We start from the raw sequence: 228,902 nt of genomic DNA, 5'->3' as shown, positions 1-228,902 counted from the left end.
CATTCTCTCTAACGATTGCAGGACTTGTACACCATGCCAGTGTTACACAACCGCGTTTCGAATGAGATGTTAAAGGCGCGTATGTTGGCTGAAACCGAACCGCGCACGACAATCTCATTCTACAAATACTTTACCATCAACGATCCACAAGCGACCCGCGATGCGCTTTATCAGGCCTTCACGACGCTGAATGTTTTCGGTCGCGTCTATCTTGCCCGTGAAGGCATCAATGCCCAGATCAGCGTACCGGAAAGCAAAGTAAACGCCTTCCGCGACCTGCTTTACGGGTTCGATCCGGCTCTCAACGGTGTACGCCTGAACATTGCCCTGGATGATGACGGTAAATCATTCTGGGTACTGCGCATGAAAGTGCGTGAACGCATTGTCGCGGACGGTATTGACGATCCGGCGTTTAACGCCGCTGATGTCGGGGAATACCTGAAAGCGGCGGAAGTGAATGCGATGCTGGACGATCCGGATGCGGTGTTCATCGATATGCGTAACCATTATGAGTACGAAGTGGGGCATTTCGAAAACGCGATGGAAATTCCGGCTGATACCTTCCGCGAGCAACTGCCAAAAGCGGTTGAGATGATGCAGGAACATAAAGATAAAAAAATCGTGATGTACTGCACCGGCGGGATCCGCTGTGAGAAGGCCAGTGCCTGGATGAAGCACAACGGGTTTAATAAGGTCTGGCACATTGAAGGCGGCATTATTGAGTACGCCCGCCGTGCCCGTGAGCAGGGTTTACCGGTCCGTTTTATCGGTAAAAACTTTGTCTTTGACGAACGAATGGGCGAGCGTATTTCAGAGGATGTGATTGCCCACTGTCACCAGTGCGGTACGCCGTGTGATACCCATACCAACTGCAAAAATGACGGATGTCATTTGCTGTTTATTCAGTGTCCGGCCTGCGCCGAGAAATTTAACGGATGCTGCAGCGAACTGTGCAGTGAAGAGAGTATGCTGCCGGAAGAGGAACAGCGCCGTCGTCGTGCAGGACGGGAAAACGGTAACAAGATTTTTAATAAATCCCGTGGCCGTCTGAACACCAAACTGGGTATTCCCGACCCTGAATAAGGCTGATGCCCGGCAGTGTGAAAGCCTGCCGGGCGTCGCTATTATGACTTCTGCTGAACGCCTTCAACGGAAATAATCAGTTCGACATCCTGAGAAGCAGGGCCCAAATCGGTAGTAATATTAAAGTCTTTCAGGTGAATTTTACCTGCGGCTTCAAATCCGGCACGTTTACCCCCCCACGGATCGTCACCCTGGCCCATTAATTTTGCATTCAGCGTAACCGGTTTTGTCACGCCGTTGAGCGTCAGGTTGCCGGTAATATCCAGCTTATCGCCATCTTTTTTCACTTCCGTGGAGGTGAAGGTGGCCTGCGGGAATTTAGACACGTTCAGGAATTCCGCACTGCGCAAATGTTTATCGCGTTCTGCATGATTGGTGTCGACACTGTTGGTATTAATGGTCACGTTGACTTTATCGGCGGCAGGATTTTTTTCGTCAAAGCTGAATGTGCCGTCAAAATCATTAAAGGTGCCATACAGCCAGCTATACCCGAGATGCTGAATACGGAAATTGACGAAAGCATGTTGGCCCTCTTTATCAATTTTATAGTCAGCAGCAACGGCTGAGCCGGTGGTAAATAACAGAGAACCCAGTGCGATACCCAGCAGGTGTTTTTTCATTTTAAGCTCCAGAGTCAACTGACGAGCGGCCAAGCATGCGCTTTAGCGTATCGTCTTTATCGATGAAATGATGTTTAAGGGCGGCAAGCCCGTGCAGCACGGACAGGATAACCACGCTCCATGCCAGCCAGAGGTGAATCACCCCGGCAATATCGGCCTGTGATCCCGCATCGGCAAGCGTTGCCGGGACATCAAAAATGCCAAAAACGCTTATTGGCTTACCCTCTGCTGTCGAAATGAGATAGCCGCTGATCAGAAGAGCGAAGAGCAGCGCATAAAGCGTAATATGCGCGGCAACAGCGCTGATACGGGTAAATTTACTGTGGGTCTTTGGCGCGGCAGGCGGCGGTGAAATGTGTCGCCAGATCACGCGAATAACCAGCCCCATCATCAGCAGCACGCCGATGCTCTTATGCAGCTCCGGGGCCTGGTGATACCAGCCATCGTAATAGCTGAGCGTCACCATCCAGAGGCCAAGTCCGAACATGGCATAGACCGCAATAGCAAATATCCAGTGCAAGCTTATGGATATTATTCCATAGCGCCGGGAGGTGTTACGCAATTGCATCAGGATTACCATTATCAAATAAACAGAGCAGTAAAAATGAACGGGAAGGAATGATATTGCAACTGAAATAAGTCGATATTGATTTTTATTTTATTTATTTCAGCGGTTTTGAAAATGATCCGCAAAGGTAATTCAATGTCTTCGTGCAAGACTTAACAAAGGGCTAATTGAGGAATTGTTCTAACTTAAGCAAATATAAAGTAATGTCAATAAATGTCAGGCAGGCTTTCAGTAAAATACAATGTAAATAAAATCAATGATGGCCAGCAGCGCCCACAATAAGATATAGAGCATCAAATGCTCACGAATATTATTGATGAGAAAACCCACAACTTTGCGCATAGCGCCCCGCAAACCGTTACAAGAAGAGGGGCTCCGGAACGTCCGAAGCCCGTGGTGGATTATCCGTTAAAACGTGAAAGAGAGAAGGGCTTCAGATCAAACTGCGGTGTAATACCCTGGGCAAACTGCGCGGCAATTTCACCCAGAACCGACGCGAACTTAAAGCCGTGACCGCTCAGACCGGTGATGAGCAATGTGTTCTCATGCCCGGGCAGCGTATCGATAATAAAGTCTTCGTCCGGCGTGTTGTCGTAGGTGCATGCCGCGCCATAGAGTAAGCCACCGACGCCCGGCAGAATATTTCGCAGGAACGAGAAGGCTTCAGAGCCATCCTGTGGGTAGGCGCCAAACGGTTTACGTTCTTCAGGAGAGGAGATAATTTGTCCCCCATTGTGTTTCCCGATTTTGAGCGCGTCTTTATCCGAAGGGAAGCCGTAGAACTGATCGCCGTTGGGTAACTCGCCGGTGAACGCCGGGAATTTATTCTGCGTACTGTAACGGCCATCAGACTGGAACCAGGAGAAGACCTTGCGCACCGGCTGTACGGGCAGGTCTGGCAGCAGACGGGTTACCCAGGTACCTGCACTGATGAGCAATCGGGAGGCCGTGTACTCTCCGTCCAGGGTTGTCACCGTGACGCCGTCAGCGTCATGCTTAATGGCCTCGACCGGACAATTGAAAAGCTGGGCGCAGCCTGCTTTCGCGGCCAGCGCTATCCAGGTTTTTATTGCTGTTTCGCAATGCAGCACGCCGGAATGGGCTTCAAAGAGACCAACATAATCGTCCGGGACGGTGATTTCCGGCCAGCGTGACATGATCCCCGCCGCGTCGAGCTTCTCAACGTCCAGGTTAAATGTCTTCGCGCTGCGTTCGACGCTGGCGAGAAAATCAGAGCGGGCAGGACCAAGGTTAATGATGCCCGTGCGTTCGAAAATGCGCTCCTCAGTCTGTTTAGCCAGTTCGTCCCAGAGCGCTTGCGCGCGAAGTACCAGCGGGACATAGCGCTCGCCTTCACCATAGGCGTGACGAATGAGGCGAGTATCGCCATGATGGCTTCCCTCTGAATGAGGGGGAAGATGGGCATCTATCATCAGAACCTTGAGGCCAGCCTGGGTGGCATAATATCCGGCGGCAGAACCAACGGAGCCGCTACCAATAATAATCAGATCATATTTCATGGGCATCTCTTAAACTAACGCTTTGTTAGCAGAGTAATTAACATCGGGGGCTTATACAAGGGAGAAATAAATAAGGCACCCCGAGGGTGCCTGTAGAGTGAAAAGTGGGCTAAACGCTAATGCCGTTTATACTCATTTTCCTGGTAGTCGCCAGATTCTATTTTTGCGATGCCTGCTTCCAAAATAGAAATAAACTGACGGGCGACGTCTGTCGTAAGCCACAGCGTCTGTCCAACTTCCGCTTCTTCACGGTTCAGCTGATTTGGGGTCTGGTAGTGCAAACGCAGCATCAGTGCATCGTAGCTGTCTACGGTACTGATATCCCAGCCAACGAGTGGGTGGGTCTGGATGACTTCGCTATTCTTTTCCATTATAACCCCCATAATGCGTGTTAGAAGACAACGACTTCGAGGTTCAATGCATGTTTTTCTGAAGCAACTTCAGTATACAAGTAATAAGGGTTCCTAAGGGAAAAATAAACAGCTAGCAACACATTTTTCTGCTTTTTAGGATTGTTCGAACAATAAAACACCATGTTGTTCACGATTTTTAAAGAAGTTGCCGAATTAATTTGAACTTTCTGGATTTTCAGGCGAAAAAAAGCCGGGGCGACCCGGCAAAAAAACACAATGAGGGAGCAGTGTTAATCTGTGATGAACCAGTCGTCGGCGCTTTCCCACGTTTCCTGCAGGATTTCGGTGATACGCGCTTTATCTTCTTTCGCGCCGCCAATGACGGAGAGGTTGTTTGCGGCCGCGTAACGGACCGTTACGGCACCGTCGTTTTCGGGAAAGGTGTTGTTAATACGACGGGATAATTCGCCTGCAAGCGCATCAAGCGCGCCGGCAGGCAGAACGGTAGTTTTGGCTATGGTGACTTCAATACGCATAAATGCCCCCTGTGTAATATACTGTTTATTTATACAGGTATATTATCGGTTTGACAACAAGGGGCACTGATTTTTTAGCGTTTTACCGTCCAGCGAACGGTTTCACCTGCCAGGAATGGGATCAGCGTGTCATCGGTCAGTGGAATGGCTTCCTCAACCTGGCTCTCTTTACGTTCCAGCTCAATGAAGGTCTCATTGACCGGCAACCCATAAAAACGGGGGCCATTGAGTGAGCAGAACGCCTCGAAATGCGGCAGGGCATTCATCTCTTCAAACACGGTTGCATAGCTGGCGAGAGCAGTTGGGGCATTAAAGCAGCCCGCACAGCCGCAGCTTGCTTCTTTGCGATGACGCGCATGAGGTGCGGAATCCGTGCCCAGAAACGCGCGAGAGAAACCGCTGGCAACCAGTTCGCGCAGCGCCTGCTGGTGAATGTTACGCTTGAGGATCGGCAGGCAGTACAGATGCGGACGTACACCGCCAACCAGCATGTGGTTACGGTTAAACATCAAATGCTGTGGCGTGATGGTGGCGGCGATAAGCTCGTTACCGTCGCGGACATACTCCGCGGCATCTTTGGTGGTGATGTGCTCGAAGACCACTTTGAGCGCGGGAAGGCGCTGACGCAGGGGCTCCATCACGGTGTCGATAAAACGGGCTTCACGGTCAAAGATGTCGATCTCGGCATGCGTGACTTCACCGTGAACCAGCAGCGGCATACCCAGTTTCTGCATACGCTCCAGTACCGGCATGATGGCATCAATGCTGGTAACGCCGTGGCTGGAGTTGGTGGTGGCATTGGCCGGATAAAGTTTCGCAGCGGTGAATACGCCTTCGTTAAACCCGCGCTCCACTTCGTTTGGATCCAGGGAATCGGTCAGGTAGCAGGTCATCAGCGGGGTGAAATCATGGCCCGCCGGGACGGCATCCAGAATGCGCTGGCGATACGCCATTGCGGCATCGACGGTGGTGACTGGTGGCACCAGGTTAGGCATGACAATCGCGCGGCCATAAATTTCGCTGGTATAAGGCACGACGGTTTTGAGCATATCGCCATCGCGCAGATGGATATGCCAGTCGTCAGGGCGGCGGATTTTAAGAACCTGGGGTTGTGCAGTCATGGAAGCTCCGGCTTGTCAGGAATCAGTCATTCGGATGGCTGTTTTTGCCGGACACAAATCATAAGCGGAAACGTTTTCGTTTGCACACTTTTCCGTAAAAAAAAGGGCGCCTCGGCGCCCTACGGGTTAATCAGTGAAGGGAATAATGATTTCTCCCGGTTTCACCTCTATCCCTTTAGCATACTTTTTCGCAAGCGCTTCACCCTTGCTCTTGTCTTCACTTAAGACATAGGCTGGCTGCTGATTAAAATAGTTACGCAGCGACTGATTCAGATAAGGCATCAGGGTTTGCAGCACAGATTTCATCTTGTCCGGCGTGACTTCCGCATCGACGACTTCCATCTCCTGCAGGTAAATAGCCCCTTTCTCTTTGTTAAAGACTGGCAGCGCTTTCAGCTTCAGCTTGATATTGGCTTTCTGGTTGCCGAAGAGGGAGGTCATATCGAGGTTTGCATCCCCGTTCAGCGTCACTTTGTTTGGCTCTTCACGTCCTATCTGGCTGGTCAGGTTACTGAGGACGATATGCGCATCGGCAAGCCCGGGCACGCCGATGTCTTTTGAAAAGTTGTTATGTTTTTCCAGCGCCTGATTAATTTCCTGTTCACTGACGGTGTATTGCGTAAGCTGGTTACAGCCCACCAGCAGACCGCTGACAATGAATGCAGCGGCAATGACAATTTTCTTCATAGTGTTCCTCAACGAAAAATCGGCGCTTCTGTCCTGTTACGTCAGTATGTCAGTGTGAAATGGCAGAAACCAGCAGAAAAAACTGAGAAGTGAGGCGGGAGCGACCTCCCGCCAGAGGGAAGGGCTACGCGCCCGGTTCGAGCATGCCGCTTGCGCTGCGCTTCTGGCTGAACTGCCACCAGAGGGCCAGCAGCGTCATAAAGCCCACCGCGCCGAGCATCATCCACGGCAGTTCCGGTTGATTCAGCGCTTTGCCTGCATCAAACAGCCAGCCGCCGCCGGCGTAACCCAAAGCCCCACCAAAGGCCAGACCGAGTCGGCTGAACCCCATATAGCTGCCGCGGGCACGCGCATCTGCAAGCGAGGCGCTCAGCGTCTCACGAGCCGGCTCGGCGATGATAGAGCCGATATAGAAGGTGCAAATCAGCGTAAACAGCTGCTGGAGAGAATTCACCAGACCGATGGGCATCATGCTCAGTGTCATTAAAAACAGCCCGGCCATCAGACGATGCTCCAGGCGAAAATGCCGTTCACTCCAGCGGGCAATCGGATAGAGCAGCGTCAGCGAAAGCGCGGCTTCGATGGCGTACATCCATTTCACGGCGGCCGGGGTTCCCGCAATATCATTGACCATGATAGGCAGCATCAGCATCACCTGCACGGCAAGCATGTAGTAACCCGTCAGGGTCAATACGTAGGTGACAAAACGTTTGTCGTGCAGGACGCGGCCCAGCCCTTCGCGTACCGGCGCTTTCACCGTCGACAATTTCCATGCTGGCAGATACAGGCCATTAAAGAGGGCGCACAGAATAAAGAGCACCGCGCCAGCCGCGCAGACCAGACGGAAATCGTACTGCAGCAACCAGCTCCCCAGAAGCGCGCCAATTACCGCGCCCGCGCTGTCCTGCATCATCAAAATCGAGAAGAAACGTCCGCGGTGCTGCGGGCGAATTAACTTCACCACCAGCGCGGTGCGCGGCGGGTCAAACAGGGTTCCGCCGATCCCGGAGAGAAAGCAGGAGAACCACAGAAGCCAGGGCTCATGGGCAACCGCCATCGTGGCAAAGCCTGCCGCACGAAGCAGCATACCGGTCACAATCATCGGTTTCGCGCCGAAGCGGTCAGCAATGGCGCCGCCAAACACCCCAAGGCCTTGCTGGACAAACTGGCGTAACCCCAACGCGATGCCAACCATCAGCGCCGCCCAGCCCATTTGATCGACAAAGCGGATCGAGATAAGAGGAAACACTACAAAAAAGCCGAGCACGACCAGCATGTTATCGACTAGCAGGAAATATTTACCCAGGCTCCTCGCCTGTGATACGCGGGACATTTTCCCTCCAGGGAAAACAGGATGGTGAGCACGCTAACATTCTGCGGGGTTACTGCGCGTTTTCCCACCCCTGGGCGTGACAATATTTTTTTATCAAAAGAGCGCTTTGATAGAGAGTTCTCATCGAAAAATGTGAAAAGAGGTCAAAATGGTATGTCACTGTTTTCACAGACGGCGCAGGCACAGGTATAGTAAAGCTAATGGGTCAGCAGAAGTGACGGGAAGGAGTGGTATCGATGTTTGGCTATCGCAGTAATGTGCCAAAAGTGCGTCTGACAACGGACAGGCTGGTCGTTCGTCTGGTGCATGAGCGTGATGCCTGGCGTCTGGCGGATTATTACGCCGAGAATCGCCAGTTTTTAAAACCCTGGGAACCCGTTCGGGATGAGAGCCATTGTTACCCATCTGGCTGGCAGGCGCGCCTCAGTATGATTGCGGAATTTCATAAGCAGGGAAGTGCGTTTTATTTTGCGCTGCTGGATCCCGAAGAAAAAGAGATTATCGGCATCGCCAACTTTTCAAACGTCGTGCGCGGATCGTTTCACGCCTGCTACCTCGGCTACTCCATCGGTCAGAAATGGCAGGGGCAGGGGCTGATGTATGAAGCATTAACGGTGGCGATCCGTTATATGCAACGCACGCAACATATCCATCGTATTATGGCGAACTATATGCCGCATAATCAGCGCAGCGGTAATTTGCTGGCGCGTTTAGGGTTTGAGAAAGAGGGTTACGCCAAAGACTATCTGCTGATAGATGGAGAATGGCGCGACCATGTCCTCACGGCATTAACCACCCGGGACTGGACAGCGGGTCGCTAAGGAGAAGAGATGAAATATCAGTTAAGCGGTGCAGAAGCGCGCGTCGTCGGATGCCTGCTGGAAAAACAGGTCACGACGCCGGAGCAATATCCGCTCTCTGTCAACGCCGTCATGATGGCCTGCAACCAAAAGACCAACCGCGAGCCGGTAATGAACCTCAGCGAGCATGACGTTCAGGATGTGCTGGATGAACTGGTGAAACGCCATTATCTGCGCACCGTCAGCGGCTTCGGAAACCGCGTCACCAAGTACGAACAACGTTTTTGTAATTCCGAATTCGGCGACCTGAAGTTGAGCGCCGCGGAAGTGGCGGTGATCACGACCCTTTTACTGCGCGGGGCACAGACTCCCGGCGAGCTGCGCACACGGGCTTCCCGTATGCATGAGTTTGCGGATATGCAGGAAGTGGAACAAACCCTGGAAGGGCTTGCAACCCGCGAGGATGGCCCTTACGTGGTGCGTCTGGCACGCGAACCGGGCAAGCGTGAGAGCCGCTATATGCATCTCTTCAGTGGCGAGGTGGATACCGCGACGCTGGCAACGGAACAAGAGTCCACTGTTGTCAGCGGCAGCCTGACGGCGCGCGTGGACGCGCTGGAAGAGGAGGTCGCTGGGCTGAAACAGCGCCTGGACGCACTGCTGGCACATTTGGGAGATTAACAGTGAAAAAATTACGTGTAGGCGTGGTGGGGCTTGGCGGTATTGCACAAAAAGCCTGGTTACCGGTATTAGGCGCGGCAACGGACTGGACGCTTCAGGGCGCGTGGTCACCTACCCGCGAGAAGGCTGAACGCATCTGCGCAACCTGGCGGATACCTTATGCCGCTTCGCTGTCGGATCTTGCCCGCGAGTGCGACGCGGTATTTGTGCATACCTCAACGGCAACGCACTATCAGGTAGTCAGCGAACTGCTGAATGCCGGTGTTCACGTCTGTGTGGATAAGCCCCTGGCGGAGAACGTTCAGGATGCCGAGCGACTGATAGAGCTGGCGGCACGCAAGAACCTGACGCTGATGGTGGGCTTTAACCGCCGCTTCGCTCCGCTTTATCAGCAGCTGAAGGCTCAGCCGGGCGCGCTGGCCTCCCTGAGGATGGATAAACACCGTACCGACAGCGTCGGGCCAAACGATCTGCGCTTTACGCTTCTCGATGATTATCTGCACGTGGTGGACACAGCGCTCTGGCTGACAAACGGCCAGGCTCAGCTGAAAAGCGGGACCCTGATGACCAACGATCTGGGCGAGATGGTCTACGCCGAGCACCACTTTGCGCTGGAACATCTGCAGGTGACCACCAGCATGCATCGTCGTGCGGGCAGTCAGCGGGAGTTTGTCCAGGCCGTCACTGAAGGTGCGCTGTATGACATCACCGACATGCGGGAGTGGCGTGAAGAGAAAGGCAACGGTGTGGTCACGCTTCCGGCGCCGGGCTGGCAGAGCACTCTGGAGCAACGCGGCTTCGCGGGATGCGCCCGTCACTTCATTAGCTGCGTGCAAAATCAGACGGTTCCGGAAACCGCCGGTGAACAGGCCATCATGGCGCAACGCATCGTGGAACGGCTCTGGCGAGAGGCCATGAGTGAATAACCCTCTGTAACATCTGCCGATAGTAATTCCCTTAAATCCGGGTAGACTAAGCGCCGATTGTTGGTTTCGCCGGGAGGCGTTTCGCCTACCCGGCCTGCAAATCCGAAGGCCTGCGCAAGCGCAACGCCGTCGGGCATTCATTACGCCTGCTCTGCAGGCGTTTTGCCGTATGGTTGTGGAAATTCACATTAATGAACTTATTAAAATCGCTGGCAGCAGTCAGCTCGATGACCATGTTTTCTCGCGTACTGGGTTTTGCGCGCGATGCCATTGTGGCAAGGGTTTTTGGTGCTGGGATGGCAACGGACGCCTTTTTCGTCGCGTTCAAACTGCCGAATTTATTGCGCCGTATTTTTGCTGAGGGGGCTTTCTCGCAGGCCTTCGTTCCAATTCTGGCGGAATATAAAAGCAAGCAGGGCGAAGATGCTACGCGGGTGTTTGTCGCCTACGTCTCCGGGCTGCTGACGCTGGCGCTGGCTATTGTGACAGTCCTGGGGATGCTGGCTGCGCCCTGGGTGATTATGGTGACCGCGCCGGGGTTTGCCGACACCGCTGATAAATTTGCGCTTACCACCCAGCTGCTGCGCATTACCTTTCCTTATATTCTGCTGATCTCGCTGGCCTCGCTGGTGGGGGCAATCCTCAATACCTGGAACCGCTTCTCCGTTCCGGCGTTTGCGCCGACGTTTTTGAATGTCAGCATGATCGGCTTTGCCCTGTTTGCCGCACCGCATTTCAACCCGCCGGTACTGGCGCTGGCCTGGGCGGTGACCGTGGGCGGCGTCCTGCAGCTGGCATATCAGCTGCCGCATCTGAAGAAAATTGGCATGCTGGTTCTGCCGCGCATTAATTTCCGTGATGCCGGCGCAATGCGCGTCATGAAGCAGATGGGACCTGCAATCCTCGGGGTTTCTGTCAGCCAGATCTCACTTATCATCAATACCATCTTTGCCTCTTTCCTGGTGTCCGGTTCGGTCTCCTGGATGTACTACGCTGACCGTCTGATGGAGTTTCCTTCTGGCGTACTGGGCGTCGCGCTGGGGACGATTCTGCTGCCGTCGCTCTCGAAAAGCTTTGCCAGCGGCAACCATGATGAGTATTGCCGCCTGATGGACTGGGGCTTACGCCTCTGTTTCCTGCTGGCACTGCCAAGCGCGGTGGCGCTTGGGATCCTCGCGAAACCGCTGACCGTCTCGCTGTTCCAGTACGGTAAATTTTCAGCCCATGATGCGTCCATGACTCAGCAGGCGCTGGTGGCGTACTCGGTGGGATTGATGGGGCTGATTGTTGTTAAAGTGCTGGCACCAGGGTTCTACTCCCGTCAGAACATTAAAACCCCGGTGAAGATTGCCCTGGTGACGCTGGTGATGACCCAGTTGATGAACCTGGCGTTTATTGGCCCGCTGAAGCACGCGGGTCTGGCTCTGTCTATTGGTCTGGCGGCCTGTCTGAATGCCGGGCTGTTGTACTGGCAGCTGCGTAAGCAGGATATCTTCACGCCGCAGCCGGGCTGGGCGAGTTTCCTTGTGCGACTGGTTATCGCGGTGCTGGTGATGGCAGCGGCGTTGCTCGGCATGATGCACGTGATGCCGGAGTGGTCGCTCGGCACCATGCCTTATCGTCTGCTGCGACTGATGGCCGTGGTGGGTGTTGGGGTTGTGGCTTACTTTGCCACCCTCGCCGTGTTGGGCTTCAAAGTGAAAGAGTTTGCCCGCCGTACGGCATAAACGCCAAAAGGGGAGTTCACCTTATGGTGCTCCCCACTGCTTGATTTGTCGCTTATGCTTCAAATCGAAATCTTTTTCCCGCCCGAAATACGGGCCGTCGCTGTCTGACCATCCGCACCGTACAGCCCGGTTTCTTTATGCGGTTTTAACACCTCAAGCGCTTGCTGATTACGCTCTATCTGACCTTCAAGCAGCCAGCCGTTATGCTGGTTGAGATCGCGAAGGTGCTGGGTTTTTTCTGTAATAGTCTGCCAGCGCTCAACGATATCGTCGTTAGCACTGCGCTTAGGATCCTGCTCAGCGCGACGTTGCTGCTCAAGGTAATCCAGCGTCGCCAGAAGCGAGCTTTTGTCTTCAGTAATACGCTGCAACGCGCTGCCGTTGATGTGACCGGAAGAGAGGTGCTGTTGCTCAGCGTCCATTACCGTTTTCAGGTCGTTCAGGACAACCGTCATTTGATCCAGTATTTCTGACAGTCGACTCATACGGTTAGTTACTCTGTAAGAAACTCTGCGCTTCCTGAATCAGGGCGTCAGCAATTTTGCTGGTGTCCATTTTCAGCTCGCCGTTACGAATAGCCGTTTTCAGCGCTTCAACGCGTTCCATGTTGATATCGTTGCAGCCTGGCTGCATCAGTTTTGCCTGGGCATCGCTCAGGGTTACGCTGGTGCTGTTAGACGTTGACGGTTTTTCCAGACGCGTTTTCTGCGGCGTAGCGTCATTCGTTTCGCGAGGTTGTACAGCGCTTACCGGCTTCAGGGCTGATGTACGATCAATGCTCATAGTGTTGTCCTCATCGAGGGTTCGCGGCGTTGGCGCCTGACATCATCATTAGTTGAATATTTATCGGCAGCTGCAGCGAAATCTTTAAAAAGATTATAGGTTAATCAGAATATTCCCATCAGAATCGACGGTTCCGCTAACCACCTGCCCTGAAGACATTCTGACGCGGGCATTTTGCGCTACCGCGGCATTGTTTAACGCTTTCCCTTCACTGTTGATACTGAAGCCATCTCCATTGGCCACCACCATCACCTGTTGACCCGCCTTGACGCGCCACGCCTGGCGCAGCATCGACAGCTGTATCGGCTGGCCCGGTGCGACATCACGCAGGCTGACGGCGTCCTGCGCCTGGTTAATTTCAAGCATTGTCCGTGGCGGCAGCTGATCCAGACGGCCGCGCTTCAACGTCACGCTGTTGGCCTGCAGTGCGGTACCCCGGGCAATGGGGACAGCGGCGACAACATAATTGCCTGTCGCCTGGACTGCAACCTGTAAATACCGTTTTTCGTTGGCGCAGCGTGCCAGCACGTTCACGTTCCCCCACAGTCTGGTGGTGCCGGTCACGGTAAATGACGGCTGCTCACAGGAGGAATACAGATTTGGTGGCGTGCGTACCGTGACGACAACTTCATCGCTAAAGCCCGCCAGCTTCTGGGCAAAAAAGGTGTTTAGCTGATCCTGTAAACCATCCGCCTGCACCAGGGGGCTAAAAAGCAAGAAAGTTGCCATCAGGCCACGTTTTAACGTTTGCATCGCAAGTTCCACCGTTTCCAGAATTGAGTGAATTCTACCTGCAGTGGTTTTTCATCAACGCAATAAATAGCGACGCATTTTGCGCTTATTCCGTCGATAAGGCGGATGGGTTGAGATTTAAGCTGTGAACTGAAATTTTGCCATCAGCGGAGGAGACATGCTCGATAAACTCGACGCCGCGTTACGTTTTCAGCAGGAAGCGCTCAATTTACGTGCCCAGCGGCAGGAAATTTTAGCCGCCAATATCGCTAACGCCGATACGCCAGGGTATCAGGCGCGCGATATTGATTTTTCCAGTGAGCTTAAAAAAGTGATAGAGCGTGGACGCGCAGAAGGGAGCGGTGTCGCGCTCGCGCTGACCTCCTCACGTCATATTCCCGCTCAGACGATGACCGCACCAACGACCGATTTGCTTTATCGCATTCCCGACCAGCCTTCACTCGACGGTAACACCGTGGACATGGACCGGGAGCGTACACAGTTTGCCGATAACAGCCTGAAATACCAGACAGGCCTGACCGTTCTCGGCGGACAAATCAAAGGCATGATGAACGTCCTGCAGGGGGGCAACTGATAAATGGCCTTGCTGAATATTTTTGATATCGCCGGCTCGGCGCTTACCGCGCAGTCCAAACGTCTGAACGTAGCCGCCAGTAACCTGGCGAACGCCGACAGCGTGACCGGACCAGACGGTCAGCCTTATCGTGCGAAACAGGTCGTCTTTCAGGTCGATGCGGCGCCAGGCGCGGCCACCGGCGGTGTGAAAGTCTCTGATGTGGTTGAGAGCCAGGCACCGGACAAGCTGGTGTATGAGCCTGGCAACCCGCTGGCGGATGCGAACGGTTACGTAAAAATGCCTAACGTGGATGTGGTGGGTGAGATGGTGAACTCCATGTCGGCGTCACGCAGTTACCAGGCAAACGTCGAAGTGCTTAATACCGTGAAGAGCATGATGCTCAAAACACTCACTCTCGGCCAGTAAAGGAGACATGCATGTCCATCGCCGTAAATGTGAATGATCCCACGAACTCAGGTGTTAATGGCGCCAAAAGTTCGACGGGTTCCAACGCCCTGACGGGCAGTAACGCGTCCGATCTGCAGAGCAGCTTTCTGACGCTGCTGGTGGCGCAGCTGAAGAACCAGGATCCCACCAATCCGATGCAGAACAACGAGCTGACCACGCAACTGGCACAGATCAGTACCGTCAGCGGCATTGAAAAACTCAATACCACCCTTGGCTCCGTTTCCGGTCAGATTGACAACAGCCAGTCTCTGCAGGCTGCGAATCTGATTGGTCATGGGGTGATGATCCCGGGGACCACGATCCTTGCCGGCACCAGCACTACCGAGGGGACGTCAACCACGACCACCACGCCGTTTGGCGTTGAGCTGCAGCAGCCGGCTGACAAAGTGACTGCGACGATCAGCGATGCGAGCGGGGCAGTGGTACGCACCATTGAGATTGGTGAGCTGAAGGCAGGCGTACACACCTTTACCTGGGACGGCAGCCTGACCGACGGCACGAAAGCACCAAACGGTTCTTACAAAGTGGCGATCAGCGCCAGCAACGGAACCACCCAACTGGTGGCGCAGCCGCTGCAGTTCGCGCTGGTTCAGGGCGTGATTAAAGGCGCCGGCGGTAACAAACTGGATTTGGGTACCTCGGGTACCACCACGCTCGACGAAGTTCGGCAGATTATCTAAGCCTTAACACTTATCAGGAGTAAGTCATGGCCTTTTCTCAAGCGGTCAGCGGCCTGAATGCTGCGGCCACCAACCTGGATGTCATTGGCAACAACATCGCCAACTCCGCGACCTATGGTTTTAAATCCGGTTCTGCCTCATTTGCAGATATGTTTGCCGGTTCCAAAGTGGGTCTGGGCGTGAAAGTTGCGGGCATCACTCAGGACTTTACCGACGGTACGACGACCAACACCGGTCGTGGTCTGGACGTCGCCATCAGCCAGAACGGTTTCTTCCGTATGGTCGATTCCAACGGCTCTGTGTTCTACAGCCGTAACGGTCAGTTCAAGCTGGACGAAAACCGTAACCTGGTGAACATGCAGGGTCTGCAATTAACCGGTTATCCTGTTGCGGGTACCCCGCCAACGGTTCAGACCGGCGCTAACCCGCAGGCGATCAATATCCCAACGACCTTGATGGCGGCGAAATCCACCACCACCGCGTCCCAGCAGATCAACCTGAACTCTACTGACACCGCGCCAACCACGGCCTTTGATCCGACCAACCCTGACAGCTACAACAAAAAAGGGACGGTGACGGTCTTTGACAGCCAGGGTAATGCGCACAACATGAACCTGTTTTACGTTAAAGACGCGACTCCGGCAAACTCCTGGAAAGTCTATGCCCAGGACGGCAGCGTTGCAGGAAGCACGCCATCCCTGGCGACCACGCTGACCTTCAACACCAGCGGCGTACTGACCGGCGGCGGCAGCATCAATATCACCACCGGCACCGTTCCAGGTGCAACGCCAGCCACGTTTGCGATGAGCTTCGCCAATTCCATGCAGCAGAACACCGGCGCGAATAACATCGTGGCAACCAACCAGAACGGTTACAAACCGGGTGATCTGGTGAGCTACCAGATCAACGACGATGGCACAGTGGTGGGCAACTACTCCAACGAACAGACCCAGGCCCTGGGCCAGATCGTGCTGGCTAACTTCGCCAACAACGAAGGTCTGAAGTCTGAAGGCGATAACGTCTGGTCTGCCACCCAGTCTTCTGGCGTGGCGCTGCTGGGTACTGCGGGCTCCGGTAACTTCGGTACGCTGACCAACGGTGCGCTGGAAGCGTCTAACGTGGATCTGAGTAAAGAACTGGTGAACATGATCGTCGCGCAACGTAACTATCAGTCGAACGCGCAGACCATCAAAACCCAGGATCAGATCCTCAACACGCTGGTTAACCTGCGTTAAGCGGCTGACAGGAAAGCGCAATGGATCACGCAATATATACCGCGATGGGCGCGGCAAGCCAGACGCTCAATCAGCAGGCTGTTACTGCCAGCAACCTGGCAAACGCCTCTACACCGGGCTTTCGTGCGCAGCTTAATGCGCTGCGTGCGGTCCCGGTGGAAGGGCTCTCCCTGCCGACGCGTACGCTGGTTACGGCCTCTACGCCGGGTGCGGATATGACGCCAGGCCAGATGGATTACACCTCACGCCCGCTGGACGTTGCCCTGCAACAGGACGGCTGGCTGGCGGTGCAGACCGCTGACGGCGGTGAAGGATATACCCGTAACGGTAACATCCAGGTGAGTGCCACGGGCCAGCTGACGATTCAGGGTCATCCGGTAATGGGTGAAGCGGGTCCGCTGACGGTGCCGGAAGGGTCTGAGCTGACTATCGCGGCCGACGGGACCATTTCGGCATTGAACCCGGGCGATCCGGCCAATACCGTTGCGCCCGTCGGGCGTCTGAAGCTGGTGAAGGCGGAAGGCAAAGAGGTGCAGCGTGGCGATGACGGGATGTTCCGTCTGACCCAGGCGACCCAGGCCACTCGGGGTGCCACGTTACAGGCCGATCCGAGCATCCGCGTGATGTCCGGCGTTCTGGAAGGCAGTAACGTCAAGCCGGTCGAAGCGATGACCGACATGATCGCCAGTGCCCGTCGTTTTGAAATGCAGATGAAGATTATCAGCAGCGTTGATGAAAACGCGGGCAAGGCTAACCAACTTCTGGCTATGAGTTAACAGGACTCCTTATGATCAGTTCTTTATGGATCGCGAAAACTGGCCTGGACGCGCAGCAAACCAACATGGATGTGATTGCCAACAACCTGGCAAACGTCAGCACCAATGGTTTCAAGCGTCAGCGTGCCGTTTTCGAAGATTTGCTTTATCAAACCATCCGCCAGCCGGGAGCGCAGTCTTCTGAACAAACGACGCTGCCATCCGGCCTGCAGATTGGTACCGGTGTTCGTCCGGTAGCCACCGAGCGTTTGCATAGCCAGGGCAACCTGTCTCAGACCAACAACAGCAAAGACGTGGCAATCAAAGGCCAGGGGTTCTTCCAGGTGCAGTTGCCTGACGGTACTTCTGCCTATACCCGCGACGGATCGTTCCAGGTCGATCAGAATGGCCAGCTGGTGACGGCGGGTGGTTTCCAGGTTCAGCCTGCGATTACCATCCCGGCGAATGCCCTGAGTATTACTATCGGGCGTGACGGCGTGGTGAGTGTGACGCAGCAGGGGCAGGCCGCACCTGTTCAGGTTGGACAGCTAAACCTGACCACCTTCATGAACGACACCGGTCTGGAAAGCATTGGTGAGAACCTCTACACCGAAACGCAATCCTCCGGTACGCCAAATGAAAGCACCCCGGGCCTCAACGGTGCGGGTCTGTTGTATCAGGGTTATGTGGAAACCTCGAACGTGAACGTTGCAGAAGAGCTGGTGAATATGATCCAGGTTCAGCGCGCGTATGAAATTAACAGTAAAGCAGTGTCGACGACCGACCAGATGCTGCAGAAACTGACGCAACTCTAAGGTGTAGCCCGGTGCGGTCAACGCCGCGCCGGCTCCCTGTTTTCGAAGATGAAGGCAATGCAAAAAAACGCGGCGTTTCGTTATCCGATACTGACTGTTCTGGCTGTCACCCTCAGCGGGTGTGCCTTGATCCCGTCTAAACCTTTAGTGCAGGGTGCGACTACCGCCCAACCCGTTCCTGGCCCGGCTCCAGTGGTGAACGGCTCCATTTTCCAGACCGCGCAGCCAATCAATTATGGCTATCAACCGCTGTTTGAAGATCGCCGCCCGCGTAATGTCGGCGATACGTTGACCATTGTGCTGCAGGAAAACGTCAGCGCGAGCAAGAGCTCGTCGGCGAATGCCAGCCGCGATGGCAAAACCAATTTCGGTTTCGATACCGTTCCACGCTATCTGCAGGGCCTGTTCGGCAATGCGCGTGCTGATGTCGAGGCCTCTGGCGGCAATACCTTTAACGGTAAAGGTGGCGCGAATGCCAGCAATACCTTTAGCGGCACGCTGACGGTGACGGTTGACCAGGTGCTGGTTAACGGCAATTTACACGTTGTGGGTGAAAAACAGATCGCCATCAATCAGGGCACTGAGTTCATTCGTTTCTCGGGCGTGGTTAATCCTCGCACCATCAGCGGCACCAACACCGTTCCGTCCACCCAGGTGGCGGATGCGCGCATCGAGTACGTCGGTAACGGCTACATCAATGAAGCGCAAAATATGGGTTGGCTGCAGCGTTTCTTCCTTAACTTATCGCCGATGTAAGCGAGGTGACCCATGTTTAAATCGATCTTCGCCGTGGCGCTGGCGCTGGTGGCAACGTTTGCCCAGGCTGACCGTATTCGCGATCTCACCAGCGTTCAGGGCGTACGCGAAAACTCGCTGATTGGCTATGGCCTGGTGGTGGGTCTGGACGGAACGGGCGACCAGACCACCCAGACGCCATTCACGACTCAAAGTTTGAACAACATGCTTTCCCAGCTCGGTATTACCGTCCCGGCGGGAACCAATATGCAGCTGAAAAACGTGGCCGCGGTCATGGTCACCGCCTCCTACCCGGCGTTCGCGCGCCAGGGGCAGACAATTGATGTCGTGGTCTCGTCAATGGGTAACGCCAAAAGCCTGCGTGGCGGCACGCTGCTGATGACTCCGCTGAAAGGGGTCGACAGCCAGGTTTATGCGCTGGCGCAGGGGAACATTCTGGTCGGCGGTGCCGGCGCGTCTGCGGGCGGCAGCAGTGTGCAGGTGAACCAGCTGAACGGCGGGCGTATCACCAATGGTGCGATCATTGAGCGTGAACTGCCGACCCAGTTTGGCGCAGGCAACACCATTAACCTGCAGCTGAATAATGAAGACTTCACGATGGCGCAGCAGATTGCCGACACCATCAACCGTAGCCGCGGCTACGGCAGCGCCACGGCACTGGATGCCCGTACCGTGCAGATCCGCACCTCTACCGGCAGCAGCAACCAGGTCCGTATGCTGGCTGATATCCAGAATATGGAAGTGAATGTTCCGGTTCAGGATGCCAAAGTGATTATCAACTCGCGCACCGGTTCGGTCGTGATGAACCGCGAAGTGTCGCTCGACAGCTGTGCCGTGGCGCAGGGTAACCTCTCCGTGACGGTTAACCGCTCCGCCAACGTCAGTCAGCCTGATACCCCGTTCGGGGGTGGCCAGACCGTGGTGACGCCACAAACGCAGATTGATTTGCGCCAGAGCGGTGGGTCGCTGCAGAGCGTACGCTCCAGCGCGAACCTCAATAGCGTGGTTCGGGCCCTGAATGCCCTGGGGGCGACGCCGATGGATCTGATGTCGATTCTGCAATCCATGCAAAGTGCGGGATGTCTGCGCGCCAAACTGGAAATCATCTGATGCTGACCGATAGCAAGCTGTTGACCGGTGCTGCCTGGGATGCCCAGTCGCTCAACGAACTGAAAACCAAAGCAGGTAAGGACCCGGCGGCGAATATCCGCCCGGTCGCCCGCCAGGTGGAAGGGATGTTTGTACAGATGATGCTGAAAAGCATGCGTGAAACCCTGCCGAAAGACGGGATGTTCAGCAGTGATTCAACCCGTCTTTACACCAGCATGTATGACCAGCAGATTGCGCAGCAGATGACCGCCGGGAAAGGCCTCGGTCTGGCTGATATGATTGTCAAACAGACCGAAGCCGCGCAGGGCATCCAGCCGGATGATAAGCCACAGCAGGTGCCGATGAAGTTCGACCTGCAAACGGTGACCAGTTATCAGAATCAGGCCCTGACGCAGATGGTGCGCAAAGCCGTACCGAAGGCCACGAGCACCAGCGATGAGCCACTTTCTGGCGACAGCAAAGACTTCCTGGCGCAGCTCTCGCTGCCGGCACGTCTTGCCAGTGAACAGAGCGGCGTGCCTCATCACCTGATCCTCGCGCAGGCGGCGCTGGAGTCCGGCTGGGGTCAGCGGCAGATCCGTAAAGAAAACGGCGATCCGAGCTTTAACATCTTCGGCGTGAAGGCCACGTCGAGCTGGAAGGGGCCGACCACCGAGATCACCACCACTGAATATGAAAACGGTGCGGCGGTGAAGGTTAAAGCCAAATTCCGCGTCTATAGCTCCTATCTGGAAGCCTTATCCGACTATGTGGGCCTGTTGACCCGAAATCCGCGTTACACCGCCGTTACACAGGCGGCAACCGCGGAGCAGGGCGCTCAGGCACTGCAGAATGCGGGCTACGCCACCGATCCGAACTATGCGCGTAAGCTCACCAGTATGATTCAGCAGCTGAAATCGATGGGCGAGAAGGTCAGCAAAGCCTATAGCACAGATATCGAAAATCTGTTCTGAAAGTTCTCAAGTCCCGGTGGAGGCTGCCGATAACCTTCATCAGGACTCGTGTCTGAACGTATAAAAGGAACCCCCATGTCCAGTTTGATTAACAGTGCCATGAGTGGCCTCAGTGCTGCGCAGTCGGCACTCAATACCGTCAGTAATAATATTTCAAGCTATAACGTGGCAGGTTATACCCGCCAGACGACAGTGCTGGGCGCGTCAAACAGCACGCTGACCGGCGGTGGCTGGGTAGGTAACGGGGTTTATGTCTCCGGTGTCCAGCGTGAGTATGATGCATTCATTACCAACCAGCTGCGCGCCGCGCAGACCCAGAGCAGCGGCCTGACTACGCGCTATCAGCAGATGTCAAAGATCGATGATGTGCTCTCGGATACCACCAACTCGCTCTCTACCACGCTGCAGGACTTCTTCAAAAGTCTGCAGACTCTGGTGAGCAACGCAGAAGATCCGGCTGCGCGCCAGACGGTGCTGGGCAAAGCGGATGGCCTGGTCAATCAGTTTAAAACCAACGATCAGTATCTTCGCGATCAGGATTCTCAGGTGAATACCGCGATTTCTGCCAGCGTCGATCAAATTAATAACTACGCCAAACAGATTGCGAACCTGAACGATCAGATTTCCCGTCTGACCGGCGTGGGTGCTGGCTCATCACCAAATGACCTGCTCGATCAACGCGATCAGCTGGTGAGCGAACTGAATAAAATTGTCGGTGTTGAAGTTTCTGTGCAGGATGGCGGCACGTATAACGTCTCATTTGGCACCGGTTACAGCCTGGTACAGGGGAGCAAAGCGAACCAGCTGGCTGCGGTGAATTCCAGCGCAGACCCAACCCGTACAACGCTGGCCTATACCGATGATGTTTCCGGCAATATCGAAATTCCTGAGAAGCTGATTACCACCGGCACCCTTGGCGGTTTACTCACCTTCCGCTCTGAAGATCTGGATAAAGCGCGTAATAGCCTTAACCAGATGGCGCTGGCCTTTGCTGACGCGATGAACAAGCAGCATGAAGCGGGTTTTGATGCTAACGGCGATGCTGGCGGCAAGCTCTTTGACTTTGGCTCGCCTGCGGTTGTGTCCAACAGCAAGAATTCAGGTACCGCCGCGCTGACAGCCTCCGTGGCTGACAGTACTAAAGTCCAGGCAACGGATTATAAGCTGCAGTTCAACGGAACCGACTGGACCATTACGCGTACGTCGGATAAGACCAGTTTCACGATGAGTCCGGATGCGAGCGGCAATCTGTCTTTCGACGGCCTGAATGTCAACGTGAGCGGTACCGCGAATAACAAAGACAGTTTTGTTGTGAAACCCGTTTCTGATGTCATCGTAAACATGGAACTCAAGTTTAATGATGAGTCCAAGCTGGCGATGGCATCGACAAGCGCCGGTGGCGAAAGTGACAACCGCAACGGTCAAAAATTGCTGGATCTGCAAAATAGCAAGCTTGTCGGCGGGAATAAGTCTTTCAATGATGCTTATGCTTCCCTCGTCAGTACCGTTGGTAGCTCAACAGCGGCACTGAAAACCAGCAGCGAAACGAAAGCGAATGTAGCGACGCAGTTAACCAAACAGCAGCAGTCGATCTCAGGGGTAAACCTTGACGAAGAGTACGGCAATTTGCAGCGCTATCAGCAGTATTACCTCGCTAATGCGCAGGTTCTACAAACTGCCAGCTCGCTCTTTGATGCAATCATTAATATTCGCTAAGGCTGAGGTGAAACATGCGTATTAGCACCCAGATGATGTACGACCAAAACATGCGCGGGATCACCGATTCCCAGAGCAAGTGGTTGAGTTATGGTGAACAAATGTCCACCGGCAAGCGTGTCAATCGCCCGTCGGACGATCCCATCGCGGCGTCGCAGGCTATTGTTCTGTCACAATCACAGTCACAAAATAGCCAGTTTGCGTTGGCAAGATCGTTCGCATCACAAAAAGTTTCTCTCGAAGATAATGTGCTTAACCAGGTTACTGTCGCTATCACCAGTGCTAAAGAGAAATTAGTCTATGCCGGAAACGCAACCTTAAGTGATGACGATCGCCTGTCGCTGGCGAGCGATTTGCAAGGTATTCGCGACCAATTGATGAACCTTGCAAACACCGCGGATGGTAATGGTCGGTTTATCTTTGCCGGCTTTAAGACTGAAGTGCCACCGTTTGATTCCGTTACCGGTGACTACAAAGGCGGTACTGAGGCTATTTCGCAGCAGGTTGATACCGCGCGTAATATGGTCATTAGCCACACGGGTCAGCAGATCTTCGAAAGCATCACCAGTAACGCCAAAGAACTGCCAGGTGGCGGATATGGCGAGACGAACATGTTCAAGATCCTCGATACGGCGATTACCGCGCTTAAGGTTCCCGTCGATACCGACTCTGCTGCAGCTGAAGCACAGGGGAAAATCATTTCTGATGCTCAAACCGGCATCACAAATACCCAGAACAACATTCTTACTGTCGCTGCTGATGTAGGTACCAAGATGAACGAGCTTGAAAAGCTGGATAACCTTGGTGACGATCGTGCACTGGGCCAGACTAAGCAGATGAGCGACCTGGTTGATGTGGACTGGAATGCAGCGATCTCCTCTTACACCATGCAGCAGGCCGCGCTGCAGGCATCTTATAAAGCGTTTAGCGATATGCAGGGCATGTCCCTGTTCCAGCTGAACAGATAACATCTTGACCTCTTGGAACATGTCTTGAAACTGGGCATGTTTTACTGCCCAATCCGTGTGGATTGGGCATTTTTTTTACGCGATTTCTGCCGGTGCGGAGGCGACGCGTGCACTTTCAATTAGACGTATTGCCAGCGCAATGACACCGCATACCGTTGCCAGGGCAACCACGCCCGTCCAGCCAGCCAGCGTGTAGATTTTACTCCCCGCAGCCGAACCCAACGCCATGCCGATAAAGACCACCGTAAACAGCAGGGCATTAAGACGCCCCCTGGCCTGAGGCTCAAGGCTATAGACCAGATTCTGGTGCGCCACCAGACTCGACTGCAGGCCCAGATCAAACCCGATGGCTGAGACTGCAATCAGAATCAGTTGTCCATGAAGACCCAGCGCGGGCATCAGGAACATCAGGGCAAACGAGACGGTAACCAGTGCTGCGCCAAGCTGCGTGACTTTTCCGGCGCCCAGCTTGTCCGCCAGACCTCCCGCCAGCGGGGCGGCTAAGGCCCCCGCGGCCCCGGCAATACCAAAACCACCCGCGACGGCGCTCCCCAGATGATAGCGCTCCAGCAGCATGACCGCCAGCGTTGACCAAAAGGCGCTAAAGGCAATCGAGAGAAAACCTTGTGCCAGTGCTGCACGACGCAGAGCCGGATAACGACGCCACAGATGTTCCATTGAGCGCATCAGGGCGGGATAACTCAGCGTGGAGTGAATGGCAAAACGCGGGAGTACCCGCCACATCACCGCCCCAATAAATGCGATGCTTACAGCGGCCAACTGATACATGACGCGCCAGCCAAAAGCTTCACCCACCACACCGCTGACGGTTCGCGACAGCAAGATGCCCATCAGCAACCCTGTCATCACGGTTCCCACGGTTTTTCCCTGTTTCCCTTCGGGGGCGAGGATAGCCGCTGCGGGAACGATATCTTGTGCCATGGTCGCGGCCATGCCAATCAGCAGGCTTGCCAGCAGCAGTGAGTGCTGCTGCCCGGTCAGGCTGCAGCCCAGCAGAAACAGTGCCAGGGCGGCGCTTTTTATCAGGATTAACGTCCTGCGGTCGTGACGATCGCCAAGCGGCAACAGAAAAAGAATACCGAGCGCGTAGCCTGCCTGGGTCAGCGTCGGGACCAGCCCCATCCCTTCAATACTAAGATGAAGGTCGGCGCCTATCAGCGGCAGCAGCGGTTGCGCGTAGTAAATGGATGCGACGCTAAACCCAGCCCCCAGAGCCAGCATAAAAATCACCCAGCGACTGGCGGCATGGGGAGCAGTTGTTGTGTTCATAAGACGTTCCTCACTCATAATGTGCCGCTATTTTTTATCACTACGCCTTGCGACGGTAGAGGGCCTGGTGGTAAAACGCTTATACGTTTGGCGTATAGCAGAGAAAATAATGAAGCGAGTTGAGCGTATAGACAGGGTGGAACTCATGCGCACATTTGTTCGTATTGTGGAAAGCGGATCGCTATCCGGGGCGGCAAGACTGCTTGCGACGAGCCAGGCTACGGTGAGCCGCCGCCTTCAGTCTCTGGAAACGCTGCTGGGGGTACGGCTTTTATTGCGAACCACCCATGCAACAAAACTTACCGATGACGGCGAGCGCTGCTATCAACATGCCCGGCGGGTCATTGATAGCTGGCTGGCACTGGAAGATGAAATCGGCCAGACGGAGGACGAGCCGGTCGGCGTGTTACGGGTACGTGCACCGCACGCCTTTGGGCAGGATCAGCTTCTGAGGCCGTTAACGGAGTTTTTGCAGCGTTATCCTCAGCTGTCGGTGGAGTGGATGCTCAACGATAAGTCGGTGGATTTTCTGAGCGACAATCTGGATTGTGCTATTCGAGTTGGCGCAGAGGTGGATCCGGCAACCGTCTCCGTGCTGTTGGCGGAAGTGCCACGCTGTGTGGTAGCTTCGCCTGCGCTGCTGGAGCAGTTTGCGCCGGTTCACACACCGGAGGATCTGCAGGCGCTTCCCTGGATTGCCATCAGCACGTTCTATCAGCGACATGTGGAGTTGTGGGATGATCTTGCGCAGGTAAAACGTATCTCCATTGCGCCACGACTAAGCACGGATAGCCTGCATGTTGCGCGCAATACCGCCCTGACAGGGTTAGGGGTGGCGATGGTTTCAAGCTGGACGGTCAAGCAGGATATCCAGGAAGGGCGCTTAGTGCATTTGCTTCCACAGTGGCAGCCCGCCGCGCTCCCGGTTCATCTGGTTTATCCGTGGTCGCGTTATTATCCGGCGCGTTTACGCCGTTTTCTGGAGATGATGAAGAGGGTGATGCCGGACATTGCGGGTATGAGAAAGCCGGCACGCGAGCAATAAAAAAGCCGACCCGAAGGTCGGCTTTTTACGCTATGTGTCGTTACTCAACAGACTGCGGACGGGTAGCCGGTGCCGTCGCCTGATGCGTTGCACTGTGGCCACCGGCAGAGCCTTTACCGTCAAAGTTGAACGCAGGGCGGACCCAGTCACTGTGACGCGGCGCTTCCGGCACATATTCCGGCGCTGGTGCGCGAGTCATCGGGGCTGTCGCAACGTGAGCAGGGGCCGGAGCGGTGATTACCGGCTCGGCTTTCACTTCTGGCTCTTCTGCTTTCGCGGCTTCACGCACCGGTTCGACGTCAATTTCAACGTCCTGAACCACGTCTTCAGTCACGGTTTCGACAACCACGTCCGGGGTCTCTTCTACCGCTGCTGCTGGCTGAACCTCAGCAACAACGTCTTCAGCGACCACGGTGTCTTCTTCAGCAATAAGCTGCGGTGCGGCGTCAACCGGCGCGGCAATCACTTCTGGGTGCGTGGTTTCAACGTCTACTGCATGAGGCGCTTCTGACTCAACGGCCTGTGGCTCAACCACGATAGCGGCTTCATTTACCGCTTCTTCAGTTGCGGCTACCGGGGCAATCACCTCTTCGGTGACAGCCTGTTCTTCCACAACCTGCTCCTGACGAGCAACCGGGTAGCGGATCCAGACTTTACCGGATGCCATTTCAGGAGACGCGCACGCCACGGTTAATGGCATTGGCGACTGTGTCGGGTAACGCTCATCGCGATAACGACGACGACGTTGACCGCTGACGCGCAGGTGACGCGGAGAACGGCGTGAACGACGTGGCATACCCGCGTTATCACGGCCTTCACCGTTATCGTCTTGCTCAGCGTTGTTTTCGACGACGGCCGGCAGATCCACTTTCGCCAGTTGAGTGCCTGGTGCAGTGTCACTTGCTTCTGCAGGGACGATGACGGTCTCTTCCACCGGCAGGGCACCTACACGCACTTTCTGTGACAGCTGGCGCTGCTTACGACGCGGCATAACCTGAGTACGTTCTTCCTGCTCGCTTTCCTGCTGTTCAACAGGCTCTTCGCGGTTCAGGTTTTTGACTTCCTGCTGCGCCTGGCGCTTCTCGTCGTTACGACGACGGCTACGCTCACGGCGTGGCTGCTGCTCGTCGCGCTGTTTGCTCTTCTCAGACTCATCGCCCGCCTGCTGGCGAATTTCACGATCTTCAACATTCTGCGGTTGCTTCTCGCGACGGTTGCGACGGTTGTCTTCGCGTTGCTCACGACCCTCATTATTGTCCGAACGGTTGTCACGGCGTTCGTTACGGTCATTACGATCGTTACGGTCACGGCGGTTGTTCTGACGTTTACGACGGTCCTGCTGACGTTCAGGTTTCGCTTCTTTCGGTGCTTCTTTCGGTTGCTCAGGCTGCTGGACTTCTTCGCCTGCAAACATCTTCTTCAGCGCACCGAAGAGGCGGCTCAGCAGACCCGGTTGTTCTGGCTGGGCTTTGACCGCAACGGCTTCTGGTTTTTGCGCAACCGGTTTGGTCACGGGTTTTTCCAGTGCCGTTTCTGGCGGAGCTTCAGGCATGATGAAGGTCGCTAAGGCTGGCTGCTCTGGCAGTTTGCGCTCGGCAGGTTCTTCATCGGAAGGCAGCGCCATCTCTTCTTCATGCAGCTTAGGCAGCAGATAGCTGAGCGTGCTGGTCTCTTCACCTTTACGGACACGCAGCACGTGGTAGTGCGGGGTTTCCATCTGATCGTTAGGTACGATGATGCAGCGAACATCGCCCTGGCGTGATTCAATTGCGCTGACGGCCGCACGTTTTTCGTTCAGCAGGTAGGACGCAATTGGCACGGGAACAATGGCATGAACCTCTTTGGTGTTCTCTTTCAGCGCTTCTTCTTCAATCAGACGCAGAATAGAGAGGGACAGAGATTCGTTATCACGAACGGTACCGGTACCGGAGCAGCGCGGACAGACGTGATGGCTGGATTCACCGAGTGAAGGGCTCAGACGCTGACGGGACATCTCCAGCAAGCCGAAGCGTGAGATATGGCTAATCTGGATACGAGCACGATCCTGACGTACCGCTTCGCGCAGACGGTTTTCAACCGCACGCTGGTGGCGAACAGGGGTCATGTCGATAAAGTCGATAACAATCAGACCACCCAGGTCGCGCAGGCGGAGCTGGCGGGCGATTTCATCAGCGGCTTCAAGGTTGGTGTTGAAGGCGGTCTCTTCGATATCACCGCCGCGCGTAGCACGTGCGGAGTTGATGTCGATGGCGGTCAGTGCTTCGGTCGTATCAATAACGATAGAACCACCGGATGGCAGACGCACTTCACGCTGGAAAGCGGATTCAATCTGCGATTCGATCTGATAATGGCTGAACAGCGGGATTTCACCGGTGTACAGTTTGATTTTGCTGGTGAAATCCGGACGACCCAGCGCAGCAATGTGCTGGCGCGCCAGCTCAAGCACTTTCGGGTTATCGATCAGAATCTCACCGATGTCCTGACGCAGGTAGTCACGGAAGGCACGCACAATCACGTTGCTTTCCTGGTGAATCAGGAACGGCGCTGCGCGGCTTTCTGCTGCTTTCTGGATTGCTTCCCAGTGCTTCAGACGGAAGCTTAAATCCCACTGCAGCGCTTCGGCAGATTTGCCGACGCCTGCGGTACGCACGATAAGCCCCATGCCGTCAGGCAGCTCAAGACTTGCCAGCGCTTCTTTCAGCTCGGTACGGTCATCACCTTCAATGCGGCGAGAGATACCACCGGCACGCGGGTTGTTTGGCATCAGAACCAGATAACTTCCCGCAAGACTGATAAAGGTGGTCAGTGCGGCACCTTTGTTGCCACGCTCTTCTTTATCAATCTGAACAATGACTTCCTGACCTTCACGCAGCACATCTTTGATGTTTGGGCGGCCATGGGAGTTATAGTTTGCAGGGAAATATTCGCGGGCGATTTCTTTCAGAGGGAGGAAACCGTGACGCTCAGCACCGTAATCGACAAATGCAGCTTCAAGGCTTGGTTCAATGCGGGTGATTTTACCTTTGTAAATGTTCGCTTTTTTCTGTTCGTGTCCAGGACTTTCGATATCCAGATCGTACAGGCGCTGCCCATCCACAAGGGCGACACGCAACTCTTCTTGCTGAGTTGCGTTGATTAACATTCTTTTCATCGTAACTTACTCGTTATTCTTACATTGACGACAAAGCTGCGGGCAAGGTGACGCTTTCCGGGGTATGAACCGATGGCCTCGTGTCTATTCACGTCGCCAACCTCACGGTTGTCGCTCGCTTAAGAGGCGCAGAGTGTCGGTTGCCTGTATTTCATACGGAAACACAGCGCAATTATCAGGGGAATTGCCTGGGTAGAACTCTCCAGAGAACAATCCTTATACCGGGAAGTACTGCAACCCGCAGCCCGCTAACTGCCTGAAAGATCAATACGTCTTACGCCATTGCTGCGTGGATGATCGGTCAGACAAAATTGGTCATTCCGTCGAGATCCTTACTTAACCAGGATTTAACACGGAAAACGAGTTCATTATTCCACTGCTCGCCGGGTTATAGCAAGATGACTTTTACCAATTATCACCCGGTTACTCACAGTTTCTTCACTTCAAGGTGGTGATTGGTTTAATAACCACCAAATCGATTGCGTGAAACAGGGGACAGGCCGGATAAAAGTAAATATAAGCATAGAAAAATGAGTGGCGCTAATGGCTGACGATATTTAGAATCGCCAACCATGAAAACAGAGACTCCAGCCGTAAAAATGGTTGCCATCGCGGAAGACGACGCGGGGCAACGTATCGATAACTTTTTGCGCACCCAACTCAAAGGCGTGCCAAAGAGCATGATTTACCGCATCCTGCGCAAGGGTGAAGTGCGGGTTAACAAAAAACGCGTGAAGCCTGAGTACAAACTCGAAGCCGGTGATGAAGTGCGTATCCCGCCGGTCCGTGTTGCGGAACGCGAAGAAGAGGTCGTTTCACCCAGGTTGCAGAAAGTGGCCGCCCTGAGTGACGTTATCCTTTATGAGGATGATCATATCCTGGTGCTGAATAAACCGTCAGGTACCGCTGTCCATGGCGGGAGTGGTCTCAGCTTTGGCGTGATTGAAGGCCTGCGTGCGCTGCGTCCCGAAGCCCGTTTCCTCGAACTGGTTCACCGTCTCGATCGCGATACCTCCGGCGTGCTGCTGGTCGCAAAAAAACGTTCTGCCCTGCGTTCCCTGCATGAGCAGCTGCGTGAAAAAGGGATGCAGAAGGATTATCTGGCGCTGGTTCGCGGCCACTGGCAGTCCCACGTTAAGGCAGTGCAGGCACCTTTGCTGAAGAATATTTTGCAAAGCGGTGAGCGCATTGTACGTGTGAATCAGGAAGGGAAGCCGTCTGAGACGCGTTTCAAAGTGGAAGAGCGCTATGCGTTCGCCACGCTGGTGCGCTGCAGCCCGGTAACCGGCCGTACCCACCAGATCCGCGTACATACGCAGTATGCCGGTCATCCGATCGCATTTGATGACCGCTATGGCGACAAGGAGTTTGATAAGCAGCTGGCGGGCACCGGGTTGTCACGCCTGTTCCTGCATGCGGCGGCACTGACGTTCACTCACCCGAATACCGGCGAAACAATCCGCATTGAAGCCCCCCTTGATGAGCAGTTAAAACGCTGCCTGAAGGTGCTGCGCGGCTGATTTGGCTGGCACTTACCGACCTGAGGTCTCTCAGGCCGGTAAGTGAGGTATCACCCGTAATACTCACATCTTCAGCGGATTACACTCCTCGCGTCTGAGCATCTGGCACAATGCTATCAGCGGCAACCCGACCAGCGTGTTCGGGTCACGTCCGTCCAGCTTGTCGAACAGGGCAATCCCCAGACCTTCACTTTTGAAGCTTCCGGCGCAATTGAGCGGTCGCTCCCGACGCACATAGTCGGCGATTTCCTGCTCGCTAAGATGGCGAAAATGGACGTCGAAAGGTTCGCATTCGGTTTGCAGGTGACCCGAGGCGGAGTTGTAGAGTGCCAGACCCGTATAAAAGGTGACGATATTGCCCCGCGCTTGCATAAGCTGCTGGCAGGCATTCGCTTCAGTGTGCGGCTTTCCGGTGATAACACCGTCCAGCACACAAACCTGATCGGAGCCTATAATCAAATGCGAAGGGTAGCGTGCGGCAAGTGATTGCGCTTTCTCCTTCGCAAGACGGGTGACCAGGTGACGCGGTGATTCGCCCGGCTGCGGCGTCTCGTCAACTTCCGGCGCCGCGCATTCAAACGGGATCCCGAGCTTTTCCAGCAACATTCGGCGGTAGGGTGAGGTGGAGGCAAGAACGAGATTTGGCATATTTTTATCACCAGATATAGCGTATCGATGCCAGCCATTTTAAACTACAGGCCGCAATGTGTGCGAATAATTGGCAAAAGGCAGCTGTGGTTGCCTTTTTCTTTGACTATATGACGTTACAAAGTTAATATGCGCGCCCTATGCAAAAGGTAAAATTACCCCTGACTCTTGATCCGGTTCGCACGGCTCAAAAACGCCTCGATTACGAAGGTATTTATACTTCCGATCAGGCTGAGCGTGTCGCCGAATCCGTAGTCAGTGTGGACAGTGATGTAGAATGCTCCATGTCGTTTGCTATCGATAACCAGCGTCTCGCAGTTTTAACCGGCGATGCAAAGGTGACGGTAACCCTCGAATGTCAGCGTTGCGGGAAACCGTTTGTACAGCATGTTCACACAACGTATTGTTTCAGTCCGGTCCGTTCTGACGAACAGGCTGAAGCACTCCCGGAAGCGTATGAACCGATTGAAGTTAATGAATTCGGTGAAATCGATCTTCTGGCTCTGGTTGAAGATGAAATCATCCTCTCCTTGCCAGTCGTTCCGGTGCATGAATCTGAACACTGTGAAGTGTCCGAGGCGGACATGGTCTTTGGGGAACTGCCTGATGAAGCGCAAAAACCAAACCCATTTGCCGTATTAGCCAGCTTAAAGCGTAAGTAATTGAGGAGTAAGGTCCATGGCCGTACAACAGAATAAACCAACCCGTTCCAAACGTGGCATGCGTCGTTCCCATGACGCGCTGACTGCAGTTACCAGCCTGTCTGTAGACAAGACTTCTGGTGAGAAACACCTGCGTCACCACATCACCGCTGACGGTTTCTACCGCGGCCGCAAGGTTATCACTAAGTAATCACGCGTCAGCGTGATTAGGCTTAGTGAGGATTTCCCCGTGCAAACGGGGAATTTACCGAACCAGGCTGTGACGATACCTTGACACGTCTAACCCTGGCGTTAGATGTCATGGGAGGGGATTTTGGCCCTTCCGTGACAGTGCCTGCAGCTTTGCAGGCACTGAATTCTAATTCGCAACTCACACTTCTTTTAGTCGGCAATCCCGACACAATCACGCCATTACTTGCAAAAGCTGACTTCGAACAACGTTCGCGTCTGCAGATTATTCCTGCGCAGTCAGTTATTGCCAGTGATGCACGTCCATCGCAGGCGATTCGCAATAGCCGGGGCAGTTCTATGCGAATGGCGCTGGAGCTGGTGAAGGAAGGACGCGCGGAGGCTTGCGTCAGTGCGGGAAATACCGGCGCGCTGATGGGGCTGTCGAAATTGTTGCTCAAACCTATTGAAGGTATTGAGCGTCCGGCGCTGGTGACGGTATTACCGCATCAGCAGAAGGGCAAGACCGTGGTGCTCGATTTGGGTGCTAACGTCGATTGTGATAGTACAATGCTGGCTCAGTTTGCCGTGATGGGGTCGGTGCTGGCAGAAGAAGTGGTCGGGATAAACAATCCCCGTGTTGCGTTATTGAACATCGGTGAAGAAGAGACCAAAGGCCTGGACAGTATTCGCGAAGCTGCCGAATTGCTCAAACAGGTTCCCTCCATCAACTATATTGGTTATCTCGAAGCCAATGAGTTGCTGACGGGGAAAACGGATGTTCTGGTGTGTGATGGCTTCACCGGGAACGTAACGTTGAAGACCATGGAAGGGGTCGTGCGAATGTTTCTTTCACTGCTTAAATCGCAGGGAGAAGGCAAAAAAAGCGCCTGGTGGTTGATTTTATTAAAGCGTTGGTTACAAAAAAGCCTGACGCGGCGATTCAGTCACCTCAACCCCGACCAGTATAATGGCGCCTGTCTGTTAGGATTGCGCGGCATTGTGATTAAGAGTCATGGTGCCGCCAATCAGCGAGCATTTACTGTCGCCATTGAACAGGCAGTGCAGGCGGTGCAGCGACAAGTCCCTCAGCGGATTGCCGCTCGCCTGGAATCTGTATTAGCTAAAAGTGACTGAGCGTACATGTATACGAAGATTTTAGGTACCGGCAGCTACCTGCCAAAACACGTGCGTACCAACGCCGATCTTGAAAAAATGGTAGATACGTCTGACGAGTGGATTGTCACGCGCACAGGTATCCGTGAACGTCGTATTGCCGCGCCAGACGAAACCGTTTCGACCATGGGTTACGAAGCCGCGCAGCGTGCTATCGAAATGGCGGGCATCGATAAAGATCAGATTGGCTTGATCGTGGTTGCCACGACCTCTGCCACGCATGCCTTCCCAAGCGCAGCGTGCCAGGTGCAAAACATGCTCGGCATTAAAGGCTGCCCGGCATTTGACGTTGCCGCAGCGTGCGCAGGGTTCACCTATGCGCTGAGCGTTGCCGATCAGTATGTTAAATCCGGTGCCGTGAAATATGCGCTGGTCATCGGTGCTGACGTGCTGGCACGTACCTGCGATCCAACCGATCGCGGGACGATCATTATTTTTGGTGATGGTGCGGGCGCGGTACTGCTCGGTCAGTCCGAAGAGCCGGGCATCATCTCTACGCATCTGCATGCCGATGGCAGCTACGGCGAATTACTGACCCTGCCTAACGCCGATCGCGTTAATCCGGATAACGCTATTTACCTGACGATGGCAGGTAATGAGGTGTTCAAGGTGGCGGTGACTGAGCTTGCGCACATTGTCGATGAAACGCTGGAAGCGAATAACCTTGACCGCTCCGCACTCGACTGGCTGGTGCCGCATCAGGCGAACCTGCGCATCATCAGCGCGACCGCTAAAAAGCTGGGCATGTCGATGGATAATGTTGTGGTGACGCTGGATCGTCACGGCAATACCTCTGCGGCGTCAGTACCGTGCGCATTTGATGAAGCGGTACGTGACGGACGAATCAAACGGGGCCAGTTGGTCTTGCTTGAAGCCTTTGGTGGCGGGTTCACCTGGGGTTCCGCGCTGGTTCGTTTCTAGTATAAGGATTAAATAATGACGCAATTTGCTTTTGTGTTCCCGGGCCAGGGTTCTCAGGCCGTTGGGATGTTGTCTGAAATGGCAGCAAAGTATCCGGTTATCGAAGAGACTTTCCGTGAAGCTTCCGCTGCGCTGGGTTATGATTTATGGGCGCTGACCCAACAGGGACCGGCCGAAGAGCTGAACAAAACCTGGCAGACTCAGCCAGCGCTGTTGACGGCGTCCGTTGCGCTGTGGCGTGTCTGGCAGCAGCAGGGCGGTAAAGCGCCAGCGCTGCTCGCGGGCCATAGCCTGGGTGAATACTCTGCGCTGGTGTGTGCCGGTGTTATCGTGTTTGCTGACGCGGTGCGTCTGGTTGAACTGCGCGGTAAGTTCATGCAGGAAGCAGTACCTGAAGGCACCGGTGGCATGTCTGCTATCATCGGCCTCGATGATGCTGCGATTGCAAAAGCGTGTGAAGAATCCGCTGAAGGTCAGGTGGTGTCTCCCGTTAACTTCAACTCGCCAGGCCAGGTGGTTATCGCCGGTCATAAAGACGCGGTTGAACGTGCTGGTGCAGCCTGTAAAGCTGCAGGCGCGAAACGCGCTCTGCCGCTGCCCGTTAGCGTACCGTCCCACTGCGCACTGATGAAACCTGCTGCCGATAAACTGGCCGTTGAGCTTGAAAAAATTACTTTTAACACACCGACAATCTCCGTTGTGAACAACGTCGATGTGAAATGCGAAACCTCGCCGGACGCTATCCGTGATGCGCTGGTTCGCCAGCTCTACAGCCCGGTACAGTGGACCAAAACCGTTGAGTTTATGGCCTCTCAGGGCGTTGAGCATCTGTATGAAGTCGGCCCAGGTAAAGTCCTCACCGGTCTGACAAAACGTATTGTTGACACCCTGACTGCTTCGGCAATTAACGAGCCGGACGCGATGTCAGCGGCACTCTCGCAATAAAAGAGGAATACCATGAGTTTTGAAGGAAAAATTGCCCTGGTCACTGGCGCAAGCCGCGGTATCGGGCGTGCAATTGCTGAAACACTGGTTGCGCGCGGCGCGAAAGTGATTGGTACAGCAACCAGCGAGAATGGCGCTAAGGCCATCAGCGAGTATCTGGGTGCGAACGGTAAAGGTCTGGTTCTGAATGTGACCGAACCTGCATCTATCGAATCTGTTCTGGAAAATATTCGCGCAGAATTTGGCGAAGTGGATATTCTGGTAAATAATGCCGGGATCACTCGTGATAACCTGTTAATGCGAATGAAAGACGACGAGTGGAACGATATCATCGAAACCAACCTGTCATCTGTATTCCGTCTGTCAAAAGCGGTAATGCGCGCTATGATGAAAAAGCGTCATGGTCGTATTATCACTGTCGGTTCTGTGGTTGGTACCATGGGAAATGCTGGTCAGGCTAACTACGCTGCGGCGAAAGCAGGTCTGATCGGTTTTAGTAAGTCGCTGGCACGTGAGGTTGCGTCCCGCGGTATTACTGTAAACGTTGTTGCTCCGGGCTTTATTGAAACGGACATGACGCGTGCGCTAACTGATGAGCAGCGTGCGGGTACGCTGGCAGCTGTTCCAGCGGGCCGCTTAGGCGACCCTAAAGAAATTGCCAGCGCGGTTGCATTTTTAGCCTCTGACGAAGCGGGTTACATCACTGGTGAGACCCTCCACGTCAACGGCGGGATGTACATGGTTTAATCACGATGAAAAATATTTGCGTTATTAGGGCGAATGGCCTCAAAATAACGTAAAATCGTGGTAAGAACTGCCGGGATTTAGTTGCAAATTTTTCAACATTTTATACACTACGAAAACCATCGCGAAAGCGAGTTTTGATAGGAAATTTAAGAGTATGAGCACTATCGAAGAACGCGTTAAGAAAATTATCGGCGAACAGCTGGGCGTTAAGCAGGAAGAAGTTGTGAACTCCGCTTCCTTCGTTGAAGACCTGGGCGCAGATTCTCTTGACACCGTTGAGCTGGTAATGGCTCTGGAAGAAGAGTTTGATACTGAGATTCCGGACGAAGAAGCTGAGAAGATCACCACCGTTCAGGCTGCCATTGATTACATCAACGGTCACCAGGCGTAAGTGAACATCTCCAGGCGGTCATTCGACCGCCTGAGTTTTATCTTTTTTGTCCCACGAATCCCTTTTTATCCCTCCCTGGAGGACAAACGTGTCTAAGCGTCGTGTAGTTGTGACCGGACTTGGCATGTTGTCTCCTGTCGGCAATACCGTAGAGTCCACCTGGAAAGCTCTCCTTGCCGGTCAGAGCGGCATCAGCCTAATCGACCATTTCGATACTAGCGCCTATGCAACGAAATTTGCTGGCTTAGTAAAGGATTTTAACTGTGAAGAGATCATCTCGCGCAAAGAACAGCGCAAGATGGATGCCTTCATTCAATATGGAATTGTCGCTGGCGTTCAGGCCATGCAGGATTCTGGCCTTGAGATTACGGAAGAGAACGCAACCCGTATCGGTGCCGCTATCGGTTCCGGGATTGGCGGTCTGGGTCTGATCGAGGAAAACCATACATCTCTGATGAATGGCGGCCCGCGTAAAATCAGCCCGTTCTTCGTTCCGTCCACGATTGTTAATATGGTGGCAGGTCATCTGACCATCATGTTCGGCCTGCGTGGGCCAAGCATTTCTATCGCTACCGCATGTACCTCTGGCGTGCATAACATCGGCCAGGCCGCGCGCATGATTGCGTACGGCGATGCAGATGCTATGGTTGCGGGCGGTGCGGAAAAAGCCAGTACTCCGCTGGGAGTGGGTGGCTTTGGTGCAGCGCGTGCGCTGTCTACCCGCAACGATAACCCGCAGGCGGCAAGCCGTCCGTGGGACAAAGACCGTGACGGTTTCGTGCTGGGTGACGGTGCGGGTATGATCGTACTTGAAGAGTACGAACATGCTAAAAAACGTGGCGCGAAGATTTATGCTGAAGTTGTCGGCTTCGGGATGAGCAGCGATGCATACCACATGACGTCACCACCAGAAAATGGTGCGGGCGCCGCGCAGGCAATGGCCAACGCGATTCGCGACGCAGGTCTTACCCCGGAGCACATCGGTTACGTTAACGCGCACGGTACTTCTACGCCTGCAGGCGATAAAGCAGAAGCTCAGGCTGTTAAGTCTATCTTCGGCGAATACGCCAGCCGCGTGCTGGTGAGCTCCACAAAATCCATGACCGGTCACCTGTTGGGTGCGGCGGGTGCAGTAGAGTCTATCTACTCTATCCTTGCGCTGCGCGATCAGGCGGTTCCGCCAACCATCAATCTGGATAATCCGGATGAAGGTTGTGACCTGGACTTCGTTCCTCACGAAGCGCGTCAGGTAAGTGGTATGGAGTACACTTTGTGTAACTCCTTCGGCTTTGGTGGTACTAACGGTTCACTGATCTTCAAAAAGATCTGAGCCTGACTGCATCATGGCGATTAAAAAAGGTCCGCTTGTCGGGCCTTTTTTATTCAGCCTAATCTTCTTGTCGGCTGCATGGCATCCTGCCAGACTAAATGCCCACGCATAAGGAGCCACCATGTTTTTAATCAATGGCCTTGAGCAAAACACGCTTCCTGCTGGTGACAGGGCAACTCAGTTTGGTGATGGCTGCTTTACGACAGCGCGCATTCTCGACGGCAATGTCTGCCTGCTCGAGGCGCACCTTCGTCGTCTTCAGCAGGGTTGTGAAGCCTTGATGATCCCCTTCACGCACTGGGACACATTGCGTCAGGAGATGTGCCAGCTGGCGGCCGGGAAGCAAAGCGGTGTTCTGAAGGTGATTATCAGCCGCGGTAGCGGTGGCCGGGGATACAGCGGTACAGCTTGCCAGCACCCAACGCGGATCCTTTCGGTGTCTGCCTGTCCTGCTCATTATCTGCGCTGGCGTGAAGAGGGCATTACGCTAACGCTCAGCCCGGTACGTCTGGGGCGAAACCCTATGCTTGCCGGTATAAAACACCTCAACCGCCTTGAACAGGTACTGATTCGCACTCATCTTGAACAGACAGACGCTGATGAGGCGCTGGTTCTTGACAGCGAAGGGTTTATTACGGAATGCTGTGCGGCTAATTTACTCTGGCGGCAGGGGAGCGATGTTTATACGCCGTCGCTCGAGCAGGCTGGCGTCAACGGGATTATGCGTCAGTTTTGTTTGCAGCAGCTGGCACACTCTGGCTTTCGCGTTGTCGAAGTGAGCGCGAGAGAGGAGGCGCTGCACCAGGCTGATGAAATTATCATCTGTAATGCGCTGATGCCGGTTGTACCCGTCCGCGCGTATGGTCAATACATCTTGTCCTCGCGCGAGCTGTTTCAGTTTTTAGCCCCGATATGTGAGCAAACCCGATAGTCATGAAGAAAATGTTGCGCTTTGTCCTCCTCCTTATCGTTGCGCTGGGTGTTGCCGGCGGAGCGGGAGTGTGGAAAGTTCGTCAGCTGGCGAACAGTAAGATCCTGATTAAAGACGAGACGATTTTTACCCTGAAAGCGGGGACGGGCCGCCTGGCGCTTGGCGAACAGCTTTATGGCGACAAGATCATTAACCGTCCGCGCGTGTTTCAGTGGCTGTTACGTATCGAGCCTGAACTGTCTCATTTCAAAGCCGGTACCTATCGCTTTACGCCGGGGATGACCGTCAAAGAGATGCTTCAGCTGCTGGAAAGCGGTAAAGAAGCGCAGTTCCCGCTGCGTTTTGTTGAGGGGATGCGCCTGAGCGATTATCTCGAACAGCTGCGCGATGCTCCGTACATTAAGCATACCCTGAAAGATGACCGCTATCAGACGGTGGCCGAGGTACTGAAATTTGAACACCCTGAGTGGGTGGAAGGCTGGTTCTGGCCAGACACATGGATGTACACCGCAGGCACGACCGATGTGGCTATCCTCAAGCGGGCGCATAAAAAGATGGTGGCAGCCGTCGATTCCGCCTGGGAAGGGCGCATGGACGGTCTGCCATACAAAGATCAAAACCAGTTTGTCACGATGGCCTCAATTATTGAGAAAGAGACGGCCGTCGCCGCCGAACGCGATCAGGTGGCATCGGTCTTCATTAACCGTCTGCGTATCGGCATGCGTCTGCAAACGGACCCCACCGTCATCTACGGAATGGGCGAGAGTTATACCGGTAAGATTTCAAGAAAAGATCTGGAGACGCCAACGGCGTATAATACCTACGTGATTAGCGGTCTGCCGCCGGGCCCGATTGCCACGCCGAGCGAGGCTTCCCTGCGTGCGGCTGCGCATCCTGCTAAAACACCGTATCTCTATTTTGTGGCTGATGGAAAAGGGGGGCATACCTTTAACACCAACCTTGCCAGCCATAATCGCTCCGTTCAGGACTATCTGAAGGCACTTAAGGAAAAAAATGCGCAGTAAATACATTGTCATTGAGGGACTCGAAGGGGCGGGTAAAACCACGGCCCGCAACGTGGTGGTGGATACGCTCAAATCGCTTGGCGTTGCGGACATGGTATTTACCCGCGAGCCCGGCGGTACGCAACTGGCCGAAAAGCTGCGAAGCCTGGTGCTGGATATCAAATCCGTTGGTGACGAGGTCATCACAGATAAAGCCGAAGTATTGATGTTCTACGCGGCGCGTGTGCAGCTGGTGGAGACGGTCATTAAACCGGCCCTGGCTAATGGCAAGTGGGTAATTGGCGATCGTCACGATCTGTCGACCCAGGCTTATCAGGGCGGTGGACGTGGTATTGACCAGACGATGCTGGCCACGCTGCGCGATGTGGTGCTGGGTGATTTTCGCCCTGACCTGACGCTCTATCTGGATGTGATGCCGGAAGTGGGTCTCAAGCGCGCCCGTGCTCGCGGTGAGCTGGACCGCATTGAGCAGGAGTCTTTTGATTTCTTTAACCGTACCCGCGCGCGCTATCTGGAACTGGCGGATCAGGATGGCAGTATTCGCACCATTGATGCGACGCAATCCCTGGAAGAGGTCACCCGCGCAATTCAGAAGACGGTTACGCAGTGGCTACAGGAGCAACAGGCATGAAATGGTACCCATGGTTGCGCCCGCATTTTGAAAAGCTGATCGAAAGCTATCAGGCTGGTCGGGGGCATCATGCGTTACTGATTCAGGCACTGCCGGGAATGGGGGATGATGCATTGATTTACGCCATCACCCGCTTCCTGATGTGTCAGCAGCCGGAAGGCCATAAAAGCTGTGGTAAATGCCGTGGCTGCCAGTTAATGCAGGCGGGCACGCACCCTGACTATTACACGCTCGAGCCTGAGAAGGGCAAAAGCGCGCTCGGTATTGATGCCGTGCGTGAAGTCAGTGAAAAATTGTACGAACATGCGCGGCTCAGCGGCGCAAAAGTCGTCTGGCTCAAAGACGCAGCACAGCTTACCGAGGCGGCGGCGAATGCGCTGCTTAAAACGCTGGAAGAACCGCCGGAGAAAACGTGGTTCCTTCTCTCCTGTCGTGACCCGGGGCGTTTGCTGGCAACGCTGCGCAGCCGTTGTCGTCTTCATCACCTCGCGGTGCCTCAGGAATCATGGGCGCTGAGCTGGCTTGAGCGAGAAGTGACAACGTCACAGGAAGGGGCGCTCTCTGCGTTGCGCCTGAGCAGCGGTGCACCCGCGGCGGCGCTGGCATTACTGCAGCCAGAGGTCTGGTCACAGCGAGACGCGCTCTGCCGGGCCGTTGAGTCTTCCATCACCAGCCACGACTGGCTAAGTTTATTGCCTGCGCTTAACGGCGAGCAGGCCGCGGAACGTCTGCACTGGCTGGCTTCCTTACTTCTGGATGCGCTCAAACTCCAGCAAGGGGCAACGCTACTGACCAACCCGGACGTCTGGCCGCTGGTTAACACGCTGGCGAACAGCCTGTCAGGCGCATCATTACACGCTATCCTTCACGATATCTGTCAAAGTCGTGAACAACTTTTAACAGTGACCGGTCTTAATCGCGAGCTTTTACTGACCGACCAGTTGCTGCGTATCGAACATTACCTGCAACCAGGCGTGACACCGCCTGTTTCCCATCTCTGAGAGAGACATTATGTTTTTAGTCGACTCACACTGCCATCTTGATGGCCTGGATTATCAATCCCTGCATAAAAACGTGGACGACGTGCTGGCCAAAGCCGCTGCCCGTGATGTGAAGTTTTGCCTTGCCGTGGCGACAACGCTACCGGGGTATCGCGCCATGCGTGAGCTGGTGGGCGAGCGCGAGAACGTTGTTTTCTCCTGTGGCGTGCATCCGCTCAATCAGGATGAAGAGTATGACGTTGAGGAACTGCGCCGGCTGGCCGCAGAAGAGGGCGTCGTGGCGATGGGGGAAACCGGGCTGGATTACTACTACACGCCGGAAACGAAACCGCGCCAGCAAGCGTCGTTCCGCCATCATATTCGCATTGGTCGCGAGCTCAACAAGCCGGTGATTGTCCATACCCGTGATGCTCGCGCCGATACACTGGCGATCCTGAAGGAAGAAAAGGTGACGGATTGCGGTGGCGTACTACACTGTTTCACAGAAGACAGAGAAACAGCGGGTAAACTGCTTGATTTAGGGTTTTATATCTCGTTTTCGGGGATCGTGACGTTCCGTAACGCTGAGCAACTCCGCGAGGCTGCGCGCTATGTTCCGCTTGATCGCATCCTCGTGGAAACAGACTCTCCGTATCTGGCACCGGTGCCGCATCGCGGTAAAGAAAATCAGCCAGCCATGACGAGAGACGTAGCCGAGTACATGGCCGTGCTTAAAGGCGTCAGCATTGAAGAGCTGGCCCGCGTCACGACGGACAACTTCTCTACGCTGTTCCATATCGACCCCGCCCGCCTGCAATCTGTTTGATACGCCTGTTTTTTTTAGGCTCGTAATTAATACATAAAACGAGTAAAGTTCACCGCCTTATTTGGGGCGGTGAAGGTGTATTTAGACACATCCAGAAATGCTTTTTGTAAATAACTGAAAGTTTTTCGACCGTCTTAAGCTGAAACGTGATAGCCGTCAAACAAACTCAGAGGGAATTATTTTACTCTGTGTAATAAATAAAGGGCGCTTAGATGTCCTGTCCACGGCACGGTACTCCCCCCGGGCCAATGCGTGAAAGCGTAAAAAAAGCACAAATACTCAGGAGCACTCTCAATTATGTTTAAGAATGCATTTGCTAACCTGCAAAAGGTCGGTAAATCGCTGATGCTGCCAGTATCCGTACTGCCTATCGCAGGTATCCTGCTGGGTGTCGGTTCTGCTAACTTCAGCTGGCTGCCAGCCGTAGTTTCCCACGTGATGGCCGAAGCAGGCGGTTCCGTCTTTGCTAACATGCCTCTGATCTTCGCTATCGGTGTGGCGCTGGGCTTCACCAATAACGACGGCGTTTCTGCGCTGGCTGCAGTTGTTGCCTACGGCATCATGGTGAAAACCATGGCAGTGGTTGCGCCACTGGTTCTGCATTTACCGGCAGAAGAGATCGCTGCGAAACACCTGGCAGACACCGGTGTTCTGGGCGGTATCATCTCCGGTGCGATTGCAGCGTACATGTTCAACCGCTTCTATCGCATCAAGCTGCCTGAGTATCTGGGCTTCTTCGCGGGCAAGCGTTTTGTTCCGATTATTTCTGGCCTGGCAGCGATTTTCACTGGCGTGATCCTGTCCTTCATCTGGCCACCAATCGGTTCCGCTATCCAGACCTTCTCTCAGTGGGCTGCTTATCAGAACCCGGTTGTAGCGTTTGGTATCTACGGCTTCATCGAGCGTTGCCTGGTACCATTTGGTCTGCACCACATCTGGAACGTTCCATTCCAGATGCAGATTGGTGAATTCACCAACGCAGCAGGTCAGGTATTCCACGGTGATATCCCACGTTACATGGCGGGTGACCCAACTGCAGGTAAACTGTCTGGTGGCTTCCTGTTCAAAATGTACGGTCTGCCGGCAGCGGCAATTGCTATCTGGCACTCTGCTAAACCAGAGAACCGTGCAAAAGTGGGCGGTATCATGATCTCCGCAGCGTTGACCTCGTTCCTGACCGGTATCACCGAGCCGATCGAGTTCTCCTTCATGTTCGTTGCGCCGATCCTGTACATCATTCACGCGGTTCTGGCGGGTCTGGCGTTCCCAATCTGTATCCTGCTGGGTATGCGTGACGGTACGTCCTTCTCTCACGGCCTGATCGACTTCATCGTTCTGTCCGGTAACAGCAGCAAACTGTGGCTGTTCCCAATCGTTGGTGCGTGCTATGCCGTTGTTTACTACACCATCTTCCGCGTGCTGATCAAAGCACTGGACCTGAAAACACCAGGTCGTGAAGATGCGTCAGAAGACAGCAAAGCCACCGCGACAAGCGAAATGGCTCCGGCTCTGGTTGCCGCATTCGGCGGGAAAGAGAACATCACTAACCTGGACGCGTGCATCACTCGTCTGCGTGTTAGCGTTGCCGACGTCGCGAAAGTAGACCAGCCGGGTCTGAAAAAACTGGGTGCAGCAGGGGTTGTTGTTGCTGGTTCGGGCGTTCAGGCAATCTTCGGGACTAAATCCGATAACCTGAAAACCGAAATGGATGAGTACATCCGCAACAGCTAAGCTGTGACCTGGGGAGACTAAGGCAGCCGAATGGCTGCCTTTTTTATGGATAGAAACTTAAAAAGAGTAATTCGCGCTGACGGAGACGTTCAGCGGCGCGCCATAGACAACGTATGACCCGACGTAGTCGTAGTATTTTTTATCAAACAGGTTGTTAACGTTGGCCTGCAAGGCCAGGTCCCTGGTGACCTGATAACGGCTGAAGAGATTCACCAGCGCATAGCTGCCCTGTTCTGCACGTGACTGGCCTACCGGGCCACCCTCCACATCCGTCCACACTTTATTCTGCCAGTTCACCCCGCCGCCCACCGCCAGTTCTGGCAGCCTAGGCAATTGATAACGGGTAAACAGCTTCATGGTCGTGCGTGGCTGATCGGAACTGATGGCATTCCCGCGCTTATCTTCTGCAATAAACCGTGTCGCCCCGAAGGTTAACTGCCAGTTGTCGGTCAGTGCACCGTTTAGCTCAAATTCAATCCCTTTGCTGACTACGCCATCCAGTGATTCATAAATAGATTCGCCGCTCGGCATATAGGTGTAGGTATTGCTCGCCACGTTATCCTGTTCAATACGGAAAACGGCCAGTGAGGTGGTCAGGCGGGTGTTGAACCAGTCCGCTTTCACCCCCGCTTCGTAGCTTTTCCCGGTCGTAGGGTCGAGGTAACGGCCGCTCGCGTCACGCTTGTCCTGTGGCTGGAAAATAGAGGTGTAGCTGACATAGGTCGACCAGTCTTCATTGATGTCATAAACCAGTCCTGCATAAGGCGTTACGTCATCTTTGGAACTTTCCAGACGGGTATCCGGGGAGCCTGCCGGGTTGTAACGAATGTTATAGTTGGTGTAACGCGCGCCAAGGATCAGGTGCAGCGGGTCGGCCAGCGAGAATCGGGCCGAGGTATACGCCGATGACTGGCGAATGTCGTCCTGGCTATAGAGCTTCCACGGTGTCCACTGCGGGTCGGCGATAGTGCCATTCCAGTTTTTAAAATTACCCACATCCACCATACCGTATAACGCATCCGGCATGCTGTTATCGTAATGGTTACGCTGGCGGCTGAAGCTCCCGCCAAACATCATCTCATGCTGACGACCAAAAAGGCTGAAATCGCCACGCAGGAAGGCGTCGATGGCATCCTGCTTACGTTCACCGCGGTTCCAGCCGCCGTAGCCGACCATGCCCGCCCCGGTCTCTTTATCCGGATAGCCGGACATATACATAAGTTTGCTGTCGAAATGGGTTTCCGCATGCATGCCGTTGATATGCGCTTCCCAGCCGTTGTCAAAACGTTGGGTCAGGTTGGCAAAGATACGGGTGTTGTCTTTATCCGAGTAAGCCCAGTCAGGCGCAACGGTCTGGCTGCGGTCGTAATGGGTTTTGCTTCCGTCGCTATACCAGGTTGGCAGCCCGCCCCAGGTGGGATCGGCGGTGTGACTTTCCTGGTATTCATAGCCTACGGAGAGGGTCGTGCTATCGGTGACGTCGGCATCCACCACGCCATAGAGGAATTTTTTACGGTAGTGGTAGTTATCCACCGCGCTGTCGTTGTCCTGGTAACCGGTGATCAGACGACCGCGCACCTTGCCGGAATCTACCAGCGGGGCCTGTAAATCCAGCACATAGCGCTGCTTGTCCCAGCTGCCGTAGCTGGCGGAGACGTTCCCTTTGAATACGTTACTGTCTGCGTGCTTGCGCACCATATTGACGTAGGCGGATGGGTTACCGGTGCCGGACATCAGCCCGGTAGCGCCGCGAACCACCTCTATACGGTCATAAATGGCGGTGTCGGCGGCGGTGTCGCCAAAGTTCCATACTTCGCTGATGGAGGTCGGCAGGTCATCGAACGCATAGTTACTGACGAAGAATCCGCGCGAGTAAAATACGGTGCGGTCGCTGTCCTGCACCTGGGCCGTTACGCCGGTGGTGTTGGTTAACACCTGGCCGACTGACTGCAGGTTCTGATCTGCCATGCGCTGCTGGCTAATCACGCTGACGGACTGGGGGATATCGCGGGGAACAAGTAACAGTTTGGTCCCGGTGGTGGTGGTTTTTACGCTGTAGTCCTGATCCTGTCCGCTGGAGGGATCCTGTGCGTTATCAAAGCCACCCTCCACAACTACCGTATCTTCGGTCGTGGAGGCGGCAAAACTGACGGTTGGCATCAATGCCATAGCAATACAGGCTGCCAGCAACGAAGGTGTTGCGACAGGCTGGCGTTGCCCATCCCTGGTATGAGTAATGAAAGACATCATCAAACCCTTAATGAATGGTGAAGGTGGTCTGCATCAGTCCCGCGTGTGCGGGCTGATGTCGTTTTCTATGTTGAAAATGCGCATGAAAATGCAAATGCGAAATATACGCATTGAGATTAACGGTGTAAACAGATGTGTCAAAAGGAACTGAAATAATGTTTCAGGCGATCGCGACGCGTCAGCGCTCACTCTCCAGGCAGCTGGAGGAAATTCAGGAAAGAAATCGGTGGAGAAGGTTGAAAGGACAGGAGAATCTCGCTCATACTCTTGTGTTGTGTCACACAGTAATACTGAGAATGTGTTAATGGCGGCGCACTACGCCAGATTAAACAAAAAAGGAAAAGGTCATGGCTGAAGAAACGATTTTTAGTAAAATTATCCGCCGCGAAATCCCTTCGGATATCGTTTATCAGGATGAGCTGGTGACGGCTTTCCGGGACATTTCTCCTCAGGCTCCGACACATATCCTTATTATTCCTAATATTCTGATTCCGACCGTAAACGACGTAAAAACCGAGCATGAAGTAGCGTTAGGTCGTATGCTGACAGTGGCCGCAAAAATTGCTGAGCAGGAAGGGATTGCTGAAGACGGTTACCGTCTCATCATGAACTGTAATCGCCACGGTGGTCAGGAAGTTTATCATATTCACATGCATCTGCTGGGTGGACGTCCTCTGGGGCCGATGCTGGCACATAAAGGTCTTTGACATGCTTAAAGGGCGTATTGCAGCGCTGGTAATGACGATGTTGATCGTAGGGTGCAGCACGCGTCCGGCGATCCCCGTCAGCGATGAACAGACGCTGGTGATGGAATCCTCCGTACTTGCTGCGGGCATCACGGCGCAACAACCTGCGTTGTCGATCAGTGAAATCAACTCTTCTGCTTCCTCTACGCTCTTTAATGAAAGACAAGAACCAGTGACGGTGCACTACCGTTTTTTCTGGTATGACGTACGAGGTCTTGAAATGCATCCGCTGGAAGCGCCGCGCAGCGTCACTATTCCGGCAAGATCGTCGGTAACGCTCTATGGCAGCGCCAACTATCTGGGTGCACATAAGGTGAGACTTTATCTTTATTTGTAAGGGGTGAACCTTGATTAAAAATTTGAGCCGTTATGCGCTCGTGACTGCTTTCGCTCTGTTCCTCGCAGGGTGTGTGACCCGAACTGAAGAACCTGCGCCTGTGGAAGAGGCCAAACCGGGTACCGAGCAGCCGACACAGCCAACGCAGCCGCCGCCAACCGTACCGACTGTGCCGTCTATTCCGTCGCAGCCTGGTCCAATTGAACATCCGGATCAGACATCGCAGCCTGCGCCGCGCGTTCGCCATTACGACTGGAACGGTGCGATGCAACCGATGGTCGGCAAAATGCTGCAGGCTCAGGGTGTGACCGCGGGCAGCGTATTGCTGGTTGATAGCGTGAATAACCGTACCAACGGTTCGCTGAACACGGGCGAAGCGACAGAAACCCTGCGCAATGCCCTGGCCAATAACGGTAAGTTTACGCTGGTCTCGGCACAGCAGCTCGCGGTAGCCAAGCAGCAGTTGGGCCTGTCACCGCAGGACAGCCTCGGTTCACGCAGCAAGGCGATTGGGATTGCCCGTAACGTCGGTGCGCAGTATGTGCTTTACTCCAGTGCCACCGGTAACGTGAATACGCCAGCCCTGCAGATGCAGCTGATGCTGGTTCAGACAGGCGAGATTATCTGGTCAGGTAAAGGTGCCGTTACGCAACTCTGACTGTACGCGTGAAGAGATCCTGACGCGTTATTTTCCACAGTATCGCCTTATCGCGCCGCAGGCCCCTTCCGGGCTTGGCGGCGCGAGTTGCATTATAGAGCAGGGCGAGCAACGTCTGGTATTGCGGCAGAATCACGATCCCTTAGCGTCTTCATCCCATTTCCGCCGTCAGTTTCGGGCACTGAAACGTCTTCCGGCGGATCTGGTGCCAAAGCCCCGTTTTTACCGCCAGGGCTGGATGGCCGTGGAGTATCTGGCAGGGGAGATCGGCAACACGCTACCGGAAACGGCAGTGCTTGCGGCTATGCTCTGTCATCTGCACCGGCAACCGCGCCTGGGGTGGCGGGTGACGCTGCTGCCGTTGCTTGAACAATACTGGCAGCAGGCTTCGGCCGACAGGCGAAGCCCATTCTGGCTGGCACAGCTAAAACGGCTGCGTAAAACGGGCGAACCGCAGCCGCTTCGGCTCTCGCCGCTGCATATGGATGTTCATGCCGGAAATATTGTTCATACGTCCCTCGGTGCGAGGCTTATCGACTGGGAGTATGCCGGTGACGGAGACGTGGCGCTGGAGCTGGCGGCCGTCTGGTCGGAAGATGATGCTGCGCGGCAGCGGCTCATCACCGACTACGCCCGGATAGCGCACATGAATGCCGACGCCCTGAGGCGTCAGGTGAGGCGCTGGCGACCGTGGGTCGTCATGCTGATGGCTGGCTGGTTTGAAATGCGCTTTCAGCAATCCCGAGATAAACAATTTATTGCGCTGGCAGATGATGCCTGGCGTCAGTTACAAACTAAAGGATAAGAGAGGTTGGTGTGGGTCCAGTCATGTTGGATGTAGAAGGGTTTGAGCTGGATGCGGAGGAGCGTGAAATACTGGCGCACCCGCTGGTGGGAGGCTTGATCCTGTTCACCCGCAACTATCACGATCCGGCGCAGCTGCGAGAACTGGTGCGCCAGATCCGTGCTGCATCGCGCAATCATCTGGTGGTGGCCGTCGATCAGGAAGGCGGACGTGTACAGCGTTTCCGCGAAGGCTTTACTCGCCTGCCTGCCGCCCAATCTTTTGCGGCATTACTGGGCACGGAAGAGGGGGGCAAACTGGCGCAAGAGGCCGGCTGGCTGATGGCCAGCGAGATGATTGCCATGGATATCGACATCAGTTTTGCGCCGGTTCTGGACGTGGGGCATATCAGCGCCGCCATTGGCGAACGCTCATACCATGAAGATCCGCGTATTGCGCTGGCGATAGCGAGCTGTTTCATTGACGGTATGCACGACGCGGGAATGAAAACCACCGGGAAACATTTCCCGGGACACGGTGCGGTGACCGCCGACTCGCACAAAGAGACGCCGCGCGATCCGCGTCCGGAAGCTGATATTCGTGCCAAAGATATGTCGGTGTTCCGCTCCCTGATCACCGATAACAAGCTGGACGCCATCATGCCAGCGCACGTGATTTACAGCGACGTCGACCCGCGTCCTGCAAGCGGGTCCGCGCACTGGCTGAAAACCGTTTTGCGTCAGGAACTGGGGTTTAATGGCGTGATTTTCTCAGACGATTTGTCGATGGAAGGGGCGGCGATTATGGGCAGCTACGCGGAGCGCGGTCAGGCGTCGCTGGACGCAGGTTGCGATATGATCCTCGTCTGCAATAATCGTAAAGGTGCCGTCAGCGTGCTGGATAACCTGTCGCCGATCAATGCACAGCGTGTTACACAATTGTATCATAAAGGTTCATTTAGCCGTCAGGAGCTGATGGACTCGGCGCGCTGGAAGACGGTCAACGCGCAGCTTGAAGCCCTGAATGAACGCTGGCAGGCACATAAAGCCAGCCTGTAAATCCTCCCGGAAGGCGTAGCGTGGTGAGAAGACAATGATCATCTATTTACACGGTTTTGACTCAAACAGTCCTGGTAATCATGAGAAGGTCCTGCAGCTGCAGTTTATCGATCCGGATGTCCGGCTGATCAGTTACAGCACACGCCATCCAAAGCATGATATGCAGCACCTGCTCAAAGAGGTGGACAAGATGTTGCAGCTCAACATCGATGACCGTCCGCTGATTTGTGGCGTGGGATTAGGTGGCTACTGGGCAGAGCGGATTGGATTCCTGTGCGATATCCGCCAGGTGGTGTTCAATCCTAATCTTTTCCCGAATGAGAACATGGAAGGCAAAATTGACCGCCCTGAAGAGTATGTCGATATTGCCACCAAGTGCGTCAGTAATTTTCGGGAGAAAAACCGCGACCGTTGTCTGGTGATCCTGTCGCGTAATGATGAAGCCCTTAACAGCCACCGGGCGGCTGAGTTGCTGCATCATTACTATGAAATTGTCTGGGATGAAGAACAGACCCACAAATTCAAGAATATCTCCCCGCATTTGCAGCGGATCAAAGCCTTCAAAACCCTGGGCTAATCCACTGCGTACGACCTGCCAGGCCCGGCCGCGAAAGCGCGCCGGGCTTTCTTTTTGTCCAGAATTGTCTACTTTTAAGCCATCAAAACTTGATGCATATCAATTTTGGTATGACCAATGCGCCTGACGTGGTATTCTCAATGCACCTGAATGGTTTCAGTGCTGTAACCTGTTGTTAATTAAGGGTTATTTTTATAACTTTTAATTAACAATTGGTTAATAATTTGAGGGGGTCACGTTGACTACGCCATTGAAAAAGATAGTGATTGTCGGCGGTGGTGCTGGCGGGCTGGAGCTGGCTACACAGTTAGGCAAGAAGCTCGGTCGCGGCAAAAAAGCCAAAATTACGCTGGTGGATCGTAACCACAGCCATTTGTGGAAACCGCTGTTGCACGAAGTGGCGACCGGTTCACTGGATGAGGGCGTGGACGCGCTGAGCTATCTGGCACATGCGCGCAATCACCATTTCCAGTTCCAGCTGGGCTCCGTGGTGGATATCAATCGTGAGAGCAAAACCATTACCCTGGCAGAGCTGCGCGATGAAAAAGGGGAACTGCTGGTTCCTGAGCGCAAACTGCCGTATGACACGCTGGTCATGGCGCTGGGCAGTACCTCCAATGATTTCAACACACCAGGTGTAAAAGAGCACTGTATCTTCCTCGATAACCCACATCAGGCACGTCGTTTCCACCAGGAAATGCTGAACCTGTTCCTGAAGTACACCAGCAATATGGGTGCGAACGGGAAAGTTAATATCGCGATTGTTGGTGGGGGGGCGACGGGCGTCGAGCTTTCTGCTGAGCTGCACAACGCGGTGAAACAGCTGCACAGCTACGGTTATAAAGGCTTAACCAATGATGCGCTGAACGTGACGCTGGTTGAAGCGGGTGAACGTATTCTGCCAGCGCTGCCTCCGCGCATTTCCGGTGCGGCGCATAATGAACTGACCAAGCTGGGCGTGCGGGTTCTGACCCAAACCATGGTAACCAGCGCGGACGGCGGCGGCCTGCATACCAAAGATGGCGAGTACATCAAAGCAGACCTGATGGTCTGGGCTGCTGGCATCAAAGCACCTGATTTTATGAAAGAGATTGGCGGGCTGGAAACGAACCGTATTAACCAGCTGGTGACCGAGCCGACCCTGCAAACCACACGCGATCCGGACATTTTCGCCATCGGCGACTGTGCTTCCTGCGCGCGTCCGGAGGGCGGTTTTGTGCCTCCGCGTGCTCAGGCAGCGCACCAGATGGCAAGCCTGGTACTGCACAATATTCTGGCGCAGTACAAAGGTAAGCCGATGAAAGCCTATGTCTATAAAGACCATGGTTCTCTGGTATCGCTCTCGAACTTCTCTACCGTCGGCAGCCTGATGGGTAACCTGATGCGCGGCTCTATGATGGTGGAAGGACGTATTGCACGCTTTGTCTATATCTCGCTCTATCGTATGCACCAGATTGCCCTGCACGGTTACTTCAAAACCGGGCTGATGATGCTGGTGGGACGAATCAACCGCGTTATTCGACCACGCCTGAAGCTGCACTAATATTCTCTCCCTCCGGGGCCTCCGGAGGGAATTTTTAGCATATCATGCTGCTCATCGTACATTGAGTGCTTAAGAGTTCTCCTAAACACGATATATCTCTCCTCCACGTCCACTTTTTGATCCTTTGTCTTATTGGCGAAGCGCGACCTGCATTGCAAAATTGTTACCAATAGCAACAAAGGAGGAAGTCCCGTGAATAAATCAATGTTGGCGGGTATAGGGATTGGCGTCGCTGCTGCGTTAGGTGTGGCTGCCGTTGCCAGTCTCAACGTACTGGATCGCGGCCCACAATACGCACAGGTCGTGTCTGCTACCCCGATTAAAGAAACCGTGAAAACACCTCGTCAGGAGTGCCGTAACGTCTCCGTGACCCATCGCCGTCCGGTACAGGATGAAAACCGTATCGCCGGTTCAGTACTGGGTGCGGTTGCCGGTGGTGTGATTGGCCATCAGTTTGGTGGTGGTCGTGGTAAAGATGTGGCGACCGTGGTCGGCGCGCTGGGCGGCGGCTATGCCGGTAACCAGGTGCAGGGCGCTATGCAGGATAACGACACGTACACGACGACTCAGCAGCGCTGCAAAACCGTCTATGACAAGTCGGAGAAAATGCTGGGTTACGACGTGACGTACAAAATTGGCGATCAGCAGGGCAAGATCCGCATGGATAAAGACCCGGGCACTCAAATTCCGCTGGATGGAAACGGCCAGCTGGTACTGAATAATAAAGTGTAAAAAAGATGTTCTCTGAACTTAGCTCCTCAAGCGCTCAGGCTGAGGAGCTTTTTTTTACGTCAGATTTTAAGCAGTTCAGGCCACAGTTTCAGCGTGGTCGCGGTAATGGTTTGCAGTTTTTCCAGCGTAGCCCCTTCACGGGCGCTTATCGACATACCCTGCAAAATACAGTTCAGGTATTGCGCCAGCATCTGTGGATTGCAATGCGCAGGAATTTCACCTCGTTGTTGACGCTGAGACAGGAACGCGCTTAGCGTCTCTTCCTGCATGGCATGGCGCGATTTCACCGTGTTGGCAATCTCTTTTGAGGAGGCCGCAAGGGTGGCAGAGGTGTTAATCATAAAGCAGCCCGCAGGGGTATCTTTACTGGTGAAGCAGGTCGCGACGGTGGTGAAGTAGTCCCGTAGCGCCTGTTCTACGCTTTTCTCTTCACAAAACAGCTGGGCTTCGTGTTTCGCCGCAAAGCGCGAAATGTATCTGTCCAGCACTGCCCTGAACAGCCCCTCTTTATTGGTGAATTCAGCATACAGCGTGGGTGCTTTGGCACCGGTAGCTTCCACCAGATCGGAAAGCGAGGTCGCTTCATACCCATGTTGCCAGAAGAGAGTCATGGCCTTATCAAGCGCTGCATCCCTGTCGAACACTTTTGGTCGGCCACGGCTTTTCTTCGCGCAACTCGTCACGTCGGTTGTCATTTGCCGTTGGTCCTCTGTTGGTTTGTTGAATAATCATTATAAAAATAATCGCGGGTGACCACCAGCACTGATGAGAGAAAAATAAATTAATCATATGGGTATGAAAAATAACGAATTTAAAATTTAATTAATGTTCGTTATAAAAAGATGTTGACGCGTGAGCTGGATCACATTTATGATTTACCTATCGATCGTTAACTAAATAGATAACGACCTCCAAATCATCTGCCTAAAGGTAAAAATCATGAAAAACGTAAAAACCCTCATCGCTGCTGCTGTTCTGAGTTCACTTTCTTTCGCAAGCTTCGCTGCTGTTGAAGTGCAATCAACCCCTGCTGACCAGCATAAAGTCGGGACTATCTCTGCTTCTGCCGGGACTAACCTGGGCTCACTGGAAGATCAGCTGGCGCAGAAAGCTGACGAGATGGGTGCAAAATCTTTCCGCATCACCTCCGTGACCGGTCCTAACACCCTGCACGGCACCGCTGTTATCTACAAATAAGCCTGGCTAAACCCTCATTTATGCCACTGCGATGCCACTGTAAAAAAGCCCTGCTCAGCAGGGCTTTTTTTATTGGGGATCACATCGACTGCTGGGTGACATCCTGATGCCGGGTGACATCGGTGGGCATCCCGGAACGCGCCTCCATCGCACGCTCCATCACGATGCCATCCGTGCGGGCATTCGTTTTAAAGCTCACCATCGCGGCATTCAGATTAATTGGCAGTGTCTGCGGATCGTCGCCAATGTTTTTCGATAACGGCTGGTGAATTTCAACCAGTCTTACGCCACCCGGCTCCTCAGAAACCTTAATGGGCGTATTAATAATATTCACTCGGGTACCAGGCGTGATCACGCTATAGAGCGTCTTGATATCATCATCGCGCAGACGAATACAGCCGGAACTGACGCGCATCCCGATACCGAAATCCGCATTTGTTCCATGCAGAAGGTAAACGCCACCATAGGCCGCAAGACGGATCGCGTGGTGACCCATCGGATTCTCCGGACCCGCTGGCACCACAGCCGGCAAATCAATCCCCTGTGCTTTATAGCGAGCACGAATATTAGCCGTTGGCGTCCAGGTTGGGTTGGCACGTTTATCCGATACGGTGGTGACCATTGTTGGGGTCAGCGTGTCGCCGCCCAGTTGGCCAATACCGATTGGATAAACGGTGACTTCATTTTTACCCGGTGGGTAATAGTAAAGACGCAGCTCGGCAAGGTTTATCACGATCCCTTCGCGCGCTACATCCGGGAGAATAGTCTGCAACGGGATGGTCAGGACGCTGCCAGCGCGTGGCACATAGGGGTCGACGCCAGGGTTAGCCTGCAGCAGAGCCAGAAAGCCTACGTTATATTTTTTGGCAATCGCTTCGAGTGATCCTCCATTATTTTCAACCACATGGAAACGGTTTTCGCCCACGACCTTGCTGCCAGCAGGGGGAAGAGGCCAGGTATTTGCGCGTGCAGGAAGCGCAACAGCGACCGTTGCTGCCAGCGCAAACACGGTTATCCAGCGGGTAAAACGCGAAGAGGTCATCATCACCATAATCCATATAAATAATAAGGTTATTGTTTTATAAGGCGTTAACGATAATTATGGCGAATGGGTATGTCGGGAAATCCAGGTGAAGTGCAAAGAGTTTGTAAATTGTCCCCCCGTAAGCATTGCGCCAACGGGGGGAAGGGGAATTATGCGACAGCGTTCTCTTCCAGCTGACGCATAAAGTGACGAACCCACTCCATCCGGTTTTTACGATCCGTCAGCTCCTGCGTAAATTTCAGACGCGTTGGACCATCCAGACGGAAATGCTGCGGCTGTTTCTGGAGCAGACCGATTAGCCACATCGGATTAACGTGATTCTTCTCGGCAAATTCAATCACGCCACCTTTTTCATTGCCTTCGAGCTTACGAATGCCCAGCTTCTGTGCCTGCTGGCGCAGCCTCGCAATATCCAGCAGGTTTCTCGCGGCATCCGGCAACAGGCCAAAGCGATCGATCAGCTCTACCTTAATTTCATCCAGTTCGTTCTCATTTTTCGCACTGGCGATACGTTTGTAGAACGACAGACGCGTGTTCACATCCGGAATAAAATCATCCGGCAGCAGGGAAGGCATGCGCAGTTCCACCTCAGTTTGCTGGCTGGTCAGATCTTCCAGCGATGGCTCACGTCCGGCCTTCAGGGCATCGACCGCATTTTCCAGCAGCTCCATATAGAGCGAGAAGCCGATGGTTTCCATCGAGCCGCTCTGGTCTTCGCCCAGAAGTTCACCTGCACCGCGGATCTCAAGGTCGTGTGTCGCCAGCGCGAAGCCCGCGCCCAGATCTTCCAGCGATGCGATAGCCTCCAGACGTTTTTGCGCATCGGTGGTCATCGCTTTCGGATGCGGGGTCAGCAGCCAGGCGTAGGCCTGATGGTGCGAGCGGCCAACACGGCCACGCAACTGGTGAAGCTGCGCCAGTCCAAAGTGATCCGCGCGCTCAATAATGATGGTATTGGCCGTCGGAATATCGATCCCGGTCTCAATGATGGTGGTACACACCAGGACGTTAAAGCGCTGGTGGTGGAAATCGTTCATCACCCGCTCCAGCTCGCGCTCGCGCATTTGACCGTGACCGATAGCGATGCGCGCTTCCGGCACCAGTTCTGCCAGCCTGTCCGCCGCTTTCTGGATATTTTCCACGTCGTTATAGAGATAATAGACCTGACCCCCGCGCAGTACTTCACGCAGAATAGCCTCGCGTACGACCAGGTTGTCGTACTCACGAACAAAGGTTTTTACCGCCAGACGACGTGCCGGCGGCGTGGCGATAATCGACAGGTCGCGCATGCCGCTCATCGCCATATTCAGCGTTCGCGGAATCGGTGTGGCGGTGAGGGTGAGGATATCGACGTCGGCACGCATCGCTTTAATACGCTCTTTATGACGGACCCCGAAGCGGTGTTCTTCATCGACGATCAACAGCCCCAGATCTTTCCACTTCACATCACTCTGCAGCAGCTTGTGGGTGCCGATCAGAATATCGATCTTACCCTCGCTGGCCTGTTCCAGAATCTGCGTCTGCTCTTTGGTGCTGCGAAAACGTGACAGCATCTCAATACGAACCGGCCAGTTGGCGAAACGGTCGCGGAAGTTGTCAAAATGCTGTTGGGCGAGCAGGGTGGTAGGCACCAGCACCGCGACCTGTTTGTTGTTTTCTACAGCGAGGAAGGCGGCGCGCATCGCCACTTCGGTTTTGCCGAAGCCGACATCGCCGCAAACCAGCCTGTCCATCGCCAGCGGCTGGCACATGTCGCTCAGCACAGCATTAATGGCCTGGGCCTGATCCGGGGTGGTTTCAAACGGGAAGCTATCGCAGAACATCTGGTACTGTTGTTTATCATGCCTGAAGGCAAAGCCTTCTTTGGCCGCGCGTTGGGCGTAGATATCCAGCAGTTCTGCCGCCACATCACGCACTTTTTCCGCGGCTTTCTGCCGCGCGCGCGCCCAGGCGTCGCCGCCCAGTTTATGTAATGGCGCATGATCTTCTGCACCGCCGGCATAGCGGCTGATGAGATGCAGGGAAGAGACCGGCACATAGAGTTTGGCGTCATTGGCGTAGGTCAGCATCAGGTATTCGCCCTTGATGCCACCGGCTTCCAGCGTCGTCATGCCCTGATAACGGCCCACCCCGTGCTCCAGGTGAACAATCGGCTGGCCGGGGTGCAGTTCGGCGAGGTTACGGATCAGCGTGTCCGGATTAATGGTGCGACGGCTGTCCTGACGGCGGCGCGCCACGCGTTCCCCCAGCAGGTCGCTTTCGCAAATCAGCGCCAGATTGTTGAGGGTATCCACAAACCCGTGCTCGGCGGAGCCAATCATCAGATAACGGCCATTACCGGTGGCTTCACTCAGGCGCAAAATACGTTTCGGCGCGATTTTGATCCGCCCCAGCAGTTCACCCAGCGCTTCCCGGCGGCCTTCGCTTTCAACGGAGAACACGACCGGCCCGGTAAAGGATTCGAGGAACTTGCGCAGATTATCCAGCGGCGACTTCTGCTGCGCCTGAACGGATAAATCCGGTAGCGTGCGGAAGGCGAGGTTGGTATTGGCGGCCTTGTCGGCGAGCGAATCGGTTTTGAGCTGCATACGCGGCCAGCGTTTCAGCTCGGCGTTCAGCTCGTCGGTGCGCAGCCACAGCACCTCCGGTGGCAACAGCGGACGCATCGGGTCCACGCCCCGGTTTTCAAAGCGGGCGCGAGTTTCGCTCTCAAAACGGCTGGCGCTGGCGTCGATATCACCGGTGTTAACAATCAGCGTATTGGCCGGGAAATAGCTGAACAGCGCGGGCAGAGGCTCGTTAAAGAACAGCGGCTGCCAGTATTCAATACCCGCCGGCAGCGTCCCTTTACTGACCTGCTGATAGATATGTTCGGCATCGCGTTTGACGTCGAATCTGTCGCGCCACTGGCTGCGGAACAGCTCGATTGCGGTTTTGTCTGTCGGGAACTCATGTGCGGGCAGTAAATTGATGGAGTCCACTTCTTCCAGCGTGCGCTGCGTGTCGGCGTCGAATACGCGCAGGCTGTCGATTTCATCATCGAAGAAATCCAGACGATACGGCTGGTCGCTGCCCATCGGGTAAAGATCGAGCAGTGCACCACGCGTGGCATATTCCCCGTGCTCCATCACCTGATCGACATGGCGATAACCGGCGCTGTCGAGCTGTGCACGCAGGGCGTCCCGGGACAGGCGCTGGCCTTTTTTCATCACCAGCGCATGGCCATGAAGATAGCTGTGCGGACAGACGCGCTGCATCAGGGTGTTTACGGGGACGATCAGCACGCCGCGCTGCATCGTCGGTAACTGATACAGGGTCGACAGACGAGAGGAGATGATCTCCTGGTGCGGCGAGAAACTGTCATACGGCAGCGTTTCCCAGTCGGCCAGACTGAACACCAGATTGTCAGTGAACTGGCGAATTTCATCATGCAGGCGCAGGGCATTTTGCATATCCGGGGCAACCAGTACCACCGGACCCGGGTGTCGCTCAGCGATTTCTGCCACCAGCGTGGCGCACGCCGCGCCAGTAAGTTCGCCCAGCTGGCGCTGATCGCCCGCTTTGACAGGCAAGGAATATCGATAGTGTTCAGGCATGGCTATGTCAGAGTCTCTTGGGGATATACCAACAGTATTGGGGCATATCACTGATACGCAATGTCTTTATTATCCTCGATCGTTTTACATAATCAAACCGGAACCGCACAGGGAGGAAATTCGCCCCCAAAAGGGGGCGAAAAGCGCATCAGCGGCTGGCCAATGACGGAGAAAGCGTGGAAGGCGGGGAGAAGAACACATCACCAAACAGTGCGGTGGAGACCTTACGCACCCCAAGCCCGGCAACGGTGCAGAGCAACAGGCTGGCAAACGGGTAGACCAGAATCAACGTCAGCTCCGCCCAGACCGGCCAGTATGCGGCATTCATCTCACCAATCAGGAACAGGCTAAAGGCCTCAATCAGGATGCGATGGGTGGTATAAATCGCGATGGTATTAGAACCGATCACGTTAAGCAGATTATTAGGATGGACGGCATAACGTTGCTCAATGCTGTAGAAAAGCTTCATGATCAACACAATCGACAGCAGGGAGAGCAGCAGCGGGACGTTAGCAAACCACAGCACCACAGAGACGGCAGCGAAGGCGGCTAACGCCAGCCAGGCGCGACGCAGATTGAACCCTTTCATCCACGCCATCAGCTCAGCGCCATACCACGCGCCGAGGCTGTAGTAGATCATGTTGCGCACCACGCTGTTCATTCCCCACCACGGCAGCGGCAGGAAGTTTATCGCGACGCTCGCCAGTGCCAGCAGCCCCAGTACCGGCAGCTTCCAGCGGCTCAGCAGTTTACACAGCGTGAAATAGACCACCAGGGCATACAGATACCAGAGACTGGTGCTGGCGGTGAGCATTCCCTTCACAAACCCGGAAAGGGAATCGGCATAGGCCGCATTGGAGGAGGTGGCCAGTTCACGCTCGGGAGCAAGCCAGGCGTTGAGGTGGCTCAGCGCCTGCCATTGCAGAACGCCCCACAGCGCCAGTACCCAGACAATGCTCCAGATCCGTTTATCGAGACTGGTACGCCAGTCCACCTCATCGATGTAACGTCGAATCAGATAGCCGGAAATGAAGAAAAACACCGGCATGCGGAAGGGAGCAAGATAGAGATTAAAATAGACCCAACATTTGGCGAGAAGACCGGATAACGGATGTTGTAACCCATTGAGATGGGGATAAAAGGTGATGACTGAATGGTAGATAACCACCAGGCAGATACACAGCCCTTTTATCTGGTTAATCCATAATGCTTTTTGCTTCATTGTTCGCGACTACCTTTTTGCCATAAACGAACGAACAATTGTTGTTAAACAAAACCGTGATGTAACGGGTAACAGTCTGTATCAGGAGGTTTTTCGGAAAAGGTGGAGGCCGTACAGGGAGGTTTCAGAGAGTAGTACCCTGATTTATCTGAATTTTTCAGAAAAATGATTACCAAAGCTTACGGTTTCAGTCATTTACGCTTAAGGGATTCGCTTATATACTCGTGGGTCTGCTATCAGCAAACAGACGGATTTCATGTACCAACCTGTCGCACTCTTCATAGGCTTACGTTACATGCGTGGGCGCGCCGCGGACCGCTTCGGTCGCTTTGTCTCCTGGCTTTCGACTATTGGCATTACGCTTGGCGTAATGGCTCTGGTGACGGTTCTCTCCGTCATGAACGGCTTTGAGCGCGAGCTGCAAAACAACATTCTGGGGCTGATGCCGCAGGCTATCCTCTCCTCAACCAACGGTTCCGTTAACCCACAACAGCTCCCGGAAAGCGCGGCGAAGTTACAGGGTGTCACGCGCGTTGCGCCGTTAACCACGGGCGATGTGGTGCTGCAAAGCGCCCGTAGCGTGGCGGTCGGCGTGATGCTGGGCATTGACCCGGCGCAAAACGACCCGCTGACGCCGTTCCTCGTGAACGTGAAGCAGACCGACCTGGAAGCCGGCAAATATAACGTGATCCTCGGCGAGCAACTGGCCGGGCAGCTTGGCGTCAACCGTGGTGACCAGCTGCGCGTAATGGTACCGTCGGCCAGTCAGTTTACGCCGATGGGACGTTTGCCAAGCCAGCGCTTGTTCACGGTGGTTGGCACGTTTGCCGCCAACAGCGAAGTCGATGGTTATCAGATGCTGGTGAATATTCAGGACGCGTCACGTCTGATGCGCTATCCGGCGGGGAATATCACCGGCTGGCGCCTGTGGCTCGACGCCCCGCTAAAAGTGGATACCCTCAGCCAGCAAACGTTGCCGGAAGGGACCAAATGGCAGGACTGGCGTGAACGCAAGGGCGAGCTGTTCCAGGCCGTGCGGATGGAAAAAAATATGATGGGGCTGCTGCTGAGCCTGATCGTGGCGGTCGCGGCCTTCAACATCATCACCTCACTGGGGTTGATGGTGATGGAAAAGCAGGGTGAGGTCGCCATTCTGCAGACTCAGGGGCTAACGCCGCGCCAGATCATGGCGGTATTTATGGTGCAGGGTGCCAGTGCCGGGATTATCGGTGCGCTACTCGGTGCGGCGCTGGGGGCGCTGCTCGCCAGCCAGCTTAACAATTTAATGCCGATCATCGGCGCTCTGCTTGATGGCGCTGCGCTGCCCGTGGCTATCGAACCGTTACAGGTGATTGGAATTGCGCTGGCTGCGATGGCCATTGCGCTGCTTTCTACGCTTTATCCTTCCTGGCGCGCTGCCGCCACTCAACCCGCTGAGGCTTTACGTTATGAATAAGATCCTGTTGCAATGCGACAACCTGTCCAAACGCTATCAGGAAGGCACTGTGCAGACTGACGTGCTGCACAATGTGAGCTTCAGCGTGGGCGAAGGTGAGATGATGGCGATTGTGGGCAGTTCCGGCTCCGGCAAAAGTACGTTATTACACCTGCTCGGTGGGCTGGATACACCCACCAGCGGTGACGTGATTTTCTCCGGCCAGCCGATGAGCAAAATGTCATCTGCGGCAAAAGCGGAGCTGCGTAACCGCGAGCTGGGCTTTATCTACCAGTTCCACCACCTGCTGCCGGATTTCACGGCGCTGGAAAACGTGGCGATGCCGCTGCTGATTGGTAAAAAGAAACCCGCAGAAATTAACACTCGCGCCAGCGATATGCTGAAAGCGGTTGGGCTTGGGCATCGCGGTAACCATCGTCCTTCTGAACTTTCTGGCGGTGAACGCCAGCGTGTGGCCATTGCGCGTGCGCTGGTCAACAATCCGCGCCTGGTACTGGCGGATGAGCCAACGGGTAACCTGGACGCCCGCAACGCGGACAGTATTTTCCAGCTGCTGGGTGAGTTGAATGCCTCGCAGGGAACCGCGTTTCTGGTGGTAACCCACGATCTCCAGCTGGCAAAACGGATGGGACGTCAGCTTGAGATGCGCGACGGTCATCTGAACCCAGAACTGACCCTGATGGGGGCGGAGTAATGGCTTCACCGTTATCGTTACTCATAGGGTTGCGTTTTAGCCGCGGACGTCGTCGCGGCGGCATGGTGTCACTGATCTCGGTGATCTCCACCATCGGTATTGCGCTGGGAGTGGCGGTGCTGATCGTGGGCCTTAGCGCCATGAACGGCTTTGAGCGTGAACTGAATAACCGCATCCTGGCGGTGGTCCCGCACGGTGAAATCGAACCGGTTAATCAGCCGTGGACGCACTGGAGCGATGCCCTGAGCAAAATCGAAAAAGTGCCAGGCATCGTGGCGGCCGCGCCTTACATTAACTTTACCGGGCTGGTCGAGAGCGGCGTTAACCTGCGCGCCATTCAGGTAAAAGGGGTGAATCCGGTGCAGGAAGAGCGCCTCAGCGCGTTGCCGAAATATGTGCAAAACGGCGCGTGGGCAAACTTTAAGGCCGGTGAACAGCAAATTATTATGGGCAAAGGCGTTGCCGAGGCCCTGAAGGTTAAGCAGGGCGACTGGGTCTCTATCATGATCCCGAACGCCAGTGCCGACCACAAGCTGCAGCAACCTAAACGCGTACGTCTGCACGTCACCGGTATTCTTCAGTTAAGCGGCCAGCTCGATCACAGCTTTGCGATGGTGCCGATGGAAGACGCGCGCCAGTATCTCGACATGGCCGACAGCGTGACGGGGATTGCCATTAAGGTCAACGACGTCTTCAACGCCAATAAGCTGGTGCGTGATGCCGGCAGCGTGACCAATAACTATGTCTACATCAAAAGCTGGATTGGCACTTACGGTTATATGTACCGTGATATCCAGATGATCCGCGCCATTATGTATCTGGCGATGGTGCTGGTGATTGGGGTTGCGTGCTTTAATATCGTCTCGACGCTGGTGATGGCGGTCAAAGACAAGAGCGGCGACATCGCCGTCCTGCGTACCCTGGGGGCAAAAGACGGTCTTATTCGCGCCATCTTTGTCTGGTACGGTCTGCTGGCTGGGCTGTTCGGGAGCCTCTGCGGCGTGGTGATTGGCGTGGTGGTTTCTCTGCAGCTGACGCCAATTATCAATGGCATCGAGGCGCTTATTGGCCACCAGTTCCTGTCAGGTGATATCTATTTTATTGACTTCCTGCCGTCTGAATTGCACTGGCTGGACGTTTTTTATGTGCTGGTAACGGCACTTTTACTGAGTCTGCTGGCAAGCTGGTATCCGGCGCGTCGCGCAAGCCGAATTGATCCGGCGAGGGTATTAAGTGGCCAGTAATTACGTCATGATTTAGCGGTCGTCAGGCCGCCAAATCAAAAAGAGGAATGCGTGATGTATTATGGATTTGATATTGGCGGCACCAAAATTGCGCTGGGCGTGTTTGATAAAAACCTCAAACTGCAGTGGGAAACCCGCGTTCCCACACCACGCGAAAGCTATGATGAATTTTTAACCGCCATTGCCGCGCTGGTGGCGCAAGCTGATTCACGTTTTGGCATGAAAGGCAGCGTCGGCATTGGTATTCCGGGAATGCCCGAAACTGACAATGGTACGCTGTATGCGGCCAACGTTCCTGCTGCCAGCGGTAAACCGCTGCGCGCCGATCTCTCCGCCCTGCTTGAACGCGACGTGCGTTTAGATAATGATGCCAACTGTTTTGCGCTCTCCGAAGCCTGGGACGATGAGTTTCAGCGCTATCCGCTGGTGATGGGGCTGATCCTCGGCACGGGCGTAGGGGGAGGGATCGTCATCAACGGTAAGCCGATTACCGGGCGCAGTTACATTACGGGAGAGTTCGGCCATATCCGCCTGCCGGTTGATGCCCTGGCGGTCGTCGGGCGCGACTTCCCGCTGACCCGCTGCGGTTGCGGTCAGCACGGCTGTATTGAGAACTACCTCTCCGGACGTGGGTTTGCATGGCTTTACGAACACTTCTATCATCAGAAACTTGAAGCCCCTCAAATCATTACCTTGTGGGAGCAGGGGGATGCGCAGGCGCGAGAGCACGTTGAGCGCTATCTGGATCTGCTGGCGGTGTGTCTGGGAAATATTCTCACCATCGTCGACCCGGATCTGCTGGTGATTGGGGGAGGGCTTTCAAACTTTAGCGCGTTAACGGAACAGCTGTCCGGGCGTTTGCCCCGACATTTATTGCCGGTTGCCCGCGTGCCGCGTATTGAACGTGCGCGACACGGGGACGCAGGAGGGATGCGCGGAGCCGCATTCCTTCATCTCACCGATTAGTTTACGAGGTTTTTATGCTGTCGCGTCGCTTAGGTCGACTCAGCCGTTTTCGCAAAAATAAACGCCGCTTACGTGAGCGCTTGCGCCAGCGGATCTTTTTCAGAGACAGAATGATGCCAGAAGCGATGGATAAACCCAGAGTGGTGGTGCTGACCGGGGCGGGGATCTCCGCAGAGTCAGGTATTCGTACTTTCCGCGCTGCGGACGGGTTATGGGAAGAGCACCGTGTTGAGGATGTGGCGACGCCGGAAGGCTTTGCCCGCGATCCGGATCTTGTGCAGGCGTTTTATAACGCCCGCCGTCGTCAGCTGCAGCAGCCAGAGGTTGTGCCTAACCCGGCGCATCTGGCGCTGGCGAAGCTGGAAGAGGCGCTTGGCGATCGTTTTTTGCTGGTTACGCAGAATATCGACAATCTGCATGAACGGGCCGGTAACAAAAACATCATCCATATGCACGGTGAACTGTTGAAAGTTCGCTGCGCCTGGAGCGGTCAGGTGCTGGACTGGAAAGAGGACGTGCTGCCTGAAGATAAGTGCCACTGCTGCCAGTTTCCGTCGCGCCTGCGCCCGCATGTGGTCTGGTTTGGTGAAATGCCGCTTGGTATGGATGACATCTACAGCGCGCTGGCCATGGCGGATGTCTTTATCGCTATTGGCACGTCTGGCCATGTCTATCCGGCGGCCGGCTTTGTTCACGAAGCGCGGCTGCACGGCGCGCATACGGTTGAGCTGAATCTGGAGCCGAGCCAGGTGGGCAGCGAGTTCGAAGAGAAGCACTATGGCCTGGCCAGTACCGTCGTACCGGAGTTTGTCGATAAGCTCCTGAAAGGGCTGTAATCGCGATAGCCTGAAAAGGCACCCGTCCTGCGGGTGCCTTTTTTGTTTATGGCGTAAAGTAGGCCAGCGTTTTCTCCAGCGATTTTGCCTGTTCGTCCAGTGACAGGGCCGCTGCCGAGATCTGTTGTACCAGGGACGCGTTTTGCTGGGTCGTGCTGTCCATCTGATTGACGGCAATGCTGACCTGGCTAATTCCCCGATTCTGCTCATCCAGAGCCTGAACAATATCGTTTATCACCAGATGCACATGCGACACGGCCTCAATGACCTGCTTCATCATGACGCCGGTTTCATTGACCAGCTCAACGCCTTTGCTGACACGGCCTGAAGACTCGGCTATCAGCTGGGAGATCTCTTTTGCCGCGTTGGCGCTTCGCTGGGCAAGGTTGCGCACTTCACCCGCCACCACTGCAAAACCGCGCCCCTGTTCGCCCGCGCGCGCCGCTTCTACGGCGGCATTCAGCGCCAGAATATTGGTCTGGAAGGCGATACCGTCCACAATGCTGTTGATCTCTCCAATCTTACGGGCGCTTTCGTCAATTTCCCCAATCACCACCACGACATCGTTGACCAGCGTCTCGCCATGTCCGGCAAGGGTCGCGGCGCGATCGGTAAGGGTGGTAGCTTTGTGCGCATTGTCGGCGTTATTTTTCACCGTGACCGAAATCTCTTCCATGCTGGCCGCGGTTTCGACAATCGCCGCTGCCTGTTCTTCGGTGCGTGAGGCCAGATCGAGATTGCCTGCCGAAATTTCACTGGTGCCACCGTGAACGGAGTGGCTGGCTTCGCTGATGTTACCCACGATGCGCTTGAGCTGCATCTGCATGGTGTGCAGGGCGTAAAAAATACTGCTGGTATCCCCGGGACGCACCGGGATAGCGTTGTTCAGGTCGCCTCCGGCCACGGCCAGCGCGATCCCGGCGGCATCTGACGGTTCGCCCCCCACCGGACGGTCCACTTTACGGGTAAAGATTTGCGCCATGACCAGGCTGACAACCACAATGCTTAACACCATCAGGAGGATGGCTTTCAGTAAAAATTGTCTTGCCTCGGCCATCACTTCGCTGACCGGGGTGACAATAGCCAGCTTCCAGGGCGTCTGACTGTTGCCGATGGTAATCGCCTGCCAGGTGATAAACGCCTCTTCCTTCAGTTGAGGATCGTTTGTGCGTATCACCTCATCCCCTGTGACGGTTCCAGTGTAAGGCTTGCCTACGGCACGTTTATCCGGGCTGGAAACCACGTTGTTGCCCGCCGACAGAAGCAGGGCGTAGCCTGTACCGTTCCACGGTTTAATCGCCCCGATCATCGATTGCAGGGTAGCGAGTGAGAAATCCGATGTGACGGACCCCAGGAACTGACCCTCACGCATGATGGGGGCGGCAATCGAGGTGAGCATTACGTCCACCCCATTGTAGGGATAAATATAGGGTTCGATGATGACATCTTTTTGCCGTTGCTTCGGCAGCAGATAATAATCACCGCTGCCGGGCGTTTCGATGTCCGTCAGCAGATGTAATGCCGGTTTGCCTGTGGCGTCGCGGTCAACGTAGCGGGCGTAACGTCCGGCGGGATCTTCACCGCTCTGACCGGCAAAGGTGGCATCGTTGCCATCGAAGGCATCAGGTTCAAAGGCCATCGACATTGAAAGAAACTGAGGGTGCGCTGAGAGATAATGGATTAGCAGCTGGTTGAGCCCCTGTCGATCAGCGATGCCCGCGTCGCGCAGTGCCTGAGCGCTATTTCCCATGTCACGCGCGGCCGTCAGGGCGGAATCCATCTGTTTACTGACCTGCAAAGACTGCACTTCAGCAATCTGGCGGATGTGTTTTTTAGCCAGCACTTCTTGCTGATCCATCCACTGCCACATCATAAAACCGATCGTTGCCGTAAAGCCCACCGTCACGGTGAGGAAAATGGACAATAGCATCAACGTCTTGACTCTTATTTTTTGTTTTCGGACCATGGCGTCTTTCATTCTCAACTCCCGTAATGACGTGCATGTCGGGCAGGCACAGATCACTTATCGGATATTTCGCCATGTTTCTGTAGAGCACCGGGTATATTTAATTTAAATTTTTGATCGCTAATTCCCGTTAATTAGTGTGGATGCTTTTATTTTGTGCATTCAATCAAATTAGTGTTCGATAATGCTCGTTATCGTTGTGCAGATAGGGGATGCTAATAAATATAAAGACGTTCAGGAGGATGGGATATGTATGGATTTATCGCGAGACAACCCATTTTTAACCTCGATATGAATACCGTGGCCTATGAGCTGCTTTTCAGAGACGGAATGACCAACCGTTTCCCCGATGTGTCGGCGGAATATGCCACGTCCAGAATGATATCAGACCAGTTCTTATCCGTGCCGTCCCAGCGCATCGCCGGGGAACATACGTCGTTTATCAATTTTCCTTCCCGGATGATCATCGACCGCAGCGCTGAGGCGCTGGACAAAAACAACGTGGTCATTGAGATCCTGGAAGATGCTGACCCGGGTGAGGCGCTTTTGCAGGCCGTGAGAGAAATGTATGAGCACGGGTACTGCTTTGCGCTCGATGATTTCACTCTCGCACCGGAATGGGATGTTTTCTTGCCCTTTATTTCCATCATCAAATTCGATGTCCAGAATTACACCTTAGCGCAAATTAAAAATTACCTGAGTGAGCGTAAAAGCCTGACCGGGCATATTAAATATCTGGCTGAAAAAATTGAGACTAAAGAGGAATTCAAACAATACAGCGATGCCGGATTTTCTCTTTTTCAGGGATATTTTTTCTGTCGTCCGGAGGTGATTAAATATAAACGGCTATCGCAAAATCAGCTTGCAATTTTCCGTCTGCAAATGGAAGTAGGGCGCAATAAACCTGACTTTCGAATCATCGAGGCGTTAATCAAAAGCGACCTCACGCTGTCCTATAAAATCATGCGCTATATGAAGCACACCGCTTTTAAACACATGGGGGCCTGTAATTTCAGCAAGTTAACCCTGAGTGAAGTGCTGAGGTATCTTGGAGAAAATCAGCTCAGAAGGTTTGTAGCCGTTGTAGTGCTGGCAAGTGCAGCCAACGACACCGTCACCGAGCTTTACCCGATGAGTATGATGCGCGGGAAATTCTGTGAACTGATTGCCGAAAAATTGAACGAGCCGATGCTGGCTGAGAATGCGTTCATGTGCGGTCTGTTCTCACTGCTTGATACCCTGCTTGAGCTGCCGATGGCAGAGCTGATGACGCAAATTGCTGTCCCGCAGAGCGTGAGTAATGCGTTGTGCCATCAGGAAGGACAGTTAGCAGACATGGTTCGCCTCTGCCATTTTTACGAGCAACAGCAGTGGGATGAGGCAAGCAGAATAAGTCACGCGCTGGGGCTGGCAGAGGAAGAGATCGTAGAGGCGATGAGGAAGGCCACGATCTGGGCCGGGGAGAACGCCGTCAGTTAATCGTTCCTCACTCCGCTAAGACGGAGTGAGGAAGAAAGCCTGGCCGCTTACCGGCCCGCTTTTAATTTCTGGTAATACTCTTCGTAGATGCGGCTTGCGTCACCGACATCGTTTTGCCACTCGCCTTTACTGATGGTTTGCGCATCCGGATAGAGCGATTTGTCGTTCGCGACGGCCGGGCTGAGCAGCTTGCGCGCGGCGAGGTTCGGGGTGGGATAACCAATGGTCTCCGCAACCTGTTTCGCGACGTCCGGGCGCAGCAGGAAGTTAATCAGCTTCAGGGCACCGTCAACGTTCTTCGCGTTTGCAGGAATAGAGAGGCTATCCATCCAGAAGATCCCGCCTTCTTTCGGCCACACTACCTCCAGCGGCGTACCGGCCTGACGGGCAACATACGCGGAGCCGTTCCACACCATACCCAGATTCACTTCGCCTTCCATATACGGGTTTGCCGGGTTATCAGAGTTAAATGCCGCCACGTTAGGCATCAGCTTTTTCAGCTCGTTATAGGCCGCTTCAATCTCTTTCGGGTCCGTCGTATTGCCTGAGTAGCCGAGCTTACGCAGCGCTACCTGGAACACTTCGCGCGCGTCGTCGGTTAACAGCAGGCTGCCTTTGTATTCCGGTTTCCACAGATCGGCCCAGCTTGTAACGGTTTTCGGATCGATAGCCTCGCTGTTGACCCCAATGGCGGTTGCGCCCCAGATGTAAGGAATGGAGTAGTCATTATTCGGGTCAAACGGCTTATTGAGCATCTCCGGATCGAGATTGTTGAAGTGAGTGAGCTTCGTTTTATCGATCTTCTGAATCATGCCCTCTTTGCGCATTTTATCGACGAAATAGGTCGACGGGACGACCAGATCGTACGCGCCTTCTTTGTAAGTTTTGAGCTTGGCGTACATGGTTTCATTCGACTCATAGGTAGAATAGATAACCTTGATGCCCGTCTCTTTCGTGAACTGCTCGAGCAGGCCAGGTGGCACATACTCGGTCCAGTTATAGAAATAGAGCGTTTTGCTGTCATCAGCGTGCGCGGCACCCATTCCGAGCACCAGTGCCGCAGCGGCAAGCATTTTTTTCATTTCATTGTCCCCTGAGATTTTGTTTTATCACGAGCAATAACCTGGCTGGCAATCACCAGCACCAGCGAGAACACTAACAGTATGGTCGCCAGCGCGTTCACCTCGGGCGAGACGCCGACTTTCACCATTGAATAGATCTTCAATGGCAGAATTTCATAACTCGGGCCGGTGACGAAGGAGGAGACCACCACATCGTCCATCGACAGGGTAAAACTCAGCAGCCATCCGGCAGCAACGGCGGGCATCGCCAGCGGCAGGATGATTTTGCGCAGGATCGTCATCTCACTGGCACCCAGATCTTTTGCGGCTTCCAGCATGCGTACGTCAAACCCTTTCAGGCGTGCGAAGACGGTGACCACCACAAACGGCAGGCAGAAAGTGATGTGGGAGAACAGCAGTGACCAGAAGCCCAACTGGACGCCCAGCAGCATAAACAGCACCAGCAGCGAAATCGCCATGACGATATCCGGCGACATCATCACCACAAACAGCATCCCGCTGACGAACGGTTTACCCCGGAAGCGATAGCGATAGAGCGCCACGGCGGTAAGCGAACCAATCAGCGTGGCGAAGGTGGCGGAGAAAATCGCCATCGTCAGGGAGTGCTGAGCAGCCTGCAGCAGGCTGTCGTTGTTCATCAGCAGGCTGTACCAGTTGGTAGTGAAACCTTGCCAGTTGATGCCGAAACGCGAGCTGTTAAACGAGTTCACGATCAAAATAATGATCGGAATATAAAGATAGGCATAGATGGCGGTCATAAAACCGCCGCGAAGCAGTCGACCGATCATTCGAGTTCCACCTTTTTATTCAGTAATCGTGAAGCACGCCAGTAGATCAACAGCATCAGGCCCATCACCACCGTGAGCGTAATGCTGGTAGCGGAACCGAACGGCCAGTCGCGAATGTTCAGGAACTGACTCTTAATCACGTTGCCGATAAGCAGGTTTTTCGCGCCGCCCATCAGGTCGGACACGTAGAACAAGCCCATTGCCGGCAGCATTACCAGCAGACAACCTGCAATGATGCCAGGCATGGTCAACGGAATGATAATCCGGATAAAGGTCTGCAGTTTGCTGGCGCCCAGGTCTCTCGCAGCTTCCAGCAGCGGTTTATCCAGCTTCTCAATGCTGGAATAGAGCGGCATCACCATAAAGGGCAGCAGGATATAGACCAGACCCACAATGACCGCACCCGGCGTAAACATGATGCGCACTGGCGTATCAATCACGCCCAGCCACAACAGGAACTCGTTCAGATAGCCTTTGGTGCTGAGGAAAATTTTCAGCCCGTAGATGCGGATCAGGGAGTTGGTCCAGAAAGGCACGATCAGCAAAAAGAGCAGCAGTGGACGCACTTTTTGCGGCAGACGTGCCAGAAACCATGCAAAGGGATAACCCAGCACCAGGCAGGCAACGGTGGCGATCAGCGCCATATTAAGCGAGTGCAACAGCACGTCAAAATAGAGCGGATCGAGTAGACGCGAGTAGTTGTCCAGCGTAAAGACCAGCTTTACGAAGTCAGTATCGTCGCGGGTCAGGAAGCTGGTGGCGATGATCATCAGGTTGGGTAAGAAGACAAACAACACAAGCCAACCGACGATAGTAGCAATCACCACATTCTGGAATTTACTTGTGTTCTTCATCAGCCAGTACAACCTCCCAGCTTTCTACCCAGTTGATAACCATTTTCTGGTCGAGGGAGTGGTCGAAATCAGGGTCGTCCTCATTAAAGAACTCACTGACCATCACCATCTTACCGTTTTCCAGTTCGACGACAGACTCCAGCGTCATCCCTTTATAGTTGCGCTCCCGGATATAGCCAATCAGGCCCTCGGCATCAGTATTGCCGTGGATCTCTTCAACGCGCAGATCCTCCGGGCGCAGCAGGACGTTGAGCTTTTGCCCTTTTTCGACGGCAAAATTCACGGTGATATTGCACTCGCGGCCTTCTACGTTGGCCCGCACGCGCTGTTCGTCCAGGCGTTCAATCACCGTGGCGTTGAAAATGTTGATCTCCCCAATGAAGCTGGCCACGAACAGGTTTTTCGGCTCTTCATAGATTTCACGTGGCGTGCCGTCCTGCTCGATTTTGCCGTCACGCATCACCACGATACGGTCCGACATGGTGAGTGCCTCTTCCTGATCGTGGGTAACGAAGACAAAGGTAATGCCGAGCTTGCGCTGCAGGGCTTTAAGCTCGTTCTGCATCTGCTTGCGCAGTTTATAGTCCAGCGCGGAAAGTGACTCATCCAGCAGGAGCAGACGCGGTTTATTGACCACAGCGCGGGCGATAGCAACGCGCTGCTGCTGGCCGCCGGAAAGCTGGTGTGGCTTACGCTGGGCAAATTCTTCCAGTTGCACCATGCGCAGCGCGTCGGTAACGCGAGCAGGGATCTCGCTGGCCGGGGTTTTTTGCATCCGCAGGCCAAATGCGACGTTCTCGAACACGGTCATGTGCGGAAACAGGGCATAGCTCTGAAAGACGGTATTCACGTGCCGCTCTTCGGCGGGGACCTGGGTGATATCCTGGTTTTCAAGGTGGATGTGACCGCTATCGACGTTTTCCAGTCCGGCGATAAGGCGCAGTACGGTTGTCTTGCCGCAGCCAGAGGGGCCAAGCAGCGTGAGGAACTCACCGTCATTGATGGTCAGGTTGAGCCCGGAAATAACATCTTTACCATCAAAACTTTTACGAATTCGTTCCAGTTGCACCAGCGGTGAACGTGAACGGGATTGTGTATTCAATTTTTGCGCTGTCCCATATAGACGCTCCGGGATGCAGACCGAAGCGGGGTTTGTGTGTAACCACCTTGGTGACTCGTAATGAGGGCGGACATTCTACGGCAAACCACTGTAATCGCCAATCCTTGTCACTGATTCATAAGCTACATTTACTAACGGATACGATATAAACGGAAAATATTCTCGTTTGCGGGATAAAAGTGACCTGACGCAATATTTGCCTTTTGATGCTTATTGATAATGTTGTCACAAAAAGTGAGGGTGACTGCATGGATAAATTACTTGAGCGTTTTTTACAGTACGTTTCGCTGGATACCCAATCTAAACCGGGTGTCCGCCAGGTGCCAAGCACCGAAGGCCAGTGGAAGTTATTAAACCTGCTCAAAGAGCAGCTCGACGCCATGGGGCTGGTTAACGTCACGTTAAGCGAGAAAGGCACTGTGATGGGAACGCTGCCTGCGAATGTCTCCGGTGATATCCCGGCGATTGGCTTTATCTCCCATGTCGACACCTCTCCGGATTTTAGCGGTAAACATGTGAACCCGCAGATTGTTGAAAACTACCGCGGCGGCGACATTGCGCTGGGGATTGGTGACGAAGTACTGTCGCCGGTGATGTTCCCGGTGCTGCACCAGCTGCTTGGTCAGACGCTCATCACCACCGACGGCAAAACGCTGCTGGGTGCCGATGACAAAGCGGGGATTGCCGAGATCATGACGGCGCTGGCGGTGCTGAAAGAGAAAAATATCCCGCACGGGGATATCCGTGTCGCCTTTACGCCGGATGAAGAGGTCGGCAAGGGGGCAAAACACTTCGACGTAGAGGCCTTTAACGCGAAGTGGGCCTACACCGTCGACGGTGGCGGCGTAGGGGAACTGGAGTTCGAGAATTTCAACGCGGCGTCCGTGACAATCAAAATCGTCGGAAACAACGTTCATCCTGGCTCCGCCAAAGGGGTCATGGTGAACGCGTTGTCGCTGGCGGCGCGTATTCATGCGGAAGTTCCGCCAGAAGAGAGCCCGGAACAGACCGACGGTTATGAAGGTTTTTATCACCTGACCAGCATTAAGGGCACCGTAGACAGTGCGCAGATGCACTACATCATTCGCGACTTTGACCGTAAAGCATTCGAAGCGCGTAAACGTAAGATGATGGAGATAGCCAAAAAGGTTGGTAAGGGCCTGCATCCGGATTGCTATATCGAGCTGATTATCGAAGACAGCTACTACAATATGCGCGAGAAAGTGATGGCGCATCCGCATATCCTTGATATCGCGCAGCAGGCAATGCGTGACTGTGATATTGAACCGCTGTTAAAACCGATTCGTGGCGGCACAGACGGTTCGCAGCTGTCGTTCATGGGGCTGCCTTGCCCGAATCTGTTTACCGGTGGCTACAACTATCACGGCAAGCACGAGTTCGTGACGCTGGAAGGAATGGAAAAAGCGGTGAAGGTGATTGTGCGAATTGCGGAGCTGACCGCGGCGCGGTAATGACAAAAAAAGGCCGGGTCAGGCGAAGCCGCCACCCGGCACGCTTTACTTTACGGTTTAGTCCTCAAAGAACCAGTACCCGCTGTTCACCAGCGCGGCGAGCATCGCGAGGAAAGAGGGATCTTCCAGCGCATCGCCAAAGGTATCGGCCGTTAAGGTCAAGTGGCTGGCAATAGCCTCCAGCGCCGGACGGTGAGGGGAGTCCAGCTTCTCGCCGTTAACGAAAACATCTTCACCGATGCGCAGTACGCGCAACCCGCCCAGACGAACCAGTTTGTCGCCCTGCTGCAATGCGTCATAAATCTCGTCGGCCTGGTATGGCGGCTCTGGCGGTGCCACATCCAGCTCATGGCGTGACTGGCTGATAAACTCACCAAACCACTGGCTGAAATGCGCCGGTTCATTGATCAAATCCAGCATCATACCGCGAAGCTTGTCCAGTTCGGCTGGCACAATATCGGCCGGGTGCTCGCGTGCAGGCACATCCGGATCGCTGTAACGATGGCTGCCCAGTTCACGTTGCAGCACGTAGTCAGCAAAGCCGCTGATCATTTCGCGACCGCTTGGTGCGCGGAATCCGACGGAGTAGTTCAGCGAGTTTTCCAGCGAATACCCTTCGTGCGGGAACCCTGGTGGGATATAGAGAATATCACCCGGCTCCAGCTCTTCATCGATAATCCCTTCAAACGGATCGACCTGAAGCAGGTCCGGATGCGGGCAGTGCTGTTTCATCGGCACTTTGTCGCCCACGCGCCAGCGCCGGCGGCCTGTACCCTGAATGATAAACACGTCGTACTGGTCCAGATGCGGCCCAACGCCCCCTCCTGGCACGGAGAAGGAGATCATCAGATCGTCCATTCGCCAGTCGGGCAGGGCGCGGAAGGGACGCATTAACGCCGCAGTCGGTTCATGCCAGTGGTTAACCGCCTGAACCAGTAATGACCAGTTGTTTTCACCGAGGTGATCGTAGCTTTCGAAAGGACCGTGGCTGACCTGCCATTTCCCGTCCTGGTGGCTTACCAGGCGGCTGTCGACTTCGCTCTCCATGGCCAGACCGGCCAGTTCGTCAGGGGAGAGGGGATCGACAAAATTGCTGAACCCGCGTTTAAGAACGACCGGGCGTTTCTGCCAGTAACGTTCAATAAATTCGGGCCAGTTAAGTGTTAAGTGATAATCCATATTTTTTTATTCCGCAGGCTCTTACTGACTCGGATTATAACGGAAGCACAGGAGCCTGGGTGCGAGATCCTCGCATTTTTCACATAACGGGTTAACTATCGTTCGATGTGGGCTGCTGGCGACCGAAAATGACCTCCATTCTGGCGCCTCCGAGTAAACTGTCTTCGGTTTCAATTTTTCCGTCGTACTGGTCGACGATTTCGCGTGCCACCGCTAACCCAACCCCCTGGCCGGGGCGCAACGTATCCGCACGCTGACCGCGGTCGAATACCACATCACGTTTATTGCGCGGGATCCCCGGACCATCATCCTCAACGATAATATGCAATTCGTTATCCGTCTGACGCGCGGAAACTTCTACGAATTCCAGGCAATATTTACAGGCGTTATCCAGCAGATTGCCCATCACTTCCATGAAATCATTTTTTTCACCAACAAAGCTGATTTCGGGAGAGATATCGAGGCTGATATTGACCCCTTTGCGCTGGTAAACCTTGTTGAGCGCGGAGGTGAGGTTATCCAGAAGCGGTGCCACAGGATGCAGTTCGCGACTCAATAACGCGCTGCCGGAACGCATGCTGGCACGGTGCAGATAGTAACCAATTTGCTGAGAAATACGGCTGATCTGTTCCAGCATCACCGGCTCGGCATCATCAACGCTCAGCTTTGAGCTGCGCATCGAACGCAGGGTACTTTGCATCACCGCCAGCGGCGTTTTCAGGCTATGCGTGAGGTCGGTGAGGGTGGTGCGGTATTTATCATAGCGCTCACGTTCGCTTTTCAGCAGACGGTTGAGGTTACGCACCAGGCTTGTCAGCTCGCGGGTAGTCTCCGGGTTGAGCTTCTCACGATGATGTTCTTCCAGCTCGCGCACCTCTCTCGCCAGCGATTCGATGGGGCGTAAACTCCACCACGCGGCGAGCCACAGCAGCGGGATCACCAGCAGCAGATTCGCGGCCAGAACATAGACGAACCAGTTCCATACCATATAAGAACGTTTAAGCTCGACCGGGATGGTATCGACCACCACGATGGTTAACTGCGGCATGTTCATCGTGGCCGGGTAGAGGTTAATCGCCACGGAGTGCGTCATTTCTGTTTCGGCATCGTCTGCGCGGATCTCATTCAGCTTTTGCTGCAGGGAGCGGTCCTCGCGCAGCAGCGAGCTGGTGGTGTTCAGATCGGCTTCAAGTTCGTGGAAACCATTGGTCTTAAGCCATTCCGGACGAATACTTTTAACCAGCCATGGGATATCGCGTTGTGCCCAAAGTAGTTTTCCCTTTTCGTTATAAATCAGGGCCAGCGTCGGGCTTTGCTGGTTAAGGTTTTCCGGCATTTCGACGGTGATCGTGTTGTTTTCCCATTTCGCCAGGGTATAAAACAGGTTGCTTTCACCACGCAACAGTCGAAAAGTTGTTTTATCAAAACTGACGCTGTAGCCCACCAGAGCCACCATGCCGTAGGAGAGGGATAACACCAGCACGACGGCGGCCGTTGCCAGTAAAAAGCGAACCCGCAGCGAGAGGGGCAGAATATGACGCAAGATCCCTTTCATTTAGCGTATTTCGAACAGATAACCCTGACCACGGACGGTCGTGATCACGTCCTGCGGGTACTCCGCCTGAATTTTCTTGCGCAGACGTCCCATCAACACATCAATCGTGTGGCTCTCACGCAGCTCGGCATCCGGATAAAGCTGAAGCATTAAGGAGTCTTTGCTCACCACTTTGCCGCTGTTGCGGATTAACGTTTCCATGATGGTGTATTCAAACGCGGTCAGCTTAATGACTTCATTATTGATCGAGAATTCACGACGGGAGAGATCAACCTGGAAAGGGGGAATCGAAATCACCTGGGAGGCCAGGCCGCTGTTGCGGCGTAGCAGTGCCTGCATGCGTGCCGCCACTTCTTCGATGTGAAACGGCTTGGTGACGTAATCATCCGCGCCCGCGCTGAGCACTTCAACCTTGTCCTGCCAGCCTTCACGTGCGGTCAACACCAGAACCGGAAGGGAGACATCATGGCTGCGCCAGCGACGAATCAACGACAAACCGTCTTCATCAGGCAATCCGAGATCGACGATGGCGATGTCCGGCAGGTGCTCATTGAGATAATAATCGGCTTCTTTTGCATCTTCGGCATCGTCCACCTGATGTCCCATCTCCTGAAGCTGAACCTTCAGGTGATGGCGTAACAATGCGTTATCCTCAACAACCAGTACGCGCATCATCTTTTCTCCCTATATGAATGGTATGAATAGTTTAACGCTGATTATGGAGTTTGAAACCAGCGTCATGAAATTAAATGACTTTTTTCATGCTCCCGTACTGTTTGGGGCGTCCTGGGGGCATCGCTGTCGGCATCTGATTGTTCAGCATGTTGACTTGACCCTGGCGCATATCTCCTATCAAACTGGAATAAACCTCGTCGCCAATCCCAAGAAATCGAATTTTTTGAAAAATAGATCTCATTTGCTCGTGATTTTTTCTCTGGTGGAAAACGAAACGTAGATTTTGCGGCTCGGTTTTTCCAGATCAACATCATCCCATGCCAGGGCTCAAATCTTGCCAGGCCTCATTCCCGAGTGGAGGAGTACTACGATGATCAACGCCAATTTTCGGGGAGGGCTGCAATCAGTGCCAGGTTCTCATGAAGTAAAAGTGGATCGGGATCTGCCTTAGATAGCCTAAGCCACGATACACCCTCATAAGGAGCGTACAATATAAACCGACTTCGATTTGCATGCTGCAGCATTTCCTATAAAACAGCTATTTGTTTATTAATTGTTGAAGGCGCATGGTCCTTTTTGACCCTGTCAGGGACTGAAGCGTTTAAGACCTGCCGGTGGGCAGTTCTTTGCTGCACTTCAGCATATCTCCATGATCAATAACTGACCGAACTGGATTTCACTTGCGATGACAATGCCAGGATTTCCAGCTTTTTTGATATAACTGCTATTTGCAATCCAGTCAGGGAGAATCTCGTGCCAGCAAATACCGCGATAAGTGAAACGCGATCCTGATTTTTCCGTTATGAAATTTTACGAAAACTATATGTATTCAGTACGGGTATAATGGTGTGAATTACACAGAAGCAGAAAGAAGAGTCACAATGTATTTCACTGCGGTTTAGCAAACACACTCTTTACAGAATGCGACTCAGTAGTCTTTGGCAATAGATTAAAAAACTGAATGTTTTATGGAATGGCAAAATTCCGGAGGGGTTCTCAATTTTATCGATATTAGAGAACCCTCCTATATTGAACGGCCAGTCAAGCCTCCTTATGAATTTACTGTTTTAACCTTTACCTTGATTTATGACCTTATTGAAAAGTGGAAGAATCGCTCTTCTGTATTTGTGTTTGATTTTCGTTTTAAATGTTCTACGTGACATAAGAAGATTCCATAATTCCTTTTTTCTTAAATGGATGGTTTGTGAATCTTCCGGAATGTTGATAGTAGAATTTTGGGCTTCTTCAGAGAGATGAACTGGATGAGGCACTACCGAATATACTTCAACCAATGACATATCTTCGAATAGTCCCCATTTATCAGCCACAATCCAAACAGGATTAAGCCCTTTGAGTAAAGAGCACGCAGCCTTGTTGTTGATAATATAACTGTGCGTGGTAGTGGCATGTAAGGTCTTATGCAAAGAATAGCCGGTGGAAATATTTTTTATTTTTTTTTGGAAAAACTTATTTGTACGGCTTAGTAAAATGACAGAAGGACGAACCTCTGGGACAGTAATGTGTTCCAAAACGTTTTTAAAATCATCATTTAAAACAACGTCATCCTCAAGAATAAGGGCTTCGCCGATCTTCTCATCAATCATTTTTTTATAAATTTTTTGATGACTTAATGCGCAGCCGATCTCACCAGGAAGGAATGCATAATTAACGTTGGCAGTAACTCCCTTCCTTTCTTCTTCAGACATGAGTCTGCCATCTACTGCTTCGATAAACTCAGCTGAAAGACCTAAGGCATTCAGTTGCGCTTCCATTTTTTTACGACGTTCAACTGATTTTTTTAGATTTACGATAAAAATTTTCATTGTAGTTCCATGTTAAATAGCGAATCCCATCAGGAGATGCTTGCCCCTATCTCACGCATTTTTTCTAGTACTTTCTTCAACTCTTTATCATTCAATGCTAACTGTGCGGCCATGAAAAAGAGCATATGCATTCCCATAATTCTGGGCGTTTCGCCACCAGTATATTTCCTCCAGTGATTGCTGCCGGCAAGACCAGCTAAATCCGCCATTTGGAGACCTGTGAGACCAAGTTCTTCTTTAAGGTGCGCAAGGTCTTCTGTTGTAGGTGGTGTGTAATTATCGATCAGCGACATAATGCACCGGTAAGAGCCCCGCGAGGCTTATTTGTTAAAAGAATTTAATATACACAGATATAATGACTACTCTGGCATCAAAAGGTATAGCATTCATTGTTCTCACTTACGGGATGATGCGCACAAGCGATTCGGGGCCATAAGGATGAAGGTTAGCCCCTTTAGGGCTTGTTGTCAATATGGATAACTATATGGTGAGACGGATGAGCGCTCTATTGCTATTTCTGAGTTCTCTTTTCCACGGTCACGCTGATTATGTTGTTGTGGGGATAAACATTAAGTAAACCGGGGAAAAGCAGCCCCCTTTCCAGGCGGAAAGGGGGAAGGGAGGTTACTTCAGCTCGTCAACCATGGTGATGGCACGGCCGATATAGTTTGCCGGGGTCATCGCTTTCAGGCGGGTTTTTTCGTCTTCCGGCAGTTCCAGACTGTCGATAAACTGTTTCATGCCTTCGGCGTCTACGCGTTTGCCGCGCGTCAGCTCTTTCAGTTTCTCGTACGGTTTTTCAATGCCATAACGACGCATGACGGTCTGAATGGGCTCTGCCAGCACTTCCCAGTTGTGATCCAGCTCGTCCAGCAGACGGTCGCGGTTCACTTCCAGTTTGCTTACACCTTTCAGGGTGGACTGATACGCGATCAGCGCGTAGCCGATACCCACGCCCAGGTTACGCAGCACGGTGGAGTCAGTCAGGTCGCGCTGCCAGCGGGAAACCGGCAGTTTGCTCGCCATGTGCTGCAGCACCGCATTCGCCAGGCCCAGGTTGCCTTCGGAGTTTTCGAAGTCGATTGGGTTGACTTTGTGCGGCATGGTTGAGGAGCCAATTTCACCGGCGATGGTCTTCTGTTTGAAGTGGTTCAGCGCGATGTAACCCCACACGTCACGATCGAAATCGATCAGAATGGTGTTGAAGCGAGCGATGCAGTCAAACAGTTCCGCGATATAGTCGTGCGGCTCAATCTGGGTGGTGTACGGGTTCCACTGAATGCCCAGTGAGGTCACGAACGCTTCGCTGAACTGATGCCAGTCCACTTCCGGGTAGGCGGCGATGTGGGCGTTGTAGTTACCTACCGCACCGTTGATTTTACCCAGAATCTCGACCTGCTCCAGCTGACGATACTGACGTTCCATACGGTACGCCACGTTTGCCATCTCTTTACCCATCGTGGAGGGAGTGGCCGGCTGACCGTGGGTACGGGACAGCAGCGGAATATCACGATATTCGACAGACAGTGCTTTTACCGCGTCGATGATTTTACGCCAGTAAGGCAGCACCACTTCTTTACGCGCGGTGGAGAGCATCAGCGCATGAGACAGATTATTAATGTCTTCTGAGGTACAGGCGAAGTGAATGAATTCAGACACGGCATGCAGAGCAGGCACGCTTGCCACTTTCTCTTTCAGGAAATACTCAACCGCTTTTACGTCATGGTTGGTGGTGCGCTCAATAGTTTTAATGCGCGCAGCATCTTCTTCGTTGAAGTCAGCAACGATTTTATCGAGGTAATCGTTTGCCTGGGCGTCAAAAGCAGGAACTTCCTTGATTGCTGCCTGGGCGGCCAGCTTTTGCAGCCAGCGTACTTCAACCTGAACACGGAACTTCAGCAAACCATATTCGCTGAAGATCCCGCGCAGCGCGCTGACTTTATCGCCGTAGCGTCCATCTACAGGGGATACGGCGGTCAGTGAGGATAATTCCATAATTCGCAACTCCGGGAGGTTAACAATGAGCAAGAATTTGTTTTGCCTGAGTCGTCAGGCGATTACGAGAAAACATTAACTGCAGGCGGCCACCGCCAACCTGATGCCACAGCACGGCGGCACGAATACCCGCCAGCAGGGAGGCGCGTACTTTTGCCTGAACCTGCGGGCTTTGCAGCACGGCAGGAGAGCCGGTGACCTGAATACGTGGGCCCAGCGGGCTGATGACGTCAACATAAATGCCGGCCATGGCACTGAGCAGCGTTTCGGACTGCAGATCAAAATGGTCGAGCTGGCGCTGCAGCCCGGCAATGCGGTCACCGAGCGTATCAAGGGCGCCTTTAGCCGCGCTGAGCTTACGCTCCAGCACCATCAGGCTTAACGTGTAGCGGGTTAGCTCCGCGTTCAACCCCTGACGGCTACTGGCGTTAAGCACGCCAAGCAAAGTTTCAAGACCGAGACGAAGATTGGTTTCACTCCCACCGAAGACACCCAGAGTCGAACCGGGGTTGAGGTCGATAACGCTGTTGAGTGAAACGTGCAGCGCGTCAGCATCGCAATGACCCTGATGCGCCAGCTGTTGCACCAGACGGGCAGACTGGCAAATTCCAGCCAGTGCCAGGGTGATGTCATAATAGTTCTTCGCCACACGTTCTCCTTTATGTGTGCAATCGTGTTAAACGGCCGGCAGAGGCAGGCGCTGTTCAATGATCCCGCCGCCCAGACAGATTTCGCCGCTGTAGAATACGGCGGACTGGCCTGGGGTGACCGCCGCAACCGGCTCGTCGAAACGCACATCAATGCGTTCATCATCCAGCGCGGTGACGGTACAAGGGATATCGGTCTGGCGATAGCGTGTTTTTACCGTGCAGCGCAGCGTACCCTTCAGCGGCTCACGATCGACCCAGTGCAGCTGTTGTGCGATGAGGCCGACGGACATCAGACGCGGATGGTCGTGGCCCTGAGCAACAACCAGAATATTGTTTTCGACATCTTTATCTACGACGTACCACGGATCTTCGCTGCCTTCTTTGGTGCCGCCAATACCCAGCCCTTTACGCTGGCCCAGCGTGTGGTACATCAGCCCCTGATGTTGACCAATTTCATCACCGTCGACGGTAACGATTTTGCCCGGCTGTGCCGGCAGGTAACGACCAAGGAAATCGCGGAATTTACGCTCGCCGATAAAACAGATACCGGTAGAGTCTTTTTTCTTCGCGGTGATCAGATCCAGCTCTTCGGCGATTTTACGCACCTGCGGCTTTTCAAGCTCGCCTACCGGGAACAGGCTTTGCGCAATCTGTTCGTGGCTGAGTGTATAAAGGAAGTAGCTTTGATCTTTGTTGCCATCCAGACCGCGCAGCAGCTGGCTTTTGCCATTCACATCGGCACGACGCACGTAGTGCCCGGTCGCAATATAGTCTGCGCCCAGATCTTCTGCGGCGAATTCCAGGAAGGCTTTAAATTTGATCTCTTTGTTGCACAGAATGTCCGGGTTCGGGGTACGACCGGCTTTGTACTCTTCCAGGAAAAGCTCGAAGACGTTGTCCCAGTATTCTGCGGCAAAGTTAACGGTGTGCAGTTCAATGCCCAGCTTATCGCACACCGCCTGCGCATCGGCGAGATCCGCAGCAGCAGTGCAATATTCCTCGCCATCATCTTCCTCCCAGTTCTTCATGAACAGGCCCTCCACCTTATAGCCCTGTTGTTGCAACAGGTAGGCGGAAACGGAGGAATCGACACCGCCGGACATGCCGACGATCACTTTTTTCTGGCTGTTATCTGACATGGAATACTCACGACATTGAACTTCAAGGCGGCATATTCTATCACGCCCCCCCACCATTGGCACCCTCTGTAAACGGCCAGTTAAATTCTCCAATCACCTCAAGCGGCAGGCGACCAGCAGACTGCCAGCAGCGGATACTCTCGGCAACCAGCGGCGAGCGCAGGTTTGGCGCGTTCAGGATCTCTTCGGCAGTGACCCACAGGCAGCGATCGATATCATCGTCCTGCGGCTCTGTGGCGCACGTTTCGCTAAGCTCGACGGCAAATAAAAAGCGCAGGAACGGGGTGTGATCAGGGGCAATCCACTGGTGCATACGGATGAAGTGCTGCGGCTCCGCGTGGATACCGGTCTCTTCCCACAGTTCGCGTTTGGCGGCCTGCAGTAAGGTTTCATTGGCTTCAAGGTGCCCGGCTGGCTGGTTCCACAGCGCCTTGCCGTTAATACTCTCTTCTACGACCAAAAACTTACCTTGCGCGTGAACCACGCAGGCGACCGTGACATGCGGTTTAAACATAGTGACTCCTTAAGGGGTAACGTCCCGCCATTCACCGTTTGCCAGTGAATCCAGGGTGTAGTTGCCCATGGCGTAGCGAATAAGTCGCAGGGTAGGGAAGCCCACGTGTGCGGTCATCCGACGAACCTGGCGATTACGGCCTTCATAAAGGGTGATCTTGAGCCAGCTCGTCGGGATGGATTTGCGCTCGCGGATCGGCGGCGTGCGTGGCCACAGCCATTCCGGCTCGCTGACGAGCTCAATACCTGCAGGCAAGGTAGGACCATCGTTTAACGTCACGCCGCGGCGTAATGTCGCCAGCGTCTCTTCATCCGGTTCACCTTCAACCTGGACGAAGTAAATCTTTCCCGTGCGTTTGCCCGGCTGAGTGAGCCTGGCCTGTAAGGCACCATCGTTGGTTAAGACCAGAAGTCCTTCGCTATCCCGGTCCAGACGGCCGGCGGCGTAGACGCCCTGAACAGGAATGTAATCCTTCAGCGTGCTGCGTCCGGCTTCGTCAGTAAACTGCGGCAAAACATCGTAGGGTTTATTGAACAAAATCACCCGCTTTGGCTGGGATTCTTGTGGTCTTCTGGCGGCTTGTCGTGAGCTGAATCGCTCAACCCGGTGTTTTGTAAAAGAAGTTTTCTTCATGGTATTTTCAGACGTTATCAATTGCCGCATTATAGCCTATTAACGAAGACCTTTCATGGCGTCGGACAATCAGGTACTATCGAAGGGCTCATTACAATTTATTAACATAAGATCAGTAACAACCAGAAGCGCTCGAAGGAGAGGTTAATGGAAAGCAAAGTAGTTGTTCCGGCGGAAGGTAAAAAGATCACCCTGCAAAACGGCAAGATTAACGTTCCTCACAATCCGATTATCCCGTTCATCGAAGGTGACGGTATCGGTGTAGACGTTACCCCGGCAATGCTGAAAGTGGTTGATGCCGCTGTTGAGAAAGCCTACAAAGGCGAGCGTAAAATTTCCTGGATGGAAATTTACACCGGTGAAAAATCTACTCAAGTTTATGGCCAGGACGTTTGGCTGCCAGCTGAAACGCTGGACCTGATCCGCGACTACCGCGTTGCTATTAAAGGCCCTCTGACAACTCCAGTCGGTGGCGGTATTCGTTCCCTGAACGTTGCGCTGCGTCAGGAGCTGGACCTGTACGTGTGTCTGCGTCCGGTTCGTTACTATCAGGGCACCCCAAGCCCGGTTAAGCACCCTGAACTGACCGACATGGTTATCTTCCGCGAAAACTCAGAAGACATCTACGCGGGCATCGAGTGGAAAGCGGACTCTGCTGACGCAGAGAAAGTGATTAAATTCCTGCGCGAAGAGATGGGCGTGAAGAAAATTCGCTTCCCTGAGCATTGCGGTATCGGTATCAAGCCTTGCTCCGAAGAAGGGACTAAACGTCTGGTGCGTGCGGCCATTGAATACGCGATCACCAACGACCGTGACTCTGTGACGCTGGTTCACAAAGGCAACATCATGAAGTTCACCGAAGGCGCATTCAAAGACTGGGGCTACCAGCTGGCGATGGAAGAGTTCGGTGGTGAGCTGATTGACGGTGGTCCATGGCAGAAGATCAAGAACCCGAACACCGGCAAAGAGATCATCATTAAAGATGTGATCGCCGATGCGTTCCTGCAGCAGATCCTGCTGCGTCCTGCTGAATATGACGTTATCGCCTGTATGAACCTGAACGGTGACTACATCTCCGACGCCCTGGCGGCGCAGGTTGGCGGTATTGGTATCGCCCCTGGTGCGAACATCGGTGACGAGTGCGCACTGTTCGAAGCGACCCACGGTACGGCACCAAAATATGCCGGCCAGGATAAAGTGAACCCAGGTTCTATTATCCTGTCTGCAGAAATGATGCTCCGTCATATGGAATGGTTCGAAGCCGCAGACCTGATCGTTAAAGGTATGGAAGGCGCGATTAACGCGAAAACCGTAACGTACGATTTCGAACGTCTGATGGAAGGCGCTAAGCTGCTGAAATGTTCAGAGTTTGGCGACGCGATTATCGCGAACATGTAATCCAGAGTCTGGGTTAAACAAGAACGGGAGCCGATGGGTTCCCGTTTTTTATTATCCTATTTCGTACGGTTATCAAAACCCCTCCCTTCAATAGCATTTACCGTCCACGCTTTACCGGGCCATCATGCGCTTTCGCCGTTTGATTCGGCGATGTATGCCCCAAAATTTCTTGAATATCTTAATTCCACGTCTCACTAAATTCATTGTTATGGTGTACGGCCTCACCCGGTGCCGCGCTCATGAATACCTGATATGACTTATCGGGTACGACGCGGTTACGGTGAAACTCTCATTAATTCTTTTGTCAGCATAACTTTCTGGTGTGCGGAATATCACTCGTATTACGGGAGATAGCACAACGTGAATTAGCATCATTTTAAGCAGGCGGCTGATATAAATATCCCTGTCGCAGCAAGTTATTTAATCAAACGGTATTGCTGCGCTGGCACTGTCCACGGTAGTGGGAAAAGCCAGACAAACTGTACGAAAAAATAAAGCCGGGCAATGTCAGTTTTATTGTGTACGTAGCAAACACGCATGGTCATTCATTGCCATGTATTTTCCAATCGAGATCTAAGGATATTCTACAAATGAGTACTTTTACTGTAGTACCCGCAAATCAGTCTGCAGATAATAATGCGAAAATGATTTATCAGTGGTTGAGTGGTCTGTCCGATCGACAGGGTAAAAAGCTCATTTCAGGTATTTTTGGTGGCTATAGCAATATCGGCGGCGTCGATGCTTTTTCCCTGCAACAAGGAAAAGACCTGCAGGCCCTGACCGGGAAATTCCCCGCTATTTATAGCGCTGACTATGCTCGTGGCTGGGATGCCTGTACCCCAGGAGAGGAAGACAGTTTGATCGATTTTGGTTGTAATGTCGATTTGATCGACCACTGGAAAAAAGGCGGACTGGTCGCGATCAGCCACCATTTACCAAACCCTTGTTTTGCGGGTAATAATCCTGGTGATGGAAAGGGGGCTCTCAAGCATCCTGTGAGTAATGATGAATTTTCTGCAATCTTACAGTCTGGAACACCGTCGCGTGGACGCTGGCTGGCAATGCTTGATAAGGTCGCTCAGGGCCTACAGCAACTGAATGAGAAAGGTGTCACCGTCTTTTATCGACCCTTGCATGAGATGAATGGCGAGTGGTTCTGGTGGGGGGCAACCGGTGAGAATACAAACGATACTGTACGTATGGATCTGTATCGACGCCTGTATCAGGATATCTTTAACTATTTCGTTAAAACGAAAGGGTTAAACAATTTACTCTGGGTCTTCTCTCCTGATGCAAACCGGGATTATAAGACATCTTATTACCCTGGCGCAGAGTATGTTGATATTACTGGCCTGGACTTGTATACAGACAATCCTGCCACTGTAAACGGTTACGATGAAATGGTGGCATTGAATAAGCCGTTTGCCTTTGCAGAAGTGGGGCCATCAACAATTAACGGCCAGTTTGATTATGCAAATTTAGTGAGTATTATTCTTCAGAAATACCCTAAAGCAACCATGTTTATCCCCTGGAACAATGACTGGAGCCCGCTGAAAAACCTGAATGCCTCTGGTGCATACAATAATGACCGGGTAATAAATCTCGGAGATGTATGGAACGGCAGCGTTCTGAGTTAACGTTCGTTCCGGTGTCACGTTGATGCACCATATAAAATGGTTGAAGTCGCTGGCCCGATCGTTAACGCTATAGAAGATGCTAAAATGTTCAGAGTCTGGCGACGCGATCATCGCGAATATGTCATCCAGATTCTGGGTTAAACATGAACGGGGGCCAGAAGGTCCCCGTTTTTTTCCTCTGCCTGCGGGAGACAGCAAGATGTTAGCTACGATCCTTGTCGCTATTGTTGCATTAATTCATCTCTACATACTTGTTCTGGAAATGTTCCTGTGGAACACAAAAACAGGCCACAAGGCATTTAATCTCAGCCCTGATTTTGCACGCGATACCCGCGTGCTGGCCGCAAACCAGGGGTTGTATAACGGTTTTCTGGCAGCGGGACTGCTCTGGGGACTGTGGCTTGGTGAAAGCGGTGTTCCTGTGGTCTTCTTCTTTTTGACCTGCGTGTTGATTGCGGGCATTTACGGTGCCATGACCGCCAGCCGAAAAATACTCTGTGTTCAGGCTTTACCGGCGCTGGCTGCATTGATTGCATTGTGGTTGCGTTGATTAACAAGGCTTTGGTCTAAGAGTGCCGTCCGATATACTCAGGCATTACCCTTAAAGGTCAGAGAAGAGACTGTTTATGCACAATGAAATTCCACTTAAGTATTATGACATCGTCGATGAATACGCGTCGGAAGCCGCGGAGCCGGTAAGTGAGGCAGAGCGCGATCCTCTTGCCTGTTATTTCCAGTTGCTGCTCACCCGTTTATCGAACAATGAAGAGATCAGCGAGGAAGCCCAGCAAGAGATGGCGAGTGAAGCCGGCATCCGTAGCGCGCGCATTGATGATATTGCGAACTTCCTCAATCAGTGGGGAAATGAATAGTCTGCCTCAAAAACCGTTGTGCTGATGCTTTGCTAAACAGCTCAGCATCACGCTATCGGACCACATGCATTTTTTATCCGGGATGTGCGTTGAGGGTTTACCGATGAGCAGGGCGAAAATAACGATCAGGAAAAAGAGTACCAGCGGAAACAACAGAGAATTTTTCACGTTTTAACCAAATGAGAGTGTGCTTCAGGGTAATCTACGGTCTGAATGTGACGACTATATGTTTTTAGGAAAGAAATGGAAACGTCTGATCTGGAAAAACATTACCACGACACCAACGCGAAGACGCTGGCGCTCTGGGAAAAGCGGGACGGTATCGGAGCGGTAAGGGAGCCGTTTTATGCTACGCAAAAGCTCGCACTGGCGACAGGTTTCCAGCCGGAAATGGCCGCGTCTGTCGACATGTTGTTTCAGGAACTGCGGGCGTTGACCCGCCACGACTCGTTAGTAGACCTCCAGCCGCCATCCGGCTTCCATTTCACCTTCGTACCCATAACGCTCCCTCTCTACGACGAGAATGCACCGTTACCGGCGAAGACGCATCAGCTTATCGACGCATGGATCCCTTTTGCCGGTCTGGGTATCACGGTTCGGGAACTCAGGCTGGTGGCATTGCCCAACCAGCTCTTGCTTGCAGGCATACCCGATACACTTGCCTTGAGGCAGCGGCAGGCGTTTTGTGAACGTCTGTTAACCACGGACTGGCAAGAGGCGTTGCGCTTACGCCATGGCAATACCCCTTTACCAGCGCCGTTCTGGCACACTACGCTGTTACGCTACCAGGCAGACTGTCTGCCTGAATCGCTGAGGGCGTTTTTCCGTGAGCGCCGCATGCAGCGTTACGGTGAGGTTTGCGGAGAGCTAAAACTCAACGTCGTGAATTATAACTGGACGCTATGCAGAGCCGTCACGTCGTCAATGTTGACATGCTAACGCGCTGGTTTTTGCTTATCGTTGTTAAGTTGCTGCGTCAGTTCACCAATGGTCAGTGATTTAGAGAAATACCATCCCTGAATCAGGGCATCAGGATACCGGTCAGCGATAAAGCGATATTGCGTTTCGCTTTCCACACCTTCAAAGACGAGCGTTTTATTCAGTCTGGCGAGGGCGTCACTAAAGATGACGAATATATTCTGTTTATAATGCTCATTAATACCATCTACCAGCGATTTGTCTATTTTGATCTCATCGTATTCCAGAAGCGATATGCGGGCGAGGTTAGAGTTTTGCACTCCAAAATCGTCAATTGATATTCTCACACCCAGTGATTTTAACGCCTGACAAAACCCTTCGAGAACATCCGCAGTGGAGACCGCCTTTTCAGAGAGTTCGACTTTTATCAAGGAGAGTGGAATGCTATTCACTAAACACTCACGACACAGAATCTTAATGAATTGCCCGTCTTCAATCTCGGTTCGACCAATGTTTAATGAAATCACCAGCTGATGTTTAATCGCCAGCGAGGCGATTTCTGCCAGGGATTTTTCGATGATATTGATATAATACTTTTGATACAGGCCAATTTTCTTAATTAAGGGAATAAAGAGCTCAGGCGAGACCTCTCCATGATTGCTATCGCGCCATCTCGACAGAACTTCAACGCCCACCATTTTTTTATCCTGGATTCGAATAATGGGCTGGTAGTTAACGCTGATGGTATTGGCTTTTACCGCGTTAACCAGCGTGCGCTCCAGTGAGAACCGATCTTCATAGATGCGGAAGAAAAACAGCGTGATCGCTATCCAGATGAAAGCCGAAATTGCCGTGAGAAGGGTAAACACCACCAGCGACAACGAAGCCAGCCCTGCGTTGTGATGCTTCACGATCACACACAAATCCCATACGGCGCTGCACTGCGTCAGGGTTAAGGTAAACAGATTCGAATGCAGCCAGCTCTGTTCTTTTATCACCGGGGAGGCTGAGAAAAATGTTCTGCCGAAATCTTTGGTCGTCGTACTTAGTGAATAGTTCGCCGTAATCGGCGTGAACTTATCGTAAGCATAGCGGGAGGTGAATATAATCACGTTATTATAAATTGCCGCATTGCCTGTAAAAAAATCTTTTCTGGAAAACTGTGCCAGAAGAAAACCCCGTGGCGTTTTATGCAGCTCTGCAGGAAGGGCAGCGGGAGTGGCGAGTTTACCCCAAAAAGCAGTACAGGCTATTTTCCCCTTTTCAATAAAACCGATATCCCCGAAATAGAGGCTATCTAACTTTATCTGCCTGTAACTATCAAGACTGGTTTTATCACAACCCTGTGTAGTAATGCTTTTGAGCGCCTGCGCCACACTTTGAGAGAGGCCTTCTGAATATTGTAAAAGGGAATGGGAAACCTCGAGCTGTTTGCTCTTTTGCTGGGCCAGGATAACCGCATTAACCGCGTAGAGAGAGAGGGCGACCAGCAACGTTGAAATGATAGCAACGGCAATGATCTTTTTCATTTTCCAGTGGTCCCGTCCGCTCCCTGATTTCACAAATCTTAACACAGCCAGGGCAAGGCACAAGCCTGATAATAACGGAGGTTTATCTTATTCAGTCAGAGTAACTCATGCGGAAGTACCAGTTTTTTAAGATAAATCTTAACTAAACTTTTCACATTGCTTTAAGCAGCGCAGAGTTTGCCAGGCAATCGCCTTATACAGGTCATAAATGAGCATTTTTCTCTTAAGGAAAAAATCGTGCGCAACCTTATGCTCCCCATTCTGTGTGCCTTATTTGTGTTTCTGAGTGGCATGCTGATCATTAACTGGCAGTTGTGGCATATGGCCCGGTCAAATTATGCCGAAACCGCCGCCGCAAGCACGCGTAAAATTGAGGCCATTCTTGCTGAGGCTGTCAGTGCTGCAGATACAGCAAAACGGGTCGCCGCTGCAGGGTGTACCGACACCGGACAGCGTGAACTGGGTTCGGAAGCTGCGCTGAAACCGCATCTTCGCGCCATTATGATTGAGCAGCAGGGCAGGATCGTCTGTACCTCCCTTCCCGGAAACGGCGTATTGATTATTCGCCCGCAGACGCTGCCCAACAAAGGATTGATGCTGCTCCCCGGTAATCGCCTGGTGAACGGCATTCCGGTGTTACTTTTTCAGATGCCCGTCGCGAAAGGGCGCGTTATCGTAAGCGTTAGCGACGCGCATTTACGGGATGTTATTGCGAGTGCAGCAAACAACACGGGACTGAGGCTGGTTGTTGGCGATAAAGCAATAGCCGGCGCGGGCGATGTGACCGGCTGGCCCCCCGTGAAGTGGGCGGGTTCCTTAACAGCATCGGCACATTTTCCGTTTAGCATGGCCTGGCAGCCTCCCGCCTTTTTCAGCCTGACGCGTTTACTGCATCAGGGATGGAGCCTCATACTGCTTATCCTTGCGTTATCTGTAGCTGTTGGCATTCTTATCCGTCGCTACAGGGGGAAAAGCAGCTCGTTTGAAGACGATCTGCGTAAAGCCATCATCCACGGCCAGATCGTTCCGTACTATCAGCCGATCGTGAATGGCGATACCGGCGGTTTGTATGGCGTGGAAGTACTGGCAAGGTGGAAGCACCCAAAATCAGGCTTTATCCCACCGGATGTTTTTATTCCGATTGCCGAGCGCAGCGGCCTGATAATTCCGCTGACCAAAGGGTTAATGGCGAAAGTGGTGACCGAGCTTAAGCCGCTTTTGCCTAAGTTGCCGGACGGATTTCACATCGGGGTGAACATCAGCGCCAGACACATCAATGCGCCTTCTTTTATCGCTGACTGCCGGGTCTTTGGAAAAGGCTTTTATGGTAAAGAGGTCAAACTGGTTCTCGAAGTGACCGAGCGTGAACCGCTGATCGATAATCCTCATCTGGTGGAAAATCTCAATGCGTTACATAACGCCGGTTTCGTCATTGCGCTTGATGACTTTGGGACCGGGTATTCCGGACTCTCCTGTCTGCACGCGCTGGCGATTGATTATATTAAAATCGATAAAAGTTTCGTGAACCGGGTATCAGAGGCGAAAGACTCTACGATCCTGCTGGACTGTGTGATTGACCTGGCGAAAAAACTCTCACTGCATATCGTGGCTGAAGGGGTAGAAACGAAGGAGCAACTGGACTATCTCAACCGTAATCAGATTACCCTGTTGCAGGGATACTATTTTGGTAAACCGGTCTCGTATAAAGAATTTATTAAAGTCATCTTATCTAAGCCCCTGGAGAAGGTCAGTCTGTAAGAGATTTTTTTCTGTGAAAGGGGCCCAGTAATAATATCTGATGCCCGTTTGCGAAAAGCGAAATATCATCAGATTTCTGTTGTATGCTTAAGTGCAATTCATTTTCCTCTTATCCTGAGCTTTGTTACAGTGACTCTAGTTGTCAGCCAGGGATGTCAGGCGTGATAAGGTGGAAGAGCTCGTGCATGTGAAAAATACTTTTTACACAACAACTATTACCGTCATCATTGTCTCATTGATCATTTCGCTGTCGCTTGCCGTCCAAATTACCACGTCCAGGCAGCAGTCAATCCAGCAAATAAATACCAGCGTTGCCAACCTGAGCCATACCTTAGACGTGTACAGCGAAGGGATCATGCGCCAAAGTGAAATGTTGATTACTTCGGTTTCCGACATAATCAAAATTTATGGCATGACCCCGCAACAGGCCAAAAATATCCAGCGGATGATAAGCAATCAGGATAATCTTCTTATCCAGATAAATAATGTGGTTGTTTACGATGCGCAAGGGAATATTTTTACGGCACTGCATGAAAGTTTTTCCGGACCCCGGAAAGGGGTGGACAGGTCGTTTTTTATCTACCACAAAGAAAATAAGAGCCAGCAGATTTTTATTGGTCAGCCGGTGGTCAGCAGAACGAATGGTAAATGGGTCATAACCATTAGTCGTCGGCTGGAAACCCCTACCGGCGCGTTTAACGGTGTCGTTGTGGTTACGCTGGGTATCGAAAATTTTCTGGCGTTATACGGGCAGATCAATATTGGTCACTCAGGCGTGATCGGCTTAACAACCCAGTCAGGCGTGTTGCTGGTGCGTCATCCGTTTAAAAATAATTACATTGGTGCGATTGTTTCGGATTCGCCTCTCTTCAGGACATACCTCAAGGTACAAAACGCGGGTATCGCCAGCTCTGTCTCACGGTTTGATAAAATCGAACGCATTTATGCCTTCGAGAAGAACAAGCGCTACGGGCTCGTCACCACCGTGGCGGTCAGTACGCATGAAGCGCTCGCCCCCTGGCGCAAGCAGGCTCTCCAGCTTTCTGTACTCATTTTGGTTTTTACCGCGATACTCATTGCGGCGTCCTGTTTCCTCTATTCCGATTTATCCAGAAAAACACGGGATAACAGAGCGCTGAAGATTATTGCGTCTGAAGATGCGCTAACCGGGCTTTTCAACCGACGCATTTTTGATGAAAAAATTCTGTCAGAAATTGCGGCCTGTGCGGCCAGCGACGCCCCGATTTCGGTGTTGATTGTCGATGTGGACTACTTCAAAAAATACAACGATAACTATGGTCATCCCGAAGGGGACCGCTGTTTAACCCTGCTGGGAAATAGCCTCAGGGAGAGCCTCAACCGGGACAACCAGGTTGTGGCGCGCTATGGCGGGGAAGAGTTTGCACTGATCCTGCCTGACACGGATATCCAGGAAGCGCTCCGCCTCGGTCAGACGATCATTCGCAATGTCTTTTCGCTGCATATTGAACATGCTTTCAGTCCCTTCGGGCGGGTCACGGTTAGCGTCGGGATCTCCACTGCGCGTGCCGTGGATATCGCGGGCAGCCAGCAGAACATCATTATAGCCGCCGACCAGGCGCTCTATCAGGCAAAACGTGCAGGGCGAAACCGGCACGCTTTTGTTGCAGTGTAGGCAAAAAAAAGCCCACTTTAGAGTGGGCAAGAAATACTGGAAGCAATGTGAGCAATGTCGTACTGAATACCTGAGTGTTTCGCTCAACTATTCAGTGTTGAGAAAGATAATCTTTCTCAACAAAAGATGCAACCCCACATTTCTTGTGGTGCTGTTGATGAATAAACGCGCACTCTCTCACTGTGATGCTTATCACAAATTTCCTTTCTGAAATCCTGTGCTATCCTTTCTTGTGTCGTTGATTTAATGACAAAAACCATACGGAGAGGAAACTTATGGGAATTTTATCCTGGATTATCTTTGGGCTTATTGCAGGTATTCTGGCGAAGTGGATTATGCCGGGCAAAGATGGCGGTGGGTTTATCGTCACCGTAATACTGGGGATTATCGGTGCAGTGGTGGGCGGTTGGATCAGTACGCTGTTCGGCTTTGGTAAGGTCGATGGCTTTAACTTCGGCAGTTTCGCTGTCGCGGTGATCGGTGCGTTGGTTGTTCTGTTTATCTACAGAAAAATCAAAAGCTAAGCCTGATAAATGTTGAAAAAGGCTGCCATATGGCGGCCTTTTTACGTGGTGGGTTTACCACCAGCCTAGCTGCGAGCCTGCAACAGCCACGATTGCCACGATCAGCATAATGAGGGTTGTTTTTCTCATTTATGCCCCCGGAGCAGCGTAACCACCGACAAAAAACCAGGCCAAAAACACTACCGCCGTTATAAAAATAACGACCGGGAAGAGGATCCCTATTCTCATACCATCACCTGTTTCGGTTTTTATAACGCCGTAGAGTGTACGGGGTTAATCCATCGCGAGAAAGCACGTTTTGCTTTTTCCTTTCTTATGCTGATACATCGCGACATCAGCCGCGCGTAACGCACTGTCCGGATCGGTCACGGTGGGGTCAACTTCAATCACACCGAAGCTGGCGCCCGGATAAATAATGTTTACGCTCCCCAGCCAGTATTCCCCTGCAATACGGGCGTCGAGGCGCGTTTTAAGCAGGTTAATCTGTGTGCTCTCACCCGTACTGTTGGTTTGGCTAAGTGAGGCCACCAGAAACTCATCACCGCCCAGCCGGCCGATTATCTCGTCCGCCTGTTTTTCTTCAGTCAGACGTTTACCCACTTCAATCAGGAACCGATCGCCTGATTGATGCCCGTAACGGTCGTTAATCAGCTTGAAATCATCAAGGTCGATAAACGCGATGATGGCGTTGCGTTTAAGGTGCTTTGCCAGCGAAAACAGGGTCGTCAGCTCTTCGAAGATGGCGCGGCGGTTTGGTAATCCGGTAAGGGCATCGGTATAAGAGTGCGCAATGAGTGCCGCATTGGCTTCCCGAAGCTGGATCACCAGCGACTCTTTCTGAATATACTGGGCAATCAACCCGGCGAATAATTTCAGAACTTGTTCACCGCGGTCACTGGGATGTTTCTTTTCCGTGCTGGTGGCGCAGAGCGTGCCATAGAGTGAACCATCCGCAAGGTGAATAGGGATACTCATGTAGGTTGTAATGCCAAGGGCTTTCGCGGCATCGCAATCCGGCCAGCGCTCAGCCACCTCGTTACTGAACAACGTACCACTCTCAATGGCGCGCTTACACAACGTGTCGCCCCACGGAACGCTCAGCCCCTCTGGGATCTGCATCTGCTTGCTGTTGCGGGCGTAGAGGATATGCTGCAGCCGCGCATTGATATCGACCTTCGTCAGGTAGGTGGACTCCATTTCAGTCACAATCTCCAGCATCTCCAGCAGCTGGCGGACGAGACTTTCAAGGGACTGCTCAGTGGCGAGCGTTTCTGAAACACGGGCAAGGATAATATCCGACATGACGTAGGCTCACTCCCATGCAGAAGACGTCTGCATCTGCATGTTATGCTGAATTTTTCGACTTCGGGCATAGTAAAACATGAATATAAAAATATTAATATTCATCACAGGGGAGTGGGGGAGAAAAAAAGCCCCGATGTTGAGACCGGGGCAAAGACATCTTGATTACGGAATGATGTTCTCTGGTCATTGAGAACACGTGCCACTGTAGTGTGGAAAAGTGCAGTTAAGATGGAGAAATCGTGGAGAAAGCGGCGATGACCCGTTACCCTTAAAATCTGATGAAGTTAAAAGGATCAATGAGATGAGATTACTGCTTCTGGCACTGGCGTTACCGCTGGCCGCCTGTACCTCCAAAACATCCCCGCCTGATGCCCCGAAACCGCCCCATGTTATCGGGATGGCTAATCCCGCCTCCGTCTACTGCCTGAATAAAGGCGGGGAACAGGTCCCGGTTCAGAGCCCGCAAGGGGTTCGCACGGAGTGCAAGTTGCCCGGTGGCGAAGTGATCGATGAATGGGCGCTTTATCGTCGCGATCATCCGCAACCTGCCAGGTGACAGCGGGACAGTGGCTGCGGTACACTTCTCTTTAGGATTATTCTTAGCCTTTCGATGGCTACCGTTATCGTGAGAGAAGTATGTTTCAGCTTAAACCGGGCAGCATGGCGATGATCATCGGTGCCCGCACGGCGTCCGGCCGTCGTAATATTGGTAAATCTGTTGAACTGTTTGGCCTGTGTCAGCCCGGCCAGCGTTTCGTTAATCCGGTCAATGGCGTCATGACGCAGTTACCCGCCACCTCTGATCGCGCGCTTTGGCTGGTGACCGGTGATGTCTTCGCGTTTGACAATCAGCACGGCTTTGCGTTTATTCGTGCCGAACATCTGATGCCGCTTACCCCGGATACGGCGCCGCAAATCCTTGATGAACTGATGATCGACTGACTAGACATTACGCAGCCAGTCGGCTAACACCAGGGCGTGATTGTGTTCCTTATCTTTCGCGCCATAGAGAAGGGTTAAGGTCTGCTTGCTGGCCAGCGCCGCAAGACGCAACCCCTCGTCCTTGTGCTGCGCCAGCTCTTCCCGGTACGCCTTGCTGAAGGCGTTGAAATCAAGGGTTTCGCTATGAAACGCCTTGCGTAAATCGTTGGACGGGGTGAGCGTTTTACACCATTCATCATACGCGAGATCGGTTTTCTTCACGCCACGCGGCCAGAGTCTGTCTACCAGCACCCGATAACCATCGTCCGGGCTTGCCTGTTCGTATACGCGTTTACACTGGATCATCTTTTCTCCTCAGCTGCAGCAAAACGTTCTGCGTATTACTCTAGCACTTTGTCTTTACCCACCCAATTTAAGGTATTGTGATAATTGCAGAAGATCGGTAGTCTGAGGTTCCTTATGTTATCTGCTAATACTCAGGCATAAGGAACCTTTCATGGAACACCTCCCGGCTAAAACCACACTGCGCATTGCGCTGGTTGGCGATTACAATCCCGATGTTATTGCGCACCAGGCGATCCCGCTGGCAATTGACGACGCCGCTGCCGTTCTTGACCTCACCGCTGATTATGACTGGCTCGCGACCACGGAACTGACCAGCCCGGAAGATCTGGTAGGTTATGACGCTATCTGGCTGGTTCCCGCAAGCCCGTACAAAAACACAGCGGCGGCCTTTATCGCTGCACGCTACGCACGCGAAAACAGCATTCCCTTCCTCGGCACCTGCGGCGGGTTCCAGCATGCGCTGATTGAGTACGCCCGTAATGTGCTGGGCTGGCACGATGCGGCGCACGCCGAAACGGATACCGAAGGCACAATGGTGATTGCGCCATTAACCTGCTCGCTGGTGGAAAAAACCGATGCAATTGAGCTGCGCAACAATACGCTCATCGCCAAAGCCTATGGCAAACCGGAAATCGTGGAGGGATATCACTGCAATTACGGTGTGTCGCCGGAATTTGCACGGGAGCTGGAGAGCGGCGAAATGCGCGTCACCGGCTGGGACGAGCAGGGTGAAATTCGCGCCGCGGAGCTACTGACCCATCCGTTCTTCGTGATCACTTTATTCCAGCATGAACGTGCCGCGCTGGAAGGTCGACCGGTGGTGCTGGTACAGGCAATGCTGCGCGCGGCACGCGGATAAAAAAGGCAGACCTGGTGGTCTGCCATTCTACTAACGGGGCGTGACCTCCCGGTCACGCCCGGCAAGCATACCGCAAACGGCCATGATCACGGCGGCCAGTGCACAGGCCAGAAGCGAATACCGCCAGTCACCGGCAGCATCGTGAATTTTGCCCATCAACGGCGGGCCACAGGCGGCCAGCAGATAGCCAACCGACTGTGCCATGCCGGACAAGGCCGCGGCCTGATGCGCAGAGCTGGCGCGCAGCCCGATGAAGGTCAGGCCAAGGATCATCGTTGCCCCGGTACCAAAACCAAACACCAGCGTCCACATGACCGCCATTCCCGGCGCAAACCACAATCCTGCTGCGCTTATCGCGCACAACAGCGCCACGACGCCGGCGATTGCTCGCTGATCCTTCAGACGATGGAGGATCAGCGGCACAGCGAGACCCGGCACGGCGGTGGCCAGCTGTAAGAGTCCGTGCACAGAACCCGCCTGGGCTTCGCTATACCCGTGGCTGAGCAGGATCGCCGGTAGCCAGCCGATGATGACATAGTAAATCAGCGAGTTAATCCCCAGAAAAAGGGTGACCTGCCAGGCGAGGGCAGAGCGCCAGATGGCGCGGTTATGTAACGCGCCTGCACCGGTCACCGTCGCAACGTGTTTCTGACGCCACTGTGGCAGCCAGAGCAGTAGTGCAGCCAGCGGAAAGGCCATCAGCATTAGCAGGGCGCCATGCCAGCCGGTTTCCCCCTGCGCCAGCGGAACAATCAGTGCGGAACCTAACGCCGCGGAGATCCCCATCGTCAGGGAATACGCACCGGTGAGTCTGGCAACCTGTCCCGGGAAATCACGTTTAATTAACCCAGGCAAAAGCACATTGCCCAGTGCGATACCGCAGCCAATCACCGCCGTACCGATGAAAAGCAGGGGGGCGGAAGGCAGGGAGCGCACAGCAATGCCGACGCAAATCAGCAGCAGGGCGATAAACAGGCTGCGCTCCATGCCGATACGCCGGGCAACACCTGCGGCAAGCGGGGAGATAAGGGCGAAAGCCAGCAGAGGCAGGGTGGTCAGCAGACCGGTTTGCGCCGTACTCAAGCCATAATCGAGACGAATGGTATCGAGCAGCGGTGCTGCTCCGGTAAAGGTGACGCGAAGCGTAGTGGCAATCATCAGGATACCTGCGATCAGCAGCGCGCCCTGTTTTCCTGAAACCCGAATTGCAGTAGTCATTGTGTTCTCATACGTTCAAGCGAGCGCACACAATACCGATTTTCTCCACGGTTGAAATCAGGCTAAAATGACAGTTTATCGCTAATATCGGACAACCTGATGATTGGTCTCGGACTGGACGGCTACGATCCCGATAGCCAGCATGATGCAGCTGTCGCGTTTCGCATCCGCGTGGTGGCGCAGGAACAATACATTCCGCGACACCAACACCGTAAGGGACAGCTGATTCTGGCGCTGGGGGGAGCCATTACCTGCGAAGTGGAAAACGCCATGCTGATGGTACCGCCCCAGTATGCCGTGTGGATCCCTGGCCAGATGCCGCACAGCAATAAGGCCACGCCGGGTGCCCAGCTTTGCTTTTTGTTTATTGAACCCGGAGCGGTAAGTTTGCCCGATCGCTGCTGCACCCTGAAGATCTCCCCTCTGGTGCGGGAACTGATCTTATCGCTGGCGGAAAAATCACGTGAAGCGCTTTCGCTTGCTGCCACATCGCGTCTGGTGGATGTTCTTTTTGACGAGCTACCGCTGCAGCGTCAGGAACATTTGCAACTGCCCGTTTCGCCTCATCCAAAAATCCGGCTGATGAGCGAGAAGATGGCGGAAGAGCCTGCCGCCTGGCAGACGTTGGCGCAATGGGCGAGCCACTTCGCCATGAGTGAGCGCAATCTGGCGCGCCTGGTGGTGAAAGAGACGGGCCTGAGCTTTCGCCGCTGGCGGCATCAGCTGCAGCTTATTGTGGCGTTACAGCTGTTGATTGGGGGAAAGTCGGTACAGCAGGTGGCACAGTCGCTGGGGTACGACTCCACCACCGCGTTTATCACGATGTTTAAGAAGGGGCTGGGGCAGACGCCAGCGCGCTATATTGCCAGCCTGACTATGACTTCCCGATAAACAGTGAGACCAGCCCGGCTGCAATCAGCGGGCCCACCGGAACGCCACGAAAGAGCGCCACACCGAGCACGGTTCCCACCAGCAGACCGGCCACCAGCGAGGGCTGGCTGCTCATCAGCGTAACGCCACGCCCGCCCAGCCACGAGACAAAAACGCCTACCGCTATCGCTATCAGCGATTTCCAGTTCACAAATGAGTGCAGCAGCGTCGAGGCAGGCAGCGTACCGCTGGCGATAGGTGCCATCACCCCAATGGTCAGAATGATGATCCCGATGGTGAGACCTTGTTTTTCTATCCACGGGAAAAAGGTGTTTAACGGGGTCACGCGCACAATGATCAGCACCAGAATTGAGATAGCGACGGTGGTGTTATGGCTGACAAAGCCAAGCGCAGCGAGGGCCAGAAGAATGAGCAGAGTCGGGTCAAACATAAGGAATCCTTGCCAAAAGAGTAAGCCTGCTTACTTTACGCGGAAACACGGCTGAAGACAGTTTTTAAAAAGATTTTACTGCTGTCATAACCCTGTCATTTACGGGGGATAAAACAGGGGCAGGCATCGAAAAAGGGGCGCAAAAATGTACGATCACATGTTTGTCGAAACGCTGATCATTTCTTCATCGTTTTTCGCTGTTGCCATTATCCTGGTCGCGTCAGTTATTTTTCTGGAAAAAAAAGGCTGACGGGATACCAGCCTACACGATTACGCTTTATGGAACGTCACCAGCTCAGGACGGGCGATACGCAAATAATCCTGCGTATCCATAATCACGGATTTTTCCAGCAGACCGGCGTTAAACGCGATTTCATCGAAACGCTCGAACAGGAGCGGGTCGGCCACCAGTGCCAGATCGGGATGGAAGCTAAAAGGCGGAATGGCGCCAAAAACGCAGGCGGTCAGGGTATCGACTTCGGCAGGGCTTGCGAGAGACGCTTTTATCCCCCCAAAATGGCTGGCAAGCTGGCTTAAATCGGCCTGCAGATCGGCGGCGAGGATCGCCAGAACGTGTTTTTTTACGCCGTTTCCCTTCACCTTACAGACCAGTGCTTTTGCCCCTTGCCCCAGATCGGTTCCGCGGATCTCACTCACCGCTTCACATTTCCCCACGGCGTCATGCTCCATGACGCGAAATCGCGCGCCCTGCTGGGTTAACAACGTAATGAGTTGCTGGTGGGTTGTTGTTCCCTTAACGTCATCAGACATAGCGATTTACCTGTTAAATACCAATACGCAGCGTTTAACCTTAGCACAGAATATTTCGCCGTTGGGATAGGCAGGACGTAAAGAAAACAGCCAGCGGATTCGCTGGCTGTTGGGTCAGGCATTGCTGTTGGCTGACTGTTTATGGAACAGTTCCCTGAACACCGGATAGATATCATCCTGATCGCGGATATGCTGCATGGCAAAGTTATCGAACATCGATTGCAGATGTTCATACTCACGCCACAGCGTCTGGTGAGCACGGCGGGTAATTTCGATATAGCTGTAGTAACGCACCACCGGCAGAATTTTCTTCGCCAGAATGTCGTGACACAGCGGGGAGTCATCTGCCCAGTTATCGCCATCTGATGCCTGCGCGGCATAGATGTTCCACTGCGCCGGGTCGTAACGCTCTTTCACCACTTCATCCATCAGTTTCAGAGCGCTCGACACGATGGTGCCACCGGTCTCCTGCGAGTAGAAGAACTCATGTTCATCCACCTCTTTCGCCTGAGTGTGGTGGCGAATATAGACCACTTCCACGTTCTTATAGGTTCTGCTCAGGAACAGATAGAGCAGGATATAAAAACGCTTCGCCATATCCTTGGTGGCCTGGTCCATCGAACCGGAGACATCCATCAGACAGAACATGACCGCCTGGCTCGACGGTTCGGGGCGTTTTTCGTAATTTTTGTAGCGCAGGTCGAAGGTGTCGATAAACGGTACCCGGTCTATTTTAGCCCGGAGCTCGGCTATCTCTTTGCGCAGGCGTTCCTCTTCCAGCAGTTGCGCCGGTTCAGTATTTTCCACCACCTTCAGGCTGCTCTCCAGCTCGCGGAGTTCGCGCCGTTTACCTGCCGTCATGGCCGTGCGTCGCGCCAGAGAGTTCTGCAGCGAACGGACCACGCTGATGTTGGCGGGAACGCCGTTTGCGGTATATCCCGCGCGATGGGTTTTGTACTCGTTAAGCTGACGATGCTGGTTCTTTTTTAGATTCGGCAGCGCCAGATCCTCAAACAGCAGGTCGAGATACTCATCTTTTGAAATCTGGAAGACAAACTCATCCTGTCCTTCACCGTCCTGGCTGGCCTGTCCCTGACCGCTTCCTGAACCGCCCCCGCCGCCTTGCGGGCGCTCGATTCTGTCGTTCTGCACGAAGTGGTCATTACCTGGGTGTACGCGATGGCGCAGGCCGCCACGTCCCTGATGAAACATCGGTTCGCTGATGTCATCGGTGGGGATGGAGACAGATTCGCCGCTGTCGACGTCGGTCACCGAGCGTTTATTGATGGCCTCGGAGATCGACTGTTTAATTTGCGCTTTATAACGGCGCAAGAAGCGCTGGCGATTTACCGTGCTCTTGTTTTTGCCGTTAAGACGACGGTCAATAAACCAGGTCATATATCCCCCGTACTGCATTTGCCAACTTGCAGTGTCCGGACGTGCCGGACATTTTTGTAGCCCGGCAGGCGTATGCGCTACCGGGCACTTGTACTTATATTAAGACGATTTACGTACGCGCAGATACCATTCGCAGAGCAGGCGAACCTGTTTGCGGGTGTAGCCTTTCTCCATCATACGGTCGACAAAATCGTCGTGCTTTTTCTGCTCATCGGTTGACGTTTTGGTGTTAAACGAAATCACCGGCAACAGCTCTTCAGTATTGGAGAACATTTTCTTCTCGATTACCGTGCGCAGTTTCTCGTAGCTGGTCCAGTTCGGATTACGTCCGTTGTTATGCGCTCTGGCGCGCAGGACGAAGTTCACAATCTCGTTACGGAAGTCTTTCGGGTTACTGATCCCGGCCGGCTTCTCGATTTTTTCCAGCTCTGCGTTCAGGGATTCCCGGTCGAACAGCTGGCCGGTATCCGGGTCGCGGTACTCCTGATCCTGGATCCAGAAGTCAGCATAGGTGACATAACGGTCAAAAATGTTCTGCCCGTACTCTGAATAAGACTCCAGGTAGGCGGTCTGGATCTCTTTGCCGATGAACTCCGCATATTTCGGGATCAGGTAGCCTTTCAGGAACTCAAGGTAGCGTTCAGCCTGTTCCTGCGGGAACTGCTCGCGTTCAATTTGCTGCTCCAGCACGTAGAACAAATGAACCGGGTTGGCTGCCACTTCCGCATGGTCGAAGTTAAACACGCGGGAGAGGATCTTAAAGGCGAAACGCGTGGACAGACCGTTCATCCCTTCGTCCACACCGGCGTAGTCGCGGTACTCCTGATAAGACTTCGCTTTCGGGTCGGTATCTTTCAGGCTTTCCCCGTCATACACGCGCATTTTCGAGTAGATGCTGGAGTTTTCCGGCTCTTTCAGGCGCGAGAGAATGGAGAAGCGCGACAGCGTTTCCAGGGTGCCTGGTGCGCAAGGTGCGTGTACCAGCTCACTGTGGTTAAGCAGTTTCTCGTAAATTTTGATCTCTTCGGAGATCCGCAGGCAATAAGGCACTTTGACGATGTAGACACGGTCAAGGAACGCCTCATTGTTTTTGTTATTACGGAAGGAGACCCACTCAGATTCGTTTGAGTGCGCGAGGATAATGCCGTTAAACGGCAGGGCGGAAATACCTTCCGTACCGTTGTAGTTGCCTTCCTGGGTGGCCGTCAGCAGCGGATGCAGCACTTTAATCGGTGCTTTAAACATCTCGACGAACTCCATAATCCCCTGGTTGGCGCGGCACAGCGCACCCGAGTAACCGTAGGCATCCGGGTCGTTTTGCGCGTAGTTTTCCAGCTTACGAATATCGACTTTACCCACCAGGGCGGAGATATCCTGGTTGTTCTCATCACCCGGTTCAGTTTTGGCGATAGCAATCTGTTCCAGAATGGATGGCCACACCTTGACGACGCGGAATTTGGTGATATCCCCACCAAACTCGTGCAGGCGTTTTGCCGCCCAAGGCGACATGATGGTGCCAAGATAGCGCCGCGGAATACCAAACTCTTTATCCAGAATTTGCGCATCTTCCTGCGGATTAAACAGGCACAGCGGATGGTCATTCACCGGGCTGCGTTCACCGTTAGCGCTCAGCACATAGATAGGGACGCGTTGCATCAGTGATTTCAGACGTTCAGCCAGTGATGATTTACCCCCACCCACAGGGCCGAGTAAATAAAGGATCTGTTTCTTCTCTTCCAGACCCTGGGCGGCATGCTTCAGGTAGGAGACAATCTGTTCGATGGCATCTTCCATACCATAGAACTCTTCAAACGCCGGGTAGCGGGCGACCACCCGATTCGAAAAGAGACGGGAAAGCCGAGGTTCCAGGGCAGTATCAACCATGTTTGGCTCACCAATAGCCATTAATAGCCGTTCTGCCGCATTGGCATAGGCACTGCGATCTTGCCGACAAATGGTAAGAAACTCCTGCAGTGTGAACTCTTCGTCCTTGGCAGCTTCATAACGCTGGCGATAGTGATCGAATATATTCATGGCATGCCGTCCTTTCGTTTTTTAGCACAGGATAAGAGCCGTTCGTATGAGTAGTGGAGGCTCCCGGAAGAGAATCTCTCGCACCTCACTGCCAGAGCAGCAACCTGTGTGCCAGGTCAGACGCTAAGAACCGCAGGGTGTTCAGAAAAAACTCTTCTTAATTTAAAGCGTAGATGGCATTTGCAAAACTTGCATGCCGATAAAATCTAATTTCAATGACATATCAATAACTCATCCAAAAATTTCCCCTGCTGTTTTAGGGTAAAAGCACGTTTTTCATTCAGTAGTCATATAAATGAAAGCAGGCTGTCACCTGAAAAGTTGAAAATAACGGGTTAATCAGACTGATTAGCAGGCAAAAAATTTTGGGATGTACGACAATGGCGGTTAAACTTCTCTCGCTGATTATTTGACTACAGGAAAGAATGGATTGTGACCAAACTCAAACTTCTGGCATTGGGCGTACTTGCCGCAACCGCTGTTAGCACCGCACAGGCGGCGGAAAGTCAGTGGACTGTTGGCGCGGGCGTTGGCGTGATTAACAGCCCATACAAACAGTATGATCGTGATGTTTATCCAGTTCCGGTTGTCACCTATGAAGGCGATAACTTCTGGTTCCGCGGTCTGGGCGGTGGCTATTATCTCTGGAATGATACGGCCGACAAGCTCTCCATCATGGCTTACTACGATCCGACGCACTTCAAGCCGGGTGACAGCGACAGCCATGCGCTTCGCCAGCTCGACAAGCGTAAGAGCACCATGATGGCGGGACTCTCTTATGTGCATAACACCGAATATGGCTTCCTGCGTACCGCGCTTGCGGGGGATACGCTGGATAACAGCAACGGTTTTATCTGGGATCTGGCCTGGCTCTATCGCTACACCAACGGTGCGTTAACACTAACCCCGGGTATCGGTGTGCAATATAACAGTGAGAACTACAACGACTACTACTATGGTGTTTCTAAGAACGAATCCCGTCGTAGCGGTCTGAAGAGCTACAGTGCGGACGACGGTTGGGATCCGTACCTTGAGCTGACGGCAAGCTATAACTTCCTCGGTGACTGGAACGTCTACGGTACCGGGCGCTATGAGCGTCTGAGCGATGAAGTGAAAGACAGCCCGATGGTTGATAAGTCCTGGGCGGGCATATTCTCAGTCGGTGTGTCCTACAAGTTCTGATTGTGCATTAAAACAGTGCAATCATTGCATCAAAACGGGGCGCTTGCGCCCCGTTTGCATTGGTGTGGTGCAACGAAAAAGAGGGGATGATATGAGCGTAAAAACCGTGACCTTTTCCGCAGGGCGTCCACTTCCGGCTATCGGACAGGGTACCTGGTATATGGGAGAAAAAGCCAGCCAGCGTAAATCCGAAGTGAATGCACTGCGGGCGGGCATTGATCTGGGGTTAACGTTAATTGATACCGCTGAAATGTATGCCGAAGGCGGAGCGGAAGAGGTGGTCGGGGAGGCCATTAAAGGCCAGCGCGACAACGTTTTTCTGGTATCAAAAGTCTACCCGTGGAACGCTGGCGGTCAGAAAGGCCTGGCGGCGTGTGATGCCAGTCTGCGACGTCTTGGGACAGACCATATCGATCTCTACCTTCTGCACTGGCGCGGTAACTATGGCCTGGATGAAACCATTACGCTGATGGACACACTCCAGCAGCAGGGAAAAATTGGCCGCTGGGGCGTCTCAAACCTGGATTATGAAGATATGCAGGCGCTGTGGCGTGAAGAGGGCGGTTCCGCCTGTGCCACTAATCAGGTACTTTATCATCTGGCGTCACGGGGAATTGAATTTGATCTGCTTCCCTGGTGTCAGCAACAGGCGATGCCGGTGATGGCTTACTGCCCGCTGGCTCAGGCTGGGCGCCTGCGTTCGGGGCTGATGAACCATCCGGTCGTGAATGCCATCGCGCATAACCACCGCGCCACTGCCGCCCAAATTCTGCTGGCGTGGGTTATCCGCCATCAGGGTGTTATTGCCATACCAAAAGCGGCCTCAATTGAGCATGTTAACGCCAACGCTGGAGCGCTGGAGATAACCCTCACCGCGGAAGAACGTCACAAACTGGATAATGCTTTCCCGCCACCCACCCATAAACGCCCGCTGGATGTCGTTTAATCCTGACGCATGCCCCTCTCCTTTACAGGAAGAGGGGCGGTAGCGTATTAGCGCTTCACAATACTGATTGTCTGCCCTAAGCGAGACGGTTTTTCTTCGCTGGTTTTTTGTGGCGCAGTGACGCACGCCGTTTCCACACAGACGAAGGTTTTGTAACCGTCATCAGGCACGTCGGCCATACTGACAGAAAGTGCCGGGCCTGGGTTCCAGCCCACCACGTTGCTGTGATGGTGGTGTACCACTTCGATACCACGGTTCAGGGCGCTGTCGTGGATCACGTTGCACGCTTCCGGATGCAGGTAAACGCGGTCAGTACGATCCGGGAACGTCTGAATGCCGTCGCTCAGTTTTCCTTCTTTCGCGTTATCCACTTTGTCGATAAAGGTATCGCCAAGGCCGCTCACCTTCACGGCACTGATGTCACCAACGTTGAAATAGGTGTGCAGGGCGGAGGTGGTTTCAAATTCACCGTGCGCTTCCAGTTCGATTTCGCAGGTTTTGCCCAGCTTGAAGCGTGCGTACAGGGTGAAATCGTGCGGCCACAGGGCACGGGTTTCCTCATTCGCCTGCAGCTCAAAGGTCAGTACCGCACCGTTATCGTCTTCATTGTGCGCTTTCAGCGTCCACTGCTGGTTACGGGCAAAACCGTGAGAGGGTAGGCCTTTCTCAGCGGAAGGACCAAACCATGGCCAGCAAATAGGCACGCCGCCGCGAATCGCATCCCCTTTTTTAAAGGAGGTCGCGTCGCTCAGCCACAGTGCTTCCGTTTCGCCTTCAGGTTTCCAGGAGAGCAGGTGTGCGCCGTTCAGCGCCACGGAGGCTTTTACGCGCGGGTGGTCAACGACGATGATATCCGCACCATCAATCTGTCGGCGGGAGAGCACAGGGGTAAGTTGTTCGACTACCGGAAGTGCAAAAATTTTATTAATCATTAAGCAATCCTCTGTCTAAAAACAATAAAAAAGGCGACCGAAGTCGCCTTTTTGGATCAAGAACTCATCTCAACTTATTTGGAGATGTGAGCGATCAGGTCCAGTACTTTGTTAGAGTAGCCGGTTTCGTTGTCGTACCAGGAAACCAGTTTCACGAAGTTGTCGTTCAGTGCGATACCTGCTTTAGCATCGAACACGGAAGTGCACACTTCGCCGTTGAAATCGGTAGATACAACGTCGTCTTCGGTGTAGCCCAGAACGCCTTTCATTGCGCCTTCGGAAGCAGCTTTGATTGCTTTCTTAATTTCTTCATAAGAAGCAGCTTTTTCCAGACGAACGGTCAGGTCAACAACGGATACGTTAGGAGTTGGAACGCGGAACGCCATACCAGTCAGTTTGCCATTCAGTTCTGGCAGTACTTTACCTACAGCTTTAGCTGCACCGGTAGAGGATGGGATGATGTTCTGAGCCGCGCCACGGCCGCCACGCCAGTCTTTGTGAGACGGGCCGTCAACAGTTTTCTGAGTCGCGGTGGTCGCGTGAACGGTAGTCATCAGACCTTCGACGATGCCGAAGTTGTCGTTGATTACTTTAGCCAGCGGTGCCAGGCAGTTGGTGGTGCAGGATGCGTTAGAAACGATGTCCTGGCCAGCGTAAGTTTCGAAGTTTGCACCACGAACGAACATTGGGGTGTTGTCTTTAGAAGGACCGGTCAGAACAACTTTTTTCGCACCCGCGGTGATGTGTTTACGCGCAGTTTCGTCGGTCAGGAAGATACCGGTAGCTTCAGCTACAACATCAACACCGATTTCGTTCCATTTCAGGTTAGCTGGGTCTTTCTCAGCAGTAACGCGGATGGTTTTGCCATTAACAACCAGGTGGCCGTCTTTCACTTCAACGGTGCCGTCGAAACGACCGTGAGTTGAGTCGTACTTCAGCATGTACGCCATGTATTCAGCGTCCAGGAGATCGTTGATACCAACGATTTCGATGTCAGAACGTTTCTGAGCAGCACGGAAAACAATACGGCCGATACGGCCAAAACCGTTGATACCTACTTTGATAGTCATATATTCCACCAGCTATTTGTTAGTGAATAAAAGGTTGCCTGTAAAATTACAAAAACCTTACGCAGCGTCAAGCGGAATCGTGTCAATCATTGCGACAAATCAATCCTGTGACTAACGTTTGTGCGACTGACTCGCCTCACTTTCCCTTTGAGCTAGCAACCACATGGGGGCTGCGCGCGGCATTTTAAAGTCCTCGCAGGATAAAAATGTGAACATGATCACAATTGCCTGACCGCCTTTTCGCGACACATAAGTTTAGAACAAAAGTGCACGCAAGGGTGTTAATGTTTTGTTAGAATCCGGGTTAAAAGATGTCTGTTTCTACAGCGAGATGTAAGCATATGTCGAACCAACGTAACCCTGACGATTTGAAAAAAAACCTCACCGAAATGCAGTTTTACGTGACGCAAAATCACGGAACCGAACCGCCTTTTACCGGCCGTTTACTGCACAACAAGCGCGACGGTGTCTACCACTGTCTGGTATGTGACGCCCCGTTGTTCAATTCCCAAACGAAGTTCGATTCTGGCTGTGGCTGGCCAAGCTTTTATGAGCCGGTTAGTGACGATGCGATCCGCTACCTGAGCGACACGTCGCACGGCATGGTGCGAACTGAAATTCGTTGCGGAACCTGTGACGCCCACCTTGGACACGTCTTCCCGGATGGCCCTCAACCGACGGGTGAGCGTTTCTGTGTGAATTCTGCGTCGATGAGCTTCACCGATGATGAAAACGGTGACCAGATCAAAGGTTGAAAAAACGATTCAGCAAATTATTCCTTTGAAAGGGAGAGATCGTGAATATTGATGACATGATTAGCGGTATGACGCCGGAGGTGTATCAGCGCCTGGTGACTGCTGTTGAACTGGGCAAATGGCCGGACGGTGTCGCGCTCACGCCGGAGCAAAAAGAGAACAGTCTGCAACTGGTGATGCTCTGGCAGGCGCGTAACAATACCGACGCGCAACACATGACTATCGACACTCAAGGCCAGATGGTGATGAAGAGCAAGCGCGAGCTGAAAGAGGACTTTGGTATCACGCCAAAGCCGATCGCGACGATAAAGATGCAGTAACGGTGGGGCGGCAGTCCTGCCAGCGCCCTCTCTCTGGAGAGAGGGCGTGCTTATCTTACTCTTTGGGTTTAATTCCCAGCGACTCCGCCAGCTGTTTCGCTAACTGGTTATTGTCATCCGCGCCGTACTCCCAGAACATCGCCCCGGCGAGACCTTTCTCCTTGATGTAATCCGCTTTGATGGCGACGGAACGCGGGTTCTCATAGGAAAGGGCAAACAGCGCCTTGCCGTCCGCCGCATTCACTGAAAGCCACGGCACTTGCGCCCGTTCGTCCCAGTGTTCGGTAAAACGCTTCTGCGGATCGTTTAAGAGCTTTTTCACAATATCGTTGTACTTCACATACGTATCTTTGGTCAGGTCGTAACCCAGTGACGCGAACAAGCCGGTTTCCTGAGGCCCAAAGTAGGGCTGGGTCACCGGATGGTTTTGCGCATCGGGTTTTGTCCAGTCAATACCGGGCTCCACGGCGCGTTTTGGCACGCGGCCGTAAAAACCAATCCCGAGGTTCATCTGCTGCGGCTTCAGCCCGGCCGCCAGATAGTTGTTCACCACAAAATCCACGCTGTATTTGTCTGCGGCGGCCACCGTTGGCCAGTCGCTGGAGTCATACAGATTGGCGTTGAAATACTGTGTGCCATACGCCATGTCGTAGGTCATCAGGTTGATGTAGTCGAGCTGCGGGGCAATGGCCTTAACATCCACCCAGCTTTTCGGACTTTCTGCATTTGCCCCCACCGCGATGGTGACCAGCTTTTTATGCCCGAAGGCGGCGCGCAATTCTTTCAGCAGTGCGGTGAAGTTATCGCGATCGGCTGGCGTGCTGGCCACCAGTCCCCATGCGCCATTTACCGGATATTCCCAGTCAAGATCGATGCCGTCGAGTGCATATTTTTCGACAATCTCCTGAGCCGAGCGGATAAACACCGCACGGCTCTCTTGGGTCGCGGCTGCGCCGGAGAATCCACGCGCACCCCATCCGCCCACGGAGAGCAGCACTTTCAGGTTTGGATTTTGCTTACGCAGCGTCGGGATTAGCGCCAGATCGGCGGCGACTTTTGGCGACAGCCAGATCTGATGAAGTTTCGCCGGATCTTTCAGCGCAGCATGGGTTTCGTCTTTCTCATCGTTATAGACCAGACCAAATGAGTAGTTCAGGTGGGTAATCTGACGAACGTCGAGCATATTGATATCACCACCGGGACCGGCGGTGACATCGCCACCGCCGTTAAAATATCCCACAGACATCAGGGGAGTGGCGGAAGCAACTGACGCGCAAAGCAGGGGTAATGCTGCCAGCAAAGGCAAACGTTTCATACAAGTTCCTCTTTGACTTAACAAAAATAACCACGCCACGGAAAAGGCGTGGCGAAAAAACAGCCTGAAGAGAATAGCATTGCCGCTTCGCTGGTGATGCGAGGGAGTTCACTTTATGGGGAATGAGACGGGGCGTGCCGGGCAGCACTGTGGCTTGCCCGGCGAGAAGGTCAGGCGTGCGTTTCCAGCCAGTCTTCCAGGGTATACAGGGTGGCGCCTTCCGCGGCCATATCCATAAACGCCTGGGCGCTGTCCTGCGCCTGAATGTTCACCCCACGACAGCCGTCGGTGATGACGCTGACGGTATAGCCTAGCTGGAGGGCGTCCAGCACGGTGAACTTCACGCAGTAATCCGTCGCCAGACCCAGCACAATCAGTTCGGTGATTTCGTGATGGCGTAACCACCCGTCCAGCGCCGTTTTCTGGCGATGCCCGTTATCAAAGAAGGCGCTGTAGCTGTCGATAGACGGGTTTTCCCCTTTATGAAACACCGCGTCGATGGCCTTCTGATTCAGCAGCGGATGCAGCTGCGCACCTTCCGTCTGTTGCACGCAGTGATCCGGCCAGAAGGTTTGTGCCAGGCCGTCAAGTTCACCCTGAGTGAAGGGCTCAACGCCGTGCTGGCTGGCAAAACTGCCGTGATCAGCCGGGTGCCAGTCCTGGCTTGCGACAACTGCCTCACCCCGCGTTTTGCACCACTCAATCAGCGTATTCGCCACGTCTACGGTGCTGTCACCTTCAGCGACAGCCAGTGCGCCGCCCGCACAGAAATCATTTTGCAAATCGACCAGTAACAGGGCGCGTTGCGTCATGGTGCCTCCTTATTCGTCCGGCGTCAGTTCGCCGCGCAGGTTTTGCATCATCGCGCTGCGGATGGACTGAATGTCCAGATCCTGACTCAGTAAATAGTGAAGTTTAGTCAGCGTGGCTTCAACGGTCATATCGAATCCGCTGATAACGCCTGCATGCGCGAGGGCGTTACCGGTGGCGTAACCGCCCATGTTGACTTTACCGGACATGCATTGCGTCAGGTTAACCACCACGATCCCGCGCTCGCTCGCTTCCTGCAGCTCTTTCAGGAACTCGCCGTTCTGCGGAGCATTGCCCACGCCGTAAGAGCGCAGGATCAGCGCTTTCACCGGCTGGCGCAGGAAGTTACGCACCACATCTGCAGAGATACCCGGGTAAATCGTTACCACGCCAATCGGTTGCGGCGTGATCGGATGAACAATCAGTTCGCCCGCCGTGCTCGGCGCAGGCGGGGTGCCCAGACGACGAATATGGATGCCCGCCTCCAGCAGCGGCTGCAGGTTCGGTGAGGCGAAAGCGTCAAAGCCATCGGCGTGCGCCTTCGTGGTCCGGTTGCCGCGATACAGTCGGTTGTTGAAGAACAGCGACACTTCGTTAATCGGGTAATTCGCTGCCACATACAGGGAGTTGAGCAGGTTGATCTGCCCGTCAGAACGCAGCTCCGCCAGCGGAATTTGCGAGCCGGTGACGATGACGGGTTTGCCCAGATTCTCCAGCATGAAGGAGAGTGCCGAGGCGGTAAACGCCATCGTGTCGGTACCATGCAGGATCACAAAGCCGTCGTACTGGTCGTAATGGGCTTTAATGTCGTCCGCGATATGCTGCCAGTCTTCCGGCGTCATATCGGAGGAGTCCATCAGCGGCTCGTATTCGTGGATGGTGAAGTCAGGCATTTCAGGACGGTGGAATTCAGGCATCAGCGCGAGCTGGCGCTGAAGGTGGCCGGAGACCGGGATATAGCCGTTTTCAGAGCGCTGCATACCGATGGTACCGCCAGTGTAGGCTACATAAATCGATTTCTTCTGCATGGTAGTGAGTTCTTGTTCTTCAAAAGAAAAAAATCCCCTCTTCACGGGAAGAGGGGACGGTGTTTAACGGACGTTTGCACAGGTCAGACAAAACGCGTAACGGCTTTGTGGATCGTTAAAGGCCGCCAGTTTGTCGCTTTCCGCTTTCATCGCTTTAGCCGCCGTTGCGACTGGCGCAGGCAGATACGCCTGCAGCGCCTCAGGCAGCATGGCGCGCACGGAGCCGGACATGCTGTTCATCACCAGGTCAAAGAACGACGGCTCGTCCTGGTAATACTCAACATGCCACTGCTTGAGCTTCGCCAGCTCGGCGGCTTTTTTCACCGCGTCATCAAAGTCGCCCAGGCTGTCTACCAGACCATTATTCTTCGCATCCTGGCCGGTCCAGACGTGGCCCTGCGCAATGTCGTCGATCTGTTGCGGTGTCTTTTTACGGGACTCTGCCACCAGCGTAATAAAGCGCTTGTAGCCGTTCTCGATACTGAGCTGCATCATCTCAGAGACTTCAGGCGGCAGCGATTTGGTGACCGACACATCCGCCAGCGGTGAAGTGGCAACGCCATCGGTATGGACGCCCAGATAATCCAGGCTGTTTTCCACGGTGTTAATCACCCCAAAGATGCCAATCGAGCCGGTCAGCGTGCTCGGGTTGGCGACGATGTAGTTAGCCGGGGTTGAAATCCAGTAACCGCCCGAGGCCGCCATTCCACCCATCGATACCACTACCGGCTTGCCGGCTGCACGTGCCGCGGCAAGTTCAGCGCGGATCACTTCAGAAGCGCTGACGCTGCCGCCAGGGCTGTTTACGCGCAGTACAATCGCCTTCACTTTCGGATCAAGGCGAGCATCACGGATTTGCGATGCGGTGGTATCACCGCCCACGTTACCCGGCGTTTCCTCGCCGTCCATGATGGCACCATTAGCAAAGACCACCGCGACGCTGTCACCGCTGTCATCCGGTTTTTTGGTCGCATAATCGTACATGCTGATAGCGCTGAAGTTTTTATCCTCTTTGCTCCAGCCAAACTGTTTGCTCAGTGATTTTTCGATATCCGCGCTGGTGCCCAGCGCATCGACCAGTTTGTTATCCAGCGCATATTTTGCGGTATCACCATCAGCCTTGCGCAGGCCTTCCAGCACGCCCTGCGCACCAGGGAACACCTGTTCAGCGGTTATCTGGCGGTTAGCGGCCACGGTGCTCAGATAGTTCTGCCACAGCTCACCAATCCAGCGGCTGTCCGCTTCACGGGCCGCAGGGGACATATCATCACGAATAAACGGCTCCACGGCGGATTTATAGGTTCCGACGCGGAAGACGTGGGTGGTGACTTTCAGTTTGTCGAGCAGCGATTTGTAATACAGACCGTTAGTGGCAAAGCCATGCAGATCGACCGTACCCTGCGGGGAGAGCCAGATTTTGTTGGCGAAGCTGGCCAGATAATACTGCCCCTGGCTGTAGCTGTCCCCGACCGCAATCACCGGCTTGCCGCTGTCACGGAATTCGCGCAGCGCTTTACCAATGTATTGCATCGAAGGCTGGTCGCCGCCGGCAAAATCTTTAAGATCCAGCACGATGCCGGTAATGTTGCGGTCGTCTTTTGCCTGACGAATGGTATCGACGATATCGAACAGGGAGTTTTCCTGAAGACGGTCTGATGTCGCGCCAAACAGCTGACGGCCAATAACGCCCAGACGATTGCTGGTGGACGGCTTATCGACGATGACGCCCGTGATATCAAGTAACAGCGCCCCGCGAGTCGAATGCTGCGCCTGATTTGCGTTGCTGATATGCATCCAGACGCCTGCGCAAACCAGAACCAGGAGGATGAAGAAGATATTCATCACCAGGTTGCGGACGAAGTTGAGCAGTCGCCACGTCCATTTAAAGAAACCGGCAATGATTCGCCAAAGGGTTCGCATGTATTCTCCCTAACCAGAAAATGACTGTTTCCGTCGCCACGGGACGGCAATGTGCGGTTATCGTAATGACCCAACCGTCACTTGTCAGCAGGAATCGCCTGCTACGCTGTAACAAAATCTGCCGCCGTGTTAATTTTGTGAGTAAATTTCAAGAAAGGAGTTAACCAATGGACGCACTTGAACTGCTTGTTAACCGCCGTAGCGCTTCACGTCTCACCGAGCCGGCGCCGGCAGGGGAGCAACTTGAGAATATTCTGCGTGCCGGCCTGCGTGCACCGGATCATGGTACGCTGCAGCCATGGCACTTCTTTGTGATTGAAGGTGAAGGCCGCGATCGTTTCAGTCAGATACTGGAGCAGGGGGCGGTTGCCGCAGGTCAGGATGAGAAGGGTATTGAGAAAGCCCGCAGTGCGCCATTCCGTGCGCCGATGATCATCGCTGTCGTGGCGAAATGTCAGGCCGACCACAAAGTGCCGGTCTGGGAGCAGGAAATGTCTGCCGGCTGTGCCGTCATGGCAATGCAAATGGCCGCCGTGGCACAAGGGTTTAACGGTATCTGGCGCACAGGGCCGCTGACCAACAGCCAGCCGGTTCGCGACGGATTCGCCTGTGGCGAACATGATAAAATTGTCGGCTTCCTCTATCTCGGCACGCCTCAGCTTAAAGCCTCCGCCACCATTAATGTGCCGGACACCACGCCTTTCGTCAGCCGTTTCTGATAACGCGCGCTAAACTGTCTGGATTCTGAGCATCTGCCGCAGAATTCAGACAGTCATACTTACCTCTTTATGGAATGAGCGCTACCATAGCGCGATTGAGATGACAGGAGACGTCCATGAGCGAGCAAACCATTCGTTTAACGCAATACAGCCACGGAGCCGGTTGCGGTTGTAAAATTTCCCCGAAAGTGCTGGAGACCATTCTCCACAGTGAACAGGCGAAGTTTGTCGACCCGAACCTGCTTGTCGGTAACGAAACGCGTGACGATGCGGCAGTTTATGACCTGGGTAACGGCACCAGCATTATCAGTACCACCGACTTCTTTATGCCGATTGTCGACAACCCGTTCGATTTCGGGCGGATTGCGGCCACCAACGCCATCAGCGATATTTTCGCCATGGGGGGCAAACCGATTATGGCGATTGCCATTCTGGGCTGGCCGATTAACACCCTTGCCCCTGAAATTGCCCGTGAGGTGATTGAAGGGGGACGTTTTGCCTGCCAGCAGGCGGGGATCGCGCTGGCCGGTGGTCATTCTATCGATGCGCCGGAGCCGATCTTCGGTCTCGCGGTCACGGGCGTGGTGCCCTCCGAGCGCGTGAAACGCAACAGCACCGCGCAGGCGGGCTGCAAGCTGTTCCTCACCAAACCGCTGGGCATTGGTGTCCTCACTACTGCGGAGAAAAAATCGCTGCTGAAGCCGGAACACCAGGGGCTGGCAACCGAGGTCATGTGCCAGATGAACCTCGCGGGTGCGGCCTTTGCGAATATCGATGGCGTGAAAGCCATGACCGACGTGACCGGTTTTGGCCTTCTCGGACACCTCTCCGAAGTGTGTCAGGGCGCGGGCGTACAGGCGCAGGTCTGGTATCAGGACGTGCCGAAGCTGCCGGGTGTGGAGGAGTACATTGCAGCGGGCGCCGTTCCAGGCGGTACCCAGCGTAACTTTGCCAGCTATGGTCATCTCATGGGCGAAATGCCTGAAGCGTGGCGCAATCTGCTGTGCGATCCGCAAACGTCCGGTGGTTTGCTGCTGGCGGTCACGCCAGACGCTGAAGCCGACGTTCAGGCGACGGCCGCAGAGTTTGGTATTACCCTGACGGCGATCGGTGAACTGGTGACCGCGCGCGGTGGCCGACCGATGATTGAGATCCGTTAATTCAATGCGGTTGTTTATTGCCGAAAAGCCGAGCCTGGCCCGTGCCATTGCCGATGTGCTGCCGAAGCCGCATCGCAAGGGCGACGGCTTTATCGAATGCGGTAACGGGCAGGTGGTCACCTGGTGTATCGGTCACCTGCTTGAGCAGGCGCAGCCGGATGTCTACGACAGCCGCTATGCCCGCTGGAACCTCAATGACCTGCCCATCGTCCCTGATAAATGGCGCCTGCAGCCACGGCCTTCCGTCACCAAACAGCTCAACGTGATTAAACGTTTTTTGCATGACGCGACGGAAGTCATCCACGCGGGTGACCCGGACAGGGAAGGGCAACTGCTGGTGGATGAGGTGCTGGACTATCTGGAGCTGGCGCCGGAAAAACGCCAGCAGGTCCAGCGCTGCCTGATTAACGACCTCAATCCGCAGGCCGTGGAGCGGGCCATTTCACGTCTGCGCGCGAACAGCGAGTTTATTCCGCTGTGCGTTTCCGCGCTGGCCCGCGCTCGTGCTGACTGGCTTTACGGGATCAATATGACCCGCGCCTACACCATTCTGGGGCGTAATGCCGGTTATCAGGGCGTCCTCTCCGTCGGGCGTGTGCAAACGCCGGTGCTGGGGCTGGTGGTGCGTCGTGACGAAGAGATTGAGAATTTCGTCGCCAAAGATTTCTTTGAGGTTAAAGCGCATATCGTCACGCCGAAAGACGAGCGCTTTACCGCCGTCTGGCAGCCAAGCGATGCCTGCGAATCGTATCAGGATGAAGAGGGGCGGTTGCTGCACCGTCCGCTGGCGGAGCACGTGGTCAACCGGATTACCGGTCAGCCTGCTATTGTCACCAGCTATAACGATAAACGGGAATCAGAACCCGCGCCGCTGCCGTTCTCGCTTTCCGCGCTGCAGATTGAAGCGGCGAAACGCTTCGGTCTGAGCGCGCAGAACGTCCTTGATATCTGCCAGAAGCTCTACGAAACCCACAAACTCATTACCTATCCGCGTTCGGACAGCCGGTATCTGCCAGAAGAGCACTTTGCCGGCCGTCACTCGGTGATGAACGCCATTGCCGTTCACGCGCCGGATCTGCTGCCGCAACCGGTTGTGAATCCGGACATTCATAACCGCTGCTGGGATGATAAAAAGGTGGATGCCCACCATGCGATTATCCCGACGGCGCGCGCCAGCAACGTTAACCTCACGGAAAACGAAGCGAAGGTGTATAACCTGGTGGCTCGTCAGTACCTGATGCAGTTCTGCCCGGACGCCGTGTTCCGCAAATGCGTGATTGAGCTGGAAATTGCCAAAGGGAAATTTATCGCCAAGGCGCGTTTCCTGGCGGAGGCTGGCTGGCGCACGCTGCTTGGCAACAAAGAACGTGACGAAGAGAATGACGGCACGCCGCTGCCGGTGGTCACCAAAGATGACGAGCTGCTGTGTGAGAAAGGCGAAGTGGTTGAACGCCAGACCCAACCGCCGCGCCACTTCACCGATGCGACACTGCTCTCGGCAATGACCGGGATCGCCCGTTTTGTTCAGGATAAGGATCTGAAGAAGATCTTGCGTGCTACCGACGGACTGGGCACGGAAGCGACCCGTGCGGGCATTATCGAGCTGCTGTTTAAGCGCGGTTTTCTGGAGAAAAAAGGGCGCTATATCCACTCGACTGAACCGGGGCGCGCATTGATCCACTCACTGCCTGAGCTGGCCGCAAGGCCGGACATGACGGCACACTGGGAATCTGTGCTAACGCAAATCAGTGAAAAGCAGTGTCGCTATCAGGACTTTATGCAACCGCTGGTGGGGACCTTGTACGAGCTGATTAACCAGGCGCGTAATACGCCGGTGAAGCAGTTCCGGGGGATGGTTGCACCGGGTGGTGCGCCGAAGAAACCGTTCAAAAAGAAAAAAAGCGCAGCCTGATGTGCTTTCGGTTGTCGCCCTCTCCCAACGGGAAAGGGCGACAGCGTGCTTAGATAACCCCTTGCCCAATCATCGCATCCGCGACCTTCACGAACCCGGCGATATTTGCGCCACGCACGTAGTTGGTTTGCGATGCCTCACCGCCGTACTCGACGCAGGCGTGGTGAATATCCAGCATAATGTGGTGCAGACGCGCATCCACTTTCTCTGCCTTCCAGCCGAGGCGCGCGGCGTTTTGCGCCATCTCCAGGCCAGAGGTCGCCACGCCGCCGGCGTTCGCGGCTTTGCCCGGCGCAAACAGCACGCCAGCCTCAAGGAACAGATCGGTCGCTTCGATGGTGGTTGGCATATTCGCCCCTTCGGCCACGGCCTTCACGCCGTTGGTAATCAGGGTGCGTGCGGCCTCGGTATCCAGTTCGTTCTGGGTCGCACATGGCAGGGCGATATCGACCGGCACGCCCCACGGCTGTTTGCCTTCGAGCCAGGTCAGACCAAATTCACGGGCATAATCCGCCAGACGGCCGTCGCGGCTGGCTTTAATGTCGCACAGGCGAGCCAGCTTCTCGGCCGTAAAACCGGCTTCATCCACCACGGTACCGCGTGAATCTGACGCGGTAACCACGCGGGCACCGAACTGCATTGCTTTCTCAATGGCGTACTGGGCCACGTTACCGGAGCCGGACACCGCCACGCGCATACCTTCAAACCCTAAGCCGTGGCGCTTCAGCATCGCCTCGGTAAAATAGACCAGCCCGTAGCCGGTGGCTTCCGGACGGATCAGGCTGCCGCCAAAGGAGAGCCCTTTGCCCGTAAAGACACAGGCGCTATTATTCGAAAGCTTTTTCATCATGCCGGCCATAAAGCCCACTTCACGCGCACCGACGCCGATATCGCCCGCCGGAACGTCAGTATCGGGACCAAGATGACGATAGAGTTCGGTCATCAGCGCCTGACAGAAACGCATCACTTCGCCTTCGCTTTTGCCTTTCGGATCGAAATCACTGCCGCCTTTCCCGCCGCCCATTGGCAGGGTCGTAAGGGCGTTTTTAAACGTCTGCTCAAAGCCGAGGAATTTTAAAATCGACAGATTCACGGAAGGATGGAAACGCATCCCGCCCTTAAACGGGCCGATGGCGGAATTAAACTGCACGCGCCACGCGCGGTTAACCTGGACCTGATTACGGTCATCTACCCAGGTCACGCGAAACTGGATCACGCGCTCCGGCTCCACGAGGCGCTCAAGCAGTGACATCTGGCGATAACGCGGGTTTTCTTCAAGGAACGGCCATAACGTGGTCATGACTTCACGTACGGCCTGCGCAAACTCACTTTGATGCGGGTCGCGCTGTTGAACATAAGAGAGGAAAGTTTCCAGAGAGCGTGTCTGATCCATAGATATAAGAACCCCTTATATTATTTTATGTATATTGCTTATACGAATTGTGTTGTTTTTTTGACTATACCATCCGTACCGCTTTGTGAAGCAAGCAGAAATGTATGCCGAAAGGGAAATTAATCAGCGGGGCTGCGTCATAACCAAAAGCGATGACGAGATAAATTAAAGGTTCTGCGCCGGTTTACCGTTATAGTCTTTATCAGGGCACAACAGGAAGATAAGTCTATGAACCGTTACGTGATAACCGCGTTATGTTTGATGTTTACCGCAGGCGCGCAGGCAGACCGCATTCGCCCGGATGTGGACGTGAATGTGCCGCCGGAGGTGTTCAGCTCCAGCGGCCAGCGAGCGCAGCCGTGTAACCAGTGCTGCATCTATCAGGATCAGAACTATTCGGAAGGGGCGGTGGTAAAAGCGGACGGCATTCTGTTGCAGTGCCAGCGTGATGAACGCACCATTAGCACGAATCCGCTGGTCTGGCGTCGCGTAAAACAATAAACGCCTCCAGCAGCGGGATGTCCGCAGGCGCTAAGTTGAAACCAAATGCATCTTCGGGCGTACACCACACCAGCGCACTGTGGTAATGCGCCGTCAGCGCGCCGCTGAACGCCGGAACGTGCCAGGCGTGAAGGTTGATTAACCGCTGTGACACCTCACGCTGATGGCTTGCCACATACTCACCAGGCTGCGCGTGGATGCCGAGTTCTTCGTGAAGCTCGCGGACAAGCGCCTCGGACTGCGTCTCACCGGCTTCTACTTTTCCGCCTGCGAATTCCCACATGCCCGGCTGGTCGGCATGAGCCGGGCGCTGGGCCAGTAAAATTTTGTTGTCTTTTTCGATGATTGCCGCAACGACATCGACTATTTTTAGCATGGTCGTCAATACTTGTTAGCGAAAAACACCATATTATCGTGCCCTTTCTAAGAGTCCAGCCATCAGGAGAATCAGGTGAAAGAGACGTCCACCTGGGTAGATCCCATCGCCACCCTTCCGGTCAGCATAAAACCGATTGCCGCCATGCAGAAAAAACACTTTGGTGCCGTGCTTAACCCCACGCGCTGGTGGGGAAGGATGCCACGTCTTTTCTGGCTGGTGGCATTGTTCGTCGGTTTTCTCGAACGTCGTCACGCGCGCCTGTCGCCGGTGCTCCGTTCGCTGTTAATGACCCGGGTATCGCAGCTTTGTCACTGCGCTTTTTGTATCGATGCCAACAGTTTGCGCCTGGCGGAGCGCTCGGGCGCATTGGATAAGGTTCAGGCCGTCAACGCGTGGCGTGATTCCGCTCTTTTTAGCGAAGAGGAGCGTGCGGCGCTGGCCTATGCCGAGGCTGTCACCGCGACGCCGCCCCGTGTGAATGACGAAATCAAAAGTGAGATCACACGCCATTTCAGCGAGGACGCGATCGCCGAAATGACGGCGCTGATTGCGTTTCAGAATCTCTCTGCACGCTTTAATGCCGCGCTGGACATCCCGGCGCAGGGGTTATGTGCCACGTTTAAAGAGGATCCCCATGCTTGATCGTCATCTGCACCCGCGGATTAAACCCACGCTCAACCGACTGGTGTCAGTACTGGATAAGCCGGGGATCACGCCTGACGGATTAACCCTGACCGGGTTTGCTATAGGCGTGCTGGCCTTACCGTTTCTGGCCCTCGGCTGGTATCCGGCGGCGCTCGTCGCCATCGTGCTGAATCGCCTGCTGGATGGTCTGGACGGTGCGCTGGCGCGCCGGCGCGGGCTGACGGATGCGGGAGGCTTTCTTGATATCGCCCTCGATTTTCTGTTTTACGCGCTGGTTCCCTTCGGATTCGCGCTGGCGGCCCCCGCAGAGAACGCGCTTGCCGCTGGCTGGCTGTTGTTTGCCTTTATCGGTACCGGGAGCAGTTTTCTGGCATTTGCCGCGCTGGCAGCGAAACACAACATCGACAACCCCGGCTACGCGCATAAGTCGTTTTACTATCTCGGGGGGTTAACGGAGGGGACGGAGACGATCGCGCTGTTCGTGCTGTGCTGCCTCTTTCCGGCGCACTTCAGCGTGCTGGCGTGGATATTTGGCGCGTTGTGCTGGCTGACCACCACAACGCGCATCTGGAGCGGGTATGTGACGCTGAAGTCACTTACCCGTTAGCGTGAACTTTCTGGCCCGCGTTTTCCGCTGGAGACGGGGTTCTGTGGATGACTGCTCCACTCGTACCAGCCGCCGTCATAGACGGCGACATTTTTCCAGCCCATCGCCCGTGCGTACATAAACGTCTCGGACGCACGCCAGCCGGTGCCGCAGTAAAACGCGACGTGCTGTTCCGGCAGGATGTTCCAGGTTTTCCACATGGCGGCGATGTCGTCAGCGCTGCGCATGGTGCCATCCGGATTATGGAAATCTTCCATATGGGTGGCGTCGCTACCGGCATGACCCCAGCGGGCACCGGCAATTTCACCTTTTGGCTTGATGTAGCTGTAGCCGCTGGTTTCGCCGATGAACTCCGGCCAGGAACGAATGCTGACCAGCGACGCGTCCTGGCGATGCAGCATCCCGCGTGCTTGCGCCATATCCACCATCAACTGCGGCTGGCCGGGGATCGGTGCACCAAAATCGGGGGCGGGCTTCACGTCTTTGGGCATTCCCCGTTCAACCGGCAGACCCGCGTCAGACCAGGCTTTCCAGCCGCCATCAAGAATGCGGACGTCCTTCACGCCCGCATACAGCATGATCTGCGCCACGCGGGCGGCGGCATATACGTCACGGCCATACAGAATGACGGTCGTATCGTGACGGATCCCGTGCTTCGCCAGCATCGCTTTTAGCGTGTCGTCAGAAACTTTATTCCACAGCGGTTCGCTTTCCACTTCGTTGGTATCAATGTAGCCGGCACCGGGAATATGGTTCAGCAGATAAAACTTCGGCGCGCCCCATGCGGCTTCAATGACTTTCCAGTCGCCCGTCGGCGCGGCAGTGACGGGTTTACCCTGCTGAAGCTGGTGGATCCACTCCGGGTAGACGAGTTGTTCAAAGTGCGGCAAACGCTGCAGACGCTCAGGTACCTGCAGGGCATCGTTGAGCACGGAAATCTGGTGGTAACCGGCTTTTTCCAGCCGCGCTTTGACCGCCTGATTATCGGCGTCGCGGCCGTAGAGCGCGATCGTCATGGCCGGTGTAAGCTGGTGCTGTCTGGCCCAGACGGCAATCTGGTCATCGCTCATCGCGCCAAGCCAGGAGGCGGAAAGGTTAAGTGCGGCGGGCTCATGCCCGGAGGGCGCGCTCAGCGTTTGCGGCCAGCCGTTGTAAAACGCGCTGGCGCGGGTGTCGATCACCGCACCGTGTTGTGCCTGAAGTTGAGACAGCGTCATGGCGTGCGGCATATCAGCAGCCAGAGAGGAAAATGAAGCGAGGCCGCACAGCATGGCCAGCGCAGTCAGTTGAGAAACACGTTTCATCGAATAACCTGACGTCAGTAAAAGAGGGGGGCATTGTCGTCTCTCCTGAAAGGTAAAACATTGCGTTAGCACATTATTGCCAGCGAGAAATCTCAATCACTTCGCCGCCCGGGGGCACGTCTTCGTCGTCATGCGTGACCAGAACCACCGGAATATTGCGTGCGCGGGTAGTGTCAAATACCCATGCCCGAAACGAGGCGCGTAACGCATTATCGAGACGGCTGAACGGTTCATCCAGCAGTAACGCCTGCGGCTCTGCAAGCAGGGCACGCAGCAGACTGACCCGGGCACGTTCACCGCCGGAAAGGGTCGCAGGATCGCTGGCGTAATGCCCGGCAAGCCCGGCAGAACCGAGCGCCTGCTCGACCGCTTCCCGCCGCGCTCGTCCGACAATCCGTTCAGGTAATGCCAGCAGCAAATTTTGTCCGACGCTGAAATGGTCAAACAGCAGGGCATCCTGAAAGAGGATCCCCAACCCGCGGGCCTCCACGGGCAGTCCGTCGCAGCGACGTTCATCAAGCCACAGTTCGCCCTGAGCCTGAAAGTCGTCTGGCAGTGCGCCCACCATCCAGGCAAAAAGGGTTGATTTTCCGCTGCCGGAAGGCCCCATCAGCGTGACTATTTCGCCGCGTGGTACACAAAAATTGACCTCGCGGAAAAGCGGTTCAATGGTGAGATTGCTGACCTGCAGCATTAACGTAATCCTCGTCGGTAACGGCTTGCGAGCCGGGATAGCAGGGCGGCGAGGGCAAACACGCTCCCCGTGACCAACAGCAACCCCAGCGCCCGGTTAGCCAGAAGTGGAATGCTGCCTCCACTGCTGAGCGCCACGGTTTCAGTGGTTAGCGTCGCAAAACGGCCCGCGCCCAGCCAGAGGGTTGGCATGTATTGCGCCATGCTGACGGAAAACCCGGTCGCGAAAGCCAGCAGCGCCGGGCGTACCAGCAAGGGGCATTTCAGTAAGCAGAAGATTTTTCCCCGCTGCCAGCCGAGCGTTCTGGCGGTAAGGATCAGCCGGGGATCGATCCTCTGCCAGGCTGGCTGGAGGACCAACAACATCCACGGTAAAACCCACAGCAGATGGCTCCACAGCACGGCGGCATAGTGCCCGTCGATACCCAGTCGCAACGCGATAACGTATTGCCCAGTAACGAGGGGCAGCGCCGGCAGCGCCAGCGGCAACCACACCCACTGTGTGCCTCGCTGCGGTCCCCACTCAAGCCAGAGAACAATTACCCCCAGCGAAATCAGGCTGGCGAGCAGGCCAAAGGTGAGACTGGCGCCAACCGCACCGATGTCGTCCCGCTGCGCCAGCATGAGCAGCACGACCGCGCAAAGCACCCCGCAGGCGGGCAGAAATCCGCTGAGCAGACGCGCTGGTGGTGCGATAAGCGACATTCGACGGCGTCCGCTCAGATCCGGCAGCGTGCGACGCCAGAGTCTCCATGCGCCGTAACCCAGTGCAGAAAGCGCGGCCAGCAGCAGAAGGAGAAGCAGGCACAGCAGCGTTCCCTTTGTCTGCTGCTGCGCATCGCCCTGACTGAGCCACTGCCACGCCAGTACGGCAAGCGTCGGGGGATTGCCGGGCCCGAGCACCATCGCCACGTCCACTACCGACAGGGACCAGGCCAGCACCGCCAGCATCACCGCGCCAAGAGCCGGCGCGATCGTCGGAAGGATGAGCCAGTTCAGCGCCTGAAAACGCCCGTAGCCGAAGGTATGCAGCACGACCTTTTGCTGCGCAAGGCGTTTTTCCGGCAGGACGGCGTAAAGGGCCCACAGCACAAACGCGCTCTCTTTTACCGCAAGCGTCAGCCCCAGCCCTGCACCGTATCGGTCAAGTGGTGGCGTACAGACGCTACACACCTGATACAACAGGCCCCCTTCGGCAAAAAGCAGTAAAGCGCTGGTGGCAAAGGCCACATGAGGAACGGCGAGCAGCCACGGCAGCCGGCTGCTGAGCCGTCGCCAGCGCTCGCCCGGCCACAGGAGGGCCACGATCACCAGAGCGATAAACATCGACCCCAGCGTCGCGATAAGCGTTGAGACCAGCGTGGCGACCGTTGCCTGTGGCAGCTGCGGGTCGTTAAGCAGCAACTGCCAGTTGTTCAGCGAGAATGCCGGGGCAAACAGTATGGCGGCGGCGGGAAGCAACGGCAGATAGATGACTGCCATCGCCAGCCAGACGAGCCAGCTCAGCGGGTGCCGTAACGACGCAGCCATTCCTGCTCCAGCGCGTTAACCCAGGCAGCGTGCGGCTCGGGAAGCATTTTCGGCAGCCCTGCCGGCGTATGCGCAGCGAGCAGCTTCGCTTCTTTTTCGGGCAGTGTTTTCGCATCCAGTACGCTCGGGTCTCCCCAGATGGCCGGGTCGGCCTTGCGAATTTGCGCCTGCGGTGAAAGGAGGAAATTGGCGACCACCTTCGCGCCTGCGCTTGCACTGGCATTCGACGGAATGGCCACAAAATGGACGTTGCCTATCATTCCGTTGTCAAAACCAACGCTGTAGCTGTCGGCAGGCAGTTCACCGCTGGCCACTTTTTGCTGCGCATGTGCCGGGTTAAAGGTCAGGGAGAGATTGAGACTACCGCTGGCAAGCAAGGTATCCATTCTGGCGGGCGAGGGAGGAAAGTCCTCTCCCTTTCGCCACAGCAGCGGGTGTAATTTGTCCAGGTAGTGCCACAGCGGAGCCGTCACCTGGGCAAAGGTGTTATCAGGGGCTTTTTGCAGCGCCTCCGGGTGAGCGGTGAGGGTCAGGAGCAACTGTTCCAGAAATGCCGTACCGGTAAAATCGGGCGGGCGTGGGTAGCTGACTTTGCCCGGATGCTGCTGCGCATACGCCAGTAACGCCTGAGGATCGTTTGGGGGCGCAGGCAGGCTTGCGTGGCGGGCAATAAAGGTGAGCTGTGCACCGCCCCACGGGGATTCCGCGCCATCGGTGGGGACAGCAAAATCCTCCATAACCGGTTTACGGGTATCGACATAGCGCCAGTTGGGCAAGGTCTGCGCCCATCCGGTTTGCAGCAGGTTAGCGGCTTTCAGGGTACGGAAGTTCTCACCGTTGACCCATAAGAGGTCGACTGAACCGTTTGTTTTCCGGCCTGCGGCGGCTTCTGTTTGAATACGTTTGACCGCATCGGCGGCATCCGCCAGTGGGACGATTTTAAGGGTTATGTCGTAATGCGTTTTCATCTCACCGCTTACCCACTCGAGGTAGCGGTTTACCGCCCGATCGCCGCCCCAGGCGTTAAACCAGACGGTCTGGCCTTTGGCTTGTTGTTGGATAGCCTGCCAGTTGTCCGCTGCAAACAGCGGGGCTGCCAGCAGCAGACCGCTCAGAAACGTGCAAAAACGCACACGGCGCATAATGCCTCACTTTTTTGATGAAGGGGTAAACCGGGAAAACAGCCAGCGCGTCGCCAGCGGCAATAACCCCAGTAGTGTAAAGGCGAATATCAGTCCCGGCGATAAAATATCGCGAAGCGAATTCACTTTCCCCAGCGCGCGTCCGGCGTTCAGAAAGATAATGGTTGCAGGCAGCATGGCGACCTGGCTCACCCACCAGTAGCGACTGACCGCAATACGTGTCAGCCCCATGAGCAGATTCACCAGAAAAAACGGGAACAAGGGCATCAGACGCAGGGCAAAAAGATACCCTGCACCGTCCCGCGCCATACCGGCGTTCACCGTATTCATCTGTGATGTGAATCGCCGCTGTACCCAGTCGCGCAGCAGATAACGGCTGGCAAGCATCGCCAGCGTGGCGCCGAGGGTAGAAGCAAACGAGACCAGCAGGGTGCCTTCCCACAGCGTAAACAGCGCTCCCGCCAGCAGCGTCAGTATCGCCGCACCGGGTATCGACAGGGCGGAGACCAACACGTAGAGGGCGAAAAAGAAAAACGCGCTTTGCCACGGCGCCTGTTCCACGTGCGAGAGGAGCGACTGCTGGTGCGTTTTGATGGTTTCCAGGGAGAGCGTCCCCGGCGGAAGAAAGACGAAGGTCAGAACAAATGCGCCCAGAAGGGCGCACATCAGGAGTATTTTTTGCGTGTTCACACGAGGTTACAGTTTGAATTTCGCCCAGACCGGCGCATGGTCAGACGGTTTTTCCATGCTGCGGATATCGTAGTCGATGCCGGTTTCGATGCAGCGTTCCGCCAGCGGCGGGCTGGCCAGCAGCAGGTCTATACGCAGACCGCGGTTGTCATCAAAGCCTTTTGAGCGGTAGTCAAACCACGAGAAGCGATCCTGCGTTTCCGGGTTGGCGGTGCGGAAAGTATCAACCAGACCCCAGCCGAGCAGGCGTTCCATCCACTCGCGTTCTTCCGGCAGGAAAGAACATTTACCGGTACGCAACCAGCGTTTGCGGTTCTCTTCTCCAATGCCGATATCGAGATCGGTCGGGCTGATATTCATGTCGCCCATGATCAGCACCGGATTCTCTTTTTTCAGTTCGGTGGTCAGGTAATCCTGCAGATCCTGATAAAACTTTGCTTTGGCCGGGAATTTTGTCTCATGGTCGCGGCTCTCACCCTGCGGGAAATACCCGTTAATCACCGTGATATTGCCAAGTGGTGAAGGAATTTCCGCCATGATGATGCGACGCTGCGCTTCGCCATCATCGCCCGGGAAGCCACGACGTACGGAAACCGGCGTCTCTTTGGTCAGCAGCGCCACGCCATAGTGACCTTTCTGTCCGTGATAGAAGACGTTGTAACCGAGCTTCGCCACCTCTTCGAGGGGGAACATATCGTCGTGAACTTTTGTCTCCTGCAGGCCGATCACATCTGGCTGATGTTGCTCAACAATTGCTTCAAGCTGGTGAGGGCGGGCACGCAGGCCGTTGATATTAAAAGAGACAAATTTCATAGTCGCTGCCAATGCAAGGTGAATAGTGCATGGATGGTAGCAGAATTTGCGTCATCTGTTACGGGGTTCGACCAATAACTGCGACAGATCATGCCAACGGTGCAATATTTGCACCATTCTGACGCGCATTGCCCCCCAACAGGGCGTAAAGAACCGATAAATTTCGCGAGCGATCACAATTCCAGAATTATATTTGGCTTCTGCATACTCTTTCTTATTTTCGTGCGGCAAAGCGCCGCTTGTCGTAAAAATATTCACTTTTTATGCAATAACAGTGAATAACTCCATATCGTAACTTATTGATATTCTGTAACCCTAACCCGTTTATGCATTTTTATCGCTGGCTGGCACGAAGGCTGCAATCTACATTCACAGTGCAAACACTCAATTATTTAACATCTAAATAACCTTTTATTTACCGGATGAGGTCGCTATGTCTCTGTCAATTACGCGTGAAAATTTCGATGAATGGATGATGCCGGTTTACGCTCCGGCGGCTTTTATTCCGGTACGGGGGGAAGGCTCACGCCTGTGGGATCAACAGGGCAAAGAGTATATCGACTTTGCAGGCGGGATTGCGGTAAACGCGCTGGGTCACGCGCACCCGGCACTGCGTCAGGCGTTGAACGACCAGGCGGCGAAGTTCTGGCATACCGGTAACGGTTTTACCAACGAGCCCGCTCTGCGACTGGCGAAAAAACTGATCGACGCAACATTTGCCGAAAAAGTCTTTTTCTGTAACTCAGGTGCGGAAGCAAACGAAGCTGCCCTGAAGCTGGCACGCAAATATGCACACGATAAATTTGGCGTTCATAAGAGCGGCATTGTGGCGTTTAAAAACGCGTTCCACGGCCGCACGCTCTTTACCGTCAGCGCCGGCGGTCAGCCGTCATACTCACAGGATTTTGCGCCACTGCCGCCGGATATTCGTCACGGCGTGTATAACGATCTGCAGTCCGCCAGCGAGCTTATCAACGACACCACCTGTGCGGTGATCGTCGAACCTATGCAGGGTGAGGGCGGGGTCCTTCCGGCGCAAAAAGCGTTCCTGCAGGGGCTGCGTGAGCTGTGCGATCGTCATCACGCGGTGCTGATTTTCGATGAAGTCCAGACGGGTGTGGGGCGTACCGGTGAGCTGTATGCCTATATGCACTACGGCGTAACGCCGGACGTGCTCTCTACGGCGAAAGCGCTGGGCGGTGGCTTCCCGATTGGCGCCATGCTGACCACTGATAAATTCGCCAGCGTAATGACCGTGGGTACGCATGGTACAACATACGGTGGTAACCCGCTGGCTACCGCCGTGGCCGGGCAGGTTCTCGACATCATTAACACGCCGGAAGTGCTCAAGGGCGTTAAACAACGTCATGACTGGTTTGTTGAGCGCCTGAACGCCATCAACAGCAAGACGGGACTGTTTAAAGAGATCCGCGGTCTGGGTCTGTTAATTGGCTGCGAACTCACACCTGAGTTTGCCGGAAAAGCTAAACTTATTTCACAGGAAGCGGCAAAAATGGGCGTGATGGTACTGATTGCCGGTGCCAACGTGGTGCGTTTTGCCCCTGCGCTGATTGTCAGCGAGGAAGAGGTGAGAACCGGTTTAGACCGTTTTGCACTGGCCTGTGAACATGTGAAGTCCGGGGTGTCATCATGATGGTCATCCGTCCCGTTGAGCGCGGCGATATCGCCGGGCTCATGCAGCTTGCCGGTAAGACGGGAGGCGGGCTGACCTCGCTTCCTGCCGATGAAAAAACGCTGTCGGCGCGCATTGAGCGCGCCCTGCAAACCTGGCAGGGGACGTTGCCAAAAAGCGAACAGGGTTATGTGTTCGTTCTCGAAGATACCGACACCGGTACCGTGGCCGGCATTTGCGCAATCGAAGTGGCCGTCGGGCTTAACGACCCGTGGTACAACTATCGTGTCGGTACGATGGTTCACGCCTCAAAAGAGCTGAACGTCTATAACGCGCTGCCCACGCTTTTTCTCTGTAATGACCACACGGGAGCCAGCGAGCTTTGCACGCTGTTCCTCGATCCTGCGTGGCGAAAAGAGGGCAACGGTTATCTGCTCTCCAAGTCGCGCTTCATGTTTATGGCCGCGTTCCGCGATCGTTTTAACGAAAAGGTCGTCGCCGAGATGCGTGGCGTGATCGACGACACCGGCTATTCACCTTTCTGGGAGAGCCTCGGCGAGCGCTTCTTCTCGATGGAGTTCAGCCGGGCGGACTATCTGTGCGGCACCGGGCAGAAAGCGTTTATCGCCGAACTGATGCCGAAACACCCCATCTATACCCATTTCTTAAGCCCCCAGGCGCAGGCGGTGATTGGCGAAGTGCACCCGCAAACCGCGCCGGCCCGGGCTGTGCTGGAAAAAGAGGGTTTCCGCTACCGTAACTATGTGGACATCTTTGACGGCGGACCAACCCTGGAGTGCGATATCGACCGCGTGCGCGCGATCCGTAAAAGCCGGCTGGTTGAGGTTTCCGAAGGCCAGCCTGCACCGGGTGAGTGGCCGGCATGTCTGGTGGCTAACGAGCAGTACAACAATTTCCGCGCCATGCTGGTGCGAACCAACCCGAAAAGTGAACGTCTGGTGCTGACGGCCGCGCAACTGGATGCCCTGAAATGTAACGCCGGCGACACGGTTCGCCTGGTGCGTCTCTGCCCTGAGGAGAAAACAGCATGACTTTATGGATCAACGGTGACTGGGTCACGGGCGAAGGCGAGCCGCGCATAAAGACCAATCCGGTCGGACAAGAAGTGCTCTGGAAGGGAAATGATGCCAGCGCCGGGCAGGTCGAACAGGCCTGTCACGCCGCCCGTCGCGCCTTCCCGGGATGGGCGAAACAATCGTTCTCCGTACGTCAGGGAATTGTCGAGAAATTTGCATCACTGCTGGAGGCCAATAAAGCCGAATTGACGCGCGTTATCGCTCAGGAAACCAGCAAGCCGCGCTGGGAGGCGGCCACGGAAGTGACGGCGATGATCAATAAAATCGCCATTTCGGTGAAGGCGTACCATACCCGTACCGGCGAGCAACATACCGATATGCCTGACGGCGCGGCCACGCTGCGCCACCGTCCGCACGGCGTGCTGGCGGTATTTGGCCCTTATAACTTCCCGGGGCATCTGCCGAACGGGCATATCGTGCCCGCGCTGCTGGCGGGCAATAGCGTGATTTTCAAGCCGAGTGAGTTAACGCCACTGACCGGTGAGGTGGTGGTGAAGCTCTGGGAACAGGCTGGTCTGCCGCACGGGGTGCTCAATCTGGTGCAGGGGGGACGTGAAACCGGCCAGGCGCTGAGTGCGTTGAGTGATATCGACGGCCTGCTGTTTACCGGCAGCGCCGGAACGGGCTACCAACTGCATCGCCAGCTGGCGGGGCAGCCGGAAAAAATTCTCGCGCTGGAGATGGGCGGTAACAACCCGCTGATCGTTGAAGATCCCGATGATATCGACGCGGCGGTGCATTTGACCCTCCAGTCAGCGTTTATTACCGCCGGACAGCGCTGCACCTGCGCGCGTCGTCTGCTGGTGAAACGGGGTGCACAGGGCGATGCCTTCCTCGCGCGGCTGGTGGAAATCAGCGCGCGTCTGGTGCCTGCGCAGTGGGATGCCGACCCACAGCCGTTTATTGGGGGGCTGATTTCCGAGCAGGCCGCGCTGAACGTGCTGAAAGCCTGGCAGGATCACGTGGCGCGCGGGGCGAAAACCCTGCTTGAGCCAAAGCAAATCAAGCCCGGAACATCGCTCCTGACGCCGGGCATTGTTGAGATGAGTGGCGCACGCAACGTGCCGGATGAAGAGGTCTTTGGCCCGCTGCTCTGCGTCTGGCGTTATGACGATTTTGACAGCGCCATTGAGATGGCCAATCACACCCGCTATGGCCTGTCGAGCGGTCTGATTTCCCCGCATCGTGAGAAATTTGATCAGCTGCTGCTCGAAGCACGCGCCGGGATTGTGAACTGGAATAAACCGCTTACCGGTGCGGCGAGTACGGCACCGTTTGGCGGGGTAGGCGCTTCGGGTAACCACCGCGCCAGCGCATGGTATGCCGCAGATTACTGCGCGTGGCCGATGGCGAGCCTGGAAACGCCTGCGCTGACGCTGCCGGAAACGCTGAGTCCGGGGCTGGATTTTACTCAGGGGGATCGTCATGAAAGCGCGTGAAGTCAACTTTGACGGGCTGGTGGGGCTGACGCACCACTATGCTGGCCTCTCGTTTGGTAATGAAGCCTCGACGAAGCACCGTTTTCAGGTCTCCAACCCGAAACTGGCGGCGAAGCAGGGGCTACTGAAAATGAAAGCCCTGTCGGATGCCGGTTTCCCGCAGGCGGTGATCCCGCCGCAGGAGCGCCCGAACGTGGCGGTGTTACGTCAGATCGGCTTTAGCGGCAGCGATGAGCAGGTTATCGAAAAAGCGGGTACGCAGACGCCGCACCTGCTTTCAGCAGCGAGTTCTGCCTCGTCGATGTGGGTGGCAAACGCTGCTACCGTTGCACCGTCGGCCGATACGCTGGATGGCAAAGTGCATTTAACGGTAGCGAACCTGAATAACAAATTCCACCGTGCTACCGAAGCGGAGACGACCGAGCGCGTTCTGCGTGCGATTTTCCGTCATGAGGCTCACTTTGAGGTCCATCAGGCATTGCCACAGGTGGCCATGTTCGGGGATGAAGGAGCGGCAAACCATAACCGTCTTGGGGGGGATTATGGCGATCCCGGTGTACAGCTGTTCATTTACGGGCGAGAAGAGGGCGGTCATTCGGCGCCTGTCCGTTATCCCGCCCGTCAGACGCTGGCGGCAAGCCAGGCCGTCGCGCGGCTGAACCAGGTGAATCCCTCACAGGTGATTTTTGCTCAGCAGAACCCGCAGGTGATTGACCAGGGGGTTTTCCACAATGACGTCATTGCCGTCTCTAACCGCCAGGTGCTGTTCTGCCATGAGCAGGCGTTTGCCCATCAGGAGAAGCTGCTCGCTACGCTGCATGAGCGGGTGCCGGGGTTTATGCCGATTCAGGTGCCGACCCAGGCGGTCAGCGTGCAGGACGCGGTTGAAACTTACCTCTTTAATAGCCAGCTGTTGAGCCGTGAGGACGGCAGCATGATGCTGGTGCTGCCGCAAGAGTCGCAGAACCATAAAGGAGTGTGGCGTTATCTGTCTGAACTGGTGAAAGCCGATAACCCGATCGATGAACTGCGCGTCTTTGACCTGCGCGAAAGCATGGCCAACGGCGGCGGTCCGGCCTGTTTACGCCTGCGCGTAGTGCTGACGCAGAATGAAATGCAGGCTGTTAATCCGGCCGTGATGATGAATGAGACGCTGTTTAACTCCCTGAATGACTGGGTGGACCGCTACTATCGTGACAGATTAACGCAGGCCGATCTGGTCGACCCTCAGCTACTGCGTGAGGGGCGTGAGGCACTGGACGCGTTAACAACAATCCTGCAGTTGGGATCGGTTTATCCGTTCCAGCGCTAAAGGAGTGGCTATGGAAAATTTACTGGCGTTGACACTGGCCGATGAAACCCCCGAACAGCGTGAGGGGGAGGGCCCCTCATTTCACTGGCGGTGGCTGGGTCGCGGCGTCCTTGAACTGACACCGGCCGCGAAGAGTGAGTTATCGCTGCTGCTTTCAACCGGCATCCATGGTAATGAAACCGCGCCGGTTGAAATTGTCGACCTGCTGCTTCGCGCGTTGTATCGGGGAGATATCACCCTGCAGTGCCGTCTGCTGGTGGTGCTTGGCAACCCGCCTGCGCTGGCGCAAAACAAACGTTATCTTGAGAGCGACCTTAACCGCATGTTTGGCGGCCGCTGGTCACAGTTTGTGCCGGGCGATGAAACGTCGCGGGCGCAGTGGCTTGAGCACGTGGTTGCCACATTTTTCGCCGCGGCCGGTCCCGTGCGCTGGCATCTCGACCTGCATACGGCAATTCGCGCCTCTTATCATGTGCGCTTTGGTGTTCTGCCCCAGCGTAACCAGCCGTGGGATGAGGCGTTTCTGAGCTGGCTGGGCGACGCCGGGCTGGAGGCTCTGGTGTTTCATCAGTCGCCGGGGGGCACATTTACCCATTTCACCTGTGAGCATTTCGGCGCGCTGGCCTGCACGCTGGAGCTGGGAAAAGCGCTACCGTTTGGCCAGAACGATCTCACGCGCTTCGCGCCAACGCATCTTGCGCTTCGCGCGCTGCTCGGAGGATTGGCACCCGAGCCAACGGAACAGACTGTTGTGCGCTATCGGGTCGTACAGCAGATCACTCGTCGCAGCGAGGCCTTCCGGCTGCATATGGCCGCCCACACGCTGAACTTCACCCCTTTTCGCAAAGGCGTTCTGCTGGCGGAAGATGGCGACGAGCGTTACGAGGTGCAGAAAACCACTGAATATGTTCTGTTCCCAAATCCATCGGTAGCGTTTGGCCTGCGCGCCGGGCTGATGCTGGAAAAAGTGTCCTGAACATCTCCCCTCTCATTGCCTGAGAGGGGAACGTCAAAATATTTTTCTTAGCGATTAAAGCGCAATGACAACTATTGCAGAATATTCCTGGTGAATTGCTTTATTATTGGTCTTCACTTCGCTATACTTTTTTAAATTGCTTTGAAAATCATCATTTTGAATATTTTCGTTGCAACTCTCCATCCTTTATCCTTAATTCCTCCACATTTGGCGATAATTTGTTTTTTACACTTTCATTGTTTTACTGTTGCTCTGATTAATTGACGATAAACCCCGTAAAGTTAATCTCGTCAACACGGCATAGCGCCGAAGAATAACTGAAAGTAAGGAAATAAATTATGCGTAAGTTTACTGCACTGTTTGTTGCTTCTACCCTGGCTCTGGGCGCTACCAGCATGGCGTTCGCTGCAGATACCGCGACCACCACCACTGCCGCGCCTGTCGAAGGCAAAATGATGATGCATCATAAAGGCAAGCCGGGTATGCACCACGAGATGATGATGTTTAAAGATCTGAACCTGACGGATGCACAGAAACAGCAGGTCCGCGACATCATGAAAAGCCAGCGCGACCAGATGAAACGTCCGTCACTGGACGAACGCCGCGCGATGCATGACATCATCGCCAGCGACAGCTTCGATAAAGCAAAAGCCGAAGCGCAGATCGACAAAATGGCTGAGCAGCATAAAGCCCGCATGCTGGCGCATATGGAAACCCAGAACAAGATCTACAACATTCTGACGCCGGAACAGAAAAAACAATTTAATGCCAATTTTGAGAAGCGTCTGACAGAACGTCCAGCAATGGAAGGTAAAATGCCAGCACCAACCGAATAATCGGTTCAACATCTTAAGACCGCCGGGATCCTGTCCACAAAAGCGCTAACGCTGTGGACAGGACCGGCGGTTTTTCTTTCCTGCCCTCTTGTCTGCCGCCGCCAGAGCGGTATTCTCCTGTAGTCGCTTCAGAGAATGTTTGCAGAGTCATGGCGTTATAATTTTTATTAACGTTCCGCTAAGGCCTGCCCGCTCTGCTGCCGATACTGTGTCTGTGAAAACCCAACGATAACAAACAAGACAGCAACGATAGCGATATCCTTGCCCTGGCACAGGTTGTGCCTTTCAGGAGTGGTGATGGAGTTCTTTGATATCCGTAAGATGCCGGTCAGCCTCTGGCGCAATGGCGCAGGCGAAACGCGGGAAATTTGTTGTTTTCCGCCTGCAACGCGTGATTTTTACTGGCGTGCCAGTATCGCGACCATCGCCAGCAATGGCGAATTCTCCTCTTTTCCCGGTGTCGACCGGGTGATTACCTTGCTTGAAGGGGGGGAGGTAACGCTGGATGCCGGTCAGGCGTTCTGCCATACCCTGAAACATCATCAGCCATACCATTTTTCCGGCGATCAGCCGGTGAAAGCGCTGCTTTCCGAAGGACGGATGTCGATGGATTTCAACATCATGACCCGGCGTGACCGTTGTCAGGCGAAAGTGCGTGTCGCTGACCGCACCTTTACCACGTTCGGCTCCCGCGGGGGCGTCGCGTTCGTGTTAAGCGGGGCGTGGCAGCTTGGCGATAAGTTGCTGACGGCCGATCAGGGCGCCAGCTGGGAGGAGGGCGTCCATACTCTCCGCCTGCTGGAGGCTCAGGGCACCTTATTATTCAGCGAAATTAACTGGCTGCCGGGGCACTAAGCTCAATGACCTCATACTTGCCGGTTAACACGGGCTTGCAGAGAATTTTGTAGCCATCGTGGTCGAAACCGGCGGGTGTGCGCAGCAAGGTTGCCGCATCGTTTACATCGTCAACAGCGCCCAGCCAGAGCCAGTTATTGATGATGTGATACTGGGTCATCGCGTCACCGACTTCTTTTAGCGCAACGGCACCCTCCCACGGCCAGCAGTTAACGCTAAGCGCCGCCAGCCCTGCAAGGAGCCGGGCGTGGTGTTCCTCAATGCTTTCTTTCCCGCAGCAGGCCCCTGCGCAGCGCTTTAACGCTGAGCGGAAACAGGCACGCCCGCGGGTGGTTGCTTCGAGGCCTAGCAGGCTGTAGCACAGCTGTAACTCATCGGCCAGCGTTTGCAGAGCCTGCAGAGCCGCCCGTTTATTTGCGAACAGCCCGTAGAGATTGGGGGCGTGAGAAAAATCGACTTCCCGTGCGTAGACAACCTGCGGCTTACCGGCGTTTATCTGCAGGGAGCAGAGCTGCCGGTTGCGGCGCAGGCGCTTATTGAACAGCGGCTGTTGCTCTTTGATCAGCCGGGCTTCCAGTAAGAGCGCGCCCATCTCTCCGGCGGTACGAAACCAGGTGATGCGTCGCGACTGGCGCAGCATTGCCGCCTCGTCTGGCGTACGCAGATGAGACATGACCCGGCTGCGAATATTTACGCTTTTGCCAATGTAGAGCGGAAGGGTGTCACTCTCACCGTGAAAGATATACACGCCCGGCTGTTTAGGCAGTTCCTCAAGCCAGGGGCGAAGATGTTCGGGATATTCGTAGATAGCCGCCGCTTCAAACTCAAGACGCGGGGCGGATTGACGCCTGCTCACATACTACTCCATATACTGTTCAGGCATACAGTGTAGCAGAGCCGGTTTGGTTAAAAAAGAGCCGGATGGCGCAACGGACGGTGCGGGCGAACACCCCCTCCCCAGAGAGAGGGTGCCAGAGTGTCACTTTTTCCAGAAATCATCGAACACGGTGATCGGTGGGCGACGCTTGTGCTCGGTTTTCAGATACCAGCTTTCAATGATCTTCGCGGTACCTTCATCCAGTTTTTTGCCTTCCAGATAATCATCAATATTGTCATAGGTGACACCCAGGGCCGCTTCATCCGGCAGGGAGGGGCGATCGTCTTCCAGATCTGCCGTTGGCGCTTTCTTGTAAAGGTGCTCCGGGCAACCCAGCGCGGCAAGCAGCTGCTTACCCTGACGTTTGTTCAGACGGAAGAGCGGGTTAATATCGGTACCGCCGTCGCCATACTTGGTGAAGAAACCCGTGATGGCTTCTGCAGCATGGTCGGTACCGACCACAACGCCTTTGGTCATCCCGGCAATGCTGTATTGCGCTTTCATACGTTCACGGGCTTTTTCATTGCCGCGGACAAAATCGCTCAACTCAATGCCTGCTTCGCGAAGCGCCTGCTCGCTGGCCAGCACCGATCCTTTGATATTGACGGTGAGCACGCGATCGGGCTGGATGAAGGCGATGGCATCCTGGCAATCCTGTTCATCGGCCTGCACGCCATAGGGAAGACGCACGGCAATAAACTGCAGCGCGTCATCACCCGTCTCTTCGCGGAGCTCTGAAATTGCCATCTGGCAGAGTTTACCGGCCAGGGTAGAGTCCTGACCGCCGCTGATGCCCAGCACCAGGGATTTCAGGAACGAGTGAGTTTTTAAATAAGACTTTAAAAAATCCACGCTGCGGCGGATCTCTTCTTGTGCGTCTACCGCGGGCTTTGCGCCCAGCGCCTGAATAATCTCTTGTTGCAGAGCCATCACGCCCTCCATATGCAGAACATAAACAGATTGTGTTAACTGTTAAAACTAACCCTTTGAACGAGAAACGACAAGGATCACAGTTTCGAGTGCGCTAAATTGCGGCGATTTAGCAGGTTATCGTTGTTTTATTAGAATTTTCCGAAATTCGTCTGGCGGAATTCACAAAGTTGAACAATAGTACTTTTTATTCCATGCTTAGATAACACGCTGATAAACAAGAGGACGGAATATGAACAAGAACGTAGCAGGAATTCTTAGCGCAGCGGCGGTACTGACTATGCTGGCAGGGTGTACGGCCTACGACCGCACCAAAGATCAGTTTACACAGCCCGTAGTGAAAGATGTCAAAAAAGGCATGACCCGTTCGCAGGTGGCTGCGATTGCCGGCAAGCCTTCTTCTGAAGTGACAATGATTCATGCACGCGGTACCTGCCAGACCTATATCCTGGGTCAACGTGATGGTAAGGCAGAGACCTACTTCGTTGCGTTGGATGAGACCGGTCATGTGATCAACTCCGGTTACCAGACCTGTACTGAATACGATACCGATCCGCAGGCACCTAAGGCGCAGTAACCCTTCTTGCCTGAGTATGTTAACAAACCGGCCGTTGGGCCGGTTTTTTTATACATACGTAAATCTTATTTCTTCTCGCGAATTATTTGCCTGAAATGTGAAGGTAGTCAACACGCCAGGTCAATGAGAGACAATTTGCCCCTGTGCAGAATTATCTCCTGTCTGTACCATTGCGTATACTCACTCCAACGACAAACAACAGTAAGCAAACTACCTGTCTGCCAGGATAGCGAGTCGAGTGATAGCGCGATGGCAGGTAGTCATACGAGAGGGAAGTTACTATGGAAAAGAAACATATCTATCTGTTCTGCTCAGCAGGCATGTCAACCTCGCTTCTGGTGTCAAAGATGCGTGCTCAGGCTGAGAAGTATGAAGTCCCGGTGGTAATCGAAGCGTTTCCGGAGACGCTGGCGGGCGAAAAGGGCCAGACAGCCGACGTCGTTTTACTGGGGCCGCAAATTGCCTATATGTTACCCGAAATTCAACGTCTGTTACCCAATAAACCGGTCGAAGTGATCGATTCGGGATTGTACGGCAAGATTGATGGTTTAGGTGTATTGAAAGCTGCTGTTGCAGCCATTAAAAAAGCTGCTAATTAATTTTTATTTTTCCCGTCAAAGAGTTATTTCACACACAATACGCCGTAACCTGCGTTGCGGCATTTAAGGGTATTTTCCTATGAGTAAAGTCATCGCTTCACTTGAAAAGGTACTCCTTCCTTTTGCTGTTAAAATAGGAAAGCAGCCTCACGTTAATGCCATCAAAAACGGTTTTATTAGATTAATGCCGTTGACGCTGGCTGGGGCAATGTTCGTTTTAATTAACAACGTTTTTCTGAGCTTTGGTGAAGGTTCCTTTTTTTATTCATTAGGAATTCGATTAGACGCTTCCACAATTGAAACCCTTAATGGTTTAAAAGCCATCGGCGGCAACGTATATAACGGTACGTTAGGTATTATGTCGCTGATGGCACCTTTCTTTATTGGCATGGCACTGGCGGAAGAGCGGAAAGTGGATCCGCTGGCCGCAGGTTTATTATCCATTGCCGCCTTTATGACCGTGACGCCATACAGCGTCGGTGAGGCCTATGCCGTAGGGGCCAACTGGCTGGGGGGCGCTAATATCATCTCCGGTATCGTTATCGGTCTGGTGGTTGCGGAGATGTTCACCTTTATTATTCGTCGCAACTGGGTTATCCGTTTACCGGATAGCGTGCCGGCGTCCGTTTCTCGTTCATTTTCCGCGTTGATTCCAGGCTTCATTATTCTCTCCATCATGGGGATTATCGCCTGGGCGCTCTCTCATTGGGGCACTAACTTCCACCAGATCATCATGGACTCTATCTCAACGCCGCTGGCGTCAATGGGTAGCGTGGTCGGTTGGGCGTATGTGATTTTCACCTCCCTGCTGTGGTTCTTTGGCGTGCATGGTTCACTGGCACTGGCGGCGCTGGACAGCGGTATCATGACCCCATGGGCACTGGAAAACGTTGCACTTTACCAGCAGTACGGCTCTGTTGACGCGGCGCTGGCAGCCGGTAAAACCTTCCATGTGTGGGCGAAGCCGATGCTCGACTCTTATATCTTCCTGGGGGGTACCGGGGCGACGCTGGGTCTGATCATCGCGGTCTTTATTGTTTCTCGTCGCGCTGACCATCGTCAGGTTGCGAAGCTGGCACTGCCGTCAGGCATCTTCCAGATTAACGAGCCGATTCTGTTTGGTCTGCCAATCATCATGAACCCGGTGATGTTCATTCCGTTCATTCTGGTTCAGCCACTGCTGGCGGCCATAACCCTGACGGCCTATTACCTGGGCATTATCCCGCCCGTCACCAACATTGCGCCGTGGACCATGCCGGCGGGTCTGGGGGCGTTCTTCAACACCAACGGTAGCGTGGCTGCCTTCCTGCTGGCGATATTCAACCTCGGGATTGCAACACTGCTCTATATGCCATTCGTGGCGATAGCAAACAAAGCTGCAACCGTTATCGATGAAGAAGAGAGCGAAGAGGATATCGCCCTCGCACTGAAATTCTAAAATTGCACGGCGCGGGGCAACCCGCGCCAGCCAAAAGGAGCTTAAAAATGTTAGATTTGGACAGTATTGTCGCAGAAGAAACCGCAGAGAACGATCTGGAAGAGGTGGTGATGGGGCTTATCATCAATTCCGGGCAGGCGCGTAGCCTGGCGTATGCCGCGCTCAAACAGGCCAAGCAGGGTGATTTCGCAGCCGCGAAAACCATGATGGCACAGTCCCGTACGGCGCTGAACGAAGCGCACCTGGTGCAGACAAAGCTTATCGAAAGCGACCAGGGTGAAGGCAAGATGAAGGTCAGTCTGGTGCTGGTGCATGCGCAGGATCATCTGATGACGTCGATGCTGGCACGTGAACTGGTGGCCGAGTTAATTGAGCTTCACGAGAAGATGCAGTAAGGCAGAGTTTGCAGCAGGAGGTCAGCGCGATGGAAATAAAAACCGCACTTGAACAGCAACTGTTTAATGGCAAAAATTTTCACGTGATTATTTACAACAAGACGGAGAGCGCGAGCGGTCTGCATCAGCATGACTACTATGAGTTCACGATTGTTCTGACCGGTCGCTACTACCAGGAAATCAACGGCAAGCGCGTCCTGCTTGAGCGGGGAGATTTCGTCTTCCTGCCGATGGGGTCCCATCACCAGAGCTTTTATGAATTTGGTGCAACCCGCATTCTTAACGTAGGTGTCAGCAGACGCTTCTTTGAGAAACACTATCTGCCGCTGGTGCCGTTCTGCTTTGTGGCCTCGCAGGTCTATCGCATCAAAAACGAGTTCATGACCTGGATTGAAACGGTTATCGCCTCGCTTAACTTTCGCGAGAATGAATTTGATGAGTTTATTGAAACGGTGACGTTTTATGTGATGAACCGTCTGCGCCATCATCGTGAAGAGCAGCAGGTAAGCGATGATATTCCGCAGTGGCTGCGCAGTACGGTTGAACTGATGCACGATAAAGGGCAATTCAGCGAAAATGCGCTGGAAAATATGGTCGCTTTGTCCGGTAAATCACAGGAATATCTGACCCGAGCAACTCAGCGTTATTATCGTAAAACGCCAGTGCAAATTATTAATGAAATCCGCATTAATTTTGCTAAAAAACAGCTGGAAATAACCAACTACTCGGTTACCGATATTGCTTATGAGTCAGGCTACAGTAGCCCCAGTTTGTTTATTAAGACCTTTAAGAAATTGACCTCGTTCACACCGAACAGTTACCGGAAGAACCTGACGGTAATTAATTAAATTTCGGCGGATTTACCCGCCACAAATATTGCCTTGATTGCTTGCCCACAGAGCGGGAAGAGTACGCTACACCTTGCAGGCGATTAACCTGATATGCTAAGGGAGATATTATGCAGAAGAAATTAAAAGTCGTAACCATTGGCGGCGGCAGCAGTTATACCCCGGAATTACTCGAAGGTTTCCTGAAACGTTATCATGAATTACCGGTCAGCGAATTATGGCTGGTGGACGTTGAGGAAGGTCAGGAGAAACTGAATATCATTTTTGAGCTCTGCAAGCGGATGGTCGCGAAAGCCGGTGTGCCATTGACCGTGCATAAAACCCTCGACCGTCGCCTGGCGCTGCAGGATGCCGACTTCGTGACGACCCAGCTGCGCGTCGGCCAGCTCAAAGCGCGTGAAATGGATGAACGTATTCCACTGAGCCACGGCTATCTGGGGCAGGAGACCAACGGCGCGGGTGGCCTGTTCAAGGGGCTGCGTACCATTCCGGTCATTTTTGACATCATCAACGATGTGGAAGCGATCTGCCCCAACGCGTGGGTGATTAACTTCACCAACCCGGCCGGGATGGTGACCGAGGCGGTCTATCGCCACACCGATTTCAAACGCTTTATCGGCGTCTGTAATATTCCGATTGGCATGAAGATGTTCATCAGCGATGTGCTGGAGTTGACCGATACCGACGATCTTTCTATCGATCTCTTTGGCCTGAACCACATGGTGTTTATCAAAGATGTCATCGTGAATGGTCAGTCTCGCTTTAGCGAACTGCTTGACGGCGTAGCCTCCGGACGCCTGACCGCTGCGTCAGTGAAAAACATCTTTGACCTGCCGTTCAGCGAAGGGCTGATCCGCTCGCTTAATCTGCTGCCTTGCTCATACCTGCTTTACTACTTCAAACAGAAAGAGATGCTGGCCATCGAGATGGGTGAGTACTATAAGGGTGGCGCACGCGCTCAGGTGGTGCAGAAAGTTGAAAAGCAGCTGTTTGATTTGTATAAAGATCCGAACCTGAACGTGAAACCGAAAGAGCTTGAGCTGCGCGGCGGAGCGTATTATTCCGATGCGGCGTGCGAAGTGATCAACGCCATTTACAACGACAAGCAGGCCGAGCACTACGTCAATGTGCCGCATCACGGCCATATCGACAACATCCCGGCTGACTGGGCCGTTGAGATGACCTGCATTCTGGGACGTGATGGCGCCAGGCCGCATCCACGGATTACCCACTTTGACGACAAAGTGATGGGGTTGATCCACACCATCAAAGGGTTTGAAGTGGCAGCCAGCAACGCGGCGCTGAGCGGTGAACTCAATGACGTTCTTCTGGCACTCAATCTCAGCCCGCTGGTCCATTCCGATCGCGATGCCGAGCAACTGGCCAGCGAAATGATTCTGGCGCATGAAAAATGGTTGCCTAATTTTGCCGCCACGATTGAGAAGCTGAAATTCAAACAGCACTGAGAGGATGTGTGATGGAAAACCTGCTGATCGTCAATGCTGATGATTTTGGTCTCTCAAAAGGTCAAAACTACGGCATTATTGAAGCCTGCCGCCGGGGTGTGGTGACCTCAACAACGGCACTGGTTAATGGTGACGCGGTTGAACACGCGGCGCAGCTCAGCCGCGAGGTGCCAGCGCTGGGCGTCGGCATGCACTTTGTATTGACGCTCGGGATGCCCCTTTCACCGATGCCGGGACTGACGCGGGACGGACAGCTGGGCAAATGGATTTGGGAGCAGGCAGAGCAGGGCACGCTGCCGCTCGAGGAGATTACCCGCGAGCTGGACTGTCAGTTCAACCGTTTCGTCGATCTCTTTGGCCGTGAACCCACGCATATTGACAGCCATCATCACGTGCATATGATCCCGGCACTTTTCCCGTCAGTGGCGGAATTTGCACAGCGCAAAGGCGTGGCAATGCGCGTGGATCGTGAGGTGCAGGCGCTGCACGGGCTGTCATTGTCTTCTGTGCCCACAACGGACGGGTTCAGTAGCGCGTTCTACGGCGACGAGATTAGCGAAGCGCTGTTTCTGCAGGTGCTGGATGAGTCCGCCGCGCGCGGGGAACGGTCGCTGGAAGTGATGGCACACCCTGCGTTTGTCGATAACATTGTGCGTAAAAGTGCCTACTGCTGGCCGCGACTGGCGGAACTGGATGTGCTGACGTCGGCATCGCTGAAATACGCCATTGCCGAGCGTGGGTACCGTCTGGGCACCTTTGAGGATGTATGAAAATAGCCCGGAGGCGCGGTGCCTGCCGGGCTGAGTAAACGATGTCAATCAACGCCGGGTCGGGCAAAGCCAGACCCGGCTTTTCTTTTATGCCGGTATACGATCAATCTTACTGCTGCGTGACCACACACGGTGCGCTGCGAGCAGATCGAACAGCTTCGTCATAAACGCATCATCGACATTATCGCCTTCGACAATGCCATCTTCACCTTGCTCAGCCACCTTCAGGTGCGCTTTAAACTGTCGCGCATCGCCGGACAGGGCGATCGGCTTCAGGTGCTTATAGGCTTCCAGCAGATAATAAATCGCATCGCCATTGTTCAGCAGACTGTCGATGTCGCCGCACGGCACAATCACCGCATCAACGGTGAGCGATGGTGCTCCGGCAAAGGTGGCCGCAACCGGCAGCACTGAACCGTCGTCGGCGGTCACTTCCCCCATGCGGGAATAGAGCAGTTTGGCGTGAACGCCTTTGGTTTTCAGCGCCTGCATAATCCCCAGCACGTCGCTGGCACGGGTGTTGTCATTCAGCAGAATGGCCACTACCCGGCCCTTTATCGAGCCACCCGGCACCGCATACAGACTCAGGGACGGATCTTTCTTCAGGCCGTTAACGTCTTTCGGTGGGACCGCATTGCGTTGCTCGTCCGTCAGCGTAATGCCAAGGTTATCCGCCACGCTCTGGGCAAGCTGAATATCGATATGGGCGAGCTGATCGACCACGCGCTCGCGGATGTAAGTCCGCACCACTTTGCTCAGTTCAAAGCTAAAGCCGCCGATAATGTGCTGTTGCTCGATCGGCGTCTGGCTGTTCCAGAACAGGCGAGGTTGGGCATAATACTCGCCGAATGACGGGCTGCGCTCGCGGATTTTATTGCCATCGATGCGCTCCTGGTACGACTCAAAACCACCGCGTTTCGGTCCCGGCGGCGTTTCGCGCGGCCAGTTATCGTTGATGGAGTTCGGCTCATAGTTAGCCGGATTGGTATCGATATCCTGGCGATGCATCCCGTCGCGCTGGAAATTGTGGTACGGGCAGGTTGGACGGTTAATCGGAATTTCGTGGAAGTTGGGCCCGCCAAGGCGACTGATCTGCGTATCGGTATAGGAGAACAACCGCCCCTGCAGGAGGGGATCGTTCGTGAAATCCAGCCCCGGAACGATATGCCCCGGGTGGAACGCGACCTGCTCATTTTCGGCAAAGAAATTGTCCGGGTTACGGTTGAGCACCATTTTACCCACCAGCTGAACCGGCACCAGCTCCTCTGGGATCAGCTTAGTCGGGTCAAGAAGGTCGAAATCGAAGTTAAACTCATCCTCTTCCGGGATCAGCTGTAACCCCAGTTCATATTCCGGGAAGTCACCGGCTTCAATCGACTCCCACAGCTCACGACGGTGGAAGTCCGGATCGCGCCCGGTCAGCTTCTGGGCTTCATCCCACACCAGCGAGGCTTTGCCCGCCACAGGCTTCCAGTGGAAGCGTACGAATGTGGCTTTCCCGTCCGCGTTGATCATCCTGAAGGTATGAATACCAAACCCTTCCATCGTGCGGTAGCTGCGCGGAATGCCCCGGTCTGACATCGCCCACATCACGTTGTGTAACGTTTCTGGCTGCAGTGAGACATAATCCCAGAAGGTGTCATGCGCACTTTGTCCCTGCGGTATGGCCCAGTGGGGCTCCGGTTTTACCGCATGGACAAAGTCAGGAAATTTATGCGCATCCTGAATGAAGAACACCGGGGTGTTATTGCCGACGAGATCGAAAATACCCTCTTCGGTATAAAATTTGGTGGCGAAGCCGCGGATATCACGCACGGTATCTGCCGAACCCGCGCCGCCCTGCACGGTTGAAAAGCGGACAAAGACCGGTGTGATTTTGTCCGGATCGGAAAGGAAATCCGCTTTGGTTATCTCTTTGAGGCTTTTGTAGGGCTGGAAGTAGCCGTGTGCCGCGGAGCCACGCGCGTGAACGATGCGCTCAGGTATACGTTCATGGTCAAAATGGGTGATTTTTTCCCGCAGAATAAAGTCTTCCAGCAGGGTCGGTCCGCGCGTTCCCGCACGCAGCGAGTTCTGATCGTCAGCAATGCGCACGCCCTGGTTGGTGGTAAGTGCAAAACCTTCGCCGCCTTTACGGTGGGACTCAAGGGATTTCAGCTTCTCGTTTCCGGTATCCGGGGATTTCATACTTCCCGGCGCGGTAGGCTGTTCGCCAGGTGCGGAAGGGCCGGGGGACGGGCGGTGAGAGCCGTCCGCTGGGGCCAGAGAGTCCATGCCTGGTTGAGATTCTTCAGTGCCATGAATGGGTGATTGATGTGTTTTATCTTTGTTCGACATTGCACGCTTCTCCTTTATCCATTGCTAAAAACCTTGTTAACTATAGAACAATGTGGCGAAAGGGCGGGCGAACTAAGAGTTTTCAGATGACCTGGTTAAGGAATGCGCTATCAGAGCGATGCAGGGCGCGACGCGTGGGGGGAGGATCGGCTATCATAGAATTTTCCTGCTTCCAGAATGTGCTTTAGTGAACCCGTCGCTTATGAAACCTTTTCGTCAACAAAACCGCCCTGTCATTAGCTACGTGCCCCGCGTCGAACCCGCGCCGCCCGAACACGCCCTGAAGGTGGATGGTTTTCGTGATGTCTGGCAACTGCGCGGTAAATACGTAGCGTTTGTTCTGATGGGAGAACACTTCCGCCGTTCGCCCGCGTTTTCGGGGCCGGAGTCGGCCCAGCGATGGGCGAACCAGGTCCGCCAGGATGAAGAGATTGAAGAATAACAGCCAAAAAAAAACCGCCATCAGGCGGTTTTTTTTATTCATCCGTGATTAACGGTGCGCCAGTTCAGCGTCGTCTTCACTTTCCAGAATGGTTTTATCGGTCTGCTTCAGCCACTGGCTGGTCAACGTACCGGCGGTCATGGAACCGCTCACGTTCAGCGCAGTACGACCCATATCGATCAGCGGCTCAACGGAGATCAGCAGGGCAACCAGCGTCACCGGCAGACCCAGGGCCGGCAGGACAATCAGCGCGGCGAAGGTTGCGCCACCGCCAACACCCGCAACGCCTGCGGAGCTGATGGTAACAATCCCGACCAGCGTGGCAATCCAAACGGGATCCAGTGGGTTGATACCCACGGTCGGAGCCACCATTACCGCCAGCATTGCAGGGTAGAGACCTGCGCAACCGTTCTGACCAATGGTGGCACCAAAGGAGGCAGAGAAGCTGGCAATAGATTCCGGTACGCCCAGACGACGGGTCTGCGCTTCAACGTTCAGCGGAATAGACGCGGCGCTGGAACGGCTGGTGAACGCAAAGGTCAGTACCGGCCACACTTTACGGAAGTATTTCAGCGGGCTAACGCCATTGACGCCCAGCAGGATACCGTGCACCACGAACATAATGCCCAGACCCAGATAAGAGGCGACGACGAAGCTACCCAGCTTAATGATGTCCTGCAGGTTAGAGCCGGCAACCACTTTGGTCATCAGCGCCAGAACACCGTAAGGGGTCAACTGCATCACCAGACGGACCAGCTTCATTACCCAGCTTTGCAGGGTATCGATAGCCACCAGCACGCGCTCGCCTTTCGGCGCGTCGTCTTTCAGCAGCTTCAGCGCCGCCACACCGAGGAAGGCCGCAAAGATCACCACGCTGATAATGGAGGTTGGGCTGGCACCGGTCAGGTCAGCAAACGGGTTCTTCGGCACGAAAGAGAGCACCATCTGTGGCACCGTCAGGTCAGCGACTTTACCCACGTAGTTGGTCTGAATCGCCGTAAGACGCGCCGTTTCAGCCGTACCCTGGACCAGACCTTCAGCGGTCAGCCCGAACAGGTTGGTGACCAGCACACCGACCAGAGCTGCAATCAGCGTGGTAAACAGCAGCGTACCGATGGTCAGGAAGCTGATTTTACCCAACTGGGTGGCGTTATGCAGACGGGCAACGGCGCTCAGAATAGAGGCAAACACCAGCGGCATAACGATCATCTGCAGCAGCTGGACATAGCCGTTACCGACGATGTTGAACCACTGAATAGAATCTTTCAGAACTGGATTATCGGAGCCGTAAATAGCCTGCAACGCCAGACCAAACACGACACCCATGGCCAGACCAACCAGCACTTTCTTCGCGAGGCTCCACTGTTTGTGGCGCGCCTGCGCGAGAAGCAATAGCAATACAACGAACACCACAATGTTCGCGATGAGTGGAAAATTCATCCCCGTTCTCCTGATTTATTATACGGTCGGTTTTTACCGATCCTGTTGGCGCAAGATTATCAGAAGTGTGATGTGGTGCTTATATCCAAATGGAATGGGTTATTACAAATGGAAATAATTTGTGTGCTTAGTGTTCAATCTGGTGATTAATGAACCGATTAAACTGAAATTGCAGCGAATTGATCATCTGGGATGACCAGCGCACTGCACTGTTTTCGGGCAAGGTTTGCGGCATCCAGACGGCGTAGGCAAAGAGCGCCATACACAACACACGCTCAAGCTGATTACCTTTCTGCGGCGCAAGAATGGGCAAACGGAAACGCCAGCGGCATGGCCAGAGCAGCGGCACGCCCGCAGGCGTCAGCATATCGGCAAGGATATGGCTTAAATAACCCAGCACCATTCCCTGGATAGCATCGGCGGGCACTATCCAGCTATCAGGGACTTTTAAATAGAAAAGGGTGAGCAGGCCGAATACGGCCAGCAGGCTGTGGGTAAACCCACGGTGACCAAACGCGCGGGCGATGGGTTTTGATATCCACTTTAGCCGCTGTCCCAGGAATGACTTTGGATGGTCGATATCGGGCAGCAGACAGGTCAGCACGGCGGACGGGACAATATGCCACCAGTCCCCCTGTGCGAGCACAGGGGTAAGTTCAGCGTTTTTGGCAAAAACTGCGCACGCAATGGAAAAAAGCAGATGGCCTTCCGCCGTCATGATAAAACCCACAAAACTGTCAATTCATACAGTATAGGGTTTTTATACAGTAGACGAAAGAGGTGACGGTGTAACTGTATGTCACAAACGCGCCTAGCGCGCCAGCCAGCCCCCGTCGACGGCTAACGTATGACCGTTCACGTAATCCGAGGCGGCGGAGGCTAAAAAGACCACCGGTCCCTGCAGGTCTTCCGGAACTCCCCAGCGCCCGGCAGGTATCCGGTCGAGGATCTCCTGGCTGCGCTGCTGATCATCTCGCAGTTGCTGAGTGTTGTTGGTCGCCATATAGCCCGGCGCGATGGCATTAACATTGATGCCGTGTGTCGCCCATTCATTGGCCAGCAGACGCGTGATCCCCAACACGCCGCTTTTGGACGCGGTGTAAGAGGGCACGCGGATGCCGCCCTGGAATGAGAGCATCGAGGCGATATTAATGATTTTCCCGCCCTGGCCCTGCGCAATAAACTGTTTAGCCACGGCCTGGGAGAGGAAAAAAAGCGATTTCAGATTCAGGTTGATGACGTCATCCCAGTCCTTTTCGCTGAACGCGAGAGCATCTTCACGGCGTATGGTCCCGGCATTGTTCACCAGAATATCGACTCGCCCCATCTCAGCAACCGTGCTGTCAACAACGTTCTGAAGACTCTCCTGCTGACTGAGGTCGGCCCGAATCGCCCTGAACCGCCTTCCGAGTGCGCTAATGCAGGCAGCCGTTTCCTCCGGCGCTTTGCGGTTAACACCCACGATGTCGCATCCCGCCTGCGCCAGCGCAATGGCCATGGCTTGTCCCAGACCGGTATCGCATCCGGTGACGATGGCCACTTTTCCTGACAGAGTGAAGTTATCCAGTATCATACGCGCCTCAGAAGTAAGGTTATTGTCATTCTGACGCTAAGGATAGAAGCGGGGGATAAGAAAAGCAAACAAAATGAAACGATGTTTTGTTTTTAAAGCAGGCAGCCTGACGCTGCCTGAAAGGGGCGGGTTACTCGCCGCGCAGGTGCTGCGCCGTCAGCTCAACCAGTGAGTTCAGCTTTACGTCGGCAAGGGCAAAACGGGGATCGTGTCGGCCTTCCTCCGCGGGAACAACAATCGAGCGCATGCGCGCGGCCTTCGAGGCCACCATTCCGTTAACGGAATCTTCCAACGCGACACAGCAGAGGGGATCAAGACCGAGCTTAGCGGCACAGTCGAGATAGACCTGCGGGTGCGGCTTGCTGTATGGCAACGTTTCCGCTGAGGCCAGCGCGTCGAAGCTGTCGCGCAGCTCAAACATGGTCAGCACTTTTTCCAGCATATGCAGCGGTGAAGCTGACGCCAGGCCGACTTTCAACCCCTGCGCTTTACACAGCGCGACGGCTTCACGCACCCCGGGCAGCAGGGGCTTGCTCTCTTCCACCAGTGAGATGGCGCGGCTGATAATGCGCGCGGTCACTTCGTCGCGATCGGGTCCTACCCACGGCTGCTGGGCATACCACAGGTCCACCACCATATCGATGCGCAGACCAAGCGTATCCGGAAGTTCATTACGGCGGCTGATATCAACGCCCAGGCTGGCGATAACGTCCAGTTCGGCGCGATCCCACAACGGTTCGGAATCGATCAGTAATCCATCCATGTCAAAAATTGCGGCAAGAATCTGGCGCGGTGTCGACATCACAACGTCTCCTTATCCAGGGTGTACGACAGACGATAAATGCTAAGTGCACTCTGCAATTTAGCATATTGCCTTTAAAGAGCGGGCGAAAATGATGGTCAGCAGGTAGACTTAGGCAGAAATAACGCGTCTTTATGAAGGGGAACTGATGACGTATCAACAAGCTGGACGCATTGCTGTCTTAAAACGTATTGCTGGCTGGGTAATTTTTATTCCAGCCGTCATTTCGACGCTGATCTCTGTGCTCAAGTTTATGTACGATCACAGTGAAAAACAGCCAGGTATTAATGCGGTAATGCTTGATTTTGCTCATGTCATGATTGAAATGATGCGTTTTAACACGCCGTTTCTGAATGTCTTTTGGTTCAATTCGCCGACGCCGAATTTTCATCAGCAGTTGAATCTCGGGTTTTGGGTGATCTACGCGCTGATCTTTATTGGTATGGCGTTGCAGGCCTCTGGCGCACGCATGAGCCGTCAGACGCGCTTTTTACGCGAAGGTGTGGAAGACCAGATGATTCTCGAACAGGCGAAAGGCCCGGAAGGGATGAGCCGCGAGCAGATTGAGTCCCGCATTGTTGTGCCGCGTCACACCATTTTCCTGCAAATTTTCCCGCTGTATATCCTGCCAGTCATTATCATCGTGGCGGGGTACTTCTTCTTTTCGCTGTTGGGATTCCTGTAACCGATAAGGGTGGCGACATAGCCACCCGTCCCGCCATTACGCGGCAAGCACACGTTCAAGTGCCCTCTGGGCATTGACCAGATGCTCTCCGCCAAACAGAATGGCGCGGTTCATCAGTGTGTAGAGTTGATACACCGGCTGGCGCTCAAGAAAACCCTGCGGCAGAGGCAGCACGGACTGGTACCCGTCGTAAATTTGCGGCGGTTGCTCAGGGTGCAGTGGCAGCATCGCCAGGTCACACTCCCTGTCGCCCCAGTAACAGGCCGGGTCGAAGATATAGGGGCCGTCAGGACCCAGCGCGCAGTTATCTGACCACAAATCGCCGTGCAGCAGAGACGGCTGAGGCTGGTGGGATGCCAGACGCTGCTGAATGTGTTCGACGATGGCATCGATATTGCCAAACTCCAGACCTTTCTCCGCAGCCAGTTCCAGCTGCCAGCCAATGCGTTGCTCAGCAAAGAATGTCGACCAGCGTCGTTGCCAGGCATTAGGTTGTGGAGTGGTGGAGAGGTCGTTGTCAAAATCGAGACCAAACTGCGGCTGGTCGCTCCATTGATGCAGTCGCGCTAACTGTTGGCCGAGAATGAAGGCGTTATGGGCGTCTAACGGGCGGGCAGGAAGAAATTCCATGACCAGAAAACTGTAGTCGCGGTCGCTGCCCACGGCCCAGACCTGCGGGACCGTCACCGTTTTACTGCGCGACAACAGTTCCAACTGGTCGGCTTCGGCGGTGAAAATCGGAAGCAGCTCTCGCTCATCGCATTTAACAAAGAGATCGCGCCCGGCGTAGCGTAAGTGCCATGCGGCGTGGATTTCTCCGCCTGGCAGTTCGTTCCGCAGTTCAATTTCACCTTCACCCAGTTGCTCACTTAAAAGATGACTGATAGCCTGCCACATGTTGTCTCTCCCATGTTGTCTGCCAGATCATAAAGTTAGCGCATAATTGCGGTAAAAAAATACGAACTAACGCACACCTGAGCGGTTTAAATTCATGCAGGGCACTTATTGTTCTTTTTTCTGCCAGTTTTCCCAGGTATCAAGATCAATTTCTGCCGTTTTGTCGGTCACGCTTTCGACCAGACTGGCCGCCAGAGCGTGAACCTCTTCTTTACTCAGGGCGCTGATCAGGCCAAACGTCAGGGTGCCTAAATCATGGATATTGCCCTCGTCATCCGTGAGTGTGAGCAGGAAATTGGCCCGGGTAAAGGCGTTGTTGAGCTCATTAAGTTCGGTCAGCGACGCTTGATGAATGTTGATGGTAACGACGTAGCGGGTGATGTCACCACTGCTCATAATTCACCTCATTGTTATCTTGGAAGTTTTCTTAGCATAGTCGATAGGCTGCGTTTGGCGACTATGCCGCGTATTTCCCCTTCACAGAGAAGGGGAAAAGGGGGATTAATTTCGGGACAGGTAATCGACAATTTTTTGCGTGTCGCTAAGCGAACAGAGACGTGTGCCTTGGTTGATGGTGGCAGCGCTACCCGCTGCGACGCCGTAGCGTGTCATCTCCAGTAATGAAGCACCCTGGGCCAGTTTCAGGGTCATCGCTCCAACCATGCTATCACCTGCGCCCACGGTACTCTGGCTTTTCATCGGCGGCGGAACAACCTGAACGGACCCCGTTTCGTCCACGGCCAGGGCACCCTGCGGGCCAAGGGAGACCACGACCCGTCGCGCTTTGCCGCTGTGAACCAATTCCTGCGCGGCGGTGAGGACATCGTCCGGCTGGTTCAGTTCGCGGTTCACCAGCGCGCTTAACTCTTTCTGATTGGGTTTAACCAGCTCAAGATTGCCCGGCGTCAGGGCTGCCTGCAGCGCCTCGCCGCTGCTGTCGACAATGCAGCGGATACCGCGTTGCTGCGCGGCCCGAATCAGCGCCGTCAGTTTTTCCGTGCTGACACCGGGCGGCAGGCTGCCGCTTATCACCAGCAGAGCTCCGCTCTCAATGGCCAGCACCTTCTCTTCAAGCTGACGAAACTCATCTTCACTGAGTTTTGCACCCGGCATGACGAAACGGTATTGCTCGCCGCTGGACTCCACGTGCACATGCAGGTTTTGCCGCGTCCAGTCTTTGGCCTCGACGGTCTGCGAGGCCACCTGTTCATCGGCCAGCAGAGAGACCAGGTGCTCACCGGTCGCGCCACCTGCGGGGAAAATTGCTGTCGCCTTTCCACCGAGGTGCGTTATGGCTCGCGCCACATTGATACCGCCGCCGCCGGGCTCAAACACCGGGGCGCTGCAGCGCAATTTACCTTCCGGGTAAATCTGGGGCGTCAGGGTGGCGGAATCGAGGGAAGGGGAGAGCGTCAGGGTGTAGATAGAAACCATCATTACCTCCTTTTAGCGTGGGTTCCTTTTAGTCTGGCACCATTTGTCAGGAAGGCAATGTAAATAACAGTATGATTTTAAATATGAATACTGACATAAAGTCTGCTGCGGCTTATATAAAATAAAACGCTTTTTGAGATCGTTCTTATTCAAAAAATGAAATAAGAAATCATTGCTATGTTATTTGCGGCTTTTTATAATTTGTTACCTTTCTCTGGACGCCTTGTCATTGATCCTCAAGAAAGTTTCCGGGACCGTGTGGTCTCTTTTTTTGTTGTACGGACTCCTTAATAAAATGAAGCTTTTGAAGACAGTACCCGCTGCACTGATGCTGGCGGGTGGCGTGTTTGCTGCAATGAACGCGACCGCAGATGATTCCGTTTTTACTGTCATGGACGATCCAGCCACCGCGCAAAAACCGTTTGAAGGTAACCTGAACGCTGGCTATCTTGCACAATCCGGTAACACGAAAAGCTCCTCTCTCACGGCGGACAGTACGCTGACCTGGTACGGTAATACCACCGCCTGGTCTCTGTGGGGAAATGCCAGTAACACCTCCGCGAATGACGAACGCTCTTCCGAGAAATATGCGGTTGGCGGACGTAGCCGTTACAACATGACCGACTTTGACTACCTGTTTGGTCAGGCCAGCTGGTTAACTGACCGTTACAACGGCTATCGCCAGCGTGATGTGTTCACTGCCGGTTACGGTCGTCAGTTCCTGAACGGACCGGTACACAGTTTACGTTTTGAATTCGGTCCAGGTGTGCGCTACGACGAGTACACCGACGGCGAAACCAAAACTCAACCGCTCGGTTACGCTTCCGGCACCTATGCCTGGCAGATGACTGACAACACCAAATTTACCCAGGGGGTGTCTGTGTTTGGTGCCGACGATACGACGCTGAACTCAGAAACAGCGCTGAACGTGGCCATCAACGAACACTTTGGCCTGAAAGTGGCCTACAACGTCACCTGGAACTCTTCTCCTCCTGATTCTGCTCCGGATCATACCGACCGCAGAACCACGGTTTCACTGGGTTATAAAATGTAATATTCTCGGGCCGATTACGCTATCGGCCCGTTTTTTATTTTTTGAAACTGTGCTGTTTTATATTAAACACTGTTTTGAAATATCTGGTCTGCTGATATCTCCATAATTTCTTCATAATGCACTTTCATTAATTTGCGGCTTATTTGACACGAATTGATAACGTAATAGGCTAGGCAAAAGTGTGATCTGGATCTACACTCTTAGCATGGGCAGAATTCGGCCTTAAGGTATTTAGCATTATTAGTATTAAATGTAGAAAGAGAAAAAATATTATGAAAAAAATCAAAACTGCCGCAGCAGCGATGGTGCTTTCCGCACTGTCTTTTGGCGTATTTGCTGCTGATGAAACCACCCCGACAGCCAGTGAGACCCACAGCCAAATCGGCATTGCGAAAGCCGCTGACGTTGAAGCCGGGTCTAACATCGCGCCAGCCTCTCAGTCCACCGGTCAGTCTATGAATGATGCTTTTGACGTCCATAAACTGGTTGCAGGTGAATGGTCCTGATGGGTTTTGCCGTGTTGTTATTGACGTTTAAACGCTAATTCATCGCGCCAAAAAAACCGGATTTTGTGGTACCGGTTTTTTCGCGGCAAACCTATTTGACGTAAACGTATCGTCCGTATTTCGTCCTGGCGGTGAATACCCGCAAGATGAATACCCGCAAAAGGGTATTACGGATAACGACGTTATTCCCTGCGCAGTTATTTATATCCCCGTTCAGCCCCAAATCATTGCCGCCCAACGCAGAAGCAGCATCGCGCCGCAGATGGCAATCAGCACCAGTACCATTTTCCAGTGTTTTACGGCAAATCGTTTTGTTGGCATAACCTGATCCTTGTAAGTTGATGCGAACAGTCTACCAAACAGGGCGGGGAAATGCCCCTTCTCCAGTGGTGAATCAGGTTATGCCTACTTCCGGTTCGGTTAGAACCAGTGGAATCGTTCTGCAAGAATCAACAATAAACCGGTGGCTGAAAAGATGTTCAATATCACAACCGTTCTACTTGATACGTTCATGGTATGCACCTTTGAGTTTAAAGACTTGTTCAAGAGTAGCCCAGCATCTCTGGAATGCGAGCGCCGGAGATATGCGCCCTGCAAATTCATGCGAAAGTGCCAGCGCAGCAATCTGCCAGCAAAGGGTGCAATCTCTCTTTTGTTAGTGTTACCATTGCAGGGCTTGCCGTAAATCCGCATTTATCTGATTTTCGGCGGGTGAATGATCGCGAGCCAATTTGACGATTGTTGGTCAGATGGTGTCGTAATCTATTGTCAAATCACGATTATTTTCTTTGTATATGCTCTTATGTGTGGGGCATCACTGCAAATAAGGATATAAAATGCCTGTAATTACTCTTCCTGATGGCAGCCAACGCCATTACGACCACGCTGTAAGCCCAATGGATGTTGCCCTGGACATTGGTCCTGGACTCGCGAAAGCAACCATCGCTGGCCGTGTTAATGGTGAGCTGGTTGATGCATCTGACCTGATTGAAAGCGATGCGCAGCTGTCTATCATCACAGCGAAAGACGAAGAAGGTCTGGAGATCATTCGTCACTCCTGCGCGCACCTGTTAGGTCATGCGATCAAACAGCTGTGGCCGAACACCAAAATGGCGATCGGTCCGGTTATCGACAACGGTTTCTACTATGACGTTGATCTTGACCATACCCTGACTCAGGAAGATATCGACGCGCTCGAAAAACGTATGCACGAGCTCGCTGAAACTAACTATGACGTCATTAAGAAGAAAGTCAGCTGGCACGAAGCGCGTGAAACCTTCGTGAAGCGTGGCGAGAGCTATAAAGTCTCTATTCTTGATGAAAACATCTCTCATGATGACAAGCCTGGCTTGTACCATCACGAAGAATACGTCGACATGTGCCGTGGACCGCACGTGCCGAACATGCGCTTCTGTCATCACTTTAAGCTGATGAAAATCGCGGGCGCCTACTGGCGTGGCGATAGCAACAACAAGATGTTGCAGCGTATCTATGGTACCGCGTGGGCCGATAAAAAAGCCCTTAACGCCTACCTGCAGCGCCTGGAAGAGGCGGCTAAACGTGACCACCGTAAAATTGGTAAGCAGCTTGACCTGTACCACATGCAGGAAGAAGCGCCGGGTATGGTGTTCTGGCACAATGACGGCTGGACTATCTTCCGTGAACTGGAAACGTTTGTACGCTCCAAGCTGAAAGAGTACCAGTATCAGGAAGTGAAAGGCCCGTTCATGATGGACCGTGTGCTGTGGGAAAAAACCGGCCACTGGGACAACTACAAAGATGCGATGTTCACCACCTCTTCTGAGAACCGTGAATACTGCATTAAGCCAATGAACTGCCCTGGCCACGTTCAGATCTTCAACCAGGGTCTGAAATCCTACCGCGATCTGCCGCTGCGTATGGCAGAGTTCGGTAGCTGCCACCGTAACGAGCCATCAGGTGCATTGCACGGTCTGATGCGTGTTCGTGGCTTTACTCAGGATGATGCGCATATCTTCTGTACTGAAGATCAGGTTCGTGATGAAGTTAACGCCTGTATTCGTATGGTCTACGATATGTACAGCACCTTTGGCTTCGAGAAGATCGTTGTCAAACTCTCAACGCGTCCGGAAAAACGTATCGGTAGCGATGAGACCTGGGATCGCGCAGAAGCGGATCTCGCCGTGGCGCTGGAAGAGAACGGCATTCCGTTCGAATACCAGCTGGGCGAGGGCGCATTCTACGGTCCGAAAATTGAATTTACCCTGTATGACTGCCTCGATCGCGCATGGCAGTGCGGTACTGTACAGCTGGACTTCTCCCTGCCGCAGCGTTTAAGCGCCTCTTATGTTGGCGAAGACAACGAACGTCAGGTACCGGTTATGATTCACCGTGCAATCCTCGGTTCTCTGGAGCGCTTCATCGGCATCCTGACTGAAGAGTTTGCCGGCTTCTTCCCAACCTGGCTTGCGCCAGTGCAGGTCGTGGTGATGAACATTACCGATTCTCAGGCTGAATACGTTAAAGAATTGACGCAGAAACTACAAAATGCGGGCATTCGCGTAAAAGCAGACTTGAGAAATGAGAAGATTGGCTTTAAAATCCGCGAGCACACTTTACGTCGTGTCCCGTATATGTTGGTCTGTGGTGATAAAGAGGTGGAAGCAGGCAAAGTTGCCGTTCGCACCCGCCGTGGTAAAGACCTGGGGAGCCTGGACGTAAGTGAAGTGATTGAGAAGCTGCAACAAGAGATTCGCAGCCGCAGTCTTCAACAACTGGAGGAATAAGGTATTAAAGGCGGAAAACGAGTTCAAACGGCACGTCCGAATCGTATCAATGGCGAGATTCGCGCCCAGGAAGTTCGCTTAACAGGTCTGGAAGGCGAGCAGCTGGGGATTGTGAGTCTGAGAGAAGCGATCGAAAAGGCTGAAGAAGCTGGAGTAGATTTAGTTGAAATCAGCCCTAACGCCGAACCGCCAGTTTGTCGTATCATGGACTACGGCAAGTTCCTTTATGAAAAGAGTAAGTCTTCTAAGGAACAGAAGAAAAAGCAAAAAGTTATCCAGGTTAAGGAAATTAAATTCCGTCCTGGTACCGACGATGGCGATTATCAGGTAAAACTCCGCAGCCTGATTCGCTTTCTGGAAGATGGCGATAAGGCCAAGATCACACTGCGTTTCCGCGGTCGTGAGATGGCCCACCAACAGATTGGTATGGAAGTGCTTAACCGCGTCCGTGACGATCTGAGTGAACTGGCAGTAGTCGAATCCTTCCCTACGAAGATCGAAGGCCGCCAGATGATCATGGTGCTCGCTCCTAAGAAGAAACAGTAAGGCCTTCAAGCAGCAAAACCTGTGGAGCCTTCGGGTCTCATAGGTTTTGTTCGCCTATGTTTCGTTTATTTAACAATGCGAAGTGGAAGTAATTAAGATGCCAAAAATTAAGACCGTACGCGGTGCTGCTAAGCGCTTCAAAAAAACCGGTGGTGGTGGATTTAAGCGTAAGCACGCAAACCTGCGTCATATTCTGACCAAAAAATCTACTAAGCGTAAACGTCACCTGCGTCCAAAAGGCCTTGTTTCTAAAGGCGATCTGGGTCTGGTTATCGCGTGCCTGCCGTACGCATAAGCCGTTAACGTTTAATTTTTTACTAAGAATATAGATACAGGAGAGCACATATGGCTCGCGTAAAACGTGGTGTAATTGCACGTGCACGTCACAAGAAAATTTTGAAACAAGCTAAAGGCTACTACGGTGCGCGTTCACGCGTATACCGCGTTGCCTTCCAGGCTGTTATCAAAGCAGGTCAGTACGCTTACCGTGACCGTCGTCAACGTAAGCGTCAGTTCCGTCAACTGTGGATTGCGCGTATCAACGCAGCAGCACGTCAGAACGGTATTTCTTACAGCAAATTCATCAACGGCCTGAAAAAAGCCTCTGTTGAAATCGACCGTAAGATCCTGGCTGACATCGCAGTATTCGACAAAGTAGCGTTCACCGCTCTGGTCGAAAAAGCGAAAGCAGCACTGGCATAAGCCAGTTGAAAGAGGGGGCTTCGCTCCCTCTTTTCATTTAACACCATCAGAACATTGACTTTTACCCGTGCAACCTTTTCAATAAGGTCTTAACGGTTTTTTACCACACAAGGTAACGCAAGCATGAATGCTGCTATTTTCCGCTTCTTCTTTTACTTTAGCACCTGAATTCAGGAGGCTAGCGCGTGAAAGATGAAACGAAAAACAGCGCCAGATAAGCCTCCTGATGGAGGCTTTTTTTGTGTCTAAATTCGAGAGAATAACTCCACCAAATCGGTGTCTGCACCGACATAATGAGGAAAATCATGTCACATCTCGCAGAGCTGGTTGCCAGTGCAACAGCCGCCATTAATCAGGCCTCAGATGTTGCCGCGTTAGACAATGTCCGCGTCGAATATCTCGGTAAGAAAGGGCATTTAACCCTTCAAATGACAACCCTGCGTGAACTGCCGCCAGAGGAACGCCCGGCGGCGGGTGCGGTCATTAACGAAGCCAAAGAGCAGGTGCAACAGGCACTGACCGCGCGCAAAGCTGAGCTGGAAAGCGCGGTGCTGAATGCGCGTTTGGCGGCAGAGACTATCGATGTCTCCCTGCCGGGTCGCCGTATTGAAAATGGTGGCCTGCATCCGGTTACCCGCACCATTGATCGCATTGAAAGTTTCTTCGGTGAGCTCGGCTTTACCGTGGCGACTGGCCCGGAAATCGAAGATGATTACCACAACTTCGACGCTCTCAACATTCCAGGCCATCATCCGGCACGTGCTGACCACGACACTTTCTGGTTCGACGCCACCCGTCTGCTGCGTACTCAGACCTCGGGCGTTCAGATCCGTACCATGAAGGAACAGGAACCCCCGATCCGCATCATCGCACCGGGCCGCGTGTACCGTAACGACTACGATCAGACCCATACCCCGATGTTCCATCAGATGGAAGGTCTGATTGTTGATAAGAACATCAGCTTTACCAACCTGAAAGGTACGCTGCACGATTTCCTGAACAACTTCTTTGAGGAAGACCTGCAGGTTCGTTTCCGTCCGTCCTACTTCCCGTTCACTGAACCGTCTGCGGAAGTTGACGTGATGGGTAAAAACGGCAAATGGCTGGAAGTGCTGGGCTGTGGCATGGTGCATCCAAACGTTCTGCGCAACGTGGGTATCGATCCAGAAGTCTACTCCGGCTTTGCGTTCGGTATGGGCATGGAACGTCTGACAATGCTGCGCTATGGCGTGACCGATTTGCGTGCATTCTTCGAAAACGATCTGCGTTTCCTCAAACAGTTTAAATAAGGGCAGGACAGAACAATGAAATTCAGTGAACTGTGGTTACGCGAATGGGTGAACACCACGCTTGATAGCGAAGCGCTTTCCAACCAGATCACCATGGCGGGTCTGGAAGTTGACGGTGTTGAGCCGGTTTCTGGCGCTTTCAATGGCGTCGTTGTGGGCGAAGTGGTTGAGTGCGGTCAGCACCCTAACGCTGACAAGCTGCGTGTGACAAAAGTTAACGTAGGCGGCGATCGCCTGCTGGATATCGTCTGCGGCGCGCCAAACTGCCGTCAGGGCCTGAAAGTGGCCGTGGCGACCGTGGGGGCAGTACTGCCGGGCGATTTTAAAATTAAAGCAGCGAAACTGCGCGGTGAGCCGTCTGAAGGCATGCTGTGTTCGTTCTCTGAGCTGGGTATTTCCGACGATCACAATGGCATCATTGAGCTGCCGCTTGATGCGCCTATTGGTACCGACATCCGCGAATACCTGAAACTTGATGACAACACCATTGAAATCAGCGTGACGCCAAACCGTGCGGACTGCTTAGGCATTATCGGTGTGGCCCGCGATGTGGCCGTGCTGAACCAGACTGAACTGAACGTACCGGAAATCGTACCGGTTGACGCTACCATCAGTGACACACTGCCGATTCAGGTTGAAGCCGCTGATGCGTGCCCACGCTACCTTGGTCGTGTGGTGAAAGGCATCAACGTAAAAGCGCCAACCCCGCTGTGGATGAAAGAGAAGCTGCGTCGCTGTGGTATTCGTTCTATCGACGCCGTCGTTGACGTGACCAACTATGTTCTGCTGGAGCTGGGTCAGCCTATGCACGCGTTTGATAAAGATCGTATCGAAGGCGGTATTGTGGTGCGTATGGCGAAAGAGGGCGAAACCCTGGTTCTGCTCGACGGTAGCGAAGCAAAACTGAATGCTGATACGCTGGTGATCGCGGACCACGTTAAAGCGCTGGCGATGGGCGGTATCTTCGGTGGCGAACACTCCGGTGTAAATGATGAAACGCAAAACGTTCTGCTGGAGTGTGCGTTTTTCAGCCCGCTCTCTATCACCGGTCGCGCACGTCGTCACGGCCTGCATACCGATGCCTCTCACCGTTACGAGCGTGGCGTCGATCCGGCACTGCAGCACAAAGCGATGGAGCGTGCGACGCGTCTGCTGATCGACATCTGCGGCGGTGAAGCGGGCCCGGTTATCGACGTCACCCACGAAGCGACGTTGCCGAAGCGTGCGACCATTACCCTGCGTCGTAGCAAGCTGGATCGTCTGATTGGTCACCATGTTGCTGACGCACAGGTCAGCGATATCCTTCGCCGCCTGGGTTGTGACGTGACCGAAGGGCAGGACGAGTGGAAAGCCGTTGCGCCATCCTGGCGTTTCGACATGGAGATCGAAGAAGATCTGGTGGAAGAAGTGGCTCGCGTATACGGCTACAACAACATCCCGGATGAGCCTGTTCAGGCGGGTCTGGTGATGGGAAGCCACCGTGAAGCAGATTTGTCTCTTAAGCGTGTGAAAACCATGCTGAACGACAAAGGCTATCAGGAAGTGATCACCTACAGCTTTGTTGATCCAAAACTGCAGCAGATGATCCATCCGGGCCAGGAAGCGCTGATCCTGCCAAGCCCAATCTCCAGCGAAATGTCTGCGATGCGCCTGTCCCTGTGGACCGGTCTGCTAGGGACGATTGTTTACAACCAGAATCGTCAGCAAAACCGCGTGCGAATTTTCGAAAGTGGTTTACGCTTTGTACCGGATAATCAGGCAAATTTAGGCATGCGTCAGGATCTCATGCTGGCTGGTGCCATCAGCGGTAACCGTTACGAAGAGCACTGGGACCTGGCAAAAGGCACGGTTGATTTCTACGATATGAAGGGAGATCTGGAAGCAATTCTCGATCTGACCGGTAAATTATCTGAAATTGAATTCCGTGCAGAAGCGATCCCTGCGCTGCATCCAGGCCAGAGCGCAGCTATCTATTTAGACGGCAAACGCATTGGTTTCATTGGCGTTGTTCATCCTGAGCTGGAGCGTAAGCTGGACCTGAACGGCCGTACCATCGTGTTCGAGCTGGAATGGAGCCCGGTTGCAGACCGCGTCATTCCTCAGGCCCGTGACGTCTCACGCTTCCCGGCAAACCGCCGTGATATCGCGGTTGTGGTCGCGGAAAATGTGCCCGCAGCAGATATTTTGGCCGAATGTAAGAAAGTTGGCGTAAATCAGGTAGTTGGCGTAAACTTATTTGACGTGTACCGCGGCAAGGGCGTAGCAGAAGGTTTCAAGAGCCTCGCTATTAGCCTTATCCTTCAGGATACCAGCCGTACACTCGAAGAAGAGGAGATTGCCGCTACCGTCGCCAAATGTGTAGAGGCATTAAAAGAGCGATTCCAGGCATCATTGAGGGATTGAACCTATGGCGCTTACAAAAGCTGAAATGTCAGAATATCTGTTTGATAAGCTTGGGCTTAGCAAACGAGATGCCAAAGAGCTGGTAGAGCTGTTTTTCGAAGAGATCCGTCGTGCTCTGGAAAATGGTGAGCAGGTAAAACTCTCCGGTTTTGGCAATTTTGATTTGCGTGACAAAAACCAACGTCCGGGCCGTAACCCGAAGACGGGGGAAGATATTCCGATTACAGCCCGCCGCGTGGTGACCTTCAGACCCGGCCAGAAGTTAAAAAGCCGTGTCGAAAACGCAACGCCCAAAGCAGAGTAATATGAACTAACTAAAAAGGCCGCTCACGCGGCCTTTTTTCTTTGCGCTCTCTGGCAAACCCGCCGTAAAATCAATTACATCACACGCTACTAAAACCATGTCCATGCTTGATTATGCCCATCGCCAGCACCGTTTAGATCAACGACACCTGCTTTTGCTCGTGCTGCTGCTCATTGTTACCGCAGGCGTTAGCCTGTGCGCCGGGGAACAGTGGATAGGGCCTGAACACTGGTTTGAGCCTGAGGGGCAGCTTTTCGTCTGGCAAATCCGTCTGCCGCGCACGCTGGCAGTGATCCTGGTGGGTGCCGCGCTGGCACTGTGCGGCACCATTATGCAGGCATTATTTGATAACCCGCTGGCGGAGCCCGGGCTGCTCGGTGTGTCGAATGGCGCGGGCGTAGGGCTGGTGGCGGCGGTGATGTTGGGCGGGGGGGAACTCTCCTCATGGGGAATTAGCCTCAGCGCCATTATCGGCGCGTTGCTGATAACGGTAATCCTTTTGCGCTTTGCCAGACGGCACTTATCAACCAGTCGGCTGCTGCTTGCCGGGGTGGCTCTGGGGATCATCTGTAGCGCGCTGATGACCTGGGCGGTGTATTTCTCCACGTCCTTTGACTTGCGTCAGTTGATGTACTGGATGATGGGCGGCTTCGGGGGCGTAGACTGGCGCCAGGGCTGGCTGATGGCACTGCTGATACCGGTCTTGCTGTGGGCAGGCCTGCAGGCACAGCCGCTGAATATTCTCGCGCTGGGGGAAACCTCGGCCCGCCAGCTTGGCATGCCGATAGGCTTCTGGCGTAACGTGCTGGTCATTGCCATTGGCTGGCTGGTTGGGGTGAGCGTGGCACTGGCCGGGGCGATTGGCTTTATTGGGCTGGTTATCCCGCACATGCTGCGTCTGTGCGGGATCACCGACCATCGAACCTTACTGCCGGCCTCGGCGGTTGCCGGGGCGGTAACGCTGCTGGTGGCGGATATCATCGCCCGGCTCGCCATGACAGCCGCTGAGCTGCCAATAGGCGTGGTGACCGCCACGCTGGGCGCGCCGGTATTTATCTGGCTACTATTAAAATCCGGACGTTAAATCACTACCCGTAAGATAACCTGAGGGAATGCTATGCAGTCTGATATTTTGAATACCGAAGTGACCACCATTGAGGGTGAGAAAACCACGCTGGAAAGCTATAAAGGCAACGTGCTGCTCATCGTGAATGTGGCCTCCAAATGTGGCCTGACGCCACAGTACGAGCAGCTGGAAAACATTCAAAAAGCCTGGGAGAAAGACGGTTTCACCGTGCTGGGCTTCCCGTGCAACCAGTTCCTGGGCCAGGAGCCGGGCAGCGAAGACGAAATCAAAACGTTTTGCAGCACCACCTACGGTGTGACGTTCCCGATGTTCAGCAAAATCGATGTTAACGGTGAACATCGCCATCCCCTGTATGCGAAGCTGGTGGCGGCCGCGCCGACCGCCGTTGCGCCGGAAGGCAGCGGTTTTTATGAGCGCATGGCCAGTAAAGGACGCGCGCCGCTCTATCCGGACGATATCCTGTGGAATTTTGAAAAATTCCTTATTGGTCGTGACGGACAGGTGGTGCAGCGTTTTTCACCGGACATGACGCCTGAAGATCCGATTGTGATGGAGTCTATCAAGCTGGCGCTGGCGAAATAATGACGTTGCTGATGCAGCTCACGGACGTCGCCGATACGGGGCGTCTCGAGCCGATAACCGGTGCCATCAATGCAGGCGAAATCCTGCATCTTGTCGGGCCGAACGGCGCAGGAAAAAGCACCTTACTGGCGCGCATGGCAGGGCTGACTGCCGGCGCGGGGGAGATAACCCTGCTGGAGCATAACCTTGCTGACTGGTCGCCAGTCTCGCTGGCGCACAGGCGCAGTTATCTGGTGCAGCAGCAGGTCCCGCCCTTTGCGATGCCCGTCTGGCACTACCTGATGCTGCATCTGCACGATAAACAGCATACGTCGCTGCTCACTGAGGTGGCGGCGGGATTAGGGCTAGAAGATAAACTGTCCCGGCATGCCAGCCAGCTTTCCGGGGGCGAGTGGCAGCGCGTGCGTCTCGCGGCCGTCATTTTGCAGATTCACCCGGCCGGCAATCCGCATGGCAGACTGCTGCTTCTGGATGAACCGATGAGCGGTCTGGATGTGGCACAGCAGGCCGCGCTGGACACCCTGTTAAGCTCCCTGAGCAGAAAAGGGATCGGCGTGGTCATGAGCAGTCATGACCTGAACCATACGCTGCGTCACGCCCACCGGGTATGGCTGTTGGCGCGAGGAAAGATGATTGCCAGCGGCACGCGCGATGCGGTATTGACGCCGCCAAATCTTGCCCGCGCGTACAATATGTCTTTCCGCAGGCTGGATATAGAAGGGCATAAGATGCTGATTTCTACCGTGCAGGCGTAACCGTTTCTTGCCTGTTAACGCCGTTGCACGCTAAATTACGAAAAGAACAAAAAAAGCAGAGGATTCGTCTGAAAATGCGATTCTGGTTTCTCCTGATGGCCGCGTTATTTCTTGCGGGATGCAGTAGCCATCGTGCGCCGCCGCCTAACCCGCGGCTTTCAGATTCTATTACCGTCATTGCCAGCCTTAACGATCAGCTGAGCAACTGGCGCGGCACGCCCTATCGTTATGGCGGCATGAGCCGTGGGGGCGTGGATTGTTCTGGCTTTGTTCTGATGACGTTTCGCGATAAGTTTGATTTACAGCTTCCGCGCGAAACGCGCAAACAGGCGGAAATTGGCACGGAAATCGATAAAGATGATTTGCTGCCCGGCGACCTGGTTTTTTTCAAAACCGGCTCGGGTGACAGTGGGCTTCACGTCGGTATTTATGATACCGATAATCAGTTTATTCACGCCTCGACCAGCCGTGGGGTGATGCGCTCGTCGCTCGATAATGTTTACTGGCGTAAAAACTTCTGGCAGGCACGACGTATTTAGTCTGTCAAAGAGCAGTCTCTTATGATGGCATGATAACTAATAAATCATGCCATTTTTTCTCAAATAAGAGTTTTAAAGTTAAATTTACGAAAAATGACTTATCTCCTCAGGTGTCTGTTTTATCTAAAACTGGCTATTACTGAGCAACCAGGATAAGATTATTTTAGATTCAGGGATAAATCTGAAAAATAATACGGAACTAATGAAATTAATCTTATTAAAATCAAGACAGTGGAATTGTGTCGGCAATTGCTCCAGGATGTCCTCTCTCATCTTTAATGCGGGGCGAGTGCAATGATTATTACGCTAGATAATGCTTACCAGTCTGAACTGATGCTTCTGCCTGCCCGAAATAGCGCCGGCGAGCTTAAAGGTTTAGAGGTTCTGGTTAACTTTACTGGCGTCGGTACCCACGTTCGGATCCCCACCGAACTCGTTATCCCGCGGCTTTCTGCTGAAGAAGAGTTAGCGTTGTTTAACGAGAAACTGCAATTGCTTGATACCTGTAAACTGTTTTTTATTCAGCATCAGTTAATTGCATGGATCAATATTACACCTGTAATTGTTGAATTTTTATTAAGTAATGGGAACGCTGTTTCAATACTTGAGCGTTATCCGTTTCTTGAGTTTACTGTTAATGAGAATTATCCAGGTTTAAATAACGGGAAGGACGATCTGCAACTGGCGAGAATGGCAATCCATTTTCCGCTGGTGCTGGCAAACTTTGGCGCAGGCGCAGCGTCGTTGAAAGCCGTTTATGATGGATTGTTTAAACGGGTCATTCTCGACAAGGGATTTATCCAGCAGCGTGCTTCTGAACTCTCTTTTGAGCCTTTTTTGCGAGCAATCCTCTGGCAAATAACGCCTCACTGTCAGTCCGTGCTCGTCGGCGGCATTGATGACCACGGTTTATTGCAGCGCGTCTTGTCCTTTAACTTTGGCGCAATGCAGGGGGCGCTCTGGCCGGCCGTCTCTGCAGAGCACGTCACCACGCTCGTTCAGTGATAACCCTCTCTTTCGCCCGTGTTTAAGTCCGGGTAAACCCTCTACACTAAAAGCAGGAGGACCTATGACCCTGTCTTTTACTGCTCACTGGCATGACGAGTTGCCGGGTTTTTATACCGCACTCAAACCCACACCGTTACAAAATACCCGTCTTATCTGGCATAACGATCGGCTGGCAGATGAGCTGGCTGTTCCACCTGAGATGTTTCATCCCTCCGACAGCGCTGGCGTCTGGGGAGGCGAAACGCTGCTTGCCGGTATGCAGCCTCTGGCTCAGGTCTATAGCGGACATCAGTTTGGCGTCTGGGCAGGACAACTGGGCGATGGCCGGGGGATCCTGATGGGCGAACAACGGCTGCCCAACGGGGAGACAGTGGACTGGCACCTGAAGGGGGCCGGCCTGACCCCTTACTCGCGAATGGGCGACGGGCGCGCGGTATTGCGTTCGACTATTCGCGAATGTCTGGCATCAGAAGCGATGCACGCGCTGGGGATCCCCACCACTCGCGCACTGTCGATTGTAACCAGTGACACCCCGGTGGCACGTGAAACGATGGAAAAAGGGGCGATGCTCATGCGCGTTGCGCAAAGCCATCTGCGTTTTGGCCACTTTGAACACTTTTATTATCGTCGTGAGCCGGAAAAAGTCCGCCAGCTTGCGGATTATGCCCTTCGTCATCACTGGTCTCATTTCCAGGACGAGGCCGATAAGTACATTCTCTGGTTCCGCGATGTGGTAGCCCGTACCGCAACCATGATTGCCCGCTGGCAGACGGTCGGGTTTGCCCATGGGGTGATGAACACGGACAACATGTCGCTTCTCGGGTTGACCTTTGATTACGGTCCGTTTGGCTTCCTTGATGACTATCAGCCGGGGTACATCTGCAACCATTCTGACTATCAGGGACGTTACAGTTTCGACAATCAGCCGGCTGTTGGCCTGTGGAACCTGCAGCGCCTTGCGCAAACTCTGTCGCCGTTTATCGACGTTGATGCCCTGAATGATGCGCTCGACAGCTACCAGGACATTTTACTGCGCGAATACGGCGCGTTGATGCGCAACAAGCTGGGACTGGTGACGCAGGAGAGGGGCGATAACGACATCCTGAACGCTCTGTTTGCCCTCATGGAACGTGAAGGCAGCGATTACACCCGCACCTTCCGGATGCTGAGCCAGACTGAGCAACACAGTAGTGCCTCACCGCTGCGCGACGAATTCATTGACAGGCAGGGCTTTGACGACTGGTTTGCGCTTTACCGTGCGCGGTTGCAGCAAGAGCAGGTCGACGACGCAACCCGGCAGACGCAAATGAACGCGGCGAACCCGGCGATGGTATTGCGCAACTGGCTGGCGCAGCGGGCCATTGAACAGGCAGAGCAGGGGGAGTATGACGAATTACATCGCCTGCATGTGGCTCTTCGTACGCCGTTTGCTGACCGTGATGACGACTATGTCAGCCGTCCGCCGGACTGGGGAAAACGCCTTGAAGTGAGCTGTTCGAGCTAGCCCGGGCCGACAAAACCTGGCACCTTGCGGTGCCAGGTTTTTTTATGCCGATACCGCGGTCACTGTGCGACCCATCCGCCATCCATATTCCAGGCGGCGCCGCGGACCTGTACGGCGCTGTCACTGCACAAAAACAACGCCAGCTCGCCTAGCTGTTCCGGCGTAACAAACTCACCGGCGGGCTGTTTCTCAGCCAGCAGTTGCTCACGAGCGACATCCGGTGCGACGCCATCAGCAATACGTCTGTCGATTTGCTGCTGCACCAGCGGGGTCAGCACCCAGCCCGGGCAGATGGCATTGGCGGTAATACCGGTGCGGGCGGTCTCCAGCGCCAGGGATTTGGTAAAGCCCACCACGCCATGCTTGGCGGCAACATAGGCGGATTTCTCTTTCGACGCGACCAACCCATGCACGGAGGCGATATTAATGATGCGCCCCCAGTTTTTCGCCTGCATCGCAGGCAGCGCCAGCCGGCTGGTGTGAAAGACGGAAGAGAGGTTGATGGCGATAATGTCGTTCCATTTCTCCACCGGGAACGCATCAACAGGTGCGACGTGCTGTATACCGGCGTTGTTGATCAGAATATCGACTCCGCCATACCGGGTTTCGGCGTAATGCATCATGGCTTCAATCTGCTGGACGTCACGCAGGTCCGCATCGTGATAGCCCGGCGTTTTACCCCGTTTCGCGATTTCGTCTCTCGCCGATTCACTGTCGCCGAAACCGTTAAGAATCAACTGCGCGCCAGCCTTCGCCAGCACGCCAGCGATCCCAAGTCCAATACCGCTGGTCGAGCCGGTCACCAGTGCGGTTTTACCGTTCAGATTCATTTTATTCTCCTTACACAATGCCGGTGAGATAGAACACGGCAATGACAAAAAGCACCGCCAGACTTTTGATGAGGGTGATAGCGAAAATGCCGCCATACGCCTGACGATGGCTCAGACCCGTAATGGCAAGCAACGTAATCACGGCCCCGTTATGGGGAAGCGTATCCATGCCGCCGCTGGCCATCGAGGCCACGCGGTGGAGAACCTCCAGAGGGATATTGGCTGCGTGGGCGGCCGCGACAAACGTATCGGCCATGGCCGCAAGGGCGATGCTCATCCCGCCCGACGCCGAACCGGTGATCCCGGCAAGCACGGTCACGCTGATGGCTTCGTTGAGCAACGGGTTCGGGATAGCGGCGAGCGCTTTGGATAAGACCAGAAAACCGGGCAGCGCAGCGATCACCGCCCCGAAACCGTATTCAGATGCGGTATTCATTGCCGCCAGAATGGCGCCGCTGACCGCCGTCCGGCTGCCTTCTGCCAGCCGTCCCCGGATATTGCGAAATCCAAAAAGCAGTACCATGACAATACCCGCGATCAGCGCCGCTTCCACGGCCCAGATGGCGGTGATTTTGCTGACCTCGGTGACAATCGGCTTCGCCAGTCCGGGCAGGATAAGCTCATGTTGCGTCCCGTACCAGCCGGGGATCCAGCGGGTAAACAGCAGGTTGAGGATCCCCACCAGCAGCAGAGGGGAAATGGCGATCAGCGGATGGGGCAGGTTAATGTTGTCCGGCGTTTCAGGTTCATTTTTCAGATCGAAACCGTAGCCCTCATTGTTGTTGAGCGCCTTTCGCCGCTGACGCTCCAGCCAGAGCAGGCCAAAACAGAGGATAAACAGCGAGCCAATCAGCCCAAGCCACGGGGCGGCCCAGGCGTTAGTGCCAAAGAAGCTGGTGGGGATAATGTTCTGGATCTGCGGCGTACCGGGCAGGGCGTCCATGGTAAACGAGAACGCACCCAGAGCCACGGTCGCCGGGATAAGACGTTTGGGGATGCCGCTCTGGCGGAACAGTTCGGCCGCAAAAGGATAGACGGCAAAGGCCACCACGAAGAGCGAAACGCCGCCGTACGTTAACAATGCACACACCAGCACAATGACCGGAATCGCATGGCGGCGCCCGAGGATCTGGATCGCTGCAGCGACGATAGCGCGTGAGAAACCGGAAAGCTCAATCAGCTTGCCAAACACGGCACCCAGCAGGAACACCGGGAAGTAGAGCTTGACGAAGCCGACCATCTTTTCCATAAACAGACCGGTAAACGTCGGGCCGACGGCCCCCGGGTCGGTCAGCAGCACGGCACCCAGCGCCGCGATGGGGGCAAACAGAATAACGCTGTATCCGCGATAGGCCGCAAGCATCAGCAATGCCAGCGCCGCCAGGGCAATCAACACACTCATTATGACTCCTCACTATCATTGTTATATTCGGGTACCAACGAGATGTCCGGGCGCGGTTAGCGCGCAAGGGTTAATGCAATGCCTTGCCCACCTCCCACACACAGGGTGACGAGCCCTTTTTTCGCGTCGCGGCGTTGCATCTCATGCAGCAGCGTGACGAGGATCCGACAGCCAGAGGCGCCGATGGGGTGGCCAATCGCAATCGCACCACCGTTAATATTCACCTTACGTTCATCCCAGCCGAGCAGTTTGCCAACGGCCAGCGCCTGCGCGGCAAAGGCTTCATTTGCTTCAATGACGTCCACTTCATCCAGCGCCCAGCCAGCCCGGGCCAGAGCCGTCTGGCAGGCGCTGACCGGCCCGATGCCCATCACCGATGGATCAACGCCGGTCACGGCATAACTCACGACCCGTCCCAGGATCGGTAATCCGCTTTCCCGCGCTTTTTCACCGCTCATTAACAGCACCGCAGCGGCACCATCGTTCAGGGTTGAGGCATTACCCGCCGTCACCGTTCCATCTTCACGACGAAAGGCAGGGCGCAGGTGCGCGAGTTGCTCAGCGGTGGTTCCCGGCCGGGGTTGTTCATCACTGCTGACCAGGCGCGGCGGCTTTTTACCCTCGCTCACCGTGACCGGAGCCATCTCCGCGTCAAACAGACCGCGCGCAATGGCCGACGCCGCTTTTTGCTGCGACCGGGCGGCAAAAGCGTCCTGCTGCTCGCGGGAGATACCATACTGGCGGGCAACGTTTTCCGCGGTGATGCCCATGTGATAATCGTTAAATGCGTCCCACAGGCCGTCCGTTATCATGCTGTCCTGCAACCCTGTATGACCAAAACGCAACCCTGACCGCGCACCGTCCAGCAGGTAAGGGGCATTGCTCATGCTCTCCTGGCCGCCAGCGATAACCACGTCGGCATCGCCGCAGCGGATAGCCTGCGCGGCGAGCTGCACCGCTTTTAAGCCAGCACCGCACACCAGATTGACGGTTGTCGCGGGCGTACTGACGGGCAATCCGGCCGTGAGAGCGGTCTGACGGGCGGGGTTTTGTCCACACCCTGCCGTCAGCACCTGACCGAAAATCAGTTCGTCTACCTGATCTGCGCACAGCTGGCTGTTCTCAAGCAGGCGACGAACCGCTACGGCACCCAGTTCAACCGCGGAAAGGGAGGAGAGCGATCCGCGAAAACTGCCTACAGGGGTTCGCGTGGCCCCGACAATCATGACCTCATTCATGTTCACTCCTCAGTTGAAGCGCATCTCGCGCACGTCGTCCGCCACGATGATTTTCCCGGCTGTTTTACTGACGATGTCGTCAATACTGACGCCGGGGGCGTATTCCCGCAGAATGAACGCGCCGTCTTCAATCTCCAGCAACGCAAGGTCGGTTAACACCCGACGGATGCAGCCAGCGCCGGTCAACGGCAGCGTGCAGCGCGGCAGCAGTTTTGACTCTCCGTTTTTTGCGGCATGGGTCATCACCACAATGATGTTCTGCGCCCCGGCGACCAGATCCATCGCGCCTCCCATCCCTTTCACCATCTTGCCCGGGATCATCCACGAGGCGATGTTGCCTTCGACATCCACTTCGAACGCCCCGAGTACGGTCAGGTCAACATGACCGCCCCGGATCATGGCGAACGACTGGGCCGAGTCGAAAATGGCGGCACCGATCCTCGCGGTGACGGTCTGCTTACCGGCGTTGATCATGTCGGCGTCAAGGCTCTGCTCATCCGGAAAGGCTCCCATCCCCAGCAGGCCGTTTTCAGACTGGAGCATCACGTCCATTCCCGCCGGAATATAGTTCGCCACAAGGGTCGGGATCCCTATCCCCAGGTTGACGTAGTAACCGTCGCGCAGTTCTCGGGCAACGCGCATGGCCATCTGTTCACGGGTTAACATCTTCAGACTCCCTCTGCGCGCAGCGTGCGCTGTTCAATGCGTTTCTCGAACTGGCCGACAATCAGCCTGTCGACGTAGATCCCCGGGGTATGAATGGCCGACGGGGGCAGTTCGCCCGGGGCGACGATCTCTTCCACTTCTACCACCGTTATCCGGCCCGCGGTGGCCATCAGCGGGTTAAAGTTTTGCGCGGTATGGCGATAGATAACGTTGCCGTACCAGTCCGCTTTCCAGCCCTTGATCAGCGCAAAATCGCCGGTGATGGCCTCTTCGAGGACATAATGCTTGCCGGCAAACTGGCGAACTTCCTTGCCAGCAGCCACGGGGGTACCATAGCCGGTGGCCGTATAAAACGCCGGAATACCCGCTCCGCCAGCGCGAACCTTTTCTGCCAGGGTTCCCTGTGGGGTGAGTTCCACTTCCAGCTCGCCGCTCAACACCTGTTGCTCGAACAGCGCGTTTTCGCCCACGTACGACGCCACCACTTTTCGTACCTGGCGCGTCTCAAGGAGTATCCCGAGACCAAAACCATCGACGCCGCAGTTGTTTGAAACCACCGTCAGCCCCTGCACCTGACGGCGTCTGACTTCGGCAATCAGGTTCTCAGGAATGCCGCACAGGCCGAAGCCGCCTGCCAGCAATGTCATTCCGTCCGTCAGCCCGTCCAGCGCCTGCGCATAGCTGCCGACGCGCTTATCCAGTCCCGCCATAATCATCCCTCCCGTTATCCGTGCCGGTATCATTAGGGGCGGCGACTCATTTGTTAATTTTGAATTTGTGACCCACTCATTTGGTTTTTTTATTAATTTCCTGTTAACTAAATTTTTTCAATTAGTTAACAAGGTGAAAAATGAGAATGAGTGTCAAACAGTTACGCGCGTTTTTAGCGGTAGCTCACACTCTGAATTTCGCGCATGCCAGTGAACGGCTGAATCTTTCCCAGCCGGCGCTCAGCCTGACGATCAAGGGTCTGGAGGAGGCGCTGGGGGGACCGCTGTTGCAGCGCAGCACCCGCAAGGTGGCGCTGACGCAGGAGGGGGAAACCTTTTTACCGATGGCGCGGCAGCTGCTGGCGGACTGGGATAACGCCGAAGAGGCCATGCATCAGTGCTTTACGCTGCAGCGCGGCAAAATCTCAGTCGCGGCGATGCCGTCATTTGCGGCGAATGTCCTGCCGGAGGTGCTCAAGGCATTTCGCGATCGCCACGCCGGGATCAACGTCACCGTGCACGATGTTATCAACGAGCAGGTAATTGAAATGGTGCGGGAAGGGCGGGTCGAGATGGGGATCGCGTTTGAACCGGCGCCGACCCATAACCTGCTTTTTACGCCGTTGGGTCTCGATCGATTTGTCGCCATTGTGCCGAAATCATCCGCTCTGGCAGCCAAAAAACGCCTTTCATGGGAGGCGCTACTGACGCTGGATTTCATTACCCTGCAGCGCCCTTCGGCCGTTCGTCTGATGATGGAAGAGGAGCTGGCCCGCAGCGGTCGTAAACTGGATGTGGCGCTGGAGAGCCATCAGCTGGTGACGGTGGGCAGAATGGTCGCCAGCGGTCTGGGCGGCAGTGCGGTCCCGGCACTGTGTGAGGCGCAGATGACCTCGTTAGGCGCGGTCTGTATTCCACTCGATAACCCGCCGATTGAAAAATGCATCGGCGTGATCCACCCCGGGCATACGCAGCTTTCAAAAGCGGCGCATGCCCTGCTTGAGACGCTGAAAGATTTTTATCAGCCCGGTCAGGGGGCGAGAAACACCTGCGGTGAGGCGTGAACCGGATGTGGGCCAACGTATACCTGAGCGCCATACCACCGGGCCAGCGCGTCGGCCTGTAAAACCATTTCCGGCGTGCCCTGAGAAACCAGCGTGCCGTTATGCAGCAGCAGGATCCGGTCCGCCCACAGCGCTGCCAGATTGAGGTCGTGCAGCACCACGCACACGTGAAAATCGCCCTGACGGGTCAGGGATTTCAACAGCCGCAGCAGATGCTGCTGGTGGTAAAGATCCAGCGCGGAAGTGGGTTCATCGAGAAACAGCCAGCCGCGTGGCCCGCCGTCATGCCAGAGCTGCGCCAGGGCGCGGGCGAGCTGGATCCGTTGTTGCTCGCCACCGGAGAGGGCCGAAAAGTGTCGGTCTGCGAGGGGCAGGCAGCCCGTTATCGCCATTACGGCTTCGACAACCGGGGCTTCCGGGTAGCGCGTCCAGGGCGCGCGGCCCATACCCACCACCGCGTCGACCGGCCAGTCGAAACCGAGCTGCGTATTCTGGCGCATCACTGCCCGGCGGCGTGAAAGCTTTTGCGGGTGCCACGCCTCAAGCGGCGTACCCGCCAGGCTGCATTGCCCGCCAGAAGGCGTGAGATAGCCCGTGAGCAGGCGCAGTAACGTCGATTTTCCGGCACCGTTAGGCCCAATCAACGCCACCATTTCCCCCGGAGATAACGCCAGCGACACGTCGTTGATAAGCGTCCGTTGCCCGACCTGATAAACAAGACGTTCCGCGCGGTAGCGTTCAGCCATGTGCGCCTCCACGACGAAAAATGAGCCACAGGAACCACGGCGCGCCGAAGAGACTGGTCAGTAAACCGACCGGCATTTCAGCCGGTGCGACCAGCGTGCGCGCCACCGTATCGGCAACCAGCAGCAGCGACGCCCCGGCCAGTACGGAGCCGGGGATCACGGCCCGGTGATCGGCGCCCAGCCACATCCGTATCAGGTGCGGCACCACCAGACCGACAAAACCAATCACCCCGCTGACGGCAACCGCGGCGGCAACCAGTAAGGCGCTGCACAGCAACAGGATCCGCTGTACCGTCGCCACCGCCACGCCAAGGTAGTGCGCTTCTTCTTCACCCAGCTGCAGTAAATTGAGCGTGCAGGCAAGACGCCAGATAATCAGAACGCCTGGCACCATCAGCGAGGTGACGGCCAGCAGCGTAGACCACTGCGCCTGACCCAGGCTGCCCATGCCCCAGAGGGAGAGCTGGCGAAGCTGGGCATCATTGCTGAGCCATGACAGTACGCCGACTGCCGCACCGCACAGGGCATTGAGGGCAATGCCTACCAGTAACAGCCGTGAAAGTGTGCTGTTACGCTGCTGGCTAAGGACAAAAATGACGAAGGTGGCCGCCAGCGCACCCCCAAATGCCGCGATCATGGGAGCGTAAAGCATCATCAGCGCGGGGAGCGAGAGGGGAATGACCACCCACAGCGCTACGGCCAGCGCAGCGCCGCTGCTGATCCCAAGCAGCCCCGGATCCGCCAGCGGATTACGAAAAAGCCCCTGCATAACGCAGCCTGCCAGCGCCAGCGAGCCGCCGGTGACCAGCGCCAGCAGAACCCGGGGGAGACGAATGGTCAGCCAGATCTGACGCAGGGTTTCATCACTGCCGCGCCACAGCAGACTGACCGGCAGATGCAGTGCGCCAGCCCCGGAGGCCGCCAGCGTCATGACCGTCAGGATGGCGGCCAGCATCCACAGCGACAACGCGATCCGTCGGGACATCAGGGCAGTTGCTCCGCCCGGGTGCGCAATTGCTGTATGGCCTGCGGCGTGCGCACGCTAAAGCCCAGCAGCGCCATATCGTCGATGGCCAGCACCTGCCTGTTCCGTCCCGCCGGCGTTTGCGCCAGGCCGGGAAGTGTCCACACATTCGCTTCGCCACCCAATGCCTTTACGCCGTCCTGCGAAATCACGACAAGGTCAGGCTGGCTGGCAATCACGCCTTCCTGGGACAGCGGCTGATAACGGGTAAAGCCCTGCATCGCGTTTTGCAAACCCGCTGCGCGAATGGCTGCATCCGCGGCGGTCTGTTGTCCGGCAGCCATCGCGGTCATCCCGCCGTGGTTGAGGATAAACAGCACCCGTTTGTCGAGTGGCGAGGTGGGCAGGGCTGTCAGCGCCTGGCGCAGCGTAGCGCGCAGTGCGTCACCCTGTGCTTCGCGATGCGTCGCTTCGGCAATGACTCGCACCTTGTCGTCAATCACGCTCAGGTCATGACTGCCGGGAACGGTGACGACACTGACGTGACTTTGCTCGACCTGTTTTAACGCCAGCGAGGGCTGCGCCTGGGCACTGGCCAGCACCAGCGTCGGGCGCATGGATAAGATCCCCTCCGCGTTAAGCTGGCGCAAATAGCCGACGTCGGGCAGGGCGTTCGCCGCCTGCGGCCACTGGCTGGTGCTGTCGCGGGCAACCAGTGACGATCCCGCGCCAAGGGCATAAACAATCTCAGTCACGTCACCCCCCAGGGCGACAATTTTCTGCGGTGTGGCCGCGAACGTCACCAGCGGCAGGGCGCAGAGCAGGGCGAGCCATTTTTTCATGCGGCCAGCCCTTTTCGGGTCAGGGCGTCGACCTGGCTGCGCCACTGACGCTGCTCTGGTTCACCTTCGCTGCGTTGACCGTACAGTTGAGCGATTTGCGTCCCGTCGGCGGCGAAGAGCTCCAGGCTGGTGACGTGCCCGTCAGCGGTGGGTTTACGCGTCACCCATGTTTCGGCGATGGACGTATCCCGCAGATGCAGGGTAAAGGTTGGGTTGAAGATGTTGAGCCAGCCTTTCATCGGGACGACGTTTTCCACCACGCCGGTAAAGATCTGCACGCAGCCGCGGTTGCCGACGAAGATCATCATTTCATTCCCCTCCAGGCGGACCGTTTCCAGCAGCTGTGCCAGAGCGGTGTTGTCTACCCTGCAGGCCAGATCGTCGCCCACCAGACGAAACGCCTGCTGGCGGCTCAGATTGTGGCGCTTCAGCAGGCCGAAGAACTGATGCACGTCGGTCATGGCGCGCCACTCCTGATCAACGAGGGCGGCATCAGCCTTTTCGTTGTGGGCAGGGACATCGGCATGCTTCAGTGCCAGTGGCGGATTATCGGCAAAGATAAAGCGCGTAAGCAGGTCGCCCCAGGCAGAAATATCGGTGTTATCGGTCGTGTAAACTTTCAGCAGGGCATCGCCCTGAAGGTCGAAGAACTGAATGCTCTGACGCTCACCGCGGGCGGTGGTTTCACAGATGTGGAACGCGCTCGCCCACTGGTTGAGAAACAGACGCAGATCCAGCGCCCGCGGATTCAGTACCAGCCCGGCGTGGCCGCCAAGGTGTTGATGCGTAAACGCGCCCACCTGCTCGTGAACTGCATAGTCGTTACGACAGATGCATTTGGTCTCGCCCACGGCTTCCAGCGCGCCGATGATTTCGCGGATGTCGCCGTGCAGGCGCCAGGCGTCGTGGCCCACGCGGGCGAAGGTCAGCTCTGCTTCGCTGATGTTCATTAAGCCTGCGATGTCACGTGCGTATTGACCTGGATTTTCTTCTTTCAGCGCAAGCCAGCGTGTGTAGTGATTCATTGTCTCTTCCTTTCGAATAAGGGCCCCGGCAGGCCGGGGCGTGGGGATTACCACTGGTAACTCACAAAAATCTTACCGTTGCGTCCGTCCTGAGGAATGCCCTGAGGAGACCAGTACGCCTTGTCGAACGCGTTACCCAGCACCAGCGTCGTGGTTACCCCTTTGAGCTGCTCCTGGCCTTTATAGCTTACGTAGAAATCGTTAACCGCATAGCCAGGCTGTTCGCTGTAACTACTGCTGATATGGGTTGAGCGATCGACGAAGGTGCCGATCCAGCCGACGGAAAAACCGCTTTGCGCCACCGGGATATCCAGCTTGCTGGTGACGGTATCCGGGTTGATGCTGGAGATATACTCGCCCGTATCGGTATCTTTTCCCCGGGTGCGGTTATAGGCGACGTCGAGGTTGAACAGGTCGGCCGTGTATTTCGCAATCACGTCCCAGCCCCAGATTTTGGCGTGGGGAACGTTCATGGACATGGTGGTCGCAGCCGCAAAATCGACGCTGGTGGAGATGTAGTCTTTGGCTTTGGTGTCGAAGTAGCTGGCCTTGAATTCCAGCGCATCGTTAGCAAGCATGACGTCGTCAAAGCGCAGTCCGAAGCCAAACTCCTGCGTTTCATTGGTTTCCGGACGCAGGTTCGGGTTCGGTACCCAGTAGTTAGTGTAAAAGCGGCCGATGGAGAAGTGTTTGGCGTCGTTATACATTTCACCCATGGTCGGCGCACGGAAGGCCTGTGCGTAAGAGCCGAACAGCATCAGCCAGTCGGTCGGGCTGACGGTCAGTCCTGCACGGGAGGACCATCTGTCCGCGTTCACATCGTCGTATCCTTCACTGCTCCCGCGGTAATTATCGTAACGGGTACCGCCGAGAAGCGTGACCGGCAGGTCGCGCAGGGTGATCTCGTCCTGCAGCCAGCCGGAGCTGAAATCGATTTTAGCCTCCGGGAAGCCGGTGGTGGTGCCCCCCGGATGTTGCTCCTGACGGTAGTATTCGCCGCCATAGGTCAGAAGATGTGAGGCAAACGTGTCGCTGAACAGACGGGTGCGGTTTTCCACTTTGCCACCTTTGGTGGTCTGCTTGCGAAACTCGCCGGTGCCGTCAATGTTCTGGGCGTTAATGCGCGTTTCAGACCAGTAGAGTTTCGCATCGGCATTCAGCCAGTCGTTGCCCTGGGGAGCCAGGTGATAGCCCAGCTGAACGTCTCGCTGAATGGTGGAGCGATCGGTCATGGGATTGCTGCTGGCGTCTGCGGCGGGGGTTTGCGGGTTTTTTGGCTCCTGCGCCGCGTTATTGTAATAGCGCAGGGATCCGCTCAGCGTCTGGGCCGGGTCGATGGCCCAGCGGCCTTTTGCCAGCATGTTGTTGATGGATTCGTCATTCGGCGCTTTTCCACCGTCGCTCTGGCGCAGATCGCCGCGATCGCGGCTCGACCAGGCAACCAGTCCGTCCAGGGTTTCGGTACGCCCGTAAGCGCTGGCCCCCATGCCCAGACTGTGATCGCCCGTCGCGCCCGTACCAAACACGCGGTAGCCGCTGTTTTTGCCCGGTTCCAGCAGGTCATTTGCATCGGCGGTGTCATACGCGATCACGCCCCCCAGCGCGCCGCTGCCGTACAGTAAGGCTGACGGGCCGCGAACCACTTCGATACGTTTAATCAGGGCCGGGTCGAGGAATGTGCTGTTCAGGTGGCCAGTGTCGGTCCCCTGGCGCACGCCGTCCACCAGCACCAGCACGCCGCGACGGTCGTAACCGCGCAGGTTGACGTCCTGACCGTTGGTGCGCCCGGTGCCGTCAAGCATCAGGCCTGGGACGTAGCGTAGCAGGTCGGCGGCGGAGCTGGCGGTCTGATTTTCCGGGGCCGCGGTGTCAATCACGCTGACCATCATCGGGGCTTCGAAGGCGCTGCGGGCGTTGCCGGTGGCGATAACGGTCATGTCATCTGTGGCCGCAAACGTGACGCCCGGCAGGGCGCTGACAACGGATAGCGCAAGGCAGGACGGACGCAAAAATGCGGAATGCAGGTGTGGCATAGCAACTCTCCATAAAGAATCGAAAGCGCTGGCTGCCTGGGGATCACCTGGGTGGCTGGCGAAGGTATTGTGATATTTATTTGGTGAGGATCAGCTTCCCGGCATGGGTCTGGCGCAACAGATAAAGCTGGCCGTCATGCTCGATGATCACGCGTCCCTCGTCCCCCAGCAGGCTTTTACTGTCGATCCGACGATCGGTGCGCGCTGGGGCAGGTGCTGTGTGTGTGTTTTCGGGCGTTGCCGCGTTGTTATCCGTACGTGACATAATGTTTATAAATAACAATCAATGTAACAATGATAATCATTATCAACAAAGTGAAAATTCACGGCAAGCGTTTTTGTGAAAAAACTGTGATGGGATCAAAACAGAAGAGGATGTGGCCGTGCGCGAACGTAGACCCTCTCCCGCAGGAGAGGGTAAAAGGCAAGGACTAAAAACGTGAATCGACCGCTGCCGCCAGTTTCTCCAGCAGCAGTTCGCTGTCTTCCCAGCTCAGGCACGGGTCGGTGATCGACTGGCCGTAAACCATTGGCTGTCCGGCTACGATTTTTTGCGTGCCTTCCCGGATAAAACTTTCGGCCATAATGCCCGCGATGGCGGTTGAACCGCTGACGATCTGCTGGCAGATCTCATCACACACGTCCAGCTGGCGGCGATGCTGTTTCTGGCAATTGCCGTGGCTGAAATCCACCACCAGGTGTTCCGGCAGGTCGAACTCGGCCAGCGTTTCACACGCCGCAGCAATATCTTGCGCGTGGTAATTAGGCTTTTTCCCGCCACGCATGATGATATGCCCGTATGGGTTGCCGCTGGTCTGATAAATGGTCATCTGACCGCGCTTATCCGGCGACAGGAACATATGGCTGGCACGCGATGCACGGATCGCGTCAACGGCAATTCGCGTGTTGCCATCGGTACCGTTTTTAAATCCAACCGGGCAGGAGAGGGCAGAGGCCATCTCACGGTGGATCTGGCTTTCCGTGGTGCGCGCACCGATAGCGCCCCAGCTGATGAGATCGGCGATAAACTGTCCGGTCACCATATCGAGAAACTCGGTGGCCGTCGGTACGCCCAGCTCATTGACCTGCAAAAGCAGTTTACGCGCCAGCTCAATGCCATAATTAACACGGTAGCTGCCGTTCAGGTCCGGGTCGGAAATCAGCCCTTTCCAGCCCACGACGGTGCGCGGTTTTTCAAAGTAGGTGCGCATGACAATTTCAAGGCGATGCTGGTACTTGTCCCGCAGTCCCTGAAGCCGTTTTGCGTAATCCATTGCGGCATCCAGATCGTGGATGGAGCAAGGGCCAATCACCACCAGAAGACGTTTGTCTTCGCCATTTAGGATTTTTTCAATGCGACGGCGGGATGCCGTGACATGTTCCGCTACACCCGCGGAAACAGGATGCCGCTGTGCCAGTTCAGCCGGTGTGACCAGGCTGTCAATGCGCGCAGTGCGGAGTTCATCGGTTTTATTCATGAAATGTCTCAGAAAAATTTTTGCTTCATCGGCAGACTACCGGGAAGTGATGGGCATCACCTTAAACCAATCCCTGCTGAATTCAAGTTCGGCGCGTCTGCGCGCCGAGGATGTGGTGATGATACCCGATTCTGAGTTATTGTACTAGCATGTTAGTACATGCGTCGGTTGAGCCCCATGATATCGAGGATTTTGGTGGCGATCTCTTCTACCGAATAGTTAGTGCTGTTTAGCCACGGGATCTGGTTTTTGCGGTACAGCGCTTCCACCTCGGAAACCTCCATTCGACACTGGCGCATTGAGGCGTAGCGGCTGTTCTCACGGCGTTCTTCACGTATTGCCGCCAGCCGTTCCGGGTTGATGGTCAGGCCAAACAGCTTGTGCTGGAGCGGCTTAAGGGCGGCTGGCAGCACCAGATTGTCCATGTCGTCAGCAATAAAGGGGTAGTTGGCGGCGCGGATACCGAACTGCATCGCCAGGTAAAGGCTGGTCGGGGTTTTCCCGCAACGCGAGACGCCAAGCAGTATCACCTGCGCCTGGTCGAGGTTACGCAGCGAAATACCGTCGTCGTGCGCCAGGGTGTAATCAATGGCGGCGATACGCGCATCGTATTTGGTCAGGTTGCCGGGGTTCAGCCCATGCGTTCGGTGAGCGATAGGCGTCGGATCGAGTTTCAGTTCGCTCTGCAGCGGGGCCACCAGCGCCTGGACGATATCCTGACAAAACCCTTCACTTTGCAAAATAATCGCGCGAATTTCAGGGATCACGATGGAGTAGAAGACCAGCGGGCGGACCCCCGTCTGCTGGAAGATGGCGTTAATCTGGTCCTTCACCGCCTTTGCACGGCTCTCATTTTCCACAAACGGCAGCGTGATGCTGTTAATCGAAACGGGGAACTGCGACATCACCGCATGTCCCAGCACTTCGGCGGTAATCGCCGTACCATCAGAAATATAAAAAACGTGGCGATCGACAGCATTATCCATTTTACCCACCCTGAATATCGTACGTAATTGTCTGAAAGCATAAATTAAAAAAGTAAATTACACAGCAAAGAACTTATCCTAATTATAAATGAAACGGTGTTTTTGATTTTCCTGAAAAGTGGATTTCATTTTCCAATTAGCGACTTAATTTTTAGGGTTTTTGGCTGAATATATAGGAATCATCGGGTTAGCGGATGGTGGGAAAGTATCCGAAAAGTTGAAAATTTAAATTGCTTACACGATTCACCGTTTTTTTAGCGGAAATAATTATGCCAGTATAAATACGTAGTCAGGTGTTTCTTACTCCGATCAAATATCACAAAAGGATTGTTTCGATGTCCAACAATGGCTCGTCACCGCTGGTGCTTTGGTATAACCAACTCGGCATGAATGATGTAGACAGAGTTGGGGGCAAAAATGCCTCCCTGGGTGAAATGATTACAAATCTGTCGGGTATGGGTGTCTCCGTACCGAACGGGTTTGCCACAACCGCCGATGCCTTTAACCTGTTTTTAGACCAGAGCGGTGTAAACCAGCGCATTTATGACCTGCTGGATAAAACGGATATTGATGATGTGACCGAGCTTGCGAAAGCCGGTGCCCAAATCCGCCAGTGGATTATCGACACACCTTTCCAGCCGGAACTGGAAAAAGCCATTCACGAAGCCTATAACCAGCTCTCAGCAGATGATGCCCAGGCGTCGTTTGCCGTGCGTTCTTCTGCCACCGCGGAAGATATGCCCGATGCGTCATTCGCCGGACAGCAGGAAACCTTCCTTAACGTCCAGGGTTATGACGCCGTGCTGGTGGCGGTGAAGCACGTTTTCGCGTCCCTGTTCAATGACCGCGCCATCTCTTACCGCGTGCACCAGGGCTATGACCATCGCGGCGTGGCGCTTTCTGCTGGCGTACAGCGCATGGTGCGCTCCGACGTGGGCTCTTCCGGCGTGATGTTCTCCATCGACACCGAATCCGGCTTCGACCAGGTGGTGTTCATCACCTCGGCGTGGGGTCTGGGTGAGATGGTAGTACAGGGCGCGGTGAACCCTGACGAATTCTACGTTCATAAGCCGACGCTGGCCGCAAACCGTCCGGCGGTCGTTCGCCGCACGATGGGCTCGAAAAAAATCCGCATGATCTATGCCCCGACGCAGGAGCATGGCAAGCAGGTTAAGATTGAAGACGTACCGCAGGAAATGCGTGACCGTTTCTCCCTGACCGATGCAGAAGTGCAGGAGCTGGCGAAACAGGCGGTACAGATCGAAAAACACTATGGCCGTCCGATGGATATCGAATGGGCCAAAGATGGCAACACCGGCAAGCTGTTTATCGTGCAGGCGCGTCCGGAAACTGTCCGCTCCCGCGGTCAGGTGATGGAGCGTTATACCCTGCACGCACAGGGCAAAATCGTGGCGGAAGGCCGCGCGATTGGTCATCGCATCGGTGCCGGTCCTGTCAAAGTGATCCATGACATCAGCGAGATGAACCGCATTCAGCCAGGCGACGTGCTGGTGACCGACATGACCGACCCGGACTGGGAACCGATCATGAAGAAAGCAGCGGCCATCGTCACCAATCGCGGTGGCCGTACCTGCCACGCGGCAATCATCGCCCGTGAGCTGGGGATCCCTGCCGTTGTCGGTTGCGGTGACGCGACCGAACGCATGAAGGACGATCAGAAAGTGACCGTCTCCTGTGCGGAAGGCGATACCGGTTACGTGTATGCCGATATTCTCGACTTCAGCGTGAAGAGTTCAAGCGTCGATACCATGCCGGATCTGCCGCTGAAGATCATGATGAACGTTGGTAACCCGGATCGTGCGTTTGACTTTGCCTGCCTGCCGAACGAAGGCGTTGGCCTGGCGCGTCTGGAATTTATCATCAACCGTATGATTGGCGTTCACCCGCGCGCGCTGCTGGAATTTGACGACCAGGACGCGAAGCTGCAGAACGAAATCCGCGAGATGATGAAAGGTTACGACTCGCCAAAAGAGTTCTACGTCGGTCGTCTGACCGAGGGGATCGCCACGCTGGGCGCGGCGTTTTATCCGAAGCGCGTGATCGTGCGTCTGTCCGACTTTAAGTCAAACGAATACGCGAATCTGGTGGGGGGTGAGCGTTACGAGCCAGAAGAAGAGAACCCAATGCTCGGCTTCCGTGGCGCCGGACGTTATGTTTCTGACAGCTTCCGCGCCTGCTTCGCGCTGGAATGTGACGCCGTGAAGCGCGTGCGCAACGACATGGGACTGACCAACGTTGAGATCATGATCCCGTTCGTGCGTACCGTGGATCAGGCAAAAGCGGTGGTGGAGGAGCTGGCACGTCAGGGTCTGAAGCGCGGCGAAAACGGGCTGAAGATTATCATGATGTGTGAAATTCCGTCCAACGCCCTGCTGGCTGAGCAGTTCCTGGAGTACTTCGACGGCTTCTCTATCGGCTCGAACGACATGACGCAGCTGACGCTCGGTCTTGACCGTGACTCCGGCGTGGTCTCTGAACTGTTTGATGAGCGTAACGAGGCGGTGAAAGCGCTGCTGTCGATGTCCATCCGCGCCGCGAAGAAACAGGGTAAATATGTCGGGATTTGCGGTCAGGGTCCGTCTGACCATGAAGACTTTGCCGCATGGCTGATGGAAGAGGGGATTGACAGCTTGTCTCTGAACCCGGACACCGTGGTGCAAACCTGGCTGAGCCTGGCCGAACTCAACAAGTAACGCCATCAGCACCAGAAAAAGGCGAGGATATATTCCTCGCCTTTTTTTATTTCATGCCTTATTTGCTCCCCATCACAAATAAAGTAAAAAACCAAATATCATAATTTGTCTGTTAATTTAGACAATTGTTAGCGCGCAAAGCGTTGCTAATACTTGAGCCTTACCGCGCATTTCCCTCGCTGATGCGCAACTGGTTGAAATACGTTTTAACCTGATAAAAAGGCAAATAACAATGACAATCTCCTCTGTATTGCGTACCAAAGATAAAATAGGTTATGGCTTAGGTGATATGGCCAGTGCGCTGGTCTGGCAAACGGCAACCTTATTTCTCGCCTATTTCTATACGGATGTTTTCGGTTTGCCGGCGGCCATCATGGGTACCATGTTTTTAGTGGTGCGCGTGGTGGATGCTTTTGTCGACCCTTGCATCGGCGCGCTGGTCGACCGCACCCAGACGCGGCACGGTCGCTTTCGTCCCTGGCTGCTGTGGTTTGCCATCCCATTTGGCGTAAGCTGCCTTATCACCTTCTATGTACCGGACGTCGGGCCGACGGCGAAAATCGTCTATGCCTGCGTTACTTACGCCATCTTAAGCCTTATTTATTCCGCGATTAACGTCCCGTATTGCGCTATGCCCGGGGCGCTGACGCTGGATCCGCGTGAGCGTCACTCGCTGCAGTCCTGGCGCTTCGGCCTGTCGTTCATCGGCGGGTTGATTGTGACGGTGATCGCCTTACCGCTGGTCTCGCTGTTAGGCCAGGGCAACGTTCAGAAAGGCTATTTCTATGCCATGAGCATGATGGGCCTGCTGGGTATTATTCTCTTCTTCTGCTGTTTCCTGATGACCCGCGAGCGTTATTCCCCGCGTAATGACACCTCGGGTTCGATGATCGGTGATTTAAAACTGCTGGCCGGAAATAGCCAGTGGCGAATTGTTTTCCTGTTTAATATTTTGCTGTTAACCGCAGTGGTGACGCGTGGTTCTGCCACCATGTATTACGTGAAATATGTGCTTCTGCGCCCGGAGCTGGTATTTGCCTTTATTGTTTCCGGGATGGTGGCGTCCTTAACGGGGGCTTTATTATCTGAACGTTTGCTGGGGAAATTTGACCGCGTCCGTGCCTATCAGTGGACCATTATTTCCTTCGTGATTTTTGGCGCGCTGATTTTCTTCCTGCCGCCTTCGCAGATCTGGCTGATTTTTGGCCTCAACATTATCTTTAGCTTTATTCAGAACCTGACCACGCCGCTGCAGTGGACCATGTTCTCTGATGTGGTCGATTATGAGGAGCATCGCAGCGGCCGTCGTCTGGATGGTCTGGTCTTTTCTACCGCGCTGTTTGCCATCAAATTTGGTCTGGCGCTGGGCGGGGCGGTGGTCGGTTGGGTTCTCGGGATGGTGGATTATGCGCCCGGTCAGGCAACCCAGGCACCGCACGTGCTCTCTACCATTAATGCGCTCTTCACCCTCATCCCCTGCGTGCTGTTCCTCTGTATGGTCGCGCTGCTGACCATTTACAAACTCAACAGCAAGCTCGTCAATTCCATCGCCCGCGAGCTGGCCAGCAAACGCGAGGTGCGAGACGAGACAGGACAACTCACCCCGGCCACCCATTCCGCAATACAGGAGTAACACATGACTGCGATTTATAAGGACGCGGGACGTCCCGTGCATGAACGCGTCGTCGACCTACTGGCACGCATGACCCCGGAAGAGAAGTTCGCCCAGATGCATGCCTACTGGTTGATCCTCGATGAAAACGGTAACCACCGCGAACGCAGCGATCTGAGCGATGAATTCGCGGGCGTGAGCGAACAGGCTGCGCTTAGCGAACGGCTGAAACTGGGGGTGGGACAGATTACGCGTCCACTGGGCACCCATATCGTTGATGCGAAAACAGGCGTGCGTGCCGCTAACCGCCTGCAGCGCATGATGATGGAAGAGACGCGCCTCGGTATTCCGGCGCTGTTCCATGAAGAGTGCCTGGTGGGGCTGTTGTGCAAAGATGCCACGCTGTTCCCGTCGTCGCTGAACTACGGTTCGACCTGGGATCCGCAGCTGGTGCTGCGTGCGGCAGAACAGATTGGCAAAGAAGCACGCTCTGTTGGCTGCCAGCAGGGGCTGGCCCCGGTGCTGGATGTCTCTCGCGACGTTCGCTGGGGACGCACCGAAGAGACCTTCGGAGAAGACCCGTGGCTGGTGGGGGTGATGGCCACGGCATACGTGAAGGGTTTGCAGGGCGATAAGCGTGATCTTCTGGCAACGCTCAAACATTATGTGGGCCACTCCTTCAGCGAAGGGGCACGCAACCACGCGCCGGTGCATCTTGGCTTTAGCGAACTGAACGACACCTTCCTGCTGCCGTTTGAGATGGCGGTGAAGCTGGCCAATGCCGGTTCGGTGATGCCTGCCTATCACGATATCGATAACCAGCCCGGACACAGCGACCACTTCCTGATGACAACCGTGCTGCGTGAACAGTGGGGGTTCGATGGGATCATCGTTGCGGACTACGGCGGCGTGAGCCTGCTGCACCAGCATCATGGCATCTCGCACGATGCCGCCGAATCTGCAGCGCTGGCCTTCAATGCCGGGCTGGATGTCGAACTACCAAAAGATGACTGCGCGCGTCATCTGGCAGAAGCCGTTGAGCGCGGACTGATTTCCATGGCGAAAGTCGATGAAATAGTGGCACGCGTCCTGACCGAAAAATTCCGTCTTGGCTTGTTTGAAAAACCGTATGCCGATGAACAGGGCATCGATTTGCAAAATGAGGCAACGCGTCAGGTTGCAAGGGAAGTGGCGACCCGTTCGCTAACGCTGCTTGAGAATAACGGCATTTTGCCCCTCGGCGGCAACCCTCGCGTGGCGGTCGTCGGGCCAACGGCAGACGATCCGCTGGCGCTCCTCAGCGGTTACAGTTTTCCGGTGCACTTAATTATTAGCGACATGGTGGAAGAGACCTCGCAGGTCACGACACCGCGCGCGGCGCTTGAGCAGTATCTGGGGGCCTCGCGGGTACGTTATGCCAAAGGCTGTCACATTATCGAAAAACGGATGGCGGGTGCGCCGGTGTTTCCGGGTGACAGCGGCGGTAAACCCATGCAGCAATCTCCGGTCTCGCAGCGTACCGACCTGATCCCTGAAGCCGTGAAAGCCGCACAGGAGAGTGACGTGGTGGTGGCCTGCGTTGGCGATCTCGCCGGGCTGTTCCAGAGCGGAACCGTCGGGGAGGGCTCTGATACCGACTCTCTGAATCTGCCGGGCGTACAGCAACAATTGCTGGCTGCGCTGGTAGCCACCGGCAAGCCGGTTATCGTGGTCATGACCGGCGGGAGGCCTTACAACCTTCAGGGGCTGGAAGATAACGTCGCCGCGCTGATGATGGCCTGGGCGCCAGGGCAGGAGGGCGGCTGGGCGATTGCGGATGTATTAACGGGCCGCGCTGAACCGCAGGGACGTCTGGTGGTCAGCGTGCCGAAAAGCGCGGGAGCAATGCCCTATTACTACAACCACAAGCTCAAAAGTGGCGGCACACCGTTCGCTTTCCATTTTGGCTCCCGCTATCCCTTTGGCTTCGGTCTCGGCTGGACGCAGTTTAGCTGGGGAACGGCGCGCGTGGCTGAACCCCGCGTTCCGATCGACGGCGAGGTGGTCGTAAGCCTGGATATCACCAATACCGGTGAGCGCAGCGGCAGCGAGGTGGTACAGGTCTATGTCCGGGATAACGTCGCCACGCAGGTGCGGCCGTTGCAGGAGTTGAAGGCGTTCCAGCGCGTCACGCTCTCACCGGGTGAAACCGCCACGCTCACCTTTACGTTGCCCGTTGAGATGTTCAACTTTACCCGTCGTGACGGCAAACGGATCGTCGAACCGGGTGAATTTGAGCTGCAGATTGGTGCATCGTCGGCGGATATTCGCGAGGTAGTGACGGTCAATGTGACCGGGGAAACCCGTGTATTGTCAACGGAATGGCGGATGCTCAGCACCTGTGACGTCAGCCGCGCGTAATCAGGATAAAAAAAAGCCCATCGTGGGAGATGGGCAAAGACTACACACAGCAATTCGTTGTTTCACTCAGGGGATTTCCATGCTTATAAATCAAGGTGTTGATTTATAACCGTGTCCTAATAGTAGGCATGTCAGCTTTTAGCGTCGATCAGATTCGTCTCAATAGTTAAAGAGACGTAAAGATTTCTTGAGGTTAATAGGGGACTTAGAGCCGTAATAGCGGGTCTGACCAGTGCGCAACGAATAAATACTTTAGCAACGTTTAAGTATTAAAGGAGAATATGTAGGCCGGGTACGCGACTGCGTTACCCGGCCTGTCCATTACTGCTTGTTCTTATCTTCCAGCTCTTCCAGTTCGCTCAAAATCACGTCCGGGTCCGTTCCCGGAGGCGGGATTTCGTGCACCCAGGCGGAGAACAGACGCCAGGTCACGGCCAGAAGCACCGGGCCAATAAACAGACCAATCATCCCAAAGGCAATCAATCCACCAATGACGCCTGAGAGAATAAGGATCAGCGGCAGGTCTGCGCCCATGCGAATAAGGATGGGACGAATAACGTTATCCATGGTGCCAACCACGCAGCTCCAGACCAGCAGAACGGTGCCCCACGTGGTATCACCGGTCCAGTACAGCCAGATAATGCTGGGTACCAGCACCAGCAACGGACCCAGTTGCGCAAGGCAGGTCATCAGCATGACCACGGTGAAGACGGTGGCGTACGGCACGCCAGAAATCGCAAGACCAATACCGCCCAGCACCGCCTGAACCAGCGCCGTTACCACGACGCCAAGCGCAACCGCGCGCACGGCCTGCGCCGCCAGCAGAACCGCGGCATCACCCCGTTTGCCCGCCAGGCGAGTGGCAAAATGACGCACGCCTAAAGCCACCTGCTCACCGCGCCAGTACAGCAGGGCGCTAAAGACCAGCATCAGCGTACAGTGCATCATAAAGCGGCCAATGTGCGCTGCCTGACCCACAAACCAGGTGGTAGTGGTGCCAATATACGGGCGCACTTTCGCCATCAGCGCGCTGCCACCCATCTCCAGCAGGCCATGCCAGCCGCTGTAAAGTTTTGCGCCAACAACCGGAATGCTGTTAAGCCAGGCGAGATCCGGCGGCGTCAGATCGCCACTGGTCACGGCGCGAATCACCGGGCCGCTGGAGTCGACAAGGCTGTTGACCAGCAGCGCAACGGGAATAATGAACAGCAGGAACAACAGCAACGTCATCACCAGGACCGCCAGCCCACGACGTCCGAAGAGCAGTTTCTGCAACCGTAACAGTAAAGGCCAGGTGGCAACCACAACGGTTGCAGCCCAGGCGAAGCCGAGAATGAAGGGTTGAACGATCCACAAACACGCAATAATCATGAGGGCCAGGAACAGCACCGACAGCAAAATTTGCGCAACATCCCTGGGCTGGCGAAGATTGACCATAAATGAAACTTTCCTTAATTGAACACCAGCGTGGCTGGCGGGAACGGAAAACCGCGATTCTCTAATCATTAATGATTTCAGCGATTTTTGACAGGCGAATTCTGCCTGTAATTCTGCAGAGCGTATAAGAAAAAAATGTGATAAAACTTTTACGATACACGCAAACGATTTCACACCTCTAATTAGGGTCGACAGTAATGATCCCACAGATTTCTCAGGCACCTGGCGTCGTTCAGCTGGTGCTTAATTTTTTGCAGGCACTGGAGCAACAGGGTTTTACAGGGGATACCGCCACACATTATGCCGACAGGCTGACAATGGCGACCGACAACAGTATCTACCAGCTTCTTCCCGATGCAGTCGTGTTTCCCCGTTCAACGGCCGATGTGGCGCTTATTGCGCGACTGGCAACGCAGGAGCGATTTACCTCGCTGGTGTTCACGCCACGCGGCGGCGGCACCGGCACCAATGGTCAGGCGCTGAACCAGGGCATCATCATTGATATGTCGCGCTATATGAACCGCATCATTGAGATCAATCCCGAAGAAGGATGGGTGCGTGTCGAAGCGGGCGTCATCAAAGATCAGCTTAATCAGTACCTCAAGCCTTACGGTTACTTCTTTGCCCCCGAGCTCTCTACCAGCAACCGTGCGACAATTGGTGGGATGATTAACACCGATGCCTCCGGGCAGGGGTCGCTGGTCTACGGTAAAACCTCCGATCACGTTCTTGGCGTGCGCGCGGTGCTGCTGGGCGGCGATATCCTGGATACCCAGCCGATGCCGGTCGAACTGGCGGAAACGCTGGGTAAAGACAACACGGCCAACGGGCGGATTTACCGCACCGTGCTTGAGCGCTGTCGCGATAACCGCCAGCTGATCCTCGACAAATTCCCTAAACTGAACCGCTTCTTAACCGGCTACGATCTGCGTCATGTCTTTAACGATGACCTGACGCAGTTTGATTTAACCCGCGTGCTGACCGGCTCCGAAGGGACGCTGGCATTTATTACCGAGGCGCGGCTGGACATTACGCCGCTGCCGAAAGTGCGTCGGCTGGTGAACGTCAAATACAACTCCTTCGATTCTGCCCTGCGAAATGCACCCTTTATGGTTGACGCGCGGGCGCTGTCGGTGGAAACCGTCGACTCTAAAGTGCTTAATCTGGCTCGGGAAGACATCGTCTGGCACTCGGTGAGTGAGCTTATCACCGATGTACCTGATAAAGAGATGTTGGGTCTCAACATCGTTGAATTTGCCGGCGATGACGAAGCGCTGATTGAAAGCCAGGTCACCACGCTCTGTCAGCGGCTGGACGAACTGATTGCAGCAGGCGAAGGTGGGGTGATTGGCTGGCAGCTTTGCAGCGAACTTTCCGGCATTGAGCGTATTTACGCGATGCGTAAAAAAGCGGTGGGGCTGCTGGGCAACGCGAAGGGGGCTGCCAAACCGATTCCCTTTGCTGAAGACACCTGCGTCCCGCCTGAGCATCTGGCGGATTACATCGTTGAATTCCGCGCCCTGCTGGACAGCCACGGTCTGAGCTACGGCATGTTCGGCCACGTGGATGCCGGGGTGCTGCATGTGCGTCCTGCGCTGGACATGTGCGATCCGCAGCAGGAGATCCTGATGAAGCAGATCTCCGACGATGTGGTGGCGTTGACCGCGAAATATGGCGGCCTGCTCTGGGGAGAACACGGGAAAGGGTTCCGCGCGGAGTACAGCCCGGCGTTCTTCGGTGAAGCGCTCTACGCTGAACTGCGTAAGGTCAAAGCGGCATTCGATCCGGATAACCGTCTCAACCCGGGTAAAATTTGCCCGCCAGAGGGCGTCGATGCCCCAATGCTGCAGGTGGACGCCGTCAAGCGCGGCACCTATGACAGACAAATCCCGATTGCGGTGCGCGCCTCCTGGCGCGGTGCAATGGAATGTAACGGTAACGGTCTGTGTTTCAACTTCGACGTGAAAAGCCCAATGTGTCCGTCGATGAAAATTACCAGTAACCGCATTCACTCGCCCAAAGGCCGCGCGACGCTGGTCCGCGAATGGCTGCGTCTGCTGGCCGACCGCGGGGTTGATCCGCTGAAGCTGGAACAGGAATTACCGGAAAAACGCGCCAGTCTGCGCTCGCTGATTGAACGTACCCGCAACAGCTGGCATGCGAACAAAGGCGAGTATGATTTCTCCCACGAGGTGAAGGAGGCCATGTCCGGCTGCCTGGCCTGTAAAGCCTGCTCAACCCAGTGTCCGATCAAGATTGATGTGCCGGAGTTTCGCTCACGCTTCCTGCAGCTTTACCATACCCGCTATCTGCGTCCAATGCGTGACCATCTGGTGGCGACGGTGGAGAGCTATGCCCCGCTGATGGCGCGTGCGCCGAAGACCTTTAACTTCTTCATCAATCAGCCGCTGGTGCGAAAGCTTTCCGAAAAACATATCGGGATGGTGGACCTGCCGCTGCTGTCAGTCCCTTCGCTACAGCGTCAGCTCGTGGGGCACCGCTCGGCGAACATGACGCTGGAGCAGCTTGAGGCGCTGACCCCTGAGCAGAAAGCCAATGTGGTGCTGGTGGTGCAGGATCCGTTTACCAGCTACTACGATGCCCAGGTGGTGGCCGATTTTATCCGTCTGGTAGAAAAACTGGGCTATCAGCCGGTGGTACTGCCGTTCTCACCAAACGGCAAAGCGCAGCACATTAAAGGTTTCCTTACCCGTTTTGCGAAAACGGCGCGGAAAACCGCTGACTTCCTCAACCGGGTGGCGCAGCTAGGGATGCCGATGGTTGGTGTCGATCCGGCGCTGGTGCTCTGCTACCGCGATGAGTATAAGCAGACGCTGGGGGAGCAACGCGGTGATTTCCACGTCATGCTGGTGCACGAGTGGCTGCCGGCGGCGCTGCAACAGGCGACCGTGAAGGATGTGAGCGGTGAATCGTGGTATCTGTTCGGTCACTGCACGGAAGTGACGGCACTGCCGGGCGCCCCGGCGCAGTGGGCTTCTATCTTTGCCCGCTTCGGGGCGAAGCTTGAGAGCGTCAACGTGGGCTGCTGTGGCATGGCAGGTACCTACGGGCACGAAGTGAAAAACCACGCGAACTCGCTCGGTATCTATGAGTTGTCGTGGCATCAGGCGATGCAGCGTTTGCCGAGGAACCGCTGTCTGGCCACGGGCTACTCCTGCCGAAGCCAGGTGAAACGGGTTGAAGGGAACGGGGTGCGACACCCATTACAGGCTTTACTGGAGATAATTGGATGATCTGGAAACGAGCCGTGACGCTGCAGGCGCTGAATGCCATGGGCGAGGGGAATATGGTAGGGCTGCTGGACATTCAGTTCACTCGTATTGGCGAGGATGAACTGGAGGCTACGATGCCTGTCGATCATCGCACGCATCAGCCGTTTGGTTTATTGCACGGCGGCGCATCCGTCGTGCTGGCCGAAACCCTGGGGTCCGTGGCGGGCTATCTTTGCACCGAAGGGGAGCAAAAGGTCGTCGGGCTGGAGGTGAACGCGAACCATATTCGCTCGGTGCGAAGTGGACGGGTGCGCGGCGTTTGTCGCGCGCTACACGCCGGTAGCCGCCATCAGGTGTGGCAGATTGACATTCTTGACGAGCAGGATCGGCTCTGCTGCTCGTCGCGACTGACGACGGCGGTCGTGTAAAGTTTTCAGATGTTTTGCCTTTGGTCAAAAACTAGCCAGTCTCTTGTGATATACTGGTCAGGTTTTGTACATAAGCGAGGACATCATGGATACTGAAATAACCCCAACACAGCTGGCAATTGAATATTTACGTCGTGATAAAAGCAACCTGTCTCCGGCGCAGTACCTGAAAAAGCTGAAACAGCTTGAACTGGAGTTCACAGATTTGCTGGCGCTCTCTTCAAATGAGCTTAAAGAAGAGATCTACTTTGCCTGGCGGTTGGGCGTTCACGTCCATTGATCGTGACAGTAAAAAAAGGCCGCGTCAGCGGTCTTTTTTGTATCTGACGTTCAGTACCGGGCAGGCAGTTTATTGATTTTAACGAGCCTGCCATCTTCTATCTCAATGAACCCGCCTGTTTTCAAATCCGCCAGAATACGCATCACCCCGCTGCGCGACAGCTGGGTTTTTTCGCGAATATACCGCTCTGCGGTGATGGCGTTGCGATAACTCTCATCTTCATCCATCAGCTTTATCAATTGCTGGCGAATCATCTCATAGGCCGTGGGCGCGCCCTGAGGCATCACATTATTGTATAGCCGGTTATAAACAAACATCAGGTGCTTAGACAACAACCCCCATAACCCATTCTTTTTGATAACGGCTTCTACCTGAGCGGTGGTAAGCATACCCGTCAGGCAGGGGGTCACGGTTTTAAGATAATCATTGAAGTAGATATCTGTCAGATTGGCGAGGCCAAAAAGCGCCGGGCTACGTGCGGTGGTGAGCATCATGTTGTCGCTTCTGCGGTAGATAGCAACGGTGTCTTCGAGGATCAAATAGCACACGCTCTGGCCATTAACCTGGAGATCCAGCTGTTCGCCGGGAGCAACGTTGCGCGTGGTACAGTAGGGTTGCAGGAATGAAATCAGTTCTCGCGCGTAAGGAGAACCACGATGCATTTTTTCAGTAGAGGACATAACCTATAACCCGTAGCGATAACCCCCCTGATTATAGCGTTACTCCTTATCGTAAACACGAGGCTAATCAGTATTTACGTGGTAAATGACGGATTTCCAGCAGCACGCCACGCTCCATCGTGATGTACTTTCCGGTACGCAGTTCCGCGAGAATACGCATAATCCCACTGCGTGAAAGGTAGGTTCGACTCTTGATATACGCTGCCGCCGTGATATTTTTCCGTACGGCATCTGGCTCCTGCATCAGTTCGACCAGCTGGAACCGGATTATGTCATAGGCTGACATCTGCGATATTTGCGCGCAGTGCTCGTATACCCGGGAGGCGGTATAGATGAGTAGCTTTGAAAAATGTTCCCATAAGTTTTTCTCCGCCACGATCTTATTAAAATTATCCAGAGAGACATGCGCTATTTCTGAGGTTTCAAGCGCTCTGACGTACAGATGTTCAGAGGAGAACTGGCTGCTGACACCCAGAATAAAAGGTGAGGATTCTGAGTTTAAAACAATACCATCGCCACGACGATGCAGTGCAACGCTGCCGTGTAACAGCAAAAAACAGAGGCGAACATCATTATTGTGATACTGAATAATTTCGCCTTTCGCGAGAATATGCCTTTCCGTAAAAGGCAGCACAGTACTGATTAACTTATCAATATGGGCATACGGCTTTAAATCCAGTACGGTAGATTTTACATCGGTGAGGACCGCTGTCATTCGCGTGTTCATAAGGTGCTCCACTGCTTTCATTGCGATCATGGGTGACCGGCGTAGAGAATTATCTTAAAAAACAGCGACTACGGGAATATGCAGCACAGGTCTAAAAGTAGACTTTCAATATTATCCTGACTAACATTTTGAATTTAATGATCTTAACACTCCGGTCTATTATTAGACTGCCCGTTATATGCATAAGGCATTCCTTATTTACAATGTTTTATTTTTGTTAATTACGGGTCTACGGAAAGACTCCGAAAATGATTGTCGACGTCAACGGAGTTGTATAAATTTTATTTCATCGACAGCAAGTCATATGCGTCTTCAGACGTTTAATGAAATAAAGTTATTTCATTTTTTTTGCTGCTGTCTGTAAAAGGCAAAGCATTAAGCGGGTGAAAAAACCGACGCGTCTTTTTGTCTGAATGTTAATAATAAATAAAGTGATACAGGATATAGCATGATGAAAAAAACACTTCTTCTGGCAACGATCGCAGCAGGTTCCGTACTGACAATGGCCAATGCGTTTGCCGCTGCAGGTACCGTTAATTTTAACGGTAATATTCTGGATTCTGCCTGTGATGTTGATGTGGCATCGCAGAACCAGGTGGTTGTACTTGGGGATTATTATAAAACAGAGTTTACCGCGACGGGGGCGAGAACTGCGGCAACGAAATTCGATATTATTTTGAAAAATTGCCCGGTCTCGGTCACGAATGCCAAAGTGCGCTTTGACGGTACTCCGGATGCGTCTAATAGCAATCTTCTGGCGATTGACACCTCCGTGGCGGGGGCCGCAACGGGCGTGGCGATCAACCTGATGACTGCGGATAAAGCCGACCTGCCTCTGCATGGCAGCAATGGTTACACCTACATGCTCAGCAGCTCCGCAGACAATACGCTCAATTTCTATGCCCAGTATATTTCGACCACGGCCAGCGTCACGGCGGGCCCGGCGAATTCTGTCGCCAACTTCTCGGTGGTTTATAACTAGCTCTTTTGCCTGAACGTCGGGGCCGCCCCGGCCCCCAATTTTATGAGGAACAGAATGTATTTTTTCAGAACCCCTTTACTGGCAACAGCGTTGTTATCTCTGATGCTGTCAACGGCTCATGCCGGCGTCATTATTGGTGGTACGCGCATTATTTTTGATGGCGCTAAAAAGGAAACGTCACTCAGTGTGAATAACCCTGATGGTACGCCGTATTTAATTCAGTCATGGATCGACGTGCAGGAAGGGGCGTCAGGCAAGGTGCCTTTTATTATTACGCCGCCTTTGTATCGTCTGGATGGCGGGCAAAAAAACGTTGAGCGCATCGTGATGACGGGGGCACTGCCTCAGGATCGGGAAAGTTTATTCTGGCTGAATATTAAAGCGATACCGTCTGCCTCAACGCAGATGAACGCATTACAAATTGCGGTTAAAACGCGCATCAAACTGATTTATCGGCCCGCTGAGCTGCACGCGTCCACGCCTGACGAACAGGCCAGTCAATTACGCTGGCGCAGAACCAGAAATGAACTTCAGGTTAATAACCCGACAGCGTATGTCATCAATTTTAATGAAATCACCCTTGGGGGTAAAAAAATCGATGACGTGTCGTATGTCTTACCCGGTGGCTCAGTCCGTTTCACGTTACCGCAAGGGGCCAGCAGCAGCGTACTGACGTTTAAAGTGATTAATGACTTCGGCAGCCCTGGGGGCGCGCATCAGGCAACCTTATAACCGGTGAAACGCGGGCATTGCCTGTCATAAATGAGTTAAAAGCGATGGCAATACACTATTTTCGGGCTCGACCTGCACCCCTGGCGACAGTGATCGGATTAATACTTGCAGGTTCATCGCAGGCGCTTTTTGCCGGTGAGACATTTAATGCCGAACTGGTTGAACTTGATAATCCGGGAAGAGGGAGAACGGATTTATCGGCATTTGAATCCGGATCGCAGGCACCCGGCACCTATCACGTCGATATTGTTCTTGATGACCAGCTAATGGCGACCCGCGATATCACCTTTACTGCAGTAAAAGACGAAAAGGGCAATGACGTCCTCCGGCCGTGCCTGAGTCTTGACCAGTTAAAACAGTGGGGCGTGAGAACCACGCTTTTCCCGCAGCTGGCGGCGAACAACGGTGAATGCGCAAACCTTCAGGCGATCCCGCAGGCCAGCAGCGATTTTCAGTTTGGCGCACAGCGGCTGGTGATCAGCATTCCTCAGGCCGCCATCGACCTGCCTGCCAGGGACGCGGTCCCGCCAGAGATGTGGGATGAGGGGATTAATGCCGCCATGCTTAATTACAGTCTGAGCGGCGCAAACGCGTGGGCGAAGAACACTCGCGGCAGCCAGAATGATAGCCAGTACGCCAACCTGCGCCCCGGGGTCAATATCGGGCCGTGGCGCTTACGTAATTACACCACCTGGTCACGGGATTCCAGCGGTGAGGATCGGTGGGACAACGTGTATACCTATGCGCAGCGCGCCGTCATTCCGCTGAAAGCACAGCTGATTATCGGGGACAGTACCGCACCGGCGGATGTATTCGACAGTATGCCATTTCGCGGCGGTCAGCTGGCCTCGGATGATGACATGCTGCCGGACTCTCTTAAAGGCTATGCGCCCGTGGTCCGCGGCATCGCGCGAACCAATGCGCAGGTGGTGGTCCGCCAGAATGGTTATCAAATTTATCAGAGCTACGTGGCGCCAGGCGCGTTTGAAATCTCGGACATGTATCCCACCGGCGGCGCAGGCGATCTGGATGTGACCATCAAAGAGGCTGACGGGAGTGAGCAGCATTTCACGCTGCCTTATGCCTCGCTGCCGGTCCTGCAGCGGGAAGGACGACTGAAGTATGCGGTGACGGCCGGGCAGTATCGCGCCTACAACAGCCGCGTGGAGAAAACGTCTTTTGGTCAAATCACCGGTATTTATGGGATTCAGCACGGCATCACCCTTTACGGTGGGATGCAGGGGTCTGATAAATACCGTTCAGTGGCGTTTGGCATCGGTAAAAATATGGGGGATATCGGCGCGATCTCTGCCGACGTGACCCAGGCCTGGTCAACGCCGAATAACACCGACAAAACATCCGGTCAGTCCTTGCGCGCGCGTTACAGCAAAAATATGGCGAAGACCGGGACAAACTTTTCAATTGCGGGATACCGATATTCAACCCGTGGCTATTACGGGATGCAGGACGTGCTGGATTCCTACGGCGACAGCAGTGCCCTGCAGGACCGGCGGCGTAACCGTGCTGAACTGACCATGAGCCAGACGCTGGGCGGCGCACTGGGTTCACTGACGCTCAGCGCCGCACGCGAAGATTACTGGAATTCTGGTCAGGCGATGGCCTCCTGGAGCGTGGGCTACAACAATGACTGGAACAACGTCAGTTACGGTTTGACCTGGACCTACAGCAAGAATGGACGCGGGAGCGCGCAAAACGCGGACCACGATCGGTTGCTGGCCTTTAACGTCAGCGTACCGTTGGACAAATTCTTGCCGCGTACCTGGGCTAACTATGGCATGAACGCCAGTAAGCACAACGGCACGACGCACGTGGTCGGGCTGAACGGCGTGTCTCTGGAAAACAGCGCCCTGAACTGGAACGTGCAGCAAGGTTATGGCACACAGGGCACGGGAAATACCGGCAACCTGAACGGCGACTATAAAGGCACCTATGGCGAAATTGTCGCGGGCTACAGCTACGACAAACACAACGAGCGCCTGAATTACGGGTTGCAGGGGGGCGTCATTGCTCACCGTGACGGCATCACGCTTTCGCAGCCGCTCGGTGAAACCAATATCCTGGTGAAAGCGCCGGGTGCACACGGTGTCGATATTCGCAATCAACCCGGGGTTCGTACGGATTACCGCGGGTATACGGTGGTTAATAATCTGTCGGTATACCGAAAAAACGACATCACTCTTGAGCCGGAAACTATGCCGGATGACGTGGAACTTGAGATTAATACGCGCACCGTAACACCGACCCGCGGGGCGATAGTGGAAGCCGATTATGTGTCTAAAATCGGGCGCCGGGTGCTAATGACCCTGTCCGACGGGCAATATGCCGTTCCGTTTGGTGCAGTTGTCACGCTCAAAGGCGACAGCAACAGCAGCTTTATTGTGGGCGACCGTGGTCAGGTCTATTTAACGGGACTGCCCGGACAGGGAGAAATCGTGGCAATCTGGGGAAATCAACCCGGTCAGCAGTGCCGCGCGCAGTTTAGCCTGCCTGCACAACCCACCTACGGCGGAATAACTGACGTTAACGCGCTTTGCCGCCAGGAAGGTTAAAAATGAAATTTGCTTTATCTCTGATCCTGCTCTGTTTACTGAGCGGGTGGAATAGCGCCCGTGCCGGCACCTGTACAACCATCACGCCGCAAATATCGACGATATCTGTGGGCACGATTAACGTGCAGCGTGATGCCCCCGTGGGCACCATTATTTTTTCTCGCGCCGCCTCATCAACGGGAACCTATTTAACGGGATGTTCTAACCCGCTGATGCTGGGATTCAGTATGCGATATAACAATGGGAACCTGAGCAGCTACGGTAACCATGTTTATGCCACCAATGTCAGCGGTATTGGTATTCGCTTTTCCTCGGGGAATTATTTTGAAAACCCGGCTTACACGTTTTCGTATAACGCGGTGACGTCGTATGTGGATTGGTTTGGTGGAAAAGTTGAGCTGGTGGTGACCGGCCCGGTAACGTCGGGCGCTTTAACGCCGGGGGTTATCGGAACCGTGGCGCTTCAGGGAAGTGACGGTGTTTATCGTGACGGTCTGACGGTCCAGTTAACTGACGGCACAATTAATGCGCTGGCATGCACGATAACGACGGCGCAGTTGACGTTCCCGATAGGCGATATTCCGGCCTCATCGTTTGGCTCCGTTATTGGAACCACGCCATCCGGCGCCCAAAATACGCAAAATCTGGGGTTAACCTGCAGTGCCGGCACCAATATCAGTGTGTCACTCAGCGGTATGCAAAATCCGGACAGCGCCAATACCAGCGTCATGGCATTAACCGGTCAGGGGAATGCCGGTACGGCAAAAGGGGTAGGGGTTCAGCTACTTTATAACGGTTCTCCTTTGGTAATGAACGGTCGCCTGTTATTAAAACAGTCTGCGGGAGGACAGGAGACGCTCCCGTTAACCGCGCGCTATTACCAGACGTTAACCACCGTGGAATCAGGCTCGGCAAATGCGTCAGCCACGCTCACGATAACCTATCAATAACCGGTGAGATGATGAAAATAATTCCCGCGGCGTTGCTTGTGTCGGGTTTACTGTGCGGCAAAGCGCTATGTGCAGACAGCGTAAATATCGGGGTCACCGGAAATATCGTGGCCTCACCCTGCCTGTTTAATAACGGCAATACGAATCTCGATATTAATCTGGGCAATATCCAGGCGAGTAATATGGTGACGCCAGGATCATCCTCAGACCCGGTTACGTTTGATCTGTTATTTACCCAATGTCCGGTGGGGACGCGTAGCGTCACCGCTACCTTTACGGGTACACCCGACCCTGTTGCCGGCGCCGACTATTACATTAACCGCGGTACGGCCACCCACGTGGCGATAGCAATGCGCGAGGCCGGAAGTGGCATACTGAAAGGGAACGGCTCCAGCATGACGGAATATGTCGCCTCAGACCGGACGGCGAAGATGGCCATGCAGGCTGCGGTTATATCCACCGGAGGCAGGGCGACGCCCGGCACCCTCAGCGCAGTGGTGGTCATTACGCTGCAATACAATTAAGTCGCGCGGGATTTCACGCGCATTTTTGCTTCCCGTCGGTGTGGTCTATGTTGAATATTTTAATTAGCGAGACGGATTCGTTATTTCAGTCTGGTCTGCAGTATTTTTTTATGGATTTCTTTTGGCGTAATTTTAATGACTGTATTCACTTTGATTATGAAATGACGCCGCATAACGTCAGCACGGCGGATATTATTGTCCTCTCTTTATGCCAGGGAGAAACCCTGACCTGTTTTCCGGAATTACAGTCACGGCAAAAAGGCATTGTGATCGGCTGGGTTGACGATGAGCAACGCTCTACGGCGTCGCAATCCTGTTATCAGGATATTATTTTCATCTCCCGCAGGGCCTCTCTTGACATGATTGGCGAGACGGTAGGGTGTGCGTGGCGTAAAACGCAGTTGAAGGGACATGTGCTGCAGAAAACGTCCTGTTTCGATTGCGAGCATAAAATATTATCACCGCAGCAAATACGCATCGTCATGAACCTGTATAAAGGCTTATCCGTTATGCAGACGGCAGACGCGTTACAGATCGGCTATAAGACCGTTTTTGCGCACAAGTACATGATCATGCAAAAATTTAACCTGCGAAGTGATTATGAGCTTATCGCGCTGCTCAACAGGATGGTGAAGAAAAAAGGCACCCCCAATATTTTTCGTTATTCTGTGAGACAGGGTTTCCAGGACCGCCCCTGTCTGGAGGCGTAAAGGCACTTTTATTGATGACAGGAATAACGGAAACAAGTGTTCGGTTATGAAACTTTAGAGTTGCATCTGCAGCATGTTATTTTTACGTTTTATATAACGATTAATTAGCGATGCAAATTCATAAAACCCTGAAACCGATTTTTGTGACCAGGTTCAAGTGTGTGGGGCCGGAATGTTTAATTTCCTGCTGCCGCGGCTGGACAATTTCCATTGATAAAAAAACGCATCAAAAATATCTTTCATCAACGCATCCCGGTATCGCTGCAATCGCCAAAGACAATCTGATTCTGCAGCGTAAAGGCAAAGTAAACTATTCCCGTATTAAACTGGATGAAAATGGGGAGTGTCCGTTTATCGATGAAAATAAGCTCTGTATGGTACACCGTGATTTAGGTGAAAGTGCCTTATCGCACACCTGCAGTACTTATCCCCGAAGCTCCACCCGCTATCTGGATGAAACTCGCCACAGCATGACCCTTTCATGTCCGGAAGTGGTCAGGCGGGTTCTCTTCGACCCCGATGCGATGTTATTGCAGGAGCAGGATGAACTGCTGGCCGTTTATAAAACCAATCTGATTGGTCAGCGCCAGTCTATGCCTCAAAGCAGCCAGGTCATTCATCTCCTTGCGTGGAAAATAATCCAGTCGCCAGCGAGGAATGTTGAAGAAAATTTGATGGCTCTGGCTCAGTTGATCCTGACCTTACAGCATGTGAACTTCGATTTGCACAATCAGTATGAGCAGGTTGAACGCTTTTACGAAGCCTTGCTGGAAGCGTTGCAGAGCGGTAAATCGCTGCTCTCTGAAAGCAATGTCGGGCGATCAAATGCGATGAAATATCTGGCGTTGTCGATCCTCGGCACGAACGTGGCGCGAGATTCTGCACGGGATGGGTATATCAACGAAGGGCATCGGCAAATTGCTGACTTTTTGAATTTCAGCCATGACAGCGATCCCGCCAGGCTGGCGCAGAAATTCGACGCGATTAACCAGCAGTGGGGGAAACTTTGCCAGGAATCCTGTTTGTCAGAGCCGTACGTATTACGCAACTATCTGTTGTACAAACTCTACAGCGGCTATTTTCCGGGTAAGAATACTGCCACCATTATGCGTCAGTTTTATCGCATCGTTCTGGACTTTTTCTACCTGAAAGTTTTCCTGAGCGTCAAATCAATGGATGAACGACTGGACCAGCAGATGGTCATGAAAACCATCGCCAGCTTCTCAGAAAAGACCCTGCACAATCAGACCATTGATGCCCGTATGGATTTTGCTATCGATAAGATTAACGGTGGGGACGACCTCTCGTGCCTGCTGCTCATTGGCTAACGTATAACGAGGCTCGCCGTGGCGAGCCTCTTTTTCCTCAGACGTTCACCGCCGTGATTAACCGCGTCTTCATGGTCTGATAAGACGACGCTGCAAAGTCTTCCGCCCAGCGTTGGTCTTCAATCGCCTCAAGCTTAACCGCACAATACTTGGTTTCTGGGGTTTTGGAGACCGGGTCAAGGTTATCTTGCGTCAGTTCGTTACAGGCACCAATCCACCACTGGTAAGTCATATAAACCGCGCCGGCATTGATGCGCTCGCTGATGCTGGCACGGGTAATGACTTTGCCCCGACGGGAATTCACCCACACCAGCTGTCCGTCTTTAATGCCCAGGTTGTCCGCATCAAGGGGGTTCATTTGTACACGGCCTGGTTCGTCGGCAAGGCTTTGCAGCGCGGCGCAATTGCCGGTCATTGAACGGCAGGAGTAGTGGCCGACCTCACGCACGGTGCAGAGCACCAGCGGATACGTTTCGTCCGGGATCTCGGCAGGCGCGCGCCAGGCTGCCGCAAAAAGCTGGCCTTTGCCGCTCGGCGTATCGAACTGGTTATCTTTATAGAGATACGGCGTCCCCGGGTGATCGAGCGTTGGACACGGCCATTGCACATGGCCCATTTCACCCATTTTTTCATATGTCACGCCATAGAACAGCGGACAGAGCTCGCGCATCTCGTCCCAGATCTGCTGGTTGGATGCGTAATGCATCGGATAGCCCATTTCGGTAGCAAGCAGGCTGATGATCTCCCAGTCACGTTTCACGTTGCCGCTGGCCTCAATGGCTTTACCGAAACGCTGGAAACCGCGGTCGGCACAGGTAAAGACGCCCCCGTGTTCTCCCCACGATGTGGCAGGTAACAGAACATCCGCCACTTCCGCCGTTTTCGTCATAAAGATGTCCTGAACCACCACAAAATCGAGTGCTTCAAAACCGCGGCGCACCAGCCCCAGATCGGCTTCAGTCTGCAGCGGATCCTCGCCCATGATGTAATAGGCTTTTACCTTGCCTTCCAGCGCAAGGTGAGGGACTTCGGTGATACGCGTTCCAACCTCTTTGTCCATAATCCCGACATCGATTCCCCAGGCAGTGGCGAATTTCTGCCGGACCGCCGGGTCCGTAACGTCCTGATACCCCGGGAACATATTGGGCAGAACGCCCATATCACATGCGCCCTGAACGTTGTTTTGACCACGTACTGGCCCAACGCCGACGGCAGGTCGACCAAGATTTCCGGTCAGCAGCGCCAGGCTGGAGAGACCTTTGACCACGTCTACAGCCTGACCAAACTGCGTTACGCCCATGCCCCACATGACGGTGGCGGAAGGCGCAGCCGCGAACGTCCGCATCGCCTGACGCACATCCCGGGCTGGAATGCCGGTGAGATGTTCGACGTTTTCGGGCGCGTAGTCTTTGACCGTTTCCCGATAAGCGTCAAGCCCTTCGGTGAAGCGCGCGACGTAGTTTTTGTCGTACAGCTCCTCTTCCAGAAGGACATAGCCAAACGCATTGACCAGCGCCATGTTGCTGCCGTTTTTCAGCTGCAGGTGCTGGTCGGCAATGCGTGCGGTTTCAATGCGACGGGGATCGCAGACGATGATTTTCGCGCCATTTTCGCGGGCTTTTAAGACCCGACGGGCGACGATGGGGTGCGAATCGGCGCAGTTATAGCCAAACACCAGCAGGCATTTTGAGTTTTCAATATCGTTAATGGAATTGCTCATTGCACCGTTGCCGAGGGTTTCCTGTAACCCGGCAACAGAAGGGCCGTGACAGACGCGCGCGCAGCAGTCCACGTTGTTGGTATTCAGCACCGCACGGGCAAATTTTTGCATCACATAGTTCGTTTCATTCCCTGTTCCCCGGGAGGAACCGGTGGTCATGATGGACCGTGGGCCATACTGCTCTTTTATGCCCCTGAGTTTATGGGCGGTATAGCGGATAGCCTCTTCCCAGGTGACGGGGGTAAAAGCCTCTCCCTTGTGGTAGCGGATCATGGGCTGAGTCAGACGGGGGGTAAGCAGACGCGTATCGTTCAGGAAGTCCCAGCCATAAAAGCCTTTCAGGCACAGGGTGCCCTGGTTTGTTACGCCTTCGGCCGCTTCGGCACGGAGGATACGGTTATTTTCGACGACAAGGTTTAATTTGCAGCCTGCACCACAGTAGGGGCAGACGCTGGCGATTTTTTTCATCAATAACAGACCTGTTAAGAAATGAAGCAAAGTTGACTGGGTAGCCCAGTCCCGTAAACGGGAGTAAGCAGGAACCATGCCACATTTACTTTGTAGGTTTTACAGGGTGTTATACGAGGAGGGAACGTGTCATCGTCAACCCGATCGTCAGTTTTGACGATGACACGTTAGTATTCACAGAGGGGAGGGTTTTTAGAGATCGTCCATGGTGTGACCCACAACGATTTCCAGGGTCTTACGAATGACATCTGCCTGCACAACGTCGTTTGTGGATTCCAGCGTCTGGATCAGCCACAAAATGATCGCTTTGTTGGACAGGTGTCCTTCAGAAGCCAGAACACAGCGTACTGCAGTAGAAAAAACAGCGGACTCTTCAGCAAAACGATCGCCTGCGTGACGGAAATATTCCGACAGCGCGCTTTCTAAAAAAGCGGAATGGTATTCGGGTTGAAGCTGAATATTTTGTCTCATTTGTTCTCACCGTAGCTGTAAAATTGCAGTCAATGTATTTTCCTGGGATCGGACGGTTTTCCATTTCCAAATAACGGCACTACATTGTCTCTTTTAACGTTGAGAGATCCCTCTCTATCAGTTCGTCCTTGCGCGGTTCTGCGACGTTTCAGGGCGATGTTGTTTGAACCGATATCGGCAATCACCATCGCAAGTGTCTCCCGCCGCTGGGGATCCTTTTCATGCGCTTTCATATCCCGCAGACGCTGAACCAGAGCTTCGGTTGTGACGGGGCCTCGCTCTTTCAAAAGAGAAAGAACGGCTTCACCGATAAGCTGGTCAATCAGTCGGTCTGCATCACTGCTGTTCATAACATTACCGTTCGAAAAGCAGACCAAGCAGCATGTGGTAATGCTGTTCCTCTTCAGGCCCATCGGCCTTTTCGAGGCGGCTTAAGAGTTTGGTACAGAGCGATTTGCGATTCAGATTTCGCCCGTCGCTAAGAATCTCAACCACGACCTGACCGAGCGTCTCCTGTTGGGTAGGAAGCGCGGCCTTCTCGAAGTAGTGCGCGATCGCTGCTGCTGAATCTGCGACATAATCCTTCTGCTGCATGTTTCGCTCCTGTAAAAAAATGTAATCACTAACGTTACATTTAAGGTATACACAATTTCCAAATCTGTACATAGAAAATGTACAATTTTTTAAAATAATTGTGATATATTTTATAAATTCTATGTTTATCAGGCGGTTGAGTCATAAAGGTGAAGCATTTTCGTTACAGAATATATTGTACAATACGCACGGTGATGGATAAGTTGTACAACGCAGGAAACGGATGCATTAGGTGCCGTAAATGGTTGAGATGTAAATTATTTGTCACGTAATTAATATGCTATAACAGATGTTTACCGACGTGTTTTTGTGGCCAACCCCTAACCCCCTTCAGGATAAGCATGCTTACAACCATCATATACCGCAGTCATATCTGCGAGGACGTTCCAGTGAAAGCGCTGGAAAACATGGTAGCTGCTGCAAATAGTAAAAACCGGCAATCCAATGTCACGGGGATCTTGCTGTTTAACGGCACGCATTTTTTTCAGTTGCTCGAAGGCCCAGCGGAAAACGTTTCATCCATTTACGAGCAGATTTGCCAGGACACGCGCCACCATAACGTGGTGGAGCTGATGCGCGATCACGGCCCCTCCCGACGCTTCGGCAAGGTTGGCATGGAGCTTTTTGACTTGCGTCAGTTCGACAGGGAAGAGGTGCTTCAGCAGGTTCTCGACAAAGGCACCAGCAGGTATCAACTAACATATAGCGATCGCGCCCTGCAGTTTTTCCGCACCTTCGTGGAGGCCACGGAGAAAGCCAACTATTTTGAACTGCCTCCTGCAGATGCCTGGGATTTTATCCCGGAAGAGACGCCTTTATCGGCGCAACCGGAGGTGGTGGCTAAAGGCGCGGATTGCAGCTTTGCGTTCCAGCCTATCGTGGATCCGTTTATGCAGCAGGTCGTCTCCTGGGAGGCCTTGATCCGCACGCCCACCGGTGAATCGCCCGGGGCCTATTTTGCCCAAATTCCTCGTGAAGAGGTGTACGCCTCTGATTTGAAAAGCAAGCAGGTTGCGCTCTCCATGGCGAGCGCTCTGGGATTACAGGATCAGACATTATCCATTAACCTGCTGCCCATGACGCTGGTCAACGTGCCTGGCGCCGTGGATTTCCTGCTGACGGCCATTGACGCGAATGGCTTTGTGCCGGAGCAGATTGTGGTGGAATTCACCGAGAGCGAAGCGATTTCCCGTTTTGAAGAGTTTACCCATTCGGTCAGGCAGCTAAAAAGTGCCGGTATCAGCGTAACCATCGATCACTTTGGTGCCGGTTTTGCCGGTCTGCAGTTACTGGCGCAATTCCAGCCTGACAGAATTAAGATTAACCGCGATCTGGTCGCGAATGTGCACAAAAGCGGCCCGCGGCAGGCCATCATTCAGGCGATTATCACCTGCTGTTCCTCGCTGGAGATCCAGTTCTGTGCCGTTGGCGTTGAGAAGCCTGAAGAGTGGATGTGGCTGGAGTCTGCAGGCATTTCCCAGTTCCAGGGGCATCTGTTTGCCAGCCCGCGTCACGGGGGAATTCCGGCGATCGCGTGGCCAGAGAAGAAGTTTGAATTTTGAGAAAGCTGTACATAAACCTGCAAGCTTGACTGTACGCACGGCAAAATTTGTACAACAATACATTAACGGGTGAAGGGACTTGTATACCCTTCACCCGCTCAAAAAGAGGCCTTAGTTATACAAATGGTTTGTACAATCTGATAAGGTTGGTCTGGTTGGGTATGGAAGTTCTAAGCGTGAGGGAGTTAATGGCCTATTACAGTATCGGCGAAGTGGCCGAACGATGCGGTATCAACCCCGTTACGCTGCGTGCCTGGCAGCGCCGTTATGGATTGTTGAAGCCGCAGCGAAGCGAAGGGGGCCATCGTCAGTTTGACGATGAAGATATCCTGCGTATTGAAGAGATCAAACGCCTGATGAAAAGCGGCGTTTCGGTCGGCAAAGTCAAAGGCTTGCTGGAAAACAAAGAAGTGATGACTCAGGGTAACTGGGCATCAATCCAGGAAGAGATGATGACGGTTTTGCGTTACGCCAGCCCGGCAAAGCTGCGCGCCAAAATAGGCGAGTTCCGCCGCGATCACGCGATGGATGCGCTTATCGATAATATTATTTCTCCCGTTCGTCAGCGAATGAATCAGGATCAAAATACGGTGCGTCATATGGCGAGCCTGCTTGACGGTGTGCTGATAGAGTTTGCTGTCGCAAGCCTGGCGGAGTCACGTAAGAAAGCCGGTAAAGATGCTCTGCTTATTGGCTGGGAGTGCGATGACCGGACCCACCTGTGGCTTGAGGCTGCGCGTCTGGCACAGAAGGGGTGGCATATTGACGTGCTGGCCGACCCGATTGATTCCCCTCGTCCGGAGCTTTTTCCTGGGCAAAGAATTTTCGTCTGGACCGGTAAAGCCCCGACGCCGCGTCAGCAGGAACTGCTTGACCACTGGCGTGAACAGGGTTTTGTTGTCTCCTTTCATCATTAATTTCCGCAGGCCTTGAAGGCCTTTTTTTTTGCTCGTCGTTCCCCTGGATAAAATCTATCTTAAAAATAGGCATTTCCGATGCATATTTTACTTTTCCCCTTTACTCCGCTTTTCTGATTCGATAACCCATTATTTTTCAAAGTATTGAACAATTAAATCCATCCCGCCCGCATCCGCTGACAGGGTCTATGCTTAATAAAAGTATGCAAAAAGGGCGATTTAGCCCAATGCCCCTGCTGACAGAGGGTTGAAGTGATAATCGTTATCACTAACATGGTGTTATGCCCTGGGGCTTATTAGATGAGGTGGACCTATGGAATTGCATTCAGAAACCTTCAATCCTGCCGACTTCGCCTGGCGTGGCTTAACGCTCACGCCAGCGGCGGCGGCACATATTCACGAACTGGTGGCGAAAAAGCCAGAGATCCTCGGCGTGCGCCTGGGGGTGAAACAGACCGGCTGCGCAGGATTCGGTTACGTGCTCGATACCGTCACAGAACCCGAGAAGGATGATCTGGTATTCGAAACTGACGGCGCAAAATTGTATGTCGCCCTGCAGGCCATGCCGTTTATTGACGGCACGGAAGTGGACTACGTACGTGAAGGTTTAAACCAGTTATTCAAATTTCATAACCCGAAAGCCCAGAACGAATGTGGGTGCGGCGAAAGCTTTGGGGTATAGGCGGTACTATGTCTCGTAATACTGAAGCAACGAGTGATGTTAACACCTGGAGTGGCGGCCACCTCAATTATAAAGAGGGGTTCTTTACCCAGCTGCAGACCGATGAACTGGCGAAAGGCATCAATGAAGATGTCGTCCGGGCGATCTCGGCCAAGCGTAATGAACCTGAGTGGATGCTGGCGTTTCGTCTGAGCGCCTTCCGGGCCTGGCTGGAAATGGAAGAACCTCACTGGCTGAAAGCGCATTATGACAAGCTGAACTATCAGGATTACAGCTACTACTCTGCGCCATCCTGCGGGAGTTGCGACGACACCTGCGCCTCACAGCCTGGCGCGGTGCAGCAAACCGGTGCGGACAACAGCTTCCTGAGCAAAGAAGTGGAAGAGGCGTTTAACCAGCTGGGTGTGCCTGTTCGCGAAGGGAAAGAGGTGGCGGTGGACGCCATTTTTGACTCCGTCTCAGTGGCGACAACCTACCGTGAAAAACTGGCAGAGCAGGGGATTATTTTCTGCTCCTTCGGCGAAGCGATTCACGAGCACCCTGAGCTGGTGAAAAAGTACATCGGCACCGTGGTGCCGAGTAACGATAACTTTTTTGCCGCGCTAAACGCGGCGGTAGCGTCTGATGGCACCTTTATCTATGTGCCAAAAGGCGTTCGCTGCCCGATGGAGTTGTCGACCTATTTCCGCATCAACGCGGAAAAAACCGGTCAGTTCGAACGCACTATTCTGGTGGCCGATGAAGGTAGCTACGTCAGTTACATTGAAGGGTGCTCCGCACCGGTCCGTGACAGCTACCAGCTTCACGCCGCGGTGGTTGAAGTCATCATCCATAAAGATGCCGAGGTAAAATACTCCACGGTGCAGAACTGGTTCCCGGGCGATGGCAACACCGGCGGTATTCTGAACTTCGTGACCAAGCGTGCGCTGTGCGAAGGCGAAAACAGCAAAATGTCCTGGACCCAGTCGGAAACCGGCTCTGCGATCACCTGGAAATACCCGAGCTGTATTCTGCGTGGGGATAACTCGATCGGTGAGTTCTACTCCGTGGCGCTGACCAGCGGCCATCAGCAGGCAGATACGGGTACCAAGATGATCCACATCGGTAAAAACACCCGGTCGACCATTATTTCCAAAGGCATCTCCGCCGGGCACAGTCAGAACAGCTATCGTGGGCTGGTCAAAATCATGCCGACGGCCACCAATGCCCGAAACTTTACCCAGTGTGACTCGATGTTAATAGGCGCAGACTGCGGGGCACACACCTTCCCGTACGTTGAATGCCGTAACAATACCGCCCAGCTTGAGCACGAGGCGACGACGTCACGTATTGGGGAAGATCAGCTCTTCTACTGCCTGCAGCGCGGGATCAGTGAGGAGGATGCCATCTCAATGATTGTGAACGGCTTCTGTAAGGATGTGTTCTCTGAACTGCCGCTGGAATTTGCCGTTGAAGCCCAGAAACTCCTCGCCATTAGTCTTGAACACAGCGTCGGTTAAGGAAAGCACATGTTAAGTATTAAAGATTTACAGGTTAGCGTGGAAGACAAAGAGATCCTGCGTGGTCTCAATTTTGACGTCAAACCGGGTGAAGTCCACGCCATTATGGGGCCCAATGGCTCCGGGAAAAGTACGCTCTCCGCGACGCTGGCAGGACGCGAAGATTACGAAGTGACCCACGGGTCGGTCGAGTTTAACGGCAAAGATTTGCTGGAGATGTCGGTGGAAGAGCGGGCCGGTGAAGGTATCTTTATGGCCTTCCAGTATCCGGTGGAGATCCCGGGGGTGAGTAACCAGTTCTTTCTGCAAACGGCGCTGAACGCGGTACGTAAATATCGCGGACTGGAAGCGCTGGACCGCTTTGATTTCCAGGACCTGATGGAAGAGAAGATTAAGTTGCTGAAAATGCCGGAAGACCTGCTGACCCGCTCGGTCAACGTCGGTTTTTCAGGCGGTGAGAAAAAGCGTAACGACATTCTGCAGATGGCGGTCCTTGAGCCTGAACTGTGCATTCTGGATGAAACCGACTCCGGTCTGGATATCGATGCCCTGAAGATTGTCGCCGACGGGGTGAACTCCCTGCGCGACGACAAGCGCGCGTTCATCATCGTCACTCACTACCAGCGTATTCTGGATTACATCAAGCCGGATTACGTCCATGTGCTTTACCAGGGGCGTATTGTGAAATCCGGTGATTTCACGCTGGTTAAACAACTGGAGGAGCAGGGTTATGGCTGGCTTACCGAACAGCAGTAATGCGCTCCAGCAGTGGCACCGTCTGTTTGAAGCGCAGGGCAATACGCGCTCGGAACAGGCGCAACAGCACCTGCAGCAGATGCTGCGTCTCGGTTTGCCGTCACGCAAGCAGGAGAACTGGAAATACACGCCGCTTGATGGCCTGCTGAACGGCGAGTTTGTCACCCGCCTGGCAGACATCAGCCCGGCGCAGCGCGATGCCCTGGCATTGACCGTGGATGCCGTGCGTCTGGTCTTCGTTGATGGTCAGTTCCGCCCTGAGCTGAGTGACAGCACCCAGGACAGCGGGTTTGAGATTGCCATTAACGATGACCGTCAGAGCCTGAGCACCCCGGTACAGCCCGAGGTCTTCCTGCATCTCACCGAGAGCCTGGCGCGGAGCGTGACGCATATTCGCGTTAAGCGTAACCAGCGTCCGGTAAAACCGCTGCTGCTGATGCATATCACTCAGGGAGCAGACGGCGACGAGATCAACACTGCTCACTACCGCCACCATCTTGAGCTGGCGGAAGGGGCGGAGGCCACGGTGATTGAGCATTACGTCAGCCTCAACGAGGCCCGGCACTTTACCGGGGCGCGTTTGACAATGCATGTTGCCGCCAATGCCCAGCTTCACCATATCAAACTGGCGTTTGAAAACCCGCAGAGCCACCACTTTGCGCATAATGACATGCTGCTTGGACAAGATGCCGCGGCATACAGCCACAGCTTTTTGCTCGGCGGCGCGGTACTGCGCCACAACACCAGCACGCAGCTTAACGGCGAGAATACAACGCTTCGCATCAACAGTCTGGCGATGCCGGTTAAAACGCAAGTGTGCGATACACGTACCTGGCTTGAGCACAACAAAGGCTACTGTAACAGTCGCCAGCTGCACAAAACCATTGTCAGCGACAAAGGGCGAGCGGTGTTTAACGGCCTGATTAACGTGGCGCAGCACGCGATTAAAACCGACGGGCAGATGACCAACAACAACCTGCTGTTGGGACGCCTGGCGGAAGTGGACACCAAACCACAGCTTGAAATCTATGCTGATGACGTGAAGTGCAGCCATGGCGCGACGGTCGGGCGAATTGATGACGAACAGATGTTCTATTTACGCTCCCGCGGTATCGACCAGCAGGCGGCGCAGCAAATGATTATCTATGCGTTTGCCGCTGAATTGACGGAAGCGCTGCACGATGGCCTGTTAAAACAGCAGGTGCTGACCCGTATCGGGCAGCGTCTGCCTGGAGGCGAAGCATGAGTTTTCCCGTAGAGAAAGTACGGGCAGATTTTCCGGTTCTGACCCGTGAAGTGAACGGTCTGCCCCTGGCGTATCTGGACAGTGCGGCCAGCGCGCAGAAACCGAATCAGGTGATCGAAGCGGAAGCGGAATTCTACCGCCACGGTTATGCCGCCGTGCACCGGGGGATCCACACCCTGAGTGCGGAGGCGACCCAGCGTATGGAAAATGTGCGTACCCAAATCGCCGCTTTCCTCAATGCACGCTCGCCAGAGGAACTGGTGTTTGTGCGTGGTACCACCGAGGGGATCAACCTTGTTGCCAACAGCTGGGGCAACGCGCAGGTCCACGCGGGGGATAACATCATCATCACCCAGATGGAGCACCATGCCAATATCGTGCCGTGGCAGATGCTCTGTGAGCGTGTCGGTGCGCAACTGAGGGTGATCCCATTGAACGTTGATGGCACCCTGCAGCTTGAGCAACTTGACGCGTTGCTGGATGCGCGTACGCGGCTGGTGGCCGTGACCCAGGTTTCTAACGTGCTGGGAACCGAGAACCCGGTGGCAGCGATTATTGAGAAAGCCCACCAGGCTGGCGCGAAGGTGCTGATTGATGGTGCGCAGGCGGTCATGCACCACGCGGTCGACGTCCAGGCGCTGGACTGCGATTTCTACGTCTTCTCCGGGCACAAGCTCTATGGGCCGACCGGGATTGGCGTGCTGTACGTGAAAGAAGATATTCTGCAGGCGATGCCACCGTGGGAAGGGGGCGGCTCGATGATCGCGACCGTCAGTCTCTCAGAGGGGACCACCTACGCACGCGCACCGTGGCGCTTTGAAGCTGGCACGCCGAATACCGGCGGGATTATCGGGCTGGGGGCGGCCATCGCCTATGTCACGTCTGTTGGCCTTGACGCGATTCAGGAGTACGAACAACTGCTGATGCACTACGCGCTGCAGGAGCTTGCCAGCGTACCGGCGCTGACCCTGTACGGCCCGGCGGACCGCCAGGGGGTAATTGCGTTCAATCTCGGTAAACACCATGCATACGATGTGGGCAGTTTCCTCGATAATTACGGCGTGGCCGTTCGCACCGGACACCACTGTGCTATGCCGTTGATGGCGTTTTACCAGGTGCCGGCGATGTGCCGCGCATCGCTGGTGATGTACAACACAACGGAAGAGGTCGACAGGCTGGTGGCGGGGCTTAAACGCATTCACCAGTTGCTGGGCTAACGGAGAGGCGAAAGATGGCAGATCTGCCGGATAAAGAAAAATTACTGCGTAACTTCGGGCGTTGCGCAAACTGGGAAGAGAAGTACCTCTATATCATTGAACTGGGCCAGCGTTTACCGCCGCTCAGCGAAGAGGCACACAACCCGGAAAATATTATTCAGGGCTGTCAGAGCCAGGTCTGGATTGTGATGGATCAGACGCGCGACGGCGTGATCGAATTACAGGGCGACAGCGATGCCGCTATTGTGAAAGGGCTTATTGCGGTGGTATTTATTCTCTATCACCAGATGTCAGCGCAGGATATTGTCGCTTTTGATGTCCGCCCGTGGTTTGAAAAAATGGCCCTGACCCAACACCTCACCCCGTCCCGTTCCCAGGGGCTGGAAGCGATGATTCGCGCCATCCGCGCCAAAGCTGCAATCCTTAGCTAGACTTACAGAACAGCATTCATTCTGTTTCGCGAGGTGGTTCCCGCCTCGCTGGTTTTTCAGCTTTCTGGCATCCGGCCAGTGAATAAGGAATCTCAGCATGAAGCGCGCGTCTCTAATAACTCTATTACTCCTGGGTTCGCTCGGTGCTCTTAATTCGGCCCGCGCGATGGATTACCCGTTGCCGCCCGCAGGCAGCCGTCTGATTGGGCAAAATCAAACCTACACGATACAGGAAGGGGATAATAAACTTCAGACCATCGCTCGCCGGTTTAATACTGCAGCGCAGCTTATCCTTGAAGCCAATAATACCATTGCGCCGGTAAACCCTGCGCCGGGGACGGTGATCACGATCCCTTCGCAGATGCTGTTGCCCGACACGCCCCGTGAGGGGATTGTCGTGAACCTGGCGGAGCTGCGGCTTTACTACTTCCCGCCGGGCGAAAACATCGTTCAGGTTTTCCCTCTCGGCATTGGGCAACTAGGACTTGAAACGCCGGTCACCACCACCCGGGTCAGCCAGAAGATCCCTAATCCTACCTGGACCCCAACACCGGGCATCAGAGCGCGCTCTCTGGAGCAGGGTATTAAATTACCGCCCGTGGTCCCGGCCGGGCCAAATAACCCGCTAGGACGCTTTGCATTGCGTTTAGGCGTGGGTCACGGGGAATACCTGATCCACGGCACCAGCGCACCGGACAGCGTCGGCCTGCGGGTCAGCTCCGGCTGTATGCGCATGAACGCGCCGGATATTAAAGCGCTGTTTGAGCAGGTGCGGGTCGGCACGCGGGTGCAAATCATTAATGAGCCGGTGAAGTTCTCCGTCGAGCCTGACGGTAAACGCTATATTGAAGTGCATCGTCCGCTGGCGCAGGTTGAGGGTGAAAACCCCCAGATGACACCCATTTCGCATTCCGCAGACTTTGCGACGTTTGTCTCGCAGTCAGGAAGTGATAAAGCGCTTATCGATAAAGCCTTGTCACGCCGCGCGGGGATCCCGGTAGCCGTGTCGGCCGATAACGGCGCGTCAGCGCGTCAGAACGTGTTGTCAGTACAGAACAGTCGGACATCCGCTGCGGTCGCGGAAGATGACGGTGAGAAGGTGACGCAGTAGGAGTTTGACGCAGACAAAAAAAATGGCGCACAATGTGCGCCATTTTATTAACAGGTACTATTACTTACGGTATTTAGTAGCCTGGTTGTCCAGACGCTGGTTAGCGCGAGCTGCGTCGTCTTTAGCAGCCTGAACGTCGGAACGCATTGCGTTCACGTCGTTGCTCAGCTGGTCAACTTTAGCGTTCAGAGTCTGAACGTCAGAAGACAGCTGATCGATTTTAGCGTTGCTGGAGCAACCAGCCAGCAGAGTAGAACCCAGGATTACCGCGCCCAGTACCAGTTTAGTACGATTCATTATTAATACCCTCTAGATTGAGTTAATCTCCATGTAGCGTTACAAGTATTACACAAAGTTTTTTAGGTTGAGAATATTTTTTTGATGGGAATACGCCTATTTTTGATCGTTCGCTCAAAGAAGCATCGAATCGGCCCTTTTTTGGCAAAAAGCTCTGTAAAAAAAGGCATTTTTCATCGGATTCATCTTAGATAATTCGCAATTAAATAGAGAAACCCGATTTGCTTTTTGAATGACTTTGGCTAATGCATGAAATAAAAAAAGCGTCCCGGAGGACGCTTTTTATGAAAATTAATTCGTTCGGGAATTATTACAGCACGTGAACAGATGCTGTGTTGGTGGTTCCGCTTGGTACCAGCGCACCAGAAACCATGACCACAACGTCGCCTTTCTGTGCCAGGCCGCTTTCCAGCGCCAGCGCTTTACCCTGAATGTAGAAATCGTCGGTAGACGCGATTTCTTTCACCAGATGCGCAACCACGCCTTTGCTCAGCACCAGCTGACGGGCAGTGGTTTCGTTGGTGGTCAGCGCCAGGATCGTCGCGTCCGGGAAGTATTTACGGACTGCGCGAGCAGATTTACCGCCCTGGGTGGCAACCACAATCAGAGGCGCTTCCAGTTTCTCAGCGGTTTCTACCGCACCGCGGCAGACTGCTTCGGTAATACGCAGTTTGCGGCTGTCGTTGTTGAAGTCCAGACGGCTGGTCATCACGCGGTCAGTACGTTCGCAAATGGTCGCCATAATGCCAACGGCTTCCAGCGGGTATTTACCTTTCGCGGATTCGCCGGACAGCATGACTGCATCGGTACCGTCGAGGATGGCGTTAGCCACGTCGCCAGCTTCTGCGCGGGTTGGGCGTGGGTTTTTGATCATGGAATCCAGCATCTGCGTTGCGGTGATAACCACTTTACGCGCGCGAACACACTTCTCGATCATCATCTTCTGCGCGAAGATAACTTCTTCAACCGGGATTTCAACACCCAGGTCACCACGTGCAACCATGATGCCGTCTGACGCTTCGAGGATTTCGTCGAAGTTGTTCAGGCCTTCCTGGTTTTCGATTTTGGAGATGATCTGGATCTTCTCGCCGCCGTGCGCTTTCAGGTGCTCACGGATTTCAACCACGTCGGAACGTTTACGGATGAAGGATGCCGCAACGAAGTCGACCCCTTGCTCGCAACCGAAGATCAGGTCTTGTTTGTCTTTTTCAGCCAGGGCTGGCAGCGCGATGGAAACGCCTGGCAGGTTAACGCCTTTGTTTTCACCCAGGTCGCCGTTGTTCAGCACTTTACAGATAACCTTGTTACCTTCGATGGCGGTCACTTCCATGCCGATCAGACCATCGTCTACCAGCACGGTGTTGCCAACGGACAGGTCGCTGGTGAAACCTTCATAGGTGACCGCAACGATTTCGTTGTTACCGACAACAGTCTTGTCAGTGGTGAAGGTGAAGGTCTGGCCCGCTTTCAGAGAGACGTCGTTACCGCCTTCCAGTTTGATGGTGCGGATTTCTGGACCTTTGGTATCCAGCAGGATGGCTGCTTTTTTACCGGTCTTGCTCATCACGTTGCGCAAGTTCTGAATACGCTGACCGTGTTCAGCATAGTCACCGTGGGAGAAGTTCAGACGCATAACGTTCATGCCGGCGTCCAGCATTTTGCTCAGCATCTCTTCAGATTCGGTTTTCGGGCCGATAGTACAAACAATTTTCGTCTTTTTCATGACAGTCTTAGTCTTTAAGTTGGGAAGGATATGGAAATCTCGCTCCGGGGGCGCACCGCCGCGGAGTCAAACCTGTGTTGCAAAAGAGTATATGACACGCACTAAGGATAGGAGACATCAAATGAGCGTGCAGAAGAAAGTGTGCCTGAGTGACAGCCCAACGAAGGAGAGGAGTAGTTGTACGTTGTTTTTTGTATTCCAAGCGCTGAAACCATTCACCAGGGATTAGGCGCGCATTATACGCTGATTTTAAGATAAAAGGAAAATGAAAACAGCGTTTCAAAAATAATCTGTGCAGATCCACATGAGATTGTTATCAAGGCGTTAAGGTTAGATGACATCTTATCGCGGCAGGTGCGTGACCTGCCGCATTTTGCTTAGTTTTTCAGCGCCTGGCTGAGGTCGGCAATCAGGTCTTTGGCATCTTCAATGCCCACGGACAGGCGAATCAGCTGCGGTACGATGCCGTTGGCCAGCCGCTGCTCAAGCGGAATCGAAGCGTGAGTCATGCTGTAAGGCTGGCTGACCAGACTTTCCACGCCACCCAGGCTTTCGGCGAGGGTGAATAATTTCAGTGCGCGGATCACCTCTGTGGCCCGTTGCGCATCGCCTTTCACCACCAGAGAAATCATGCCGCCCGGCAGCGCCATCTGCGTGCGGGCAAGCGAATATTGCGGGTGTGATTCCAGCCCCGGATAAAATACCTTTTCGACCTGCGGTTGTTGCTCCAGCCATTGCGCAATGGCCAGCGCGTTGGTGCTGTGTTTTTCTACCCGCAGCGACAGCGTACGAATACCGCGCAGCGTCAGGAAGCTGCTAAACGGATCCAGTACACCGCCGACTGCGTTCTGCAGGTAGGCAAGCTTGTCCGCCAGCGCGGCGTTATCCCCCACAACTGCCAGTCCGGCGACCACGTCCGAGTGACCATTCAGGTATTTGGTGGCAGAGTGCACGACGATGTCGAAACCCGTTTCCAGCGGGCGATGGATGACGGGCGACGCGAAGGTATTATCGGCCACGCTGATGACGTGATGACGACGGGCGATGTCGGCGATAGCCGCCAGATCCGCCAGTTTAAGCAACGGATTGGTTGGCGTTTCAACCCATACCATTCGCGTATCCGGCCGGATGGCGGCTTCAAGACCGGCCAAATCGTCCGGCTTGACCCAGCTCACCTGCAGGCCGGTGCTACGTTTACGCACATTTTCAATCAGGCGCCAGGTCCCGCCGTAGACATCGTCAATGGCGACGATATGGCTGTCTTTATCCAGCAGTTCAAGCACGGTAGAGATGGCGGCGAGGCCGGAAGCGAAGGCATAGCCGCGGGTCCCGCCTTCCAGTTCGGCGATGGCGGTTTCCAGCGCATGGCGGGTCGGGTTGCCGCTGCGCGAATATTCATAGCCGGTGTGCTCGCCGGGTGACGGTTGCGCAAACGTGGAGGTGGCGTAAATCGGGGGCATGACCGCGCCATGCCGATCGTTAAACTCACCGCTGTGTACGCTCAGGGTTGCCAGATTTTTCATCATGTATTCCTTTATTGCTGAAGACGGTTGCGCCAGGCGGTAAGAACATCGCTGCGCGTAATCAGGCCCAGGAAGCGGTCATTGTCATTAATGACCGCCACCAGACCGCGATCGAAAATGGCGTTCAGGGCGCTTTCCGGGGCGTTTTTATCGAGGAACTCCACCTGACGGGTCATTGCCGCGGTCACGGGAAGCGAGAAGCGGTCGCCATCGCCACCGATATGGCGCAGAAGATCCCACTCGTCGATGATGCCCACGACCTGACCGTTCTTCAGGACCGGCAGCTGGGAGATGTCATACAAACGCATCCGCGCCAGTACGGTGGAGAGGGTGTCATCCGGCGCGGCGGTGACGGTTGCGCCTTCATCGTGGCGCAGGGCAATGTAGTCGGAGAGATCGCCAGCCTGCGGCCGGGAGATCAAACCCTGCTGGCGCATCCAGTCATCGTTGAACATCTTTGAGAGATATTTGTTGCCACTGTCGCAGGCGAAGGTCACAACCCGTTTCGGGGTGGTCTGTGCCTGGCAATATTTCAGCGCAGCCGCCAGCAGGGTGCCGCTGGAGGAGCCTGCCAGGATGCCTTCCGTTTTCAGCAGCTCGCGGGCGGTGGTGAAAGCCTCGCGATCGGTGATGCGCCAGGCACGATTCACCCCTTCGATGTGTGCCAGCGGAGGAATAAAGTCTTCACCAATCCCCTCAACCAGCCACGAGCCCGCATCCTGATAGCGTCCCGTTTCTACCTGATCGGCCAGGACCGAACCGGCCGGGTCGGCCAGCACAAATTCAGTCTGCGGTGAGTGCTCAGCGAACCACGCCTGTAGCCCACCCAGCGTCCCGCCAGACCCCACGCCGACGACGATGGCGTCAATCTTACCGTCAAGCTGTTCATACAGTTCAGGCGCGGTGGTAGTGCGGTGCGCCAGCGGGTTGGCTTCGTTATTAAACTGATCGATGTAATACGCCCCCGGCAGTTCATTCGCCAGACGTTGCGCGTAATCCTGATAGTAGGCAGGGTGGCCCTTATTGACATCGGAGCGGGTCAGTACCACCTGCGCGCCCAGTGCCCGCAGGTGGAAAATTTTCTCGCGGCTCATTTTGTCTGGCACCACCAGGATCAGTGAATAGCCCTTCTGCGCGGCGATCAAGGCCAGGCCAAGACCGGTATTTCCCGCCGTCGCCTCAATAATGGTACCGCCTGGCTGGAGCTGGCCGTTACGCTCCGCTTCGTTAATCATCGACAGTGCAACGCGGTCTTTAATCGAACCGCCCGGGTTCTGGTTTTCCAGCTTCAGAAACAACGAGCAGAGACCGGTATGAAGCTTATGCAGCTGGATAAGCGGGGTGTGGCCAATCAGTTCGGTGACGGAGTGGTAAATCGTCATGGTGTTTTCCTTTCAGGAGGTCATGACAGGATGATAGGGCGGGCAAATTAACCCCTTAAAGAATCCTTCACTCCGTTTTAGAACAGAAAAGAATATAAATGCCGTTTTTGGATGGAGGGATAGCAAGACGTAAAGTGCTCTGGATGTGAGGATGGCTATATCAGTCAAAAATGCTGCAAAATTAACCGTTTTCATCAGGTGATAAATTGCTGATATGCACATGGCAGATAATCATTTCTGAAATTGGTCTAAATGCCTGCCGGCGCGAAAATCGCTATTTATTCCTGCAAGTTATAACAAATTCCTTTTTGTTCATTTAAAAGGTGATAACGCCTGTTTACTATCATTTGGACATCCATACTGCTAAACCGCCATGCGCGGGACGGATTACACATAAGAATGATTGTACTCAGCAATATTTCGAAGGTTTTTGACAACGGGAAGGTTGCACTCACAGCCGTTGATAACGTCAATTTGACGATAGAGCAGGGGCAGATATACGGCATTATCGGTTACAGCGGCGCGGGTAAAAGTACTCTTATTCGTTTGCTGAATGGACTGGAAAAACCCACTCGCGGCAGCGTGACCATCAACGGACAGGACATTTCTGCCGCAAAGGGCGAAGCACTGCGCCAGGCGCGTCTGAAGATCAGCATGGTCTTCCAGCACTTCAATCTGCTTTGGTCGCGCACGGTGAGTGAGAATATTGCGTTCTCAATGCAAATCGCCGGTGTGCCAAAAGCCAACATTAAGGCTCGCGTGGCCGAACTGGTCGATCTCGTTGGGCTGAAGGGACGCGAGAACGCCTATCCCTCGCAGCTGAGTGGCGGGCAAAAACAGCGTGTGGGGATTGCGCGTGCATTGGCCAATAACCCCGACGTATTGCTTTGCGATGAAGCCACGTCAGCCCTCGACCCGCAGACCACCGATCAGATCCTCGATCTGCTGCTGGACATTAACCGCCGCTTCAGGCTGACCATTGTGCTGATCACGCACGAGATGCACGTGGTGCGCAAAATTTGCGACCGCGTGGCGGTGATGGAGAACGGCAAAGTGGTGGAAGAGGGGGAGGTGCTGAGCGTCTTTACCCGTCCGCAGCAGCCTATCACTCAGCAGTTCGTCCGCCAGGTGAGCCAGTATGCCGAGGAAGAGACGTTTAATACGGAGCTGGCAGCGGACCTTGAAGGTAGCGTCATCAGGTTGACCTTTACGGGCCACAGCACCCATAAGCCGATCGTGGGCGAGCTGACTCTGCGCTACGGCCTGCCATTTAACATTCTGCACGGAAAAATGACCCAAACGGCCCACGGCGTATTTGGGCAACTCTGGGTACACGTCGTGGCATCGGATGAACAACTGAGCAATATCCTCGCCGACCTGAAGCACAGCGATATTGAAGGCGAGGTAATTAAACATGGCTGAGACGCTTTTTCCTCATCTGAAGTGGGAGCAACTCTGGGCGGCGACGCTGGAAACGCTGTACATGACTGCCCTTTCCGGCGTGGCAACCTTTGTTCTTGGGATCGTCCTTGGCCTGGCGCTGTTTTTAACCGCGCGCGGCGGGTTGTTCCACAACCGCGCGGTCTACAGCGTGATTTCAATTGTGGTGAACGTGTTTCGTTCTATCCCGTTCATCATTCTGATTGTGCTGTTGATCCCGTTCACGAAAACCCTTGTCGGCACCATTCTTGGCGCCAACGCGGCGCTGCCGGCTCTGATTGTCGGTGCGGCACCGTTCTACGCACGCCTGGTCGAAATTGCCCTGCGTGAAGTGGACAAGGGGGTTATTGAAGCCACGCGCTCAATGGGCGCACGGCTGAGCACCCTGGTGTTTCGGGTTTTACTGCCGGAGTCATCACCTGCACTGGTATCAGGTATTACGGTAACGCTGATTGCGCTGGTGAGTTACAGCGCCATGGCGGGGGTGATTGGCGCAGGCGGTTTGGGAAATCTGGCTTATCTGGAAGGATTCCAGCGCAACCATGGCGACGTCACGCTGGTGGCGACGGTGACCATTCTGATCATCGTTTTCATTATCCAGTTCTGCGGCGACGTCCTGACCTCACTGTTAGATAAACGATAATCTCTAATAACACACAGGAACCATCATCATGAAAAAAACACTGACACTGATCGCCGCAGCAACCCTGAGCGCCCTGAGCTTTACCACGTGGGCTGATACCCTGACCGTGGGGGCATCCAACACGCCGCACGCCGAAATTCTGGAGCAGGCGAAGCCTATCCTGGCGAAGCAGGGTATCGATCTGGAGATCAAACCTTTCCAGGACTACATTCTGCCCAACACCGCGCTGGCGGGTCATGATATTGACGCTAACTATTTCCAGCATATTCCTTACCTGAACAGCGTGCTGAAAGATCACGCCGGTGATAAGGATTATGATTTTGTCAGCGCGGGCGCGATCCACATCGAGCCAATCGGGATCTATTCCAAAAAATACAAATCCCTGAAAGATCTGCCGCAGGGCGGCAAAATCATCATGCGTGATGCTGTGTCTGAAGAGGGCCGCATTCTCTCTATCTTCGAAAAAGAGGGGGTGATCAAACTGAAGCCGGGCATCGACAAAGTGACCGCGCGTATCAGCGATATCGTGGAAAACCCGAAAAAACTGCAGTTTACGCCTAACGTGGAAGCCTCTCTGCTGCCACAGATGTACAACAATGACGAAGGTGACGCGGTCGTAATTAATGCTAACTACGCGATTGATGCGGGCCTTGATCCTGTACATGACCCGATTGCGGTAGAGAGTGGTGAAAATAACCCGTATGCCAACATCATTACCGTGCATCGTGGTGACGAGAAGAAGAAAGATATCGTCGCGCTGGTGAACGTTCTGCACTCCAAAGCGATCCAGGACTGGATCCGTACCAAATACAAAGGCGCAGTGATCCCGGTAAACAACTAATTTATTGATTTTACGAATGAAGCCCGGCGGGACTCTCGCCGGGCTTCTTTTTTGTATCCGGGCGATGAATCATTTAAGCTGAGAGTTTAGGGCAATGGAGTGATGACGATGGGTAATGTGACCAAAGACGAAGCGCTGTATCAGGAGATGTGTCGGGTGGTCGGGAAGGTCGTTCTGGAGATGCGTGATTTGGGGCAGGAGCCGAAGCATATTGTCATTGCGGGGGTGCTGCGTACGGCGCTGGCGAACCAGCGCGTAAAACGTAGCGAGTTAACCACCCAGGCGATGGAAACCGTGGTCAAAGCGCTGGCCGGTTGAAGCGCCAGCGTTTCGCAAGCTGCTCAAGGGAGCAGCAGAGCAGGTAATAGACCACACCCGTAAAGATAAAAATGGCTGCCGGGTAAATTTGCACCCGGTTGTTCACCTGGCCGGCCACCGTGGTGAGCTCAGGGACATTCACAATAAACGCCAGCGACGTATCCTTCAGCAGGCTGATAAAAATCCCCACCAGTGACGGCAGAATATTGCGTAGCGCCTGCGGTAGCAGCACGCGCGACAGTGTTTGCCGGGTACTGAAACCCTGAGACAGGGCGGCCTCGTACTGCCCTGACGGTAAGGCGCTGAGTCCGGCCAGTACTGAATGCATAACCGAGGCCGCGGTAAACCAGGCCAGGGCCAGCGTGACGGTGAGCGCCCCTGGGAGATCGCCGCCGGTGATGAGCGGCAGCAGATACCACATCCAGAAAATCACAAAGATTAGCGGGATCCCGCGAATTAATTCCGCCCATACAAAGAGCGCCTTGCGCACAAGCCCCGTAAAACGCCAGGCCAGGCACGCGAGAGCAATTCCACCGGGCAGGGCGAGAGCCGCCGCGCCCAGCGCCATCAGCAATGAGAGCAAGACCCCGCCAGGCTCCCCAACTGCCGCACGTCCCCAGAGCAGGTAATCCAGGTTATCGGTAATGACATTAAGTCCGGCAAGCATGGTTTCCCCTCCCTGATATTGGGCCGAGGCGCACCAGCACCGCCCCCATCAGCATACCGGTAAGCAGGTACAGGACGGTGCCGACGGTAAACGCCTCCAGCGCATGGGCGTTGTAGCTTTCAATCTGTCTCACCTGATAGGTCAGTTCGGCAAAGCCAATACCGCTGGCGAGCGATGAGAGTTTCATCAGATTGAGATACTGCCCGACAACGGGTTGCCAGGCGTTGGCCAGCCCTTGCGGCAGAAGGATGTAACGAAATAAGCGCCACGCGGAAAACCCCTGTGCGAGCGCCGCTTCCCGTTGCCCGGCAGGAACTGAACGTAGTCCCGATGCCACTTCCTCAATCAAGAAAGCCGAGGTGAATACGCCTAACCCCCATGCAGAGCATAAAAACTCAGGGGTAAACCACCAGACGTCACCGGGTAAAACGGACCAGCGGTGATCCGCATTCACGGCATCCCGGAACGCCTGCGGTAACCCGTTCCAGGCGGCAAAATACCAGAACAGCAGTTGCACCAGCAGCGGCGTATTGCGAAACAGCGACACCCAGCTACTGACGACCGCGTTCCCGACACGTCCACCCGTCAGGCGCAGAAGCAGAAAAAGCAGCGCGAGCAGGGTTGCCAGCAGCATCCCCGCGAGCGTCACCCACAAGGTGGTGAGAAATCCGGATACGATCCACTGCAGGGGCTGTCCGGTCAGCACGCCCTGCCAGTCAAGTGTGGGCATTAGAGATGCTCCTGATGCAGCGGGTTCAGGACTTTTTGCAGGAATCGCTGAGCGCGTGGGTGCGACGGTTGCCTGAAAAATTGCTCCGGTGGCGCGGTTTCAAGAACGTGCCCGGCGTCGATAAACACAATCCGGTCGGCAATTTCCCGGGCAAATTGCATCTCATGCGTCACCACAATCATGGTGATCCCGCTGTGCGCAAGCGCCTTCATCACGAACAGCACTTCGCCAATCATCTCCGGGTCAAGCGCGGAGGTTGGCTCATCGAACAGAATGATTTGCGGTGAAGAGGCCAGTGCGCGGGCAATCGCCACGCGCTGTTGCTGACCGCCGGAAAGTTCGGCAGGGAAATGGTGTGCTTTTTCCAGCATCCCCACTTTTTCCAGCAGTGCCAGCGCCCGCGCCTGAGCTGGCTGGGCCTTCCAGCCGTGAACATGCTCCAGCGCCAGCGTGATGTTTTGACTGGCGGTGAGGTGGGCGTAAAGATTGAACTGCTGAAACACAAACCCAACGCGGCTGCGCAACTGACGCAGCGCGGTACCGGAGAGCCGTCCGGTGGGTTTGTTATCGATCAGGATCTCGCCACCGCTCAGGGTTTCAAGCTGATTGATAAGCCGGATCAGGGTAGATTTACCGGAACCCGAAGGCCCGAGAATGGCCACCACTTCACCTGGCGTGATGGTGAGGTTAATGCCCTTTAAGACCTGATGGTTACCGTAATGTTTCTGCACATCGCGAAACTCGACGCTGGCGTGTTCCAGATGTGAAAAATCCGCGGCACCGGCCGCGGAGTGTGAAAAAAGCGCTGAGAGCATATTACTGAGCTTCTATTTTAAAGGCACGAGGCTGTGGGGAGGGGGTATCCGGACCGAACCAGACGTCATAGATTTTTGCCGCCTGACCGTTCTTCTCAAGGTTAACAAGCTCGTCGTTGACGGCTTTCAGCAGTGCGGTTTCGCCTTTTTTTACCCCCACGCCAATCTCTTCTTTGCTGAGCAGATCGGGCAGGATTTTGAAGTTCGCCTTGTCCGGCGCCTGCGCCAGCAGACCGGCCAGAATCGTACTGTCCTGAGTGATAGCCTGCACGTTACCGTTGCGCAGGGCCGTCAGCGCCAGCGGAATATCGTCATAAGAGAGCACGCGGGCGTGCGGGAAACGCTGGTGCAGCGCCTGTTCACCCGTTGTGCCTTTTACCGCGCCAATGCGCGCCCGGCTATAGGCATCAAGCGTATCGGCAGCTTTTACCGGTACCAGGAACTGTTGGCCGGTCACGAAATAGGGAAGGGAGAAATCAACCACCTGCGCCCGTTCCGGGGTAATGGTGATATCTGCCACAATCAAATCCGCCTTACCGGACTGCAGGAGGGGAATGCGGTTAGCCGGGTTGGTGGCGACCAGTTCAAGCTTCACGCCAAGTGCACTGGCAAGCGCTTTGGCGAAATCGACGTCGTAGCCGACAATCTCATGGGTCTTTGCATCGATGGAGCCAAACGGCGGATTGGCATCAAAGGTGGCAACTTTGACCACACCTGCGGCTTTAATATCCGCCAGTTGATCGGCCTGCACCTGCATCGAGAACAGACCGCCTGCCGCCAGTAAGCCCAGCACCAGTGTCCTTTTTTTAAACCCTTTCGTGTTTGCTGCCATAGTGATTGTTCATCCCGTTGTTTTTGTTTTACCCCGTTACGCTCCCATAAGCGAAAGCTCTCGCCAAATAAGAAATCGTTCTTTGCTATTAGCAAAAAAGCATTAGTGAACAAGGTGTTAATGGTGAGTAAAAGAATGGAGGGCTATTTGCAAATCCTGCACATCGACAGTGGATTTTGGTATTTCCTCTGTGCGGGTGTTGGGTGTTTAACTTAGGGCAAGTGAAGCGAAAGGGGGAAAGACGATGAAAAAGTGGATAAACACGTTACGGCGGTTTTTTGCGACCCGATCAGCGAATGCGGAGAACAGCGCGCAACGTGTTCTTGAGTCCGTACTGCCTGTCGCCAGCCTGTATGGCGTAGACGTTGCCAACATTGATCCGGAGTGGTTCCATGATAAAACGTCACGCTGAACTGCGCCGCACGCGCGAAATGTACTGGAATGAGCTGTGCGAAATTTTGTTCTGACAACGGTTAACTGCTAATGTCGGCAGGATGAATCTCCTGACCCGTTAACGGAATGAATAACACTCTTTTCAGGCGCACGGTTATTGTCTGGCTGCTGGCGTGCCTCATCAGCGGCGTTTTGCTTTATGCCGAACAGATCCGCCGCCAGTTCTGGGAACGCGATCGTGAGTTTTCGACACGCTATTCCACCCTTAGCGCCGTACTGACGCAAAATGAATCTGTTTTGCCGTTACTCAACGGCGAGGAAGACCTCGCAGCCCTGCGCAAAAAATTCCCGCACATCCTCGCCCTTGAGAAAACCTCAGGCCGTGCGCTGAACGCTGCCCGTGTGGAATCGACCCGCGATTGTCAGTACTGGCTGTATAATCCCTGGCGTCAGATCCGCGTACTTATCGATCTTGCGCCGCTGCTCAGCACCCAACATACCTTTGATGCACTTGCCATTCGCTTCAATGACGCAAATAACGCGCCCCCTGCCGGGGCTTTCTGGCACTGGCAGCGGACCTTCACGCAACCCACACAACCTTTTACCCTTATGGCCACGGCAAAGCCGCACTGGCTGGCCGTCTCCTGGTGGGTATATCCGTTCCTGTTCTTCGGCTGGGCGGTGCTTATCGCCGCGGCCAGCCTGCTGCTCTGGCAACGGCGGCAGCGCCAGCACGCCGAACAGCGCGCACACTATTACCAGCATGCAAGGCTCAACACCCTGGGAGAGATCACCGCTGGGATCGTGCATGAGATTAACCAGCCGCTGACTGCCGTTCAGACCTGGATCCAGGGGGCTCAGCGCCAGCAACTGCAGGCGAATCCGCAGGCCGTATC

Annotated in this window: 231 protein-coding genes, 1 other RNA gene and 1 other annotated feature (1 of these 233 running past the window's edge); of the genes, 132 read left to right on the top strand and 100 right to left on the bottom strand. The window is 54.3% G+C overall.

What is annotated here, in order from left to right; all coding sequences use genetic code 11:
- The first annotated feature begins 33 nt into the window (after nt 1-33).
- Nucleotides 34-1,083: an oxygen-dependent tRNA uridine(34) hydroxylase TrhO gene (locus L466_RS07295; RefSeq protein ID WP_020884692.1), complete on the top strand. Its 1,050-nt coding sequence runs from the start codon at nt 34-36 to the stop codon at nt 1,081-1,083.
- A 41-nt stretch (nt 1,084-1,124) separates the two neighbouring features.
- Here the strand turns inward: L466_RS07295 and L466_RS07300 are convergent, their stop codons facing one another.
- The 9 genes from L466_RS07300 to mdtH form a co-directional block, all read right to left on the bottom strand.
- Complete coding sequence (locus tag L466_RS07300; RefSeq protein ID WP_020884691.1) at nt 1,125-1,703, bottom strand: YceI family protein; 579 nt, start codon at nt 1,701-1,703, stop codon at nt 1,125-1,127.
- Nucleotide 1,704: 1 nt separating this feature from the next.
- Complete coding sequence (locus L466_RS07305; RefSeq protein WP_032670551.1) at nt 1,705-2,271, bottom strand: cytochrome b; 567 nt, start codon at nt 2,269-2,271, stop codon at nt 1,705-1,707.
- A 228-nt stretch (nt 2,272-2,499) separates the two neighbouring features.
- Nucleotides 2,500-2,613: a DUF2770 family protein gene (locus L466_RS0122595; RefSeq protein WP_032670549.1), complete on the bottom strand. Its 114-nt coding sequence runs from the start codon at nt 2,611-2,613 to the stop codon at nt 2,500-2,502.
- Between the two features lie 59 nt (nt 2,614-2,672).
- Nucleotides 2,673-3,791 (bottom strand): N-methyl-L-tryptophan oxidase, encoded by a 1,119-nt coding sequence (solA, locus tag L466_RS07310; RefSeq protein ID WP_032681266.1) that lies wholly within the window; start codon nt 3,789-3,791, stop codon nt 2,673-2,675.
- Between the two features lie 116 nt (nt 3,792-3,907).
- Nucleotides 3,908-4,162 carry a biofilm formation regulator BssS gene (bssS, locus tag L466_RS07315; RefSeq protein WP_008500827.1) on the bottom strand — a complete coding sequence of 85 codons (255 nt, stop codon included), beginning with the start codon at nt 4,160-4,162 and terminating at the stop codon, nt 3,908-3,910.
- 272 nt (nt 4,163-4,434) lie between these two features.
- Entirely contained in the window at nt 4,435-4,680 is a 246-nt protein-coding gene (gene dinI / locus L466_RS07320; protein ID WP_020884687.1) for a DNA damage-inducible protein I, read from the bottom strand.
- Between the two features lie 74 nt (nt 4,681-4,754).
- Nucleotides 4,755-5,801, bottom strand: a complete 1,047-nt coding sequence (gene pyrC, locus L466_RS07325; protein ID WP_032677867.1) for a dihydroorotase — start codon at nt 5,799-5,801, stop codon at nt 4,755-4,757.
- A gap of 126 nt (nt 5,802-5,927) precedes the next feature.
- The gene (locus L466_RS07330; RefSeq protein WP_020884685.1) at nt 5,928-6,488 is read right to left on the bottom strand and encodes a lipoprotein; all 561 of its coding nucleotides are present in this window, start codon (nt 6,486-6,488) and stop codon (nt 5,928-5,930) included.
- 124 nt (nt 6,489-6,612) lie between these two features.
- A complete protein-coding gene (gene mdtH, locus L466_RS07335) occupies nt 6,613-7,821 on the bottom strand; it encodes a multidrug efflux MFS transporter MdtH (protein WP_032681265.1) in 1,209 nt (402 codons plus the stop codon).
- 236 nt (nt 7,822-8,057) lie between these two features.
- Between mdtH and rimJ the strand changes: the two genes are divergently transcribed.
- From rimJ to murJ, 4 genes are all read left to right on the top strand, one after another.
- Nucleotides 8,058-8,642 carry a ribosomal protein S5-alanine N-acetyltransferase gene (rimJ, locus tag L466_RS07340; RefSeq protein ID WP_013097146.1) on the top strand — a complete coding sequence of 195 codons (585 nt, stop codon included), beginning with the start codon at nt 8,058-8,060 and terminating at the stop codon, nt 8,640-8,642.
- A gap of 9 nt (nt 8,643-8,651) precedes the next feature.
- A complete protein-coding gene (locus tag L466_RS07345) occupies nt 8,652-9,302 on the top strand; it encodes a YceH family protein (protein ID WP_020884684.1) in 651 nt (216 codons plus the stop codon).
- Nucleotides 9,303-9,304: 2 nt separating this feature from the next.
- On the top strand, nt 9,305-10,228 hold the full coding sequence (locus L466_RS07350) for a Gfo/Idh/MocA family protein (protein ID WP_032681264.1): 924 nt from the start codon (nt 9,305-9,307) through the stop codon (nt 10,226-10,228).
- A gap of 191 nt (nt 10,229-10,419) precedes the next feature.
- Nucleotides 10,420-11,955: a murein biosynthesis integral membrane protein MurJ gene (murJ, locus tag L466_RS07355; RefSeq protein WP_020884681.1), complete on the top strand. Its 1,536-nt coding sequence runs from the start codon at nt 10,420-10,422 to the stop codon at nt 11,953-11,955.
- A gap of 59 nt (nt 11,956-12,014) precedes the next feature.
- Here murJ and flgN read toward each other — a convergent pair whose 3' ends face one another.
- The 3 genes from flgN to flgA form a co-directional block, all read right to left on the bottom strand.
- Nucleotides 12,015-12,440, bottom strand: coding sequence for a flagella biosynthesis chaperone FlgN (gene flgN / locus L466_RS07360; protein WP_032681263.1), 426 nt, complete (start codon nt 12,438-12,440; stop codon nt 12,015-12,017).
- Between the two features lie 4 nt (nt 12,441-12,444).
- Nucleotides 12,445-12,738, bottom strand: a complete 294-nt coding sequence (gene flgM, locus L466_RS07365) for a flagellar biosynthesis anti-sigma factor FlgM (RefSeq protein WP_032681262.1) — start codon at nt 12,736-12,738, stop codon at nt 12,445-12,447.
- A 93-nt stretch (nt 12,739-12,831) separates the two neighbouring features.
- Nucleotides 12,832-13,491: a flagellar basal body P-ring formation chaperone FlgA gene (gene flgA, locus L466_RS07370; RefSeq protein WP_032681261.1), complete on the bottom strand. Its 660-nt coding sequence runs from the start codon at nt 13,489-13,491 to the stop codon at nt 12,832-12,834.
- Nucleotides 13,492-13,648: 157 nt separating this feature from the next.
- Between flgA and flgB the strand changes: the two genes are divergently transcribed.
- The 11 genes from flgB to flgL all read left to right on the top strand — a co-directional run bounded on the left by flgB (nt 13,649) and on the right by flgL (nt 23,503).
- Nucleotides 13,649-14,065, top strand: a complete 417-nt coding sequence (gene flgB / locus L466_RS07375) for a flagellar basal body rod protein FlgB (protein ID WP_032681260.1) — start codon at nt 13,649-13,651, stop codon at nt 14,063-14,065.
- Nucleotides 14,066-14,068: 3 nt separating this feature from the next.
- Nucleotides 14,069-14,473, top strand: coding sequence for a flagellar basal body rod protein FlgC (flgC, locus tag L466_RS07380; RefSeq protein WP_013097138.1), 405 nt, complete (start codon nt 14,069-14,071; stop codon nt 14,471-14,473).
- Nucleotides 14,474-14,484: 11 nt separating this feature from the next.
- Nucleotides 14,485-15,195 carry a flagellar hook assembly protein FlgD gene (flgD, locus tag L466_RS07385; protein WP_014169557.1) on the top strand — a complete coding sequence of 237 codons (711 nt, stop codon included), beginning with the start codon at nt 14,485-14,487 and terminating at the stop codon, nt 15,193-15,195.
- A 26-nt stretch (nt 15,196-15,221) separates the two neighbouring features.
- Entirely contained in the window at nt 15,222-16,430 is a 1,209-nt protein-coding gene (gene flgE / locus L466_RS07390) for a flagellar hook protein FlgE (RefSeq protein WP_014169558.1), read from the top strand.
- Between the two features lie 20 nt (nt 16,431-16,450).
- Complete coding sequence (locus tag L466_RS07395; RefSeq protein WP_014169559.1) at nt 16,451-17,206, top strand: flagellar basal body rod protein FlgF; 756 nt, start codon at nt 16,451-16,453, stop codon at nt 17,204-17,206.
- 11 nt (nt 17,207-17,217) lie between these two features.
- Nucleotides 17,218-18,000, top strand: coding sequence for a flagellar basal-body rod protein FlgG (flgG, locus tag L466_RS07400; protein WP_008500810.1), 783 nt, complete (start codon nt 17,218-17,220; stop codon nt 17,998-18,000).
- 57 nt (nt 18,001-18,057) lie between these two features.
- The gene (gene flgH / locus L466_RS07405) at nt 18,058-18,756 is read left to right on the top strand and encodes a flagellar basal body L-ring protein FlgH (RefSeq protein WP_023311139.1); all 699 of its coding nucleotides are present in this window, start codon (nt 18,058-18,060) and stop codon (nt 18,754-18,756) included.
- Between the two features lie 12 nt (nt 18,757-18,768).
- Complete coding sequence (locus tag L466_RS07410) at nt 18,769-19,866, top strand: flagellar basal body P-ring protein FlgI (protein WP_014169561.1); 1,098 nt, start codon at nt 18,769-18,771, stop codon at nt 19,864-19,866.
- Nucleotides 19,866-20,819: a flagellar assembly peptidoglycan hydrolase FlgJ gene (gene flgJ / locus L466_RS07415; RefSeq protein WP_032681259.1), complete on the top strand. Its 954-nt coding sequence runs from the start codon at nt 19,866-19,868 to the stop codon at nt 20,817-20,819. The genes L466_RS07410 and flgJ overlap by 1 nt, the downstream gene beginning before the upstream one ends.
- A gap of 75 nt (nt 20,820-20,894) precedes the next feature.
- The gene (gene flgK, locus L466_RS07420; RefSeq protein ID WP_020884676.1) at nt 20,895-22,535 is read left to right on the top strand and encodes a flagellar hook-associated protein FlgK; all 1,641 of its coding nucleotides are present in this window, start codon (nt 20,895-20,897) and stop codon (nt 22,533-22,535) included.
- Nucleotides 22,536-22,549: 14 nt separating this feature from the next.
- A complete protein-coding gene (flgL, locus tag L466_RS07425; RefSeq protein ID WP_032681258.1) occupies nt 22,550-23,503 on the top strand; it encodes a flagellar hook-associated protein FlgL in 954 nt (317 codons plus the stop codon).
- Nucleotides 23,504-23,578: 75 nt separating this feature from the next.
- Here flgL and L466_RS07430 read toward each other — a convergent pair whose 3' ends face one another.
- Nucleotides 23,579-24,793, bottom strand: coding sequence for an MFS transporter (locus L466_RS07430; protein ID WP_032681257.1), 1,215 nt, complete (start codon nt 24,791-24,793; stop codon nt 23,579-23,581).
- Between the two features lie 19 nt (nt 24,794-24,812).
- On the opposite strand from L466_RS07430, the gene L466_RS07435 reads away from it, so the two are divergent.
- On the top strand, nt 24,813-25,838 hold the full coding sequence (locus L466_RS07435) for a LysR family transcriptional regulator (protein ID WP_081750649.1): 1,026 nt from the start codon (nt 24,813-24,815) through the stop codon (nt 25,836-25,838).
- 40 nt (nt 25,839-25,878) lie between these two features.
- Here the strand turns inward: L466_RS07435 and rne are convergent, their stop codons facing one another.
- On the bottom strand, nt 25,879-28,989 hold the full coding sequence (gene rne, locus L466_RS07440) for a ribonuclease E (protein WP_032681255.1): 3,111 nt from the start codon (nt 28,987-28,989) through the stop codon (nt 25,879-25,881).
- A gap of 572 nt (nt 28,990-29,561) precedes the next feature.
- On the opposite strand from rne, the gene rluC reads away from it, so the two are divergent.
- Complete coding sequence (gene rluC / locus L466_RS07445; RefSeq protein ID WP_032681254.1) at nt 29,562-30,509, top strand: 23S rRNA pseudouridine(955/2504/2580) synthase RluC; 948 nt, start codon at nt 29,562-29,564, stop codon at nt 30,507-30,509.
- 63 nt (nt 30,510-30,572) lie between these two features.
- On the opposite strand, the gene L466_RS07450 is transcribed toward rluC, so the two are convergent.
- Nucleotides 30,573-31,157, bottom strand: a complete 585-nt coding sequence (locus tag L466_RS07450) for a Maf family protein (RefSeq protein WP_032677877.1) — start codon at nt 31,155-31,157, stop codon at nt 30,573-30,575.
- A gap of 140 nt (nt 31,158-31,297) precedes the next feature.
- On the opposite strand from L466_RS07450, the gene yceD reads away from it, so the two are divergent.
- The 14 genes from yceD (at nt 31,298) to ptsG (ending at nt 43,621) form a co-directional block, all read left to right on the top strand.
- The gene (yceD, locus tag L466_RS07455; protein WP_014169570.1) at nt 31,298-31,819 is read left to right on the top strand and encodes a 23S rRNA accumulation protein YceD; all 522 of its coding nucleotides are present in this window, start codon (nt 31,298-31,300) and stop codon (nt 31,817-31,819) included.
- Nucleotides 31,820-31,835: 16 nt separating this feature from the next.
- The gene (gene rpmF, locus L466_RS07460; RefSeq protein ID WP_003857964.1) at nt 31,836-32,009 is read left to right on the top strand and encodes a 50S ribosomal protein L32; all 174 of its coding nucleotides are present in this window, start codon (nt 31,836-31,838) and stop codon (nt 32,007-32,009) included.
- Between the two features lie 80 nt (nt 32,010-32,089).
- A complete protein-coding gene (gene plsX, locus L466_RS07465) occupies nt 32,090-33,124 on the top strand; it encodes a phosphate acyltransferase PlsX (protein ID WP_014169571.1) in 1,035 nt (344 codons plus the stop codon).
- Between the two features lie 6 nt (nt 33,125-33,130).
- Nucleotides 33,131-34,084 carry a beta-ketoacyl-ACP synthase III gene (locus L466_RS07470; RefSeq protein WP_014169572.1) on the top strand — a complete coding sequence of 318 codons (954 nt, stop codon included), beginning with the start codon at nt 33,131-33,133 and terminating at the stop codon, nt 34,082-34,084.
- A gap of 15 nt (nt 34,085-34,099) precedes the next feature.
- A complete protein-coding gene (fabD, locus tag L466_RS07475; protein WP_032681253.1) occupies nt 34,100-35,029 on the top strand; it encodes an ACP S-malonyltransferase in 930 nt (309 codons plus the stop codon).
- Nucleotides 35,030-35,041: 12 nt separating this feature from the next.
- Entirely contained in the window at nt 35,042-35,776 is a 735-nt protein-coding gene (gene fabG / locus L466_RS07480; RefSeq protein ID WP_014169575.1) for a 3-oxoacyl-ACP reductase FabG, read from the top strand.
- Between the two features lie 154 nt (nt 35,777-35,930).
- Nucleotides 35,931-36,167 (top strand): acyl carrier protein, encoded by a 237-nt coding sequence (gene acpP / locus L466_RS07485; protein ID WP_003857954.1) that lies wholly within the window; start codon nt 35,931-35,933, stop codon nt 36,165-36,167.
- An 88-nt stretch (nt 36,168-36,255) separates the two neighbouring features.
- Nucleotides 36,256-37,497 carry a beta-ketoacyl-ACP synthase II gene (fabF, locus tag L466_RS07490; RefSeq protein ID WP_014169576.1) on the top strand — a complete coding sequence of 414 codons (1,242 nt, stop codon included), beginning with the start codon at nt 36,256-36,258 and terminating at the stop codon, nt 37,495-37,497.
- Between the two features lie 121 nt (nt 37,498-37,618).
- The gene (gene pabC, locus L466_RS07495; RefSeq protein WP_032681251.1) at nt 37,619-38,428 is read left to right on the top strand and encodes an aminodeoxychorismate lyase; all 810 of its coding nucleotides are present in this window, start codon (nt 37,619-37,621) and stop codon (nt 38,426-38,428) included.
- A 2-nt stretch (nt 38,429-38,430) separates the two neighbouring features.
- On the top strand, nt 38,431-39,453 hold the full coding sequence (yceG, locus tag L466_RS07500; protein WP_014169578.1) for a cell division protein YceG: 1,023 nt from the start codon (nt 38,431-38,433) through the stop codon (nt 39,451-39,453).
- On the top strand, nt 39,443-40,084 hold the full coding sequence (gene tmk / locus L466_RS07505; protein ID WP_032681250.1) for a dTMP kinase: 642 nt from the start codon (nt 39,443-39,445) through the stop codon (nt 40,082-40,084). The genes yceG and tmk overlap by 11 nt, the downstream gene beginning before the upstream one ends.
- Nucleotides 40,081-41,085, top strand: coding sequence for a DNA polymerase III subunit delta' (holB, locus tag L466_RS07510; protein WP_032681249.1), 1,005 nt, complete (start codon nt 40,081-40,083; stop codon nt 41,083-41,085). The genes tmk and holB overlap by 4 nt, the downstream gene beginning before the upstream one ends.
- 10 nt (nt 41,086-41,095) lie before the next feature.
- Nucleotides 41,096-41,890 (top strand): metal-dependent hydrolase, encoded by a 795-nt coding sequence (locus L466_RS07515; RefSeq protein ID WP_014169581.1) that lies wholly within the window; start codon nt 41,096-41,098, stop codon nt 41,888-41,890.
- Between the two features lie 297 nt (nt 41,891-42,187).
- The gene (gene ptsG, locus L466_RS07520) at nt 42,188-43,621 is read left to right on the top strand and encodes a PTS glucose transporter subunit IIBC (protein ID WP_014169582.1); all 1,434 of its coding nucleotides are present in this window, start codon (nt 42,188-42,190) and stop codon (nt 43,619-43,621) included.
- Between the two features lie 57 nt (nt 43,622-43,678).
- Here ptsG and fhuE read toward each other — a convergent pair whose 3' ends face one another.
- The gene (fhuE, locus tag L466_RS07525; protein WP_032681248.1) at nt 43,679-45,868 is read right to left on the bottom strand and encodes a ferric-rhodotorulic acid/ferric-coprogen receptor FhuE; all 2,190 of its coding nucleotides are present in this window, start codon (nt 45,866-45,868) and stop codon (nt 43,679-43,681) included.
- Nucleotides 45,869-46,218: 350 nt separating this feature from the next.
- On the opposite strand from fhuE, the gene hinT reads away from it, so the two are divergent.
- The 8 genes from hinT to L466_RS07565 all read left to right on the top strand — a co-directional run bounded on the left by hinT (nt 46,219) and on the right by L466_RS07565 (nt 52,306).
- Nucleotides 46,219-46,578 carry a purine nucleoside phosphoramidase gene (gene hinT / locus L466_RS07530; protein WP_006809243.1) on the top strand — a complete coding sequence of 120 codons (360 nt, stop codon included), beginning with the start codon at nt 46,219-46,221 and terminating at the stop codon, nt 46,576-46,578.
- A gap of 1 nt (nt 46,579) precedes the next feature.
- Nucleotides 46,580-46,954: a YcfL family putative periplasmic lipoprotein gene (locus L466_RS07535; RefSeq protein ID WP_014169585.1), complete on the top strand. Its 375-nt coding sequence runs from the start codon at nt 46,580-46,582 to the stop codon at nt 46,952-46,954.
- 10 nt (nt 46,955-46,964) lie between these two features.
- Nucleotides 46,965-47,612, top strand: a complete 648-nt coding sequence (gene lpoB, locus L466_RS07540) for a penicillin-binding protein activator LpoB (protein ID WP_032677887.1) — start codon at nt 46,965-46,967, stop codon at nt 47,610-47,612.
- Nucleotides 47,593-48,417, top strand: coding sequence for a thiamine kinase (gene thiK, locus L466_RS07545; protein WP_032681247.1), 825 nt, complete (start codon nt 47,593-47,595; stop codon nt 48,415-48,417). The genes lpoB and thiK overlap by 20 nt, the downstream gene beginning before the upstream one ends.
- 11 nt (nt 48,418-48,428) lie before the next feature.
- The gene (nagZ, locus tag L466_RS07550; RefSeq protein WP_020884661.1) at nt 48,429-49,454 is read left to right on the top strand and encodes a beta-N-acetylhexosaminidase; all 1,026 of its coding nucleotides are present in this window, start codon (nt 48,429-48,431) and stop codon (nt 49,452-49,454) included.
- Nucleotides 49,455-49,488: 34 nt separating this feature from the next.
- Nucleotides 49,489-50,031 (top strand): alpha/beta hydrolase YcfP, encoded by a 543-nt coding sequence (gene ycfP, locus L466_RS07555; RefSeq protein WP_013097106.1) that lies wholly within the window; start codon nt 49,489-49,491, stop codon nt 50,029-50,031.
- Nucleotides 50,032-50,269: 238 nt separating this feature from the next.
- Nucleotides 50,270-51,574 carry an NAD(P)/FAD-dependent oxidoreductase gene (locus tag L466_RS07560; RefSeq protein ID WP_014169589.1) on the top strand — a complete coding sequence of 435 codons (1,305 nt, stop codon included), beginning with the start codon at nt 50,270-50,272 and terminating at the stop codon, nt 51,572-51,574.
- A 192-nt stretch (nt 51,575-51,766) separates the two neighbouring features.
- Entirely contained in the window at nt 51,767-52,306 is a 540-nt protein-coding gene (locus L466_RS07565; RefSeq protein ID WP_008500779.1) for a glycine zipper 2TM domain-containing protein, read from the top strand.
- A 59-nt stretch (nt 52,307-52,365) separates the two neighbouring features.
- Here L466_RS07565 and comR read toward each other — a convergent pair whose 3' ends face one another.
- On the bottom strand, nt 52,366-53,001 hold the full coding sequence (gene comR, locus L466_RS07570) for a TetR family copper-responsive transcriptional repressor ComR (RefSeq protein ID WP_014169591.1): 636 nt from the start codon (nt 52,999-53,001) through the stop codon (nt 52,366-52,368).
- A gap of 244 nt (nt 53,002-53,245) precedes the next feature.
- Here comR and bhsA point away from each other — a divergent pair, with 244 nt between their 5' ends.
- Nucleotides 53,246-53,503, top strand: a complete 258-nt coding sequence (bhsA, locus tag L466_RS07575) for a multiple stress resistance protein BhsA (protein WP_013097102.1) — start codon at nt 53,246-53,248, stop codon at nt 53,501-53,503.
- A 79-nt stretch (nt 53,504-53,582) separates the two neighbouring features.
- Here bhsA and L466_RS07580 read toward each other — a convergent pair whose 3' ends face one another.
- The 3 genes from L466_RS07580 to L466_RS07590 all read right to left on the bottom strand — a co-directional run bounded on the left by L466_RS07580 (nt 53,583) and on the right by L466_RS07590 (nt 59,366).
- Complete coding sequence (locus L466_RS07580; RefSeq protein ID WP_032681246.1) at nt 53,583-54,548, bottom strand: L,D-transpeptidase LdtC; 966 nt, start codon at nt 54,546-54,548, stop codon at nt 53,583-53,585.
- Nucleotides 54,549-54,697: 149 nt separating this feature from the next.
- Nucleotides 54,698-58,144: a transcription-repair coupling factor gene (gene mfd, locus L466_RS07585; protein WP_025204447.1), complete on the bottom strand. Its 3,447-nt coding sequence runs from the start codon at nt 58,142-58,144 to the stop codon at nt 54,698-54,700.
- A gap of 148 nt (nt 58,145-58,292) precedes the next feature.
- Nucleotides 58,293-59,366, bottom strand: a complete 1,074-nt coding sequence (locus L466_RS07590) for an acyltransferase family protein (protein ID WP_032681245.1) — start codon at nt 59,364-59,366, stop codon at nt 58,293-58,295.
- A gap of 256 nt (nt 59,367-59,622) precedes the next feature.
- On the opposite strand from L466_RS07590, the gene lolC reads away from it, so the two are divergent.
- From lolC to cobB, 5 genes are read left to right on the top strand one after another with little or no spacing between them, the layout of a single operon-like run.
- Nucleotides 59,623-60,822, top strand: a complete 1,200-nt coding sequence (lolC, locus tag L466_RS07595) for a lipoprotein-releasing ABC transporter permease subunit LolC (RefSeq protein WP_032681244.1) — start codon at nt 59,623-59,625, stop codon at nt 60,820-60,822.
- Complete coding sequence (gene lolD / locus L466_RS07600; RefSeq protein ID WP_020884656.1) at nt 60,815-61,516, top strand: lipoprotein-releasing ABC transporter ATP-binding protein LolD; 702 nt, start codon at nt 60,815-60,817, stop codon at nt 61,514-61,516. Before lolC ends, lolD begins: the two co-directional genes overlap by 8 nt.
- Nucleotides 61,516-62,760, top strand: a complete 1,245-nt coding sequence (lolE, locus tag L466_RS07605; RefSeq protein WP_014169597.1) for a lipoprotein-releasing ABC transporter permease subunit LolE — start codon at nt 61,516-61,518, stop codon at nt 62,758-62,760. The genes lolD and lolE overlap by 1 nt, the downstream gene beginning before the upstream one ends.
- A 54-nt stretch (nt 62,761-62,814) precedes the next feature.
- A complete protein-coding gene (gene nagK, locus L466_RS07610; RefSeq protein ID WP_032681243.1) occupies nt 62,815-63,726 on the top strand; it encodes an N-acetylglucosamine kinase in 912 nt (303 codons plus the stop codon).
- Nucleotides 63,727-63,740: 14 nt separating this feature from the next.
- Complete coding sequence (gene cobB / locus L466_RS07615) at nt 63,741-64,562, top strand: Sir2 family NAD+-dependent deacetylase (RefSeq protein WP_014169599.1); 822 nt, start codon at nt 63,741-63,743, stop codon at nt 64,560-64,562.
- Nucleotides 64,563-64,608: 46 nt separating this feature from the next.
- On the opposite strand, the gene L466_RS07620 is transcribed toward cobB, so the two are convergent.
- Nucleotides 64,609-66,540, bottom strand: coding sequence for a methyl-accepting chemotaxis protein (locus L466_RS07620; RefSeq protein ID WP_032681242.1), 1,932 nt, complete (start codon nt 66,538-66,540; stop codon nt 64,609-64,611).
- Between the two features lie 237 nt (nt 66,541-66,777).
- Here L466_RS07620 and L466_RS07625 point away from each other — a divergent pair, with 237 nt between their 5' ends.
- A complete protein-coding gene (locus tag L466_RS07625; protein ID WP_032681240.1) occupies nt 66,778-68,007 on the top strand; it encodes an EAL and HDOD domain-containing protein in 1,230 nt (409 codons plus the stop codon).
- A 47-nt stretch (nt 68,008-68,054) separates the two neighbouring features.
- On the opposite strand, the gene potD is transcribed toward L466_RS07625, so the two are convergent.
- The 4 genes from potD to potA are packed head-to-tail and all read right to left on the bottom strand — an operon-like array spanning nt 68,055 to nt 71,866.
- On the bottom strand, nt 68,055-69,089 hold the full coding sequence (gene potD / locus L466_RS07630; RefSeq protein WP_014169602.1) for a spermidine/putrescine ABC transporter substrate-binding protein PotD: 1,035 nt from the start codon (nt 69,087-69,089) through the stop codon (nt 68,055-68,057).
- Entirely contained in the window at nt 69,086-69,877 is a 792-nt protein-coding gene (gene potC / locus L466_RS07635) for a spermidine/putrescine ABC transporter permease PotC (RefSeq protein ID WP_014169603.1), read from the bottom strand. Before potC ends, potD begins: the two co-directional genes overlap by 4 nt.
- The gene (gene potB / locus L466_RS07640; protein WP_020884651.1) at nt 69,874-70,731 is read right to left on the bottom strand and encodes a spermidine/putrescine ABC transporter permease PotB; all 858 of its coding nucleotides are present in this window, start codon (nt 70,729-70,731) and stop codon (nt 69,874-69,876) included. Before potB ends, potC begins: the two co-directional genes overlap by 4 nt.
- On the bottom strand, nt 70,715-71,866 hold the full coding sequence (gene potA / locus L466_RS07645) for a spermidine/putrescine ABC transporter ATP-binding protein PotA (protein ID WP_171032980.1): 1,152 nt from the start codon (nt 71,864-71,866) through the stop codon (nt 70,715-70,717). Before potA ends, potB begins: the two co-directional genes overlap by 17 nt.
- A gap of 233 nt (nt 71,867-72,099) precedes the next feature.
- Here potA and pepT point away from each other — a divergent pair, with 233 nt between their 5' ends.
- Nucleotides 72,100-73,323, top strand: a complete 1,224-nt coding sequence (pepT, locus tag L466_RS07650; RefSeq protein ID WP_032681239.1) for a peptidase T — start codon at nt 72,100-72,102, stop codon at nt 73,321-73,323.
- 57 nt (nt 73,324-73,380) lie between these two features.
- Here pepT and L466_RS07655 read toward each other — a convergent pair whose 3' ends face one another.
- The 10 genes from L466_RS07655 to rluE all read right to left on the bottom strand — a co-directional run bounded on the left by L466_RS07655 (nt 73,381) and on the right by rluE (nt 83,516).
- Nucleotides 73,381-74,502: a ribosomal protein uL16 3-hydroxylase gene (locus L466_RS07655; protein WP_032677894.1), complete on the bottom strand. Its 1,122-nt coding sequence runs from the start codon at nt 74,500-74,502 to the stop codon at nt 73,381-73,383.
- Between the two features lie 91 nt (nt 74,503-74,593).
- Nucleotides 74,594-76,057 (bottom strand): two-component system sensor histidine kinase PhoQ, encoded by a 1,464-nt coding sequence (gene phoQ, locus L466_RS07660; protein WP_032681238.1) that lies wholly within the window; start codon nt 76,055-76,057, stop codon nt 74,594-74,596.
- Nucleotides 76,058-76,729, bottom strand: a complete 672-nt coding sequence (gene phoP, locus L466_RS07665; RefSeq protein ID WP_032670531.1) for a two-component system response regulator PhoP — start codon at nt 76,727-76,729, stop codon at nt 76,058-76,060.
- Nucleotides 76,730-77,799: 1,070 nt separating this feature from the next.
- Nucleotides 77,800-78,555 (bottom strand): glycosyltransferase family 25 protein, encoded by a 756-nt coding sequence (locus L466_RS07675; RefSeq protein ID WP_032681236.1) that lies wholly within the window; start codon nt 78,553-78,555, stop codon nt 77,800-77,802.
- Between the two features lie 29 nt (nt 78,556-78,584).
- Nucleotides 78,585-78,848, bottom strand: a complete 264-nt coding sequence (locus L466_RS0122585; protein ID WP_032681235.1) for a hypothetical protein — start codon at nt 78,846-78,848, stop codon at nt 78,585-78,587.
- Between the two features lie 331 nt (nt 78,849-79,179).
- Entirely contained in the window at nt 79,180-80,550 is a 1,371-nt protein-coding gene (gene purB, locus L466_RS07680) for an adenylosuccinate lyase (protein WP_032681234.1), read from the bottom strand.
- Nucleotides 80,551-80,569: 19 nt separating this feature from the next.
- Entirely contained in the window at nt 80,570-81,199 is a 630-nt protein-coding gene (gene hflD, locus L466_RS07685) for a high frequency lysogenization protein HflD (protein ID WP_014169611.1), read from the bottom strand.
- Between the two features lie 27 nt (nt 81,200-81,226).
- The gene (mnmA, locus tag L466_RS07690) at nt 81,227-82,339 is read right to left on the bottom strand and encodes a tRNA 2-thiouridine(34) synthase MnmA (RefSeq protein WP_032670452.1); all 1,113 of its coding nucleotides are present in this window, start codon (nt 82,337-82,339) and stop codon (nt 81,227-81,229) included.
- Nucleotides 82,340-82,379: 40 nt separating this feature from the next.
- Entirely contained in the window at nt 82,380-82,853 is a 474-nt protein-coding gene (locus L466_RS07695) for an NUDIX hydrolase (RefSeq protein ID WP_020884456.1), read from the bottom strand.
- 9 nt (nt 82,854-82,862) lie between these two features.
- Nucleotides 82,863-83,516, bottom strand: a complete 654-nt coding sequence (gene rluE, locus L466_RS07700) for a 23S rRNA pseudouridine(2457) synthase RluE (protein WP_032681233.1) — start codon at nt 83,514-83,516, stop codon at nt 82,863-82,865.
- Between the two features lie 117 nt (nt 83,517-83,633).
- Here rluE and icd point away from each other — a divergent pair, with 117 nt between their 5' ends.
- The 5 genes from icd (at nt 83,634) to L466_RS07725 (ending at nt 88,332) form a co-directional block, all read left to right on the top strand.
- On the top strand, nt 83,634-84,884 hold the full coding sequence (icd, locus tag L466_RS07705; RefSeq protein WP_014169617.1) for an NADP-dependent isocitrate dehydrogenase: 1,251 nt from the start codon (nt 83,634-83,636) through the stop codon (nt 84,882-84,884).
- A gap of 590 nt (nt 84,885-85,474) precedes the next feature.
- Complete coding sequence (locus tag L466_RS07710; RefSeq protein WP_050594877.1) at nt 85,475-86,521, top strand: glycosyl hydrolase; 1,047 nt, start codon at nt 85,475-85,477, stop codon at nt 86,519-86,521.
- A gap of 199 nt (nt 86,522-86,720) precedes the next feature.
- Nucleotides 86,721-87,071, top strand: a complete 351-nt coding sequence (locus tag L466_RS07715; RefSeq protein ID WP_032681232.1) for a DUF1304 domain-containing protein — start codon at nt 86,721-86,723, stop codon at nt 87,069-87,071.
- Nucleotides 87,072-87,147: 76 nt separating this feature from the next.
- On the top strand, nt 87,148-87,393 hold the full coding sequence (locus tag L466_RS07720) for a YmjA family protein (RefSeq protein ID WP_014169620.1): 246 nt from the start codon (nt 87,148-87,150) through the stop codon (nt 87,391-87,393).
- Nucleotides 87,394-87,636: 243 nt separating this feature from the next.
- Entirely contained in the window at nt 87,637-88,332 is a 696-nt protein-coding gene (locus L466_RS07725; RefSeq protein ID WP_032681231.1) for a hypothetical protein, read from the top strand.
- On the opposite strand, the gene L466_RS07730 is transcribed toward L466_RS07725, so the two are convergent.
- On the bottom strand, nt 88,329-89,840 hold the full coding sequence (locus L466_RS07730) for an EAL domain-containing protein (protein WP_032681230.1): 1,512 nt from the start codon (nt 89,838-89,840) through the stop codon (nt 88,329-88,331). The genes L466_RS07725 and L466_RS07730 overlap by 4 nt on opposite strands.
- A 237-nt stretch (nt 89,841-90,077) precedes the next feature.
- On the opposite strand from L466_RS07730, the gene L466_RS07735 reads away from it, so the two are divergent.
- From L466_RS07735 to L466_RS07745, 3 genes are all read left to right on the top strand, one after another.
- Nucleotides 90,078-91,598, top strand: coding sequence for an EAL domain-containing protein (locus L466_RS07735; protein WP_081750648.1), 1,521 nt, complete (start codon nt 90,078-90,080; stop codon nt 91,596-91,598).
- 181 nt (nt 91,599-91,779) lie between these two features.
- The gene (locus tag L466_RS07740; protein WP_032682013.1) at nt 91,780-93,252 is read left to right on the top strand and encodes a sensor domain-containing diguanylate cyclase; all 1,473 of its coding nucleotides are present in this window, start codon (nt 91,780-91,782) and stop codon (nt 93,250-93,252) included.
- A 275-nt stretch (nt 93,253-93,527) separates the two neighbouring features.
- Nucleotides 93,528-93,776, top strand: a complete 249-nt coding sequence (locus L466_RS07745) for a GlsB/YeaQ/YmgE family stress response membrane protein (RefSeq protein WP_006174788.1) — start codon at nt 93,528-93,530, stop codon at nt 93,774-93,776.
- Between the two features lie 54 nt (nt 93,777-93,830).
- Here the strand turns inward: L466_RS07745 and yoaJ are convergent, their stop codons facing one another.
- From yoaJ to L466_RS07750, 3 genes are read right to left on the bottom strand one after another with little or no spacing between them, the layout of a single operon-like run.
- Nucleotides 93,831-93,905, bottom strand: a complete 75-nt coding sequence (yoaJ, locus tag L466_RS24145) for a protein YoaJ (RefSeq protein ID WP_071605476.1) — start codon at nt 93,903-93,905, stop codon at nt 93,831-93,833.
- On the bottom strand, nt 93,906-94,004 hold the full coding sequence (locus tag L466_RS23715) for a YoaK family small membrane protein (protein WP_014883431.1): 99 nt from the start codon (nt 94,002-94,004) through the stop codon (nt 93,906-93,908).
- Between the two features lie 45 nt (nt 94,005-94,049).
- Nucleotides 94,050-95,078, bottom strand: a complete 1,029-nt coding sequence (locus L466_RS07750) for a sensor domain-containing diguanylate cyclase (RefSeq protein WP_032681229.1) — start codon at nt 95,076-95,078, stop codon at nt 94,050-94,052.
- Nucleotides 95,079-95,382: 304 nt separating this feature from the next.
- Between L466_RS07750 and L466_RS07755 the strand changes: the two genes are divergently transcribed.
- Nucleotides 95,383-95,637, top strand: a complete 255-nt coding sequence (locus L466_RS07755) for a putative hemolysin (protein ID WP_020884447.1) — start codon at nt 95,383-95,385, stop codon at nt 95,635-95,637.
- A gap of 80 nt (nt 95,638-95,717) precedes the next feature.
- On the top strand, nt 95,718-96,023 hold the full coding sequence (locus L466_RS07760; protein WP_014169628.1) for a nuclear transport factor 2 family protein: 306 nt from the start codon (nt 95,718-95,720) through the stop codon (nt 96,021-96,023).
- Here L466_RS07760 and L466_RS07765 read toward each other — a convergent pair whose 3' ends face one another.
- A complete protein-coding gene (locus tag L466_RS07765) occupies nt 96,024-96,368 on the bottom strand; it encodes a DUF488 domain-containing protein (protein WP_014169629.1) in 345 nt (114 codons plus the stop codon). It lies immediately after the preceding gene.
- Nucleotides 96,369-96,519: 151 nt separating this feature from the next.
- Between L466_RS07765 and L466_RS07770 the strand changes: the two genes are divergently transcribed.
- A complete protein-coding gene (locus tag L466_RS07770) occupies nt 96,520-97,227 on the top strand; it encodes a CTP synthase C-terminal region-related (seleno)protein (protein ID WP_014169630.1) in 708 nt (235 codons plus the stop codon).
- A 30-nt stretch (nt 97,228-97,257) separates the two neighbouring features.
- Here the strand turns inward: L466_RS07770 and L466_RS07775 are convergent, their stop codons facing one another.
- A complete protein-coding gene (locus L466_RS07775) occupies nt 97,258-98,445 on the bottom strand; it encodes a CynX/NimT family MFS transporter (RefSeq protein WP_032681228.1) in 1,188 nt (395 codons plus the stop codon).
- 99 nt (nt 98,446-98,544) lie between these two features.
- Here L466_RS07775 and L466_RS07780 point away from each other — a divergent pair, with 99 nt between their 5' ends.
- Nucleotides 98,545-99,336 carry an AraC family transcriptional regulator gene (locus L466_RS07780; RefSeq protein WP_014169632.1) on the top strand — a complete coding sequence of 264 codons (792 nt, stop codon included), beginning with the start codon at nt 98,545-98,547 and terminating at the stop codon, nt 99,334-99,336.
- Here L466_RS07780 and L466_RS07785 read toward each other — a convergent pair.
- A complete protein-coding gene (locus tag L466_RS07785) occupies nt 99,320-99,766 on the bottom strand; it encodes a DUF441 domain-containing protein (protein WP_014169633.1) in 447 nt (148 codons plus the stop codon). The two genes, L466_RS07780 and L466_RS07785, sit on opposite strands and share 17 nt — an antisense overlap.
- 145 nt (nt 99,767-99,911) lie before the next feature.
- Between L466_RS07785 and yoaI the strand changes: the two genes are divergently transcribed.
- On the top strand, nt 99,912-100,016 hold the full coding sequence (yoaI, locus tag L466_RS24030) for a small membrane protein YoaI (protein WP_014169634.1): 105 nt from the start codon (nt 99,912-99,914) through the stop codon (nt 100,014-100,016).
- Between the two features lie 20 nt (nt 100,017-100,036).
- On the opposite strand, the gene L466_RS07790 is transcribed toward yoaI, so the two are convergent.
- The 3 genes from L466_RS07790 to yeaG form a co-directional block, all read right to left on the bottom strand.
- Entirely contained in the window at nt 100,037-100,537 is a 501-nt protein-coding gene (locus tag L466_RS07790; protein WP_014169635.1) for a YbaK/prolyl-tRNA synthetase associated domain-containing protein, read from the bottom strand.
- Nucleotides 100,538-100,651: 114 nt separating this feature from the next.
- Nucleotides 100,652-101,935 carry a YeaH/YhbH family protein gene (locus L466_RS07795; RefSeq protein WP_014883442.1) on the bottom strand — a complete coding sequence of 428 codons (1,284 nt, stop codon included), beginning with the start codon at nt 101,933-101,935 and terminating at the stop codon, nt 100,652-100,654.
- Between the two features lie 99 nt (nt 101,936-102,034).
- Nucleotides 102,035-103,969, bottom strand: a complete 1,935-nt coding sequence (gene yeaG / locus L466_RS07800) for a protein kinase YeaG (RefSeq protein WP_014169637.1) — start codon at nt 103,967-103,969, stop codon at nt 102,035-102,037.
- Between the two features lie 432 nt (nt 103,970-104,401).
- On the opposite strand from yeaG, the gene L466_RS07805 reads away from it, so the two are divergent.
- On the top strand, nt 104,402-105,151 hold the full coding sequence (locus L466_RS07805; RefSeq protein WP_014169638.1) for a MipA/OmpV family protein: 750 nt from the start codon (nt 104,402-104,404) through the stop codon (nt 105,149-105,151).
- Nucleotides 105,152-105,242: 91 nt separating this feature from the next.
- Nucleotides 105,243-106,097, top strand: a complete 855-nt coding sequence (locus L466_RS07810) for an aldo/keto reductase (protein ID WP_032681227.1) — start codon at nt 105,243-105,245, stop codon at nt 106,095-106,097.
- Nucleotides 106,098-106,144: 47 nt separating this feature from the next.
- Here the strand turns inward: L466_RS07810 and L466_RS07815 are convergent, their stop codons facing one another.
- Both L466_RS07815 and gapA read right to left on the bottom strand, forming a co-directional pair.
- Nucleotides 106,145-107,029 (bottom strand): D-hexose-6-phosphate mutarotase, encoded by an 885-nt coding sequence (locus tag L466_RS07815; RefSeq protein WP_014169640.1) that lies wholly within the window; start codon nt 107,027-107,029, stop codon nt 106,145-106,147.
- Between the two features lie 74 nt (nt 107,030-107,103).
- Complete coding sequence (gene gapA, locus L466_RS07820) at nt 107,104-108,099, bottom strand: glyceraldehyde-3-phosphate dehydrogenase (RefSeq protein WP_020884442.1); 996 nt, start codon at nt 108,097-108,099, stop codon at nt 107,104-107,106.
- 341 nt (nt 108,100-108,440) lie between these two features.
- On the opposite strand from gapA, the gene msrB reads away from it, so the two are divergent.
- Nucleotides 108,441-108,854, top strand: coding sequence for a peptide-methionine (R)-S-oxide reductase MsrB (gene msrB, locus L466_RS07825; RefSeq protein ID WP_020884441.1), 414 nt, complete (start codon nt 108,441-108,443; stop codon nt 108,852-108,854).
- Nucleotides 108,855-108,910: 56 nt separating this feature from the next.
- Nucleotides 108,911-109,174 (top strand): YeaC family protein, encoded by a 264-nt coding sequence (locus L466_RS07830; RefSeq protein WP_153852331.1) that lies wholly within the window; start codon nt 108,911-108,913, stop codon nt 109,172-109,174.
- Between the two features lie 55 nt (nt 109,175-109,229).
- Here L466_RS07830 and L466_RS07835 read toward each other — a convergent pair whose 3' ends face one another.
- From L466_RS07835 to sppA, 4 genes are all read right to left on the bottom strand, one after another.
- Nucleotides 109,230-110,489: a chitinase ChiD gene (locus tag L466_RS07835; RefSeq protein WP_032681226.1), complete on the bottom strand. Its 1,260-nt coding sequence runs from the start codon at nt 110,487-110,489 to the stop codon at nt 109,230-109,232.
- 170 nt (nt 110,490-110,659) lie between these two features.
- Entirely contained in the window at nt 110,660-111,301 is a 642-nt protein-coding gene (gene pncA / locus L466_RS07840; protein ID WP_032681225.1) for a bifunctional nicotinamidase/pyrazinamidase, read from the bottom strand.
- A gap of 9 nt (nt 111,302-111,310) precedes the next feature.
- Nucleotides 111,311-112,327 (bottom strand): asparaginase, encoded by a 1,017-nt coding sequence (ansA, locus tag L466_RS07845; RefSeq protein WP_020884438.1) that lies wholly within the window; start codon nt 112,325-112,327, stop codon nt 111,311-111,313.
- 63 nt (nt 112,328-112,390) lie between these two features.
- On the bottom strand, nt 112,391-114,247 hold the full coding sequence (gene sppA / locus L466_RS07850) for a signal peptide peptidase SppA (RefSeq protein WP_032681224.1): 1,857 nt from the start codon (nt 114,245-114,247) through the stop codon (nt 112,391-112,393).
- A 167-nt stretch (nt 114,248-114,414) separates the two neighbouring features.
- Here sppA and L466_RS07855 point away from each other — a divergent pair, with 167 nt between their 5' ends.
- From L466_RS07855 to L466_RS07865, 3 genes are all read left to right on the top strand, one after another.
- Complete coding sequence (locus L466_RS07855; protein WP_014169648.1) at nt 114,415-114,966, top strand: NAD(P)H nitroreductase; 552 nt, start codon at nt 114,415-114,417, stop codon at nt 114,964-114,966.
- A 116-nt stretch (nt 114,967-115,082) separates the two neighbouring features.
- Entirely contained in the window at nt 115,083-116,126 is a 1,044-nt protein-coding gene (gene selD, locus L466_RS07860; RefSeq protein WP_032681223.1) for a selenide, water dikinase SelD, read from the top strand.
- A gap of 4 nt (nt 116,127-116,130) precedes the next feature.
- Complete coding sequence (locus L466_RS07865) at nt 116,131-118,038, top strand: DNA topoisomerase III (RefSeq protein WP_032681222.1); 1,908 nt, start codon at nt 116,131-116,133, stop codon at nt 118,036-118,038.
- Between the two features lie 49 nt (nt 118,039-118,087).
- Here L466_RS07865 and gdhA read toward each other — a convergent pair whose 3' ends face one another.
- Nucleotides 118,088-119,431, bottom strand: coding sequence for an NADP-specific glutamate dehydrogenase (gene gdhA / locus L466_RS07870; protein ID WP_020884434.1), 1,344 nt, complete (start codon nt 119,429-119,431; stop codon nt 118,088-118,090).
- Nucleotides 119,432-119,659: 228 nt separating this feature from the next.
- On the opposite strand from gdhA, the gene L466_RS07875 reads away from it, so the two are divergent.
- Entirely contained in the window at nt 119,660-119,932 is a 273-nt protein-coding gene (locus tag L466_RS07875) for a YnjH family protein (protein ID WP_032677956.1), read from the top strand.
- Here L466_RS07875 and L466_RS07880 read toward each other — a convergent pair.
- Complete coding sequence (locus L466_RS07880) at nt 119,892-120,308, bottom strand: pyrimidine (deoxy)nucleoside triphosphate diphosphatase (protein ID WP_032681221.1); 417 nt, start codon at nt 120,306-120,308, stop codon at nt 119,892-119,894. The genes L466_RS07875 and L466_RS07880 overlap by 41 nt on opposite strands.
- Nucleotides 120,309-120,383: 75 nt before the next feature.
- Here L466_RS07880 and L466_RS07885 point away from each other — a divergent pair, with 75 nt between their 5' ends.
- Both L466_RS07885 and L466_RS07890 read left to right on the top strand, forming a co-directional pair.
- Nucleotides 120,384-120,953 carry a carboxymuconolactone decarboxylase family protein gene (locus tag L466_RS07885; protein WP_020884431.1) on the top strand — a complete coding sequence of 190 codons (570 nt, stop codon included), beginning with the start codon at nt 120,384-120,386 and terminating at the stop codon, nt 120,951-120,953.
- Nucleotides 120,946-121,563, top strand: a complete 618-nt coding sequence (locus tag L466_RS07890; RefSeq protein ID WP_025204416.1) for a CDP-alcohol phosphatidyltransferase family protein — start codon at nt 120,946-120,948, stop codon at nt 121,561-121,563. The genes L466_RS07885 and L466_RS07890 overlap by 8 nt, the downstream gene beginning before the upstream one ends.
- Here L466_RS07890 and L466_RS07895 read toward each other — a convergent pair.
- From L466_RS07895 to xthA, 6 genes are all read right to left on the bottom strand, one after another.
- Nucleotides 121,560-122,867, bottom strand: a complete 1,308-nt coding sequence (locus L466_RS07895) for a rhodanese-like domain-containing protein (RefSeq protein ID WP_032681220.1) — start codon at nt 122,865-122,867, stop codon at nt 121,560-121,562. The genes L466_RS07890 and L466_RS07895 overlap by 4 nt on opposite strands.
- 73 nt (nt 122,868-122,940) lie before the next feature.
- Complete coding sequence (locus tag L466_RS07900; RefSeq protein ID WP_032681219.1) at nt 122,941-123,561, bottom strand: ATP-binding cassette domain-containing protein; 621 nt, start codon at nt 123,559-123,561, stop codon at nt 122,941-122,943.
- Nucleotides 123,561-125,090 carry an ABC transporter permease family protein gene (locus L466_RS07905; protein ID WP_032681218.1) on the bottom strand — a complete coding sequence of 510 codons (1,530 nt, stop codon included), beginning with the start codon at nt 125,088-125,090 and terminating at the stop codon, nt 123,561-123,563. The genes L466_RS07900 and L466_RS07905 overlap by 1 nt, the downstream gene beginning before the upstream one ends.
- A complete protein-coding gene (locus L466_RS07910; RefSeq protein ID WP_025204412.1) occupies nt 125,063-126,223 on the bottom strand; it encodes an ABC transporter substrate-binding protein in 1,161 nt (386 codons plus the stop codon). The genes L466_RS07905 and L466_RS07910 overlap by 28 nt, the downstream gene beginning before the upstream one ends.
- 15 nt (nt 126,224-126,238) lie before the next feature.
- Nucleotides 126,239-126,922 carry a TVP38/TMEM64 family protein gene (locus tag L466_RS07915; protein WP_025204411.1) on the bottom strand — a complete coding sequence of 228 codons (684 nt, stop codon included), beginning with the start codon at nt 126,920-126,922 and terminating at the stop codon, nt 126,239-126,241.
- A gap of 6 nt (nt 126,923-126,928) precedes the next feature.
- On the bottom strand, nt 126,929-127,735 hold the full coding sequence (xthA, locus tag L466_RS07920) for an exodeoxyribonuclease III (protein ID WP_020884424.1): 807 nt from the start codon (nt 127,733-127,735) through the stop codon (nt 126,929-126,931).
- Nucleotides 127,736-128,168: 433 nt separating this feature from the next.
- On the opposite strand from xthA, the gene L466_RS07925 reads away from it, so the two are divergent.
- The 7 genes from L466_RS07925 to ves all read left to right on the top strand — a co-directional run bounded on the left by L466_RS07925 (nt 128,169) and on the right by ves (nt 135,883).
- A complete protein-coding gene (locus L466_RS07925) occupies nt 128,169-129,389 on the top strand; it encodes a succinylornithine/acetylornithine transaminase (RefSeq protein ID WP_014169663.1) in 1,221 nt (406 codons plus the stop codon).
- Nucleotides 129,386-130,420 carry an arginine N-succinyltransferase gene (gene astA, locus L466_RS07930; protein WP_014169664.1) on the top strand — a complete coding sequence of 345 codons (1,035 nt, stop codon included), beginning with the start codon at nt 129,386-129,388 and terminating at the stop codon, nt 130,418-130,420. Before L466_RS07925 ends, astA begins: the two co-directional genes overlap by 4 nt.
- Nucleotides 130,417-131,904, top strand: coding sequence for a succinylglutamate-semialdehyde dehydrogenase (gene astD / locus L466_RS07935; protein ID WP_032681217.1), 1,488 nt, complete (start codon nt 130,417-130,419; stop codon nt 131,902-131,904). Before astA ends, astD begins: the two co-directional genes overlap by 4 nt.
- Nucleotides 131,891-133,216, top strand: coding sequence for an N-succinylarginine dihydrolase (gene astB / locus L466_RS07940; RefSeq protein ID WP_032681215.1), 1,326 nt, complete (start codon nt 131,891-131,893; stop codon nt 133,214-133,216). The genes astD and astB overlap by 14 nt, the downstream gene beginning before the upstream one ends.
- 10 nt (nt 133,217-133,226) lie before the next feature.
- Nucleotides 133,227-134,192: a succinylglutamate desuccinylase gene (gene astE, locus L466_RS07945; RefSeq protein ID WP_032681214.1), complete on the top strand. Its 966-nt coding sequence runs from the start codon at nt 133,227-133,229 to the stop codon at nt 134,190-134,192.
- Between the two features lie 338 nt (nt 134,193-134,530).
- A complete protein-coding gene (spy, locus tag L466_RS07950; RefSeq protein WP_020884420.1) occupies nt 134,531-135,028 on the top strand; it encodes an ATP-independent periplasmic protein-refolding chaperone Spy in 498 nt (165 codons plus the stop codon).
- A 297-nt stretch (nt 135,029-135,325) separates the two neighbouring features.
- On the top strand, nt 135,326-135,883 hold the full coding sequence (gene ves / locus L466_RS07955) for an environmental stress-induced protein Ves (RefSeq protein WP_020884419.1): 558 nt from the start codon (nt 135,326-135,328) through the stop codon (nt 135,881-135,883).
- Here ves and cho read toward each other — a convergent pair.
- Together cho and nadE are read right to left on the bottom strand one after the other, a co-directional pair.
- A complete protein-coding gene (gene cho, locus L466_RS07960; RefSeq protein ID WP_014169671.1) occupies nt 135,861-136,739 on the bottom strand; it encodes an excinuclease Cho in 879 nt (292 codons plus the stop codon). The genes ves and cho overlap by 23 nt on opposite strands.
- A gap of 123 nt (nt 136,740-136,862) precedes the next feature.
- Complete coding sequence (gene nadE, locus L466_RS07965) at nt 136,863-137,690, bottom strand: ammonia-dependent NAD(+) synthetase (protein ID WP_020884418.1); 828 nt, start codon at nt 137,688-137,690, stop codon at nt 136,863-136,865.
- Between the two features lie 232 nt (nt 137,691-137,922).
- On the opposite strand from nadE, the gene osmE reads away from it, so the two are divergent.
- From osmE to chbG, 7 genes are all read left to right on the top strand, one after another.
- Nucleotides 137,923-138,267 (top strand): osmotically-inducible lipoprotein OsmE, encoded by a 345-nt coding sequence (gene osmE / locus L466_RS07970; RefSeq protein ID WP_014169673.1) that lies wholly within the window; start codon nt 137,923-137,925, stop codon nt 138,265-138,267.
- Nucleotides 138,268-138,548: 281 nt separating this feature from the next.
- On the top strand, nt 138,549-138,866 hold the full coding sequence (gene chbB, locus L466_RS07975) for a PTS N,N'-diacetylchitobiose transporter subunit IIB (RefSeq protein ID WP_008500676.1): 318 nt from the start codon (nt 138,549-138,551) through the stop codon (nt 138,864-138,866).
- Between the two features lie 79 nt (nt 138,867-138,945).
- Nucleotides 138,946-140,304 (top strand): PTS N,N'-diacetylchitobiose transporter subunit IIC, encoded by a 1,359-nt coding sequence (gene chbC, locus L466_RS07980; protein ID WP_014169674.1) that lies wholly within the window; start codon nt 138,946-138,948, stop codon nt 140,302-140,304.
- Between the two features lie 47 nt (nt 140,305-140,351).
- Complete coding sequence (chbA, locus tag L466_RS07985) at nt 140,352-140,699, top strand: PTS N,N'-diacetylchitobiose transporter subunit IIA (protein ID WP_032681213.1); 348 nt, start codon at nt 140,352-140,354, stop codon at nt 140,697-140,699.
- An 8-nt stretch (nt 140,700-140,707) separates the two neighbouring features.
- Nucleotides 140,708-141,547, top strand: coding sequence for a transcriptional regulator ChbR (gene chbR / locus L466_RS07990; protein WP_014169676.1), 840 nt, complete (start codon nt 140,708-140,710; stop codon nt 141,545-141,547).
- A 110-nt stretch (nt 141,548-141,657) separates the two neighbouring features.
- Nucleotides 141,658-143,013, top strand: a complete 1,356-nt coding sequence (locus L466_RS07995) for a 6-phospho-beta-glucosidase (protein WP_032681212.1) — start codon at nt 141,658-141,660, stop codon at nt 143,011-143,013.
- A gap of 11 nt (nt 143,014-143,024) precedes the next feature.
- Entirely contained in the window at nt 143,025-143,783 is a 759-nt protein-coding gene (gene chbG, locus L466_RS08000) for a chitin disaccharide deacetylase (protein ID WP_032677967.1), read from the top strand.
- 87 nt (nt 143,784-143,870) lie between these two features.
- Here the strand turns inward: chbG and katE are convergent, their stop codons facing one another.
- Nucleotides 143,871-146,120, bottom strand: coding sequence for a catalase HPII (gene katE / locus L466_RS08005; RefSeq protein ID WP_032681211.1), 2,250 nt, complete (start codon nt 146,118-146,120; stop codon nt 143,871-143,873).
- A 187-nt stretch (nt 146,121-146,307) separates the two neighbouring features.
- On the opposite strand from katE, the gene cedA reads away from it, so the two are divergent.
- On the top strand, nt 146,308-146,562 hold the full coding sequence (cedA, locus tag L466_RS0122575) for a cell division activator CedA (RefSeq protein ID WP_071605472.1): 255 nt from the start codon (nt 146,308-146,310) through the stop codon (nt 146,560-146,562).
- Nucleotides 146,563-146,610: 48 nt separating this feature from the next.
- Here the strand turns inward: cedA and L466_RS08010 are convergent, their stop codons facing one another.
- From L466_RS08010 to hxpB, 4 genes are all read right to left on the bottom strand, one after another.
- Nucleotides 146,611-148,002, bottom strand: coding sequence for an L-cystine transporter (locus L466_RS08010; RefSeq protein WP_014169681.1), 1,392 nt, complete (start codon nt 148,000-148,002; stop codon nt 146,611-146,613).
- A 127-nt stretch (nt 148,003-148,129) separates the two neighbouring features.
- Nucleotides 148,130-148,720 (bottom strand): metal-dependent hydrolase, encoded by a 591-nt coding sequence (locus L466_RS08015; RefSeq protein WP_032681210.1) that lies wholly within the window; start codon nt 148,718-148,720, stop codon nt 148,130-148,132.
- 93 nt (nt 148,721-148,813) lie between these two features.
- On the bottom strand, nt 148,814-149,575 hold the full coding sequence (gene kduD / locus L466_RS08020; protein ID WP_032681209.1) for a 2-dehydro-3-deoxy-D-gluconate 5-dehydrogenase KduD: 762 nt from the start codon (nt 149,573-149,575) through the stop codon (nt 148,814-148,816).
- A gap of 130 nt (nt 149,576-149,705) precedes the next feature.
- The gene (gene hxpB / locus L466_RS08025) at nt 149,706-150,377 is read right to left on the bottom strand and encodes a hexitol phosphatase HxpB (RefSeq protein ID WP_025204401.1); all 672 of its coding nucleotides are present in this window, start codon (nt 150,375-150,377) and stop codon (nt 149,706-149,708) included.
- Between the two features lie 148 nt (nt 150,378-150,525).
- On the opposite strand from hxpB, the gene L466_RS08030 reads away from it, so the two are divergent.
- The gene (locus L466_RS08030) at nt 150,526-151,062 is read left to right on the top strand and encodes a YniB family protein (RefSeq protein WP_014169686.1); all 537 of its coding nucleotides are present in this window, start codon (nt 150,526-150,528) and stop codon (nt 151,060-151,062) included.
- 36 nt (nt 151,063-151,098) lie between these two features.
- On the opposite strand, the gene L466_RS08035 is transcribed toward L466_RS08030, so the two are convergent.
- The 3 genes from L466_RS08035 to pfkB all read right to left on the bottom strand — a co-directional run bounded on the left by L466_RS08035 (nt 151,099) and on the right by pfkB (nt 153,393).
- The gene (locus tag L466_RS08035) at nt 151,099-151,959 is read right to left on the bottom strand and encodes a fructosamine kinase family protein (protein WP_014169687.1); all 861 of its coding nucleotides are present in this window, start codon (nt 151,957-151,959) and stop codon (nt 151,099-151,101) included.
- A gap of 105 nt (nt 151,960-152,064) precedes the next feature.
- Nucleotides 152,065-152,355: a type V toxin-antitoxin system endoribonuclease antitoxin GhoS gene (gene ghoS, locus L466_RS08040; RefSeq protein WP_032681208.1), complete on the bottom strand. Its 291-nt coding sequence runs from the start codon at nt 152,353-152,355 to the stop codon at nt 152,065-152,067.
- Nucleotides 152,356-152,460: 105 nt separating this feature from the next.
- Nucleotides 152,461-153,393 carry a 6-phosphofructokinase II gene (pfkB, locus tag L466_RS08045; protein WP_032681207.1) on the bottom strand — a complete coding sequence of 311 codons (933 nt, stop codon included), beginning with the start codon at nt 153,391-153,393 and terminating at the stop codon, nt 152,461-152,463.
- A gap of 295 nt (nt 153,394-153,688) precedes the next feature.
- Here pfkB and L466_RS08050 point away from each other — a divergent pair, with 295 nt between their 5' ends.
- A complete protein-coding gene (locus L466_RS08050) occupies nt 153,689-154,447 on the top strand; it encodes a DUF481 domain-containing protein (protein ID WP_025204400.1) in 759 nt (252 codons plus the stop codon).
- Between the two features lie 272 nt (nt 154,448-154,719).
- Nucleotides 154,720-154,953 carry a YdgH/BhsA/McbA family protein gene (locus tag L466_RS08055; protein WP_014169691.1) on the top strand — a complete coding sequence of 78 codons (234 nt, stop codon included), beginning with the start codon at nt 154,720-154,722 and terminating at the stop codon, nt 154,951-154,953.
- A 213-nt stretch (nt 154,954-155,166) separates the two neighbouring features.
- Here the strand turns inward: L466_RS08055 and yniD are convergent, their stop codons facing one another.
- Both yniD and yncL read right to left on the bottom strand, forming a co-directional pair.
- Entirely contained in the window at nt 155,167-155,274 is a 108-nt protein-coding gene (yniD, locus tag L466_RS23710) for a small membrane protein YniD (protein ID WP_008500658.1), read from the bottom strand.
- 99 nt (nt 155,275-155,373) lie between these two features.
- A complete protein-coding gene (gene yncL / locus L466_RS23705; protein WP_155962773.1) occupies nt 155,374-155,466 on the bottom strand; it encodes a stress response membrane protein YncL in 93 nt (30 codons plus the stop codon).
- 323 nt (nt 155,467-155,789) lie between these two features.
- On the opposite strand from yncL, the gene thrS reads away from it, so the two are divergent.
- The 14 genes from thrS to selO all read left to right on the top strand — a co-directional run bounded on the left by thrS (nt 155,790) and on the right by selO (nt 168,437).
- Nucleotides 155,790-157,718, top strand: a complete 1,929-nt coding sequence (gene thrS / locus L466_RS08060; RefSeq protein WP_014169692.1) for a threonine--tRNA ligase — start codon at nt 155,790-155,792, stop codon at nt 157,716-157,718.
- Between the two features lie 3 nt (nt 157,719-157,721).
- Nucleotides 157,722-158,264 carry a translation initiation factor IF-3 gene (infC, locus tag L466_RS0122570; RefSeq protein WP_023616141.1) on the top strand — a complete coding sequence of 181 codons (543 nt, stop codon included), beginning with the start codon at nt 157,722-157,724 and terminating at the stop codon, nt 158,262-158,264.
- A gap of 97 nt (nt 158,265-158,361) precedes the next feature.
- Nucleotides 158,362-158,559 carry a 50S ribosomal protein L35 gene (rpmI, locus tag L466_RS08065; RefSeq protein WP_003030583.1) on the top strand — a complete coding sequence of 66 codons (198 nt, stop codon included), beginning with the start codon at nt 158,362-158,364 and terminating at the stop codon, nt 158,557-158,559.
- A 50-nt stretch (nt 158,560-158,609) separates the two neighbouring features.
- Entirely contained in the window at nt 158,610-158,966 is a 357-nt protein-coding gene (gene rplT, locus L466_RS08070; RefSeq protein ID WP_000124850.1) for a 50S ribosomal protein L20, read from the top strand.
- Between the two features lie 118 nt (nt 158,967-159,084).
- Nucleotides 159,085-159,209, top strand: a sequence feature (Phe leader region).
- Nucleotides 159,090-159,134 carry a pheST operon leader peptide PheM gene (gene pheM / locus L466_RS23700; RefSeq protein WP_001386830.1) on the top strand — a complete coding sequence of 15 codons (45 nt, stop codon included), beginning with the start codon at nt 159,090-159,092 and terminating at the stop codon, nt 159,132-159,134. It overlaps the preceding feature by 45 nt.
- A gap of 62 nt (nt 159,210-159,271) precedes the next feature.
- Nucleotides 159,272-160,255 carry a phenylalanine--tRNA ligase subunit alpha gene (gene pheS, locus L466_RS08075; RefSeq protein WP_032681206.1) on the top strand — a complete coding sequence of 328 codons (984 nt, stop codon included), beginning with the start codon at nt 159,272-159,274 and terminating at the stop codon, nt 160,253-160,255.
- Nucleotides 160,256-160,270: 15 nt separating this feature from the next.
- Complete coding sequence (gene pheT, locus L466_RS08080; protein ID WP_032681205.1) at nt 160,271-162,658, top strand: phenylalanine--tRNA ligase subunit beta; 2,388 nt, start codon at nt 160,271-160,273, stop codon at nt 162,656-162,658.
- A gap of 4 nt (nt 162,659-162,662) precedes the next feature.
- Nucleotides 162,663-162,962: an integration host factor subunit alpha gene (ihfA, locus tag L466_RS08085; protein WP_003857805.1), complete on the top strand. Its 300-nt coding sequence runs from the start codon at nt 162,663-162,665 to the stop codon at nt 162,960-162,962.
- Between the two features lie 103 nt (nt 162,963-163,065).
- Nucleotides 163,066-164,046: a vitamin B12 ABC transporter permease BtuC gene (gene btuC / locus L466_RS08090; RefSeq protein WP_032682011.1), complete on the top strand. Its 981-nt coding sequence runs from the start codon at nt 163,066-163,068 to the stop codon at nt 164,044-164,046.
- Between the two features lie 33 nt (nt 164,047-164,079).
- Nucleotides 164,080-164,631 carry a glutathione peroxidase gene (locus L466_RS08095; protein ID WP_014169696.1) on the top strand — a complete coding sequence of 184 codons (552 nt, stop codon included), beginning with the start codon at nt 164,080-164,082 and terminating at the stop codon, nt 164,629-164,631.
- Nucleotides 164,631-165,386, top strand: coding sequence for a vitamin B12 ABC transporter ATP-binding protein BtuD (gene btuD / locus L466_RS08100; protein ID WP_032677976.1), 756 nt, complete (start codon nt 164,631-164,633; stop codon nt 165,384-165,386). Before L466_RS08095 ends, btuD begins: the two co-directional genes overlap by 1 nt.
- 74 nt (nt 165,387-165,460) lie before the next feature.
- Nucleotides 165,461-165,925: an NlpC/P60 family protein gene (locus tag L466_RS08105; RefSeq protein ID WP_020884403.1), complete on the top strand. Its 465-nt coding sequence runs from the start codon at nt 165,461-165,463 to the stop codon at nt 165,923-165,925.
- Nucleotides 165,926-166,219: 294 nt separating this feature from the next.
- The gene (locus L466_RS08110; RefSeq protein ID WP_032681203.1) at nt 166,220-166,930 is read left to right on the top strand and encodes an EAL domain-containing protein; all 711 of its coding nucleotides are present in this window, start codon (nt 166,220-166,222) and stop codon (nt 166,928-166,930) included.
- Nucleotides 166,931-166,994: 64 nt separating this feature from the next.
- Nucleotides 166,995-168,437 carry a protein adenylyltransferase SelO gene (selO, locus tag L466_RS08115; RefSeq protein ID WP_032681202.1) on the top strand — a complete coding sequence of 481 codons (1,443 nt, stop codon included), beginning with the start codon at nt 166,995-166,997 and terminating at the stop codon, nt 168,435-168,437.
- 59 nt (nt 168,438-168,496) lie between these two features.
- Here the strand turns inward: selO and L466_RS08120 are convergent, their stop codons facing one another.
- From L466_RS08120 to L466_RS08140, 5 genes are read right to left on the bottom strand one after another with little or no spacing between them, the layout of a single operon-like run.
- Complete coding sequence (locus L466_RS08120; RefSeq protein WP_032681201.1) at nt 168,497-169,267, bottom strand: 3-hydroxybutyrate dehydrogenase; 771 nt, start codon at nt 169,265-169,267, stop codon at nt 168,497-168,499.
- Nucleotides 169,268-169,277: 10 nt separating this feature from the next.
- Entirely contained in the window at nt 169,278-170,672 is a 1,395-nt protein-coding gene (locus L466_RS08125; RefSeq protein ID WP_176399550.1) for a GntP family permease, read from the bottom strand.
- Nucleotides 170,673-170,725: 53 nt separating this feature from the next.
- Nucleotides 170,726-171,907: an acetyl-CoA C-acetyltransferase gene (locus L466_RS08130; protein WP_032681200.1), complete on the bottom strand. Its 1,182-nt coding sequence runs from the start codon at nt 171,905-171,907 to the stop codon at nt 170,726-170,728.
- 9 nt (nt 171,908-171,916) lie between these two features.
- Nucleotides 171,917-172,573: a CoA transferase subunit B gene (locus L466_RS08135; protein ID WP_014169704.1), complete on the bottom strand. Its 657-nt coding sequence runs from the start codon at nt 172,571-172,573 to the stop codon at nt 171,917-171,919.
- A 2-nt stretch (nt 172,574-172,575) separates the two neighbouring features.
- Nucleotides 172,576-173,283, bottom strand: a complete 708-nt coding sequence (locus L466_RS08140) for a CoA transferase subunit A (RefSeq protein ID WP_032677981.1) — start codon at nt 173,281-173,283, stop codon at nt 172,576-172,578.
- Nucleotides 173,284-173,423: 140 nt separating this feature from the next.
- Between L466_RS08140 and L466_RS08145 the strand changes: the two genes are divergently transcribed.
- Entirely contained in the window at nt 173,424-174,347 is a 924-nt protein-coding gene (locus L466_RS08145) for a LysR family transcriptional regulator (RefSeq protein WP_020884395.1), read from the top strand.
- On the opposite strand, the gene L466_RS08150 is transcribed toward L466_RS08145, so the two are convergent.
- From L466_RS08150 to L466_RS08185, 8 genes are all read right to left on the bottom strand, one after another.
- The gene (locus L466_RS08150; RefSeq protein WP_032681199.1) at nt 174,314-175,093 is read right to left on the bottom strand and encodes a heme ABC transporter ATP-binding protein; all 780 of its coding nucleotides are present in this window, start codon (nt 175,091-175,093) and stop codon (nt 174,314-174,316) included. The genes L466_RS08145 and L466_RS08150 overlap by 34 nt on opposite strands.
- Entirely contained in the window at nt 175,086-176,078 is a 993-nt protein-coding gene (locus L466_RS08155) for a FecCD family ABC transporter permease (protein ID WP_032681198.1), read from the bottom strand. The genes L466_RS08150 and L466_RS08155 overlap by 8 nt, the downstream gene beginning before the upstream one ends.
- Complete coding sequence (locus L466_RS08160) at nt 176,078-176,899, bottom strand: heme/hemin ABC transporter substrate-binding protein (protein ID WP_032681197.1); 822 nt, start codon at nt 176,897-176,899, stop codon at nt 176,078-176,080. The genes L466_RS08155 and L466_RS08160 overlap by 1 nt, the downstream gene beginning before the upstream one ends.
- Nucleotides 176,896-177,924, bottom strand: a complete 1,029-nt coding sequence (locus L466_RS08165; RefSeq protein ID WP_032681194.1) for a hemin-degrading factor — start codon at nt 177,922-177,924, stop codon at nt 176,896-176,898. The genes L466_RS08160 and L466_RS08165 overlap by 4 nt, the downstream gene beginning before the upstream one ends.
- A gap of 47 nt (nt 177,925-177,971) precedes the next feature.
- On the bottom strand, nt 177,972-179,957 hold the full coding sequence (locus tag L466_RS08170) for a TonB-dependent hemoglobin/transferrin/lactoferrin family receptor (RefSeq protein WP_032681193.1): 1,986 nt from the start codon (nt 179,955-179,957) through the stop codon (nt 177,972-177,974).
- Between the two features lie 76 nt (nt 179,958-180,033).
- Nucleotides 180,034-180,222 (bottom strand): hemin uptake protein HemP, encoded by a 189-nt coding sequence (gene hemP / locus L466_RS08175; protein ID WP_020884389.1) that lies wholly within the window; start codon nt 180,220-180,222, stop codon nt 180,034-180,036.
- 166 nt (nt 180,223-180,388) lie between these two features.
- Complete coding sequence (gene aroH, locus L466_RS08180; RefSeq protein WP_025204385.1) at nt 180,389-181,435, bottom strand: 3-deoxy-7-phosphoheptulonate synthase AroH; 1,047 nt, start codon at nt 181,433-181,435, stop codon at nt 180,389-180,391.
- Nucleotides 181,436-181,587: 152 nt separating this feature from the next.
- Nucleotides 181,588-182,421 (bottom strand): posphoenolpyruvate synthetase regulatory kinase/phosphorylase PpsR, encoded by an 834-nt coding sequence (locus tag L466_RS08185; protein ID WP_032681192.1) that lies wholly within the window; start codon nt 182,419-182,421, stop codon nt 181,588-181,590.
- Between the two features lie 335 nt (nt 182,422-182,756).
- Here L466_RS08185 and ppsA point away from each other — a divergent pair, with 335 nt between their 5' ends.
- The 3 genes from ppsA (at nt 182,757) to L466_RS08200 (ending at nt 189,147) form a co-directional block, all read left to right on the top strand.
- Nucleotides 182,757-185,135: a phosphoenolpyruvate synthase gene (gene ppsA / locus L466_RS08190; RefSeq protein WP_020884386.1), complete on the top strand. Its 2,379-nt coding sequence runs from the start codon at nt 182,757-182,759 to the stop codon at nt 185,133-185,135.
- A 232-nt stretch (nt 185,136-185,367) separates the two neighbouring features.
- Nucleotides 185,368-186,768, top strand: a complete 1,401-nt coding sequence (locus tag L466_RS08195) for an MFS transporter (RefSeq protein ID WP_020884385.1) — start codon at nt 185,368-185,370, stop codon at nt 186,766-186,768.
- A 3-nt stretch (nt 186,769-186,771) separates the two neighbouring features.
- Entirely contained in the window at nt 186,772-189,147 is a 2,376-nt protein-coding gene (locus L466_RS08200; protein WP_032681191.1) for a glycoside hydrolase family 3 N-terminal domain-containing protein, read from the top strand.
- Between the two features lie 5 nt (nt 189,148-189,152).
- Here L466_RS08200 and rprA read toward each other — a convergent pair.
- Nucleotides 189,153-189,260, bottom strand: an RNA gene (gene rprA / locus L466_RS23215) — antisense sRNA RprA.
- Nucleotides 189,261-189,468: 208 nt separating this feature from the next.
- Nucleotides 189,469-190,584: an AI-2E family transporter YdiK gene (ydiK, locus tag L466_RS08205; RefSeq protein ID WP_020884383.1), complete on the bottom strand. Its 1,116-nt coding sequence runs from the start codon at nt 190,582-190,584 to the stop codon at nt 189,469-189,471.
- Between the two features lie 197 nt (nt 190,585-190,781).
- On the opposite strand from ydiK, the gene L466_RS08210 reads away from it, so the two are divergent.
- From L466_RS08210 to L466_RS08220, 3 genes are all read left to right on the top strand, one after another.
- On the top strand, nt 190,782-193,838 hold the full coding sequence (locus L466_RS08210) for a D-2-hydroxyglutarate dehydrogenase YdiJ (RefSeq protein WP_032677991.1): 3,057 nt from the start codon (nt 190,782-190,784) through the stop codon (nt 193,836-193,838).
- A complete protein-coding gene (menI, locus tag L466_RS08215) occupies nt 193,835-194,245 on the top strand; it encodes a 1,4-dihydroxy-2-naphthoyl-CoA hydrolase (RefSeq protein WP_020884381.1) in 411 nt (136 codons plus the stop codon). The genes L466_RS08210 and menI overlap by 4 nt, the downstream gene beginning before the upstream one ends.
- A gap of 85 nt (nt 194,246-194,330) precedes the next feature.
- Complete coding sequence (locus tag L466_RS08220; RefSeq protein ID WP_003857766.1) at nt 194,331-194,525, top strand: YdiH family protein; 195 nt, start codon at nt 194,331-194,333, stop codon at nt 194,523-194,525.
- A 50-nt stretch (nt 194,526-194,575) separates the two neighbouring features.
- On the opposite strand, the gene L466_RS08225 is transcribed toward L466_RS08220, so the two are convergent.
- A complete protein-coding gene (locus L466_RS08225; protein WP_032681190.1) occupies nt 194,576-195,205 on the bottom strand; it encodes a winged helix-turn-helix transcriptional regulator in 630 nt (209 codons plus the stop codon).
- Between the two features lie 67 nt (nt 195,206-195,272).
- Nucleotides 195,273-195,932, bottom strand: a complete 660-nt coding sequence (locus L466_RS08230) for a winged helix-turn-helix transcriptional regulator (protein ID WP_025204381.1) — start codon at nt 195,930-195,932, stop codon at nt 195,273-195,275.
- 451 nt (nt 195,933-196,383) lie between these two features.
- Between L466_RS08230 and L466_RS08235 the strand changes: the two genes are divergently transcribed.
- From L466_RS08235 to fliB, 7 genes are all read left to right on the top strand, one after another.
- The gene (locus L466_RS08235) at nt 196,384-196,914 is read left to right on the top strand and encodes a fimbrial protein (RefSeq protein WP_020884377.1); all 531 of its coding nucleotides are present in this window, start codon (nt 196,384-196,386) and stop codon (nt 196,912-196,914) included.
- A 54-nt stretch (nt 196,915-196,968) separates the two neighbouring features.
- On the top strand, nt 196,969-197,646 hold the full coding sequence (locus L466_RS08240; RefSeq protein ID WP_032681189.1) for a fimbrial biogenesis chaperone: 678 nt from the start codon (nt 196,969-196,971) through the stop codon (nt 197,644-197,646).
- Between the two features lie 44 nt (nt 197,647-197,690).
- Nucleotides 197,691-200,216: a fimbria/pilus outer membrane usher protein gene (locus L466_RS08245; protein ID WP_032681188.1), complete on the top strand. Its 2,526-nt coding sequence runs from the start codon at nt 197,691-197,693 to the stop codon at nt 200,214-200,216.
- A gap of 2 nt (nt 200,217-200,218) precedes the next feature.
- Nucleotides 200,219-201,166, top strand: a complete 948-nt coding sequence (locus L466_RS08250; protein ID WP_020884374.1) for a fimbrial protein — start codon at nt 200,219-200,221, stop codon at nt 201,164-201,166.
- A gap of 8 nt (nt 201,167-201,174) precedes the next feature.
- Complete coding sequence (locus L466_RS08255; RefSeq protein WP_014169728.1) at nt 201,175-201,690, top strand: fimbrial protein; 516 nt, start codon at nt 201,175-201,177, stop codon at nt 201,688-201,690.
- 47 nt (nt 201,691-201,737) lie between these two features.
- Nucleotides 201,738-202,400, top strand: a complete 663-nt coding sequence (locus tag L466_RS08260; RefSeq protein WP_032681187.1) for a helix-turn-helix transcriptional regulator — start codon at nt 201,738-201,740, stop codon at nt 202,398-202,400.
- A gap of 110 nt (nt 202,401-202,510) precedes the next feature.
- A complete protein-coding gene (gene fliB, locus L466_RS08265) occupies nt 202,511-203,728 on the top strand; it encodes a flagellin lysine-N-methylase (RefSeq protein WP_032681186.1) in 1,218 nt (405 codons plus the stop codon).
- A 37-nt stretch (nt 203,729-203,765) separates the two neighbouring features.
- Here the strand turns inward: fliB and fdhF are convergent, their stop codons facing one another.
- The 4 genes from fdhF to ycgZ form a co-directional block, all read right to left on the bottom strand.
- Nucleotides 203,766-205,916, bottom strand: a complete 2,151-nt coding sequence (fdhF, locus tag L466_RS08270; RefSeq protein WP_032681184.1) for a formate dehydrogenase subunit alpha — start codon at nt 205,914-205,916, stop codon at nt 203,766-203,768.
- 192 nt (nt 205,917-206,108) lie between these two features.
- Nucleotides 206,109-206,387, bottom strand: a complete 279-nt coding sequence (locus L466_RS08275) for a biofilm development regulator YmgB/AriR family protein (protein ID WP_014169732.1) — start codon at nt 206,385-206,387, stop codon at nt 206,109-206,111.
- 29 nt (nt 206,388-206,416) lie between these two features.
- Nucleotides 206,417-206,737 (bottom strand): hypothetical protein, encoded by a 321-nt coding sequence (locus L466_RS0122565; RefSeq protein ID WP_020884369.1) that lies wholly within the window; start codon nt 206,735-206,737, stop codon nt 206,417-206,419.
- 4 nt (nt 206,738-206,741) lie between these two features.
- Complete coding sequence (gene ycgZ, locus L466_RS08280) at nt 206,742-206,981, bottom strand: regulatory protein YcgZ (RefSeq protein ID WP_020884368.1); 240 nt, start codon at nt 206,979-206,981, stop codon at nt 206,742-206,744.
- Between the two features lie 341 nt (nt 206,982-207,322).
- Between ycgZ and L466_RS08285 the strand changes: the two genes are divergently transcribed.
- The 9 genes from L466_RS08285 (at nt 207,323) to L466_RS08325 (ending at nt 216,402) form a co-directional block, all read left to right on the top strand.
- A complete protein-coding gene (locus tag L466_RS08285) occupies nt 207,323-208,543 on the top strand; it encodes a diguanylate phosphodiesterase (protein WP_025204373.1) in 1,221 nt (406 codons plus the stop codon).
- A gap of 188 nt (nt 208,544-208,731) precedes the next feature.
- Nucleotides 208,732-209,460, top strand: coding sequence for a MerR family transcriptional regulator (locus L466_RS08290; protein ID WP_020884367.1), 729 nt, complete (start codon nt 208,732-208,734; stop codon nt 209,458-209,460).
- A gap of 313 nt (nt 209,461-209,773) precedes the next feature.
- Nucleotides 209,774-210,142: a Fe-S cluster assembly scaffold SufA gene (sufA, locus tag L466_RS08295; RefSeq protein WP_008500631.1), complete on the top strand. Its 369-nt coding sequence runs from the start codon at nt 209,774-209,776 to the stop codon at nt 210,140-210,142.
- A gap of 8 nt (nt 210,143-210,150) precedes the next feature.
- Nucleotides 210,151-211,641, top strand: a complete 1,491-nt coding sequence (gene sufB / locus L466_RS08300) for a Fe-S cluster assembly protein SufB (RefSeq protein WP_032681183.1) — start codon at nt 210,151-210,153, stop codon at nt 211,639-211,641.
- A gap of 9 nt (nt 211,642-211,650) precedes the next feature.
- Nucleotides 211,651-212,397, top strand: a complete 747-nt coding sequence (sufC, locus tag L466_RS08305; RefSeq protein WP_032681182.1) for a Fe-S cluster assembly ATPase SufC — start codon at nt 211,651-211,653, stop codon at nt 212,395-212,397.
- Nucleotides 212,372-213,643, top strand: a complete 1,272-nt coding sequence (sufD, locus tag L466_RS08310; protein WP_032681181.1) for a Fe-S cluster assembly protein SufD — start codon at nt 212,372-212,374, stop codon at nt 213,641-213,643. The genes sufC and sufD overlap by 26 nt, the downstream gene beginning before the upstream one ends.
- Nucleotides 213,640-214,860: a cysteine desulfurase SufS gene (gene sufS / locus L466_RS08315; RefSeq protein WP_032681180.1), complete on the top strand. Its 1,221-nt coding sequence runs from the start codon at nt 213,640-213,642 to the stop codon at nt 214,858-214,860. Before sufD ends, sufS begins: the two co-directional genes overlap by 4 nt.
- A 14-nt stretch (nt 214,861-214,874) precedes the next feature.
- On the top strand, nt 214,875-215,291 hold the full coding sequence (gene sufE, locus L466_RS08320; protein ID WP_032681178.1) for a cysteine desulfuration protein SufE: 417 nt from the start codon (nt 214,875-214,877) through the stop codon (nt 215,289-215,291).
- 97 nt (nt 215,292-215,388) lie between these two features.
- Nucleotides 215,389-216,402 carry a L,D-transpeptidase LdtE gene (locus L466_RS08325; protein ID WP_020884361.1) on the top strand — a complete coding sequence of 338 codons (1,014 nt, stop codon included), beginning with the start codon at nt 215,389-215,391 and terminating at the stop codon, nt 216,400-216,402.
- Nucleotides 216,403-216,462: 60 nt separating this feature from the next.
- Here the strand turns inward: L466_RS08325 and lpp are convergent, their stop codons facing one another.
- The 4 genes from lpp to L466_RS08345 all read right to left on the bottom strand — a co-directional run bounded on the left by lpp (nt 216,463) and on the right by L466_RS08345 (nt 221,327).
- The gene (gene lpp / locus L466_RS08330) at nt 216,463-216,699 is read right to left on the bottom strand and encodes a murein lipoprotein Lpp (protein WP_001082307.1); all 237 of its coding nucleotides are present in this window, start codon (nt 216,697-216,699) and stop codon (nt 216,463-216,465) included.
- Nucleotides 216,700-217,009: 310 nt separating this feature from the next.
- A complete protein-coding gene (gene pykF, locus L466_RS08335; protein ID WP_014169744.1) occupies nt 217,010-218,422 on the bottom strand; it encodes a pyruvate kinase PykF in 1,413 nt (470 codons plus the stop codon).
- A 377-nt stretch (nt 218,423-218,799) separates the two neighbouring features.
- Complete coding sequence (locus L466_RS08340) at nt 218,800-219,945, bottom strand: trans-sulfuration enzyme family protein (RefSeq protein WP_032681177.1); 1,146 nt, start codon at nt 219,943-219,945, stop codon at nt 218,800-218,802.
- Nucleotides 219,946-219,956: 11 nt separating this feature from the next.
- A complete protein-coding gene (locus tag L466_RS08345; protein ID WP_032681176.1) occupies nt 219,957-221,327 on the bottom strand; it encodes a pyridoxal-phosphate dependent enzyme in 1,371 nt (456 codons plus the stop codon).
- A gap of 399 nt (nt 221,328-221,726) precedes the next feature.
- Here L466_RS08345 and L466_RS08350 point away from each other — a divergent pair, with 399 nt between their 5' ends.
- The 4 genes from L466_RS08350 (at nt 221,727) to fumD (ending at nt 224,569) form a co-directional block, all read left to right on the top strand.
- Nucleotides 221,727-222,749, top strand: coding sequence for a methionine ABC transporter ATP-binding protein (locus L466_RS08350; protein WP_020884357.1), 1,023 nt, complete (start codon nt 221,727-221,729; stop codon nt 222,747-222,749).
- A complete protein-coding gene (locus L466_RS08355; protein ID WP_025204366.1) occupies nt 222,742-223,410 on the top strand; it encodes a methionine ABC transporter permease in 669 nt (222 codons plus the stop codon). The genes L466_RS08350 and L466_RS08355 overlap by 8 nt, the downstream gene beginning before the upstream one ends.
- 28 nt (nt 223,411-223,438) lie before the next feature.
- A complete protein-coding gene (locus tag L466_RS08360; protein WP_032681175.1) occupies nt 223,439-224,251 on the top strand; it encodes a MetQ/NlpA family ABC transporter substrate-binding protein in 813 nt (270 codons plus the stop codon).
- 108 nt (nt 224,252-224,359) lie between these two features.
- Nucleotides 224,360-224,569 carry a fumarate hydratase FumD gene (gene fumD / locus L466_RS08365; RefSeq protein WP_014831602.1) on the top strand — a complete coding sequence of 70 codons (210 nt, stop codon included), beginning with the start codon at nt 224,360-224,362 and terminating at the stop codon, nt 224,567-224,569.
- On the opposite strand, the gene L466_RS08370 is transcribed toward fumD, so the two are convergent.
- The 4 genes from L466_RS08370 to L466_RS08385 are packed head-to-tail and all read right to left on the bottom strand — an operon-like array spanning nt 224,550 to nt 227,613.
- Entirely contained in the window at nt 224,550-225,236 is a 687-nt protein-coding gene (locus L466_RS08370; RefSeq protein ID WP_020884354.1) for an amino acid ABC transporter permease, read from the bottom strand. The genes fumD and L466_RS08370 overlap by 20 nt on opposite strands.
- Nucleotides 225,220-225,966, bottom strand: a complete 747-nt coding sequence (locus L466_RS08375) for an amino acid ABC transporter permease (RefSeq protein WP_032681174.1) — start codon at nt 225,964-225,966, stop codon at nt 225,220-225,222. Before L466_RS08375 ends, L466_RS08370 begins: the two co-directional genes overlap by 17 nt.
- The gene (locus L466_RS08380; protein WP_014169754.1) at nt 225,966-226,781 is read right to left on the bottom strand and encodes an amino acid ABC transporter ATP-binding protein; all 816 of its coding nucleotides are present in this window, start codon (nt 226,779-226,781) and stop codon (nt 225,966-225,968) included. Before L466_RS08380 ends, L466_RS08375 begins: the two co-directional genes overlap by 1 nt.
- Before the next feature lies 1 nt (nt 226,782).
- Nucleotides 226,783-227,613, bottom strand: a complete 831-nt coding sequence (locus L466_RS08385; RefSeq protein WP_032681173.1) for an ABC transporter substrate-binding protein — start codon at nt 227,611-227,613, stop codon at nt 226,783-226,785.
- A gap of 244 nt (nt 227,614-227,857) precedes the next feature.
- Here L466_RS08385 and L466_RS23830 point away from each other — a divergent pair, with 244 nt between their 5' ends.
- Nucleotides 227,858-228,025 carry a hypothetical protein gene (locus L466_RS23830; protein WP_032681172.1) on the top strand — a complete coding sequence of 56 codons (168 nt, stop codon included), beginning with the start codon at nt 227,858-227,860 and terminating at the stop codon, nt 228,023-228,025.
- Between the two features lie 107 nt (nt 228,026-228,132).
- Nucleotides 228,133-228,902, top strand: the 5' portion of a protein-coding gene (locus L466_RS08395; protein ID WP_032681171.1) for a sensor histidine kinase. The gene runs 556 nt beyond the window's last position; 770 of the gene's 1,326 nt are visible here — the first part of the coding sequence; it begins with the start codon at nt 228,133-228,135; its stop codon lies off the right edge, out of view.

It is taken from the genome of Enterobacter sp. BIDMC 30 (genome assembly GCF_000534355.1).
Classification (GTDB): Bacteria; Pseudomonadota; Gammaproteobacteria; order Enterobacterales; family Enterobacteriaceae; genus Enterobacter; species Enterobacter ludwigii.
Note: the sequence above shows the minus strand (reverse complement) of the source record. Positions and strands in the feature narration are given on the sequence as shown.

Excerpts from the sequence above, each read along its gene's own strand:
- L466_RS08380 (WP_014169754.1), bottom strand. The coding sequence starts at position 226,781 with ATGCTCTCAGCGCTTTTTTCACACTCCGCGGCCGGTGCCGCGGATTTT.
- L466_RS08165 (WP_032681194.1), bottom strand. The coding sequence starts at position 177,924 with ATGAATCACTACACACGCTGGCTTGCGCTGAAAGAAGAAAATCCAGGT.
- ydiK (WP_020884383.1), bottom strand. The coding sequence starts at position 190,584 with ATGGTCAATCTTCGCCAGCCCAGGGATGTTGCGCAAATTTTGCTGTCG.
- ptsG (WP_014169582.1), top strand. The coding sequence starts at position 42,188 with ATGTTTAAGAATGCATTTGCTAACCTGCAAAAGGTCGGTAAATCGCTG.
- L466_RS08370 (WP_020884354.1), bottom strand. The coding sequence starts at position 225,236 with ATGCTTGCCGGACTTAATGTCATTACCGATAACCTGGATTACCTGCTC.
- L466_RS07620 (WP_032681242.1), bottom strand. The coding sequence starts at position 66,540 with ATGAAAGACGCCATGGTCCGAAAACAAAAAATAAGAGTCAAGACGTTG.
- nadE (WP_020884418.1), bottom strand. The coding sequence starts at position 137,690 with ATGGCTCTGCAACAAGAGATTATTCAGGCGCTGGGCGCAAAGCCCGCG.
- L466_RS08360 (WP_032681175.1), top strand. The coding sequence starts at position 223,439 with ATGAAAAAAACACTGACACTGATCGCCGCAGCAACCCTGAGCGCCCTG.
- L466_RS08105 (WP_020884403.1), top strand. The coding sequence starts at position 165,461 with ATGCGATTCTGGTTTCTCCTGATGGCCGCGTTATTTCTTGCGGGATGC.
- yniD (WP_008500658.1), bottom strand. The coding sequence starts at position 155,274 with ATGCCAACAAAACGATTTGCCGTAAAACACTGGAAAATGGTACTGGTG.
- rluE (WP_032681233.1), bottom strand. The coding sequence starts at position 83,516 with ATGCGGCAATTGATAACGTCTGAAAATACCATGAAGAAAACTTCTTTT.
- lolE (WP_014169597.1), top strand. The coding sequence starts at position 61,516 with ATGGCTTCACCGTTATCGTTACTCATAGGGTTGCGTTTTAGCCGCGGA.
- bhsA (WP_013097102.1), top strand. The coding sequence starts at position 53,246 with ATGAAAAACGTAAAAACCCTCATCGCTGCTGCTGTTCTGAGTTCACTT.
- flgK (WP_020884676.1), top strand. The coding sequence starts at position 20,895 with ATGTCCAGTTTGATTAACAGTGCCATGAGTGGCCTCAGTGCTGCGCAG.
- L466_RS07675 (WP_032681236.1), bottom strand. The coding sequence starts at position 78,555 with ATGAAAATTTTTATCGTAAATCTAAAAAAATCAGTTGAACGTCGTAAA.
- bssS (WP_008500827.1), bottom strand. The coding sequence starts at position 4,162 with ATGGAAAAGAATAGCGAAGTCATCCAGACCCACCCACTCGTTGGCTGG.
- L466_RS08170 (WP_032681193.1), bottom strand. The coding sequence starts at position 179,957 with ATGCCACACCTGCATTCCGCATTTTTGCGTCCGTCCTGCCTTGCGCTA.
- L466_RS08260 (WP_032681187.1), top strand. The coding sequence starts at position 201,738 with ATGTTGAATATTTTAATTAGCGAGACGGATTCGTTATTTCAGTCTGGT.
- thrS (WP_014169692.1), top strand. The coding sequence starts at position 155,790 with ATGCCTGTAATTACTCTTCCTGATGGCAGCCAACGCCATTACGACCAC.
- sufA (WP_008500631.1), top strand. The coding sequence starts at position 209,774 with ATGGAATTGCATTCAGAAACCTTCAATCCTGCCGACTTCGCCTGGCGT.
- fhuE (WP_032681248.1), bottom strand. The coding sequence starts at position 45,868 with ATGTCTTTCATTACTCATACCAGGGATGGGCAACGCCAGCCTGTCGCA.
- L466_RS08290 (WP_020884367.1), top strand. The coding sequence starts at position 208,732 with ATGGCCTATTACAGTATCGGCGAAGTGGCCGAACGATGCGGTATCAAC.
- lolD (WP_020884656.1), top strand. The coding sequence starts at position 60,815 with ATGAATAAGATCCTGTTGCAATGCGACAACCTGTCCAAACGCTATCAG.
- L466_RS07780 (WP_014169632.1), top strand. The coding sequence starts at position 98,545 with ATGATTGGTCTCGGACTGGACGGCTACGATCCCGATAGCCAGCATGAT.
- L466_RS0122585 (WP_032681235.1), bottom strand. The coding sequence starts at position 78,848 with ATGTCGCTGATCGATAATTACACACCACCTACAACAGAAGACCTTGCG.
- L466_RS07330 (WP_020884685.1), bottom strand. The coding sequence starts at position 6,488 with ATGAAGAAAATTGTCATTGCCGCTGCATTCATTGTCAGCGGTCTGCTG.
- L466_RS08155 (WP_032681198.1), bottom strand. The coding sequence starts at position 176,078 with ATGTCCCGACGGATCGCGTTGTCGCTGTGGATGCTGGCCGCCATCCTG.
- hinT (WP_006809243.1), top strand. The coding sequence starts at position 46,219 with ATGGCTGAAGAAACGATTTTTAGTAAAATTATCCGCCGCGAAATCCCT.
- cobB (WP_014169599.1), top strand. The coding sequence starts at position 63,741 with ATGCTGTCGCGTCGCTTAGGTCGACTCAGCCGTTTTCGCAAAAATAAA.
- L466_RS08135 (WP_014169704.1), bottom strand. The coding sequence starts at position 172,573 with ATGTTAACCCGTGAACAGATGGCCATGCGCGTTGCCCGAGAACTGCGC.
- L466_RS07835 (WP_032681226.1), bottom strand. The coding sequence starts at position 110,489 with ATGAAACGTTTGCCTTTGCTGGCAGCATTACCCCTGCTTTGCGCGTCA.
- msrB (WP_020884441.1), top strand. The coding sequence starts at position 108,441 with ATGTCGAACCAACGTAACCCTGACGATTTGAAAAAAAACCTCACCGAA.
- L466_RS08015 (WP_032681210.1), bottom strand. The coding sequence starts at position 148,720 with ATGACGGCGGAAGGCCATCTGCTTTTTTCCATTGCGTGCGCAGTTTTT.
- L466_RS08385 (WP_032681173.1), bottom strand. The coding sequence starts at position 227,613 with ATGGCAGCAAACACGAAAGGGTTTAAAAAAAGGACACTGGTGCTGGGC.
- rluC (WP_032681254.1), top strand. The coding sequence starts at position 29,562 with ATGAAAACAGAGACTCCAGCCGTAAAAATGGTTGCCATCGCGGAAGAC.
- flgE (WP_014169558.1), top strand. The coding sequence starts at position 15,222 with ATGGCCTTTTCTCAAGCGGTCAGCGGCCTGAATGCTGCGGCCACCAAC.
- L466_RS07745 (WP_006174788.1), top strand. The coding sequence starts at position 93,528 with ATGGGAATTTTATCCTGGATTATCTTTGGGCTTATTGCAGGTATTCTG.
- rimJ (WP_013097146.1), top strand. The coding sequence starts at position 8,058 with ATGTTTGGCTATCGCAGTAATGTGCCAAAAGTGCGTCTGACAACGGAC.
- mdtH (WP_032681265.1), bottom strand. The coding sequence starts at position 7,821 with ATGTCCCGCGTATCACAGGCGAGGAGCCTGGGTAAATATTTCCTGCTA.
- gdhA (WP_020884434.1), bottom strand. The coding sequence starts at position 119,431 with ATGGATCAGACACGCTCTCTGGAAACTTTCCTCTCTTATGTTCAACAG.
- flgN (WP_032681263.1), bottom strand. The coding sequence starts at position 12,440 with ATGAGTCGACTGTCAGAAATACTGGATCAAATGACGGTTGTCCTGAAC.
- chbC (WP_014169674.1), top strand. The coding sequence starts at position 138,946 with ATGAGTAAAGTCATCGCTTCACTTGAAAAGGTACTCCTTCCTTTTGCT.
- sufC (WP_032681182.1), top strand. The coding sequence starts at position 211,651 with ATGTTAAGTATTAAAGATTTACAGGTTAGCGTGGAAGACAAAGAGATC.
- gapA (WP_020884442.1), bottom strand. The coding sequence starts at position 108,099 with ATGACTATCAAAGTAGGTATCAACGGTTTTGGCCGTATCGGCCGTATT.
- L466_RS08235 (WP_020884377.1), top strand. The coding sequence starts at position 196,384 with ATGAAAAAAACACTTCTTCTGGCAACGATCGCAGCAGGTTCCGTACTG.
- L466_RS07450 (WP_032677877.1), bottom strand. The coding sequence starts at position 31,157 with ATGCCAAATCTCGTTCTTGCCTCCACCTCACCCTACCGCCGAATGTTG.
- L466_RS07590 (WP_032681245.1), bottom strand. The coding sequence starts at position 59,366 with ATGAAGCAAAAAGCATTATGGATTAACCAGATAAAAGGGCTGTGTATC.
- L466_RS08140 (WP_032677981.1), bottom strand. The coding sequence starts at position 173,283 with ATGGCGGGACTGGATAAGCGCGTCGGCAGCTATGCGCAGGCGCTGGAC.
- pheS (WP_032681206.1), top strand. The coding sequence starts at position 159,272 with ATGTCACATCTCGCAGAGCTGGTTGCCAGTGCAACAGCCGCCATTAAT.
- chbA (WP_032681213.1), top strand. The coding sequence starts at position 140,352 with ATGTTAGATTTGGACAGTATTGTCGCAGAAGAAACCGCAGAGAACGAT.
- L466_RS07695 (WP_020884456.1), bottom strand. The coding sequence starts at position 82,853 with ATGTTTAAACCGCATGTCACGGTCGCCTGCGTGGTTCACGCGCAAGGT.
- potB (WP_020884651.1), bottom strand. The coding sequence starts at position 70,731 with ATGAAGAACACAAGTAAATTCCAGAATGTGGTGATTGCTACTATCGTC.
- L466_RS07435 (WP_081750649.1), top strand. The coding sequence starts at position 24,813 with ATGTGCCGCTATTTTTTATCACTACGCCTTGCGACGGTAGAGGGCCTG.
- btuD (WP_032677976.1), top strand. The coding sequence starts at position 164,631 with ATGACGTTGCTGATGCAGCTCACGGACGTCGCCGATACGGGGCGTCTC.
- fumD (WP_014831602.1), top strand. The coding sequence starts at position 224,360 with ATGGGTAATGTGACCAAAGACGAAGCGCTGTATCAGGAGATGTGTCGG.
- L466_RS08055 (WP_014169691.1), top strand. The coding sequence starts at position 154,720 with ATGAAAAAAATCAAAACTGCCGCAGCAGCGATGGTGCTTTCCGCACTG.
- pncA (WP_032681225.1), bottom strand. The coding sequence starts at position 111,301 with ATGACGCAACGCGCCCTGTTACTGGTCGATTTGCAAAATGATTTCTGT.
- L466_RS07795 (WP_014883442.1), bottom strand. The coding sequence starts at position 101,935 with ATGACCTGGTTTATTGACCGTCGTCTTAACGGCAAAAACAAGAGCACG.
- potC (WP_014169603.1), bottom strand. The coding sequence starts at position 69,877 with ATGATCGGTCGACTGCTTCGCGGCGGTTTTATGACCGCCATCTATGCC.
- L466_RS07410 (WP_014169561.1), top strand. The coding sequence starts at position 18,769 with ATGTTTAAATCGATCTTCGCCGTGGCGCTGGCGCTGGTGGCAACGTTT.
- ihfA (WP_003857805.1), top strand. The coding sequence starts at position 162,663 with ATGGCGCTTACAAAAGCTGAAATGTCAGAATATCTGTTTGATAAGCTT.
- L466_RS08240 (WP_032681189.1), top strand. The coding sequence starts at position 196,969 with ATGTATTTTTTCAGAACCCCTTTACTGGCAACAGCGTTGTTATCTCTG.
- phoQ (WP_032681238.1), bottom strand. The coding sequence starts at position 76,057 with ATGAAAGGGATCTTGCGTCATATTCTGCCCCTCTCGCTGCGGGTTCGC.
- flgL (WP_032681258.1), top strand. The coding sequence starts at position 22,550 with ATGCGTATTAGCACCCAGATGATGTACGACCAAAACATGCGCGGGATC.
- flgA (WP_032681261.1), bottom strand. The coding sequence starts at position 13,491 with ATGCAAACGTTAAAACGTGGCCTGATGGCAACTTTCTTGCTTTTTAGC.
- lpp (WP_001082307.1), bottom strand. The coding sequence starts at position 216,699 with ATGAATCGTACTAAACTGGTACTGGGCGCGGTAATCCTGGGTTCTACT.
- rne (WP_032681255.1), bottom strand. The coding sequence starts at position 28,989 with ATGAAAAGAATGTTAATCAACGCAACTCAGCAAGAAGAGTTGCGTGTC.
- pepT (WP_032681239.1), top strand. The coding sequence starts at position 72,100 with ATGGATAAATTACTTGAGCGTTTTTTACAGTACGTTTCGCTGGATACC.
- yncL (WP_155962773.1), bottom strand. The coding sequence starts at position 155,466 with ATGAACGTATCAAGTAGAACGGTTGTGATATTGAACATCTTTTCAGCC.
- L466_RS08275 (WP_014169732.1), bottom strand. The coding sequence starts at position 206,387 with ATGAGACAAAATATTCAGCTTCAACCCGAATACCATTCCGCTTTTTTA.
- L466_RS07760 (WP_014169628.1), top strand. The coding sequence starts at position 95,718 with ATGTTTCAGCTTAAACCGGGCAGCATGGCGATGATCATCGGTGCCCGC.
- flgG (WP_008500810.1), top strand. The coding sequence starts at position 17,218 with ATGATCAGTTCTTTATGGATCGCGAAAACTGGCCTGGACGCGCAGCAA.
- sufD (WP_032681181.1), top strand. The coding sequence starts at position 212,372 with ATGGCTGGCTTACCGAACAGCAGTAATGCGCTCCAGCAGTGGCACCGT.
- hemP (WP_020884389.1), bottom strand. The coding sequence starts at position 180,222 with ATGTCACGTACGGATAACAACGCGGCAACGCCCGAAAACACACACACA.
- L466_RS08150 (WP_032681199.1), bottom strand. The coding sequence starts at position 175,093 with ATGGCTGAACGCTACCGCGCGGAACGTCTTGTTTATCAGGTCGGGCAA.
- L466_RS07470 (WP_014169572.1), top strand. The coding sequence starts at position 33,131 with ATGTATACGAAGATTTTAGGTACCGGCAGCTACCTGCCAAAACACGTG.
- ycgZ (WP_020884368.1), bottom strand. The coding sequence starts at position 206,981 with ATGCAGCAGAAGGATTATGTCGCAGATTCAGCAGCAGCGATCGCGCAC.
- ves (WP_020884419.1), top strand. The coding sequence starts at position 135,326 with ATGGAGTTCTTTGATATCCGTAAGATGCCGGTCAGCCTCTGGCGCAAT.
- L466_RS08130 (WP_032681200.1), bottom strand. The coding sequence starts at position 171,907 with ATGAATGAGGTCATGATTGTCGGGGCCACGCGAACCCCTGTAGGCAGT.
- potD (WP_014169602.1), bottom strand. The coding sequence starts at position 69,089 with ATGAAAAAAATGCTTGCCGCTGCGGCACTGGTGCTCGGAATGGGTGCC.
- L466_RS07785 (WP_014169633.1), bottom strand. The coding sequence starts at position 99,766 with ATGTTTGACCCGACTCTGCTCATTCTTCTGGCCCTCGCTGCGCTTGGC.
- L466_RS07815 (WP_014169640.1), bottom strand. The coding sequence starts at position 107,029 with ATGATTAATAAAATTTTTGCACTTCCGGTAGTCGAACAACTTACCCCT.
- fabD (WP_032681253.1), top strand. The coding sequence starts at position 34,100 with ATGACGCAATTTGCTTTTGTGTTCCCGGGCCAGGGTTCTCAGGCCGTT.
- L466_RS08095 (WP_014169696.1), top strand. The coding sequence starts at position 164,080 with ATGCAGTCTGATATTTTGAATACCGAAGTGACCACCATTGAGGGTGAG.
- L466_RS07790 (WP_014169635.1), bottom strand. The coding sequence starts at position 100,537 with ATGTCTGATGACGTTAAGGGAACAACAACCCACCAGCAACTCATTACG.
- L466_RS08035 (WP_014169687.1), bottom strand. The coding sequence starts at position 151,959 with ATGTGGCAGGCTATCAGTCATCTTTTAAGTGAGCAACTGGGTGAAGGT.
- L466_RS08220 (WP_003857766.1), top strand. The coding sequence starts at position 194,331 with ATGGATACTGAAATAACCCCAACACAGCTGGCAATTGAATATTTACGT.
- tmk (WP_032681250.1), top strand. The coding sequence starts at position 39,443 with ATGCGCAGTAAATACATTGTCATTGAGGGACTCGAAGGGGCGGGTAAA.
- L466_RS07755 (WP_020884447.1), top strand. The coding sequence starts at position 95,383 with ATGAGATTACTGCTTCTGGCACTGGCGTTACCGCTGGCCGCCTGTACC.
- astD (WP_032681217.1), top strand. The coding sequence starts at position 130,417 with ATGACTTTATGGATCAACGGTGACTGGGTCACGGGCGAAGGCGAGCCG.
- L466_RS08145 (WP_020884395.1), top strand. The coding sequence starts at position 173,424 with ATGAGAATGAGTGTCAAACAGTTACGCGCGTTTTTAGCGGTAGCTCAC.
- L466_RS07875 (WP_032677956.1), top strand. The coding sequence starts at position 119,660 with ATGAACCGTTACGTGATAACCGCGTTATGTTTGATGTTTACCGCAGGC.
- lolC (WP_032681244.1), top strand. The coding sequence starts at position 59,623 with ATGTACCAACCTGTCGCACTCTTCATAGGCTTACGTTACATGCGTGGG.
- ghoS (WP_032681208.1), bottom strand. The coding sequence starts at position 152,355 with ATGAGCAGTGGTGACATCACCCGCTACGTCGTTACCATCAACATTCAT.
- yceG (WP_014169578.1), top strand. The coding sequence starts at position 38,431 with ATGAAGAAAATGTTGCGCTTTGTCCTCCTCCTTATCGTTGCGCTGGGT.
- xthA (WP_020884424.1), bottom strand. The coding sequence starts at position 127,735 with ATGAAATTTGTCTCTTTTAATATCAACGGCCTGCGTGCCCGCCCTCAC.
- L466_RS08245 (WP_032681188.1), top strand. The coding sequence starts at position 197,691 with ATGGCAATACACTATTTTCGGGCTCGACCTGCACCCCTGGCGACAGTG.
- L466_RS07305 (WP_032670551.1), bottom strand. The coding sequence starts at position 2,271 with ATGCAATTGCGTAACACCTCCCGGCGCTATGGAATAATATCCATAAGC.
- L466_RS08050 (WP_025204400.1), top strand. The coding sequence starts at position 153,689 with ATGAAGCTTTTGAAGACAGTACCCGCTGCACTGATGCTGGCGGGTGGC.
- L466_RS07995 (WP_032681212.1), top strand. The coding sequence starts at position 141,658 with ATGCAGAAGAAATTAAAAGTCGTAACCATTGGCGGCGGCAGCAGTTAT.
- pfkB (WP_032681207.1), bottom strand. The coding sequence starts at position 153,393 with ATGGTTTCTATCTACACCCTGACGCTCTCCCCTTCCCTCGATTCCGCC.
- L466_RS07655 (WP_032677894.1), bottom strand. The coding sequence starts at position 74,502 with ATGGATTATCACTTAACACTTAACTGGCCCGAATTTATTGAACGTTAC.
- sufB (WP_032681183.1), top strand. The coding sequence starts at position 210,151 with ATGTCTCGTAATACTGAAGCAACGAGTGATGTTAACACCTGGAGTGGC.
- L466_RS07725 (WP_032681231.1), top strand. The coding sequence starts at position 87,637 with ATGGAAACGTCTGATCTGGAAAAACATTACCACGACACCAACGCGAAG.
- katE (WP_032681211.1), bottom strand. The coding sequence starts at position 146,120 with ATGTCGAACAAAGATAAAACACATCAATCACCCATTCATGGCACTGAA.
- astB (WP_032681215.1), top strand. The coding sequence starts at position 131,891 with ATGAAAGCGCGTGAAGTCAACTTTGACGGGCTGGTGGGGCTGACGCAC.
- L466_RS08110 (WP_032681203.1), top strand. The coding sequence starts at position 166,220 with ATGATTATTACGCTAGATAATGCTTACCAGTCTGAACTGATGCTTCTG.
- L466_RS08160 (WP_032681197.1), bottom strand. The coding sequence starts at position 176,899 with ATGAAAAAATGGCTCGCCCTGCTCTGCGCCCTGCCGCTGGTGACGTTC.
- L466_RS08010 (WP_014169681.1), bottom strand. The coding sequence starts at position 148,002 with ATGAATTTTCCACTCATCGCGAACATTGTGGTGTTCGTTGTATTGCTA.
- yeaG (WP_014169637.1), bottom strand. The coding sequence starts at position 103,969 with ATGAATATATTCGATCACTATCGCCAGCGTTATGAAGCTGCCAAGGAC.
- L466_RS08210 (WP_032677991.1), top strand. The coding sequence starts at position 190,782 with ATGATCCCACAGATTTCTCAGGCACCTGGCGTCGTTCAGCTGGTGCTT.
- holB (WP_032681249.1), top strand. The coding sequence starts at position 40,081 with ATGAAATGGTACCCATGGTTGCGCCCGCATTTTGAAAAGCTGATCGAA.
- L466_RS08030 (WP_014169686.1), top strand. The coding sequence starts at position 150,526 with ATGACGTATCAACAAGCTGGACGCATTGCTGTCTTAAAACGTATTGCT.
- L466_RS07855 (WP_014169648.1), top strand. The coding sequence starts at position 114,415 with ATGGACGCACTTGAACTGCTTGTTAACCGCCGTAGCGCTTCACGTCTC.
- sufE (WP_032681178.1), top strand. The coding sequence starts at position 214,875 with ATGGCAGATCTGCCGGATAAAGAAAAATTACTGCGTAACTTCGGGCGT.
- L466_RS07720 (WP_014169620.1), top strand. The coding sequence starts at position 87,148 with ATGCACAATGAAATTCCACTTAAGTATTATGACATCGTCGATGAATAC.
- flgB (WP_032681260.1), top strand. The coding sequence starts at position 13,649 with ATGCTCGATAAACTCGACGCCGCGTTACGTTTTCAGCAGGAAGCGCTC.
- chbB (WP_008500676.1), top strand. The coding sequence starts at position 138,549 with ATGGAAAAGAAACATATCTATCTGTTCTGCTCAGCAGGCATGTCAACC.
- L466_RS0122565 (WP_020884369.1), bottom strand. The coding sequence starts at position 206,737 with ATGAACAGCAGTGATGCAGACCGACTGATTGACCAGCTTATCGGTGAA.
- L466_RS07830 (WP_153852331.1), top strand. The coding sequence starts at position 108,911 with ATGATTAGCGGTATGACGCCGGAGGTGTATCAGCGCCTGGTGACTGCT.
- mnmA (WP_032670452.1), bottom strand. The coding sequence starts at position 82,339 with ATGTCAGATAACAGCCAGAAAAAAGTGATCGTCGGCATGTCCGGCGGT.
- btuC (WP_032682011.1), top strand. The coding sequence starts at position 163,066 with ATGCTTGATTATGCCCATCGCCAGCACCGTTTAGATCAACGACACCTG.
- L466_RS07880 (WP_032681221.1), bottom strand. The coding sequence starts at position 120,308 with ATGCTAAAAATAGTCGATGTCGTTGCGGCAATCATCGAAAAAGACAAC.
- L466_RS07300 (WP_020884691.1), bottom strand. The coding sequence starts at position 1,703 with ATGAAAAAACACCTGCTGGGTATCGCACTGGGTTCTCTGTTATTTACC.
- L466_RS08375 (WP_032681174.1), bottom strand. The coding sequence starts at position 225,966 with ATGCCCACACTTGACTGGCAGGGCGTGCTGACCGGACAGCCCCTGCAG.
- L466_RS23715 (WP_014883431.1), bottom strand. The coding sequence starts at position 94,004 with ATGAGAATAGGGATCCTCTTCCCGGTCGTTATTTTTATAACGGCGGTA.
- rplT (WP_000124850.1), top strand. The coding sequence starts at position 158,610 with ATGGCTCGCGTAAAACGTGGTGTAATTGCACGTGCACGTCACAAGAAA.
- mfd (WP_025204447.1), bottom strand. The coding sequence starts at position 58,144 with ATGCCTGAACACTATCGATATTCCTTGCCTGTCAAAGCGGGCGATCAG.
- flgH (WP_023311139.1), top strand. The coding sequence starts at position 18,058 with ATGCAAAAAAACGCGGCGTTTCGTTATCCGATACTGACTGTTCTGGCT.
- L466_RS08250 (WP_020884374.1), top strand. The coding sequence starts at position 200,219 with ATGAAATTTGCTTTATCTCTGATCCTGCTCTGTTTACTGAGCGGGTGG.
- L466_RS07625 (WP_032681240.1), top strand. The coding sequence starts at position 66,778 with ATGTATGGATTTATCGCGAGACAACCCATTTTTAACCTCGATATGAAT.
- ycfP (WP_013097106.1), top strand. The coding sequence starts at position 49,489 with ATGATCATCTATTTACACGGTTTTGACTCAAACAGTCCTGGTAATCAT.
- chbG (WP_032677967.1), top strand. The coding sequence starts at position 143,025 with ATGGAAAACCTGCTGATCGTCAATGCTGATGATTTTGGTCTCTCAAAA.
- sppA (WP_032681224.1), bottom strand. The coding sequence starts at position 114,247 with ATGCGAACCCTTTGGCGAATCATTGCCGGTTTCTTTAAATGGACGTGG.
- yoaI (WP_014169634.1), top strand. The coding sequence starts at position 99,912 with ATGTACGATCACATGTTTGTCGAAACGCTGATCATTTCTTCATCGTTT.
- rpmF (WP_003857964.1), top strand. The coding sequence starts at position 31,836 with ATGGCCGTACAACAGAATAAACCAACCCGTTCCAAACGTGGCATGCGT.
- solA (WP_032681266.1), bottom strand. The coding sequence starts at position 3,791 with ATGAAATATGATCTGATTATTATTGGTAGCGGCTCCGTTGGTTCTGCC.
- purB (WP_032681234.1), bottom strand. The coding sequence starts at position 80,550 with ATGGAATTATCCTCACTGACCGCCGTATCCCCTGTAGATGGACGCTAC.
- L466_RS08120 (WP_032681201.1), bottom strand. The coding sequence starts at position 169,267 with ATGAATCTGAACGGTAAAACCGCACTGGTGACCGGCTCGACCAGCGGT.
- acpP (WP_003857954.1), top strand. The coding sequence starts at position 35,931 with ATGAGCACTATCGAAGAACGCGTTAAGAAAATTATCGGCGAACAGCTG.
- L466_RS07865 (WP_032681222.1), top strand. The coding sequence starts at position 116,131 with ATGCGGTTGTTTATTGCCGAAAAGCCGAGCCTGGCCCGTGCCATTGCC.
- L466_RS08340 (WP_032681177.1), bottom strand. The coding sequence starts at position 219,945 with ATGAAAAATCTGGCAACCCTGAGCGTACACAGCGGTGAGTTTAACGAT.
- astA (WP_014169664.1), top strand. The coding sequence starts at position 129,386 with ATGATGGTCATCCGTCCCGTTGAGCGCGGCGATATCGCCGGGCTCATG.
- L466_RS07770 (WP_014169630.1), top strand. The coding sequence starts at position 96,520 with ATGGAACACCTCCCGGCTAAAACCACACTGCGCATTGCGCTGGTTGGC.
- dinI (WP_020884687.1), bottom strand. The coding sequence starts at position 4,680 with ATGCGTATTGAAGTCACCATAGCCAAAACTACCGTTCTGCCTGCCGGC.
- L466_RS08345 (WP_032681176.1), bottom strand. The coding sequence starts at position 221,327 with ATGACGATTTACCACTCCGTCACCGAACTGATTGGCCACACCCCGCTT.
- L466_RS07750 (WP_032681229.1), bottom strand. The coding sequence starts at position 95,078 with ATGTCGGATATTATCCTTGCCCGTGTTTCAGAAACGCTCGCCACTGAG.
- L466_RS07810 (WP_032681227.1), top strand. The coding sequence starts at position 105,243 with ATGAGCGTAAAAACCGTGACCTTTTCCGCAGGGCGTCCACTTCCGGCT.
- fdhF (WP_032681184.1), bottom strand. The coding sequence starts at position 205,916 with ATGAAAAAAATCGCCAGCGTCTGCCCCTACTGTGGTGCAGGCTGCAAA.
- pheT (WP_032681205.1), top strand. The coding sequence starts at position 160,271 with ATGAAATTCAGTGAACTGTGGTTACGCGAATGGGTGAACACCACGCTT.
- L466_RS07345 (WP_020884684.1), top strand. The coding sequence starts at position 8,652 with ATGAAATATCAGTTAAGCGGTGCAGAAGCGCGCGTCGTCGGATGCCTG.
- flgJ (WP_032681259.1), top strand. The coding sequence starts at position 19,866 with ATGCTGACCGATAGCAAGCTGTTGACCGGTGCTGCCTGGGATGCCCAG.
- selD (WP_032681223.1), top strand. The coding sequence starts at position 115,083 with ATGAGCGAGCAAACCATTCGTTTAACGCAATACAGCCACGGAGCCGGT.
- L466_RS07710 (WP_050594877.1), top strand. The coding sequence starts at position 85,475 with ATGAGTACTTTTACTGTAGTACCCGCAAATCAGTCTGCAGATAATAAT.
- phoP (WP_032670531.1), bottom strand. The coding sequence starts at position 76,729 with ATGCGCGTACTGGTTGTTGAGGATAACGCATTGTTACGCCATCACCTG.
- nagK (WP_032681243.1), top strand. The coding sequence starts at position 62,815 with ATGTATTATGGATTTGATATTGGCGGCACCAAAATTGCGCTGGGCGTG.
- L466_RS08325 (WP_020884361.1), top strand. The coding sequence starts at position 215,389 with ATGAAGCGCGCGTCTCTAATAACTCTATTACTCCTGGGTTCGCTCGGT.
- L466_RS07895 (WP_032681220.1), bottom strand. The coding sequence starts at position 122,867 with ATGAAACGTGTTTCTCAACTGACTGCGCTGGCCATGCTGTGCGGCCTC.
- spy (WP_020884420.1), top strand. The coding sequence starts at position 134,531 with ATGCGTAAGTTTACTGCACTGTTTGTTGCTTCTACCCTGGCTCTGGGC.
- selO (WP_032681202.1), top strand. The coding sequence starts at position 166,995 with ATGACCCTGTCTTTTACTGCTCACTGGCATGACGAGTTGCCGGGTTTT.
- rpmI (WP_003030583.1), top strand. The coding sequence starts at position 158,362 with ATGCCAAAAATTAAGACCGTACGCGGTGCTGCTAAGCGCTTCAAAAAA.
- L466_RS08230 (WP_025204381.1), bottom strand. The coding sequence starts at position 195,932 with ATGAACACGCGAATGACAGCGGTCCTCACCGATGTAAAATCTACCGTA.
- sufS (WP_032681180.1), top strand. The coding sequence starts at position 213,640 with ATGAGTTTTCCCGTAGAGAAAGTACGGGCAGATTTTCCGGTTCTGACC.
- L466_RS08200 (WP_032681191.1), top strand. The coding sequence starts at position 186,772 with ATGACTGCGATTTATAAGGACGCGGGACGTCCCGTGCATGAACGCGTC.
- L466_RS07535 (WP_014169585.1), top strand. The coding sequence starts at position 46,580 with ATGCTTAAAGGGCGTATTGCAGCGCTGGTAATGACGATGTTGATCGTA.
- L466_RS07715 (WP_032681232.1), top strand. The coding sequence starts at position 86,721 with ATGTTAGCTACGATCCTTGTCGCTATTGTTGCATTAATTCATCTCTAC.
- L466_RS08255 (WP_014169728.1), top strand. The coding sequence starts at position 201,175 with ATGATGAAAATAATTCCCGCGGCGTTGCTTGTGTCGGGTTTACTGTGC.
- L466_RS07580 (WP_032681246.1), bottom strand. The coding sequence starts at position 54,548 with ATGATGACCTCTTCGCGTTTTACCCGCTGGATAACCGTGTTTGCGCTG.
- L466_RS07395 (WP_014169559.1), top strand. The coding sequence starts at position 16,451 with ATGGATCACGCAATATATACCGCGATGGGCGCGGCAAGCCAGACGCTC.
- L466_RS07765 (WP_014169629.1), bottom strand. The coding sequence starts at position 96,368 with ATGATCCAGTGTAAACGCGTATACGAACAGGCAAGCCCGGACGATGGT.
- L466_RS07775 (WP_032681228.1), bottom strand. The coding sequence starts at position 98,445 with ATGACTACTGCAATTCGGGTTTCAGGAAAACAGGGCGCGCTGCTGATC.
- L466_RS07900 (WP_032681219.1), bottom strand. The coding sequence starts at position 123,561 with ATGCTGCAGGTCAGCAATCTCACCATTGAACCGCTTTTCCGCGAGGTC.
- L466_RS07905 (WP_032681218.1), bottom strand. The coding sequence starts at position 125,090 with ATGGCTGCGTCGTTACGGCACCCGCTGAGCTGGCTCGTCTGGCTGGCG.
- pykF (WP_014169744.1), bottom strand. The coding sequence starts at position 218,422 with ATGAAAAAGACGAAAATTGTTTGTACTATCGGCCCGAAAACCGAATCT.
- ansA (WP_020884438.1), bottom strand. The coding sequence starts at position 112,327 with ATGCAGAAGAAATCGATTTATGTAGCCTACACTGGCGGTACCATCGGT.
- L466_RS08350 (WP_020884357.1), top strand. The coding sequence starts at position 221,727 with ATGATTGTACTCAGCAATATTTCGAAGGTTTTTGACAACGGGAAGGTT.
- L466_RS08225 (WP_032681190.1), bottom strand. The coding sequence starts at position 195,205 with ATGTCCTCTACTGAAAAAATGCATCGTGGTTCTCCTTACGCGCGAGAA.
- L466_RS08285 (WP_025204373.1), top strand. The coding sequence starts at position 207,323 with ATGCTTACAACCATCATATACCGCAGTCATATCTGCGAGGACGTTCCA.
- L466_RS23830 (WP_032681172.1), top strand. The coding sequence starts at position 227,858 with ATGAAAAAGTGGATAAACACGTTACGGCGGTTTTTTGCGACCCGATCA.
- flgM (WP_032681262.1), bottom strand. The coding sequence starts at position 12,738 with ATGAGCATTGATCGTACATCAGCCCTGAAGCCGGTAAGCGCTGTACAA.
- L466_RS07295 (WP_020884692.1), top strand. The coding sequence starts at position 34 with ATGCCAGTGTTACACAACCGCGTTTCGAATGAGATGTTAAAGGCGCGT.
- L466_RS07430 (WP_032681257.1), bottom strand. The coding sequence starts at position 24,793 with ATGAACACAACAACTGCTCCCCATGCCGCCAGTCGCTGGGTGATTTTT.
- kduD (WP_032681209.1), bottom strand. The coding sequence starts at position 149,575 with ATGATACTGGATAACTTCACTCTGTCAGGAAAAGTGGCCATCGTCACC.
- L466_RS08355 (WP_025204366.1), top strand. The coding sequence starts at position 222,742 with ATGGCTGAGACGCTTTTTCCTCATCTGAAGTGGGAGCAACTCTGGGCG.
- hxpB (WP_025204401.1), bottom strand. The coding sequence starts at position 150,377 with ATGTCGACACCGCGCCAGATTCTTGCCGCAATTTTTGACATGGATGGA.
- murJ (WP_020884681.1), top strand. The coding sequence starts at position 10,420 with ATGAACTTATTAAAATCGCTGGCAGCAGTCAGCTCGATGACCATGTTT.
- aroH (WP_025204385.1), bottom strand. The coding sequence starts at position 181,435 with ATGAATAAAACCGATGAACTCCGCACTGCGCGCATTGACAGCCTGGTC.
- pabC (WP_032681251.1), top strand. The coding sequence starts at position 37,619 with ATGTTTTTAATCAATGGCCTTGAGCAAAACACGCTTCCTGCTGGTGAC.
- menI (WP_020884381.1), top strand. The coding sequence starts at position 193,835 with ATGATCTGGAAACGAGCCGTGACGCTGCAGGCGCTGAATGCCATGGGC.
- L466_RS0122595 (WP_032670549.1), bottom strand. The coding sequence starts at position 2,613 with ATGCGCAAAGTTGTGGGTTTTCTCATCAATAATATTCGTGAGCATTTG.
- yceD (WP_014169570.1), top strand. The coding sequence starts at position 31,298 with ATGCAAAAGGTAAAATTACCCCTGACTCTTGATCCGGTTCGCACGGCT.
- flgC (WP_013097138.1), top strand. The coding sequence starts at position 14,069 with ATGGCCTTGCTGAATATTTTTGATATCGCCGGCTCGGCGCTTACCGCG.
- comR (WP_014169591.1), bottom strand. The coding sequence starts at position 53,001 with ATGACAACCGACGTGACGAGTTGCGCGAAGAAAAGCCGTGGCCGACCA.
- pyrC (WP_032677867.1), bottom strand. The coding sequence starts at position 5,801 with ATGACTGCACAACCCCAGGTTCTTAAAATCCGCCGCCCTGACGACTGG.
- L466_RS08185 (WP_032681192.1), bottom strand. The coding sequence starts at position 182,421 with ATGGATAATGCTGTCGATCGCCACGTTTTTTATATTTCTGATGGTACG.
- L466_RS07890 (WP_025204416.1), top strand. The coding sequence starts at position 120,946 with ATGCTTGATCGTCATCTGCACCCGCGGATTAAACCCACGCTCAACCGA.
- L466_RS07730 (WP_032681230.1), bottom strand. The coding sequence starts at position 89,840 with ATGAAAAAGATCATTGCCGTTGCTATCATTTCAACGTTGCTGGTCGCC.
- astE (WP_032681214.1), top strand. The coding sequence starts at position 133,227 with ATGGAAAATTTACTGGCGTTGACACTGGCCGATGAAACCCCCGAACAG.
- ppsA (WP_020884386.1), top strand. The coding sequence starts at position 182,757 with ATGTCCAACAATGGCTCGTCACCGCTGGTGCTTTGGTATAACCAACTC.
- flgD (WP_014169557.1), top strand. The coding sequence starts at position 14,485 with ATGTCCATCGCCGTAAATGTGAATGATCCCACGAACTCAGGTGTTAAT.
- fabG (WP_014169575.1), top strand. The coding sequence starts at position 35,042 with ATGAGTTTTGAAGGAAAAATTGCCCTGGTCACTGGCGCAAGCCGCGGT.
- L466_RS07515 (WP_014169581.1), top strand. The coding sequence starts at position 41,096 with ATGTTTTTAGTCGACTCACACTGCCATCTTGATGGCCTGGATTATCAA.
- L466_RS07925 (WP_014169663.1), top strand. The coding sequence starts at position 128,169 with ATGTCTCTGTCAATTACGCGTGAAAATTTCGATGAATGGATGATGCCG.
- osmE (WP_014169673.1), top strand. The coding sequence starts at position 137,923 with ATGAACAAGAACGTAGCAGGAATTCTTAGCGCAGCGGCGGTACTGACT.
- icd (WP_014169617.1), top strand. The coding sequence starts at position 83,634 with ATGGAAAGCAAAGTAGTTGTTCCGGCGGAAGGTAAAAAGATCACCCTG.
- L466_RS08195 (WP_020884385.1), top strand. The coding sequence starts at position 185,368 with ATGACAATCTCCTCTGTATTGCGTACCAAAGATAAAATAGGTTATGGC.
- fliB (WP_032681186.1), top strand. The coding sequence starts at position 202,511 with ATGCAAATTCATAAAACCCTGAAACCGATTTTTGTGACCAGGTTCAAG.